The organism is Halalkalibaculum roseum (assembly GCF_011059145.1).
In the GTDB taxonomy this organism is placed as follows: Bacteria; Bacteroidota; Rhodothermia; order Balneolales; family Balneolaceae; genus Halalkalibaculum; species Halalkalibaculum roseum.
The window spans coordinates 634,388-815,615 of the sequence record NZ_JAALLT010000003.1; the positions used below are offsets into that span (position 1 = coordinate 634,388).

At 44.1% G+C, this 181,228-nt stretch carries 152 protein-coding genes and 3 tRNA genes (1 of these 155 only partly in view); 80 read left to right on the forward strand and 75 right to left on the reverse strand.

Annotation, left to right across the window (positions count from 1 at the left end; translation table 11 throughout):
- Nucleotides 1-811, forward strand: the 3' portion of a protein-coding gene (locus G3570_RS11200; RefSeq protein WP_165142302.1) for a SusD/RagB family nutrient-binding outer membrane lipoprotein. It extends 656 nt beyond the left edge of the window; 811 of the gene's 1,467 nt are visible here — the last part of the coding sequence; its start codon lies off the left edge, out of view; the stop codon is at nt 809-811.
- A 199-nt stretch (nt 812-1,010) separates the two neighbouring features.
- Here the strand turns inward: G3570_RS11200 and G3570_RS11205 are convergent, their stop codons facing one another.
- Nucleotides 1,011-1,775, reverse strand: a complete 765-nt coding sequence (locus G3570_RS11205) for a TatD family hydrolase (RefSeq protein WP_165142304.1) — start codon at nt 1,773-1,775, stop codon at nt 1,011-1,013.
- 143 nt (nt 1,776-1,918) lie between these two features.
- A complete protein-coding gene (locus G3570_RS11210; protein WP_165142306.1) occupies nt 1,919-2,758 on the reverse strand; it encodes a hypothetical protein in 840 nt (279 codons plus the stop codon).
- Between the two features lie 142 nt (nt 2,759-2,900).
- Here G3570_RS11210 and G3570_RS11215 point away from each other — a divergent pair, with 142 nt between their 5' ends.
- From G3570_RS11215 to G3570_RS11285, 15 genes are all read left to right on the forward strand, one after another.
- On the forward strand, nt 2,901-3,683 hold the full coding sequence (locus G3570_RS11215; RefSeq protein ID WP_165142308.1) for a tryptophan 2,3-dioxygenase: 783 nt from the start codon (nt 2,901-2,903) through the stop codon (nt 3,681-3,683).
- Nucleotides 3,684-3,787: 104 nt separating this feature from the next.
- On the forward strand, nt 3,788-4,975 hold the full coding sequence (locus G3570_RS11220) for an aminotransferase class V-fold PLP-dependent enzyme (RefSeq protein ID WP_165142310.1): 1,188 nt from the start codon (nt 3,788-3,790) through the stop codon (nt 4,973-4,975).
- Nucleotides 4,976-5,107: 132 nt separating this feature from the next.
- Nucleotides 5,108-5,479: a GxxExxY protein gene (locus G3570_RS11225; protein ID WP_165142312.1), complete on the forward strand. Its 372-nt coding sequence runs from the start codon at nt 5,108-5,110 to the stop codon at nt 5,477-5,479.
- A gap of 101 nt (nt 5,480-5,580) precedes the next feature.
- Nucleotides 5,581-6,648 (forward strand): recombinase RecA, encoded by a 1,068-nt coding sequence (gene recA / locus G3570_RS11230; protein ID WP_165142314.1) that lies wholly within the window; start codon nt 5,581-5,583, stop codon nt 6,646-6,648.
- Between the two features lie 2 nt (nt 6,649-6,650).
- Nucleotides 6,651-7,319: a regulatory protein RecX gene (locus G3570_RS11235; protein ID WP_165142316.1), complete on the forward strand. Its 669-nt coding sequence runs from the start codon at nt 6,651-6,653 to the stop codon at nt 7,317-7,319.
- Nucleotides 7,316-8,392: an AI-2E family transporter gene (locus G3570_RS11240; protein WP_165142318.1), complete on the forward strand. Its 1,077-nt coding sequence runs from the start codon at nt 7,316-7,318 to the stop codon at nt 8,390-8,392. The genes G3570_RS11235 and G3570_RS11240 overlap by 4 nt, the downstream gene beginning before the upstream one ends.
- A 16-nt stretch (nt 8,393-8,408) precedes the next feature.
- Entirely contained in the window at nt 8,409-9,296 is an 888-nt protein-coding gene (locus G3570_RS11245; RefSeq protein WP_165142320.1) for an alpha/beta hydrolase family protein, read from the forward strand.
- Between the two features lie 76 nt (nt 9,297-9,372).
- Nucleotides 9,373-9,975 carry a phosphoribosylglycinamide formyltransferase gene (purN, locus tag G3570_RS11250; protein ID WP_165142322.1) on the forward strand — a complete coding sequence of 201 codons (603 nt, stop codon included), beginning with the start codon at nt 9,373-9,375 and terminating at the stop codon, nt 9,973-9,975.
- Nucleotides 9,976-9,977: 2 nt separating this feature from the next.
- Complete coding sequence (gene purH, locus G3570_RS11255; RefSeq protein WP_165142324.1) at nt 9,978-11,552, forward strand: bifunctional phosphoribosylaminoimidazolecarboxamide formyltransferase/IMP cyclohydrolase; 1,575 nt, start codon at nt 9,978-9,980, stop codon at nt 11,550-11,552.
- A 132-nt stretch (nt 11,553-11,684) separates the two neighbouring features.
- Entirely contained in the window at nt 11,685-12,737 is a 1,053-nt protein-coding gene (locus G3570_RS11260) for a rod shape-determining protein (protein ID WP_165142326.1), read from the forward strand.
- 14 nt (nt 12,738-12,751) lie between these two features.
- Nucleotides 12,752-13,594 carry a rod shape-determining protein MreC gene (gene mreC, locus G3570_RS11265; RefSeq protein ID WP_249066989.1) on the forward strand — a complete coding sequence of 281 codons (843 nt, stop codon included), beginning with the start codon at nt 12,752-12,754 and terminating at the stop codon, nt 13,592-13,594.
- The gene (gene mreD / locus G3570_RS11270; protein WP_165142328.1) at nt 13,591-14,061 is read left to right on the forward strand and encodes a rod shape-determining protein MreD; all 471 of its coding nucleotides are present in this window, start codon (nt 13,591-13,593) and stop codon (nt 14,059-14,061) included. Before mreC ends, mreD begins: the two co-directional genes overlap by 4 nt.
- Before the next feature lie 8 nt (nt 14,062-14,069).
- Nucleotides 14,070-15,980, forward strand: coding sequence for a penicillin-binding protein 2 (gene mrdA / locus G3570_RS11275; protein ID WP_165142330.1), 1,911 nt, complete (start codon nt 14,070-14,072; stop codon nt 15,978-15,980).
- The gene (gene rodA / locus G3570_RS11280; protein ID WP_165142332.1) at nt 15,973-17,226 is read left to right on the forward strand and encodes a rod shape-determining protein RodA; all 1,254 of its coding nucleotides are present in this window, start codon (nt 15,973-15,975) and stop codon (nt 17,224-17,226) included. The genes mrdA and rodA overlap by 8 nt, the downstream gene beginning before the upstream one ends.
- 157 nt (nt 17,227-17,383) lie before the next feature.
- Nucleotides 17,384-18,577, forward strand: a complete 1,194-nt coding sequence (locus G3570_RS11285) for a CynX/NimT family MFS transporter (protein ID WP_165142334.1) — start codon at nt 17,384-17,386, stop codon at nt 18,575-18,577.
- A gap of 17 nt (nt 18,578-18,594) precedes the next feature.
- Here G3570_RS11285 and G3570_RS11290 read toward each other — a convergent pair whose 3' ends face one another.
- Complete coding sequence (locus G3570_RS11290; RefSeq protein WP_165142336.1) at nt 18,595-19,209, reverse strand: ribonuclease HII; 615 nt, start codon at nt 19,207-19,209, stop codon at nt 18,595-18,597.
- 283 nt (nt 19,210-19,492) lie between these two features.
- Between G3570_RS11290 and G3570_RS11295 the strand changes: the two genes are divergently transcribed.
- A complete protein-coding gene (locus tag G3570_RS11295) occupies nt 19,493-20,605 on the forward strand; it encodes a vWA domain-containing protein (protein WP_165142338.1) in 1,113 nt (370 codons plus the stop codon).
- A gap of 138 nt (nt 20,606-20,743) precedes the next feature.
- Here the strand turns inward: G3570_RS11295 and G3570_RS11300 are convergent, their stop codons facing one another.
- From G3570_RS11300 to G3570_RS11375, 16 genes are all read right to left on the reverse strand, one after another.
- On the reverse strand, nt 20,744-21,289 hold the full coding sequence (locus G3570_RS11300; RefSeq protein WP_165142340.1) for an OmpH/Skp family outer membrane protein: 546 nt from the start codon (nt 21,287-21,289) through the stop codon (nt 20,744-20,746).
- 18 nt (nt 21,290-21,307) lie between these two features.
- Nucleotides 21,308-21,862: an OmpH/Skp family outer membrane protein gene (locus tag G3570_RS11305; RefSeq protein ID WP_165142342.1), complete on the reverse strand. Its 555-nt coding sequence runs from the start codon at nt 21,860-21,862 to the stop codon at nt 21,308-21,310.
- 37 nt (nt 21,863-21,899) lie between these two features.
- Nucleotides 21,900-22,445 (reverse strand): OmpH/Skp family outer membrane protein, encoded by a 546-nt coding sequence (locus G3570_RS11310; protein WP_165142344.1) that lies wholly within the window; start codon nt 22,443-22,445, stop codon nt 21,900-21,902.
- Complete coding sequence (bamA, locus tag G3570_RS11315) at nt 22,445-24,880, reverse strand: outer membrane protein assembly factor BamA (protein WP_249066991.1); 2,436 nt, start codon at nt 24,878-24,880, stop codon at nt 22,445-22,447. Before bamA ends, G3570_RS11310 begins: the two co-directional genes overlap by 1 nt.
- Before the next feature lie 94 nt (nt 24,881-24,974).
- Nucleotides 24,975-25,805, reverse strand: coding sequence for an undecaprenyl pyrophosphate synthase (uppS, locus tag G3570_RS11320; RefSeq protein WP_165142348.1), 831 nt, complete (start codon nt 25,803-25,805; stop codon nt 24,975-24,977).
- Between the two features lie 70 nt (nt 25,806-25,875).
- Entirely contained in the window at nt 25,876-26,355 is a 480-nt protein-coding gene (gene ribH / locus G3570_RS11325) for a 6,7-dimethyl-8-ribityllumazine synthase (protein ID WP_165142350.1), read from the reverse strand.
- Nucleotides 26,356-26,359: 4 nt separating this feature from the next.
- Entirely contained in the window at nt 26,360-27,199 is an 840-nt protein-coding gene (locus G3570_RS11330; RefSeq protein WP_165142352.1) for a PHP domain-containing protein, read from the reverse strand.
- Between the two features lies 1 nt (nt 27,200).
- A complete protein-coding gene (locus tag G3570_RS11335; protein ID WP_165142354.1) occupies nt 27,201-28,856 on the reverse strand; it encodes a S41 family peptidase in 1,656 nt (551 codons plus the stop codon).
- Between the two features lie 11 nt (nt 28,857-28,867).
- Nucleotides 28,868-30,874, reverse strand: a complete 2,007-nt coding sequence (locus G3570_RS11340; protein ID WP_165142356.1) for a LysM peptidoglycan-binding domain-containing protein — start codon at nt 30,872-30,874, stop codon at nt 28,868-28,870.
- Between the two features lie 134 nt (nt 30,875-31,008).
- Entirely contained in the window at nt 31,009-32,685 is a 1,677-nt protein-coding gene (locus G3570_RS11345; RefSeq protein ID WP_165142358.1) for an NAD+ synthase, read from the reverse strand.
- Nucleotides 32,686-32,709: 24 nt separating this feature from the next.
- Entirely contained in the window at nt 32,710-34,383 is a 1,674-nt protein-coding gene (locus G3570_RS11350) for an amidohydrolase (RefSeq protein WP_165142360.1), read from the reverse strand.
- Nucleotides 34,384-34,487: 104 nt separating this feature from the next.
- Nucleotides 34,488-34,925 carry an NUDIX domain-containing protein gene (locus G3570_RS11355; RefSeq protein ID WP_165142362.1) on the reverse strand — a complete coding sequence of 146 codons (438 nt, stop codon included), beginning with the start codon at nt 34,923-34,925 and terminating at the stop codon, nt 34,488-34,490.
- A 3-nt stretch (nt 34,926-34,928) separates the two neighbouring features.
- Nucleotides 34,929-36,581, reverse strand: coding sequence for a CTP synthase (gene pyrG, locus G3570_RS11360; RefSeq protein ID WP_165142364.1), 1,653 nt, complete (start codon nt 36,579-36,581; stop codon nt 34,929-34,931).
- Between the two features lie 186 nt (nt 36,582-36,767).
- Nucleotides 36,768-37,628, reverse strand: coding sequence for a glycerophosphodiester phosphodiesterase (locus G3570_RS11365; protein ID WP_249066993.1), 861 nt, complete (start codon nt 37,626-37,628; stop codon nt 36,768-36,770).
- Complete coding sequence (locus tag G3570_RS11370; RefSeq protein ID WP_165142366.1) at nt 37,615-37,950, reverse strand: hypothetical protein; 336 nt, start codon at nt 37,948-37,950, stop codon at nt 37,615-37,617. Before G3570_RS11370 ends, G3570_RS11365 begins: the two co-directional genes overlap by 14 nt.
- Before the next feature lie 6 nt (nt 37,951-37,956).
- Complete coding sequence (locus G3570_RS11375; protein WP_165142368.1) at nt 37,957-38,307, reverse strand: hypothetical protein; 351 nt, start codon at nt 38,305-38,307, stop codon at nt 37,957-37,959.
- Nucleotides 38,308-38,386: 79 nt separating this feature from the next.
- Here G3570_RS11375 and rlmB point away from each other — a divergent pair, with 79 nt between their 5' ends.
- Nucleotides 38,387-39,130, forward strand: coding sequence for a 23S rRNA (guanosine(2251)-2'-O)-methyltransferase RlmB (gene rlmB / locus G3570_RS11380; protein WP_165142370.1), 744 nt, complete (start codon nt 38,387-38,389; stop codon nt 39,128-39,130).
- Here rlmB and G3570_RS11385 read toward each other — a convergent pair whose 3' ends face one another.
- Together G3570_RS11385 and ndk are read right to left on the reverse strand one after the other, a co-directional pair.
- Complete coding sequence (locus tag G3570_RS11385; RefSeq protein ID WP_165142372.1) at nt 39,131-40,360, reverse strand: exo-beta-N-acetylmuramidase NamZ family protein; 1,230 nt, start codon at nt 40,358-40,360, stop codon at nt 39,131-39,133.
- Between the two features lie 62 nt (nt 40,361-40,422).
- Nucleotides 40,423-40,848 (reverse strand): nucleoside-diphosphate kinase, encoded by a 426-nt coding sequence (ndk, locus tag G3570_RS11390; protein WP_165142658.1) that lies wholly within the window; start codon nt 40,846-40,848, stop codon nt 40,423-40,425.
- 129 nt (nt 40,849-40,977) lie between these two features.
- Here ndk and G3570_RS11395 point away from each other — a divergent pair, with 129 nt between their 5' ends.
- The 3 genes from G3570_RS11395 (at nt 40,978) to G3570_RS11405 (ending at nt 45,548) form a co-directional block, all read left to right on the forward strand.
- Nucleotides 40,978-42,822 (forward strand): adenylate/guanylate cyclase domain-containing protein, encoded by a 1,845-nt coding sequence (locus G3570_RS11395; RefSeq protein WP_165142374.1) that lies wholly within the window; start codon nt 40,978-40,980, stop codon nt 42,820-42,822.
- 195 nt (nt 42,823-43,017) lie between these two features.
- Nucleotides 43,018-43,458: a methylglyoxal synthase gene (locus tag G3570_RS11400; RefSeq protein ID WP_165142660.1), complete on the forward strand. Its 441-nt coding sequence runs from the start codon at nt 43,018-43,020 to the stop codon at nt 43,456-43,458.
- 2 nt (nt 43,459-43,460) lie between these two features.
- Nucleotides 43,461-45,548 (forward strand): thioredoxin domain-containing protein, encoded by a 2,088-nt coding sequence (locus G3570_RS11405; protein ID WP_165142376.1) that lies wholly within the window; start codon nt 43,461-43,463, stop codon nt 45,546-45,548.
- A gap of 76 nt (nt 45,549-45,624) precedes the next feature.
- Here G3570_RS11405 and G3570_RS11410 read toward each other — a convergent pair whose 3' ends face one another.
- Nucleotides 45,625-46,782 carry a metallophosphoesterase gene (locus G3570_RS11410; RefSeq protein ID WP_249067000.1) on the reverse strand — a complete coding sequence of 386 codons (1,158 nt, stop codon included), beginning with the start codon at nt 46,780-46,782 and terminating at the stop codon, nt 45,625-45,627.
- Nucleotides 46,783-46,938: 156 nt separating this feature from the next.
- On the opposite strand from G3570_RS11410, the gene G3570_RS11415 reads away from it, so the two are divergent.
- Nucleotides 46,939-47,559 (forward strand): sigma-70 family RNA polymerase sigma factor, encoded by a 621-nt coding sequence (locus G3570_RS11415; RefSeq protein ID WP_346267276.1) that lies wholly within the window; start codon nt 46,939-46,941, stop codon nt 47,557-47,559.
- Entirely contained in the window at nt 47,552-48,394 is an 843-nt protein-coding gene (locus G3570_RS11420; protein WP_165142380.1) for an anti-sigma factor, read from the forward strand. Before G3570_RS11415 ends, G3570_RS11420 begins: the two co-directional genes overlap by 8 nt.
- 58 nt (nt 48,395-48,452) lie before the next feature.
- Here G3570_RS11420 and G3570_RS11425 read toward each other — a convergent pair whose 3' ends face one another.
- The 4 genes from G3570_RS11425 to G3570_RS11440 form a co-directional block, all read right to left on the reverse strand.
- Nucleotides 48,453-49,199, reverse strand: coding sequence for a DUF4412 domain-containing protein (locus tag G3570_RS11425; RefSeq protein WP_165142382.1), 747 nt, complete (start codon nt 49,197-49,199; stop codon nt 48,453-48,455).
- A gap of 138 nt (nt 49,200-49,337) precedes the next feature.
- On the reverse strand, nt 49,338-50,468 hold the full coding sequence (gene mnmA, locus G3570_RS11430) for a tRNA 2-thiouridine(34) synthase MnmA (protein WP_165142384.1): 1,131 nt from the start codon (nt 50,466-50,468) through the stop codon (nt 49,338-49,340).
- Between the two features lie 177 nt (nt 50,469-50,645).
- Nucleotides 50,646-51,143: an HNH endonuclease gene (locus G3570_RS11435; RefSeq protein ID WP_165142386.1), complete on the reverse strand. Its 498-nt coding sequence runs from the start codon at nt 51,141-51,143 to the stop codon at nt 50,646-50,648.
- A 176-nt stretch (nt 51,144-51,319) separates the two neighbouring features.
- Entirely contained in the window at nt 51,320-52,447 is a 1,128-nt protein-coding gene (locus tag G3570_RS11440; RefSeq protein WP_165142388.1) for a hypothetical protein, read from the reverse strand.
- Between the two features lie 280 nt (nt 52,448-52,727).
- On the opposite strand from G3570_RS11440, the gene G3570_RS11445 reads away from it, so the two are divergent.
- Together G3570_RS11445 and G3570_RS11450 are read left to right on the forward strand one after the other, a co-directional pair.
- Entirely contained in the window at nt 52,728-54,035 is a 1,308-nt protein-coding gene (locus G3570_RS11445) for a Glu/Leu/Phe/Val family dehydrogenase (protein WP_165142390.1), read from the forward strand.
- A 75-nt stretch (nt 54,036-54,110) separates the two neighbouring features.
- Nucleotides 54,111-54,521: an ATP-binding protein gene (locus G3570_RS11450; protein ID WP_165142392.1), complete on the forward strand. Its 411-nt coding sequence runs from the start codon at nt 54,111-54,113 to the stop codon at nt 54,519-54,521.
- A gap of 63 nt (nt 54,522-54,584) precedes the next feature.
- Here the strand turns inward: G3570_RS11450 and G3570_RS11455 are convergent, their stop codons facing one another.
- The 5 genes from G3570_RS11455 to dnaE form a co-directional block, all read right to left on the reverse strand.
- Nucleotides 54,585-55,910 (reverse strand): TolC family protein, encoded by a 1,326-nt coding sequence (locus G3570_RS11455; protein ID WP_165142394.1) that lies wholly within the window; start codon nt 55,908-55,910, stop codon nt 54,585-54,587.
- Between the two features lie 4 nt (nt 55,911-55,914).
- The gene (locus G3570_RS11460) at nt 55,915-59,025 is read right to left on the reverse strand and encodes an efflux RND transporter permease subunit (protein ID WP_165142396.1); all 3,111 of its coding nucleotides are present in this window, start codon (nt 59,023-59,025) and stop codon (nt 55,915-55,917) included.
- Between the two features lie 18 nt (nt 59,026-59,043).
- Nucleotides 59,044-60,120 (reverse strand): efflux RND transporter periplasmic adaptor subunit, encoded by a 1,077-nt coding sequence (locus G3570_RS11465; RefSeq protein WP_165142398.1) that lies wholly within the window; start codon nt 60,118-60,120, stop codon nt 59,044-59,046.
- Nucleotides 60,121-60,371: 251 nt separating this feature from the next.
- Nucleotides 60,372-60,701, reverse strand: coding sequence for a thioredoxin TrxA (trxA, locus tag G3570_RS11470; protein ID WP_165142400.1), 330 nt, complete (start codon nt 60,699-60,701; stop codon nt 60,372-60,374).
- 150 nt (nt 60,702-60,851) lie between these two features.
- Nucleotides 60,852-64,322 (reverse strand): DNA polymerase III subunit alpha, encoded by a 3,471-nt coding sequence (dnaE, locus tag G3570_RS11475; RefSeq protein ID WP_165142402.1) that lies wholly within the window; start codon nt 64,320-64,322, stop codon nt 60,852-60,854.
- A 142-nt stretch (nt 64,323-64,464) separates the two neighbouring features.
- Between dnaE and G3570_RS11480 the strand changes: the two genes are divergently transcribed.
- On the forward strand, nt 64,465-65,124 hold the full coding sequence (locus tag G3570_RS11480; protein ID WP_165142404.1) for a hypothetical protein: 660 nt from the start codon (nt 64,465-64,467) through the stop codon (nt 65,122-65,124).
- Nucleotides 65,125-65,150: 26 nt separating this feature from the next.
- On the opposite strand, the gene G3570_RS11485 is transcribed toward G3570_RS11480, so the two are convergent.
- Both G3570_RS11485 and G3570_RS11490 read right to left on the reverse strand, forming a co-directional pair.
- Nucleotides 65,151-65,570, reverse strand: a complete 420-nt coding sequence (locus tag G3570_RS11485; RefSeq protein WP_165142406.1) for a secondary thiamine-phosphate synthase enzyme YjbQ — start codon at nt 65,568-65,570, stop codon at nt 65,151-65,153.
- A 9-nt stretch (nt 65,571-65,579) separates the two neighbouring features.
- Nucleotides 65,580-66,401: an alpha/beta hydrolase gene (locus G3570_RS11490; RefSeq protein ID WP_165142408.1), complete on the reverse strand. Its 822-nt coding sequence runs from the start codon at nt 66,399-66,401 to the stop codon at nt 65,580-65,582.
- 150 nt (nt 66,402-66,551) lie between these two features.
- Here G3570_RS11490 and G3570_RS11495 point away from each other — a divergent pair, with 150 nt between their 5' ends.
- Nucleotides 66,552-67,292 carry a hypothetical protein gene (locus tag G3570_RS11495; RefSeq protein WP_165142410.1) on the forward strand — a complete coding sequence of 247 codons (741 nt, stop codon included), beginning with the start codon at nt 66,552-66,554 and terminating at the stop codon, nt 67,290-67,292.
- A 70-nt stretch (nt 67,293-67,362) separates the two neighbouring features.
- Here the strand turns inward: G3570_RS11495 and thpR are convergent, their stop codons facing one another.
- Both thpR and G3570_RS11505 read right to left on the reverse strand, forming a co-directional pair.
- Nucleotides 67,363-67,896: an RNA 2',3'-cyclic phosphodiesterase gene (gene thpR, locus G3570_RS11500; RefSeq protein ID WP_165142412.1), complete on the reverse strand. Its 534-nt coding sequence runs from the start codon at nt 67,894-67,896 to the stop codon at nt 67,363-67,365.
- Nucleotides 67,896-68,171, reverse strand: coding sequence for an acylphosphatase (locus G3570_RS11505; RefSeq protein WP_165142414.1), 276 nt, complete (start codon nt 68,169-68,171; stop codon nt 67,896-67,898). Before G3570_RS11505 ends, thpR begins: the two co-directional genes overlap by 1 nt.
- Before the next feature lie 172 nt (nt 68,172-68,343).
- Here G3570_RS11505 and G3570_RS11510 point away from each other — a divergent pair, with 172 nt between their 5' ends.
- The 5 genes from G3570_RS11510 to G3570_RS11530 all read left to right on the forward strand — a co-directional run bounded on the left by G3570_RS11510 (nt 68,344) and on the right by G3570_RS11530 (nt 73,669).
- Nucleotides 68,344-69,282 carry a hydrogen peroxide-inducible genes activator gene (locus G3570_RS11510; RefSeq protein WP_165142416.1) on the forward strand — a complete coding sequence of 313 codons (939 nt, stop codon included), beginning with the start codon at nt 68,344-68,346 and terminating at the stop codon, nt 69,280-69,282.
- A 201-nt stretch (nt 69,283-69,483) separates the two neighbouring features.
- On the forward strand, nt 69,484-70,431 hold the full coding sequence (locus tag G3570_RS11515) for a TerC family protein (protein WP_249067003.1): 948 nt from the start codon (nt 69,484-69,486) through the stop codon (nt 70,429-70,431).
- Between the two features lie 14 nt (nt 70,432-70,445).
- Nucleotides 70,446-70,880, forward strand: coding sequence for a hypothetical protein (locus G3570_RS11520; protein ID WP_165142418.1), 435 nt, complete (start codon nt 70,446-70,448; stop codon nt 70,878-70,880).
- Entirely contained in the window at nt 70,877-71,863 is a 987-nt protein-coding gene (locus tag G3570_RS11525) for a hypothetical protein (RefSeq protein ID WP_165142420.1), read from the forward strand. The genes G3570_RS11520 and G3570_RS11525 overlap by 4 nt, the downstream gene beginning before the upstream one ends.
- A gap of 75 nt (nt 71,864-71,938) precedes the next feature.
- Nucleotides 71,939-73,669 carry an ATP-dependent DNA ligase gene (locus G3570_RS11530; RefSeq protein ID WP_165142422.1) on the forward strand — a complete coding sequence of 577 codons (1,731 nt, stop codon included), beginning with the start codon at nt 71,939-71,941 and terminating at the stop codon, nt 73,667-73,669.
- Between the two features lie 21 nt (nt 73,670-73,690).
- On the opposite strand, the gene G3570_RS11535 is transcribed toward G3570_RS11530, so the two are convergent.
- Nucleotides 73,691-76,624, reverse strand: a complete 2,934-nt coding sequence (locus G3570_RS11535; RefSeq protein ID WP_165142424.1) for a DPP IV N-terminal domain-containing protein — start codon at nt 76,622-76,624, stop codon at nt 73,691-73,693.
- A 111-nt stretch (nt 76,625-76,735) separates the two neighbouring features.
- On the opposite strand from G3570_RS11535, the gene G3570_RS11540 reads away from it, so the two are divergent.
- From G3570_RS11540 to G3570_RS11550, 3 genes are all read left to right on the forward strand, one after another.
- The gene (locus G3570_RS11540) at nt 76,736-77,689 is read left to right on the forward strand and encodes a DNA-3-methyladenine glycosylase family protein (RefSeq protein ID WP_165142426.1); all 954 of its coding nucleotides are present in this window, start codon (nt 76,736-76,738) and stop codon (nt 77,687-77,689) included.
- Nucleotides 77,690-77,840: 151 nt separating this feature from the next.
- Complete coding sequence (locus G3570_RS11545) at nt 77,841-79,271, forward strand: alpha-L-fucosidase (RefSeq protein WP_165142428.1); 1,431 nt, start codon at nt 77,841-77,843, stop codon at nt 79,269-79,271.
- Between the two features lie 75 nt (nt 79,272-79,346).
- Nucleotides 79,347-81,020, forward strand: a complete 1,674-nt coding sequence (locus G3570_RS11550) for a beta-N-acetylhexosaminidase (protein WP_165142430.1) — start codon at nt 79,347-79,349, stop codon at nt 81,018-81,020.
- A gap of 57 nt (nt 81,021-81,077) precedes the next feature.
- Here the strand turns inward: G3570_RS11550 and G3570_RS11555 are convergent, their stop codons facing one another.
- Entirely contained in the window at nt 81,078-82,379 is a 1,302-nt protein-coding gene (locus G3570_RS11555) for an aminotransferase class V-fold PLP-dependent enzyme (protein WP_165142432.1), read from the reverse strand.
- Between the two features lie 201 nt (nt 82,380-82,580).
- Between G3570_RS11555 and G3570_RS11560 the strand changes: the two genes are divergently transcribed.
- Complete coding sequence (locus G3570_RS11560; RefSeq protein ID WP_165142434.1) at nt 82,581-83,423, forward strand: lytic murein transglycosylase; 843 nt, start codon at nt 82,581-82,583, stop codon at nt 83,421-83,423.
- 357 nt (nt 83,424-83,780) lie between these two features.
- Here the strand turns inward: G3570_RS11560 and groL are convergent, their stop codons facing one another.
- From groL to rsmA, 3 genes are all read right to left on the reverse strand, one after another.
- Nucleotides 83,781-85,457, reverse strand: coding sequence for a chaperonin GroEL (gene groL, locus G3570_RS11565; protein WP_165142436.1), 1,677 nt, complete (start codon nt 85,455-85,457; stop codon nt 83,781-83,783).
- 52 nt (nt 85,458-85,509) lie between these two features.
- Entirely contained in the window at nt 85,510-85,803 is a 294-nt protein-coding gene (gene groES, locus G3570_RS11570) for a co-chaperone GroES (protein WP_165142438.1), read from the reverse strand.
- Between the two features lie 271 nt (nt 85,804-86,074).
- On the reverse strand, nt 86,075-86,848 hold the full coding sequence (gene rsmA / locus G3570_RS11575) for a 16S rRNA (adenine(1518)-N(6)/adenine(1519)-N(6))-dimethyltransferase RsmA (protein WP_165142440.1): 774 nt from the start codon (nt 86,846-86,848) through the stop codon (nt 86,075-86,077).
- Nucleotides 86,849-87,034: 186 nt separating this feature from the next.
- On the opposite strand from rsmA, the gene G3570_RS11580 reads away from it, so the two are divergent.
- The 3 genes from G3570_RS11580 to G3570_RS11590 are packed head-to-tail and all read left to right on the forward strand — an operon-like array spanning nt 87,035 to nt 89,024.
- Nucleotides 87,035-88,249 carry an alanine dehydrogenase gene (locus G3570_RS11580; RefSeq protein WP_165142442.1) on the forward strand — a complete coding sequence of 405 codons (1,215 nt, stop codon included), beginning with the start codon at nt 87,035-87,037 and terminating at the stop codon, nt 88,247-88,249.
- Nucleotides 88,250-88,263: 14 nt separating this feature from the next.
- Nucleotides 88,264-88,644, forward strand: a complete 381-nt coding sequence (locus tag G3570_RS11585; protein ID WP_165142444.1) for a hypothetical protein — start codon at nt 88,264-88,266, stop codon at nt 88,642-88,644.
- Between the two features lie 11 nt (nt 88,645-88,655).
- Nucleotides 88,656-89,024 (forward strand): hypothetical protein, encoded by a 369-nt coding sequence (locus tag G3570_RS11590; protein ID WP_165142446.1) that lies wholly within the window; start codon nt 88,656-88,658, stop codon nt 89,022-89,024.
- Nucleotides 89,025-89,086: 62 nt separating this feature from the next.
- Here the strand turns inward: G3570_RS11590 and acs are convergent, their stop codons facing one another.
- The 3 genes from acs to G3570_RS11605 all read right to left on the reverse strand — a co-directional run bounded on the left by acs (nt 89,087) and on the right by G3570_RS11605 (nt 93,232).
- Nucleotides 89,087-90,985 carry an acetate--CoA ligase gene (gene acs / locus G3570_RS11595; protein WP_165142448.1) on the reverse strand — a complete coding sequence of 633 codons (1,899 nt, stop codon included), beginning with the start codon at nt 90,983-90,985 and terminating at the stop codon, nt 89,087-89,089.
- A gap of 149 nt (nt 90,986-91,134) precedes the next feature.
- Nucleotides 91,135-92,814, reverse strand: coding sequence for a sodium:solute symporter family protein (locus G3570_RS11600; RefSeq protein ID WP_165142450.1), 1,680 nt, complete (start codon nt 92,812-92,814; stop codon nt 91,135-91,137).
- 160 nt (nt 92,815-92,974) lie between these two features.
- Nucleotides 92,975-93,232 carry a DUF4212 domain-containing protein gene (locus G3570_RS11605; protein WP_165142452.1) on the reverse strand — a complete coding sequence of 86 codons (258 nt, stop codon included), beginning with the start codon at nt 93,230-93,232 and terminating at the stop codon, nt 92,975-92,977.
- Nucleotides 93,233-93,458: 226 nt separating this feature from the next.
- Here G3570_RS11605 and G3570_RS11610 point away from each other — a divergent pair, with 226 nt between their 5' ends.
- From G3570_RS11610 to G3570_RS11620, 3 genes are all read left to right on the forward strand, one after another.
- Nucleotides 93,459-95,921 carry a ligase-associated DNA damage response DEXH box helicase gene (locus G3570_RS11610; RefSeq protein ID WP_165142454.1) on the forward strand — a complete coding sequence of 821 codons (2,463 nt, stop codon included), beginning with the start codon at nt 93,459-93,461 and terminating at the stop codon, nt 95,919-95,921.
- Between the two features lie 153 nt (nt 95,922-96,074).
- Entirely contained in the window at nt 96,075-96,746 is a 672-nt protein-coding gene (pdeM, locus tag G3570_RS11615) for a ligase-associated DNA damage response endonuclease PdeM (RefSeq protein WP_165142456.1), read from the forward strand.
- Between the two features lie 67 nt (nt 96,747-96,813).
- A complete protein-coding gene (locus G3570_RS11620; RefSeq protein ID WP_165142458.1) occupies nt 96,814-97,386 on the forward strand; it encodes a DUF6992 family protein in 573 nt (190 codons plus the stop codon).
- A gap of 64 nt (nt 97,387-97,450) precedes the next feature.
- Here G3570_RS11620 and G3570_RS11625 read toward each other — a convergent pair whose 3' ends face one another.
- Nucleotides 97,451-98,095, reverse strand: a complete 645-nt coding sequence (locus G3570_RS11625; RefSeq protein WP_249067005.1) for an RNA polymerase sigma factor — start codon at nt 98,093-98,095, stop codon at nt 97,451-97,453.
- 389 nt (nt 98,096-98,484) lie between these two features.
- Here G3570_RS11625 and G3570_RS11630 point away from each other — a divergent pair, with 389 nt between their 5' ends.
- The 7 genes from G3570_RS11630 to G3570_RS11660 all read left to right on the forward strand — a co-directional run bounded on the left by G3570_RS11630 (nt 98,485) and on the right by G3570_RS11660 (nt 103,445).
- Nucleotides 98,485-98,688 carry a hypothetical protein gene (locus G3570_RS11630; RefSeq protein WP_165142460.1) on the forward strand — a complete coding sequence of 68 codons (204 nt, stop codon included), beginning with the start codon at nt 98,485-98,487 and terminating at the stop codon, nt 98,686-98,688.
- A gap of 50 nt (nt 98,689-98,738) precedes the next feature.
- Nucleotides 98,739-98,942 (forward strand): hypothetical protein, encoded by a 204-nt coding sequence (locus G3570_RS11635; protein ID WP_165142462.1) that lies wholly within the window; start codon nt 98,739-98,741, stop codon nt 98,940-98,942.
- A 50-nt stretch (nt 98,943-98,992) separates the two neighbouring features.
- Nucleotides 98,993-99,196 carry a hypothetical protein gene (locus G3570_RS11640; RefSeq protein ID WP_165142464.1) on the forward strand — a complete coding sequence of 68 codons (204 nt, stop codon included), beginning with the start codon at nt 98,993-98,995 and terminating at the stop codon, nt 99,194-99,196.
- Between the two features lie 50 nt (nt 99,197-99,246).
- Nucleotides 99,247-99,450 carry a hypothetical protein gene (locus G3570_RS11645; RefSeq protein ID WP_165142464.1) on the forward strand — a complete coding sequence of 68 codons (204 nt, stop codon included), beginning with the start codon at nt 99,247-99,249 and terminating at the stop codon, nt 99,448-99,450.
- A 52-nt stretch (nt 99,451-99,502) separates the two neighbouring features.
- Nucleotides 99,503-99,706 carry a hypothetical protein gene (locus G3570_RS11650; protein ID WP_165142464.1) on the forward strand — a complete coding sequence of 68 codons (204 nt, stop codon included), beginning with the start codon at nt 99,503-99,505 and terminating at the stop codon, nt 99,704-99,706.
- Between the two features lie 50 nt (nt 99,707-99,756).
- On the forward strand, nt 99,757-99,960 hold the full coding sequence (locus G3570_RS11655; RefSeq protein WP_165142466.1) for a hypothetical protein: 204 nt from the start codon (nt 99,757-99,759) through the stop codon (nt 99,958-99,960).
- Nucleotides 99,961-100,208: 248 nt separating this feature from the next.
- Nucleotides 100,209-103,445 carry a CHAT domain-containing protein gene (locus tag G3570_RS11660; protein WP_165142468.1) on the forward strand — a complete coding sequence of 1,079 codons (3,237 nt, stop codon included), beginning with the start codon at nt 100,209-100,211 and terminating at the stop codon, nt 103,443-103,445.
- A gap of 714 nt (nt 103,446-104,159) precedes the next feature.
- Here G3570_RS11660 and G3570_RS11665 read toward each other — a convergent pair.
- Entirely contained in the window at nt 104,160-104,915 is a 756-nt protein-coding gene (locus G3570_RS11665; RefSeq protein ID WP_165142470.1) for a tetratricopeptide repeat protein, read from the reverse strand.
- Between the two features lie 443 nt (nt 104,916-105,358).
- On the opposite strand from G3570_RS11665, the gene G3570_RS11670 reads away from it, so the two are divergent.
- Both G3570_RS11670 and G3570_RS11675 read left to right on the forward strand, forming a co-directional pair.
- Nucleotides 105,359-106,801 carry a TlpA family protein disulfide reductase gene (locus G3570_RS11670; protein WP_165142472.1) on the forward strand — a complete coding sequence of 481 codons (1,443 nt, stop codon included), beginning with the start codon at nt 105,359-105,361 and terminating at the stop codon, nt 106,799-106,801.
- A gap of 53 nt (nt 106,802-106,854) precedes the next feature.
- Nucleotides 106,855-107,982, forward strand: a complete 1,128-nt coding sequence (locus tag G3570_RS11675) for a glycoside hydrolase family 3 protein (RefSeq protein WP_165142474.1) — start codon at nt 106,855-106,857, stop codon at nt 107,980-107,982.
- Nucleotides 107,983-108,158: 176 nt separating this feature from the next.
- On the opposite strand, the gene G3570_RS11680 is transcribed toward G3570_RS11675, so the two are convergent.
- Entirely contained in the window at nt 108,159-110,930 is a 2,772-nt protein-coding gene (locus G3570_RS11680) for a S9 family peptidase (RefSeq protein WP_165142476.1), read from the reverse strand.
- Between the two features lie 131 nt (nt 110,931-111,061).
- Here G3570_RS11680 and G3570_RS11685 point away from each other — a divergent pair, with 131 nt between their 5' ends.
- Entirely contained in the window at nt 111,062-111,643 is a 582-nt protein-coding gene (locus tag G3570_RS11685) for a DinB family protein (RefSeq protein WP_165142478.1), read from the forward strand.
- 6 nt (nt 111,644-111,649) lie between these two features.
- Here G3570_RS11685 and G3570_RS11690 read toward each other — a convergent pair whose 3' ends face one another.
- Nucleotides 111,650-112,120: a sterol desaturase family protein gene (locus G3570_RS11690; protein ID WP_165142480.1), complete on the reverse strand. Its 471-nt coding sequence runs from the start codon at nt 112,118-112,120 to the stop codon at nt 111,650-111,652.
- A gap of 236 nt (nt 112,121-112,356) precedes the next feature.
- On the opposite strand from G3570_RS11690, the gene G3570_RS11695 reads away from it, so the two are divergent.
- Nucleotides 112,357-113,052 carry a TetR/AcrR family transcriptional regulator gene (locus G3570_RS11695; RefSeq protein ID WP_165142482.1) on the forward strand — a complete coding sequence of 232 codons (696 nt, stop codon included), beginning with the start codon at nt 112,357-112,359 and terminating at the stop codon, nt 113,050-113,052.
- A gap of 2 nt (nt 113,053-113,054) precedes the next feature.
- On the forward strand, nt 113,055-114,377 hold the full coding sequence (locus G3570_RS11700; RefSeq protein WP_165142484.1) for an ABC1 kinase family protein: 1,323 nt from the start codon (nt 113,055-113,057) through the stop codon (nt 114,375-114,377).
- Between the two features lie 71 nt (nt 114,378-114,448).
- On the opposite strand, the gene hflC is transcribed toward G3570_RS11700, so the two are convergent.
- The 3 genes from hflC to G3570_RS11715 form a co-directional block, all read right to left on the reverse strand.
- Complete coding sequence (gene hflC / locus G3570_RS11705; RefSeq protein ID WP_165142486.1) at nt 114,449-115,396, reverse strand: protease modulator HflC; 948 nt, start codon at nt 115,394-115,396, stop codon at nt 114,449-114,451.
- 13 nt (nt 115,397-115,409) lie between these two features.
- Complete coding sequence (hflK, locus tag G3570_RS11710) at nt 115,410-116,417, reverse strand: FtsH protease activity modulator HflK (protein ID WP_165142488.1); 1,008 nt, start codon at nt 116,415-116,417, stop codon at nt 115,410-115,412.
- A gap of 104 nt (nt 116,418-116,521) precedes the next feature.
- Complete coding sequence (locus G3570_RS11715; protein ID WP_165142490.1) at nt 116,522-119,065, reverse strand: PP2C family protein-serine/threonine phosphatase; 2,544 nt, start codon at nt 119,063-119,065, stop codon at nt 116,522-116,524.
- Between the two features lie 120 nt (nt 119,066-119,185).
- Here G3570_RS11715 and G3570_RS11720 point away from each other — a divergent pair, with 120 nt between their 5' ends.
- Nucleotides 119,186-120,904, forward strand: a complete 1,719-nt coding sequence (locus G3570_RS11720; RefSeq protein ID WP_165142492.1) for a mechanosensitive ion channel family protein — start codon at nt 119,186-119,188, stop codon at nt 120,902-120,904.
- A gap of 155 nt (nt 120,905-121,059) precedes the next feature.
- On the opposite strand, the gene G3570_RS11725 is transcribed toward G3570_RS11720, so the two are convergent.
- Nucleotides 121,060-121,521: a BrxA/BrxB family bacilliredoxin gene (locus tag G3570_RS11725; RefSeq protein ID WP_165142494.1), complete on the reverse strand. Its 462-nt coding sequence runs from the start codon at nt 121,519-121,521 to the stop codon at nt 121,060-121,062.
- Between the two features lie 129 nt (nt 121,522-121,650).
- Nucleotides 121,651-122,259: a superoxide dismutase gene (locus G3570_RS11730; protein ID WP_165142496.1), complete on the reverse strand. Its 609-nt coding sequence runs from the start codon at nt 122,257-122,259 to the stop codon at nt 121,651-121,653.
- Between the two features lie 243 nt (nt 122,260-122,502).
- Between G3570_RS11730 and sthA the strand changes: the two genes are divergently transcribed.
- The gene (gene sthA, locus G3570_RS11735; RefSeq protein ID WP_165142498.1) at nt 122,503-123,963 is read left to right on the forward strand and encodes a Si-specific NAD(P)(+) transhydrogenase; all 1,461 of its coding nucleotides are present in this window, start codon (nt 122,503-122,505) and stop codon (nt 123,961-123,963) included.
- A 44-nt stretch (nt 123,964-124,007) separates the two neighbouring features.
- Here the strand turns inward: sthA and G3570_RS11740 are convergent, their stop codons facing one another.
- A complete protein-coding gene (locus tag G3570_RS11740) occupies nt 124,008-124,718 on the reverse strand; it encodes a DUF429 domain-containing protein (protein WP_165142500.1) in 711 nt (236 codons plus the stop codon).
- A gap of 10 nt (nt 124,719-124,728) precedes the next feature.
- Entirely contained in the window at nt 124,729-126,510 is a 1,782-nt protein-coding gene (gene aspS / locus G3570_RS11745; protein WP_165142502.1) for an aspartate--tRNA ligase, read from the reverse strand.
- A 95-nt stretch (nt 126,511-126,605) separates the two neighbouring features.
- Here aspS and G3570_RS11750 point away from each other — a divergent pair, with 95 nt between their 5' ends.
- Nucleotides 126,606-127,043, forward strand: coding sequence for a hypothetical protein (locus G3570_RS11750; RefSeq protein WP_249067007.1), 438 nt, complete (start codon nt 126,606-126,608; stop codon nt 127,041-127,043).
- 112 nt (nt 127,044-127,155) lie between these two features.
- Entirely contained in the window at nt 127,156-127,797 is a 642-nt protein-coding gene (locus G3570_RS11755; RefSeq protein WP_165142504.1) for a response regulator transcription factor, read from the forward strand.
- Nucleotides 127,798-127,958: 161 nt separating this feature from the next.
- On the opposite strand, the gene G3570_RS11760 is transcribed toward G3570_RS11755, so the two are convergent.
- From G3570_RS11760 to G3570_RS11775, 4 genes are all read right to left on the reverse strand, one after another.
- The gene (locus G3570_RS11760) at nt 127,959-129,740 is read right to left on the reverse strand and encodes an ABC transporter ATP-binding protein (protein ID WP_249067009.1); all 1,782 of its coding nucleotides are present in this window, start codon (nt 129,738-129,740) and stop codon (nt 127,959-127,961) included.
- 83 nt (nt 129,741-129,823) lie between these two features.
- Nucleotides 129,824-130,366, reverse strand: a complete 543-nt coding sequence (locus tag G3570_RS11765) for a GNAT family N-acetyltransferase (RefSeq protein WP_165142506.1) — start codon at nt 130,364-130,366, stop codon at nt 129,824-129,826.
- Between the two features lie 77 nt (nt 130,367-130,443).
- Nucleotides 130,444-131,448, reverse strand: a complete 1,005-nt coding sequence (locus G3570_RS11770; protein ID WP_165142508.1) for a sugar phosphate isomerase/epimerase family protein — start codon at nt 131,446-131,448, stop codon at nt 130,444-130,446.
- Nucleotides 131,449-131,705: 257 nt separating this feature from the next.
- Nucleotides 131,706-131,779 (reverse strand) — tRNA-Met (locus G3570_RS11775).
- Nucleotides 131,780-131,979: 200 nt separating this feature from the next.
- Between G3570_RS11775 and proS the strand changes: the two genes are divergently transcribed.
- From proS to G3570_RS11815, 8 genes are all read left to right on the forward strand, one after another.
- Entirely contained in the window at nt 131,980-133,446 is a 1,467-nt protein-coding gene (proS, locus tag G3570_RS11780) for a proline--tRNA ligase (protein ID WP_165142510.1), read from the forward strand.
- Between the two features lie 24 nt (nt 133,447-133,470).
- On the forward strand, nt 133,471-134,148 hold the full coding sequence (locus tag G3570_RS11785) for a hypothetical protein (protein ID WP_165142512.1): 678 nt from the start codon (nt 133,471-133,473) through the stop codon (nt 134,146-134,148).
- 2 nt (nt 134,149-134,150) lie between these two features.
- A complete protein-coding gene (locus G3570_RS11790; RefSeq protein WP_165142514.1) occupies nt 134,151-135,680 on the forward strand; it encodes an NAD(P)H-hydrate dehydratase in 1,530 nt (509 codons plus the stop codon).
- Entirely contained in the window at nt 135,677-136,072 is a 396-nt protein-coding gene (locus tag G3570_RS11795; RefSeq protein ID WP_165142516.1) for a VanZ family protein, read from the forward strand. The genes G3570_RS11790 and G3570_RS11795 overlap by 4 nt, the downstream gene beginning before the upstream one ends.
- A gap of 210 nt (nt 136,073-136,282) precedes the next feature.
- Nucleotides 136,283-136,936 (forward strand): energy transducer TonB, encoded by a 654-nt coding sequence (locus tag G3570_RS11800; protein ID WP_165142518.1) that lies wholly within the window; start codon nt 136,283-136,285, stop codon nt 136,934-136,936.
- 145 nt (nt 136,937-137,081) lie between these two features.
- Nucleotides 137,082-137,735, forward strand: coding sequence for an energy transducer TonB (locus G3570_RS11805; RefSeq protein WP_165142520.1), 654 nt, complete (start codon nt 137,082-137,084; stop codon nt 137,733-137,735).
- An 827-nt stretch (nt 137,736-138,562) separates the two neighbouring features.
- Nucleotides 138,563-138,784 (forward strand): energy transducer TonB, encoded by a 222-nt coding sequence (locus G3570_RS16420; RefSeq protein ID WP_249067047.1) that lies wholly within the window; start codon nt 138,563-138,565, stop codon nt 138,782-138,784.
- A 267-nt stretch (nt 138,785-139,051) separates the two neighbouring features.
- Nucleotides 139,052-139,705, forward strand: a complete 654-nt coding sequence (locus G3570_RS11815) for an energy transducer TonB (RefSeq protein ID WP_165142524.1) — start codon at nt 139,052-139,054, stop codon at nt 139,703-139,705.
- A gap of 225 nt (nt 139,706-139,930) precedes the next feature.
- On the opposite strand, the gene G3570_RS11820 is transcribed toward G3570_RS11815, so the two are convergent.
- Together G3570_RS11820 and G3570_RS11825 are read right to left on the reverse strand one after the other, a co-directional pair.
- Entirely contained in the window at nt 139,931-140,368 is a 438-nt protein-coding gene (locus G3570_RS11820) for an NUDIX hydrolase (RefSeq protein ID WP_165142526.1), read from the reverse strand.
- A gap of 27 nt (nt 140,369-140,395) precedes the next feature.
- Entirely contained in the window at nt 140,396-140,725 is a 330-nt protein-coding gene (locus G3570_RS11825) for a DUF1844 domain-containing protein (RefSeq protein WP_249067011.1), read from the reverse strand.
- Nucleotides 140,726-140,892: 167 nt separating this feature from the next.
- Between G3570_RS11825 and G3570_RS11830 the strand changes: the two genes are divergently transcribed.
- Together G3570_RS11830 and serC are read left to right on the forward strand one after the other, a co-directional pair.
- Entirely contained in the window at nt 140,893-142,104 is a 1,212-nt protein-coding gene (locus tag G3570_RS11830; protein ID WP_165142528.1) for a DUF1015 domain-containing protein, read from the forward strand.
- A 24-nt stretch (nt 142,105-142,128) separates the two neighbouring features.
- The gene (serC, locus tag G3570_RS11835) at nt 142,129-143,208 is read left to right on the forward strand and encodes a 3-phosphoserine/phosphohydroxythreonine transaminase (protein WP_165142530.1); all 1,080 of its coding nucleotides are present in this window, start codon (nt 142,129-142,131) and stop codon (nt 143,206-143,208) included.
- A gap of 21 nt (nt 143,209-143,229) precedes the next feature.
- Here serC and G3570_RS11840 read toward each other — a convergent pair whose 3' ends face one another.
- The gene (locus G3570_RS11840; RefSeq protein WP_165142532.1) at nt 143,230-143,847 is read right to left on the reverse strand and encodes a rhomboid family intramembrane serine protease; all 618 of its coding nucleotides are present in this window, start codon (nt 143,845-143,847) and stop codon (nt 143,230-143,232) included.
- A gap of 211 nt (nt 143,848-144,058) precedes the next feature.
- Here G3570_RS11840 and G3570_RS11845 point away from each other — a divergent pair.
- The 5 genes from G3570_RS11845 to G3570_RS11865 all read left to right on the forward strand — a co-directional run bounded on the left by G3570_RS11845 (nt 144,059) and on the right by G3570_RS11865 (nt 148,928).
- A tRNA-Thr gene (locus G3570_RS11845) sits at nt 144,059-144,130 on the forward strand.
- Nucleotides 144,131-144,284: 154 nt separating this feature from the next.
- Nucleotides 144,285-144,701 carry a gamma-glutamylcyclotransferase family protein gene (locus tag G3570_RS11850; RefSeq protein WP_165142534.1) on the forward strand — a complete coding sequence of 139 codons (417 nt, stop codon included), beginning with the start codon at nt 144,285-144,287 and terminating at the stop codon, nt 144,699-144,701.
- 94 nt (nt 144,702-144,795) lie between these two features.
- Entirely contained in the window at nt 144,796-145,467 is a 672-nt protein-coding gene (locus G3570_RS11855; RefSeq protein ID WP_165142674.1) for a septal ring lytic transglycosylase RlpA family protein, read from the forward strand.
- A gap of 158 nt (nt 145,468-145,625) precedes the next feature.
- Complete coding sequence (locus tag G3570_RS11860) at nt 145,626-147,107, forward strand: phytoene desaturase (protein ID WP_165142536.1); 1,482 nt, start codon at nt 145,626-145,628, stop codon at nt 147,105-147,107.
- A gap of 258 nt (nt 147,108-147,365) precedes the next feature.
- On the forward strand, nt 147,366-148,928 hold the full coding sequence (locus G3570_RS11865) for an amidase (protein WP_165142538.1): 1,563 nt from the start codon (nt 147,366-147,368) through the stop codon (nt 148,926-148,928).
- A gap of 14 nt (nt 148,929-148,942) precedes the next feature.
- Here the strand turns inward: G3570_RS11865 and fsa are convergent, their stop codons facing one another.
- Entirely contained in the window at nt 148,943-149,611 is a 669-nt protein-coding gene (fsa, locus tag G3570_RS11870; protein WP_165142540.1) for a fructose-6-phosphate aldolase, read from the reverse strand.
- 253 nt (nt 149,612-149,864) lie between these two features.
- On the opposite strand from fsa, the gene G3570_RS11875 reads away from it, so the two are divergent.
- The 4 genes from G3570_RS11875 to G3570_RS11890 all read left to right on the forward strand — a co-directional run bounded on the left by G3570_RS11875 (nt 149,865) and on the right by G3570_RS11890 (nt 158,550).
- Entirely contained in the window at nt 149,865-151,115 is a 1,251-nt protein-coding gene (locus tag G3570_RS11875) for an efflux RND transporter periplasmic adaptor subunit (RefSeq protein ID WP_165142542.1), read from the forward strand.
- An 11-nt stretch (nt 151,116-151,126) separates the two neighbouring features.
- The gene (locus G3570_RS11880; RefSeq protein WP_165142544.1) at nt 151,127-154,402 is read left to right on the forward strand and encodes an efflux RND transporter permease subunit; all 3,276 of its coding nucleotides are present in this window, start codon (nt 151,127-151,129) and stop codon (nt 154,400-154,402) included.
- A gap of 132 nt (nt 154,403-154,534) precedes the next feature.
- Complete coding sequence (locus tag G3570_RS11885; protein WP_165142546.1) at nt 154,535-157,618, forward strand: efflux RND transporter permease subunit; 3,084 nt, start codon at nt 154,535-154,537, stop codon at nt 157,616-157,618.
- 410 nt (nt 157,619-158,028) lie between these two features.
- On the forward strand, nt 158,029-158,550 hold the full coding sequence (locus G3570_RS11890) for a hypothetical protein (RefSeq protein ID WP_165142548.1): 522 nt from the start codon (nt 158,029-158,031) through the stop codon (nt 158,548-158,550).
- Nucleotides 158,551-158,720: 170 nt separating this feature from the next.
- Here the strand turns inward: G3570_RS11890 and G3570_RS11895 are convergent, their stop codons facing one another.
- The 4 genes from G3570_RS11895 to G3570_RS11910 all read right to left on the reverse strand — a co-directional run bounded on the left by G3570_RS11895 (nt 158,721) and on the right by G3570_RS11910 (nt 166,125).
- On the reverse strand, nt 158,721-160,088 hold the full coding sequence (locus tag G3570_RS11895; RefSeq protein WP_165142550.1) for a SusD/RagB family nutrient-binding outer membrane lipoprotein: 1,368 nt from the start codon (nt 160,086-160,088) through the stop codon (nt 158,721-158,723).
- An 18-nt stretch (nt 160,089-160,106) separates the two neighbouring features.
- A complete protein-coding gene (locus tag G3570_RS11900) occupies nt 160,107-163,691 on the reverse strand; it encodes a SusC/RagA family TonB-linked outer membrane protein (protein ID WP_165142552.1) in 3,585 nt (1,194 codons plus the stop codon).
- 104 nt (nt 163,692-163,795) lie between these two features.
- On the reverse strand, nt 163,796-165,292 hold the full coding sequence (locus tag G3570_RS11905) for an SLC13 family permease (RefSeq protein WP_165142554.1): 1,497 nt from the start codon (nt 165,290-165,292) through the stop codon (nt 163,796-163,798).
- Between the two features lie 23 nt (nt 165,293-165,315).
- Entirely contained in the window at nt 165,316-166,125 is an 810-nt protein-coding gene (locus G3570_RS11910; RefSeq protein ID WP_165142556.1) for an SGNH/GDSL hydrolase family protein, read from the reverse strand.
- Between the two features lie 397 nt (nt 166,126-166,522).
- Between G3570_RS11910 and G3570_RS11915 the strand changes: the two genes are divergently transcribed.
- From G3570_RS11915 to add, 3 genes are all read left to right on the forward strand, one after another.
- Entirely contained in the window at nt 166,523-167,677 is a 1,155-nt protein-coding gene (locus G3570_RS11915; RefSeq protein ID WP_165142558.1) for a hypothetical protein, read from the forward strand.
- 156 nt (nt 167,678-167,833) lie between these two features.
- Nucleotides 167,834-168,187, forward strand: a complete 354-nt coding sequence (locus G3570_RS11920; RefSeq protein WP_165142560.1) for a YtxH domain-containing protein — start codon at nt 167,834-167,836, stop codon at nt 168,185-168,187.
- A gap of 216 nt (nt 168,188-168,403) precedes the next feature.
- A complete protein-coding gene (add, locus tag G3570_RS11925) occupies nt 168,404-169,393 on the forward strand; it encodes an adenosine deaminase (protein WP_165142562.1) in 990 nt (329 codons plus the stop codon).
- A gap of 141 nt (nt 169,394-169,534) precedes the next feature.
- Here add and rpoC read toward each other — a convergent pair whose 3' ends face one another.
- From rpoC to G3570_RS11970, 9 genes are all read right to left on the reverse strand, one after another.
- Entirely contained in the window at nt 169,535-173,878 is a 4,344-nt protein-coding gene (rpoC, locus tag G3570_RS11930; protein WP_165142564.1) for a DNA-directed RNA polymerase subunit beta', read from the reverse strand.
- A 49-nt stretch (nt 173,879-173,927) separates the two neighbouring features.
- Complete coding sequence (gene rpoB / locus G3570_RS11935) at nt 173,928-177,743, reverse strand: DNA-directed RNA polymerase subunit beta (protein WP_165142676.1); 3,816 nt, start codon at nt 177,741-177,743, stop codon at nt 173,928-173,930.
- A gap of 185 nt (nt 177,744-177,928) precedes the next feature.
- Complete coding sequence (rplL, locus tag G3570_RS11940; protein ID WP_165142566.1) at nt 177,929-178,306, reverse strand: 50S ribosomal protein L7/L12; 378 nt, start codon at nt 178,304-178,306, stop codon at nt 177,929-177,931.
- A gap of 52 nt (nt 178,307-178,358) precedes the next feature.
- Entirely contained in the window at nt 178,359-178,883 is a 525-nt protein-coding gene (rplJ, locus tag G3570_RS11945; RefSeq protein WP_165142568.1) for a 50S ribosomal protein L10, read from the reverse strand.
- 25 nt (nt 178,884-178,908) lie between these two features.
- Nucleotides 178,909-179,607: a 50S ribosomal protein L1 gene (rplA, locus tag G3570_RS11950; protein WP_165142570.1), complete on the reverse strand. Its 699-nt coding sequence runs from the start codon at nt 179,605-179,607 to the stop codon at nt 178,909-178,911.
- A gap of 16 nt (nt 179,608-179,623) precedes the next feature.
- Nucleotides 179,624-180,055, reverse strand: coding sequence for a 50S ribosomal protein L11 (gene rplK, locus G3570_RS11955; protein WP_165142572.1), 432 nt, complete (start codon nt 180,053-180,055; stop codon nt 179,624-179,626).
- An 83-nt stretch (nt 180,056-180,138) separates the two neighbouring features.
- The gene (gene nusG, locus G3570_RS11960; RefSeq protein ID WP_165142574.1) at nt 180,139-180,705 is read right to left on the reverse strand and encodes a transcription termination/antitermination protein NusG; all 567 of its coding nucleotides are present in this window, start codon (nt 180,703-180,705) and stop codon (nt 180,139-180,141) included.
- Nucleotides 180,706-180,891 (reverse strand): preprotein translocase subunit SecE, encoded by a 186-nt coding sequence (gene secE / locus G3570_RS11965; RefSeq protein ID WP_165142576.1) that lies wholly within the window; start codon nt 180,889-180,891, stop codon nt 180,706-180,708. It lies immediately after the preceding gene.
- 27 nt (nt 180,892-180,918) lie between these two features.
- Nucleotides 180,919-180,991 (reverse strand) — tRNA-Trp (locus tag G3570_RS11970).
- Nucleotides 180,992-181,228 lie beyond the last annotated feature (237 nt).

A 181,228-nucleotide genomic window follows, 5' to 3' on the forward strand; every position in this document is an offset into this window, starting at 1 on the left:
TGATGTCAATGCTTCAGCAGCGCAAACCGCGATTGAAGAAGCATCACCAAATGCTTTCCAAAGCAACGCGGATAATGCCATCATTCCGTTCCAGTCAGCGCCACCGCACACAAACCCTCTATGGGAAGCTCTTGTGCAAAGCGGACGTAATGACTATGTACCAGCCAACACGGTGGTAGATACCATGAATGCACTGGACGATCCGCGCCGATCTATTCACTTTACTCAAATTGAAGGTGAATACGTTGGCGGTATATACGGCACTACGAATGAATATGAAGATTTCTCACACTTCGGATCCGTTATCAAGCAACCTGCCTTTGAAGGCATGATCCTTGAATATGCCGAAGTTGAGTTCATTCGCGCTGAAGCCAACCTGAGAGGATGGCTAACCGGTACTCCCGCCCAGGCGCAGACGCATTACGAAAATGCAGTTCGTGCCGACATGGACTACTGGGGAGTAAGCAGCAGTGAGGCTGATGACTACCTGGCACAGGTTGGAGGACCCGCAGCGTTCCCTATTACAGGAACCATGGAAGAGCAGATGAATGCCATCGCAACACAGAAGTGGCTCGGACTCTATCTACAGGGACTCCAGGCTTGGACCGAGTGGAGACGACTCGACTATCCGATCTTCAACGTTCCGCCAGAGCCTCAGGGACTTACCTACGGAGATATTCCGTCCAGGTTCACCTATCCGGTAGATGAGCAAAACCTGAACCAAAGCAATTACGAAGCTGCGGCTCAGGCCATTGGCGGTGATGAACTGACAACTCAATTATTCTGGGACGTGAACCCACCATCTAACTAAAAGTATTATAGTTAGATAACCTCAGGGGCCCGATACTCTCGGGCCCCTTTTTTTATTGCCATAGTTTTCCACCGTAGTTTTTTGCCACGGATTTGCACGGAATAGAATTTTAAAAATCAAATGAAATGCTGTGTTAAGCGTCCACGCTTGAAATAATAAAGTCTTAAGCGTGGACGCTTAACACAGCTAAAAACCTTTACTAATCCACGGCAAATAAATCCAGCGCGGTTTTTGAGGTGCGGGAGGCTACTTCATCTAAAGATTTGTCCATGACTTTCGCCAGTTTTTCGGCGGTGTATTTAACAAAAGCCGGTTCATTACGTTTTCCCCGTTTTGGACTCGGGGCAAGATAAGGGGCATCAGTTTCGAGTATCATTTTATCCAAGGGCAGTTCTGCCACAGACTTGTCGACACCGGCATTCTTAAAAGTAAGCACACCACCGATGCCCAATAATAACCCAAGGTCAATAGCCCGTCTCCCCTCTTCTACGGTCCCATTGAAACAATGCCAGATTCCCTCCAGATTGCCATCCTGTTCCTCCTCAATGATATTCAGCATATCTTCAGTGCTATCACGGTTGTGTAAAATGACCGGTTTTCCTACAGATTTGGCTACCGTGCAATGTATAATGAGACTCTCTTTCTGCTCCTTCTTATACTCGTCGCTCCAGTAGTAGTCCAACCCGGTCTCTCCAACAGCTCGTATATCCTCACGACTGCAGTAGTCAGTCAATTCCTCATCCGTAGTTTGCACACCTTCATTGATTTCGGTTGGATGAATGCCCGCCATTTTATAAAAAGATATGGAAGGATGGCTGAGTCTTTCCATCTTGCCCAGCGAATCAAAATTGATTGCAGGCATAATAATCTTGGTAACTCCGGCTTTCGAGGCCCGCTCCAGGACCTCATCTAAATCGTCCTCAAACTGTTCCAGGTAGATATGGCAATGGGTATCGACTAGCATGATATTTATTATTTAGAAACTAAATTCTCAGACAGGAAATATTTCATGGAATTAACCGGCAGCAAACTGCAATTGACAAACAGATCCTAACTGAGAGATCCGAATTTTAGAACCATTGAGTTTCGTATTTCAGAAACTGTTAATTATTCCGAGTGAAACTCAACCAGTCGGTCCATAGGTTTGCGAACAAACAAGCCGGGTGTCATGCCGTTTTCCCTTAGAATCTCTTTTATCATTTCCTGGTGAGCGGAGGCTACAGATCCGATAAAACGCACCTCATATTTTTGTGCGTCAGGATATTTCATAACTATCCTTGTGATGAAGTTCTCAAAACCTTCATGCAGCATATTCTTAATAAAGGGATGGTCGGGATGCTCCCCAAGGAAGGCCCCATAAGATGCTATAAAACGACTCTTTTGTGGATTGTCGTATAATCCTTTGGTGATATAATCGAGTGACATATCGTATTTCTCTTCGAGATCATCGATCAGATCGTCGGGTATCTCATAACGGAAATAGCTGTTGATCAGCTTTTTGCCAAAGTACCCGGCGCTTCCTTCATCACCTAAAATAAAGGCAAGTGACGGGATATGTTTCACAATCTTTTCCCCATCATACAAGCAGGAATTCGACCCGGTTCCCAGGATACATGCGATCCCTGCATCGTGGAAAAAACAAGCACGTGCCGCCCCAAGCAGATCGTGATAGACATGAATAGAGGCTTTTTTAAAGCGATTTTTTAATGCATCATGAACAATGCCTTTCTTCTCTTCACTGTCACATCCGGCGCCGTAAAAATAGATATGTTCAACCTCATCGGAAGAAACTTTTGGCTTGAGACTGTTCATCACCACACTTTGTATACTACCCGTTGTGTGATAATAGGGATTCAAGCCTTCCGTGGCTATTTTGGTAATCCCGTCCTCACCTTTTAAACACCATTCTGTTTTTGTTGCCCCGCTGTCAGCAATAAGAATACTCATTGATCACCTTTTTTCTTTTAGATTTCAGAGTCAAATCTTAGCAAATTCCGTCACTACCTGCAAAAGTTGATAGGCATAGAGACTGAAGAAATTTCTGCCTATCATTACCGAATGACGCAATGTATTAAAAAAAGACCTGTTGATGAAACTAACCTACAGTAATTATCTGAAAATCGATGAGCTGCTCTCACTGCAGGAATATCGATCCAAAACAAAAGAGCATGACGAGATGCTCTTTATCATCATCCACCAAACCTACGAGCTCTGGTTTAAACAAATACTTCACGAATTCGACAAGCTAAGGAAAGATCTGCATCGAGGAGAAACATGGAATTCCGTAAAAACCATGCGCCGTGTGCTGACCATCTTAAAAACCATGGTAGCCCAGGTAGACATCCTTGAAACCATGACGCCGTTGGAGTTCAACAGCTTCAGAGGTTTTTTGGATGAGGCCAGTGGTTTTCAATCTGTGCAGTTCCGGGAGGTAGAGATTTTATGCGGACTGAGATCTACTCATATACTGAAAGTACATGACAACCAGCCTGACTATGTGGAGCGTATGGAAGAAAGAATGGAAGAACCCACGCTCTGGGAAAGTTTTTGTACATACCTGCAGCAAAAAGGCTACGAGGTGGAAGATCCAGTAAGAAAACATGAAAACGGTTTGCTTTATGACTCCAATGAAAAGCTGCAGCAAACCCTGATAGAAATTATGAAAAATGATCCCGAAACGGCGATGCTTTGCGAACTGTTCGTTGACTTTGATGAAGGTATGCAGGAGTGGAGGTACCGTCATGTTAAGATGGTTGAACGAACCATCGGCAACAAAATGGGAACCGGCGGATCAGACGGCGTCGGCTACCTGAGAAGCACCCTTCACCAAAGAATCTTCCCCGACCTCTGGGAGATAAGATCGGAGATCTAATTTTTACTCTGTGAAACTCTGTAATCTTTGTGTCACTCTGTGAAATAACTGTTACACAGAGCTGCACAGAGGACTCACAAAGTTACTCAAAGAACCTTGACCAAATGAATGAAATAGACCAATTAGCCAATAAACTAGCTTCCCACTATTCTCACTTTGACGTATCCAATCGCCTGCTCTTTTCCGGGCACTCCCACCAGGCTTGGCCGGATGTAGCCCTTGAAGGTTTGGAAGAATCGTTCTACACCGCGGCCCGGGAAGTCGACACCAAATGGGATACCGCATTCGAAAAAGCCGAAATATTAAGGGAATATCTTCGCAATTTCTATGACGATCCTGAGGGATATTACTGTCTGGCAGAAAACACCCATCTCCTGCTCGTCTCTTGGCTCTCAAGCTATGACTTGAAGAACAAGCCAAAAGTAATTACCACGGATGCCGAATTTCACTCCATGTACCGACAGTTGCACCGACTGGAGGAAGAGGGACTACAGGTAGAGATGGTCGATGTAGAATCAGAGAATATTGTCAGTGATATCAGCAACAAAATTGACCAACAAACCTCAGCAATCATGCTGTCAAGGGTCTATTTTGAAACGGGTCTGATCAACCGGCGCATTGATGAGATAGCTGACATCGCCCGGGCCAACGAGATCCCTCTGCTGATAGACGATTATCACGGCACCAACGTTTCTCCCCTATCCCTGCGCGAGCACAATCTTGATGATGTTTTCATACTGATCGGTGGGTACAAATACCTGCAGTGGGGAGAAGGGAATTGTTTCCTGAGATTCCCAAAAAATTGTGAGCTGCGTCCAGCCATTACCGGCTGGTTTGCCTCCTTCAGTACCCTCGATCAGCCACGCGACGACCAACCGGTCTCTTTTGACCAGGGAAACCAGCGATTCGCTACCGGGACGCATGATCCCGCCTCTCAATTCCGTGCGGCAAAAGTGGTGGAGTTTTTCCGAGAGCACGATCTTAGTCCTGAAACACTGGAAAACCAGTACCGTGCACAGGTAGGTCTGTTAAGGAAGTTGTTTCAGGAGAGGCACTTTGATCCGGAGATTATCCGTTTGCGACATACCCAGCCTATTTCTGACAACGGCGGATTCCTGGCCCTGCAATCTCCGAAAGCCAGGGAGATTCGAGCGGCGCTGTTGGAGAGGGATGTATTCACGGATGCCCGTGGAGATATCTTACGCCTCGGTCCGGCGCCCTACACCACCACTGCCCAAATCGAACAAGCCATCGACGCCCTCGCAGAAAGTGTCAAAGACCTGAAGAATTAATGTAAGTTTTATCTATCTCAGCGGTCTTACTAGAAAAGCTCTGAGCATCTCTGTGCAAACTCTTGGAAACTCTGTGTAACAGTAGTAGCACTGAGTTGCTCAGAGTATCCACAGAGTTTAACGGAGACAAACTTGAAACTAAATGATATCACTGATAGCATAATTGGAGCTGCCATTGAAGTTCATAGAAAACTTGGGCCGGGCCTTCTAGAATCAGCGTACCAAAGATGCATCTTTTATGAATTGAATAGAAAGGGTTTTAAAATTCGAGAAGAAGTTCCAATGCCTATTATTTATAAAGATGTACATCTTGATCACGGTTATCGAATGGATTTATTAGTAGAAGAAAAGGTAGTTGTTGAAATTAAAAGTGTTGAAAGTTTTACTGATGTACATATCGCACAACTACTGACCTATTTAAAACTAGGTAATTACAAGTTAGGTCTTCTTATAAACTTTAATGTCACCCTACTTAAACATGGGATCAAAAGAATAATAAAATGAATAGCTTTTTTGCCATTTATTAGGACGGGTGACACGATGTTGTCAGCTTAAATTAATATATTCACCCAAACGAATTTAAAAGAACCTCAAACACTACCCATATGTCAGATAACAACGATAGAGAAAAAGCGCTCGATATGGCCATCGGCCAGATTGAAAAGCAGCATGGCAAAGGAACCATCATGCGGCTGGGCGATGAAGCCATCAACAATGTCGATGCCATTTCCACCGGCTCCATCATGGTCGATTATGCTCTTGGAGTTGGTGGGGTGCCTCGCGGTCGTATCACCGAGATCTACGGACCTGAAGCCAGCGGTAAAACAACGCTGGCCATGCACGTCATCGCCGAAGCCCAAAAGGCCGGCGGGTATGCAGCGTTCGTCGACGCCGAGCACGCTTTTGATCCGAAATATGCCAAGAACCTGGGAATCAATACCGATGAGCTGATCATTTCCCAGCCCGACAGCGGGGAGCAGGCACTTGAAATTACTGAAACTCTTATCCGCTCTGCGGCACTCGACGTTATTGTTATTGACTCTGTTGCCGCCCTGGTACCACGTGCCGAACTGGAAGGTGAAATGGGTGACTCACACATGGGTCTGCAGGCACGACTGATGTCACAGGCGATGCGTAAAATCACCGGTATCATCAGCAAGACACGAACCTCCTGTATTTTTATCAACCAGATTCGTGAGAAAATTGGCGTTATGTTCGGCAACCCGGAAACCACTTCCGGCGGACGAGCACTGAAGTTCTACTCTTCTGTTCGTATGGATATCCGCAGGATCGGCTCCCTGAAGCAGGGGGATGAAGTGGTCGGTAACCGCACCAAAGTTAAGGTGGTTAAAAACAAGGTTGCACCGCCTTTCAAGGTTGTGGAATTCAATATCATGTACGGCAAAGGAATCTCCCGCATTGCCGAACTACTTGACCTTGCTGTTGAGTTCGACATCATAGAGAAAAGAGGCAGCTGGTACCGATACGACGGTGAACCAATCGGTCAGGGTAGTGACAATGCCATAGAATTCCTCGAATCGGATCCTGAACTTACTGAACAAATTGAGGAGACGATACGCGCTGAGATGAATCCCGATGACAGCGGTTCTGAAAAGAAGAAAGCCGGCAAGTCGGAAGATGACGACGAAAAAGCAGAAGAAAGTGACGATTAATATTGCCTGTTGAACCTAATCAAGAACTTCCGGCCAGGATAACTTCGATATCCGTCCAAAAGAAAAATAAGGAGCGGTACTCAATTTATGTCGAAGAAGGTTTTCTGGTCGGGGTTTCTGAATCTACGCTCATCGACCTGAAACTGGCAAAGGGCGTTGAGGTTACTCCCCAGTTGTTCCAAAAGATACAGCGTGAGGAGGGTCGTTTTGCCATCAAATCCTATATTCTGAAACTGCTCGGCAGACGTGACCATGCACGTAAGGAGCTGCTTACCAAGGCCCGGAAGAAAGACTATCCCGAAGAAGTGGTCATAACCATTCTTGATGAGTTGGAAGAAAAGGGATATATCAATGAAGAGAGTTTTGCTGAAAAGTTTACTGCAGATAAATTTAACCTGAATCAGTGGGGACCATCAAAAATTAAAGCTCATCTGTATAAGAAAGGGATCTCTTCACATATCATTGAGAAATCCATTGCCAATTACTTTGAAGATGTAGAGCTTAAGGAAACCTATAAAAATTTGGTTTTAAAGCGGAAAAGACGATTTTTGAAAGAGGAGAATCTGCTAAAACGAAAGAAGAAGATATTTGATTATCTCAACAGAAAGGGGTTTAAACCCAACAGTATCTTTAAGCACATGGATGAACTGATGGATATGGTGTCTGAATGAGAAATATTACGCTAGAAAAAGTAGTACGATTTATTGTCGGTTTTGCGGGGCTTACACTGGTAAGCCTGTTGCTCTACAACTACGGCACACTGGTAGGTTATGCCATCATTGCGATAATACTCACCTACATTCTGGATCCTATAGTCAGTAAAATGCAGGCTGGGGGATTAAATCGCACGCTAGCCATTACGCTTACACTAAGTACCCTCATTCTGTTGCTGGTTTGGATCTCAACGAATATCATACCGATTGTTGCAAACCAGATGGTGGAACTGGCCGGACAGCTGAACATCCAGAATATTCAAAATATTGCTTCGCAAATTGAAAACCGGCTCACCCAGGAGTTTACCTTTTTGCCCGAAGGCTTTCTACGTGACAATCTTACCCAGGTCGTCGAAAACCTGCTGGATGTCGGACAGCTGCCCTCAGCCTTAAGTAATATCATTGGCATATTTACAAACCTTTTTGCTGCATTCCTGGTAATACCTTTTGCCACCTTCTTTTTTCTAAAAGACGGCAGCAAAATACGCCGGGATATACTGAAACTGGTACCTAACAAATATTTTGAAACGGCCCTCAGTCTGATTGACAAGATTGAAACACGTCTGGGCGTTTATTTTCGAAGCGTGTTGCTTCAGAGTATCCTGGTTGCTTTTTCGTCCTGGCTTGCACTCACCATAGTTGGACTGGAAAATGCACTATCGGTTGGAATTGCCGTGGGTTTGGCTAACACCATCCCCTATTTCGGTCCGATAATCGGCTATATACTTTCCATCATCGTTTCGATCATTGAAATCGGTGACTTTTCACTGGTGCTCCCCTGTATTATTGCTATCCTCTTTGTACAGCTTCTGGATAATGTGGTTTTCCAGCCGCTGATATTTTCTCGATCTGCTGACATTCATCCGGTCGCTATCCTCTTTATCATCATGATAGGTGCCGAAACGGCCGGTATACTAGGCATGCTCATTGCTATACCAATTGCCACGACCATTAAGATCACTATCAATCAGGTCAGCTGGAGCCTCAACAACTACTACGTGTTCAGAACCTCCGATACCCGTACTAGCTGACGTAACCTGACACCTTTTGGATGCGATAAATAAAAAATCGCTCACTTTACAAACCGGTGACGGATTACGCCTGACTGCAACCTTATTTGAGCCATCCTCAGAAACAAACGGCGATGTTCTGGTCATTGCTTCAGCTTTGGGCGTTCCCCGATACTTCTACTTCAAGTTTGCCGGTTTTTTAGCTTCCAAAGGCTTCTCAGTGATTACCTTCGATTATCGCGGAATATATGAATCACGCAAGGTAGCTCGTTCAGGATCAGAGATGACTATGGATGAGTGGGGAAAATTTGATATTGAAGCAGCTCTGAAATATGCTTTGGATAAACTGAATAGCAAAAGGCTGTTATATATGGGTCATAGCTGCGGTGGCCAACTTTTGGGTCTGGCACCCTCATGCACTGAAATTGATCGCATTGCTTTCGTAGCTTGTCAGTTGGGCTACTGGAGGCTTTGGCCGTGGCCGTTGAGCTATGGAGTTCTCATGACCTGGCAAACTATCTCCTTCATGGTGCCTTTCTTTGATTACCTGCCGACCAGAAAGATGGGCATCTCATCACTCAATCTACCTAACGGAGTAGCCGAACAGTGGTCGAAGTGGGGCAAGACTAAGGATTACCTCTTCAATGATGACCTTGGTCTAGACACCTCGCTCTATAGAAAACTTGATAAACCCTTGCTCTCTTACCATTTCAGTGATGATAAACTGTTCGCACCTGAGGCATCGGTTGATGCCCTGCTAGCCAAATACGAACAGGCAACCGAAACTAGGAGAGAAATTGAGCCTGCAAATATTAAAGCAAAAAGTATAGGTCATTTCGGTTTCTTCAAGGAGCGGTTTAGAGAGACTCTATGGAGGGAAACACTGGTATGGTTCGAAAACAAAGATGCAGATCATATCAGGTAAATAGCCCTTAAAATCTATTTATTTTTACGTATCTTTGCGCCCGAACAAGCTCATAATCAAACCATCAACTCCTTTTTTGAAGCACATCGTCGTTTTTGCTTCCGGTTCCGGGACAAATTTCCAAGCTCTTATTGATGCGATTGAATCCGGCAAAATCAATGCACGGATCACCGGATTGGTTACCAATAAATCGGGTATACAGGCACTGGAAAGAGCTCACAAACACGATATCGACACCTTCACTGCAAAGCCTTCTTCTTTTAGAACTCAGAAGGACTACATTCAATCTCTCTTAACAAAATTGGAAGAGTGGGAAACCGACCTGATCGTCCTGGCAGGATACATGATCAAGGTACCTGTAGAAATTATTGAAGAATATTCAGGAAGAATAATAAACATCCATCCTTCTCTCCTGCCAAAATATGGAGGAAAAGGATTTTACGGGATCAAGGTACACGAAGCCGTTCTTGAGAATAATGAAAATGAGACAGGCTGTACTGTACACCTGGTAACCGAAGAATACGATAAAGGTCCTGTTCTGGGTCAGATCAAAGTGCCTGTAAAAAGCTCAGACAATCCAGAAAGCCTCGCCAAGCGGGTTCTAGAAAAAGAACATGAGCTACTCACCAAAGTTGTCGACGAAATGATTAATGAATTGAATCCAAAAACATATAATTAACTGTGTCTTTACAACCCCTTTCTGAACTCCCTCAAAAACCATTAAAAATTAATCGTGCGCTATTATCGGTTTCCGATAAATCAGGATTGATCCCGCTCGCCCGTACGCTGCATGAACAAAATGTTGAACTTATCTCAACCGGTGGAACAGCACAGAAAATCAGAGAGGCGGGAATACCGGTCAAGGATGTTTCCGAAATTACCGGTTTTGAAGAGTGCCTGGACGGTCGGGTGAAAACCTTACACCCCAGAATTCATGGGGGCTTGTTGGCAAGAACCAGTCATCAGCCGGATATAGATGAAATACAGGAACTGGGTATTGAACCCATCGAGCTCGTGGTTGTAAACCTGTACCCTTTCAAAGAAACTATTGATAAACCGGGCTCCACTCCTGCTATTGCTACTGAAAATATTGACATCGGTGGCCCAACCATGATTAGGGCTGCTGCAAAGAATTTTACTCATGTATGTGTGCTTACTTCTCCCGAACAGTACGAAGCCTTCGGAAGTGAACTAAAAGACAAAAAAGATATCAGCTTCAACCTGCGCAGGGATCTTGCACGTCGAGCATTTAATCATACCGCCGAGTATGATGCCCATATTGCGAATTACTTTAATACGCTCACCGGAGAGGAGACCCCTTCGCAACTCAATATTTCACTACCGAAATCACAAGATTTAAGATATGGAGAAAATCCTCATCAAAAAGCAGCGGTATATGGACACCAAAATGAATTTATAGATTGTTTCCATGGAAAGCAGCTGAGCTACAATAATTTCCTGGATGTAGATGCCGCATTGAATTTAATTGCCGACTTTCAGGATTCCGATCCTACCTGTGCCATATTCAAACACACTGTACCCTGCGGTATTGCCACAGATGACACACTTGCAACCGCCTGGCGCAAAGCATTTGCCACGGATACTATGTCACCCTTTGGAGGAATTGTTACTGTCAATAGGGAGCTGGATATCGACATAGCTAAAGCGATTGATGAAATCTTTACCGAGATTATCATCGCTCCCTCCTACTCCCCGGAGGCCAAAGAGCTGCTGACCCAAAAGAAAAACCGGCGTCTCATTCGTATCAAAAAACAGGTTAATGTAAGTGGGAACAGGCAATTTAAATCCATCTTCGGTGGTGCACTGAGCCAGGAAGCCGATATCACGGCTATTGATTTTGATGAATTTAAAACGGTTACAAAACGCAAACCAACACAGCAGGAGAAAAAAGACCTACTTTTTGCATGGAAAGTCGTGAAGCATGTTAAGTCAAATGCTATTGTTTATGCCCGCGACGGCCAGACGATCGGCATCGGTACCGGACAGACAAGCAGGGTGGAATCCTCTGAAATTGCAATCGCTAAAGCCAAGCAGGAAGGTTTGAAACTGGAGGGTACTGCTATTGCCTCCGATGCCTTTTTCCCATTTGCAGATGGTGTCGAAGCGGCGGCAGAGGCAGGAGCAACATCAGTCATTCAGCCCGGCGGAAGTATCCGAGATGAAGAAGTTATTGAAGCCGCAAACAAGCATAATATGACGATGGTATTTACCGGTAAAAGACACTTTCGTCACTAATTGAAAAACGGATTATTTGCGTTTAAGGATTTTATCCATTAATTCGCAAATAGATTCACAATATTGTATTTTCATTCCTAAAATTTGCAAATAATCTATAAGCTATTTAGCACCCCTAAGTAAGCAGCCAACATGAATTATACTACAACTAAACAGAAGAAGGGACAGACCAAAAAGGGATTGTTCGATTGGATGTACACGGACATTGCCATTGATTTGGGGACAGCCAATACCCTTATCTATTCAAGAGACGAAGGCATCGTACTTAATGAACCCTCTATTGTTGCACTCAATATGCAAGACGAGCCGGTTGCTACCGGTCATGAAGCCCGGTTGATGCACGAAAAGACGCATAAAAATATTCGAACGGTTCGACCGCTTCGCGACGGTGTAATAGCTGATTTTGAAGTAGCCGAGCAGATGATCCGCGGGATGATCAATAAGGTTAAAATGAAGTGGTATTCCAGTACTCGGCAGATGGTGGTTTGCGTACCCAGCGGTATTACCGAGGTAGAACGAAGGGCGGTACGCGACAGCGCCGAGCATGCCGGGGCCAAGGAGGTTTACCTGGTTGACGAACCCATGGCAGCTGCTATTGGAATCGGTTTGAATGTTCATGAACCGATCGGAAATATGATTGTTGATATAGGCGGGGGAACCACGGAGATAGCAGTCATCGCACTTTCAGGTATTGTCTATGCACAATCGGTGCGACTTGGCGGTGATGAACTCAATGAAGATATCATCAATTATTTTCGACGCAATCACAACCTTTTGATAGGTGAACGAACGGCAGAAAATATCAAGTGCGAGATCGGTTCTGCAGCACCGCTGGATGAAGAAATTGATATGGTCACCAAAGGGCGTGACCTGGTTAACGGGGTACCCCGAACCCGGCATGTTACTTCAAAAGATGTACGGGAAGCTATCTCGGAATCGGTGAACACTATTGTTGAGTCCATCACGAAATCACTTGAGCAAACTCCTCCCGAACTTTCGGCTGATATACTCGACCGAGGCATCATGCTCACCGGAGGCGGTGCCCTGCTGAAAAACCTGGACAAACTTATTATGGAAACCACCGATCTGCCGGTACACATTGCCGAAGACCCGTTGACTGCCGTCGTTAGAGGAACCGGTGCCATACTCGAGGACCTGGACTATTACCGTACGGTTGTAACCTAAAGAGAGATGAGTAAATGCGATTTCGTTTACCCCGAATAACAGATGCCAAAGACCAGCTGTTGACAGCATTTCTGCTGATCATAGCAATGGTCTTAATGGCCGGGAGATACCAAGGCGGAATCAACAACCTTCGTAAAGCTTCTATCACGCTTTTCAGCTATCTTGAAGAACCGCTTTCTAATATTAGGGTATATCGACAGGCGCTTAAAACCAATACCTATCTTCGAAAGCAAAATGTACTTCTGCTGGATGAGTTAAGCAGACTGCGAGCCGCGGAACAGGAAAATCGTGAATTGCGCTCACTGCTTGAATTTACACGAACCAGCAATCTCAGCTTATATCCCATTCGTATCGTTGGCAAAGAGTTTAATCAAATAAACAACTCCTTGACTATTGATGCGGGTACCGAAAACGAAATCGAAGAAGGTATGCCTGTGGTGTCTGCCGAAGGGCTGGTTGGCAAGGTTATTCTTACCGCGCATGGCTATTCCCAGGTGATGCCCTATCTGAACACCTTATTTAAGGTCAGTGCTAAACTTCAGAATTCCAACGCATATGGAATTGTATCCTGGGATGGGGAAAGTATTTATGAGCTACAGCTGAACTATGTTCCTCAGACAATTCCTGTAGACTCGGGAGAAGTAGTTGTTACGTCAGGCTACAGCAACAATTATCCGCCGGATATTCCAATTGGCACCGTGGTGCGTGTTGAGCCGCAGCAGGGAAAAGAAACACAAAATATCTATGTCCGCCCATTTGTAAACCTTTTTGATATTGCCAAAGGTTTTGTTGTGAAATTTACACCGGATACGACCGTTCAAAATCTAAACGAAGAATTTGAGGATCTTCTTGAATGAATCTTAGGCACCTTAAAGACTTCGGTATTGGCTTAGGATTCGTGGCACTACAGATCGTGCTCTTCAGACATCTCAAGATTTACGAGATGCAGGCAGACATGGTACTCATATACCTCATTTGGTATATGACGCAGAGAGACAGAACCTCAAGTATCATAATGGCAGCTCTGCTTGGTTTTTTCCAGGATGCCTTTCTTGATCTTTGGGGTTTGAATATGTTCTCAAAAACTCTGATTGTTTTCTCGGCATTTAATATAATACCTAAGACAAAAGAAATTAGATTACTGCTTGGACAGGTCTTTCTAAGCATCTTATTGATAACATTGGCCCATAACTTGATATTTTTAGGCCTGAATAGTTTTGTTGAACAATACTCTGCCGAGCTGATGTTCTGGAGGCAGCTGGCAGGCAATAGCATCTATACGGCGATCGTTGGTAGTTTTATCTACCTTTTCCGAACCAGTTAAATTACCCGATGAAGCACAATTCCAAACAGCGTATCCGCACTTCTATTCGAGTGCTCCAGGTGAGCATGCTTACGCTTGGTCTGATTATTTTGGGGAGACTGGTGCAGCTGCAGATTGTAGAGCACGATACCTATAGCCCGCTCAGCCGTAAAAATTCGCTTCGTCAGGAAATTGTCAATCCCGCCAGAGGTTTGATCTATGACCGCAAAGGCCGCCTGATGGTGGATAATGAACCTATCTATTCCATCACCATTACTCCTGCCAATTACGATAATGAGAATACACCAAAACTGGCAGAAATCATTGGCGTACCTGTCGAAGAGGTAGAAAAGCGTGTAAAGGAAGCCAGGGAATACTCCTGGTATCGCTCATCGAGACTGTTTACGGAAGTAGATTTTAAAACATTTTCTCTCATACAGGAAAACATATGGCGGCTACCGGGAATAGAACATCAAATAGAGAGCAAGCGCCATTACCCGATTGATAGCTTAAAAGCTTCGCATGTACTGGGCTACTTGCGTGAAGTTTCAGAAAAAGAATACCTTGAAAAAGATTCCTACAACCTGGGTGATAAAATTGGCAAGAGCGGACTTGAGCTGGTTTATGAAGATAGGTTAAGAGGTGAAATCGGTATTGAGTATATCAAGATCAATGCAATGGGTCAGTCAATGGGCTCTTACCAGAACGGAAGTATTGATGAGTCGCCGGAAAAAGGTAGCGACCTCATAACCACCATTGATGCCGATCTTCAGATAATGGCAGAAGATCTGATGGAAGGTAAAAGCGGTGCAGTGGTAGCGCTCGACCCCAATGACGGAGCCGTACTATCCTTGGTCAGTGCACCGCAATATGAACCCAGAAAGTTGTCGGGTCGGATTGATAGCACCTACTGGCAGTCCATAAATACCGATTCTACCAAACCCTTATATAATCGAGCGATCTCTTCACGTCAGCCTCCGGGCTCTACATTCAAGCCGCTGATGGCCCTGATGGGTATGGAAATGGGACTCATCAATGCCAATACTGAGATAAACAATCCGGGGTACTATTACCGCGGACGGCGTTATAATGATCTTGCTGATCCCGGGAAATACGATGTCGGTAAAGCACTGGAGCAATCCAGCAATACCTTCTTTTTCTGGCTGATGGATAATATGGTAACAAAACGAAGCATCAATCGCTGGAACGACCTCGCCTCCGATTTTGGTCTGGGAAAAACAAACAATATTGACCTTCCCTACGAATCGGCAGGAATTCTGCCTGACAGTACCTACCTGAATCGCGTTCTGGGAGAGGGCAAATGGGGCATCGGCGATATGTTGAGTTTGGGTGTCGGTCAGGGTTTTATGTCGGTATCGCCTTTACAGATGGCGTTGGTGGCAGCTGAAATAGCAAATGGAGGCTACAGTTTACAGCCTCACATAGTACAAAGTATCCGTGAAAGTGACGGTACTGTCAGATTTACCCAGACAGAAAAAAAGAAAATCGAATGGGTGGACCCCTACGAATTGAGCATTGTTAAAGATGGTATGCGAAGGGTGGTCACAGACGGGAGCAGCCGTTGGTATGCCAAACTCGATAGTATTGCTATTGCCGGCAAAACGGGAACTGCCCAGAATCCGCACGGGCGTGATCACGGTTGGTTTATCGGATTTGCTCCTTTAGATAATCCGCAAATTGCGGTTGCCGTACTGGTAGAAAATGCGGGGTATGGATCAATATCAGCCGTACCAATAGCATCTCTGCTAATAGAAAAATATATCTCGGGCAAGATTAAAAGAAACTACGTTTACGATTACGTGAAAAATTTTGAACCTCGTGACAGCAACTCTTCGGATGACGAGGAGACTACCGAGCAGGATTCAACAGTAACCACGACCACAGAAACCACAACAGATATAGATACCCCGAATGAATAACAAGATGAGAGACTTCAGCTGGCCTCTTGTTTTCTTGTGGGTCGGTCTTATTATAGTAGGTCTGGTGGCCATTTATAGCGCCACGCAGGGACCCGTAGCTGAATTTCTCCCTGAATATATACAGGTCAACTTTACCAAACAGCTGATCGCTTTCGGTCTTGCTATAGTGGTTTTAATAGGAATTCAATTTGTAACACCTCGCACTTTCATGGAAGGATCCTATATCTTCTATGCAATTTGCCTGATTTTGATGGTCGTTACGCTATTTTTTGGAAGGGAGGTTAATGGCGCTCGCAGCTGGCTGGATATCGGTCCCATGAATTTCCAGGTAAGTGAGCTAATGAAGGTGGCAACAGTGCTGGCCGTCGCAAACTACCTGACAAGCCAGCGAAACATATCCACTGAGAATCTGCGACACGCGCTTACAGCAGTTATCCTTATTGCAGTTCCAGCTATCCTGGTGGTACTGCAAAATGATACAGGTACAGCTATTGTGTTCTTTGGACTGATACCCGTAATGCTGTTCTGGTCGGGACTCCCGTACGGCGTCTCTCTGTTTATGATATCACCGGCAATAATAGGTTACCTAACCATCATTAACTGGTACTGGGGTCTGCTGGCAGCTATCATACTTACCTTTGCCATTTTCTTCATTCAGCGGCGTACCTGGCTTACCTTTGCATCATTTGTATTCGGACTTATGGTGATCATTGGCATGCAGGTAGCACTTACCGAGGTGTTACAACCGCACCAGCGGGCAAGGATTGAAGCATTTACCAATCCCGCTTTTGACCCACAGGGTGCCGGCTGGAATGTGATTCAGGCTAAGACAGCTATTGGATCCGGAGGGCTTTATGGAAAGGGATTCATGGAAGGAACACAGACACAGTTACGCTTTCTTCCAGAACAGTGGACCGACTTCATATTCTGTGTTATCGGTGAAGAATTCGGGTTTATCGGTGCCTCCTTTGTGACGCTCCTCTTTCTGGCGCTCATATTGAAACTGCTTAACAGTGCCGGCAGTCATAAACATCCATTTGCACAAATGGTCATGGTCGGCGTGACTACCATCTACTTCATTCACTTCTTTATTAATGTAGGAAGTGCCACAGGTTTGTTGCCTGTTATCGGTGTACCCCTTCCCTTCGTTAGCTATGGCGGTTCTGCCTTGCTGACAAACACCCTGATGCTGGCTATCTGCCTGAACCTTGATTTCTATAAGCGGCAATTCAGTATCTACCGGTAATTGTAACGATACCATTTTGTTTTCCGTGTCAGTTATATAAGTCAGCAACCTATCCATTCAGTTTGACTCTATCACTCTAATAGATACGAACAATTTTTGTGAGAGCATGAACTTTACTACCTTCTCGCACTGAATTCGAACCCTCAAAATTTTATGGATGCCGGCAAAACAACAACATAATCAAAATAGAGCTCTGCTTATTGTCGGTATCATTCTTATAGCTATCAACCTGCGTCCGGCACTCGCCGGTGTTGGTCCATTGATCAGTGCCATCCGTGATACAACCGGTTTGTCAAATACTATGCTGGGGCTGCTCACCACTCTTCCACTTCTTGCCTTCGGAGTGGTTTCCATGTTCACCTCGATATTCACCAGGCGAATGGGCATTGAGGGGACCATTGCCTTGGCACTCTCATTATTGACTATAGGAATCAGTTTACGAGTTATTCCTTCCGATTTAGCCCTGTTTGGAGGAACACTATTGCTAGGTATCGGTATTGCTTTTGGCAATGTACTATTACCCAGCCTGGTAAAAAGAGATTTCCCGGAAAAGACGGGATTGATGACCAGCCTCTATTCAAGTATGCTAGGTGTGGGAGCCGCACTGGCAGCCGGAGTAAGCGTACCATTGGCAAAAGACCTCAATCTGGGATGGCACTGGTCACTGGGTGTTTGGGCATTGCTATCGCTGGCTGCTCTGCTGATATGGTTGCCCCAGCTAAACCGGCAGACCAAGCCGAAACACGCCAAAACATTTTTAGAATCAATCAGTGATTTGGGCCAATCCAAACTGGCCTGGAATGTAGCTCTTTTCATGGGATTGCAGTCACTGGCTTTCTATGTGGTTCTGGCTTGGTTGCCTGAAATTCTGCAGGACCGGGGTATTGATGAAAATACAGCCGGATGGCTTTTGTCTCTTTCTCAGGGAACAGGTGTATTAGGTACACTCATTGTACCGATCTGGGCTGAAAAAATCGGTGATCAGCGTAAACTGGTATGGTACCTGGTTATTCTTGAGATGGTGAGCATAGCCGGACTCATGCTTCCTGAATCTTTCCTGGTAGGACTCTGGGCTTCCTTAATAGGATTTTCTCTTGGCGGAAGTTTTGGTCTTGCCCTATTGTTTATCGTAATGCGAACACATGATACCGAAACGGCCACTGAACTCTCAGGAATGGCACAATCTATAGGGTATCTGCTGGCTGCGACCGGCCCTACCCTCTTCGGTGCCTTGCATGACCTGACCAGAACCTGGTTTATCCCACTTTTGCTGCTATTTATTGTAGCGGTATTTAAAATTGTAACCGGTATTATAGCGGGAAAACCGGTAAATGTGCAGCAGACAGGCTAACTTCTTCAAAAATATAATTAATCTTCACGCTCTTTTTCCGTGCGCAGCTTAAAACTTCGCCTGTGGTATTTGGTGATTCCATACTCTTTCAGACCTTGGAAATGTTTTTGGGTAGGATATCCGACATTGGTATCCCAACCGTAATCCGGATAATCTTCATGCAAATTCATCATCCACTCGTCACGGTAAACTTTAGCAATAATTGAAGCTGCGGCAATGCTCATAGAACGGTCATCTCCACCTACGATACAAGTGTGCGGCTGAATAGTTGATCCGAAACGATTTCCGTCAACCAGCAGGTAATCCGGGTCGGCACCGTCCGCTTCAGCACATTTTTGCATGGCCTTGATGGATGCCCAAAGAATATTCAGTTCGTCAATCTCTTCGGGATCGCACCACTTAATGGTCCAAAAAGCCGACTCACTTTTTATAATGCTACAGAGTTCGTTACGCTCTTCCAGTGAAAGGGTTTTACTATCGCGTATAGCTTTAATATCTGTACCCTCATTGAAAATGACACCGGCAGCAACTACGGGCCCTGAGAGACAACCTCGCCCTACCTCATCCAATCCCATGACCCTTTGGTAACCTTCATCCCATAGCCGTTTCTCAAATTCTAATCGATCTGCCATTTCCGGTTATATTTTGACGTCAATTCGGGAAGAAAATACGAATCTGCTGCATTCATTAAAATCTGATCTAGGGTGATTAGTAGAAAGTAATAAGTAGAAAGTTGAAAGTAAGATCCCGGCAGAATAAATAACATGTCTTTATCATGATATTTTGCTACTTAGTACTTTCTACTCTACCTCCAGCCTTCAGCATCCCACATCTAACCTCCAAACTCAATTCTTTGTGAATTAAACAGAGCATACTTACGTTGCTAATAAGACATCAAAAAAGAATCAGATATTTATGCATTTCAAGTATCAAGAATGGGACGATCGTTTTGCAAGAAACAAAGGGCAGTCGCCTTTTGATACACTCTGGGATCTATTCCAGGAACTATTAACCGTTGCCAGCGGTGATGTCTCCCAGGCTTTGCGCTGGCTGACAGAACTGGATGAACAGTATGGAATAACCGACCAGTTTGAAGACGGGTATGGGCTCGGTGATTTCGTTGAAGAACTTGAGGAAAGAGGTTATATAGAAACCGACACCGATAACAATACAGTGATTATCACCCGCAAAACAGAGCGAAGCCTCCGCCAGCGGTCACTCGAAGAAATATTTCGCAACCTTAAAAAAGGTGGGGCGGGCAGGCATAAAACCAATTTCACCGGTAAAGGTTTGGAAAGACAGCCTGAAACCCGACCCTGGAAGCCGGGTGATGATATCAGCCACATGGATAGTGTCGGAACCATGATGAACATGCTGAAGCATAGTAATATCGATCAGTTTAATCTGCAAGAGGACGACCTTCGGGTACACGACACAGACCATTACACATCGGTTTCAACCGTTCTATTGATCGATTTGAGCCATTCCATGATTCTTTATGGAGAAGACCGGATCACACCGGCAAAAAAAGTGGCGATGGCACTTTCTGAATTAATATTAAATGACTATGCCAAAGATTCACTAGACATAGTAGCATTCGGGAATGAGGCCTGGAAAGTAAATATCGAGGACCTGCCCTATCTTAAAGTTGGGCCTTATCACACCAATACCCAGCAAGCGTTGGAACTTGCACGTCATATTTTACAGAGGCGTAAATTTGCCAATAAGCAGATTTTCATGATTACAGATGGCAAACCATCCTGTATCATAGAGAATGGTAGAATGTACAAAAACAGTTTTGGACTGGATAGAAAGATCGTTAACAAAGTACTGGACGAGGCGGTTAAGTGTCGAAGAGAAAAGATTGACATTACCACGTTTATGATTGCCCGGGATCCGTATCTACAGGACTTCGTCCGCAAGCTTACAGAAGCCAACAAGGGACGAGCCTACTTCGCATCACTTGATGAACTGGGAGGGTATATTTTTGAAGATTATATTAGAAACAGGAAGAGGAGAGTCCGGTAGGCTCTATTTTCACACCTTATTATTCTCTCCTGATTATTCTTTTACAAATTTCTATTCTGGACTATAGGTACAAAAAAAGCCCCGATTGATTGATCGGGGCTTTTCATTTTAAATTTGATCTTCCAGAAAGTACAGAACTTAGATACCTAGCTGCTGCATTACCTGATCGGTTATATCATACTTTTCCTGTGCTTCATCAGAAGCATAGAGAATGATAGCGTCACCGTTGCTAGTGGTGGTATTTAACACATAGGTCAGGTTCATATCATTAGCTACCTGGTCAATAGCGGTACCAATCTGATCCAGTAGCGGACCAACAAGTTCTTGCTGTTTTTGCTGCATTTCCTGCTGAAGCTGGGTGCGATACTGTTGCAGTTCGGCATTAAGTTGTCCTAGGCGTTCTTGCTCTTTCTGCTTGGCATCTTCAGAAATAACTGCGGATCGCTGCTCAAAATTGGTAATTTCGGCGTTGAACTCCTGCTCTTTTTGAGCCAGTTCTTTTTGCTTGCGTTCTGCAAAATTCTGCAGTCTTTGCTGAACAGCTTTCATTTCGGGCATTTTAGCCAGAATTGCCTGAGGTTCAACATACCCAATTTTCAATTCCTGGGCAGAACTCTGGCTTACTCCCAGTGTCGCTGCAAATACAACACAAAAAGCTGATAAAGTTAGTATACGCTTAAACATAGTCATTTCTTTGATTATTTAGTTCTGATTCGAGTTACTTGAAATTCGGCTTATTACTTCGTCTGTAATATTTAAACTCTGCTGTGCAGAAAACTGTACGATATTCTCTCCGCGCATAGTGGCTCTGTTCAGCACAAAGTCTAAACCCCTTTCTTCTGCGATATTTGCGATGGCATTGTCAATATCCTCATAAATAGGTGCAAGCAGCTTCTGACGATATTGCTGTACTTCAGTTTGGATACTCTGCTGAAAAGTACGCATTTCTTCTTCCATCGTAGCAAGCTCTTCCTCCCTGCTTTGCTGCTGCTGAGCTGACATTGAAGCCCGATTTTCCTGGTAATTGGCTACCTCTTCCTGAAAGCTGGCGGTGCGATCCTGCAGCTGCTGTTGTTTCTGCTGCACATAATCGTCCAGTTGGGCACGTATATTTTCCATTTCCGGCAACTCGGCCATTACAGTTTGAACATCCATAAACCCAATGCGAACCTGGGCTTGTGAATGCACCGTTACAAATAGCATCAATAGAGCAAATGCACTTAAAAACTTCTTGGTCATGGTGAATTTATTTTTCATGGTTTAATAAAGCGGGTGAAAATAATAAGTATTCTGTTTAATTGCTTGGATTATCCACTGCGATACCAAGCTCCAATAATACTTCGTCGTTTAAATTCCATTGTTCTCGGGCATATAATAATTCAGTCTTCTGTGTGCGGTCCAGCACAAAATCAAAACCTTCTCTTTCGGCTACCCTTGTTATGGCTTCAAATACTTGTCGTTGTATAGGTTCGAGTAGTTCTTTTTGCCGTTGAAAAAAATCTCCTTCAGCGCCGAATTTCTGTTCCAGATACTGTTGCCGCTGCTGAATCTTACTATTTATTTCCTGTTCCTTTTGATTACGTATTTCATCGGTATATAGTATTTCTCTTGCCGAAAAATCTTCTCTTAGTCGTTCAATCTCCTGCTGCATCTCATCCAGCTCGGCCCTCCATTCCTGGCTCAATGACCGTAGCTGCTGTTGAACACTTTGATATTCAGGGATTTGCGATACCAAATAATCGGTATCGACATAGCCTGTCTTCTGCTGTGCTGCTGCACTTCCCGCAAGCACAGAGGTCAACGCGAAGAGAAGACAAAAATTATATATGACTTTTCTCATTAGAATGGTGCACCAATATTGAAGAGGAATTCCCACTCCCCGGATCTAATATTCGTACCGGGTATTCCATCCAGCCGGTAACCGTAACTCAGGTCAACCAGTCCTAAAATAGGCAAGAATACTCTTGCACCAAAGCCGACAGAACGTTTTACCTCAAAGGGTGCGAAATCCTGGAAATCCAGATAGGCATTCCCGGCATCAAAGAAGGTATAAGGAATCACCTGTACCTGCTCTTCCGAAATTGCAGGATATCTCAGCTCCATAGTATACTTGCTATAGAGCCGTCCACCGACTTGCTCACCGTCTCTAAAGGGAGAAATAGACCCTGTGTTACCTCCCGGGAAACCTCGAAGGTCAATGTTGTCGTCGAGAAAACTTTGTCGCTGTTGCAGCTGGGTACCACCGAGAATGAATCGCTGGAAGTTACTTCGCTGGCTGTTCCCTAAATATCCGAGATAACCATATTCAATACCGTTGGTAAGAACCAGCTTACCCACCAGTGTGGTGTGGTTCTGATACATGGTCTTTATCTTGTAGAACTGTGAAAACCCTGGCAGCGGCGGTGCAATTTCACCCGAAATCTGGAATTTGGACCCGGTAGTCGGTGAAATCGGATTATCAGTTGAATTTCTTTCGATAACCTCTTTAATACTTAGAATACTTGAAGTACCCTCAGCAAGGAACGAGGCACCTCCAACAACATCATATAGCTGGTAGCTCAGAATGGTTCGCTGTGAAAAGTAATCATCCGGCCATTTCAACCTGCGTCCCAAGGAAACACTGCTTGAAAACAGCTCATTTCGTGCATTACTATTCCTGAATTTAATTAAGTCGTAACTGAAATTGGTTCCGAAGGAAATGGGTTTGCCTGATAACCAGGGCTCCTGAAAACCAAGATTGTAGCTTTGATACCCGCTTCCCGTAACCTGAACGCCGAGCGACAGCTTTTGCCCGTCACCCGAAGGTATGGGGTTCCAACCTTCACCGCGTACTGCTCGTCCCAGCGAGAAGTTGTTGAAGTTCAGTCTGGCCGATAGAATAATACCGATACCTCGACCTCCAAAACCGCCTGAAAACTCAAAATTGTCGGTACTTTGTGATTCATCAAGCTCATAGCTGATGTCAACAGTATAATCTTCTCTATCGGGCTGCAGATTAGGGGTGATGGCTTCCGGACGGAAGTACCCGAGCTGCCCCAGTTCACGAATGGTTCGAATCACATTTTGACGGCTGTATTTTTGACCCGGAACCGTACGCAGGGATCTCCGGACTACATCATCGTGGGTTTTTGTGTTGCCACTGAATTCAACCGCCTCAACCGTGGCGATCTGGTCTTCATAAATATTCATGGTGATATCGATGGAATCCTGGTTCACCACATCCAGCTCTTCCTGGTAATTAAAAAAGAGGTAACCAACGTTTTGATAGAGACTTGATATCGAATTAGGGTTCTGGGCTGATTCAGTATTTTCATTGAATTTCTTCAGGTTGAATACTTCACCCTTTTCAAAGCCAAGCGCCTGGGTGAGCTGCTCGTCCGTATATACCGTGTTGCCGTCCCAATTAATATCACGCACTTTATATTGGGGACCTTCTTCAACCTTAATATTCACCTTGATACCGGTCGCATCATTGGTAAGAAAGAACAGACGTCGCTGGGTGTAGGGAAAGGTATAAACCGAATCTCCGGTGATACGGAAATCCAGGAAACCGTTTTCCCCATAAAAAGCTTTCAGGTTTTCCTTTGCAGTTTCAAACTCTTCCTCCTTATAGAGTTTCTTGGAGAAAAACTTCCACCACACATCTTCTTTGATGGCATCCAGCTGCTTTCTCAAAGTTCGATCATTGAAGGTCATATTCCCTTCAAAAGTAATATCTTTGATCTCCAGTTTTTCTCCCGGATCTACATCAAAATAAACAGTTACCCGGTTTCTTACCGTATCTGTCTGGCTTGTGGAAACTGAGACATCGGTAAACCAATAGCCATTCTCTTTATAATATCTCTGTATGGTGTTGATAGCCTGGCCGGTGGATGCATCCGTTACGGCAAATCCCGGAAGCAGGGTAATTCGCTCCCTCAGGTCATTTCGCTGGGATTTCTTTACGCCGCGAATTTCAAAATTTTGAAGCTTGGGCTGTTCCTGCACCCTAATTTCCAGATTGATTCCGGTAGAGGTCCTTCCCTTATCTATAATCTGAATATTTGAAAAAAGACCCGTCCTGTTTAGGCGGTTGATTGCATCACCGATGTCACTGCCGGGTATGGTGACCGTTGTTCCGACTTCAAGCCCACTGGTATTGATCACAAAGTCTTCCCTGGTGGTAGTGAGTCCGGTTACTTCCACACTCAGTATCTCATATTGCTGGGGAGTCACCTGAAGGGGATTCTGGATATTAATAGACGTCGAGTCTTGAGAGAGGCCGTTTAAAGTCAAACAAAAAAGTAGTACAGGTAGCGCAAATAAAAATTTCTTCACGTTAATAAAATGTTGAAACACGATTGAGCTTAATATTAATATGATTAGATAATTACTGAGTCAGCTCTTGAACGTATGAGTCGGATGATTTCTTTTGCGGTTTTTCAGATATTCTTTTTCCGAACCTACGATCCCGTTTCTGATAAGCCCTGATTGCTTCATAAAGCTCATTCCTTCGGAAGTCGGGCCAATATGTTTCTGTGATATACAGTTCTGAATAGGCCAGCTGCCATAGAAGAAAGTTGCTAATTCGGTATTCCCCGCTGGTTCGAATTATCAAATCAGGATCCGGGATTTCAGCTGTGGAAAGGTGAGCACTAATAAGTTGGTCGTCAATATCTTCAGGGTCCAGTTCATTTTGCTTGACTTGTTCTGCAATTTTCTTAAACGCTTCTGTAATATCCCATCGGCCCGAATAACTCAGAGCTAAACACAGGTGCAGGCGGTCATTTCCTTTGGTCAGTTCAATAGCTTCTTTAAGTTCTTCCTGGCAAGCATCAGGAAAACGATTAATCTGGCCGATCGTTGCAAGTTTAATATTGTTCTCATTCAGGTTCTCAGCTTCCTTTCTCAACGACCGTACCAAAAGACGCATCAATGCGTTTACTTCTTTCTTGGGTCTTCCCCAGTTTTCCGTCGAAAAAGCGTAGAGGGTGAGATACTTAACTCCCAGTTGGGCACAAGCTTCTGTAATGTCCCGAACCGAGTCAACACCCGCCTTATGACCGAATGCACGCATATTTCCCCTGCGTTGGGCCCACCTTCCGTTACCATCCATGATGATGGCGATATGCTCAGGGAGTTCGCCCAGACCAATGAGATCAGCCTGTTTATTCTTATCAGCGCTGCCCTGCTCTTTATTTGTGAGTGATATCTTTTTCAAGGGATTATAATACTTTTATTTAAGCCCTCTATATTAGAGCTTTATAGCCGTCATTTCAAGCTCAAAGATACTATATTTTTTTGATTTTACGGATTACCGACATCATTTCCAGAAGGGCCAACGCTGCTTCGGCTCCTTTATTACCTGAGCTGTCACCTTCACCCGCTCTTTCACTGGCCTGTGCAACATTATCGGTGGTTAAAACACCGAAAGAAACCGGTTTTCCCGTTTCCATATTTAACTGGAGAACACCATTATTCACTGCCTCGCATACATAGTCGAAATGAGGAGTATCCCCCCGAATAACTGCACCCAGAGCAATAACCCCGTCTGTTTTATCAAGTAATTTTTTGGCTGTCAGCGGAATTTCATAAGCTCCGGGACACTGAGCCACTACAATCTGTTCGTCGGAATACCCTTTATTCTTAAGTACTTCAAGGGCTCCTTCCAGCAGATTATCGGTTATAAATGAGTTCCACTTTGCTACAACGATGCCAATTACACCTTCGTGATGTTCGTTCTCATCCCCTTTTATTCTCTCCACACCCATAGTATTACACCAGCATGTTCTTTCTTTGATTGATCATTCTTTTCATTCGATTCACTTTTTCCGTGCTGATCGTTACCACACCGAAATATTTCTGATAATCCTGACTCTGTCCATGGAAATCACTGCCACCGGTTGACAATAGGTCGTGCTTTTCAGCAAAACCTTCCATCTTTTTCTGCAACTCGTAATTGTGACTGGGATGGATTACTTCAATACCGTCAACTCCTGCTTCAACCAAGCCTTCCAGCTCTTTCTCCGAATACATTTGCCCGGGATGTGCAATGATTGTTGCCCCTCCGGCTGCTTTTACGGTATCAATTACTTCATCATGAGTGTAGTAATCGCTGGGAATCACCCCTAGCTGTTGATTGCTTAAATAGCGTATAAAAGCCTCTTTAAATGAAGCAACATACCCTTTACTAACCATAACAGCGGCTATATGGGGTCGACCGATATTGCTACCGTTGGCTTCCGCCCTTACTTCGTTTATATCCAATTCAAATCCTTCAAGAGAAAGTTGTTTGAGAATCCACTTTCCGCGGTCAACTCGTGCCTTGCGATGCCCTCTCATGAGTTTTCTAAAACCGGAATGGTTGACATCAAAGCCATATGCAAGAAGGTGGGCCTCTCGCTCTTCGTAAGTCGCCGTAATTTCACTTCCCGGGATTACTTCAATACCAAATTCACGAGCGGCTTCTAAAGCCTCTTCCAAACCGGCGATACTATCGTGATCGGTTATAGAAATAACCTCCAGATTCTGCTCGGCGGCTAGCTTAACAATTTCGGCAGGAGTAGAATTACCATCAGAAGCAGTGGTATGTATATGTAAATCAGCTTTTCCCAAACTACTTGATTGCTAGTATATCCCGGTAACGATTCTTGTTATTTATGACTTTTAAAGCTTCATCAATGGCCGGATCCCAGCGTAATGAGGCTTTAATTCTTCCGGAATTACCTTCAAAGCGAGAGATAACTTCAAGATATAGAGCGCGTTTAAGCTGACTGTTCTGATTTTCAAAGTCTTGCTGTTTCTTCTTTTCAATAGCCTGGTCAATAGCATCAATATGAGTTTTAACATCGGTGCTGGCCACCTGTTCACCCAAGCGTTTCTGAACACCGTTCAGGTAGCGCTCCGATTCGGTTTCATAGCTGAAGTTTTTACTCTTCAGGTACTCCCTGAACTCATTGAAAGTTTGTTCGGAAATGGACTCTGCAGCGAATGCTTCTCTTTCAGAAGCCATCTGGTTGGCGAAGAAGAAAAAGTGACTTTCTTTCATCAGCTCGGTTTCCAGCAAACTTGGAACCGGACTCTTCACATTTACATCAGGCGCAATTCCTTCACCGTCATACACTGTCCGACCGTTTCTGGTCTTAAAAGATTTCCTCAGTGAATCTGGTTTTATAACCGCAGAATTTTTGTCGTCATGAGTGTAGGTTATAGACTGTATGCTTCTGCCGCTGGGAATGTAATAGCGAGAAGTGGTAATTTTGAGTGCCGTATTGTATGAAAGCGGTTGTACTATTTGTACCAAGCCCTTCCCAAAACTCTGCTCACCTACAATTACTGCCCTATCCAGATCCTGCAGAGCACCTGCCACGATTTCTGAAGCACTGGCGCTTCCCTCATTTTGCAGAATTACAAGCGGTACTGAACCCAGCAGTGCGGGCTCCTCAGTTCGAAATGTACTGTTATGCTGACTCAGTCTGCCGCGGGTTTCCACAACTTTTAAACCGGGATCAACGAATTTGTCAACGGTCTTTACCGCTTCGTCCAGCAAACCTCCCGGATTGTTTCTGAGGTCTAATATCAACCCGTTGAGGGTTCCCTGTTTTTGAAATTTTTCAATGGCTTTTCTGATCTCATCGGCCGTATTCTGTGAAAAACGGCTTAAACTGATATACCCAATATCACCATCGGGGCCGATTAAGTCGGAGTACGCGATGTTTTTGACTTCAATACGTTCTCTCTTCAATTCAAATAGCAGGTTCTCTTCAATGCCGTAGCGTTCAATGGTAAGAGTAAGAGTAGTACCGGGTTCGCCCATTGTGAGATTCTGAACCTCTTCGGGAGTCAGTGAGGCTACCTCGACATCATTTACTTTCTTGATGATATCTCCTGCACGTATGCCTTTCTTTTGTGCGGGATATCCGTCCATGGGCGCTATGACAACGATTTTATCGCCTCGTATTCCCACATCCAGACCTATGCCCGCATAACTGCCCCGGGTTATGATTTCAATATCCTGATTTTGGGACTCATCAATAAATACCGTGTAAGGATCCAGTGATTCCAACATGGAGTTTAAACCCTTTCGCATCAGTTTTTCGGGATTTACCTCATCCACATAATTAAGAGATACCTCACGGTAAACTTCGCTAAAAATCGTGAAGTTCTTCTTGATGAGAAAATAGATATCTGAATTGCGTGCAGCTCCGGCTAAAGCAGTAAGACTTACCGCAACGATAGCTGCGGTAACGGCTAATTTTCTCGTTTTGCTCATAATACTATTTTCTATTCCGGACTATTCACCTTCAGGGTCTGCCCAACATAGATGCGTGAACCGGAAATGTTATTGATTCGCTTTAACTCAGCAACGGTAATTCCGAAGGAGTTTGCGATATCAATTAACGTATCATTCTTCTGAACCTTGTATTGAATAGCATTAGAATCGTCGGCACTAGCGAGGTAAGCCCGGGTCACATCTTTACCGGAGCGCTGTTCACGTTCTATTCGCTGCTTTTCTGAGAAAGCCATGCTATTAACTTTGCTGTAATAGGCTTTTTTATTCTCAGGGACATAGACAGTGAGTTTATCGCCAACCCGGATTGTATTATTGGTACCGCTCCAGGAACGTATTTGCCAGGCTCGTACATCGTACCATTCGGCAACGTGGCCAATGGTATCACCGCTTTTGACGGTATAAGTCATTTTAGCGGAATTTGCAGGTGCAGAGGCTCTGGATGTCCTGCGGCTTGAAGTACTGTTTCTGGGTTGATTGGTCGGACGGCTGGCTGCAATTTTTTCCATACTGCCGGGAGCCAGAGGTACTACCAGTTTTTGTCCTGGATAAATGGTACTTGATAGATTTTCATTAGTCTCGTAAAGCCCCCTTACCGAAGTACCGTACTTTCTGGCGATATAACCCAGTGTTTCCCCTCGCTGTACAGTGTGCATGGCAATATTCTGGCTGCGGGATTCTTTGGGAATATCATCGTAATTCGCAGCAAATACTTCCTTAGTGTTTACCGGAAGTTTAAGGGGATAGGTTGATCCCGGTGGCGTAGCCCATCGCAACAGCTCTGGATTATATTCTTTAAGTTTTTCTGTGGTTATGCCGGCAGCTTTGGCAAGCTGGTCAAGAGGCATTAAGGGATCAACTTCAGCTACCTCATAATCATATGGAGTACCGTTGTAGTTTTTCTGGAATCCAAACTCTTCCGGATTCATGGCGATCATTGTAGCAGCAATAAAACCGGGTACATATCCCCTGGTTTCACGCGGCAGGTAGGGATAAGCCTCCCAGTAATCTTCCTTCCCACCAGCTGCTCGGATGGCACGCTTCAAGCCGCGTGGACTGATATTATAGTTGGCCATGGCAAGGTGCCAATCGCCCCAGATATTGTAAAGATCTTTCAGGTGACGCGCAGCAGCCCGGGTAGCTTTTTCCGGATCACGCCGCTCATCCAGCCACCAGTTAACTTCCAGTCCGTACATGGAACCGGTTGCCCGGATAAACTGCCACATGCCCACGGCAGCAGCCCAGCTTCGCGCAGTCGGATTCAATCCACTCTCAATCATGGATAAGTGTATCAGCTCGACAGGCACCCCTTCTTCATTAAAAATCTTCCTCATCATGGGGAAATATCGTTCCGAGCGCTCAAGCCAGGAGTCCATGACCTCCGGACGTCTCAGCGTATAATATACAAGGTGACGACTGACCTGGCGATTTTGTACCAGAGGTACTTCTGTTTTTGTCGTGGTAATATTGTCCGGAATTACATAACCGTCTTCAAAGAGATCTTCATCCGTATTTGAGAGTTCTTTTTGAATGGCGAACACCTCACCTTCAACCTCTTCTGCCGGATTTTTTATACCATAAAACTCTCGGTACTCCGCCATCACGGTACGATAAACCTCATTGAACCGCTTATCGGACTGTACCTCGGGATAATCATCCAGCAATGCTTGTAAATTGGAAAGGGCATCGGTGATATGCTTTTCAGCCTGCAGAGGCTCGCTATCTACCTGTGCCTGAATTGCCAACGTATTGGATTGATAGACCTCGGCAATGCGGGTCATGATTTCTTTCTGGAAATTATCCAGATCCTTGTGAATAGGCTCTTCGTTGTTACCAAAATTGTACTTGGAAGGTATCATGGGATTATTGTAGGGCAATAACCGCTCAGGCATTTCCACTTCACTTATTCTAACATCAACAGAATCAAGCTGTTGAGCCTGCACTGAACCCACACCCAGACAAGTACATATAGTTATTCCTATTAAAATTTTTTTCTGCATTGCCGTGTAGATTGTTTCCAAATTTATATTCAATATTCTAAAATACTTAAATTCCAAGTTAGATTTTAAAAAATCCTTGCACAATCTAAAAACAATTGTACTCAATTTTTAAAGTTATGAGTGAATCATAACATTTAGATCTGGTTTTCAGTCCACTTCTGTACGATTGGCCATCTTCTACCGGTTCCGAAAGCTTTGGTACTTACTTTTAGAGTTGGAACTGACTGGTAACGCTTGTATTCCGTATAGTCAACCAGCTTGATAACTTTTTTGACGGTATCTTCATCGAAACCATTATTTATAATATCTTCGGCAGAAAGCTGCTTTTCAATGTAAAGTTCCAATATTGAATCCAGAATGCTGTAATCGGGCAGCGTATCACTGTCCTGCTGATTGGGTTTTAGTTCGGCGCTGGGAGCTTTATCAATAATCTCCCGGGGAATTATCTCTTCTTCGTAAAAATCACTGTTTAGCCAGGAAGCCATTTCATAGACCTCCGTTTTGTAGAGATCGGCAATGATACCAAGACCTCCTGCCATATCACCATATAGCGTACAGTATCCCGTAGCTAGTTCCGACTTATTCCCGGAATTGAGCAGCATGTGACCGAATTTATTTGAAATGGCCATAAGCAGATCTCCACGTATTCTACTCTGCAGGTTTTCTTCGGCTATCCCAAATGAAGTTCCCTTGAAGAAGGGCTCAAGATTTTCAAGGAAACCGTCATATAATTCTTTAATGGATATTTGCTTAAAGGTAATGCCCAGGTTTTTTGCCAGTACTCTGGAATGATCAATGCTTCCTTTTGAGGAAAATTCCGAAGGCATCGTGACGCCTGTCACTTTTTCCGGACCCAGAGCACTGGCCGCTATGCAGGCAACAAGCGAGGAATCAATACCGCCACTGAGTCCAAGTATGACTTTATCAGCAACTCCTGTTTTGGCCATGTAATCTTTGAGACCTAAGACTAATGCCTTAAACATATTTTCCACATTCGAAACTTTATTGGCTTCATAAGTCTGAACTGCTTCTACTTTGTTGGACTCGGCTTTCCAAAATACATCAATAAAGTCCTCTTCAAATAACCGGGCCCTGGCAATAACCTTTTCATTCTTATCAATTACCATGGAATCCCCGTCAAAAATAATCTCCGTATTTGCCCCTATCTGATTAGCATAAAATATGGGTAATCCCAACTGTCCGACGTGGTTTTGCAGCATCCGGCGTCGGCTGTCCGGCTTGGTTTTGGTGAAAGGAGAGGCCGAAATATTGATAATAGCTTCAGCACCTAATTCGGCTAGCTTGCATGCCGGGTTGGTTTCATAGGTGTGATACTGAATATCATTCTCATTGTACCAGATATCCTCGCATATCGTGATGCCGAGCTTTATACCTTTAATTTCAATACATCTGAACTCTTTATTCTCTTCAAAATATCTCAGGTCATCAAATACATCATAGGTGGGCAGTAAGGTCTTGTGAACTTCACCAATCAGCTCTCCATTTTCAGCAACCAGTGCAGAATTAAAACATTTTCTGCCATAAGGAGAAGGATTATCGGTCACGGACCCGAAAATAATTGTAGTACCTACAGTAGCAGAAGTAATCCTTTCATTCATTCGGTAGATAGACTGCCGAAAACTTTCGCGCTCCAACAGATCCATGGGCGGGTATCCGCAAACAGTAAGTTCGGGAAGAATCAAAAGATCTATTCCGTCATTCTCTGCCTCCTCTAGAGCCTTAAGGATAGCTTCAACATTGGTTTTCAAGTCACCAATGGTTGGATTTAGCTGCTGGGTACGAACCTTCATGAAATACGGTCTTGAACTCAAAAACTACTGTTCTGCTGAATAGACCTTTTCACCGGCCACCCAGGTCTCTAGTACTTTCGTTTGCCAGATTTCTTCTCTGGATATCTCCATATAATTTCGGTCTATAAGTATAAAATCGGCCCATTTGCCCGGTTCCAGACTACCCAGTATATCTTCCTGATGTGCGGCATAGGCAGCATCTATGGTAAATGAGCGCAGGGCATTTTCTCTGGAAATGGCCTCATTCGGATGCCATCCACCTTCCGGATTTCCCTGGTGATCCTGCCGGGTGATTGCGGAATAGAGACCGAAGAACGGATTAACATTTTCAACGGGGAAATCCGAGCCCGATGCCAATACCGTTCCCTGCTCCAGAAAGGTTTTCCAGGCATATCCCCCTTCAATACGCTCAGAACCTACCCGGTCTTCCGCCATATTCATGTCGCTGGTGGCATGGGTAGGCTGCATAGAGGCAATGATATTAAGTTCCTTAAAACGAGGTATGTCTTCCAATGATACAATTTGGGCATGTTCAATGCGGTGTCGTAAGCCCTGTTCACCTAAACTGTCTTTTACATTTGCAAATGCATCCAATACCACTCGATTGGCCCGATCTCCAATGGCGTGAACGTTAGTCTGGAATCCTTCAGAAGCCGTTTTCATAATCATGTCAGTCATCTCCTCTTCTGAAGCGAAAAGCAGTCCCCTGTTACCGGGATCATCAGAATAGGACTCGATCATGGCAGCCCCCCTGCTCCCCAGGGCACCATCGGAGTAGAGTTTAACACTTCTTAGTGCCAGCTTATCCTCAGCATAGGAAGTGATCGGTCCGTTTTCGGATAACTGATCGAAGGTATCTCCGGCACCGCCTATCATGGCGTAAATGCGGGTAATCATGTTTCCGTTATCAGCAAAATTCTTGTAGAGGTTCCAGTCATCGACGCTTATTCCGGCATCATGGACGCCGGTAAGTCCATGGGAACTCATTTGCTGCAAGGCTTTTTCAAGGGCCATTTCCCTTTCTCGTTCAGTTCGGGCCGGTACTTCTGATTCTACAAGACCCATTGCAGCATCAACGAATACTCCTGTGGGGTTTCCATCTTCATCCCTAATGATTTTACCGCCTTGTGGATCCTCGGTATCTGCTGTGATACCTGCCAACTCCATCGCCTTTGAGTTTGCCCAGCCGGCATGCCCGTCAACCCGGCTCAGCCAAACGGGACGTTCGGTAACGGCACCGTCCAGTTCTTCTGCTGTTGGAAACCGGTTGATATCCCATCGCGTGTGATTCCACCCGCGACCCAGAATCCACTCACGATCGGGATACTGTTCTGCATAATCACCGATCATTTGAAGGGTTGAATCCAGTGATCCGGCACCGGCAACATCCACATCAAGTTCCTGGAATCCCAGACCCATGACATGCCCGTGCGCATCAATTAATCCGGGAAGCATCACATTCCCTTCGCCATCCAGCACGCGTGCATCAGGGTATTCACCCGCCAACGAGCCTTCATTTGCGGTCTTAACTACTTTGCCTTCCTGAAATGCTATAGAAGAAAAGGTTGCTAGTTCTCCATTAGAGAAGGTATAGCCATCGATATTTTCATATACCGTGGTGTCAGGTGATTTTTGGCTGCAGGCTGCCATACCTAAAGCAAAAATAGTGAGAGTAATCAGAAAAGTGTAGAATCGCATAGATGTGTTGTATTAGGTGGCTAATAAAGAATGCTAAATTTATGGTATTGCACGTAGTTAAAAAAATGAAATCTGGCAGATCAATAGCTGTAGGGCAAAGGCCCCTAGAAATCTATCCGATCGAGTTCCTCAATCAATTTTTCGGGCGAAAGCTTAAGTGTGTTCAGAGAAGAAATTGGCTTCCATTCAACTGCTTTAAGTAATTGAGAATGGTCATCATGCTCCGGATCGGCTCCGAGTGAAATTTTACCCCCTCTCTTCTTGACCCGGTAGTATAATTCGATGGCGTGATAGGGTTCTTCAATCAGCTCATTCAAAAAGAGGAATTCTTCTGTAGTTATTATGGCTCCGGTCTCTTCCTTGAACTCTCTTTCAAGGCAATCTTCCAGGGATTCCCCGAATTCAAGCCCACCGCCCGGCGGCATCCAGACAAGTTGTTCCGTTACAGGTGAATGAATCTGAACCAAAAGGATAGAAGAATTTTCAACCAGTATCCCGTTAACCCTGATCCTGATCTTATTCTGATAGGCCTCGACGTTCACAGTCTATCCTATGGCCACTTCTTTTTTATTAACGGGCACATTCAAATTATTCTCCTTTGCATACTTCAAGCTGGCCTTGACAAAATCAACGAACAGAGGCTGCGGGTTATTTACCGTGCTGCAGAGTTCCGGGTGGAACTGCACCCCTACGAACCATGGATGATCCTCGAGCTCTACTATTTCCACCAGGTCACGATCGGGATTGAAACCAACCAGCTGCATACCGTCTTCCACAAGTTTGTAGCGCAAGTTGTTATTGACCTCGTAACGATGGCGATGACGCTCCTGAATGAAATCGGTTCCATATGCCTGGTACGATTTCGAGCCTTCCTTGATCTTGCAATCGTAGAGTCCCAACCTCATGGTTCCGCCTTTATCCTGAATGTCTTTTTGATCAGCCATCAGATCAATGATGGGATGATCAGATTCTTCCACAAATTCGGTACTGTTTGCTGTATCCCAGTTGCAGACATTTCTTGCGTACTCAATTACGGCACATTGCATGCCGAGGCAAATACCAAAGAAGGGAATATTATTGACCCGAGCATGCTTGACGGCTGCTACCTTTCCTTCCACACCGCGGTCACCGAATCCCGGTGCTACCAGTATACCTGAAACACCTTTTAACTTCCTGGCTACATTCTCTTCCGTGAGATCATCCGACTGTACCCAAACAATGTTCACCTCACAATCATTGACCGCGCCGCCATGGATAAATGCTTCCACAATCGATTTGTAGGCGTCGTGATGCTCTACATATTTCCCAACTAATGCTATTTTAATTTCTGTCGATGGATTTCTGACAGCTTCCACAAACCCAATCCAACGCTCCAGATCCGGTTCTTTTGCTTCAAATTGAAGTTTTTCAATGACACGGGTATCCAAACCTTCGTCCTGCATCAAAAGCGGTACCTCGTAAATGCTCTCTGCATCCAGCGAGGCTATCACATCGGCAATTTCCACATTACAGAACTGGGCTATTTTCTTTCTGATCGACTGATCCAACGGATGTTCAGAACGCGCCACAATGATATCGGGTTGCAAACCGCTTTCCGAGAGGGTTTTTACCGAATGTTGCGTAGGCTTTGTTTTCAGCTCCCTGGCGGCCTTTAGATAGGGCACCAGTGTAAGGTGGATAGACAAGGTATTTTTTCTTCCCACATCATATCGCAGCTGTCTAACCGCTTCGATATAGGGCAAACTCTCAATATCACCAACCGTACCGCCGATTTCTGTAATCACAACATCATAATCACCCGACTCGCCGAGCTTCATGATATGAGATTTTATTTCATCGGTAATGTGCGGGATCACCTGCACAGTCTTGCCCAGATAGGCACCCTGCCGTTCTTTCGAAATAACATCGTAATAAATCCGCCCGGTCGTGACATTATTCTCCTGAGAGGTTTTGATATCCAGAAAGCGTTCATAGTGCCCAAGGTCAAGATCGGTCTCTGCCCCGTCATCGGTCACATAAACTTCACCGTGTTCATAGGGGTTCATGGTTCCCGGATCCACATTGATATAAGGGTCGAGCTTTTGAATGGTAACCCGCAATCCTCTTGCCACGAGCAGGCGTCCTAAAGATGCACAAATGATGCCTTTACCGAGTGACGACGTTACACCACCGGTCACGAAAATATATTTGGTCGTCATGAAGAGCTGAGTAGTTGTTAATGGTTACAGAAAAATAGAACCTTTCCCGCCGGCATTCAAACCTTTTTATGTTTCTTTTTCAAGCCGGTTACCTATTGAGCAATGTTACGGCACCAAAAATTCAAAATGTTGAATCCGTAATTTAGTTTTTATGATTCCCTCAATTCGTTAGGATTCTAACTCCCGCTAGTCAAGCACTTCCCAGAGCACATCCGGTTTGTTGGTAAAAATACCGCTCACGTTCATCTTAAGCAGTTTCCGCATCTGCGAGGGCTTGTCTACGGTATAGACAAACACCGGGATATTATTTTCCCTGACATCTTTGAATCGCCTGGTATTTAATTGCCGGTAGCTGCAGTTGAAGGCATCTGCCTCATACTTTTTCAGCAGCTCCGAGGGTAGCAGCTTTTGTGACTGCTTTTTCTCATAGAGAATGGCAGCAGGCATTTTGGAATCAAGTGTTTTGATGTGTTCAACTGCACGATAATCAAAACTTGAAAAGAGCACATGGTTTTCCATCCCATATTTCCTGACCAGCTCCAGGCTTTTCTGCTCTACACCACCCTCTACTTCATCGGTAACCGCTTCTGTTTTGATCTCGATGTTCAGCGCTATTTTACCCGAAGCATAAGCCAGAACCTCTTCCAGGGTTGGGATCTTTTCTCCGGCGAAAGTTGAATCAAACCAGGATCCGGCATCCAGTTTCCGCAGTTCATCCAGCGTATAATCTCCTATGTTTCCGGATCCATTTGTATGATCGTCGAGAGTGGCGTCATGAAACACTACCGGAACGCCATCTTTACTCATCATAACATCCAGTTCAATCATTTCTGCATTCATCTCCAACGCACCCTTGAAAGCAGCCATCGTATTTTCCGGGTAGTAAGCGCTTGCTCCGCGATGAGCGATAACTACAAAATTGTCTCCATTATCCTGATAAAGTTGTGGCAGTTTGTACACAGAAGATTCTTCCATATCGGTAATATGAGCTGAAAAGAGACCTGAAAAGGCCATTAGCAGATATATTATTGGTTTAATCAGAGTCATGTTCCTTTTTCCATCTCAAAAATTCAATTAATTCGTTTATCTGTTTCTTTTGATATAGAATGAGCCCCATATTAATGACAAATACACCCACGATGATATATAAGAAGGTGTCTCCTAGCTGGGTAATATCATAAAAGAAGGAGTATCCGAAAAAAAGAATGGCGGCAAAGTTTATCAACAAGTGCCACCATTTGGTTCTGTCTCTTTTTTTAAGTGCTTTGATCTTTTCGGCTATGGGTAGATCAAACTGTTCTTTCTTGAGATGGATTTTAAGATAGGACTGATAGCGTTCTTTCTGCTGGCTATCATAAGTATCATGCATGTTTAGCTAATTTTTTGCATCCATGATTCTTCTCATAGCATCGCGCAACAATCGGTTGGATCCGCGGTGCCGGGACACAATAGTATAAAGAAAGTAGATGCCAATCATAGTTACTACGCTGGCAAACATACTAACCATTACAGAAAGCCACATGGGACTGATGAATCCTGCGGTCGATAAAAAGATCGCTGTGAGCCCAAGTGTTATCTGAAAGATTGCAGAAAGAAAGTGAAGTGTGTTGACCGAGTGAGCCTGGTCAATGATCCCCAAAAACTTCGAACTATACTTTTCTGAATTCGTTATTTTAGAGGAGTGCGGGGAAATGAATTCATTTCCACTTTGTTCGTGTGTTTTCATAAGCTAAGCCCCTTTTTTATACTAACCCAATTGTGACTAATTTATAGGAATTTCTGAATAAATCAATCTTTTTCGAAAAATGAGCACCGATGATGCAAATATTTACATTTACGGCAAAAACCCTGTTACTGAAGCACTAAAGGACGAACCCGAGAGAGTTGACAAGATATTTGTGCGCAACTCACTGAAGGATGCTAACATTGCTGATATTTTCACTCTTGCCTCTAACAACCGTATCCCCATAAGTCACGTTCCCGGGGCAAAACTGTACGAACTGGTCGGAAGCGTCAATGACCAGGGAGTCGTAGCCCTGATGAGTGCCGTTGAATACATGGATTTTGGAGAATGGTTATCCGGAGTTGACCTGGATGAATATCCCGGCATTCTGCTTCTCGACGAAATCGAAGACCCGCACAATCTTGGTGCAATACTTCGAACTGCGGCTGCTGCCGGAATCTCAGCCGTCTTGGTACCCAAACACCGTCAGGCCCCTGTCAATGCAACCGTATTTAAAACTTCTGCAGGTACGGCAGGCAGAATTCCGATAGTACGCGTAGGTAATCTAAATCAGTGCATCATGGAACTGAAAGATGAGGGGTTCTGGATCGGTGGGTTGGATGCCGAAGGTGACCGCTCACTATGGGATCTTGAAGTAGATCGCCCCCTAGCTTTCATTATAGGAAATGAGGGAAGTGGTATCAGAAAGAAAACACTGGAGCACTGTGATTATCGAATAACCATCCCCATGTATAACAGGGTAGAATCGCTGAATGCGTCCGTCAGTGCTGCCCTTATCAGTTATGAGTGGAGAAGGAAAAAATGATTAGTCATAGATCAAGTAGGGCTTTCTAGCTTCCCTGAAGGATTCTATCTGATCCTGCCAGACAGCGGTATTGAAATTTTGTATCTCTTCACTTCCCGCCAGTTTATAAATAAAATCGTTCAGCTCAACTTGATCCGAAGCTTCCTCCATAAGTTCCAACAGCCGAACGCCAAATAGAACGGGATCAAATGTGTCAAAATTTGAAACCTCTATCTCGACTCCCCGGCATAATTGCCCCTCGTATTTGGGATTTCGTGATTTTCCCGGGATGGAAACCGGAGTAAAGGTAATCTGTTCAATATTCACTCCCGGAAAATTTTCTTGTAATTTAGCCAGCTGATCCTTCTGTAAATTCAAAAAAGGCGCGCCGATCTTAAGAAATGGATCGCTTGTACCTCTACCCTCAGAAATGTTAGTGCCTTCGAAGAGTACGGTTCCCAGATATGTAAAAGCATGTTCAAACGTGGGCAGGTTCGGGGAAGGAGGATGCCATTCGAGTCCCGTATCCGGCCATTTCATGCTTCTTTCCCAGCCTTCGGCAGGAATAACCCTGAGTATAGGCTGTTTCACTACCTGCAACCATCGTTCTCCAATCATCATTTTTGCCAACTCTCCCAGCGTCATACCGTGAGCCATAGGAATAGCATAAGCCCCAACGAAGGATTTGTATTGTGGATCCAGTATCCAGCCCGAGGTATAACTTCCGCCGGCAGGATTGGGCCGGTCCAGTACCCATACCGGTGTTTCACTTTGAGAGGCAGCCTCAAGAAGTAACCCCAGTGTCACATTATAAGTGTAAAATCGTCCGCCTACATCTTGCATATCAAAGAGAAGAACATCCACTTCCTGCAGCATTTCGGGAGTAGGCTTTTTGGTCTGACCATATAAAGAATATACAGGCAGGCCGGTTTCGCGATCCACCCCGTCTTCAATAACCTCCCCGGCTCCCGCCTCTCCCCGAAAACCGTGTTCCGGCGCAAAAAGGGCACTTACATTTACAGATCGCTTTAAAAGCGTATCGAGCATGTGCGTGCCGTTGACCCTCGCAGTGGGATTCATAACCAGTCCAACACGCATACCCTGAAGTTCATCCAGATGCTTTTCCAGAAGTACTTCGGCACCCACTTGTACCGTTTGCGAGTTGCTTTCCGATCGTGAACTCTCAGCCGAGGAACAGGCTTGGAACAGCAAACCCAAAACGCTTATCAGTAAAACAATTGATTGTTTCATAGGTAAAAAATAAGGCTCCACAGTGATAACCATGGAGCCTGTTTTAAATACTTATACGTTAATTACGCTTTATTAGCTACCACATCAGATTCTGCAAAAAAGTAGGCTGCTTCCTTTTTACCGTTTTCTACCGAATCGGAACCGTGAATGATGTTTTCACCAACACTGTCCGCAAAATCGGCTCTAATGGTCCCTTCATCCGCTTCTTCCGGATTGGTAGCCCCGATTAATGTTCTGAAATCCTTGATAGCATTTTCTTTTTCAAGAATCATGGGAACACAAGCCCCACTGCTCATGAATTCACAGAGCTCATCGTAAAATGGACGCTCTTTGTGCACGGCATAGAATCCGCCGGCCGTGTCTTTGGTTAAGCGGGTCATCTTCATTGCAACAATTTTAAAACCTGCTTCCTGTATTCTGCGAGTTACTTCTCCAATAAGTTCTTTTCTTACGCAATCGGGTTTCAAAATAGTAAGTGTACGTTCTATAGCCATTTCTTAAATAAAATTTGTAACAATTTGGGGTTAATGTACTCTTGAAAGTCAAAAGAGTTAACAAATATAAAGCATCTAATACAAATAAACGAAGGCAATTCGGGTTAAGAAACGGGTCTCGGAATGAATAAAGAGAAGGTGATACATTTTAAGTGGGATTGGCAGCTCTCCTCCACACCGGAAGATTTGTGGTACCTTGCCTCAGATACGAACCGCCTGTTCAAAAGCATCAAGCTTCCCTCAGTACAACCGGCTGACATCAGTTATGAAGTAAAAAAAGAGCACCTTCAACTTTCCTACGACAGCATTAACTATTCCGACGCCTGGATTGAAGAACCCTATGAGTGGGAATATCCGTTTCGACTAGGAGTAAAAAGAAATTACAAGAACGGGATATACAAAGAAGTACAGTTGCAAATTGACCTGTTCCCCAACAGTTCCGGTACCTCACTGCAGTACCAGGTCTGGATCACACCCGGCAATGCCCTGCTCTCTTTTTTCAGCATTTTTAAACTTAAGACACTCATCCGCAATCGGTTGAAGAATTATTTCAAAAACTGTGATGAGCTCTGCAAAAAGAATTGGCTGCCATACAACCAGGAAGTAGAAAAAAAGCTGGCTGCCGGTTCACAAAAAAGGATCGAAGCCATCAAAAACGATCTGATTGAACAGACCGGGAAGAAAGATATTGTTACAGAACTGATTGATTTTATCAAGCGGGCAGATGAAATTGATTTGCAGCACATCAAACCGCTCAAGCTTGCCAAACAGTGGCATGCCAAAACCAACGAGGTATTGCAGGTATTTCTGCACAGCGTCAAAGCAGGTCTATTGAATTTTAACTGGAACTTGTCTTGTCCGAATTGCAGAAAAATCCAAAAGACTTGCAAAACACTCAATGAGATTCACGAACCGATTTACTGCTCTGCTTGCAATGAAGAGTTCAGCGTCAACTTTAACCGCTCTGTTCAGCTTACTTTTAAACCCAACCCGCTGATCAGAAAAATTTCCGGAAGAAGCTATGCCCTCTCACATCCACAGATAACACCTCATGTAGTCATCCAGCAGTATCTAAAACCCGGTCAGAGACGCTATGTTAAAACACAGCTAGAGGATGGTATTTATGAGCTGAAAGCATCGAACGCCGAAGGAAAAGCTACATTGAGTGTTTCTGAAAACGGGCAGGATACGGTGCGGGTAAGACTTACAGAGCTGGGTATCGACGGAGAGGCGCAGATTGTCAACCAGCCGAATCTGATTCTGGAAAACAGTACGGATAAAGAACAGCTATTTACCATTCAAAAAACAACCTGGGATCCGGAAGAAGTAACCGCTGCCCACGTCACATCGTTACAGGTTTTCAGGGATCTTTTTTCTCATGAAGTACTGCGAAAAGGTGAAAAAATTGCCGTCGACCAGCTGACGCTGATGTTTACCGACCTGTTCAACTCCACCGGTATGTACCAACAGGATGGAGATAATCATGCCGTCGGGCGCGTCATTGAACATTTTGACATACTCCATGATGCCGTAGCCAAAGAGGGCGGAGCTGTTGTTAAAACAATCGGAGATTCCGTTATGGCAGTTTTTAGCAACCCTGCTCAGGCATTCCGTGCTTTTGCGGCTGCCCAGAAGATTATTTCCAAAGACAAGCGCTTTGACAAGTCATTGAAGCTGAAAGCCGGTATCCACCACGGCAGTTGCGTGGCTGTCAACCTTAATAGTAAAATAGATTACTTCGGCTCTACCGTTAATATGGCTTCACGACTGGTTGACTATGCTGATGAAAATGAAGCTGTAATCTCGGAAGTGGTATCCGCAGATATGGAAATGCAGAAAATACTGGATGAACGAAAGTTTCGCTACACTACAAAGACCAATTACGTACAGTTCAAAGGCTTTGACAGTCAGCGTTTCACGGTTCAGCATGTGAGAATGGAGCCCCCTGCCCTTCGACTGGTTATTTGATTCTTTAGAATCCTGCCATCCCCCCTTTTTTTATTATTTTACGTACTCCTGCTGCTAATTATCTGTTTATTTATTCCTTACCTTTCAATTTGTTATCCTTTGAACTACTGACTTATCATCCAGGAAAATTAATTGGAAAAATCTATGAAAAGCTACAAAGATGCGGACCCACCGATTGCCCACAGTTCGCTTAAAATGAGTAGAAAGAAGAACGTTGCACTGATTGCCCATGATCACCGTAAGTCCGATCTGATCGACTGGTGTGAGTATAACTCAGAACTGCTGGCAAAACACAACCTGTATGGAACCGGGACTACCGGCAAAATGATAGCCGACAAAGTTGGGCTGAATGTACACCGGTTTAACAGCGGTCCGCTGGGGGGTGACCTTCAAATCGGTGCTGCTATCGCAGAACAGGAAATAGATGTGATGATATTTTTCTGGGATCCCCTACAAGCACAACCCCATGATGTAGACGTTAAGGCTCTGCTCCGTATCGGCGTGTTGTATAATATTCCGATGGCTTGCAATCGTTCATCAGCTGACTTTATGATCTCTTCGGATCTAATGGATGAAACCTACGATCGCTTTCTGGTTGATTACAGCAAAAGGTTTACTAAAGATATTGATAAGTAAATATGACTGATTCTTCCGAGCAGAATAGGTTGACAAAAGAGAAGAGTCCTTACCTCCTGCAGCATGCCCATAACCCTGTCGACTGGTACCCGTGGGGAGAAGAAGCCTTCAAAAAAGCAAAAGAAGAAGACAAGCCGATATTTCTCTCCATTGGATATGCAACGTGTCATTGGTGTCATGTGATGGCTCACGAGTCATTTGAAGATAAGGGTATAGCTGAAATGATGAACCGGGCTTTTGTGAATATTAAAGTTGACCGGGAAGAGCGCCCTGATATAGACAATACATACATGACGGTATGCCAGATGCTGACCGGAAGCGGGGGCTGGCCTCTGACTATCCTTATGACTCCTGAAAAAAAGCCGTTCTATGCTGCCACCTACATCCCCAAAGAAGGCAGGTATGGAAGGCCGGGCATGCGTGAGCTCATTCCACGTATCAATGGTTTATGGAATAATGAACGGCAAAAAGTTAATAACTCCGCTGAAGAGATTATTCAGGCTTTCCAAAAGTCAAACAGGCAGGAACGCGGGGAGGCACTAACTACAGAGATACTTGAAGAAGCATTTCAAACCTACTCTCAGCAATATGATAGTAAAAAAGGCGGATTTGGAAGTGCTCCTAAGTTTCCCAGCCCGCATAACCTGATGTATCTACTTCGTTACTGGCGACATTCGGGAGAAGAAAGTGCCTTAAGGATGGTAACAACTACCTTGGATGCCATGCAAAAAGGTGGCCTGTTTGACCAGGTAGGATTCGGATTTCACAGGTATTCTACAGATGCCGACTGGCTTGTGCCTCATTTTGAAAAGATGCTGTACGACCAGGCCATGCTAACCCTTGCTTACACAGAAGCATGGCAGGCAACCGGGAATAACAGATTCAAAGAAACAGCAGATAAAACCATTGCATATGTCTTGCGGGATATGCAGCATAGTGAGGGAGCTTTCTATTCGGCTGAAGATGCCGACAGTGAGGGGGAAGAAGGAAAGTTCTATGTGTGGAGTATGGATGAAATTCGAGAAGCCTTACCTACCCCTGAAGCCGAACTGGCTATAGAGGTTTTCAACATGACCGAAGAAGGAAATTATGCTGATGAGGCCAGCGGACGACGAACCGGAACGAATATTCTTCATCTCACAAAACCCCTTGAGAATCTTGCGGAAGAACGTAACATGTCTGCTGAAAAGCTTAAGAAGAAGATCAATGAGATCAGGGAAATTCTTTACCATCGAAGAGAGCAGCGGCAGCGTCCTCTGCTCGACGATAAGATACTAACCGATTGGAATGGTCTGATGATCGCCGCTTTAGCTAAAGCGGGAAAGGTCTTTAATGATCATACAAGCATAGAAGCAGCTGAAAAAGCCTACAGCTTCATCAAAGATACTCTTATCCGGGAGGATGGCACGCTGCTCCACCGTTTTCGCGAAGGAGAATCAGCCATCCGTGCTCACACCGATGATTATGCATTTCTGATTTGGGGTCTGCTGGAACTCTATGAGGCAACCTTCAATACCGACTACCTTGAAGATGCTGTGGAATTAAATAATATTTTTATCGACCGCTTTTGGGATGGCAAGCAAGGCGGTTTTTACTTTACCGATGAGGAGAGCGAAGAGTTACTGGGGCGCAAGAAAGAGGTATATGATGGGGCCATTCCATCGGGCAACTCGGTTGCTCTTTCCAATTTACTTAGAATCGGTCGCATGACAGCTGATGTAGACTTAGAGACAAAAGCGGATGAATTAATGCGCTTGTATTCCTCCCAGGTAAAACGGGCTCCCACAGGTTTTGGACAATTTTTGCAAGGTGTTTATTTCGCATTAACAGAATCATATGAAATTGTGATTGCAGGCGAGCGGGATGATAAGGCAACACAGGATATGCTAAACAGAGTGCAGTCCAATTTTATACCCAACAAAGTGATTCTCCTGCATGAACCCGGTGACTCAAAGATTCGTGATCTCGCCCCCTACGTCAAGGAACAGAGAATGGTTGACGACAAAACCGCCGCTTACGTATGCCGCAATTACAGCTGCGAAATGCCTACACAAGATCCCCGAAAAGTGATGAATCTGTTAAAAATCTGATGGTTTTTTCAGGGTATAATTTTTCGAAACTCTAAGTTCAAAAATAAATACGTTTCGAATTTTTCACCCAAACTCTTTAATTCAGCTCAATTACAGTAATAGCCGGAGGGGCATTATAGCGAACCGGTGCAAGTGTGAATCCAAGTCCATTGTTAATGTTAAGCAGCAGATCTCCCCTCTTATAAGTACCGCTGACATATTCGGTTTCCATCTCGGAAGCGGAAAAGGTCATTCCAAATAGTGGTACTCTCACCTGACCTCCATGCGTATGGCCGGCCAGATAGAGATGATAGTTATTATTCCTGGCCTCATTCAAGATTTGGTCAGAAACCTGGTGTGCCGCAAGTATCTTCATATTTACTCTCACAGAATCCGCTGTCAACTGTCTTACTTTTTCCGGATCTGCTCTTTTGCTATAGACCTGGGTAATACCCGTCAGAAGCACTTTAACCTTCCCTACATTAATGATTCGGTTTTCGTCACGCAGAAGTGGTATTCCTTTCGACTCTAAGGCAGGTTCAACATTAGAGAGGTCTGCCCAATAGTCATGGTCACCGACTACTGCATAAGCGCCGTACGTAGCCTTAACCTTGGCAAACTCTTCAGCCGACATTTCAATATAGTCGGTTCCGTAGGAAATTAAATCTCCGGTAAAGATGACAATATCAGGGTCCTGGGCATTTACCTTGTCTATGTAAGCCGCAATTTCTTCCCTACCGGTATACTGGTCTCCCTGAATATCTGAGATATGAACTATGCGTAGACCCTGCAAATCTCGCGGTAAATTCTCAATAGTAAGCTCAACCTGCTGCGTATCGATTTGTGTAGTATTGAGATACATCTTAATGCTGCTAAATACCAAAACTAAGAGCACAGTTATCCATACTACTTTACTGTAAAGTCGGTTACGATTTTGCGGATCTCCATATTGCAAAAAGTGAGCACCGACTTTAATAATGTCTAGTACTATGATCCAAGTCAACAGTTGATAGCTCGCGGCAAATCCAAACCAGAACCAGTAGGTAATAGGTTTGGGAATTTCCAGTAAATCCAGTCGTCCCTGTATACCGTATGTAATCAAACCGGTAATCGGGAGACAGTAAAATGTCAACAGAACAATAAATGGAAGCCAGCGAACGATGGTACGCTTCGACAGAAAACGTGCCGATTGGGTGAGCCGCCAAGCCAGGTATAAGTGGGCAATCGCCATAATACCTGAAACCAACAGTGTCATTCTTAGTAACCAGGGCAAATCTGAAGAGATTAAATTAGGTTTAAATGGTATTTTATTGACACAAGGCTAGCAGATTTTCAAGAAATGACCAAATTTGTTTTATTGGATTCAATCTGAGCAACCATTTAATACGTATTAGCTATAGGTGTACCCGGCGTGATCATTTTCACCATATTAGCAGCTTTCGGCAAAACAGATCATTCAGATGCTGATGAGGAAGTTGAAATACTCAGGCGCATTAAGGCCCGGGACGAAAAAGCCATGGCTGAGCTGTATGAACTTTATAACGGTTTACTTTTTAGCATGATCATATCCGTTGTGAAGAAAAAAGAAGAGGCAGAAGATGTTTTGCAGGAGGTTTTCGTCACAATCTGGGAGAAAGCTCCCACTTTCAATGAGGAACGCGGAAATGTCTACAGCTGGCTGGTCACATTGACACGGAACAAGGCCATTGACCGCATTCGCTCGAAAGATTACAAGACTCAGAAAAAAGCAACACAAGATGTCGATGCACCTGATTTTTTCCTGGAAGGAAATAAGTACGATCCCTTAAAGACTACCATATATTCTGACCGTACCGAACTGGTCAAAAAGGCCCTGAGTGAAATACCCGAAAGTCAGAGCGAAGTACTTAAAATTGCATACTATGAAGGCTTAACACAGAGAGAGATTTCCGAACAGCTCGATATCCCTCTGGGGACTGTCAAGACCCGAATGAGACAGGGAATGATAAAGCTTAAAGATTTACTAGGCGAATATATTTCATACAATGACTGACGAAGAGACAAATAAGCAACATTTTGAAGAGCTCTGTGCAGGTTATGTGCTCGATGCACTGGAGCCTGATGAGCGCGAGGAATTTGAAAAATTACTGGATAGTGCCTCTGAAGAAGAGCGTAAGCTGTATCAACGGATGAGGTCAGCGGCAAATCAAATAGCCTTCAGTATAGAAGAGACCGAGGCACCGGAGGTAGTCAGGGAGAGAATTCTTTCACAAGTGCGAAACGGGTCAGGTGGGAATGACAAAGAGAGTATATCGAGCATACCTCAAGAGGAAGAAGAAGCGGATGGTTTTGATCGAGCAACTTTAGCTATTGCAGCCTCATTTGCTCTTCTGCTGGTAACACTTAGTCTGGTTTTCTACTCCTTCAACTTAAGCTTTGAAATTTCAAGCCAGGAAGAAGTCATTCAGGAACAGCAAGCTACAATCTCTGAACTGCAAAACGAAATCGAACAGAAGGAAGAACTTCTCTCTATTCTTGAATCACGTGAGGTAGATCTCATATTGATGTCCGGTATGGAGGCTAATCCAAACGGATACGGAAAAGTGATTTGGGACGCCGAGTCCAATAGAGCCCTGCTGCAGGTCTCAAACCTACCTGCGGTGCCCTCTGATAAGGACTACCAGCTCTGGATAATTAAAAATAACAAACCGGTGAGCGCCGGTGTATTTGCGGTGAATGACCCCGCCAAGGATTCGTTCTTTAAAATTGAAGAGATGGACGGTCCCGAGCAATCGGCAGATGCTTTCGCCATTACTATGGAACCCAAGGGCGGTATGCCGCAACCTACCGGCGACATGTACCTGATGGGGAATCGAATTAACAACTGACCGAATTTTTAGAAAAAATTAGCACCCAGCGTCGGCTTGGCTGAAATCAAGATAAATACTACTGTTCACTCAGCTGCTGGAAAAGATAGTTCTGAAGACTCAGCACACTTACACCTGATGGAATCTGTACCATCGCCTTGGCGATACTAGATTCGTTAATCTCATCTGCTTCGGTAACGGTCTTTAATTCACCATCCTGGTAAGACTCAATTCGTAAAGGGAAATAGCCCTCTTCAAAAATAAGAGATATCGGAAAATCACCGCTGATCATTCCTTCAACATCATCACCCCATGGCTCGGCAAGCATTCCCCAATTGAACTGTAAATCCTGGGTCATCCATACCGAAACATAATCTCCTTTGTGCTCTTCATCAGAAAAGATAAATTTTTCGCTATCGAACCCATTGATGGTTTCCCTTTCTCCGGTTCTTTTATAGTTGATATCCGTATCGTTTTCTCTCTGGTTGCCGGAACTCCCACCAAACAGATTCATCATCGAGGTGATATCCATTTTCGAAATTTTTAAGGCCTTATCTTTACCGGTTAGAAATACAAAGTCTTCAAAGTCCAACCTGACAAGTACACCCTCTGTCCGGATATTGCCCATGAAATCGTAGCTGTTGTCACCCTGAAGCAGTATGCGATCCGGAGTCACAAACATGGTAAAGCGATCATTATTTATTTTCTCGCCTGACTTTAATTCATAGCTGTTGTAGACAACTTTACCTTCAAACTGGGCATGAGCATATTCGGTTGTTAAGAAGAGCAAGAGTAAAGTGAAAAATAGCGAAGACTGTTTTTTCATGACGTTTCTTAAATATTAATTCTGGATTTCCGATTATGTTGTACTCATTTAGCTGCCCGGATGTTTCACTAAATTAAAAATCCCGCCCAATTGAGCGGGATTCAATCTTATAAAAGTAACGGCGAAAATAGAATTTAATTATACGGCTTTTAATGTCTCCATATCAACGTTCACTTTTTTGATCCAGCCGCCGGCAACAACATCATTGCCTTCGTAACAGACTACAGCCTGCCCGGGCGTGATAGCTTCCCGGCCTGTCGGGAAAGTGACTTCTATTTCGTCTTCGTCGGTTTGAGTGACATAACCGATTGTACCTGCATCATTGTACCGTATCGCACCGGTGATCTCCATCTCCTTTTCAGGGATACGGTCGTATTTAATCAGGTTGATTTCCCTGGCCTTACAAGTAGTACTGATTAGATCTTTCTTTTCACCTATGGTGATGACATTGGTCTCCGGATTTATATCTGTTACATAAACCGGTATCCCCATTGCCAGATCCAGTCCGCGGCGTTGGCCGATGGTATAGAAAGGATAACCTTCATGTTCACCGACAACATTTCCTTCCTGATCGACAATTTTGCCACCTGAAACCTTTTCTTCAAGACCTTCAACGCGGTCCTTGAGAAAACGACGATAGTCATCATCAGGGACAAAGCAAATTTCATAGGAGTCTGGTTTGGTAGCCACTTTTGTCAGCCCGAAATCTTCGGCCATCTGCCTGATTTCCGTTTTTTCGTATTCTCCAAGCGGAAATATAGTTCGGGCCAGATGCTTTTGTTTAACGCCCCATAAAGCATAAGACTGGTCTTTACTGGGATCCAGTCCACGACTGATCACATGACGCCCATTCTCTTCACGGACATTGGCGTAATGCCCTGTTGCAATATAGTCACAACCCAGGTTATCGGCTCTTTTCAGCAATGCAGCCCATTTGATGTGGGTATTGCATAATACACAGGGATTGGGCGTGTGTCCGGTCATATAATCTTCCACAAACCGATCGATTACCCATCCGCCGAATTCATCACGGATGTCAACGATAAAGTGCTTGAAGCCGTGTTTTACCGCAATCTGACGGGCATCATTCATAGACTCCAGTGTGCAGCATCCTGTCTCCTTATCGGATTTACCGCCTACACGGGAGTAGTCCCATGTTTTCATGGTAATTCCGATAACTTCATAACCTTTTTCTTTGAGCATGACTGCTGCGACCGAAGAGTCCACCCCTCCGCTCATAGCGACCAGTACTCTGCCTTTGCTGCTCATGAATTGCGTAACTGTTTATTCAACTTTTATTCAAACAAATAAAATAATGCTTTTTTATGTAAATCGTGTGAAGTATAAGAAAGCCACAATTCAAAGATAAGAACGAGTCAGCCGGTGTTTGAAGATCTTCCGCTCAATGAATTAACAACTCTTGGCAGATCACCGATAAAATCAGCATCACATATAAAGGTAGGGCTTCCAGTCGTCTTCCACTCCTCCTAATATGGATTGCAGGAAGGTAATGTGAATGGGACGGAAGGGTTTCTGTTTTAAGGGCATTTCAGCCTCATCAGGGGTTCGGTTACCTTTTCGAACATTGCAGTTATCGCAGGCAGTTACCAAGTTTTCCCAAGTATCCATACCGCCCCTGCTTCTCGGCAATACGTGATCAATGGTAAGATTTTTCTTTCTACCGCAATACTGGCAGGTGTTATTATCGCGCTTCATTACGTTTCGGCGCGAAAGAACAATTCTGTTGTAGGGAATATTGATGTAACGGCGTAATCGAATTACCGAAGGATAGGAAAACTCATCCGATACCGTCCTGATCTTCTTATCTGGATAGTCATGCAGCATCTCAGCCTTATCCATGAAAAGAAGCTTTACAGATCGGTGTACTGAGCAAACACTCAAGGGCTGATAATCTTGATTTAAGACTAGTACACTGGCATTCATAGCTTAATTAATGTTCGTTTGAAAGCAATGAGAGTATAAGTCGAACACAGACGACGTAATATTAAAGCTTAATTAAGGGTATTTAAATTGTAGAATCAACTCTTTAATGGACATTAATGCAATAAAAAAGGCGTCTGAAACTTAATTCAAACGCCTTTAAAATCGTTCAACGTTGATTATCCAAGGAAATAATTTAATATCTCGTCATCAATTTCCGGATTGATGGCTACCGCAAGGGCAATGGAAACCGCAAGACCGATCAGGGCATATCCGACATCTTTACCAATCAGTTTGAGGCTCTTTTTCAATGGTTTTCCTTTGCCGCGGGCATCGGTAAAGGTCATTGCAATTTCCCGTCCCGCCAACAAGCCGATAAATACCCAGGTGGTACTCATCGGTATCTGACTCTTTATTTTGAAGTAGTAAAGAATGATGGCGTATACAAAATCGATAATGGTGGCTGAGCGAATATCTCGAACATCTGATTTTTCCGTTACCACCTTCTGTATTTTATCTCCCCTCAGGTAGAACAGAATGCCAAGACCAAAGAATATATAGAGAGCGAACACCGCAAACTGGTTGAAGGTCATTGAACGTGGTAAATAGACAGCGATATTTGCCGCATCTTGCATGATCCAGACAGCCCATAGGGAACCGCTGGTAAGCCATTGAAATCCTGTCCACATCGGATGTGGCTTCCCTTTAATGAATTTTTTGATGACCCCTGAAAGTACAATCCAAACAATAATGGAAGCTACAAATGCCACCAGGTAACCGGAAAGGCTTTTCTCAAGCACTGAGCCTATTGCGGAAGCATCTGCCGCAAAACAGCTTAAAAGTAAAAATGTGGTGGATACCGGCATTCTCATCCGGGTGAGCATCAGAAGGAAGATGGGCGCTGCTATCTGCAAAAAGGTAAAGGAAGCTGGAGCTTCAGAAAACCCTTTGGATGCCAGGCGTTGGTAACTGACATCCCCATCATAGGCATACCAGCTGTACGAAACGGTGGCAAGAAAAATGCCGCCTATAAAGAGCCAGAGCACCCACCATTTTTTATCTTCGTTGGAGGCAATAAAAGTGCCTATGGTCTGTATACTATCGTTGGCAATGGCCGAATAGCCGGCCAGCGCAAACCCGACCCATTTTGCTATTTCCGCATTCGGGAAGGACACTCCGGCAACAAAGAAAAACACTCCTAATAGTGCCAGAAAAGTCCGCTCTTCCCTGAAAACAGTATAGAAACTGTCAGGAATAAGGCGTTCAAGTAAACTTACAGATTCTGCGGATGCGTCGCTGTCTGACATTTAGTTATATTGAAGAGTCTGATACTCAAATCAAGTGATGTAAAATCGCTATTGCACTAGAAACATGTGTTAACTTAGTGTTAAGCTTTTTGTACTTTTAGCATGCTAATATAAGTTTGCAGATACTTTTTTAGAATGTTCTATGATGTACATTGCGTATCCTGCCACTGAAGCACTCAAACTGTGCAAATTATTAGATTATTTCATCAATAAACTCTTTATATTGGCACGTTTCATAATCCCCAAATTACACATTCCAAACTGATTTACTCTCTTATTTATGCCATACAATAAGAACATGTACACTACGGGCTATTATAAGGAACCGGGCCCAAAGCTAGATGAAGAATCGCCTTTTGAATCCATGATGGAGCGTTTCCGTTTTGCAGCTGATATACTCGAGCTGGATGAGGGCATGTTCCAGTATCTGGCCAGCCCTGTCAAACAGGTTATCGTCTCTATCCCGGTTGTAATGGACTCCGGTGATATTCAGGTATTTGAAGGATACCGCGTAATTCATGACAACGTTTTAGGTCCCTCTAAAGGCGGTATTCGTTACGCGCCCGATGTCACTATTGATGAGGTAAAAGCACTGGCAGCCTGGATGACATGGAAATGTGCTATTGTGAACGTACCTTTTGGTGGAGCAAAAGGCGGCGTTCGTTGCAATCCTAAAGAGCTTTCGAAAGGGGAGCTGGAGAGGCTTACCAGAAGATATACAGCAAATATGCTGGAGGTTTTCGGTCCCGACCGGGATATTCCCGCACCGGACATGAACACTGATGAGCAGATCATGGCATGGATTATGGACACTTACAGCATGAATGCCCACAAAACAGAAACTGCTGTGGTAACAGGTAAACCTATTATCCTGGGTGGTTCACAGGGTCGCAAAGAGGCAACAGGACGCGGGGTAGTTACCGTAACGCTGGCTGCGCTGAACAAACTGCGTATCCTTCCCAATAAGTGTACGGTGTCCGTGCAGGGATTTGGTAATGTCGGCTCTATCTCAGCAAAATTGATGTATGAACAGGGAGCAAAAATCATTGCCATCAGTGATATTACCGGAGGTTATTATAATAAAGACGGTATTGATATCCCCAAGGCAATCGAGTATACCAAAAATAACAACGGTACCCTTGAGGGTTTCCCAAATGCAGAAAAAATCACCAACGACGAGTTGCTGCAGATGGAGTGTGATGTACTGATTCCGGCAGCTAAAGAAGATCAGATAGGCAAGCACAATGCTCCAAAAATCAATGCCCGTATCATCTCTGAAGGGGCTAACGGACCGGTAACTGCAAATGCCGACTCCATTCTCGAGGATAAAGGTATTATGGTTATTCCCGATATCCTTGCAAATGCAGGCGGCGTAACAGTCTCCTATTTTGAATGGGTTCAGGACAGGCAGGGTTATTTTTGGACGGAAGAGCGCGTTAATCGACGTCTTAACCGAATGATGCGAAACGCTTTTGACAATCTCTTTGAAGTAAGTGAAAATCACAATATCACACTGAGACAGGCGGCATATGTCTTCGGAATTGATAAGGTGGCTTCAACACTTCGAATGCGGGGAATCTATGCGTAATAATTTTCTGTTTATTTAAATAATTATAAGTAGTATATCTAGCTATATTCAGAATCAGGCATACAACTTCAGCTTATGACCAATTCATCCTTTAAAGAAATAGTTCTGGAATCCTCGTTTGATGAAGTGGAACATCTGGAGGATTACGTAAATGAACTGCAGGACTGGGCTGAATTCAAGGATGAAGACTATGCGCGCATTATGCTCACACTCAGTGAAGCAGTGACAAATGCTATCGTTCATGGGAACAAGGAGAATCCCGAAAAACAGGTCATCATTCGGAGCAAGCTGACTAACGGTACCCTCTACATCAGCGTAAAAGATGAGGGTGCAGGTTTTGATCCTTCTAACATTCCCAACCCCCTTAAAGAAGAAAATTTGATGAATATAGGTGGGCGCGGTGTTTATCTTATCAAGGAGTATGCCGATGATCTTCAATTCTACGAAAACGGTACCAAGCTGGAAATGCTATTCAAACTTCACTAGAGCAACAGTTTAATTTACGGTTGATTTATTTACCAAATGAAGTTGTGGTAATACTTATCGCTCTTATTGAACATTCTGCGTTAGGCTTCCGCTGATTCGCTGCAGTTCTGTTTCCGCCAACTTTGCTTCAAACTGTGCCTGTATGAGGCGGCTCTCGGCGCTGATAAGTGTACGCTGCACTTCCCTGAGTTCAATAGAGTTTATTGTACCCAGCTTGAACCGTTCAAGTGCAATTTCCAGCGACTGCTCTGCATAGATAAGATTCTCGCTTTCCAGCTTAACGAGTTCAAGTGAATTCAAGTAACTTTTGAACTCCGACGACATTCCCGCCTCCACCTGAAGCTTCTGATCTTCAAAGGCCAATTCGCTATTTTTGTGGCGGATCTTAGCATTTTCTATCTGCCTTCCTGTGTTAAATCCATCAAATATATTAAGACGTGCGGTCACACCGTAGTTAAACCCGTCTGACTGGTTTAATTCTAAAAATCCGGCCCCTGATTCATTACGGGAGTAATTAAATCCTGCATTCAAATCCACTTCTGGTAAGCGCTCGCCCTGAAGCTCCTTAATTTCAAGACCTGCAACTCGTTGGTTGATGCGAGCAACCGTTAGTCCTTTATTATTCTGCATTGCTTTCTGTAATAGGTCATTAAATTCAAGATCTTCCTCAACCGGAATGGACTGCATAACGGAAAATTCGGTCCCTATATCCCTTGAGAGAAGTTCGTTGAGCAGTACCTTGGCGCTATTCAACTGTACCTCCTGCCTTATTACCGCGGCCTTATCAGCATTCAAGTCAGCGCGCGCCTGTAAAAGATCGTATTCAGAACCGGATCCCAGATCTTTCCTTGTTTCTGCAATACTAATACGTTGTTCAGAAACTTCAACGGTACTTTCCAGCACATCATAAATCTTCTGTTGTCGAATAATATTGTAGTAAGCTCCTATAATGGAGGCTACGGTATTTTCTAATGTCAGGCGAAATTGCTCCTCCCCTAATGCTTTTAATTCATTCAGTCTTTCATAGGTGGTAAACATTCGAAGTCCGTCAAAAATCGTCCAGTTCAGGGAAGCATTGGCATTGGTGGTGTTAGACTTTGCGTTCTCTGTGGTATTATTTGGAATTCCCCCCTGCGCGAATTCCTGTTTGCTATCCTGAATGCTGTATGAGCGGCTACCGGTTGCTGTAATCGTAGGAAGAAAGCCAGCGTTGCCAAGGGTAAAGTTATTATCTGCTATATCGGCATCATTTCCAGCAATACGTATGGAGTAGTTGTTTTCGAGTCCGATGGACAAAGCCTCCTCTACAGACAATGTATCCTGCGCAGAAAGTGAAGAGCTTAAAATTAGAAGTAATACTGAACCCAGAACAGCTGGTCGTATAATCATAGTATTAAACATTTGCCGGTTGCATCTCTTCCGTTTTCTGAATCAGTTCGGGATCGATACCGTCATCGGCCGATTTGACCGGTGAGAAGTATGAATATATCGCAGGTATCACGTACAGAGTAAAGAAGGTACCAATTATCAATCCGCCAATTACCGCGATACCCATCGAGGTGCGGCTTTCTGCACCGGCACCAAGCGCGAGTGCAATAGGCAAAATTCCAAGTACCGTAGAAAGACTGGTCATCAATATGGGTCGAAAACGGGCTACCGAAGCATCTTTGATAGCTTCCATCACGCTGAGACCGGCCTCCTGCCTTTGATTGGCAAATTCAACAATTAGAATACCATTTTTGGTCACCAGTCCGATCAACATGATGATGCCGATTTTACTGAAGATGTTCAGCGTCAGATCAAAGTACCAGATAGAGACCAACGCGCCGAGAAGAGCCAAAGGAACGGTGAATAAGATGATAAATGGATCCCTAAAACTCTCAAACTGTGCGGCCAGCACAAGGTATATGAGTATCAGAGCAAGGATAAGCGTAAAGTTCAGGCTGGAGGCACTCTCCTCGAAATCTCGCGAGGGACCGCTCAGGCTGGTGCTGATGGATTGATCCAAAACACGATCTGCAATCTGCTCCATAGCCGTGATTCCGTCACCGATGGTTTTACCCTGAACCAGTCCTGCAGAGATGGTCGCTGAAGCAAACCTGTTAAAACGAAATAATTGTGGCGGACTGCTTTCTTCTGAAACTGTCACCAGGTTATCCAGCTGAATCAGCTCTCCCCTGTTGTTCCTTACGAAGAGGGTTTTAAGATCAACCGGTTCGTTTCGGTCTTCACGCTCTACCTGACCGATTACCCAGTATTGCTTTCCGTCTCTGATAAAAAAACCAAAGCGCTGACCGCTAAAAGATAGTTGCAGCGTTTGAGCGATATCCGCGGCTGAAACACCGAGGGCACGTGCGCGATTGCGGTCGATTTGCACTCGCAATTCCGGACGGTTGAACTTAAGGTTTACGTCAGCATACGTGAATGTCGGCTCTTGCTGTGCTGCTTGCAGGAAAGGCGGAATTACTTCTTTGAGCTTGTTAATGTTGGGAGCTTGCAGCACGAACTGTACCGGCAAACCAAGGCTTCTGGTTCCGATACTTTGAGGCTGGGAAACAAAAGTCTGGGCTCCCGTAAGATCCCTTACCACTGCAGAAAGATTATCCGCTATTTCTTGCTGCGAACGCCCGCTTTCCCGATCTTCCGGATCCTTGAGTATGGTGAATCCAAAACCGGAGTTTACGGAACTCGCGGCCCCGAAACCGGGTGAAGTGACGGAGATGACAGCTTTAGCTTCCGGCACGGTATCATTAATGGTAGCCACCAGCTTGTCCATATAATGATCCATATATTCAAATGAAGCACCCTCAGGTGCCTGGGCAAATAATCGTACACTGCTTCTATCTTCAATAGGTGCTACTTCCTGTGGCAGGGTTGCTCCTAATAAGGCAATCAATCCTCCAGCCACAAAAATGATGATGAATGCCACCCAGCGCTTTGCCATAAAGGACTCAAGACTGTTTCTGTAAGCGGCATTCAATCGCTTGAAAAAAGGTTCGGTCTTGTAATAGAATCGGCTATGCTTTTGCTCCTTTCTCAAGAACTTCGAGGAGAGCATGGGCGTTAGTGTCAACGCCACAAAGGTAGATATCACGACCGCACCCGCAATCACTACACCAAATTCCCGGAACAATCTTCCGGTCACTCCCCCGATAAACAGGATGGGCATAAAAACTGATATCAAGGCAAGTGAGGTTGCGACTACGGCAAAGAAAATTTCTTTGGAACCTAAAATACCTGCTTCTACAGGATTGTACCCCTGTTCAATTTTGGCATATATATTTTCCAGTACTACAATGGCGTCATCAACCACTAATCCGATAGCCAGCACGATTGCGAGCAAGGTAAGTACATTGATAGAAAAGCCGGCAATGTACATGACGAAAAAAGCTCCTATCAGGGCTATGGGAATCACAATAACCGGGATGATGGTAGTGCGCCAATCTCTCAGGAAAAGAAAGATGATCAGAATAACCAGGAAGAAAGCAATGAAAATGGTCTGCTGTACTTCCAAAATAGATTCATCTATGTACTCAGTACTGTCGAAACCTGTAGCAATCTCAATATCAGGAGGTAGGTCTCGCTTTATATTTTCTACACGGTTGAAGAGCTCTTCAGCAATGGCCAGCTGATTGGCACCCGGCTGCGGAACCGCGACGACTCCAACCATCGGTACCCCATCGCGTTTCAAAATAGTGCGTTCATTTTGTGCTCCAAGTTCAGCCTCACCGATATCTCGGAAACGGATGGTATTACCAGCTGTTTCCTTAATAATCAGGTTGTTGAATTCTTCGACATTTGTCAATCTGCCCATTGTACGGATCGTCAATTCCGTGGTATTTCCTTCAATACGACCGGATGGCAGCTCCACATTTTCACGGTTGAGTGCATTGCGCACGTCAAGGGGAGTTAAATCATAGGCAGCCAGCTTGAGCGGATCCATCCACAGACGCATGGCATACTCCTTGGAACCCCAAATCTGTACGCTGCTCACTCCGGAAATGGTTTGCAGGCGCTCCTTAAACATATTGTCTGCAATATTCGTGAGGTCAAGGAGATTGCGTCTTTCGCTGTTTACATTCAAAAATACAATTGGAAATGCATCGGCATCTGCTTTCGATACAACCGGCGGTTCGGCATCGGGTGGTAGACTGTTTATTGATCGTGAAACACGGTCGCGCACGTCATTTGCCGCTGTTTCCAGATCCTGATCAATATCAAATTCCACAGTTATGGTACTCCGGCCTTCGCGACTGGTGGAGGAGAGCGTGCGTATTCCCGCCACACCGTTGATAGATTCTTCCAAAGGCTCGGTAATCTGGGACTCGATAACATCGGCATTAGCACCGATATAAGAGGTACTTACAGTAATGATCGGTGGATCCACAGCCGGGTATTCTCTTACCCCCAGGTAATTAAACGAAATAATCCCAAAGAGAATGATGACAATTGACATCACCGAAGCAAGTACCGGTCTGCGAATACTAAGAGATGATAAACTCATGCTGTCTACCTCGGCTGATTATTGTGATTGAATTTCGTTGATCCTTACCGGCATGCCCTGTCTAACCTGAAGCAGACCTGTTGTCAGAACCGTATCTCCGGGCTGAATGCCATCCACGATGCGAACTCTTTCTGCTGTTCGCAGACCTGTTTCAACCCGCTGTTCCGCAACCGAACCGTTTTTAAATAAGTATACTTTCTGTCCCTGCAGTTCCGGGATGAGAGAAATTGTTGGAATCATTAATGCATCATCAATGGTTTCCAGTATCAATTCAATATCGGCAAAGGCTCCCGGAACCAGCAGTCCCTCATCATTATCACTTAATGCACGCAATTGCAGTGTCCTCGTCTGGGAGTCAATTTTGGGTTCTATCGCATAAATCTCCCCATCAAATGCACCTTCGGTACCCTGTACGGTAAATGAAATATCATCACCGACTCGTACCCTGTTAACATATCTTTCGGGCACTGAAAAATCGAGTTTTACGGGATTGATGTTCTGTAGTGAGGCAATTCGTGTAGTAGGAGATATATAACTGCCGTCACTTACGTACTTGAGTCCTACCCTGCCCCTAAACGGTGCCCTGATCTCAGTTTTATCTATTTGGGCCCGAATGAGCTGCACTTCTGATTTCAGTACATTAACTTCATTAAGGGTAGCATCATAATCTTCCTGGCTTATGCCTCCCTTTTCGAGGAGTTGTTGCTGTCTTCTTTCGCGTTCCGATGCAAGATTCAGACGATATTGTGCTCTTTGCAGCTGGGCTTGCAGTTCACTGTCATTGATTTTGATCAAAAGCTGGTTTTTGTCAACCATTTTACCTTCATCAAGGTAAATGTCAGTAATTTTACCTGACACTTCACTGCGAAGCTCAACCTCTTCATTTGCGAGTATACTTCCTGTACTAAAAATTTTATCCTGAACCCGGGTAGGTTCAACCATCACTGCATCAACCGATAACGGCGCACCACTGTTTTGTTGGGATGCCGTTTCCTCACCTTCAGAGAATAGAGGCTTAACTTTAGGGTAGGCAATAAGCACTACCGCTACAAAGATTACCACACCGGTCACTATTTTTTTAAGAGAACTGCTCATTTTAAGATTTTAGATTATCGAAATTGGTACTATAACCCCTCAATTTAAAAGTTAGTTAAGTAAGGGAATAATTTTTTGTAATAAGAAATGTTAAAAGTTAATTACAGTATTACCAGCTGTGATTATATGTGATGAAAGGTTACATATAGTTATTATGATTGCCTGTTATAGAAATCAAAAAAACCCATCCCGTATATATAAAAAAAGACGGTGAGCGCATCGCCCACCGTCCGTACTATAATAATCTTGCTCTAATTTGACATCTGAGCTTCAAGCTGCTTCTTCAGCTGAGCTTTTGGCACTGCGCCAACAATCTGGTCAACGACTTCTCCATTTTTAAAAATCAGGAGAGAAGGAATACTTCGAATACCATACTTGGTCGAAATTTCCGGATTATTATCTACATCAACCTTGCCGATTCTTGCTTTTCCTTCAAATTCTTCTGCCAGTTCATCAACAACCGGGCCAACCATTCGGCATGGGCCGCACCATTCTGCCCAAAAATCTACCAGTACCGGCTTATCGGAGTTTAAAACATCTTCTTCAAATGAGTCATCTGTAAATGTGAGTGCTTTTCCCATATCAATCTATATACATTAATTCTTATTTCAGTTATGTAATTAACAATCTTAATATCCCACAAATCGTTCTTATTATCACATCGTTTATGGTTATGGAATTCATCATGAAAACTTATCTCAGGATTTCCATTGATCCATAAAAAAGTGCAATTAAACGCTTTTGGCAAGAGCTACGGAATCTTCACCGATCAGTGACTTCAATCCGCCCAGTAATTCTTCATTGGGATCGACTACAAACTTCCGAACATGCATGGCGAAAGGTCGCTTTGCTTCGCTGCTCAAAACATTGAAGCGTACATTCGTTTTACCCTGATGCTCCTTGAACAGAGTCGCCATCTTTTCCAATTCATCCTCAGTCACATAATTAGTGTCTATGTCAAGCTTTAGCTCGAGCTTGTCCTGAAATTTCTCGCGCATACTTTCAATTCGTTCGAAGGAATTGGCAATGATTTTGGGCTGGCCGCTTCTGGTATCAATACTACCATCCACCACTACCAGGGTGTCTACCTGTATCATTCCCAGGTTTCGATCGTAAGTGTCGTTGAAAGCGATCACTTCAATGGTACCATGCAAGTCTTCCATCTGCAAAAAGGCAAATGGGCGACCCTTTTTATCGGTAACCCTTTTTACATTGGTAATAATTCCGGCACATCGCACATCCGTGCGCTCGTTGAGCTTTTCAAGTGATTCCGGATCCAAGGTTTGCGTGCAGAATAGCTTAATATCTTCCTTGAATTTACTCAAGGGGTGACCGCTGAGGTAAAAGCCTATAAGTTCGCGTTCCTTATTGAGCCGCTCAATATTTGACCAGGGTTGAATCTGCTGCAATTCGGGCTCATCGATAGCAGAGCTGTTGCTGGTACCGTCACCGAAGAGATCAGACTGGTTTGAATTTTCCATCTCCTGCACCCGTGAACCATAACTGAGAATAGTATCCATATTCTCAATAAGCTGTCGTCTGTTCGGGTTCAGGGAATCAAACGCACCGGCCTGGAACAGGCTCTCAAGCGTTCTTTTGTTACAAACTCTTGAGTCAATACGACTAGCGAAATCATATACTGACTCAAATTTGCCGTTCTCTTTACGCTCTTTAACCAGTTCATCAACGGCATTTGAACCGACACCCTTGATCGCCTCCATGCCGTATTGAATTCTTCCATCTACGGCAACAAACTTACCGGCTCCGGTATTGATATTTGGGGCATCGACGGTAATCCCGTTACGGTAACATTCTTCTATAAACTTGGAGACCTTATCAATATCCCCCATGTTATGACTCAATACTGCAGCCATATATTCAGAAGGATAGTTGGCTTTAAAGAAGGCTGTCTGATAAGCTACTACCGAATAAGCGGCCGAGTGTGATTTGTTAAATCCATACTTAGCAAATTCGGCCATCATATCGAATATCTCGATCGCTTTTGCTCGGTCAACTCCGTTCTCGATGGCGCGCTCAACAAATATCTCACGCTGCTCATCCATCACCTCCTGCTTCTTTTTACCCATTGCACGGCGTAACAAATCGGCATCACCGAGCGAGTAGTTGGCGATTTTCTGAGCGGCTTTCATAATCTGCTCTTGGTAGATCATGATGCCGTAGGTTGGCTTCAGGAGCTCTTCAAGGTCGGGGTGAGGATACGTAACCTCCTTGCGACCGTGTTTTCGATCAATGTACTCGGGAATAAACTGCATCGGGCCGGGACGATAGAGGGCATTCATTGCGATTAGATCGTCCAGGGAGGTCGGTTTCAGTTGCTTGAGGTATTTACGCATGCCGTCCGACTCAAACTGAAAGGTACCGATGGTATTTCCCTTCTGGTAGAGTTCAAAGGTTTTTTCATTATCAAAAGAAATATCATCCAGATCGTACCTGACCCCGTGATTTTCTTCTACATATTCTATGGCTGTTTTCAGAATGGAAAGGGTTTTCAATCCCAAAAAGTCCATCTTCAACAGCCCGCACATCTCTGCATTGGGCCCGTCGTACTGGGTGATCAATTCCTTGTCTTTGGATAAGGCTACCGGCACATATTCATCGATCTCGCCCGGTGCAATAATTACCCCTGCCGCGTGGATACCGGTCTGTCGCGCCGATCCCTCAAGAGTTCGGGCAAATCGCATCATTTTCTGGATCTGGGGGTCGGGATGTTCAAATACCTGCTGAAGATCTTTGGCCGACTCGGGATTCTGGCTGGGATCGAGCACCTTATCGAAAGTATCGAGCCCGGGGCGATCTGGGAAAAGCTTTGAAATTCGGTTTACCTCTTGCAGGGGCACTCCCAACACTCGACCTACATCCCGGATCGCCGTTTTGGCCTTCATGGTGCCATAGGTAACAATCTGTGAAACATTCTGCCGGCCGTACTCCTCCACCACATAGTCAATGACCTCCTGGCGGCCTGAGTCATCAAAGTCAATATCAATATCAGGCGGGCTTACCCTTTCCGGATTCAGGAAGCGTTCAAAGAGTAGGTCGTATTTTAATGGATCAATGTTAATGATGCCCAGGCAATAGGCAACCACAGAACCGGCAGCCGAACCCCGTCCCGGTCCGACGAATACCCCCCTGTTACGCGCTTCAGTAGTAAAATCCTGAACAATCAAAAAGTAGCCGGCAAAATCCATTTTACTGATAATAGCCAGCTCCTGTTCAATGCGTTCTGAAATGTCATGCGTTACCTCACCGTATCTCTTTTTTGCACCTTCATAGGTGAGGTGCTTGAGATAGCTTTCCATCGATTCGAAATCATCCGGGATGCTATAATGAGGCAGCAGCAGCTCGGAGCTGATATCAATGTTATCTACCTTTTCGACTATTTCATTTGTATTGTCTATAGCCTCCGGCAGGTCACTGAAGAGTTCCTGCATCTCTTCCGGAGTCTTCAGGTAGAATTCCGGATTCAGGTTGTTGTTGTCATCGGTAAAACGAAACCTATTGGGATCATTGATGTCAGCGTTGGTCTGTAGCGCCAGTAGAATGTCATGAGCTTCAGAATCTTCCCGCTCTACGTAGTGACAATCATTGGTTGCAATCAGCTTTACGTTGTATTCCTTGGCCCACTTTACCAGCACTTCATTGCAACGATCCTGATCATTCAGCCCGTGTCGCTGCAGTTCCACATAATAATCGTCCCCAAAAAGATTCAGATACCATTCAAAAAGCTTTTTTGCCTCAGCTTCTCCCTTATTGATGATCGTCTGATTTATCTCACTCGCCAGGCAGCACGTGGTAGCAATCAATCCTTCCGCGTGCTCAGCAAGGGTTTTCTTATCAATTCGCGGTTTGTAGTACAGCCCCTCTGTGTAACCCAGCGAGCACAACTTGGTTAAATTTTTATAGCCGGTCATATTTTTGGCTAAAAGCACCTGGTGGTAGCGGGTACGGTCTTGTTTATCCTCCATACCCGAGGGAGTGATATAGAATTCACAGCCGATAATCGGTTTTACATCATTTCGCTGTGCTTCCTTCACAAATTCAGGAACCCCAAACATGTTACCGTGATCGGTAATAGCTATACCGGGCATCCCCCTATTTTTCGATTTCTTTACCAGCTGGGATATACTTGCCGCCCCGTCAAGCATGCTAAATTGCGTGTGGCAATGTAAGTGGGAAAAATTCATTCTCTGATTATTCACTGGTTAGGATTAAGCGAATGTAAATATTTGGAAATTAGTTGAAATTAAACCGATAAAACATTTGTTTCATAATCGCTTTTTTGACTCAAACAACTTAAAAAATATCGCATCTAGTTTCAGAGATTCTATGAGAGTTAAGTATTATTTTTTTGTATTCATCATTCTACTCTTAACAGGCTGTGCATCAAGTAAAGATTACTATATTGAGCCGGAACTGGAGAACTCTAAAAAAACCAGTTCTGTACTGGTAGTCCCAATACAGCAAGCCTGGTTCGAGGATAACTACAGTCACGCATTCGGTAAATTATCAGGCAATGGCCGGCAGATTTTCTATTCCTCACTGGAGAATCTTATGTCCAATAAGCTACGATCAAAAATCAAGATGGTTAGTGAAGATCAAAGCTATGATGGACAGCTTTTCAAATCTACTCCCCTGGCATTCGACGGTGAGTTCTATAATATGATGCTTCCCACTGATGACGTGCAGTTTGAACTACCGGAATATAAACCGGAAATAGTGCTGCTGCTTGATCAATATTTCTACTACAAAAGAAAAGAGGCTACAGGAGGTCTTGGGTATGCCGGCCACGAAGCCAAAACTCAAAATATTCTCTATTTCGAAACAAAGTATATCTATTGGGACACCTCAAGCGATAAAGCGGTTGCATGGGGAAGTTCGTATGCTTCCAAAAAAGTATCTAACAGCCAGATGGTAAACCCGGAAGATTACCGGGAAGTATTGTCAGAAGCGGTTGATAAGGTTATCAAGCAAGGTCCTGTTCTTTAGAACATAATGCAGGGTAGTCAGTGCAGCTACTTTCCAAGCACTTGCAGAAATATGCGCCGATCTCTGCTGCGGTTGTCATGATTGAAAATCACCACTTGCTGCCAGGTTCCCAGTACCGGCTTCCCCTCAAACAGAGGAACAGTGATGCCCGGACCCATCATGGTTGCTCTCATATGTGAAAATCCATTATCGTCACCCCAGGTATCCCCATGACGTGTTTGCTGATCTTTAGGGGCAAACTCCTCAAGCTTATCCTTCATGTCTTTGACTAGGGCCGGTTCATATTCAATAGTAGAAATTGAAGCTGTAGAACCAATGGGAAATATGTGAATCAGACCCTCCTTGAATCCACTCTCCTCTGACACTTTTTCTATTTCACCTGTGATGTTCGTTATTTCTGAAAATCCTTCACTGTTTATGCTTATCTCTTTACTGTAAATATCCATAACCAAAAATTAGTTGGGTGGTATCATTTCATTTAAAAATTTATCTAAAGCATTCGCATATTCTTCTCCGGTAACCATATGGGCATTGCCGTGTGCCCCATTCATTTCGAAGAACATTTTGGGCATGCCTGCAACTTCATAAAGCTCTTTGCCATGATGAAAAGGAATAAGCTGATCTTCCCTGCTGTGCATTACTAATACCGGAACTGAACTTTTTGATAGATAGTCTGTCGTCGGATAAGTAAATCTCAACATTAGCCTGACCGGAAGAAATGGATAAATCTCTGTCGCAAGATTCGTGGCGGAAGTGAACGTTGATTCAAGTATCAATCCTGCCGGCTCCTCTTTGGTTGCCAGCCAAGCCGCTACCGGACCCCCAAGCGAACGGCCCATTAGTATTATACTTTCTGAAGGTATGTTTCTTTGGCCAGTCAAATAATTCCATGCAGCTAATACGTTTTCATAGGTTGTCTGCTCGGACGGACTACCCGTACTTTTGCCATAGCCGCTGTAGTCGTATATCAATACATTGAGTTCCAGATTGTTTAATATTCGCAGGGTTTCAAGGCGATCGGAAATATTGCCCGCATTTCCATGACTTAACAGTACAGTCGCCCGTGCCGGTTCGGCGGGAATAAACCACCCGTGTATTTCATCACCGTTGGCTGATTTGAAAGTAACATCCTCAAAATCGAGCTGAATGGCTGTAGGTGTCTGATATAAATGCTCTGTGGGATGATACATCATTCCGGTCTGGAAGACATACAGCAGAACAATCAAAAGCAGGTATAATCCTATCAGCGTACCGAGTATCCAAAAAATTGTCTGCATAAATTTAACCATCATTCAAATATCCTCATGACAACTGAAAATAGTTGAATCCAGCCGGCAAGCAAAGTAGATTAAAAATAAGACAAGCGGACGAACGTTGAACTTTCAACTCACTCTTGAGGCACATTGTCTAATTTTAATCATCAGATTATGAAACAAGCAATTGCACTTTATTCACTTGCCTTCTTGATATCTGTTAATTTCAGGCCGGTATTTGCACAAACCAATCCCAATCCCGGTGAAACCCAGGCAAGAATTACACAAGAGTTTATTCAAAGCCGGATGTACGAGGCCATCAAAGGATACAATAAAGATAGAACTACTGAAGGGAGCCCCTATTACAATGAAAGTTGGAAGAAAGGTTACTTCATCAAACACAATGATAGAATTACTGCCTACTACCCTATGCGTTTCAATATTTTCAAGAACCAGTTGGAATTTAAGTTTGATGAAAATACTCCCTATATCGCTTCAAAAAAAACGATCAAAGGTTTTGTCTTGACTCCCAATAATGAACCGGAAATCATGTTTAAGAAAGGTTTCGATATACCGGATAGTGATATAACCGGCAATACCTTTTTACAGGTACTTTATGACGGAAGAACTAAATTACTGGTTTACCACAGTAGTCAATTTTATAAAGGACACACCAAGGATATGTTTACCGGGAAGAAAACGGATAAGTACGTTCACAAAACGGATTATTTTCTGACAAACTCAGAAGGGAATCTTGTACAGGTAAAACTGAAAGAGAAAGATATACTGAAAAAACTTGGAGAAAGAGCGAATCAATTAAAATCATTTATTAACCGGAATGACCTGAACCTGAAAAATGAGGAAGACGTAGTCACCTTGCTCACCGAGTTTGACCGAATGTTGGCAAATAATTGACTTAGTAGTTACATACTGCAAAACTGTATACCTGAAGTTCCCCATCACAGTTAGCACTGTCTGGAAGATATCAGTGCAAGGGGAATTTCTTTTCGAGGTGGTAAATGGCTCCTTTTGGTGTAAGCTCACTACTAAAGAGGCAAAATTCCGAAACATAGATCGGGTCAAAATCCGGAACATCCTGATGTGCAAGATGTTTTCTTATCTCTTGTGTGGCCTTGCCTTTATTGCGACCTAAAGTAATATGGGGTTTGAACGATCTGTTATCGGGTTCCAGCCCGGCATGTTGACAAGCCTCTTCCAGCTGATCATACAATTCATGCAGCATCTCACTGTGCTCAACCCCCACCCAAATAACTTTCGGTTTACCTCTCTCGGGGAACGTGCCAAGTTCAGCTAATGTAATATCAAAGGGCGGAACCTGTACCTTATCGAGTTCATCTATAATTTTTCCAGCCGTACCGGTGTCTACTTCCCCGATAAAGCGTAGGGTTAAATGCATCTGTGATTTGTCCTGCCATTTCACACCCTCAATGGGGATAAACAACTCATGAAGCCTAGCCTTTATCTCTTCAGGAATGGTGATGGCGGTAAACAACCTCATTACGGGTAGGCAACTTCGAACGAATCAAATTCACCGGTGGCTTCCTCGACTTCGACGTCGATATTGTCAACTCTGCTCGCACCGGGTCCTTGCTCGAAACGATCTACCAGTTCTTCGAGGTGGTCGATAGGTCCTTCAAGAACAGCTTCTACGCGGCCGTCGGGTAAGTTCTTTACCCAACCATGCACCCCAACTTCCCTGGCATTGATTTCCGCAAAGTGTCTAAATCCAACGCCCTGAACTCTTCCTTCAATGAATACATGTGCTCTTTTCATAAATAACTTTACATTTTACTCTTTGATAATCATAAAATAGATTGAGTTACAATCGTTCGAAGTATAACATATTCAAAGCTTTTTTTAATAATTCTTATACTCGGGCGATTTATACTCGTAAAGTTAGTATCATTACCGTCTTGCAAGGAGACAAAAACCAACTGATTATTCAATGACACTTACCCAGTTATCATATGTAGTTGCCGTTGACAGGTACCGTCATTTTGCGACTGCCGCGGAAAAATCCTACGTCACGCAACCTACCCTGAGTATGCAAATTCATAAGCTTGAAGATGAACTCGGCATCACTATTTTTGACAGGTCGAAATCCCCTGTCGTGCCTACGGAGATCGGTGAAAAAATCATTAAGGAGGCCAAAGAGATCCTAAAGCAGTCAAAGCACATTGAGGATATCGCCCACCTTGCCGAGGATGAATTGCAGGGTACTTTTCGGGTCGGTATTATTCCCACTATTGCACCCTACCTGTTGCCACTGTTTCTGCGTTCCTTTACCGAAAAATATCCCAATGTAAAACTCATTTTTGAAGAAGTCGTCACCAACGAATTGCTGAGCCTTCTGGAGCAGGATCACCTCGATGTCGGTATCATTGCCACCCCTGTGGAACAGGGCCATATTTTCGAAGAGGAACTTTACTATGAACCTTTTCTGGGCTATGTGTCACAAAAGCATGACCTGGCAAAAAAGGATAAACTCTCTATAGATGACCTCGAAATTACCAATCTCTGGCTACTCAATGAAGGTCACTGCTTTCGCGATCAAACTGTCAAGCTTTGCAAGAAACAGCGAAAAGATCTGCTGGACAGTTCAATGATAGAATTTGAAAGCGGTAACCTTGAAACACTCAAACAGCTGGTTGAACAGGATTTTGGAATGACACTCCTCCCCTACCTTGCCAAAAACCAGATAGACGAGCAGTGTGCCAAAGCCCACCTCAGGTATTTCGAAGATCCCGTTCCGAGAAGAAAGATTAGGGTTATATATAGCAGGGAATATCTCAAACAAAATATCATCGAAGCCTTCAAAAATGAGATTCTTGAATCTATTCCCGAAGAGCTGAAAAAATCGGAAGAAGGCGTACTGGTTGAATGATAAGCTGGAGGCTGGAAAATGATGTTTGATTTAGGAGCAAAGGCAAGTTATTTCTTAATACCAAATTGTTAATTGTTCATTGCTCATTGTTCCCTGACATACTGTTCATTGATCACTGTCCACTGCCAACCGATTACTGTCAATTGTTCCAAAGCTTCCATACCTTTGGTGCTTATTTCGAAACGATATTCTTAGACAGCCTTGGAACACAGCCTTCTTCTCTGGAGCTTATTTAACGTCTTCATCATAGTGATGCTGCTGATTGACCTTGTGGTATTTCACGGCAAGGACCATGAGGAGAGTATTCGCGAGGCACTGATCTGGACCGGAGTATGGATCACCCTGGCACTCATTTTCGGAATCGGGGTATATTATTATATGGGTTCGAAGACGGCCTTGGATTACTATACCGGGTATCTCATTGAGAAGTCACTTAGTGTAGATAATATTTTTGTTTTCCTGTTGGTCTTTTCATACTTCCAGGTGCCCCCCAAGTACCAGCATAAGGTGCTGTTTTGGGGTATTTTCGGAGCACTGGTCATGCGGTTTCTATTCATCTTTGTAGGCGTAGCCCTGCTAGAACAGTTCCACTGGATTATATACGTATTTGGAGGCTTCCTGGTGTTCACCGGGATAAAGCTGGCCATGGAAAAAGATAAAGAGGTGCATCCGGAGAGAAATCCGGTCTTGAAACTGACACGCAAAATATTTCCCACCACCAAGCGATACTACGGCTCACAGTTTTTCATTTATAGGATGGGCAAGCTGATTGCCACACCCCTCTTTGTAGTATTGGTGGTTATTGAAACAACCGACCTCGTGTTTGCCCTTGACTCCATTCCTGCTATCCTGGCAATAACACGCGACGAATTTATAGTGTACAGCTCCAATGCCTTTGCAATTTTAGGTCTTCGGGCCCTTTATTTTGCGGTTTCCGGAATTATGCGGCTGTTTCACTATTTGCACTATGGTTTGTCGCTTATTCTAGTCTTTGTTGGAATCAAAATGCTGTTATCGGAATTTTATCATATTCCGACCCCCTTTGCATTGGGTTTCATCGCGGCAACCTTGATTGTCTCTATCCTTGCTTCGATCTATAATCCAAAAGAAGAGAAGCCGGTTTCTGAAGATAAACTTCCTGAAGAATAAATTAAGCCAATCCCATGGAAGCATTCAGCCAAAAATGGTTTACTATGTATTACCTCTGTCTGGGGGTTCTGGTATTTTTATCCGGATTTATCGTGATGGTGTCTTACCGGCGTATTAAAAATTATCTCACCAGGGAAGCGGAAAATGAAGATCCTCCTGTAGCTCTTAGAAATCTGCTGAAATATCTCTTTCTTTTCACGATCCCCTGTCTGGTCTTTTCATTTATGCCTTTCTCCTGGATCGAACTTCTCTTTTCAATTTGGAGTTTCTTCATAGTGTATATAGCCGGCATCCAGCTTGTCCGCTGGAATCAAACACGTGTACTAATCCGTCAAAATCATGAAAAACTGGAATGGTATATCCTTTTTACGGGTGCCATGATGGTGGCAGTCGGACTCGTTATACTGCTGCTGGCTTATTTTGTAATCAGACGCACTAATTTATTTTGATAGAAATTACCAAAGCGGGTTATCATGGTATTCAGCTCCCGCAATTTAACATAGGCTTTGACTATAGCGGCAGCCGGGCAGAACATGTATTCATTTCACATGCCCATGCAGACCATATGCCCAGAAACAGGAATGTTGACGTATTCTGCACCGAGAATACATACAAACTGATGCAAAAGCGCGGATACAAAGGTAATGCTACCGTACTTAAATTTGGTGAGACCCTAGAGCTTCCAACTTCTAAGGTAACTCTTTACCCGGCCGGACATATACTGGGTTCTGCTATGGTTTATGTAGAGACCGACGAAGGTAGCGTACTCTATACCGGTGATTACCGGACACCGCCTTCACCTGCCTCAGAAGGATTCGAGTGTCCTGATAGCGTTGACCATTTTATTACCGAAGCCACATTCAGCCTGCCAATATACCGATGGGCCGGCCATGACGAGCTAACAGATGAAGTCACCGGTTTTGCCAAGCACACCCTTGAAGAAGGGTACACCCCAGTCTTCCTCGCTTATAATTTGGGAAAAGCACAGGAGGTAATGCACATGTTATCTTCTCTGGACCACCCCATTCAAATTCATGGAGCAGGTTATAAATTATGCGAGGTCTATGAGGAGGCCGGCATTGAGCTTGGTAATTACGAAAGCTATGACCGTGAGACCTGTGAAGGCAAAATACTTGTAACAACTAATTCCGCTCTTAACAACGGTTTTGCCTCAAATGTGAAAAAGAAGAGACTGGCATACTGTTCCGGATGGGCTGCAAGAGAATCTTCACGAACCCAGCTCACGGTTGACAAACTCATTCCCTTGTCGGATCACCTTGACTTCTTTGAACTGATCGAACTATGTAAAAAATTGGAACCCACCAGGGTTCACATCACCCATACCCCTAATGCAAATGTGGTTCAGCACTACCTGGACGAATTGGGGATAGCATCACGATTTCTTGACCTGGAAACAGAAACTGATGATTGATATAGAACACAGATGATCACGGATTAATTATATGTTTAGTATTCTACCATTCGTGTTTTTAAGAGTGGATACATTATGAGTAACACATTTTTAAAATTGGCTGAAACGGCCCAGCAGATTGCCGAGACCAGAAGTACAAATACAAAAATCAGCATATGTGCCGAGTATCTGAAAAACATCGAGTCGGATGAGAATTTAGATCTTGCGGCCCAATTTCTTGGTGAAGGTGCTTTCTCTTCTTTGTCCGGCAAAAGGGCTTCTGTTGGCAGCAGAACCTATTCCACGGCAGCAACCGATTTCTGTGAAATTGATTATGACATGGTATTTAAACCGTGTCGCACGGCATTGGGAAGTTCCTCAGAAGCCATAGAGAAACTCATGCAAAATGTAGATGCTGCCAGAAATAAGCGGAAACCTTCGCAATTGGCGCTTGATGAAGTCAAAAATATCTATGAGCAGCTCTATTCGGTCTCTTCAAGGGCTGATAAACAGCAGATTCTCCGGAAAACCTATACCGAGATGACGCCGTTGGAGATAAAGTATTTCTTACGAATCATGAGCCAGGGATCCTTGCGCATCGGTTTTGAAACAAGGAGTCTCGTTTCGTCCCTGGCATCGGCTTTTCAAAAAGAGGTAGAAGACGTGCGCTATGCCCACATGATCACCGGAAGTATCGGACGTACAGCGGTACTGTGTAAAAACGAACTTCTTGACGAAGCGACCTTTAAGCTGTTTCATCCTCTGTCGTTTATGCTGGCCTCCCCAATTGAAAGTCGCGCCGTTGAAGACCTTGAGCAATATGTTGCGGAAGAAAAGTTTGATGGAATGCGTTGCCAGGCTCATATCAGTAATCAGCGTGTGGAGCTCTATTCCCGCGATTTGAATGACATTACGCACTCCTTCCCTGAAATTGTTCAGTTTTTCGTAAGTAAGGATTTGCCTGATCTTGTTCTGGATGGGGAGGTTTGTGTTTATAAGGATGAAGAGATACTCCCCTTCCAGCTGCTGCAAAAAAGAATGGGACGAAAAAAGCCATCCCAAAAAGTAATGGAGAACTATCCGGTACTGTTTATTGCCTATGACTTACTCTATCACAGGGACCGCCCGATCTTCGAGAAAACGCTGGGGCAGCGACGCAGCTTGCTTAGAGAACTTGCCGAAAATCACAGCGTACCGGTTAGCAATCAGTTTGAAGTAACCGACCGTGATCATGTTGAGACACTGTTCGAGAGGGCTTTGGCCCATGGCAATGAGGGATTGATGCTAAAAAAGAAAGACAGTACCTACGAATACGGGCAGCGAAGAAAATCTTGGCTCAAGGTAAAAAAACCGGGAGGTACCCTTGATACGGTGATGATGTATGCCCATGCCGGTTCCGGCAAAAGAGGCGGCTACTATTCTGATTTCACCCTGGGCATCCGGGTTGCTGAAGATGAGCGTTATGAGGAGGAGTTCATCCCCATCGGTAAAGCCTATGGCGGGTACACTGATGAGGAAATGAAAGAAATTAATAAGCGCATTAAAGATCTTACGGTAGAACGATACGGCCCCACTCTCGGTCTGATTCCAGAAATTGTGGTTGAGCTGGAGTTCGATGACATACAGGTAAATAAACGAACGAAAGCCAATTATACCCTCCGTCTTCCACGCTTTAAAGCCATACGCTGGGATCTAAATCCAAAAGATGCCGACACGCTAAAAGATGTTGAACGCATGTACGAGGAGAAGATTAACCGCGAACGGCTGAAACAGGATCAGAATCCTTCCTTTCATTTTGGGTCGAACAAGGTTGAGGAAACATCTTAAAGTTTCCTCAACCTTTAAATCTTAAAAAGGCACGCTGGCCTTGATCTGGTAATAGAGATCATAATCTCCATCAGCAAATAGGTCGCCCACAGGTTGGGCAATGCCCAAAGAGTGAACAAATTTCAATGGGCCGAGACCAATCTCATTTTTAATTTCGACGCCGGTTCCCAGACGTTGCTCACTGTCTTTTCCGACCGGGATCTGAACATCCCAAACCACCCCTCCATCCATGAAAACCGCTAAACTGGTGGATCCCAACTCTAAAAATCCGCCAAGTATGGAAGTTTGCAACGACGGAGTGACGGGCATTCGATATTCGATTGTCCCAAAGGCCACCTGCCTGCCGGATACAAAGGAACGATAGCCCCGTACTCTCTCCGCTTTCGAGTGGGGAAAAACGAGGTTTCTGTCGTCAATGGGCCAGCTGATATTACTGTATCTCGTAAAACCAATAAAGTCTTGTGGGAGCGGATTACCGAACTGAACCTGGTAACGCCCGTAAAGATAAAAACGCTGTAAGCCGAATCCGGAAAGTATCTTGTATGCGCTCAGATCAGAAGTTAAAAAAGAGGTCTCTGAACCGAGTACCTTCTCCGCTCCCATAACACTTAGCTTTATACCATAACCATCCAAGGGATGTATGAGGTTATTGTAGTAAGGACGCTGCTTCTTGGTGATCCAGGTAAGTTTTAAATCGGTCTGTCGTGCTTTTTCCGATTGCGGAACAATTGTATTTCCGGGGAAATCTATGGCATCCAGCGGACGAATAAGCACATGCCTCAGGCGTATTCCAATAAGATCATTTCGATAGGGCACATCAAACCAGTCAATCGGCCAATTAATTTGTACTTCACCACCTGTTAATTCTTCAAACAGGTAATCATCTCCATAAAAACGTCCTGAACCGGGAACCTTATAGGCCGAAAATATCAGCGACGGGTATAGCTGATTGTTGATATAGGTCAGTACGCCATAGGAATCTTTTTCAACATCTGTAAAAGATAGATTCCCGCCTGCGATCAGAGAATGCTTTCCCAGGGGTTCGGTCCAGGCAGTAGTGCCAAACAATCCATAGCTGTCATTCAACCCGTAGTAAGGCAGTGCAAATGAGGCAACATGACTAAGATTGGAAAGTGATCGGTAATTATAACGCTTATTTACCAGCGAAGAATCGGGCTCCACTACTGATGGTATAATTTTAGGCGGAGACTTTTCAATCCAGGAACTGTATTTCTCGGGAATCGTTTGGGCACTAGTAATGAAAGAATAGTCCTCACTGACTGAATAGAGATGTTCACGGTCTTTGTCTTCACTTGCTTTTAAAATAATGCGCTCATGAGGATGTTCTTCGGTTTTTCCCAGCCACTGGTAAGCTTCAGCACCGGCAAACTGGTTCGTAAAGCGGCGGGTGGTTCCTGAGTTCAAATCATGAACAAAAACATTGGGAACGTTATCCCTGAGTGAGGTAAAAGCAATGTAACGGCCTGTCGCACTGATAACAGGCATCCTGTTATCAACTTCAGCTTCATCAATATCCAGAATCTGCTTTTCACCTGTCTCCAATTTTAGCAAAACAAGGTGACGATTACCCTCATCATCAAATAGATGATATATGAGGCTGTTTCTTTGACCGTTCCAGGCAAGATTCAGCAGCTGGGTATCGCCTGTGTAAGACGTCACTCTCTGTTCCTCCCCGCCGGCGAGACGTCGAAGATAAATATTAGCAGTTCCGCTTTTTTCAGCTATATAGGCTAAGGTATCCCCGGTGTTGCTGAAGACCGGGAAACGGGCACGTCGATTTTGAGTAATCTGTCGTTCTTTTCGTTGGCCCAGATCATAGATAAAAATATCGTTGATTAATGAACCATGCTTTTCGCGTGTCTTTTTGGCGTAAGCAAGCTTTGTCCCCTCCGGACTCCAGTCCAGGCCCGGTTGGATGGGTCCCTCAGAGAGTATTTCGGTCTCATGAGTTGAGTCGTTTTGGGTAACATATAATCTTCGAACCGGTCTTTTCAAAGAGGTGAGTGAAATAGTGGCAAAGCGGGATTGATCCGGACTAAACTTAACATCATATAAAAACTGCCCCGGGGAATTTACTTTTTCACCTTCCAGTGAATCTTCACGTCCCATGCCCGCTGCCAGCGTATTGTAGTAAATATTGACATGCTTTCGCCACTCGTCGTAGAAATCGGCATAACTTTTACCTATAACTGAGTTAAAGGCCGGTTCAAAATCATGATATTTAAAAGCCAGAAAGCGGTCTCGGTATTGAAGTAATTCAGTCAAGCTGGAATCACCGTAAGTTTCTGCAAAATATCTTAGCTGAGAATTACCCACTGCATATTGTAATCGGCGATTTATAGGTGTACTATTTTCCAGGTAGTTCATTTTGTCATCAAAAACGGCAAGGCGCAGCCACCGGTCACCTCGCTGGGCATCCCACTCCTCGGTCTGGTACTGGGCGAGTCCCTCTGTCCAGAATCTGGGCAGAGGGTTACCGAACAATAAGGCCAGAAACCCCGAATTTCCTCTTACCGCTTCAAAGTGAAAAATATGAGCAAGCTCATGCGCAATAACTTTCCTCAGCCACTTTTCCCGGCCGGTAAAAACTTCTGCGTATTCATTAACATTGACCCAAATATCTGTATAAGCATATTTCAGGGGTACGGCGAAACCGTTGGCAATTTCATCCTCATCAGAAAGATATATCCGGATTTTCTTATTAAAGGATACCTCAAGATTCTCAGAAAGAACTTCATAGGTCTCTTCCGCAATTGCAGCCGCTTCATGTTCAATGCCCTCCAAATGCCGGGGATACATTATGACAAAATGTGGTGTTTCAGCTACCATCCACTTCAGCTCCGGATGATTTCTGCCGTTTGCAGAGTTAAATCCCTGACCGTATAGCAAGATCGGAATCATTAGTATAAGTACGGTACCGGATATTTTTCTCATCTGAGTATTCAAAGAATTAGTCTAGGAATGTTCCCAAACATGTTTTGATTTCTAATGTATATATTCTTTCATAGGAATGCCTTAACTGAATCTCAACAATAGAGTTTGTAAATGAGCAACTGGACCCTGAAATCTATTCCACCCCACGACTGGTTCATCTGTCTTGATATAAAAGAATACTTTGACCATGAGCATGATCCTGAATTAGTATTTGAAGAAGGCTTTACTCGTCCGATACCTGTGGGTGACCGCGATGTGATCATTACTTCCTTTTTTAACGGGGAACCCGACAATCCGGAGTTTCACTTTGAAAGCGCAGAGGCCCTGAGTAAAGATGAGATTGAAGAAGCAAATAAAAGCCTGGCACGGATTTTTGGCACAAAAATAGACTTGAGACCTTTCTATGAAAAGGTGGAAAATGACCCGGTACTCGGACCTAAAATAACCGATCTCTACGGTTTGAAACGAATGGCTCGCGCCAACTTATTTGAAGATACCATCAACCGTATTATTGAAATGAGGTTGTCTCATAAACCTACAGCAAAAAAAATGGTTTATAAGGTTCGGGAAAACTATGGATCCCTGGTTACGGCCAAGGGTAAAAGTCTCCCTGCCTGGCCCCGCCCCCATCAGCTGGTCAAGGCTGACCCTATGAGTATACGCAAGCTGGGCCCCACTAAACGAAAAGGAGAATTTATAATCGGTTTCGCCGAAGACATCCTTTCGGGAGAGCGAAACCTGCATCATCTGGAAACTTGCCAGCCCCAGGTTTTTTACGATACGATGCGGAAAGTGCGTGGCGTCGGACCAACTTCTGCGCAGCAGCTGATGCTATTCAGAGAGCGAACAGATGCCGTTTTTCCCAGTAACAAATCCAAAGGTGAGGAAAAGGGATTGCGCAAATGGATAGCTATGAGTTATGGTGAGGATCCGGATACAATCAGTGAAGAAGATTTTCAGAAATTGATCTCAAACTGGGAAGGCTATGAAGCTGCGGCTATAGAATTTATGTTCGTCAACTGGGTACTTACTGAAAAAGAGAAAAAACGGAAGAAAAATTCTTGATCTTTGTAGTTCATTTATTCCGAGTAAGCTGAGACCAATATTTTCAATTCTTCTCCATAAGTAGTGTCTTAAAACATCCATTTGCAAACTTCCCCAAATTTGATATTATGGATTAATACAGTCAGAACCGGATATTCAAAGAATATACGAATTGAAAACCAGATGCTTCCTGATCGCTTTATTTTTGTTACCCTTTGCCTTCCATGGGTGCCAGAGCGATAGCAAGTCTTCGAGTAATCAAAACAAAAGTTCCGAAAGAGCCCTCCCAACTCCTCAGCAAGTTGAATACCAGCGTAAAGAGAAAGTGGCTTTTGTTCACTTTGGGGTCAATACCTTTACAAACCGGGAATGGGGAACCGGCGAGGAAGATCCGGGCGTTTTCAATCCCACAAATTTTAATGCGGACCAATGGGCGAAAATACTCAGCGAGAATGGGTTTAAAACCCTCATCCTGACAGCCAAACATCACGACGGTTTTTGCCTCTGGCCAAGTCAATATACTGATCACAATATAGCAGAAAGCCCCTATAAAGATGGAAATGGGGATATTGTTAGAGAAGTATCGGAGGCCTGTGACAAATACGATATTGATTTGGGTCTTTATCTCTCCCCCTGGGATATGCATGAAAAGAGTTACGGCACCCCGGAGTACAATACCTTTTACCTAAATCAGCTGCGTGAACTGCTGACAAACTATGGTGAAATTGCCGAAGTATGGTTTGACGGGGCCAAAGGAGAAGGTGCAAAAGATATGGAATATGATTTCGATCTGTGGTGGTCAACGGTAAGAGAGCTTCAGCCCGACGCCCTGATTTTTTCTGATGAAGGGCCGGATATTCGCTGGATAGGAAATGAACACGGGTTTGCCGGTAAAACCAACTGGTCAACAGTCAATCGGGACTCCATAACCATCGGTAAACCGGGTCAGGGTCCCTATTTGAACAGTGGTGAAGCCGGCGCTCCCGATTGGGTAGTCGGCGAATGCGATGTCTCTATTCGTCCCGGCTGGTTTTATCATCCGGAAGAAGATAATGAAGTTAAAACGGTAGAGAAGCTGACGGAAATTTATATGAAATCAGTGGGACGCAATTGCACATTGTTGCTGAATATCCCACCCGATAAAACAGGACAGTTTCATCCCACGGATGTAGCACGTCTCTATGCATTCTCCGATACGCTTGACTCTATTTTCAGTGACGATTTTATGACCGATACGGATATTGAGGCAAGCAGTTCTCAGCCATCCTACTCTGCAGATAAGGTATCAGACAAGAATTGGAGCAGCTATTGGATGGCGGACGGAGATGACCAGACTCCTGAGCTGACTCTTCGTTTTGAGGAGCCGGTTACACTTAATCTTATGAGCCTTCAGGAATATATCCCGATCGGTCAAAATATTTCAAAGTTTGACGTATCCATAAAAAAGGAAGATAACTGGCAGATAATTGCGGAAGAAACCACTGTGGGTTACAAACGGATCCTCCAATTGGACGAAGTGACAACCGACGAAATACGCATTAGATTTCACGAGTTCTTTTCTCCACCTGCCATCAATGAAATCGGTCTTTTTATGGCAAATTAAATTCAATTAAAAATTTAATTTGGTCACAAATATTTACCCATAACCGCTTAACATCAACATTAAGGCGCATTATTTATGAGCACTGAAAAAAACATAATCCCGCTGCTTGTTCTCTTTATACTAGTTATTGCAACTGCATGCACACAAACGACGGAGGAAACCGTAGCGATCATTCCGGAACCGGTTAGTGTCTCCCTAAGTGATGGTAATTTTACACTTACTCCTTCCACATCCATCGTTATTTCAGAAAATACTCCCGAGCTTCGTCATGTTGCCGACTACCTGTCAAATAAGCTGTATACAGCCAACTGGTTCTACAAAGATGTTTCCACTGAATTGAGTCCTTCAGACACCTCTATTGTATTATCTCTGGAACCCGATGCATCTCCGGATCATGATGAGGGATATGCTCTTTCAGTTACTCCTGAACAGGTAAAAATTACTGCCAGAACTGCACATGGATTATTTTATGGGGTTCAGTCACTGCTTCAGCTATTACCTGCTGAAATTAACTATCAGGATCCCAGTTTCATCCCGGCTAATTTCGAATGGACGATCCCAGCAGTTGAGATAAACGATTATCCGAGGTATGAATATCGGGGGATGCACCTGGATGTGGCTCGTCATTTTTTTCCCGTCGATTTTCTTAAAAAATATATTGATCTGCTGGCTATGCATAAGATGAACCGTTTTCATTGGCACCTCACAGAGGACCAAGGCTGGCGTCTTGAAATAAAGCAGTACCCTCGTCTCACTGAGGTAGGAGGATGGCGCGACTCCACGCTTGTAGGCAAAGCCGGTTCGGGAAGATATGACGGCATCCGATATGGTGGATACTATACCCAGGAGGAAGCAAGAGAGATTGTGCAGTATGCTGCTGACCGTTTTATAACCGTGATTCCCGAAATTGAGATGCCAGGCCACTCATCGGCTGCACTCGAAGCCTATCCCGAACTTGGTTGTGAACCGGAGAAGGATTATAAGGCGCAAACCACCTGGGGTGTTTTCGAAGATATATACTGCCCCAGCGAAGAGACCTTTACCTTTCTGGAAAATGTGCTGACGGAAGTAATTGACCTATTTCCCAGTGAATACATCCACATTGGCGGCGATGAAGCACCCAAAACGGCCTGGGAAAATAGCGACATGGCGCAGCAAGTCATCGAACGGGAAGGCTTGGAGGATGAACACGAGTTGCAGAGCTATTTCATCCGGCGTATTGAACAATTTCTAAACAGCAAAGGGCGGCAAATCATCGGATGGGATGAAATCCTCGAGGGCGGTCTGGCTCCCAATGCCACGGTAATGTCATGGCGCGGTATTGAAGGCGGAATTGCAGCTGCCCAACAAGGCCATGATGTAGTCATGACTCCGACTTCACACGTTTACCTGGATTATTACCAGGCAGATCCTGAAACAGAACCTTTGGCTATAGGCGGATTTACTACCCTGGAGAAGACCTATAGCTACGAACCCACGCCTGATACACTGACAGAAGAAGAGTCAAAGCATATATTGGGTGCACAGGGTAATGTTTGGACCGAATATATGCATACCGGTCGGAAGGTTGAATATATGGCCTATCCAAGAGCCGCCGCCCTTTCTGAAGTTGTTTGGTCACCTGCAGAAAAGCGAGACTGGACTAATTTTTGGGGCCGTCTGCAAACCCACTTCCAGAGGCTGGAATATCTGGATATTAATGCCGCTGGGCATTATAGAGGTCAAATGCCTGAACTCAGAAATGAGTAGCAAAGGAATTAATTGGGCTAATGCTGCGAAAGATCTGATCACCTTAGCCGGAGGGAATTATCCCTCCGGTAAACCCTTTTGGATAACCTCTTTCATAACGTCCGCAAAACGATCCAGTTCCGGAAGCGTAGTATAGACATTAGGCGTAACCCTGATGCCCTCAAACTCTTCATGTTTGATAGGCGTGACTAAAATCCGGTAGTTCCTCCAGAGATAACTGCCCAGTTTACCGGAATCTACATCCTTGATTTCTACGTTTGCTATTCCGCAGGCAAAGTTGGGATCCCTGCTGGTGTGCAATCTCACCCGGTCATTATCAATGATCTGATCTACCCAATAATCGGTAAGATATTTCAGACGGGCACCTTTGCGCGCAGATCCGATCCCTTCATGAAAAGCCGCGGCCTCTGATATGGCAATAAAATTTGCCGCAGGATGTGTACCTATCTCCTCAAATTTGCGAATATCGTTATCCATAGCATCAGGAGCGGCCATTAAGGGCCAAAGATCCGAAATCTTGTTATTCCTGACGTAAAGCATCCCTGTTCCGTGAGGAGCCAATAGCCATTTGTGCAGACTGGTTGCGTAATAGTCGCAAACCAGATCGGAATGATCAAAATCAAAGTGTGCGAAGGCATGAGCTCCATCTACAATCACCGGAATGCCTTTGGAGCGGGCCATTTGCACCACCTTTTTCACCGGTAGAATTTGCCCGGTCAGGTTAATCATGTGACACATCAGGATAAGCCTGGTCTTGGGTGTTATGTTCTCTTCAAATAGTCGTACGATCTCCTCATCATTTTCTGCCGGTACGGGAATACTGAATTGTCGGAGCTTAATTCCTTCTCTGCGCTCTCTCTGTTTAAACGTATTGATCATCCGTGGATAATCCTGGTTGGTGGTAAGCACCTCATCTCCTGGCTGGAGATCAAAACCGAATTGACAGATCTGTAATCCTTCAGAGGCATTGCGGGTTATGGCAATTTCTTCATCATCACAATTAAAAAGGCGGGCCAATTGCTTTCGAACCTGCTCTCGCTGGGGTTCAAGTATTCGCCACATGGTGTAGGCCGGTGCTTCATTGGAAAAATCCAAGTGATCTTTCATCGCTTCCTGAACGATGGCCGGAGCCGGACTCACACCCCCATTATTGAGGTTTACCAGACTTCGATCTACGGTAAATGCCTGCTGAACCTCAAACCAAAAGTCTTCATCAGAAGCAATTTCTGAAGGACTCCCGTTTTGTTTTTGAAGATTTGTGGCTATAGCCCTGCTTTTTTCAGGTAGTAAAAAAGCCCCGAACATTGCCGCTCCACCTGCTTTACCCAGCTGATTAATAAACTTTCTTCTGCTGTACATAACACAAACCTCCATCCCGTTTTTGTTTAAGGTGTTACTATACAAACAAGTTATCGTAGAAAAGAAAAAAAGCAACCGATGAGCGGTGCTCCTTAATCCCTAAGTCTATTACAAAAAACTAACACCATTTTACTTTGAATATAGACTGATTTTATTATTATATAGTAGGCCTAAAAAATTTAGCAAAGTGAGAAGATGACTATGATATTCAATAAAGAAAACGGCTTTTTGTCTATATTTCTAATACTATTACTCTTATCTCTTAACCTGAATGAAAGTAAGGCCGGACCCTTTTCAAAGACTCTTCCAGACGGCACTTTAAGCCTGCAGGATTCCCTCACTTACGCAAAATATGAGAGCAATCTAAATTCCCTATCCGACTATTTGAATAAAGACGGACTTCAGATTAGCGAACTGTTCAAAGATCCCCGTTTTGAAATATATGAAGAGATAGGAGATCGTTTTCGAAAATCAGCCGAACGCAAATCGCGCGGTATAGATGAGTACAAACGTATTTTGGGTTTTGACGTGAAGAGCAAGAAGATCGCAGAATTCATTGACGCAAATCATGATCAGCTCAAAAAAGCGGAAGAAACTTATGGTATACCTAAATATGTCATTTCCGCTATTATAGGTATAGAATCCGACTACGGAAGAAACATCGGCAGTTATAATCCTTTCAATGCATACGTTTCCATGTATGTGGTGGATTACAGGGAAGACTTTGCCAGGGCCCAGCTCAAAGAACTATTAGAGTTTGTACAGCGAAACGATATCGATGTATTTGAGCTCAAATCAAGCTATGCGGGTGCCATGTCATACGGACAGTTTATTCCATATTCCATTAATAAATGGTTCGTTGGAGATGACATTTTTGATATGAATAACAATATCATGTCTGTAGCAAACTACCTGGCCTACTTCAAGGAACGAACCGGAAGTCTCGAAAAAGCCGTTTTACGCTACAATCCCAGTAGCCTGTATACGCGCGCCGTTCTCGATCTCGCCAAAGAGGCAGAAAAAGGCTTCACTGCCGGCCAATAGACCTGGCAGTTAACCAATATTTTCAAATGCTACGAGCTGGACGCTCGCAGCATGGTGGTATGGTCTTTATAGCGTTCGTAAATTTATCTGCACCTTATCTTTTTTAGCCTATGGCAATCCGCGGCTTAAATAGATGATCTCAAATATAAAATAGTGCGAGCGTCCGCCTATTACTTTTGGACAACATTCAATAGCGCTTATTCTCCCACCAACTTATTGCAATCGTGAATTATATTTAAAACCGATTTATTCCCATCTGTACAAATCTGCGGCCAAATAAAAAGCCCCACTCCCTAAAAGAGAGTGAGGCTCAATACTTCTAGCGTCGAAGGCTAGAGGCTTCGTTGAACGGCAATCTTACATCATGCCGCCCATTCCGCCCATGCCTCCCATGCCGCCTGGCATTCCGCCGCCGCCTGGCATGCCTTGACCTTCGTCGTCATCGTCGTCACCTTTAGAAGGCTTGTCAGAAACGATGGCTTCGGTGGTCAGCATAAGTCCGGCTACGGAAGCAGCGTTTTCAAGCGCTGTACGTGTAACTTTAGTCGGATCGATTACACCGGCTTTAATGAGATCTTCGAACTTCTCGGTACGTGCATTGTATCCAAAGGCGTCTTTGCCTTCTTTAACTTTCTGTACCACGATAGATCCTTCGGCACCGGCATTGTCGGCGATGCATCGAAGCGGAGCTTCAAGTGCTCGTCGAATTATGCTGAATCCAACTTCCTGATCAGGATTTTCACCTTTCAGGTCATCAAGGGAACGTTGGGCACGGAGCAGCGCAACGCCACCACCGGCTACGATTCCTTCTTCAACAGCAGCACGGGTTGCGTGCAATGCATCTTCAACGCGGGCTTTCTTCTCTTTCATTTCTACTTCAGAAGCTGCGCCAATATTCAGAACGGCAACACCGCCACTCAGCTTGGCAAGACGCTCCTGCAGTTTTTCACGGTCGTAATCAGAAGTGGTAGAATCAATCTGACCTTTGATCTGATTTACACGGGCTTTGATGTCATCATCTTTGCCTTGACCGCCCACTACAGTAGTAGTGTCTTTATCAATATTTATGCGATCGGCTGTTCCCAGGTAATCCAGGGTAGCATTCTCAAGCTTATAGCCGCGCTCTTCAGAGATCACGGTACCGCCAGTCAGAATAGCAATGTCTTCAAGCATTGCTTTGCGACGATCTCCGAATCCAGGAGCTTTAACAGCAGCAATCTTGAGAGAACCGCGCAGTTTGTTAACAACCAGTGTTGCCAGTGCTTCGCCTTCAACATCTTCAGCGATGATCAGCAGCGGCTTGCCGGTTTGGATAACTTTTTCAAGAATAGGAAGAAGATCCTTCATATTGCTGATCTTCTTGTCGAAAATCAGAATGTAAGGCTCTTCCATTTCTGCGGTCATGTTCTCAGAATTGGTCACGAAGTAAGGTGACAGGTAACCGCGATCGAACTGCATACCTTCAACAGTTTCAAGGTAGGTTTCTGTACCTTTTGCTTCTTCAACAGTAATCACACCGTCTTTACCAACTTTTTCCATAGCATCGGCAATCAGGTTACCGATTGCTTCATCGTTGTTGGCAGAGATAGTACCAATCTGAGCAATCTCTTTCTGGTCACTGATCTCTTTGCTCATCTTCTTGAGCTCCTTAACAATAGCTTCAACGGCAGTATCAATACCGCGCTTCAGCTCCATCGGATTTGCGCCGGCAGTAACATTCTTCAGACCGGTTTGAATGATGGATTGTGCCAGAACGGTAGCAGTAGTTGTTCCGTCACCGGCATTATCGCTGGTTTTAGAAGCAACTTCCTTAACCATTTGAGCTCCCATATTTTCTCGTTTGTTGGAAAGCTCAATTTCTTTGGCTACCGTGACACCGTCTTTGGTTACCGTCGGTGAGCCAAATGATTTTTCGATTACTACGTTGCGTCCGCGTGGACCCAAGGTAACTTTGACAGCATTTGCAAGCTTGTCAACGCCACGCTTAAGGGCATCGCGAGCTTCCATATCGTAATGAACTAATTTTGCACTCATAGTTCTTTCCTAATTGTTTTTATTTATAATTAATTTTTTCGTTGAGAATTGCTTAGCCAATAATTCCAAGAATGTCGGCTTCACGCATGATCAAGTATTCTTCACCATCCAGCGTGATTTCAGTGCCTGAATACTTACCGTAAAGCACCTTATCGCCTTCTTTAACCGACATGTCAATCTTGGTTCCGTTTTCAACTTTTCCCGGACCTGCAGCTACCACTTTTCCTTCCTGTGGTTTTTCTTTGGCAGTATCGGGAATTATGATGCCGGAGCTGGTTTTTTCTTCAGCAGGTTCCGGCTGCACCAAAACGCGATCGCTTAAAGGTTTTATTTTCGATTTAGCCATAAGTATGACTCCCTAATTTTAGGTTAATAGTTGCTTGTTATGTTGTAGGTAATTTCTGATTCGGTAAAGCTCATCAAATGAGTAAAAACCAGAATGTAAAACTAAAGTTCTTGGAGGTTCAAATACCTCGTTCACTAAGGTTATGTATAGAGCAAGTACCGTACCAAACTTTGCGGCGAGGGATTATTTATTTTCGTACCTGCTGTTAAAGGTAATGCGATAGGGGTAGGACATAATTTAAGTAGGGATCATTTCAGCTCCCTTTATTTTTTCAGGTCAAAATGCCACTTTCTTCAAGACGTGCTGTCAACTTTTCATAAAGGTATGGCTCCCAAGCTTCCGGTCTCTTGTCAAAGTCGAAACCTTCAGGCAGGTCATCTTTATCGATGATAGGTTTAAGTGCATTGCTCAATTTCTTTCTTCGCTGATTGAATGCAGTACGAACTACTGTTTTCAGATGAGCATCACTGCATTTCAAAGCACCGCGATCAAAGGTCAGCTTGACCACCGCACTTTCTACATTCGGCTGGGGATGGAAACAGTGTCGGGAAACCGGAAACAGAATTTCGGGAGTTGCCATCAGCTGGGTCTGAACACTGAGAATTCCGTAGTCTTTTGTTCTGATGTCAGACACTATCCGTTCTGCAACCTCTTTCTGCATCATCAGCAGTGCATCCGAAAGCAGATCTCGTGATTCCAGCAGGGTAAAAAGAATCTGACTGGTAATATAATAAGGCAGGTTACCGACTACATGGGTCTTGTCTTTACCGATTGATAGATCATTCCAGTTCACTTCTAATACATCACTGTGATAAATTGGTAAATCAGGAAACTTCTCCTTCAACACTTTTATCGCCCGTTGATCCAGTTCAACAGCATGCACATCTGTAAAGTGTTCAAGTAATGCCTCAGTTAGAGCTCCGGTACCGGGACCGATTTCAATGACCCTGTGCCCTTCCCGGGCCGGAATGGAGGAGGCGATCTTTTCAATAATATTCGGGTCGGTTAAAAAGTGCTGGCCGAGACTCTTCTTTGGGCGAATCATTAAGTATATGTTTGCAGTCTGGAAATTATATATGAGAAGCAATTGATAGTTCCATCAACATGGATAAATATCACAGTCTATATAGGCAGTTTTCAACATTTACAGAAATCTGTGATCCAATTTTGCTTGGCGAAACTTATTAATTTAAATTATTTAAAATGTTCATTAAACGTTCCTGAAAAATCTATGGATATCAATCCACTGGAAACAGAGCAGATCGGGATTAAAACCCTGGAAAAGCGACTGATGAAATCCAAATCAAAGGTATCGCTTAAAATCGGTTTGCCCAAAGAGGTTTCCCATGACGAACGAAGAATATCGCTTACCCCCGGGGGCGTTTCTGTATTGAAGGGAAACGGTCATGAAGTATTCATAGAAAAAGGTGCCGGTGATGAAGCTAATTTTACGGACCAGGAATATGCTGATGCCGGGGCCGAAATTGCCTATGGAGTAACTGAGCTCTACAAAAAATCGGAGATGATTGTCAAAGTGGCTCCTCCTTCCGAGGAAGAATACGAGCTGCTTGAAAAAAATCACATTCTCCTCTCCGCCCTTCACCTGGGCAATACGACCGAAGACTTTATGGATATCCTCATCAGCAAATGCATTACAGCCATTGGCTATGAGTTTATACAGGGAGAAGATAAAGAGTTTCCGATTGTCAGGATGATGCACGAGATAACCGGATCAATGTCCGTTCAAATTGCCGCTCATTACCTTGAAAAAAGTGACGGCGGTCAAGGCATCATGCTCGGCGGTATCTCGGGAATACCTCCCGCAACCGTGGTAATACTCGGTGCCGGTATCACCGCAGAATATGCTGCGCGTACCGCATTGGGCTATGGCGCCCAGGTTTTTGTCATGGATAATGACCTGGCCCGTCTCCGTCATCTCGAAAATGCGCTGGATCGACGTATCATAACCGCTACAGCGAATTACCAGTATCTCTCATCAGCTCTTCAATATGCCGATGTAGTCATTGGAGCTGCCATGTTCGAAGGCGAACGTGCCCCCGTCTGGGTGACCGACACTATGGTGGCCAATATGAAATCGGGCAGTGTGATTGTTGATACTGTTATTGACCAGGGAGGATGCATCGCAACCAGCAGAGCCACTACCCACTCAAATCCGGTATATAATAAGCACGATATTATTCACTACTGTGTGCCAAATATACCTTCAAATGTTGCCCGAACGGCTACCTATGCATTGAACAATGTGATTGTACCCTATCTGCTGGCCATCGGCGATGCCGGAGGTATCAGAGAGTGCCTGTGGTCCAATACCGCACTTCGTAATGGCACCTATGTTTACAAAAAGCATCTTACTAAAAAGTCCCTATCCAATATTTTTGATATGCCGTATCGCGAAATAGAGATGTTGATTGCCAGTCAAATTTAATTAGTTACTCTCATATGCAACTCTCAAAGACCCTGGCTGTCGTTCTAGGCATTCTGACATTTCTGCCATTCATCGGTCTGGTGATTATGATAGCATTACTCATCTTTGAGATTGTGTTCCTTATATTTTCGGAATCACCTGTCAATCCCCTGCTCTATCTTTCCTACTTAAACTATTTAGTACCCATAATTTCAGGATATACCCTGCTATATTTGACGCTCGGCATATTCTATTTTGTCCATATCATTCAGAATGGTTTCCTGGATACGGAGAAGAAAGTACTCTGGATCACTGTTTTAATTATACTTAACGGACTGGCAATGCCGTTCTACTGGTACCTATACCTCTGGAAAAGTTCTAAAGATGTTGAGTCTATTAAAGCAAAAGCTTGGTGACAATCAGTAAAATGAACCGTGAACTGAATCCCAAAAACTATAAGCGAATCTGCCTGATTAACTGGCTTTTGACTGTCCCTTTGGTGGTTCTCTTTGCCGTTCCTTACCTGAGTATTGCCACATTTATAAATGCCAATATTGGAATCAGCTATGCAGGAGCTTTGCTGTTCTCTTTTCCCTTCTGTCTCACAATTTTACACGGACATGTTACCATGGCTTTAGGATCCCTTCACCGGAATCATTATTACGAATGGCTTGAAAAAAATACACTCAGTTACGGGTTATTTTTTCATCCCATGTTCACCAGCACCCGGTTTCGTCTGTTATTGCTGGTTAGCAGTATCTTTGTTTTATCCCTGGGTTGGGTGATTCAATATTAAATCTGTGAGATCATTATTGATTCTCTAGGGGCGTAATATATTACGCCCCTACCGTGCGATATTTAATACGCCTTTCCTTTTATGATATCCTCAACCACACTGGGATCCAGAAGCGTTGAAGTATCTCCCAAATCATCGGTATCCCCGGATGCTACTTTTCTGAGAATACGACGCATGATTTTACCGGAACGGGTTTTTGGCAATCCGGTGGTGATTTGAAGCTTATCGGGTTTTGCTATGGGACTAATAATCTTAGAAACCAGGTCATTAATCTCTTTCTTGAAAGCCTCCGGATCTCCGATGCCATCGTCGCAGATTGCAAAGGCAAACACTCCTTCCCCTTTTACGTCATGAGGATAACCCACAACGGCTGATTCTACCACCTTCGGATGCTCATCAATGGCATTCTCAATTTCAGCGGTACCCAGCCGGTGTCCCGATACATTTAGAACGTCATCAACACGTCCGGTGATGCGATAAAAACCGTCCTCATCTCTGCGACAGCCGTCACCGGTGAAGTAGTTACCCGGATACTTGGTAAAATAGGTTTCCTGATAGCGCTCCATATCTCCCCAGATACCCCGTGTCATGCCGGGCCATGGGTGTTTGATCACCAGGTCACCCTGGGCTTCCGTATCCTTAATTTCATTGCCCTCATCGTCCATTAACGCAGGTTGTATGCCGGGAAGTGGTAATGTTGCGTAGCCGGGTTTCGTCGGGGTGATACCGGCAAGAGGAGAAATCATAATTCCTCCCGTTTCCGTTTGCCACCAAGTATCAACAATCGGGCATTCCCCGTTTCCGATCTCCTCATCATACCAGTGCCACGCTTCTTCGTTGATTGGCTCACCAACCGTACCCAGTACTTTTAGAGAACTCAGGTCGTATTTATCTACATACTCGATATCCTCCTTCATCAGTGCACGTATGGCTGTCGGAGCCGTGTAAAAATGGGTTACTTCATACTTTTCACAAACCTCCCAGAACCTGCCCGGATCGGGATAGGTTGGCGTCCCTTCGAAAATGATTCCGGATACACCGTTGAGTAAAGGCCCGTATATAATATAGGAGTGCCCGGTAATCCAGCCGGCATCAGCGGTACACCAGTAAACATCTTCTTCCTCAATCTGAAATACATTTCGTAAGCTGTAGCTGGTGTAAATCATGTAGCCGCCACAGGTATGCACCTGTCCTTTGGGCTTGCCCGTTGAGCCGGATGTATATAAAATAAAGAGTGGATCCTCGGCATCCATTTCAACGGCTTCGTGCTTTTTGGAAGCATTTCTGATTAGCATATGCCACCACTCGTCGCGCCCTTCCACCCAGCTGATGTCCCTGTTCGTACGCTGGCAAACGATAACCTTTTCAACGGTCGGACAGCTCTCCAAGGCTTCATCAGAAATATCTTTCAGCGGAACGTGTTTATCTCCCCGGCGGAGTCCGTCATTGGTAATGAGCATCTTTGCATCACAATCCCGTATACGTTCGGCCAGAGACTGGGCTGAAAATCCGGCAAATACAATAGAGTGCACCGCACCTATCCTTGCGCATGCCAAAGTGGCAATGGCCAGTTCGGGAGTCATCGCCATGTAGATGGCCACGCGATCTCCCTTTGTAATTCCTTTTTCTTCAAGCACATTGGCAAAACGACACACATCTTCATGGAGCTGCCGGTATGAAATCGTTCTGCGAAAGGAATCCGGGTGGTTGGGTTCAAAGATAAATGCTGTCTTATTTCCCATGGTATCCAGATGCCTGTCCAGGCAATTTTCAACAATATTTAACTTGCCGCCTTCAAACCATTTGACGTTGCCTTCTTCAAAACTACCGCTGTGAGTTTTATCCCAGTGCTTGCGCCAATAAAACGTACCGGCATATTCCTCCCAGAATTTTTCAGGATCTTCGACACTGTTTTTGTATACCTCTTTATACTCGTCAAATGATTTTATATTCAGCCACATAGGTATTCCTTTTTGATGAGGTTATCATTAAATCGATATATATTGATCTGTTATGTTAATTAATTCAGATTTATAATCAAGTTTTAAATACTTCTTGTCGGGTAATATTTATTTAGCAAGACCTAATAATGTAAAAGGTTATCATTTTCTTACTCTAATTTCCCGGGTGATCGTATATCTTCGACCATCTGCTGCACTTCTTCCGGCGGATCCATAGTCATTCGTGATATCAGGATCGAGAAGAAGAGATTTACAAACATCGCTACAGTCCCGAACCCTTCCGGTGAAATGCCAAACCACCAGTCTTCCTGCGTACCGCCCCCCAATAGTCCCAGCTTGTATTTTACCATGTAAAATAACATCAACACGATTCCAATAACCATACCGCTGATTGCACCCTGTCGATTCATTCGTTTATCAAAAATACCTAGAATAATGGCAGGGAAAAATGATGCGGCCGCAAGTCCGAATGCAAGAGCCACTGTAGCTGCTACAAAACCAGGTGGATTAATGCCGAAATAACCGGCGACCAGAACAGCAAAACCTGCAGCCAGACGTGCCCACACCAATTCCCCTTTTTCAGATATATCCGGATTTATCTGTTTTTTAATCAAGTCATGAGAAATACTTGTAGATATTACAAGCAGCAAACCTGCAGCTGTTGAGAGAGCAGCTGCTAATCCCCCTGCCGCCACCAAAGCAACAATCCAGTTTGGCAGATTGGCAATTTCCGGATTTGCCAAAACCATAATATCGCGATCGATATTCAGTTCATTTTGTTGTTCATCAGCAACATATTTTATTCGTCCGTCCTTGTTTTTATCTGTAAACGTAATCAAGCCGGTCTGTTCCCAATTACTGAACCACTCGGGTACATCTTCGTATTCTTCCGTTGAAACAGTTTCAATGAGATTAACGCGTGCGAAAGCAGCAATAGCAGGTGCCGTAGTATATAGAATAGCAATAAAAAGCAGAGCATAGCCAACGGATTTTCGAGCATCACGAACCCTGGGAACCGTAAAAAAGCGCACTATGACATGAGGAAGACCAGCCGTACCTACCATTAAAGCAAAGGTAATGGCAAATACGTCGATCATTGATTTTGAACCAGAGGTATATTCGGCAAAGCCCAACTCAAGATTAAGCTGGTTCAGTTTTTGTAATAAATAGGTCCCGGATCCATCAGCAAGAGTACTCCCGAATCCAATTTGAGGTAATACCACACCGGTCAGCTGAATTGAGATGAAAAAGGCCGGTACCATATAGGCAAAGATAAGAATGCAATACTGTGCAACCTGGGTATAGGTAATACCTTTCATCCCTCCCAGCACCGCGTAAAAAAAGACGATGGCCATTCCAATTAACACTCCCAGGTCAATAGGAACTTCCAGAAAACGAGCGAAAACAACTCCAACGCCACGCATCTGTCCGGCAACATATGTGAAGGAAACTATTATTGCACAGATCACCGCAACGGTACGAGCCCAATTAGAGTAATACCGATCTCCAATAAAATCCGGTACGGTAAATTTCCCAAACTTCCGGAGATAAGGTGCAAGCAGTAAAGCCAGCAATACATACCCACCGGTCCATCCCATTAGATACACAGCCCCATCATACCCCATGAAGGCAATTAAACCCGCCATCGATATAAATGAAGCGGCAGACATCCAGTCGGCGGCTGTAGCCATTCCATTAGCCAGTGGCGAAACTCGACTTCCGGCAATATAAAAATCACTCGTTGACCCAACTTTCGACCAAAACGCAATTCCGATATACAAGGCGAAAGTTATACCGACTATAATATAGGTCCATGTCTGAATATCCATAAGCTATTTGTTGGATGTTATATCTGGAAGTATTACTTGGTCGGATATTTATTCCGAAAAATTTCAGTTAAAAATGAATGAGCAGGTCCTCAAAGAAAGACCTACTCTTGACTGGCAACACGATTATTTGCAGTCTAGTAGTTATAAGCTCATTTGCTGATTAATCTTCATGGACACCAAATTTTTTGTCAAGGCGATTCATCAGCCAGACATAGATGAAAATCAGAATTACAAACACATAGATGGACCCCTGTTGCGCAAACCAAAAACCCAGTTTAAAACCACCCATCTGTATTTGATTTAGCTCTTCCACTAAGAATATCCCGAAGACATAAGAGACCAGGAACCAGATACTCAGCAAGATGCCGACATACATCAGGTTTTTATGCCAATACTCTTTTTTCGACTGTTTTTCCATCCGGTGTTTATTTCGGTGTAATATTTATCCTATTTCATCTAAAATAAATTATCATGATATGCAAGTGTATTCTAGATTATCAGATAACACCAAACAGAAGTGAGGTTATTCCTAAAATAATTTTGAATTCACTTAGCCTACGATTTAAAGTTCCCAAATGATCTCTGACAATTTTCCGTTATACTCTCTTGTCAAATATGCGATGATATCAACCACAGCTTTTTAGATGAATTCAGTCGGCTCGCAACTAATTGAAAAATGGTTCTCCCAAAAAGATTGGGAACCCTTTGACTACCAGCATGAAGTATGGAATGTGGTTCTGGAAGGAAAGAACGGCTTGCTCAATGCACCGACCGGCAGCGGCAAGACCTTCGCCCTTTTTATGCCCACCCTCATTAAATGGATTGATGAACACCCGGAGACCTATAAAGAGCTCGCAGATAATGGATTGAAGCTCTTATGGATCACCCCACTCAGGGCGCTGGCCAAAGATATCGAGCAGGCTCTGCAGCGGGTTCTGGATGAAATGGAGATCCCATGGAGTGTGGCACGGCGAACCGGAGATGTGAGTACAAAGAAGAAACAGCAGCTTAAGAAGCAGATGCCTGAGGTACTTATCACGACCCCGGAAAGCATGCACATTCTTATGGCGCAAAAGAAGTATCCACGTTACTTCGAAGATCTTGGTACGGTAATCATTGATGAATGGCATGAGTTATTAGGATCAAAGAGAGGGACCCAAACCGAACTGGCGCTTTCTCGTCTGAAGCACCTAAAAGATGATCTCCAGATTTGGGGAATATCGGCAACTATCGGCAACCTGCAAGAGGCCTTGGATGTGCTTCTCGGTTCGGATGCTGACAAGGAAGATGCCGTTATTATAAAAGCCAATGTTGAAAAGAAGCTGGAAGTCCATTCGGTTCTTCCCGATGATGTTGAAAAATTTCCCTGGTCGGGACACCTGGGAACACGTTTGTTGCACAAAGTTATTCCGATCATCGAGAACAGCCGCTCTACCCTGATCTTTACTAACACCAGATCCCAGTCGGAAGTCTGGTTCCAGAAGCTACTTGATGCCAAACCTGACCTCGCCGGATCCATTGCGCTTCATCACGGATCCCTCAGTAAAAAAATCCGAAACTGGGTGGAAGAGTCGCTACATGAGGATATGCTCAAAGCGGTGGTTTGCACCTCCAGCCTTGACCTGGGAGTTGATTTCGCTCCGGTTGAAACGGTAGTTCAAGTCGGGAGCCCTAAAGGGGTTGCACGCTTTCTTCAGCGGGCGGGTCGCAGCGGACATCAGCCCGGTTCTACCAGCCGGATTTATTTTGTACCTACCAACGCCCTGGAGCTCATAGAAGCAGCGGCTCTGAAAAGTGCGGCTCATTCCAAAACTACGATGGAAAGTCGAGATCCAATTCTTAAGCCCTATGACGTGCTCATCCAGTACATAGTGACACTTGGCATATCGGATGGGTTCAAGCCGGACGAACTCTTCAGGGAAATAAAGAGCACATTTGCCTATCAAACGCTCAATGAAAAAGAGTGGAACTGGATCCTAGATTTCTTGATAACAGGTGGGAAATCACTGACACGATATGATGAATATTCAAAAGTTGTTGAGGAAGACGGACTCTATAAGGTAAAAGACACAAGGATTATCCGACGTCATCGTATGTCTATAGGTACCATTGCCAGTGACACCATGATGAAGGTGAAATATTTAAAAGGTGCTTCTTTGGGCGGCATTGAAGAGTGGTTCATTACAAAAATGAATCCCGGTGATACCTTTTGGTTTGCCGGCAGAGCATTGGAGCTGGTTCGCATCAAGGATATGACAGCCTATGTACGAAGAGCAAACACCTCCAAGGCAAAAGTCCCCAGCTGGATGGGCGGGAGGATGTCGCTCTCTTCCAATATGTCTGCCCTCCTGCGGCATAAATTACATGAAGCAATTGATGGTACAACGGATGATATTGAACTGAAAACCATACAGCCAATCCTTGATGTTCAGCAGGACTGGTCAAGCCTGCCCGATGAGGATGAGCTTTTAATAGAAAAAACGTATTCCAATGAAGGGTGCCATGTCTTTATCTACCCTTTCGAGGGACGATATGTGCATGAAGGGATGTCGGCTTTGCTGGCCTACCGTATTTCTAAAATCATCCCAATTACCTTTTCCATTGCCATGAATGATTACGGTTTTGAGCTGCTCTCGGATAAAGAGATACCCATTGAAGAAGCATTAAAAAATGATCTGTTTTCAGACACGGATCTGGTAAAAGATATCTTTTCCAGTTTGAATGACACTGAAATTGCCAAACATCGATTTCGTGAAATTTGTCAGATCTCAGGTCTGATCTTCCAGGGTTTCCCCGGACAAAAGAAAGCCAGCAGGCATCTCCAGATGTCATCCGGACTCTTTTTTGATGTTTTTGATGAGTATGAACCGGATAACCTGCTACTACAGCAGGCCTATGATGAGGTGCTCTCTTACCAGCTGGATGAAGTTCGGCTTAGAAAAGCCTTAAAGCGCATTCAGAATCAGGAGATCAATTTTAAGTATCCGGAACGTTTCACACCTTTTGCATTCCCGATAATGGTTGACCGGTTACGAGAGCGACTCAGTTCAGAAAAACTGGTGGACCGTATTCAAAAAATGCAGGTACAATTAGAGAAGCATGTTTAGGTTTTAGGCCGCAGATTTCCACGGATATAATGAAGGAACTACAGTCATTAGACCATAACAATCGTTCACGCATATTAAGACACATAAAAATATTTGTGCAAATCTGCAGCAAAAAATTGAATCAGCTATAAGCAGTTTTTACCTTTTTCCGCTATGATAAAAAATGCGAAAGCCATACATATCCAACACTGCAGGTTCTGGCTGCTTCCTGAAAAAGCAATCTACTGGCAAAAGAAAAAGATTCTAATAATTGCCGATCTTCATATCGGTAAATCCGGACATTTCAGAAAGAACGGTATCCCGGTACCCGGTGATGTTAATAGTTCCAATATTGATAAAATGAACCGGCTGGTTCAGAAGGTTGAACCTGAGCACTTAGTTATCTTAGGTGATCTATTTCACAGCCGAGCCAACAAAGAATGGGAGCAGTTCCAGACTTGGAGAAAAAAACACCTAAAATTGGAAGTCAGTCTTGTGATTGGCAATCACGATATTCTTCCCAGCTCAGCCTATCACTCATCTCATATCAATCTCTTTAAAAAGCTGACTGTTGGACCTTTTCTTATGATTCACGATCTCAATCAATTGCCATCAGATAACAATACTTCCGACAATTATGTCTTGAGCGGTCATATACATCCGGCCGTGCGTCTAAGAGGAAAAGGCAGGCAATCTCTGAAGCTACCCTGTTTTTATTTTGGCACCAATGAAGGAATTCTTCCGGCCTTTGGTCAGTTTACCGGTACACATGTTATTGAACCGCGAAAAGGAGAAAAAGTTTATACCATAGCTGATTCTCAAATACTTGACATGAATACCAATTGAATATTTTATGACACAAACTCATCACAGGACTGTAATTTCTCTAAATAGTCTCTTTCTATTATTAACTGTGTCTGCCATTATCTTTTTTGCCTCGGATGCGTTAGCTCAAAATTTGTCCGGCGAACTGGAGTTATATAACCAAGATCGTTTAAACCTTAACAAGACCGGAATGCTGGTACTGTCCGGGTGGGCGCTTGGAAACATTGCCATTGGCAGTTATGGTTACTTCAGAACCGGCGGAAAAACCAAATACTTCCATCAGATGAATGCAGCATGGAACCTGGTCAATCTTTCCATCGGGGCCTTTGCCTACTATAATTATCTGCATACCGACCCGGCCTCTTTTAGCCTTGCACAAAGCATGCGGGAAGCTAAATCACTAGAAAATATTCTTTTACTGAATATAGGTTTGGATGTGGGCTATATCGCAACCGGTGCTTTTTTATGGGAAAAAGGTATCCGAAAAGATAATAACAGGCTGCTCGGTTACGGACCCTCCTTAATTCTTCAGGGAGGATTTCTTTTAGTTTTCGATGGGATACTCTACGGGTTGAACCGGACTCACAATGAAAAATTATTCAACCTGATGGACAATTTATCCATTTCAGCCAATGCCATCTCCGTAACCATACCTCTTTGATTTGAAACGAGTTGGATAGATGTTGATAGGTATAGCAGGAAATTCTGAACTAGGCTTGAAACCGTTACTCTTTCCACTTGCGCTTGAAGCAGTGATGCAGCCGGCTGGTGATTCGTGACTTCCTTGTTCGCACATTGGCTCCTGAGATGTTGAAGACTTTACTCACCTCTTTTGTAGTGGCATCAGGATTGTCGATAAAGTACTCAATTAATTCCCGTTCATCATCCTGAAGCATATCGAGGCACTCCTCTAGTATGCGCTGTTTGTCTTCATCCAGAAGATTGGTAATCTGTTCGGCCGGTTCTACAAAGTGATGCAGATTTTCATCAATAGGCGAGTTGAATCGGTGCTGATTCTTGGCATAACTTAAATATTCATTCCGGCAGGCACGTATTAAATAACTGAAAATATATTTCTCTTTTCGAATATTATCCTTTAAAATCTGCTCATATACGTTAATAAAGGCCTGTTGTGTACATTCTTCGGCTTCCTGTTCAGTGGCATTCATTGTAACTTTCAGATAGTCTTTCAGCCTAGGTAATACTTCTTCAAGTATTTCATTGGCCTTGCCATCCCTGTTTTCCTGGAGAGCAAAAACTAATTCCGAATAGTCTAGTCTGTCAGTATTCAATGGTGTCTGTAGCCTGCGTATGTTTAGATGATTTCCTTTCTCCGCACTGCCCTTCTTTGCAGTAAATTCAGTATACAAATTCTTGTTTCTAATAGCTATTCAGCTAAAAGAGTACTCTAGAGTATATCTTTTTCTAGTTAATAATACTTAAAATATTTTACGCAAAATTAACATTGTTAACTTTTTATAATCTATTTAAATAAAATAACGTAACAAAAAGAGAATATATAGCTCTTTAACACAAGAATAGTTCGTTAATAAATCTTAATGAAAATATTATAATCTATACATGTTACAAATAAATTATTGCCGCTTAAAAAAGTACGGGATCGATTTTTATTTGTAACAAACGGGTTACTAAAATATCTCTATTCAAGGAAGGGTATAGTTAAAAGTTGAATAAAAGCAGCTTTTTAACCTTTCTAACGACAAATAGCCAAAATCATTAAATCAAGACCTTTACTCTCATGGAAAAGCTATCTAAAAAATTTCTCGCTCTCACTTGTATTGTTGCATTGGCCACCGGTTGTGCATCTGTCACCGATGCCGGACTCGCCGAACAGCCCCAGGAACAGACCATCGAACAGGTAACACCTCCTGCTCCTGACCTCGATCCTGTCAAAGGTACCGGCGCCAAAGCTGAGCCTATGGTTGACAAACCAAAGCTTTAATTCTCAATAAGACCACACTAAGCGAACTGCAACTATACATCTATATTCTTATGATATCGCTCTCATCTAAACTACTCGCTTTTACTTTCATTATTGCATTGGCCACTGGTTGTGCCTCTGTCACCGATGCCGGACTCGCCGAACAGCCCCAGGAACAGACCATCGAACAGGTAACGCCTCCGGCTCCTGACCTCGATCCTGTCAAAGGTACCGGCGCCAAAGCTGAGCCTATGGTTGACAAACCAAAGCTTTAATTCTCAATAAGACCACACTAAGCAAACTGCAACTATACATCTATATTCTTATGAAATCGCTCTCATCTAAACTACTCGCTTTTACTTTCATTATTGCACTGGCCACTGGTTGTGCCTCTGTCACCGATGCCGGACTCGCCGAACAGCCCCAGGAACAGACCATCGAACAGGTAACACCTCCTGCTCCTGACCTCGATCCTGTCAAAGGTACCGGCGCCAAAGCTGAGCCTATGGTTGACAAACCAAAGCTTTAATTCTCAATAAGACCACACTAAGCAAACTGCAACTATACATCTATATTCTTATGAAATCGCTCTCATCTAAACTACTCGCTTTTACTTTCATTATTGCACTGGCCACTGGTTGTGCCTCTGTCACCGATGCCGGACTCGCCGAACAGCCCCAGGAACAGACCATCGAACAGGTAACACCTCCTGCTCCTGACCTCGATCCTGTCAAAGGCACCGGCGCCAAAGCTGAGCCTATGGTTGACAAACCAAAGCTTTAATTCTCAATAAGACCACACACTAAGCAAACTAAAATCATACATCTATATTCTTATGAAATCGCTCTCATCTAAACTACTCGCTTTTACTTTCATTATTGCATTGGCCACTGGTTGTGCCTCTGTCACCGATGCCGGACTCGCCGAACAGCCCCAGGAACAGACCATCGAACAGGTAACGCCTCCGGCTCCTGACCTCGATCCTGTCAAAGGTACCGGCGCCAAAGCTGAGCCTATGGTTGACAAACCAAAGCTTTAATTCTCAATAAGACCACACTAAGCAAACTGCAACTATACATCTATATTCTTATGAAATCGCGATCATCTAAACTACTCGCTTTTACTTTCATTATTGCACTGTCCACTGGTTGTGCCTCTGTCACCGATGCCGGACTCGCCGAACAGCCCCAGGAACAGACCTTCGAACAAGTAACGCCTCCGGCTCCTGACCTCGATCCTGTCAAAGGTACCGGCGCCAAAGCTGAGCCTATGGTTGACAAACCAAAATTATAGGCAGGAAAAAGAGCTGTTGAATAAATCAATCAGTGCTGTACTCTACCATTTGACTGTAGTGGTATATCTAAACATTGATTTAATATTCCTTGCTTAGTGTAGTCTACATTTATTAAAAATAACTCACATTCTTGTTGAAGAGGGGGAGTGTATATATATTACATTACCTGCTGCGTCTCTCATAGTTACATAAATTAATATCATTTACATAGGCAGGTTTAATTTACCCTAACAAATGTGGTAGTGACATGTATGTCATCCTCCTAATTGCTCTTTTATTGAACATCAATCTTAAAGAGATTGATGAAACCACCTCATTAATTGAATTATCTAAAAGTCAGGCTGATCTATATATAAACAACATTATTCAAGATCGCGATGTTGATGCCAATTATTGGGCACTCTTGACATTGGCTGAAAATAATTCACAGATTAAAACTTACATTGCTAATACTTTTCGTCAAGGTAAGTATGATAGTAGTCGCTTTGAACCATTCTTAAAACAGGATCAAGAAAATAATCTTTTACTAAGAAATCTGGTTAACGAGACCGGATCAAAACCATTATTAGTTGAACTTTTACTACGAGAGACTGATACAAATCAGCGTAGGAAAATTAGAAACAATTTTATCAAAAATTTCAACCTCAATATTGAAAATGGTATTGATTATGAGTCATTAATTGATAGAATTATTAACAAAGAAAAGATAGATAGCACAGTTGTTCCAAATGACTCATTTAGACTTACACATTTATTTCTTTTAATGAATTCAACGGGCTATGGTTTACTAAATGATGGCTATGAAAAGCAGGCATATGACAAATGGACTAATAGTGAATTTTCAAGTTACAAAACGCCCCTTAGTAAAGAACTCCAGCTCTTCTTAAAAGTAAGACTTCTATATGCATTAGGTAATTATGAAGAGGCAAAGCCACTATTTGATGAAATTATCAATAGTAACTCTGTCCCAAATTCCCCCTTTAAATTTAGAGTTTTAAGATATTTTGATTATTCCTTATGGAGACAAGGATTCTATGATTTAAGCCTAAAAATTGCTAAAAACTTAACAACACCACTGTCAAAATATTTAGATGATAAAGAGAAAGAATTAGAATCACTTTCCGCACAAGCAGCATATTTAGACTTGATTGGTAAGATTTCTGAAGCACAAAAAGTGAATTTAGAAATTCTAAAAGAATCCGATGAATCTGGTCTTCCTGTTAATAGGACTACAGTTTACAATAATTTAGGTCTTACCTACAAAGAGAGTGGTGAATTTTCAAAATATCTAGATTTACAACTCAAAGCTCTTGAAGAAGCTATAAATCAAAATGACACCTCTCGTAGACTTGAAATACTTTCCAACCTTTATCTTTATTACACGGAAAAAAAGGATTATAAGACTGCGATATTATATTTGAATGAGGCAAGAAATCTTGCTGAGAAAGAAGATGAGTCAGTTCAAGTTGGAAAAATTCACATGTATCTTGGTATTCTTTATCGAGATTATCAAAATGACTATGACAAATCTTTAAATAATTTTGAAGAAGCTTCAAAATATTTAGATCCAAAGAATAGCTTTCTTCATTATTTACAACTGTTAGATGAAAAAGCATTACTTTTTAAGAAAAAGAATGATTTAGAGAAAAGTCGTGAGCTATATTATTTAAAAGCTGAACTCAGTAAGTCGAAAGACGATATAAGTCTCATTGAAGCTTACCTCCACTTAATTGAATTAAATTTGCAAACAGGAAGATTAGATGATGCTAAAAGGTTGTTTAATGAGATTAGTACTTACAATCTTAGCATACTCGATTTCAGGGACATAATAAAAGCAAAAACTGTAAGAGCTCGGTATTTGGTTGCAATTGGAGACCAAGACAAAGCTTATCAAATTATGAAGCCTGCTATTGAGCAAATTGTAGAAAGGGCTAAAAGTAGTACCGAGCTTCAATCGGGTTTCTGGAATGTTGATCCTCAATACTTAAATGCTTTCAGCTTTATGGCAGATTTGCTAATTAGTAACAAAAAAAATTCAGAAGCTGTAGAAGTATTGGATAAACTTAAAACGATTAATGATGCTTCGCTTTATCAGAATAAGATGGTTAAATCCAGCCTATTGGATGAAACTGAACTCTTACAGTATAAGAATCTTACACAACAGCTTGATAAACTTAGAAAGAAACAACTATTAGCAAATAAAAAAGAACAGCTAAGCCTGCAAAGTAAGATTGACCAACTTACAGCTCAAAAAAATGTTTTGGATCGTAAAATATCCGGCATGGTTGATCAGGAACCTATTACTGTGAAAGAGGTACAGCGCCGTATTACAGGTAGAGAAATGGTTATACATGTTACAGAACTTCAGGATCAATATTATATAGCAAGAATATCACGACATGACGTAAGATTTAACGAGGTTGCACTAGATTCTACCTTGAGAGCTAAATTCAGTAGTGCCATTGAGAAGATGTCAGTAGGTAAAACTGATATTAACGAGCTCAGTCAAATCTCTGACATCCTGGATTTTGAAAGTATTCCGGCCTGGGTGGAACGCCTTACTATTATTCCGGACAGCTATTTGTACCAGCTGCCTGTAGATGCCCTACCAATTAAGAGCGAAGGGTTCGGATATAGCTATGGCGGTGCTACCTACGTAGTGGAACGATTCAAGACACACTATTTGACTTCACTCAATGATTTCAGAACCACCAATTCACCGCGCAAGCAGTATGCAATGGATTTTGCCGGGTACGGAGTATCTCAGTTTCCCTCATATACAAACAAGCAAGACCTGGTGCCGCTCCCACACGCCGAAAGTGAAGTCTCAGCCATAGTGGGTAATTTATCCAACATGAAGAACAGGCGAGCATACCTTGACACCGCTTCCACTGAGAAGGTATTCAAGGAGACAGCTCCTAATGCCCGCATCCTGCACCTGGCCACCCATAGTGAGCTTTCCGACAGAGACCCCTTGTTTTCAACTATCTACATGAGTGCTGATGAGCAGACAGCCAATGAAGAATTTTCAGGGCAAATTTTTGCCTATGAATTATTTGAGTTGAACCTGGCCAATGATTTGATCATGCTGAACTCCTGTGAGTCCGGCTCAGGCTCTTACCTGCAGGGCACCGGGGTGATGGGTATCAGTCGTGCCTTGCGTTACGCTGGAGCCAATTCTCTGATTCTGAACCTTTGGTCTGTTAATGATATGATGGCTTCCGATTTTGCCATCGAGTTCTATAAGAATATCAACGAGGGTCAGACCAAAGATGAGGCCCTGAGACAGGCGAAACTTCACTTCCTGAAAAACAAAAATGCAAACCCGCATTACTGGGGTCCTTATATTCTGATAGGCAATCGCGATGCATTGGTAAACCCCAATCGCGAAACCAACATCTATTTCGCAGGGGCTTTCATGCTATTCTTCATAACCATCGCATCAATTAGCCTTATTCAGGATCGAAGAGTAAAAGCTGCTTAATTAGTCTAGTCTATTTACTTTCCTCTCGCAGACCCCCTTGCCAGTAAACCGGGACTAGATTAGAACTGTGTACGCTACTCAGATACCAAAGTAAACGGAATGACTTCTTGCCTGGACTCTTCGGTCTTCAAGTACCCGGTTAGTTTTAACCCTCTCCTGTCGAATCATCTCCGCAACAAATCGGTTTATTACTGAACGTTGATTGGCTTGCAAGTCAAACTAATAACCACCAGTACCGGAAACAACTCAAGGTTTAAACACAAGCAGCCTTTAGTCGGCCGATACATGCCTTTTATTATATCTTACTCCTTCACTAGAGGATATAATAATCGCATTTTATAAACAGGTTGGCAGATTCGGTACTTTCTATAGGGAGTTGTTGATTGAAGAAAATTACGAGTGATTGTAGCTCTAAAAGCGTTGCAAAGATTCGAGATTTATCGGTACGTATAGGTACAATCAAATAATAAACGTCCAGTTACTTCCCAAGCACTCATTCTTTTATCCCGAAACTGACAATACTATTTACCTAGATAGGAAAGCGTAAATGCGTTCAGTGATTGAATGGCGACGCTTGTTCCGGATATGTAATTCATTACACTGTCTATTATAAATTAAGAGTGTCAACAAATAAAAAAGGCGATGAATGCTGGCATTCATCGCCTTACTAAATATTGTTGTTTCTAAAGACCGGGTTAACGGTCTTTGAGCTTCTTATTTGCTGAATGCATTCAGGTAGCTTTCCGCCACTCTACGATATGCACCGTTAAGAGCATAAGCGTTCTCGATATTTTGTTTGGCCATATCCAGCTGGTCCAGCTGAAAATAAGCGTTACCCAGGTACCAGTAAGCTTTTTCCAATATAAGCTTCTCTTCGGTACTCAGATTGTCATTCGAGGACTCTTTCTGAGTTATAATTTTTTGAAAATAATCCGTCGACTCACGATAGTTACCTTCATTATAGTAGAGCGAACCAAGATTCAGATTCAACTCAGAAATCCATTGGGGATCGTTGGCGCTCTGCAGCTCTCTGTTAAGCAGAGCTGTTGCCTGATCAAACTGTCCGGTATTTGCCAAGGTAATTGCATCCCTGATTATATTATTATCGGCCTCATTATCAACGTTTCCATCTGGTGATCGATAATAATCCAGTTCGATACTTTGTATAGGCTGAATGTCTCCGTTAACCCCCGATTGCTGAAAATTCATTACCCCCAAAATTCCAATGGTCAGAGCTATGACAGCTGCCGCCGCATAACTCCAGTACCTCTTCATTTTCAAAGCTTTTCTTCTCTCTTTTTTCTTTTTAACTACTTCTTTGAGATTGGCAACCGTTTTCAGATAGTCTAAGTGATATCCGTCCTGGATAAGCTCTGCCCACAGCTCATCAACTTCTTCTTGCGAAAGCTGACCATTGACGTACTGATCAATCTTTTCTTCTAACTTATTTTGACTAAAGCTTTCAATCATTGTTCTGTTCCAGTTCGGTTATTGATTTTTAAATGCTGCCAATATTATAAATATGTATTCAGAAAATTGGCAATTAAATATAACTAATGGTCAGAAATGCGCTATAACCTATGGAAAGACCTTTTTTGAGTATGCTTTTTTGAATTTCCGTGCTCTCAATTTCACGTACTAAATATGCTACTCTAAGAGTATTATTACTTTTCATAGTCATTAACTCTTTCTACCACTTTATAATAAGAGAAACCAAGTGAGTTTTTGTTACAGAATATTTCAAATAATTTTTAGACCTGTTATTAGCCCTTTAAAACAGGCCTTAGACCGCATTAATTTCACTATTTGATGCATTTGTTTGGCATTGATCTGGTAAATCTTTGTTAAGAAATTGAACGAAAGTATAAATTTTCCTGCTTTTAGCCTTTCTTTACGTCTTAAAACCATCGTTTATGAAACAAGAACAACATTACATAGTCACTTTCTTTGTGCTGTTTCTGCTTTTTGCAGGCTGCAATGAGGATAAAAATGCCGAAATCAGTGGCACAATAGATTACATCGGGTCCTCGGAAATTTATCTTGAGCAAAAACCTATTCATTACAAGTATGCCGATAAGATCAGGTATCAGATCAACCCTGAGAATAGCGGCAGATTTAGCAAGAGTGTCCCCCTGGATTCTCAGAAAGTGGTTTTTTTTGTAATTGATGACACCGAATATCCTGTCGTTGCAAACCCTGAACGACAGATTTCATTGAACGTTTATCGAGCCGATTTCCCCGATTCGGTGGATGTAGAAGGCTATCCGGAACCCTGGGATAACAATTATTCCGATTATTATAAAGAGGAACAGCAAATTCAGCAGCAGATTGACGGGGAGATGCAAGATTTTCGGGATGGTAAAGTCAATGAAGTTCTGGACCTGTACAAAAGTCGTTACAAACTGGCCAAAAGGCACCTGGCAGAAACCCCGCTTGATATCTATTATTACAAAAATATGGGGGAGTACCTGGAGAAACGGCTTGAAAATATTGAATACCGTAGGGACCAAAGTGGTTTTAATGCCGAATCTGCCCGTGAGAATGTAATTGAAGAAGCCAAAGAACTCAATTTCTTTACGATAAAATCTCTCAGAGCCCAGCGTGCGGGCATACGGGATTTCACCAATGCCTATGCCAATACCTTTGGTGTCGAGGATAGCCTGGAAGAGGAGTATGGGCAAGAACTCACGCAATATGATGTAAAGCGACTTGGATATGATACCTTGAATGAAGCTCGGGTTTCTGTACTCGATCATATTGAAGACCGAGATGCACTTGCCTATGCCAAGATGCACCTGATTGCCGAACGTATCGGTGAGATGTCGCCCGAAATAGCAGAACCGAGCTATAGCGCATACCTGGAGAATTTTAGCGACTATCCACGCTACACATCTTTTCTAAGGGAATTTTATGAAGAAGTGGAAGCAGTTTCTCCCGGCAATCCGGCCATTCCATTTTCCATTCCGAACCAAAATGGTGAGCTCGTAAGCATGGATGATTTCAAAGGAAAATATGTACTGCTTGACTTCTGGGCTAGCTGGTGTATTCCATGCCTTGATGAATTTCCACATATGAAAAAACTGTATCGAGATTTTGACCGCGAAGATTTTGAAATTGTGGCCATTTCAATCGGCGAAGACAGTCTCAGGTGGCGTCAAACCATCAACCGCTTTGAAAATCCCTGGCCTCAACTCTACGCCGGTGAAGGTTTTGAGCAGGAGACTTTTAAGGCTTACCAGGGAGGCGGAATTCCATTTTACATTCTAGTGGATCGCTCCGGCAATATCAAACGATACAATGATGTCAGGCCTTCATTCAACCTGCCAGATGTACTTGACAGTTTGATTGCTGAGTAAATTACCTATCTTTACTTTTCTTACTTTTTCAACTACATAGACGAATCTGCTATATGAAAAAAAGTGTCCACTTCAGCCTGTTAGTTATAGGCGTGCTGTTCATATTCGCTTCCTGCAGCCAAAGCCAGTCTTCCGGTATTACTCTGGATGAGAAAATTGGTCAGATGATAAAAGTGGGTTTCAGAGGACTCACTGTTGCCGAAGACAATCCGATAGTGCAAGATATCCGGAAATATCATATCGGGGGAGTGGTATTGTTTGACTACGACGTTCCGCGAGATACGGCAGTGCGAAACATTTCATCAGCCGATCAGGTGCAGGAACTGGTTCAAGACCTGCAGAGCTATGCGGATATACCCCTCATTGTTGCCATCGACCAGGAAGGAGGAAGAGTTGCCCGACTGAAACCTAAGTATGGGTTTGAGAAAAGCGTCTCGGCCCAATATCTAGGAGGCCTGCAAAACCCCGACAGCACCCGGAAATATGCTCGGCAAACCGGTGAAACTTTGAGCGAACTGGGTATTAATACCAACCTGGCACCCGTTGTCGACGTCAATATCAATGCGGAAAATCCGGTGATCGGTGGAATTGAACGAAGTTTTTCAGAAGATCCTGAAGTCGTCAGCCGGCAGGCACGAATCTACATTGAAACACTGCATGATTACGGCATCATTACAACGCTGAAGCATTTTCCCGGCCATGGCAGTTCCAAAGAAGATTCACACCTAGGTGTAGTAGATGTAACCGAATACTGGCAAGAAGAAGAACTCATACCCTACCGAAACTTAATTGAATCAGAAACGGCTGACATTATCATGACTGCACATATTTTTAATGCCAGACTTGATTCTGTATATCCGGCAACTCTTTCCAAACCCATAATTACGGGAATTCTTCGAGACAGTCTCGGATTTGAAGGTGTGGTGATGTCAGACGATCTTCAAATGAAAGCTATCAGGACCCAATACGGACTGAAAGAGACCATTAAAATGAGTATACAGGCCGGGGTGGATATGCTATCATTCGCCAATAATTCGATATTTGATGCTGAAATTGTTGCTAAGGCACACGGCATCATTAAAGAACTGGTCGATGAGGGTGAAATTTCCGAAGAGCGCATAGAAGAATCTTATGAACGTATCATCTCCCTTAAAAGGAAGTATTTGATGGTGGGGGAGTGATAAGTTATGAGTCTTGAGTTGTGAGTCTTGAGATTAAAGTAATAGTCTGTTCACTTGGCAAACCGAATCCTAAATTCTTGGCAATAAACCCAAAATAAATCAGCTCTGAACCTATTCTGATCAAGTTAATTGTTTGCAGTCTTAGAACTCACGACTCATGACTCACAACTTATTTATTACTCCCCTCTATACGGTACTCCCTGCTCTATCCAATCTGGCGCAGGTTTCCCTTTGAGGTAGTGGTCGAAGTACTCTTTCATCTTTATAGCGTAATCCAACCGGTTCGGATATTCTTGCAGGTGGTGAGGTTCGCCACGGTACTGTAGAAAAACGGCGTCTTTTTCAAGCCGGCGCATAGCCAGATAGAGCTCAATGCCCTGATACCAGGGTACAGCTGTATCTTCATCACCAAACATAATCAGGAGTGGTGTTTCAATTCGGTCGGCATAGAAAACCGGTGAATTTTCAATATACAGTTCAGGGTATTCCCAAAGGCTGCCGCCGATTCTGCTTTGCGACTGTTCATACTGGAACTGTCTGGCAAGCCCTGAACCCCAGCGAATTCCACTGTAGGCGCTGGTCATATTTGATACCGGTGCACCGGCAATAGCCGCATCAAAAATATCTGTCTGTGTAATCATAAATGCAGTTTGGTAACCGCTCCACGAATGCCCGTGAAGGCCCAGTTTATCGGGATCCGCGACACCCATATCAATCAATTTCTGTACCCCGGGAACCAGGCTTTTGGTAGAAGCAAAGCCCGGCGTACCAACTTCAAATCTTATATCCGGCAGGAACACAACATACTCATCGCTAACCCATTGTGGAAGCGTTGGTCGATGGTTATTACTTATTCCGCTGAATTCATAAGCTCGCTGTGAAAAGAATCGATAGTAATATATGAGAACAGGATATTTTTTCCCCTCTACATAGTTATCGGGTTTAATAAGAGCCCCCTGAATCGTTTCCCCGTCAAGGCTTTTCCAATCAATCAGCTCTGCCGTGCCCCAATTGTATTTTTCATGCAGATCGGTGTGAAGATCAGTTAGCTGCCTCACATCATTAAAACGCATTCCCTCACTCAACCAAATATTAGGATACTCATCATAGCTTTCCCGGGTATAGAAAACCCGGTCACTGTCTTTAGCTTTGGTAACGAAATCGAACTTCTTTTCAGCTTCCAACCTGCGGGTAGTGCCTTCTCTGCTCACTCTTGCCGTATAGAAACCGTAGTTCTTTTTCTTGTCATAATAACCTCTGAGCAATAATTCCTCCCTCTTTCCAAAAGCAGGCTGCTCAGGATCCAAACGCACAACCCTATAACTGATTTGCCTATCGCGGCCGTCCACAGTTAAATTTGTAGCGTCGCCCCCGTCAACAGGGAATTTCCAGATGTCGTATTTATCGTAAATCAGAACGGCCTCATCATCCTCAATCCACCCGCCAACCCCATAACCCGGCGCCGCTGATGGATAATCATGATCTTCATTATAAAAGGGTGTTTCGTTAGCCTGCGTGAGGTTTCTATATAACTCATTCTCGACATCGTAGAGATGCCAATCCCTGTCATCATAATAAATTATGTAATTGCCGCCGGGAGAAAGATCCGCTCCGTACTGAATCTTTTCGGCCGCCTTCTGCCTTTGTCCGGTTTGTAAATCAACCACATAATAATCGTTGTAAAAGCCGTCCCAGGTCATGAGCTTCAGGTATGGCACCTGCGAATTACCAAGTGCAACCTCCGGATTTTGGCTAATATCGACTTCCGGCATTTTCTCATCAGCCAGCTGAACCCATTCGTCGCTATCATGATGATAAACGGCACGATATAAGTGGTTCTTTCTGCGGTTCCATGTCTCTTTTTCATGCGTTTTAATTCGTGGATCATCCCAATGCCAAACATCCACTTCCTTATCGTCAAGGATTTCTGTAGGGTCGTAAATATCAACGGTTCCTGACGTATCCTGCTCATTTACTTGCTCCTGTTTATCTATATCGATCAATTCACGGTCCAGCACACCAAAAAAGAGTCGTTTCCCGTCTTTTGTCCATTGCAGGTCATTATGAGAACGAAGCGCCCACTTTGCATCCACTTCATCAGCATCAACAGCTGTCTTCAAGGCATCAGTATTCGAATTCCAAATCTGAATATCGGCATCCCCTGCCTCATAGGTAGTATCCATGGACGCGCTGGTATAAGCCAACTGCCTGTTTTTCCCATTCCAACTTAAGTTTTGGTATAGACCATTTTCGACTTTTTGAATTGGGACCGGAGAAAGAGCTTCATTACCTAAATCGATTGTATAAATACCATTTTCAGTTCCCGAGGTATCTACAACCGAATAGGCTAAATAGGTAGAAGTACTGTCAAAGGACATCTCATTTACAAAAGGAATGGTAATTTCTGAATCAGCCTGAAGATTTTTAAGCAGCAGGCCGGTTCCCAGCTCTTTATTCTTTGATTTCATTTCCTCTATCTCTTTTGACTGATAGTAGAGCACGGCCAACCAACGGCTGTCATTGGAAAACGCAAAACTTTTGACACTATCCAGTTCAACGGTTTCTCCGTTATTGGTATTGAGCAGGCCAAATCCCTGCACGGGTTTGTCATTGTTATCTGACCGTAATTGCTTTGCCAATGGAGGTTTCACATATGCCCCGACCCACTGCCCGTCGGACGTGATCTCAGGATTTTCTCCTCGCTCGATTGTAAAATTGCTGCCGGTTCCAATATCCAGCACCCTTGCTTCCCCATCACCCCGGTCTGGCCAAACGCTGTAAATCAGCCAATTTCCGTCATCCGATACTTCGACATCTGAAATGTCCTCCCACTTCATGATGTCTTCGAAAGTCAACTTACCGTTTTGGGCCGATAGCATAGCCGGAAGTATTAGAAGTAAAACAAGGAAAAGAAGAAAACTTTTATATCTGGGACTTTGTGATGGCATACTTAGCAGTGAATTAGTTGGTATTTGCGTCAAAAGTTTAAAGAAATCAATGTAACTAACCAATTCACCGATAAACATTTTGAATGATTTTACGTAGGTTGGATGTGAGCATTTTAAAATGAGTCGATAGTATGAAAGACAATAGAGAACGCTCCTACGATTTTTATATTCAGCGATTTAGAGATGCTAAAATTGAAGCAGAAGACTTCTTGTTGCCTCTGGATGAGCGAACCTTTCGCAGGAAGCCATCCAGTAAGGTATGGTGCATAGGCGAGTGCTTCAGCCACCTGGTGGAAGCGGGAACCCAATACTACAAAAATGCCTCCAAAGGAATTGAAGCCGCAAAAAAACCTGGTGCCGGTTCAGAAAACCCGATGCATCTGCGTTTTCACATGCAGTGGTTTGTAAATTACCTTGAGCCACCCGTAACCATTAAATCCATTTCTCCGGGATCCTTTAAACCCGTTGAGTATGCCAAAGTTGATAAAGACGAAATTTTGAACAATTTCCTGGACCTTCAGGACAAGTATATCACCCAGCTGGAAATTGCAGAAACAAACAACCTTGACTTAAGCAGTATTAAAGTACCCAACCCCATCATATCGTTCATAAAAATGACTGCTGCAGAATGTATAGCGGTGACCGAAGCTCATCAAAGAAGACACTTGGAACAGGCACGCCGAATCAAACAGCAGTTAGACGAAACCTCCTAAAAAGCTTTAAGGCTGTTCCCTGCTGCGTTTGTGCTCGGGGTATTTGTCATATGGAAATAGGAAAAGCCCATAGGGTTCATGCCCCTCTTTATCCACGGTTTGATGGTGACGTTGATGGGCGCGCCGGATCAACTTCATAATTTTACTATCGCTGCTGAATGGTAGAAAGCGCTTGTGCGCGAAAAGATCATGAATGATAAAATAGAGGATCCCATAAATCGCTATTCCAGTGCCAAGGGCAAAGTTGACCGAACCTATCGGATCACCCGAACCCAGGTAGATCAACCCGATCGATACACCGGCAAAGAACATTGAAAAAATATCGTTGAGCTCGAAAAGACCGTGATGTGACTCATGATGCGTCTTATGAATTTCCCAAAACAACCCGTGAAATAGATAGCGATGTACCAGGTACGATACAATCTCCATCCCTGCAAATCCCAATAGGATGAACAGGGTAAAAACGATCAGATCCATAAGGGAAGAAAATCTACGTTGTAATTAACAATTATTGATGATTTTGGGTATCAGAACCATCTCATAAGATGATAAAATAATAACCATATCAAAATGGGATTTAATTCGTACAAATCATTGTTGCATCAATGCGCTGCCGGATAAGAGCAATAATAGATGTAGTCGAAACATTATTTAGATGCTTCTATCGTTACACTGATAAGCTCTTAACAAGTTTTTAGCAAAGCGGAACCATCATGGAAGATATCGACATAGAAAAATTACAAAGAAAGCTGGAGATCACCGGTGTCGCCGTTGACCTGTATGTGGAGCAGGACGGTGAATTCACCCTTAAACAAATATCAAAGGAAATTGACATGAGCGTAGGGGAAATATTTGATTATTTCCCGAATAAAGAGTCGATTTTAGACTTTTTCTATACCTCCCTGCTCATTCGATACCGGCTAATGTTAGATGAAATCGATGACTTTAACTCCTATTCTCTTAGCGAGAAGCTTTCCAATTTTGTATATGCCTCATTCGATTTGATGGCCGAGAAGCAGGTGTTTGTTGAGCAAACTTTCAAGAGTAGAGTAAGATGCGGTTACGGAAGAAAAGAGTTCACGAAGAAAGTTGAAAAGATGTTAGCCTCATTTTTCTATGAAGATACCAGAATTTCTACAGCCAGCTCTATGCTGCTGAATGATCTGTTTTTTCAATTACTTACAAAAAAATATCTCTACCTGGTAAGCTACTGGATCAACGATGATAGCGAAGGCAAGGAAAGAAGCATGGAGCTCACCGACAAGGTTACTGCGTTCATACAGGAGGTTATGTACAATTCCATTGCCGATAAAGGATTCGACCTGATGAAATTTCTCCTTTCAAACACCAAATTAAACTGTTCCGGATCTTTCTGGGACAAGATATCATCTAAAATCGAGATACGATAAGCATGAGCGAAGATTTTCCATCTACAAAATTTGATCGCGGCAAAATATTTGCCAAGACCGGGTTAAAGCTGGGTGCCAACTATGCCAAGCGATATCTGAAAAAATCAGTAGGCAAGTCTGAAAGCAAAGACGATACGCGGAAATTTCATTCGGATAATGCCAAGCAGGTATTCAGCGAATTTACCAAGTTGCGCGGCACGGCCCTCAAAATAGCGCAATCACTGAGTATGGACCAAGGTATGCTGCCCGAGGAATTTGCCGATGTAATGAGTCAGGCTCAGTATAGCGTACCACCAATAAACAAAGCGCTGGCCCGCTCTATTATTAAAAAACAGCTGGGAGATTACCCGGAAAAGATATTTGACTCCTTCAGCAGCGATGCTATTGCTGCCGCGTCCATAGGGCAGGTTCACAAGGCCACTCTGAAAAATGGTAAAGAGGTAGCGGTCAAGATACAGTATCCAAATGTGCGGAATACCATAGAGTCGGATTTGAGTATTGCAAAAACATTGCTAAAACGCTTTATCAAGAAAGGGGCCGATCTCGACGAATACTTTGATGAGGTGAGAAAAACCCTGCTTGAAGAGACCGATTACATACAGGAAGGTGAATACATCGAACATTTTCACGAGCGATTTTCAGATGGCAAATATGTGACCCCTACCTGGATTAAGGAGCTCTCCACCCAAAGGGTACTTACCATGAGTTTTATAAAAGGTCGGCACCTCAAAGAGTTCTTGCAAGAGGATCCTTCACAGGATGCCCGAAATCACTTCGGTCAGCTGCTATGGGACTTTTTCCATGACCAGGTCGAGCAACGGAATTTCATCCATGCCGACACCCATCCAGGAAATTTTCTTTTCATGGAGGATGGCCAACTCGGCGTTATTGATTTCGGGTGCGTGAAAAAATTTCCCGAATCCTTCACCCGGAAATATATGCAGTTGCTGCCTACACACCTTGATCAGAATGAGGACGAAATTCGTAAACTCTATACAGAGCTGGGAATCATAAAACCTGATCCCGACGATCCCAAAAAAGAAGAGGAGTTTTTCAGATTCTGCAAAAATTACGGCAATACCTTTGCCAAGCCATACAGGGCTGATGAATTTGACTTCGGGGATCCTGAGTTTAAGAAAAAGATTAACAGTTTTGCCAAGCAGCCGCCCATTATGAATGAGCCTCGCGGCAACAAAAATTTCATTTACAGCACCAAGGTACACTTAGGGCTGTACAGCCTGCTCATGAAACTTGAAGCAACGGTAGATACCCGCAGGAGTAAAGAGATTACCCAAGAGGTACTGGCTAACATGGAAGCAGAATAAAAATGCATTAAAAATGCGGATTCAGTTTTAACTCTGAATCCGCATCATAGTATTAATTCTGTTATGAAGCCTTAATTATCCATGTTGTTCAGGTACCGATAGAAGTCGCTTTCCGTAGATAGAATAATGGAAGTCTGGTTGTCGAAGACATTCTGATACGCTTCCATGGAGCGAATAAAACTATAGAGCTGACGCGCCGAGCTCGATTGATCGTAGGCGTTAGCGTAAATATTGGCCGCTTCGGCATCAGCCCTACCCTTAATCTCCTGGGCTCTTCGAAAGGCTTCAGACTGAATGGACTTAAGCTCCCGCTCTTTTTCACCATTGATGCGCGCCGCTTCACCCTGACCTTCCGAACGGAACTTATCAGCAATACGATTTCGCTCACTTATCATCCTGTCATAAACGGTCTGTCTTACTTCCTCAACGTAGTTGATACGTTTGAATCTGAAATCAAGAATGGCAATTCCCAAATCGGAAGCACGCTGGTTAGCCAATTGCTGAATCTGCACCTGAATGGAGTCTCTTCCAACAGCAATAATTTCCAGTGTGTCTTCAATAACTTCAATCGTGGTTGCCTCGGTATTGGGGTCACGATTTGTGGAGCGAACCACTTCAACCAGATCGTGCGATGCAATAGCGTTTCGGGTCTCACCATCGAGAATATCATCCAGTCTCGACTGGGCACCTCGTTCATCGCGTAAACGTCGAAAGAACTGAAGCGGATCCGTTATCTGCCACCGAGCGTAGGTATCAACAAAAATAAACTTCTTATCTTTGGTCGGTACCTGGTTGCGGTCACCGTCCCATTCCAGATAGCGTTTGTCAAAATAATTGGCTGTCTGCATGAACGGTACCTTAAATTTCATTCCCGGTGTTGTCACGGCTTCACCAACCGGATCACCGAATTGCGTTATAATAACCTGCTCAGTTTCATCAACAACATAAAAGCCATCGAGTGCAACAAGAAGCAGAATACCAAGTACTACCAGTAATGTAATTCCTTTAAACTTATCCATGATTTAATCCTGCTTAGTTATTTGAATTATTATTCTGCTTAATCACTTTCGCACCATCCATCTGCATTTGCAGTAGGGGCAGTACGCTATTTCCGTTACCATCGGTGACAATTTTGTTACCGATTTTTGGCAATATATCTTCGAGGGTTTCCAGATAAATACGCTGCTTGGTAACCTCAGGTGCTTTCATGTATTCGCTGTATAGATCATTAAATCTGGAAGCATCCCCACGGGCGCGGTTCACACGGTCAAGTGCATAACCTTCTGCTTTCTGGATGGTTTCCTGTGCCTGTCCACTGGCCCGGGGAATTACCTTGTTGTATTCTGATTTCGCTTCGTTGATCAGAGTTTCCCGCTGCTGTTGTGCCTCGTTCACCGCATTGAAAGAAGGCTTAACCGGATTCGGAGGATTGATATCCTGCAGCACAACCTGCTCGATCTTTATTCCCGTTTCGTATTCCGTACAGAGTTCTTGTATCAGCATCTCAGCCTCCGCCGAAACTTCGGCACGTCCTACTGTCAAGACTTCATTTACCGTTCTATCACCAACAATCTGGCGCATCGCAGCTTCTGAAATATCTCTCAGTGTTTGCTCAGGGTTACGGATTTTAAACAGAAAATTAAATGGATCACTCACCCGGTATTGAACGACCCACTCTACATCAGCCAGGTTTAAATCACCGGTTAACATGAGTGACTCATCGGAAAATCCCGATTTGGTGTAGCTGGAGCGAACTCCTGCACTGGTGGTTCGGTAACCGAATTCCTGTTTCAATTGACGCTGCACCGGTACATAACGTACATCTTCCATGAATGGAAGCTTGAAGTTTAATCCCGGATTAGCAGTTCGTGTGAATTCCCCAAAACGGGTAATGATTCCCACCTCTTCCGGTTGAACCGTAAAAAAAGATGAAAAGGCCACAACCAAAACCAGAGCACCCAAAACGATATATCGCAGGTTATTACTTAGGTTTTTTAGCTGTGGCGGCACTTCCATGCCAGAAAAATTTGAATCAGCCATATTTTAATTATTAAAGGTTCACTGTTGGTTTTATTTAAAACTGTATCAATATTAAAAAATCTGAAAAGGTACCTTTATCCTGTCAATTACAAATAGAGGTTGCCTTAAACTTTCAGGCAAATGATAGTGGTATCGTCAGCCAATTGATAATCGCTGAACTTTTGGATCCTCCTCTTAATATCCAGGGCAATTTCATTGCTGGGTTTAGTATCAGTATCCAGCAATTCAACCATCTCCAGTAGCTCATCAAATCCAAAGCGGTTTCCTTCCGGATCTACTGCTTCGGGGAGCCCGTCAGAGTAAAGAAGTACAAAATCACCTTCTTCCAAATTCGTTTCAAGGGCATTGTAAGACACCTCACTTCTTAGACCCAAGGGGTACTTGGGGTCAGGAGTTTTCACAAACTGTGCTTTTCCCGCACGCTTTATTATCGGCAGGCAATGTCCGGCATTCGCAATGGATAAATTCTTTGATTCCAGCTGATACTGGGCAATAATACAAGTTATGAATGTCTGGGGATCTGTGCGTGTATAGAGGGTCGGTGCTACTTCTCGCAAAATTGCCTCGGGACGGTCACGGTGAAGTCTGGATAATAACAACCCGCTGGTAAACACTGCGTGCATAGCTGCTTTCATTGCCTTACCCGATACATCTACAATAGTCATTGTGAGTGCTTTGGGTTCGGCACTTCCGTTCCTTGTAACAACATAGTCAAAATAGTCACCACCTACTTCGAAAGAAGGCATGAAAAAACCATAGACATCCAGCCCTTCGATGGTCGGTGGTTGCAAGGGCATCAGTTTGAACTGGCTATCCCTGGCAATTTCAATCTCTTTTTCTACTCGTAGATGGTTTGCAATGCGTTCCTGGTATTCGGGTATGTAACCACTGACTTCAGCCACCGATCCCCCGTACCGGTAGGCGATGAAACCATATACCAACGGAACCAGAATTATGAAACCTTGAATCCAGGATATGTAAGCCACATCCAGACTCTCAGAACCCAGATAGGGTGTCGTTAATATGATTACAGTAAACAACCACCACCCGGTTGAAAAGGTAAAAATCCCTGCTTTCTCAAAACCGTAAATAATGACAGGTGCCATTAGCGTGAAAAGTATGATATCTATCCAGATCGGACCTTTGATTCCCACCGTTGAAGCAGAACCGGCAAAAAGGAATCCGAGCATAAATATTCCCGCAATGTATACCTGCCACCTGTTTTTAAGATTTTCCTGAAGCAACCCAATCGCTACACCTACATTTGCCAGAGCCACCAGCCACACATTGATCCAGGCATTCATATTCAAGGTCAAAAGTTTCGGCTGCATGCCGGCCTCTGCAAATCCAAACTGACTGTCGCTCTGGTAGTACACTGTACCATACAGGTAAAGAAAAAAAGCAAAGATACCGAGAAGTACTCCGCCCAGAGCATAACCTCTGATTAAGCTTTCACCGGTCTCCCTATAAAAAATCTTCTTGTGCCAGAATGCATCAATTATATTTAACTGGGGTTGTTTCTGAGAACGGGCAATAGCTTCCCAACCGATGTAAGCCAAAGCTCCGTACAAACCAAGAGCCGCACCAAAAAGCAGGTGGTTAAGCAAGACAATAGTGGTAGCAGTGTCGGTAACAAAAGGATCGACTGTATTGATAAAATAAATAATTCTCCAACCTGTCACGCCCAGTGTAATAGAGACCAGAATAAATAGGGCGCGTTTCCAGTCTACATGACCTTTATTGATATTCAGTATACCTGAAAAGAATACAATGAATATCAGAAAGCCTAAAGAAGCAAAAGATATGATCACCGATAAATTGCTTATTGAGGTACTTGTCAACTGCTGTACCTCGTATTTATCCATTGCTTTGAAAGTACGCACCGAAGCGCCGTATTTGATAGTGGTACCCTGCCGTGTATCTATCTCCTTAATCATGGGCTTAAGCTCCAAAATAAACTCATCAGGTCCGGCAACCGACGGATTTGATTTCACCCAATTGAATGTGAAAACTGTCGACTCATTATTTTCCGTATCAAATAGGTCCAGCTGCCGCCCACTGAAGCCAGGCTCACCGGATGATACCAGGGAATCCTGCACATCTACATTTCGAAGGGCATAATCGGAGAGGTCATAATCCAGAATATCCCTGAGCAAATGGTTTGCAATGGCAGAGAGTGAATCCCCGGACACGAAAGTTGGATTAGGATTGTCACGATGGGTGGTAATTCGCCTGACTTTGTTATTGTCGTCATACAAAATCTGCAGTCGGCCCGTTCGTTCAAAAATCTCATGACGGTCGAAAGCAATAAAATCGCTGTCTTCCAAAATAGCACCTATAGTAACATCCCAGCCGGTCAGATTCGTCCCATTCCTGTTTAATTGAGAGGGAGCAGGCAACTCATCACCCAATGAATCTTCCAGAACACTATAATAATTCAGGTGCTGCGTTCTGGTTGAAAGCATTTGGAGTGAATCTATGGAGAAACCCAGCTGATCTATCAACTCTACGGTTTTGCTCTCAATAGAAGAGCGACTATAGTCAATGGGTTCTCCCGCATTGATATCAATGGAAGGTCTTAAGACAAAAAATGCCGTAAGGCCCAATGCTCCAAGAAAAATCCAATATGAAAGTCGCTGCCCGATCAATGTTATTTTTAATGTATTTTGGTACTATAGAAAAATCCAGGGGTGCCCTGTTCTTCCGTTAAAAACGGGATACAATCACCTGTTTAATTTTGTAAAAATTTAACCAGATCTAAATATACCATGTTATACAAAACATGCCTACGCATTTCTATAGTCATTGTTACTTTATTTTTGACTGCAGAAGGTACGTTTGCACAGGATGCAGACACGCTTTCACGAGCAGAAATAAGCTCAACTACCTCTCAATTGCTGCTGAATCCCCGCCGCTCAGCGCATACTTTCATGCATTGGCAACAAGAGGGTCATAAACGTCCGGAACTCGTGATTCAAACCATGCAGCTTGCCGATGAGCAATCTGACGAGCAAAAGCTGGAGCTGGCTCAAAAGCTGAAGAAAGTACTGGATTCAAGGGGACTGCTTATTGAATATGATGAGATACCCAACGATCCCAACTACACCGATTCACTAAGCGGACTGCATCAATATATACTCTTTTCTTCGCTGCCTGAAGTATACCTGGTAAAGGATAATAATCAGTGGGTGTTTTCAAAAGCAACCATTCAGTCAATTCCTGAAATTTACAGCGATACCTTCTCTATCTTTGTAGATCTGGTTTTGGACCGGATCCCCGAGTCTCTTCATAATGAATGGCTGGGCATTCAAATATGGCAGTATATTGCCATATTTACCTGGATACTGCTTGGATTCATATTCAGATTATTATTTGAGTACATATTTAAAAACTATGTCCAGCGCATTACGGCCAAAACGAAGACCGGGTGGGATGACCGCTTGTTGCATGAGATTGAGAAACCGTTCAGTTTTCTGTTCATGATGGGTTTTTATTTGCTGACCTACACCAATCTGCAACTATCGGTTAATGTCAATTATTATCTTTCTCTGGCGCTTGAAATTGCCGTATCAGGAAGTTTTATCTGGTTGATTTATAACCTGGTAAATGTTCTTTCAGGTTATCTTTCTGAACTCACTTCCAAGACCGAAAGCCAGCTGGACGACCAGCTTGTTCCTCTGATCCGGAAAACGCTGAAAGTATTTGTGGTAATACTGGGTGTTATATTCGTATTACAGAACAACGGCATCAATGTAACCTCACTGCTTGCCGGTCTAGGTCTGGGTGGTCTTGCTTTTGCCCTTGCCGCACGTGACACTCTGGCCAATTTCTTTGGATCCATTACCATATTCATGGATAAGCCGTTTCAGGTAGGGGATCTGATTAAAACATCCAATGCAGAAGGAGTTGTCGAAGAGATTGGTTTTCGATCTACCAGGCTTCGAACCCTGTATAATTCGGTAATCAGCGTACCGAATTCCAATTTGGCCGTCACCGAAATTGATAATCTCGGGCTACGCGAATATCGTCGACTGAAAATGGTGCTTAACTTAACCTATAACACCACACCGCAGCAGATGGAGGCATTTGTAGAAGGAATCAAAGCTATAATCAGGGCAAATGAGCATATAAAGCAGGACAACTATGAGGTCCATTTTAATGAGTACGGTGCCCATTCACTTGACGTTTTGGTCTACCTCTTTTTCGACGTACCCGGCTGGAGTGAGGAACTTCAACAACGCCACAATTTCTTGCTTGAGATCTACCGGCTGGCTGATGAGGTGGGTGTAGAGTTTGCGTTCCCTACGCAGACACTGCATATCGACAGCGTATTCAGCGACGCACCCCGCAAGGTTGGCAAAGAGCGAACAGAAGATGAACTGGCCGGAACGGTCTATGCTTTTGGTCCGGATGGTGAACTGGCCAGGCCAGGAGGCATTACCCTGCATAAGGATGGTGAGGAGATTAATTTAAACAGCACAAAGTAATGGCTGATTAAAGTCTTAAAGTTGGTAGCCCGTGGAATTGGATTGGGATGGGCAAATAGCCACCACCTTATAGCGGTTGGTTAAGGTAATTTTGAATCAATAAAAAAGCCGATGGCCTTATGACCATCGGCTTTTATGAAAACCGGATTCCTGATTTAATCTTCTTTGGCTTCTTTTTGTTCTTCGTCGCCAAAAGCATCAAAGACCATCTTCAGATCAGAGGCAACTTCCTGTTTGGTGCGTCCTTCAATTCTGTGTCGTGGAATCATCGCCTTGATTTCTCCATCCTGAAAGTAGGCAAACGCCGGTGAAGAAGGTGGATATTCACTAAAATATTCACGGGCCCTTGCTGTAGCTTCCTTATCCTGACCTGCAAATACCGTTACCATGTGATCAGGCTTCTGCTCACTTTCATCGAGAGCAATTTTTACACCGGGACGTGCATTGCCGGCTGCACATCCACATACTGAGTTAATTACCATCAGCATTGTGCCCTCGTTATACTCTTTCATAGCACGATCAACATCTTCCGGTGTTTTCAGCTCTTCAACACCGAGATTGGTTAATTCTTCGCGCATCCAAGCTGTATCAGGTCCTACTCCGAATCCAAATTGCATAATATCGTGGTATCTTAATTCTGTATTAAATTGCCTTAAATATAAAGCATATTTGTGAAGCTTTGAAGTATAAAAAAGAGATGCCCGAAAGTGGGCACCTCTTTCTCTACTCACAATATTGAACAATGCTTACTTAGCATCATTGTAATATTCATTCACCTTATCCCAATTGACAAGGTTCCAGAAGTTATTGACATATTCTCCCCGCTTATTCTGGTAATGCAGATAATAAGCATGCTCCCAGACATCTACACCAAGGATGGGCGTTAAGCCGTTCATCAGGGGACTATTTTGGTTAGGAGTAGAAAGAACTTCTAAAGAACCGTCTTTCTTGACACATAACCAGCCCCATCCTGAGCCGAACTGCCCGGTGGCTGCATTATTAAACTGCTCCTTGAAGGAATCAAAACTATTGAATTCTTCATCAATAGCATCGGCTATGTCACCGGTAGGTTCACCGCCGCCATTTGGAGATAGAATGGTCCAAAAGAGCTTGTGATTGGCATAACCTCCACCATTATTAATCACCGCTTGTTTAATGTCTTCGGGTACCTCATTAATTCGCTGCAGCACCTCTTCAATAGCAAGATCGGCAAAGTCATGACCTTCAAGCGCGGCGTTAACCTTATCCGTGTATCCCTGGTGATGCTTGGTATGATGAATTTTCATCGTTCGTTCATCGATATAAGGTTCCAATGCATCGTAGTCATAAGGTAGACTTGGTAATTTGTAAGCCATAATAATTTTTAAATTTTCGTTTTAGGATTTACTAAATAATATCTGACAGCAAAGTGCTAGCAATAGGTAATATTTTTTACTGCTAATAAAAAAATCAAATGTAATACGATATTCGTTCCAATAAACGGGGTTACATCTGTTAACAAAACGACAAATCATTAGACAAGAAATCGTTGTTAATTTATCCTATTTTAAAGTACGTTCAGTTGTTTTGTTAAATCCAGTTTTACTTATCACTTCATTATGTCTCGAGATTACGATGTAATTATTATCGGCAGCGGACCGGCCGGGTTCTCATGCGCCATGCAAAGTTCAAAGTTTGACAAAAGAGCCCTGGTTGTGGAGTCACATGAAAAATACCTTGGGGGCACCTGGATTAATACCGGTACGGTACCAAGTAAAGCACTACGTGAGGCGGCCAAAACAATTTTAGACTTCAACTCCCAATTCAACAAGGAAGATACTCAGAAGCCTTATGACCGGTTTAAGATGGAGGATCTTCTTCAATACAAAGATGAAATACTGGAGAAAGAAAATCTTCGGGCCAAGAACGACCTCATTAAAAATGAGGTGGATGTGGTTAGGGGTTTCGGCAAAATTGTTGACGAAAATACGGTTGAAGTGGAAACACATATCGGTACCAAACAGACCTACACCGCAAAATATATTCTTATCTGTACAGGGAGTAGCCCTGTAAATCCGGACAAGTTTGAAATCGATAATGATAAAATTCTGGATTACAAATCAATACTCAACCTGACGCACATTCCGCGCAGGCTGGTTATTATCGGTACGGGGGTCAATGCGTTGGAATACGCCACCACTTTTTCAGCTCTTGGTACACGTATTACCATCATTGGAGAAAGAGAGGAATTTTTAACCTTTCTCGATCATGAAGTTAAGGAACACCTCCATAAGATTCTTGCCGAAAAAAACATACGGATTCATCCCGGTGTTACGGTAGAAGATGTTAATTTCAATCCTTTGAACACTACAACAGAGGTACGCTTCCGTAACAAGAAAGGCGATAAACGACTTCAGGTCATAGAAACTGAACATGTACTATACCTTGAGGGACGAAAACCCAATACCGATAAAATCGGACTGGAAAAAGTCGGTATTGAAACCGATGAGCGTGGCTTCATTCATGTCAACGACAGCTACAAGACGGAAGTCGATACAGTCTATGCTGCCGGTGATGTAGTCGGGTTTCCCCGGTTGGCTTCGGCATCTTTTTCCCAGGGAAGACTTGCCGCCTGCAGTATGTTCGGTATACCCGCACTGGAAACACCCGATCAGATACCCTATGGCATCTATACGATCCCGGAGATATCAAATATCGGGATTAATGAAAGGGATGCCCGTGAAAAGGGTCTCGATGTAACGGTCGGCAGAGCATATTTCAAGAATAATGCAAAAGCCGACATGACCAATCAGGATGAAGGGCTCTTAAAACTGGTATTCGACACTGAAACGCTGAAGCTTTTGGGAGTACACATAATCGGCGAACAGGCCAGTAACCTCATCCACCTGGGGCAGGCTGTTATCTCTTACGGCGGGGATGTTCGATACTTTATTCAACATGTCATGAATTATCCCACCCTGAGTGAAGCTTACAAAATTGCAGCATTCAATGGCGTCAACCGGGTCTATAAAGCAGGTGTGAAGTACAAGAATATACTGGAGAATAACAATTCCGGATAAGCCGAAGCCGATACCCGTAACCGGTTATTTGTTACTTATGGAGTCTATACGTAATGAATTGCCATAGTCAGACCTTCTGAATCCTCAGGAGGATTTTCAGGCAGTGTTTTCAACTCATCATCAAGAGATCGTTTCGCAAAAAGAGCAAGCACCATGGCATCCACAATATCATCTTCGTCCACCTGATTTCTGCGATACTCTTCCTTGATGTCACGGAAGAAATCATCGGCAAATTTGCTTTGGTCCTTCAACAATCCCAGGCGGTGACGAAGACCTTTCTTGGTAGCTTTTTTCTGTAGAATGGAACTCCCCCCGTTCAGGATCTGGAACAACAGCTCGGGGTGACTTTCATATACTTTTTCCTCGAATTCTTCATTGTTCGTCAAAAGGCTGTCAACCGTTCTAATATTCGGGGTGATGTTCCAAGCTTGTATGGAAATCTTCTTTCCCGTGATCTCATAGCTGGTCATTGAAGCTTCAGCATACGTTGGAGCGTGAAGCGCAGGCCGCAAGGGTGGATTAAAAACACTGGCTTTATAGTCAGGTCCAAGACGCTCCCGGAGTAGTTCATCACATTCCCTAACGTACTTTTCATCCTCTAGACCAATAGGTACATCTATAAAGATACGATCATAATCTTCGAAAAATTTTTCCAATTCATTATCTGATTCCAGCAGCCAGTAACCCGCATTCCCTTCGTCCAGGCTGATAGCAATCCATCCCGCCCGGCAACCGTCTAATCCTAAAGTTTTCAAATATATTCCTTTATTCTTTTTCGATGTTATTTTTCAGTTTGATATGAAGTTCATCCAGCTGATTTTGATCCACATAATCCGGACTATTATCCATCAGGCTTTGCGCTTTCTGATTTTTTGGAAACGCGATGACATCCCTCAGGCTCTTACCTCCTGCAAGTATCATAATGATGCGATCCACTCCTAAAGCAATGCCGCCGTGTGGAGGAGCTCCATACTTAAATGCTTCTAAAAGAAAACCGAATCGGTCTTCGGCCTCCTCTTTTCCAATGCCTAATAACTTAAACATACGCTGCTGAAGTTCCCGCTCGTGGATTCTTATGGAACCTCCACCTATCTCATAACCATTCAGCACAAGATCGTAACCGCGGGAACGCACGGAAGCCGGGTCCTCATCCATTTTATCAAGGTCTTCCCTGACCGGCGCAGTGAAAGGGTGGTGCATAGCGTAGTATCTCTGGTCTTCCTTGCTCCATTCCACAAGGGGAAAATCAGTTACCCACAGAAATTCAAAAGCGTCTTCATCAATCATATTGTGCTCTTTGCCCATCATGAGTCTCATCGTGCCCATCTGTTTATACACATCAGGCTTTGGACCCGCCAGGATAAGAACCAGATCGTTCATCTCTGCCCCGGCTTTTTCAAGCATCGCCTTTATGGTATCCTCCTTGAGGAATTTCTCAACATTACACTTAATCCCTTCCTCTTCATTCTGTTTGATATAGATCATGCCGGCCGCACCGGTTTCTTTCTTAACACGCTCTTCCAGACGATCAATCGCACCTCGACCTATAGTGCCCTGTCCCGGTACCTTAATTCCTAATACGCCTCCACCCTTCTTTACAGTGCTTGAAAAGATTTTGAATTCCGAATTTTCAACCAGATCCGAAAAGTCAGAAATTTTCATCTCGAAACGGGTATCCGGCTTGTCGGTACCATAAGTTTTCATGGCCTCATCATAAGTCATGCGCTTGAAAGGAGTATTTGGAACAACATCCATTACATCCTTCAGCAATTGTTGCATCATGCCTTCTGTTGAAGCGATAACATCATCCTCATCCACAAACGACATCTCAACGTCCACCTGGGTAAATTCAGGCTGTCGGTCGGCTCTTAAATCCTCATCCCGAAAACACTTTACAATCTGGAAATAGCGATCAAAACCGGAAACCATCAGCAGCTGCTTATAGGTCTGCGGACTTTGAGGTAAGGCGAAAAACTTACCCGGATTTACCCTGCTGGGAACCAGGTAATCGCGCGCGCCTTCGGGCGTACTCTTCATTAAAAAGGGTGTTTCCACCTCCGCAAAATCATGACCGTTATAATAATTGCGGATAGATTGATAGGCATTGGAGCGCAGCATCATATTATTCTGGATATCGGATCTTCGAAGGTCAAGATAGCGGTACTTTAATCGTATCTCTTCCCCTGTCGCGATATCATCCTTAATTTCAAAAGGAGTAGTTTCAGCACGTGAATAGATGACCAGTTCTTTAGCCGTCACCTCAATAGTACCCGTCTCAAGCTCCTCGTTAATATTTTCCTCACCTCGTCGGGTTACTTCTCCTTTCACTCCAATCACATACTCCGTGCGCAGTTCTTCAGCTTTTTCGTGCAGCTTTTCATCATCCTGCTTGAAGACTACCTGGGTAATACCATACCGATCCCTTAGGTCAATGAAAATAACACCGCCCAAATCTCTTCGCGATGACACCCATCCATTCAGTACTACTTCTTCACTTGTCTGTTCGTTTGAAAGTTCACCGCACGTATGCGTCCTTTTTAAGGTCATAAAATTCTTCTACACATTAAATTTCTTTGCCGGTACATTTTAAAAGCCTGAAAATAAGTATAATGAAGACCAATCGCTTCCCAATTTAGAACAATATGAGCCACGACACCCTTTTTCTGGTCAACGCCTGTTCAAGTTTTTTTATGGCCGGACTCATCTGGTTTGTTCAGGTGGTGCACTACCCTTCTTTTCTTGATGTTGAAGATTCCAATTTTGATCAATTCCATCAAAAGCATGTTATCAGAACGGGTTTTGTGGTAATTCCTCCGATGCTGGTTGAGCTGATCAGTTCGGCGGTACTTACTTTTTACTTCACACAACTTCCCCTGATTAATGGATTTGGTTTGGCATTGGTACTTGCAATCTGGCTGTCAACATTTCTGCTGCAGGCACCTACCCACAGCAGGCTTCAGAAAAATTATGACCTCGCGCTGATAGAGAAACTAATTCGAACAAACTGGATCAGAACCATGCTTTGGTCTCTAAAAGCCTTGCTTTCTTTCTATGGATGTTGTTACTTTTTACTGAGATAGGTTATTATGAGAATGCATTTCTCTATTTAATTTGATTTGTTTACTTTAAATTCATCACCTTCATCACTGAATGGTAAAAATAATCACTACAGGGTAAGATAAAAGGCTACCCATGGCTAAGATCAAAGTACTTATAGCTGATGATCACGAAATTCTTCGTTTTGGGATAAGTACGTTTCTCAATTCGGCTGAGAATATAGATGTGGTAGGAGAGGCATCTTCGGGTGATGAATGCATCGAACTGTTCAAAGAGAAAAATCCTGATGTATGCGTTCTCGACATAAGTATGCCCGGCAAAAATGGTATTGAGACGACGAAAGCAATTCGGGAAATCGATCCGAATGTGAAAGTTCTCATTCTGTCGATGCATATTGATAAAGCCATTCTCGACCAGGTACTTGAGGCCGGTATCAACGGATACCTGCTGAAGGATACCGAGAAGACAGAGCTGTTGCACGGAATAGAATCCATTGCCAAAGGACAACAGGTATTCAGCGACCCGATACAGAAACTGATTACCAAGTCTTACCTGAATGGAGGTCGTACTCCACATGACAGTATCACCAGCAGAGAGCTCGAAGTATTGCAGCTTATTGTGGAAGGATATTCAAGCAAACTGATTGCCGATAAGCTGAATATCAGTCCACGAACCGTTGATACCCATCGCGGCAACATTATGCAGAAACTAAATATACCCAATGCTGCAGGATTGGTTCGCTATGCCATGGAAAACGACCTTGTTTCCAAGACCTGATTTTCGATCTACGCAATTCTACTTAGACGAATTACCAATTTTTATCTATTGACGAGCAAGCCCCCAGCATGTACATTAGTAGTGCAAATGGGGTAATAGCCGTCTGTAGATGATATTTAGCAGCTCATCCTTGATTGGAGGGCTGCTAATTTTTTTTGTACCTACCTCGCAACATTCTCTTCTCTGAACTGCATTTCGTATAGCTGTTTGTACAAACCGCCTTTCGTCAATAACTCACTGTGACTTCCCTGCTGAACAATTTCTCCCTGTTCGATTACAATGATTCTGTCGGAATGCTGCACTGTTGAGAGGCGATGCGCGATTATGAACGTCGTTCTGTTTTGCATAAGTCTCTCGAGTGCTTCCTGAACCTGGGCTTCAGATTCTGAATCGAGTGATGATGTTGCTTCATCCAACAGCAGTATTCCGGGATCCTTCAGCAATGCCCGGGCGATGGCTAATCGCTGTCGCTGACCTCCGCTTAATTTTACCCCTTTCTCACCTACCTTAGCATCCAGCCCCTGCGGAATCTGCTCGATAAACTCCAGGGCGTTTGCATCGGCTGCCGCCCGCCTGATCTCATCATCAGCGGCATCCAGTTTGCCATATCTAATATTTTCCTTAATCGAAGTACCAAACAGGTGCACATCCTGCGGGACAATGGCGATATGTTCCCGCAATGATTTCTTCTTAATATGGCGGATATCATTACCGTCAATTAATATGTTGCCTTTTTGAGGGTCAAAAAATCTAGGAATCAGATTGATCAAGGTGGTCTTTCCCGCCCCGCTCGGACCCACCACTGCCACGGTCTCACCTGCAAGAATATCCAAACTGATATCCTTGAGTACCGGTCTCTCTTTTTCGTAAGCAAACCAAACCTTTCTGAACTCTACTCTTCCTTCTATCTGATCTATAGCAATAGCATCGGAAGAATCCTGAATTTCCGGTATTTCATCAAGCAGTTCAAAGATGCGATCGGATGCACCAACGGCGGAATTAATATCGGTGTAGAGCCTTGACATCTGGCTAATCGACCGGGATATCGAAAAGGCATAAAAGATAAATGCTACCAGGTCACCGGTTGTCAGCCTGCCTGCAAGTACCTCCAATCCGCCGTACCAAAATATGATAACCAATGTGGTCATGAACATTACACTGATTCCTGACCAAAAGAGACTGGTGAGTAAGATTTTCTTTCGTGAGGTCTGAAAAAGATTTTCAACCGATTCGGTATATCTGCCCACTTCATATACTTCCCTGGCAAAGGCCTTTACTATTCGGATGGCTCCCAGAGCATCCTCTGCTACAGCCGTAGAATCAGCAAGATCATCTTGTATATCTCTTGAGAGTTTTCTGATCTTGCCTCCAAAGTAGCGGGTAAGAAGCGTAACTACCGGAACGGTCAGAAATACGATGAGGCTGAGCCTCCAGTTGAGCATAATCATAAGGGCGATAGATCCCAGCAGGGAAAATGTCACCGTAATGGTTTGGGGCAGGGCATTCGTTAGTGCTGTGCGCACAGAACCCACATCATTGGTCAACCGGGAAGTTATCTCACCCAGTCGCTTATCGGAAAAATAACGAAAACCCAGCCGTTGGAGATGTTCATACAATCTCTTTCTGAGATCGGTGACAACACGCTCCCCAACCCACTCCAACCAATAGGTGCTCCCGAAGGAGAGAAAAGCCTGCCCGACGAAGAGACCGAATAAGATAAGGGCTATAAGATTTAATAAATCGGCATCGGCGCTTTGAAATACAGAATCGAGCAGTGCTTTTAAACCGAGAGGAACTGAAAGGCCGACTGCTGATGAGGCAACAGCCAGCACTGTTGCCACATAAAATTTGAGCCGGTAAGGCTTACTTAACCTGAATATTCTCCTGATTGCAAGCCAGAGCGTCTTTGCATCTGATTTTTGTGATGTGTTTTCCTGATTCAAGACATTGGTTTTAATTTACCATAGAAATGCAACAGTCCACTCTGATAAATGGTTTCAAAAAGAGTTCCATAAGTAATCCAACGCTATGACCTATCGGAGCGCAAAATGGCAAAACACTTCACATCTTTATATATACCCCACTTCTTGAAGCGATGTCTGTGCATCCCTTCATATTTCATCCCCAGTTTATTCAACACCCTTCCAGATGCTTCATTTCCGGTCATATGATGTGCTTCTACACGATTGAGTCCCAGCTTCTCGAAGGCAAACGCCAGAACTTCCCTGCTCGCTTCAGTAGCGTACCCTCTGCCCCAATACGACTTGCCTATCCAGTATCCGAGCTCTGCTGAATCGTGCTTTGGCTCCAGGCGAAGTCCAACTCCACCTGAAAGTTCCCCTGTGTTTTTGATGCACACAGCCCAAGCAATTTCATTCCCTTCCTCGAAATCCCTCTCCTTTTTTTCAAGCCAATCTTCTGCGTCCTGAAGGGTAAAAGGGTGTGCAATACTTAAGGTGGTAGCTGCAATATCCCGGTGCCCGCATAGTTCCTTTAAAGCTGTTTTATCGGATTTTCTAAAATCCCTCAGCAGTAAACGCTCTGTACACAATTCGGGAAATTTGTTCATAGTGTTTTAGAAAGAACAAAGGTTACACGGATTTTCTATTTACCTTTACTAGTTAATTCCACAGTGCCTATGTTCTGTTAATCATTTTCAGAAAAAGCCGAATCAAAAGCGGCTGAAGAAGGAGGAAAATCAATACTCTTCACATATGCACATGACTCCTCTGCACCGAATTCGCGGTCCATACCACTGTCTTCCCATTCTACAGACAGCGGACCTGAATATTCAATACGATTCAACGACCGAATGACGCGTTCAAAATCAATATTCCCTCGACCGACGGAGACAAAATCCCAGAATCGATCCTTATGGCCGAAGTCGAGATGACCTCCAAACACACCGGACCTGCGGGACTCATCCGACCACCATACATCCTTCATGTGGGCATGATAAATACGATCACCGAATTCTTCTATGAACGCAATATAATCCACTCCCTGGTAACCCATATGGCTTGGGTCGTAGTTAAAGCCGAAAGCTTCCCTGCCGTCCAGCACTTCAACGGCTCTCTCGGCAGTTGAAATGTCGAAGGCTATTTCGGTAGGATGGACTTCCAAGCCGAATCGAATTCCCTCATCATCAAAAACATCCAGAATAGGATTCCAGCGAGATGCAAAATCCTGAAATCCCTCCATAACAGTTTCCGGTTTATTGGGCGGGAAAGAATACAGCTTAGACCATATGGAACTGCCTGTAAAACCGTTCACAACTTTCACACCCAGCTTGGCAGCTGCCCTTGCCGTATCCTGCATCTCCTTTGCTGCCCGTTTACGCACACCCTCAGCATCACCGTCACCCCAAACGTGCTTCGGAAGGATATCTTTATGACGCTCATCGATCAGATCGCATACTGCCTGACCTACAAGGTGGTTACTGACAGCCCAGACTTCCAATCCATGTTCGGCAAGGATCTCTTTTCTTCCCTCACAGTAGCCATCATCCTTGAGGGCTTTCTGTACATTGAAGTGGTCACCCCAGCAGGCAAGTTCAAGTCCATCATAGCCCCACGAAGCAGCTTTTTTTGCGATTGTTTCCAGTGAAAGGTCGGCCCACTGACCGGTAAAGAGAGTAACGGGACGTGCCATAAATCAAGAATTTTTGTTGTTGAATTTCTGAATGAGTTGAATGCTTTATTCTCGTTTATTTGCAGGTAAATGTCAAAGGGTGAAATTGGGCAAATGGCAGAAGGGAGAAGGAAAATACTAGTTACAAAAAAACTTTGTGCAACTCCGTAATACTCTGAGTAGCTCTGTGGAATAGCATTTGATAACTATATGTCAAAAGCTATACCACTGAGTAACACAAAGAAGCGCAGAGGGACACAAAGAAAAGTTAGGAAAAGTAGCGTGGGAGGGAGTCGAACCCTCGGCCTCCGGGTTATGAATCCGACGCTCTTACCACCTGAGCTACCACGCCATCAACTCGAAAGGAAGCCAAATATAAAACTTTTCTGACAAAACATTAAGCAATTTTTTATATCAATTAAGACCCTTACTTGCCTTTGTGTCTAAGTGGTATTATTCACTTAAACTTCTTTTTTGAGGCTCTTCATTTTCGCCTTATTTTTAGCTATTCGATAAATCCAATTCATATTTTAAAGCGCACATCATTTTCCCATGGCAAAAAAGATTACCGATCGTTCAGAAGATTATTCTCAATGGTACCAGGATGTAATTCGCGAGGCAAAACTGGCGGATCATTCTCCGGTACGAGGCTGCATGGTAATCCGTCCGAATGGCTATGCTCTCTGGGAAAACATGAAAGAGGCCCTTGACGGAATGTTCAAGGAAACCGGCCACGAAAATGCCTATTTCCCCCTGTTCATTCCGAAATCCTTTTTATCCAAGGAGGCCCAGCACGTGGAAGGCTTCGCTAAGGAGTGTGCGGTTGTGACACACAGCCGACTAAAAAGCGTCGATGATGGTGTCGAAGTCGATCCCGATTCACGTCTAGAAGAGGAATTGATTGTACGTCCGACTTCCGAGACTATTATCTGGGATGCCTACCGAAACTGGATCCAGTCGTATCGCGACCTGCCCATCTTGATCAACCAGTGGGCCAACGTCGTTCGCTGGGAGATGAGAACCCGGCTCTTTCTGAGAACCATGGAGTTCTTATGGCAGGAAGGGCATACGGCTCATGCTACCAAGGAAGAGGCCGTTGAGGAGACCGAACGCATGCTGGAAGTGTACCGCACCTTTGCGGAAGAGTATATGGCCATGCCCGTTAAGACCGGGGTTAAAACAGAATCGGAACGCTTCGCCGGAGCCGTGGAGACCTACTGTATAGAAACTTTGCTACAAGACAATAAGGCCCTGCAGGCAGGAACTTCCCATTTCCTTGGCCAGAACTTTGCCAAAGCTTTTGATGTAAAATTCCAGAGCTCGGAAGGTTCGCACGAATATGTCTGGGCAACTAGCTGGGGTGTTTCCACTCGGCTGGTAGGAGGATTAATCATGACGCACTCCGATGATCAAGGTCTGGTTATCCCTCCCCGACTGGCTCCTACACAGGTGGTCATTGTTCCTATCTGGAAGAGCGACGAACAACAGGAAAATGTACTCGAATACTGCGATACTATTATAGAAGAGCTCAAAGAGTTGGACATTCGGGTAAAACTCGATGACCGTGAGAACTACAATCCGGGCTGGAAATTTGCCGAACACGAAGCATCCGGTATTCCCCTGCGCATTGCCGTTGGCCCCAGGGATCTTGAAAATCATAATGTGGAATTGGCTCGAAGGGATACGCTGGAGAAAAACATTGTGGACCGGGATGGACTCGGTGAACGCATCGAAAAGACGCTGAAACAGATCCAGATAGATCTGTATGATTCGGCCAAGAAGCGGATTGATGAAAATACGCATACGGTTGACAGCTATGAAGAGTTCAAAGAGGTTATCGATGAGAAAGGTGGGTTCATCTATGCACACTGGGACGGAAGTTCTGAAACCGAGGAGAAGATCAAGGATGAAACCAAAGCCACCATCCGTTGCATCCCACTCAATGAAGGGGAAGAAGGCAAATGTATGGTAACCGGTAAGCCTTCCAGGCAGAAAGTGCTCTTTGCACGTTCTTATTGATATTATCTCTTAGTCTAAATCCATATGGAACAGTCTCATATTCATTCTAAACCGGCAGTTAATACGGAAAAGAATGTATATGATACTTTTGCCCGGATCATATCCGATATTGCCAACCCCCTGTTGATACCCGTCTGGGTCGTCCTTGCAACTGGTTTAATCATGGATATCCCGTCTCTCCGATTGGGTTTGATTACAGTAAGCGCCGGTATATTTTTTACGCTCATTCCATTTGGAGTTGTCATGTATCAACTTAAAAATGGGAAAATAGGGAGCCTGGACGTTCCGGATAGAAAAAACAGGAGCCGCCTTTTCGTCTATTCAATCATGAGCACTACCGTTGGCAGTCTCCTTATTTTTCTACTAAGCTTTTCAAACTATCAATTCCTTGCTACTGTCTCAGTTGTATTCCTGTTGAATCCAATCATTGCCTATTTCTTAAACCTGGTTTACAAAATCAGTATTCATACTGCGGCTGTATCAACCGCCGGAATATTATTCATTATGCTTCAGGGATCGGTAGCCGGTATTGGTATTCCGGTCCTTGGTTTCTCATTATTTATGCTTTTGGTACTTTTACCCTTGATGTTCTGGGCTCGTTATCGACTGGGCATACATACCATACCTGAACTGGTATGGGGAAGCACTGCCGGAATAGTTCTCACGCTGGTTATATCAGGTGTAATGCAAACGATTTTGTAACTATGAGTTCATTGATCGCTCCCCACTCTTTTTACATATCCACCTCACAAGAGAGTCAGGATATTGATGCCCGAACCATTCAGGAATTCGGCATTGAAAGCTTCACCCTTATGGAAGTTGCAGGATACAGTGCCTTTCGTGACCTGATTCAGAGACTTCAACCTAAGTCTCACGGACTGTTTTTTTGCGGGAAAGGAAATAATGCAGGGGACGCACTTGTTGTAGCAAGGTACCTGTTACAGCATGGATTTGATATAACCGCTGTTTTTATAAGCGGAACAGATGATCTCTCCGAAGACACCCGAAAGAATTTTCAGTTGCTAAAGCGTATTAAGGAAGCCAACTCCTCCATAGGTTCCCTTACAATTATCTCTTCGTGGAATGAATTTGATCTGCATACTGAGGCAGATTTCGTTATAGACGGTATGCTCGGAACCGGTCTGGATTCTGAAGTACGAGGCGATTATAACAAAGCTATCACTTGGTCGAACAAAGAAGAACTTCCGGTATATGCTATGGATATTCCGACCGGGCTTCATGGTGATACCGGAAAAGTGATGGGGAATGCCATTTCGGCCGACCTGACCTACAGCTTTGGAACGCTTAAACAGGGATTGTATCTCAATGATGGGCCGGGAAAAGCCGGCGAAGTGATATACTGCGAGCTACCATTCCCCAACCATCTAAAAGATATCTGTTCGGCTTACCTGCTGGATGATCAATATGTTCTGGCAGAACCGGACCGGTCACCCCGTCATAAATACGAAGCAGGTGTATTATATGTAGTGGCCGGATCTGAAGGTCTGACGGGAGCGGCCATGCTGGCGGCTCAAAGTGCATGGGCCGAGGGAATAGGGGCAGTTATTTTGGTTTGCCCGCATGGGAATTTACCGATCTATGAAAAAGCCCTCCCGCAAATCATCAAAAAACCTATAGGAGAAAGAGACGATTATTTTTTCAAAGAGGAACACACTGAAGAAGTGATAGCAACCATCAGTGAAAAGAAAGGGAAAGTACTGATAGGTCCGGGATTGGGACGTAACGACAGTACTATAGGATTTGTGCAACAGCTTCTGGAAACCAATGAGGGCGACATGCTTCTCGATGCCGACGGACTCTGGTGCCTCGCGCAGCTTAAGGAATGGAATAAACCCAAAGCTTCTACCTGGATACTGACCCCGCATCCGGGAGAACTCTCCAATTTACTCGGCAGAAGCATAGAAGATGATCATGACCGCCTGGAATCAGTAAAAACGTTGAGTACCGAAAAGAATGTCAATATCTTATCTAAAGGTTACCCGGTAATTTTGGGAACTCCGGAAGCTAAAGCCTATTTAACCTCCTACGATACCCGCAAATTTTCCAGGGCCGGATTTGGCGATGTGCTGGCAGGTAAAATTGGTGCCTTCTGGTCACGAGATAACAGTGCTGCTAAAAGTTCGGCTTTGGCATTATTGAAAGGAAAGCATATACTTGAAAACCTTTTAAAAGCAGATTCATCTCGTATTGTGGAGCCTAAAGACTTTATATGAAAGAATCACCGATCGACTATTTCTTGAGGAGTAAATACCTGATCCCGGGTCTTTTTATTCTTGTTACTTTAATCATGCTCTTTCTTACCCTGGTGCCAATGGGTACGCTGGGGTCCAGTGCTATTTGGGGATATGATAAACTCGGCCACTTTCTACTTTTTGCATCCTGGACTTTTTTACTGGGCGCCTTTCTCTATGTGAGAAACTCCAATAAACTAAATCTGTTCACCATCTTTTTTATCGGGGTTACCTTCGGAATATTAATAGAAGTCTTCCAGTACATGCTACCCTTTCAAAGAAGCGCCGAATTTTTTGACGTCGCATTCGACAGCCTGGGAGCCCTGGCAGGAGTTTTAAGCTTAAAAAAAATACTTCCCGACTCCGATGATTAGAAGCTCTCTTAGGACCCTTCAATTAAGACCGGTATTTCGAACACGATTCGCAGATATGGGGCACTAACCGCTCATACACGCTTACAAGTAATAAAAGGTACATCTCCTGCGTTATACTATCTCAATAATATTTGCACCCCATTTATAAATTGATAAATTGGATAGCATATTTTGAGCTAAAATGAAATTAGCAAGTAGCCGATAAGCAGAATGAACAACAGAAAAAAATCAACGGCTGATCTCAAAAAGTACTACACGGTCTTTTTGGAGCTGGGGTTGATCGCTGCACTTCTGATTTTTATAGCAGCAGCAAAGGTCAATTTGCAGACGGAGAAATCGGATGTAGACCTAACCAGTGAACAGGAAGTAGTAGAAATGGAAGAGATTGTCCAAACCAAACAGATTGAGAAACCTCCGCCCCCTCCGCGTCCACCGGTACCTGTTGAGGTACCCAATGACGAAGTAATTGAGGATCAGGTTATCAATATTGACGCTGAATTAACTTTTGATAATCCTCTTGAATTACCCCCGCCTCCTAAGGGCGATGACGATGGTGATGAAGATTTCTTCGTAGTAGTGGAAAATATGCCTGAGCTGATTGGTGGTTTGGCAGCACTTCAGAAAAATATCCGTTATCCCGAAATGGCCCGAAAAGCGGGTATTGAAGGACGGGTAATCGTACAGTTTATTGTCAATGAGCAGGGTGAAGTTGAAAACCCACGAGTGATACGGGGCATCGGCGGTGGCTGTGATGAGGAAGCCCTCCGGGCGGTGAGCAATGCCCTCTTTAAACCGGGACGTCAGCGCGGTAATCCCGTGAGGGTTCAATACAGCTTGCCGGTAATTTTTAAATTGCAAAACTAGACGGAATATATTTCCTTAAATAAGTAAGGAATCACGCCTGTTTAAGCATTGTTTTACAAATGAAATATGTACCAGACTATATATTTTATTATAATTGGGCTGATTTAATTTAAAAGATCTCCTTTAAACCCAGTAAAGAGGATATATGAAGAGTAACCGAAAGAAACCTAAAGCAGATTTAAGAAAGTACTACACAGTCTTTCTTGAGCTGGGCATGGTCGTGGTTCTGATCATTTTCATCGTAGCGATGAAAGTTGATTTGAGAACGGAAGCCGAAAATGCCGATCTCACGGAAGAACAGGCAGTAGTAGAGATGGAGGAAATTCAACGAACCGAGCAGCAGGAAAAGCCACCACCCCCTCCTCGTCCGCAGGTACCGGTAGAAGTGCCTAATGACGAGATTGTGGAAGATCAAGAGATTAATCTCGATGCCGAGATTAACCTCGACGAACCTCTCGATATGCCTCCTCCCCCCGAGGAAGAGGAAGAAGAGGAAGACTTCTTTGTGGTTGTTGAAAATATGCCTGAGCTCATCGGCGGAATGCGGGAATTGCAGGGATGTGTAAATTATCCTGAGATGGCCCGGAAAGCCGGTATTGAAGGCCGTGTCATTGTTCAGTTCGTTGTGAACACCGAAGGTAATGTGGAAGACCCCCGTGTCATCCGCGGAATAGGCGGTGGTGCTGATGATGAAGCCCTGCGCTGTGTACGTCAGGCGAAATTCAAGCCCGGACGTCAACGCGGCCAACCGGTTCGCGTGCAGTACAGCCTTCCCGTTATATTTAAGCTGCAGAACTAAAACGCAGCAGCAAATAAAATTTTTTAAAAGGGTATGAGTAACATCATACCCTTTTTTGTTTAGTCTTACCCTCCTCCGTTGAAGCCTGATTAAGGGTATCACAGTTGCATATCCTAAGATGATATAACCGGTCTAATCTGTACAACCAGCATAGCAACGCTATAACCTATACTTTAATCCCCTATACCGGTTTAAATAAGTAATTATTTTTTTTATAATTGGAAATACTATCTCAATAGTATTATTTCGAACCTATAAGCGGGATGATTATGAAGAATACACGAAAGAAACCGAAAGCAGATCTTAGAAAATACTATACCCTCTTTCTTGAGCTTGGATTGGTTGTAGTTCTGATTATCTTCATTGCTGCTATGAAGGTGGACCTTAGAACTGAAGCCGAAAATGCCGATCTCACGGAAGAACAGGAAGTAGTAGAAATGGAAGAAATACAACGAACCGAACAGCAGGAGAAGCCGCCGCCCCCTCCTCGTCCTCAGGTACCGGTAGAAGTGCCTAATGATGAGATTTTAGAAGACCAGGAGATTAATCTAGATGCAGAAATCAACCTTGACGAGCCTCTCGATATGCCTCCTCCCCCCGAGGAAGAGGAAGAAGAGGAAGACTTCTTTTTGGTCGTTGAAAACATGCCCGAATTGATTGGGGGTATGAAAAAATTGCAGGGATGTGTAAACTATCCTGAGATGGCCCGGAAAGCCGGTATTGAGGGACAGGTTTACGTACAGTTTGTAGTAAANTTGGTCGTTGAAAACATGCCCGAATTGATTGGGGGTATGAAAAAATTGCAGGGATGTGTAAACTATCCTGAGATGGCCCGGAAAGCCGGTATTGAGGGACAGGTTTACGTACAGTTTGTAGTAAACAAAGAGGGTAATGTCGAGGACCCCCGCGTGACTCGTGGAATAGGAGGCGGTGCTGATGATGAAGCACTTCGCTGCGTAAAACAATCGAAATTTAAGCCCGGGCGTCAGCGAGGCCAGCCTGTTCGTGTTCAGTACAGTCTGCCGGTTATTTTCAAGCTGCAGAACTGATCAGCTCGTCCGCATTTTTCAGCAAGAAAGGGTATGGTATTCGCCATACCCTTTCTAGTTTTATATCCTACCTACACTTCAATGCTTAAGTAGGGCTAACCTCTTTCTTATTGCTTTGAAATATTCTCCTAAATGGTAAGAAGTATATTAATACAGCTCCCAAGCCTGTTTACCATCCGGAAAGCCGGTTTATTTAAGTGATTATTTTTACTATAATTAGATGTTATATAATTATAGTACTCTTTCGAACTCTTTAAGGGGATGATTATGAAGAATACACGAAAGAAACCGAAAGCAGATCTAAGAAAATACTACACCGTGTTTCTCGAGCTGGGCATGGTTGTAGTTCTGATCATCTTCATCGTAGCAATGAAGGTGGATTTCAGAACAGAAGCCGAAAACACCGACCTCACGGAAGAACAGGAAGTAGTAGAGATGGGGGAAATTCAACGAACCGAACAGCAGGAAAAACCGCCACCCCCTCCTCGTCCACAGGTACCGGTAGAAGTACCTAATGACGAAATTGTGGAAGACCAGGAAATTAATCTTGACGCCGAGATTAATCTTGATGAACCTCTTGATATGCCTCCTCCCCCCGAGGAAGAGGAAGAAGAGGAAGACTTCTTTGTGGTCGTTGAAAATATGCCTGAACTCATCGGCGGTATGAAAAAGCTACAGGGTTGCGTCAACTATCCTGAAATGGCTCGAAAGGCCGGCATTGAAGGTAAGGTAATTGTGCAGTTCGTAGTAAACGCTGAGGGAAATGTTGAAGATCCCCGTGTCATCCGTGGTATCGGAGGCGGTGCGGACGAAGAAGCCTTGCGATGCGTAAAACAGTCAAAGTTCAAACCCGGGCGTCAGCGCGGTCAGCCTGTTCGAGTGCAATACAGCCTGCCGGTGGTCTTCAGACTACAGAATTAGCATACAAATTTTCTAAAAATAGAATAATGGACATGGCCTGAGGTCATGTCCATTATTTTTTATACCCATTTCAAAGATCTATTCAGATAGGCGATACAAAGAAAACATTGAACCGGTAGACCAATCAATGTTTTGAGGATGCAGTCTTTTGGTGTGGAGCTTATTTCGATTGCTTCGCTATGATATTACAACCGGAAAAGAGAGGCATTATTTATGAAAACGAAATCACATCAATTTTTCAGTTTCATACCATCTCAGGAAATCTTCTATGACATTCACCAGATTTTCATACCCGACCCGCTGCATTGCTAACTTGGCAGGCACCCATTCAAGCTTCTCAATGCCTTCTCTTTCTTCGGGCTCCAGTTGCTGGTCGGGATTCTGCAGATTCATGGCATACCAGTGAGTGGTTTTTCCTATTTCTTCATCATCTTCCTTATACTCATGATAGGTATCACATAGCTGTCCCTCGATCTCAGGGACCGTGCTCCCGATTTCCTCTGAGACCTCCCGACGCGCACAATCTCTTACGCTCTCTCCCGGTTCCAGCTTACCCTTTGGCAGATCCCAAACGCCCCTCCTAAACATCAATAATATTTCCGGGTCTGAATCTTTTTGGGAATTCCGGTAGAGCACTCCTCCCGCAGCCGTCACTTCTATCATAGCTTTTTATAACTCAATTATGGTTAGCTACTCTTCTTCCTTGTCGGACTCAAGAGGTTCATCGCCTTTTTTCTTTTCTTCGGCATAATTCAGACGCAGGTTATTCAGTGTCTGTTCCAGGTAGTTTTTAAGTTCTTTGGGAAGATTGCCCTTGGTGAATTTCTGCAACATTACAAGAGTATCAATAGCAAATTTTGCTGACTTCAATTCACGCTCTACCTTATCGGTGTTGGGATTTTTAATTTTTCCCATACCCATCATTGCTATCTGTTGGTGCTGCTGTATCAGCATCATAAATAATAGCTGTTCCTGCTGATCACCGGAGAGCTTGTCCCCGTTAAAATTCATTGGATCCATAGAATATTATTTAGATTAGAATTCGATCTTAAAATAACACCTTTAGCACTAAATATTAAGATTACCATGCTTTGCTTTTTCCTGAAAATCTTCTTTAATAATTGCGCATCTAAACTTACTTTAAGTGCCTGATAAATAAACCTTTTTTCTAAAGCATACTTTGATATATGGCGATCATTCATCCGTTTAAAGCATGGAGACCAACCCCTGATAATGTCAGGGAAGTTGCCTGTGTTCCATATGATGTTATCAGTTCAGAAGAAGCACGCAAACTCGCGGCGGGTAAGCCGAACAGTTTCCTGCATGTCATTCGTCCTGAAATCGATTTACCAAAGAATATCGATTTCAATGATGACCGTGTGTATCACAAAGGTGCTGAGAACCTGAAGCGTTTTATATCTAAAAACATACTGCAGCAGGAAAATGAACGAGCTGTCTATATTTATAGGCTTATCATGAATGGGCGTTCGCAAACCGGAGTTTTTACCTGCGTATCGGTAGAAGATTATGACAATGAAGTAATATTGAAGCATGAACTCACCCGTCCGGTTAAAGAAGACGATAGAACCCGGCACATTCTCACGCAATCGGCGCATGCCGAGCCTGTGATGATGACCTATAAGGATGAGCAATCCATAGATGATATGGTCGAAGATACCATGGAAAAACGGGAACCCATTTTTGATTTCAAAGCGGAAGACGGTGTGCAGCATACCGTTTGGAAATCTACAAATTCCGATGACCTGGCCAGGGCATTTCAACAGGTTGAACACCTCTACATTGCTGACGGTCATCACCGCTGTAAAAGTGCATCTCGCGCTGCAGAGGAAAAGAAAGAGCAGAATAAGAATCATACCGGTAGTGAAGAGTACAACTTCTTCCCTGCCGTACTGTTCCCCATGTCGCAAATGGAAATTCTTGCCTACAACCGAATCCTGCATTCTGTTCCGAATGATTTTAAGAAACGCCTGAAAGATGATTTTGAAATCATTGAAAACGCATCACCAAAACCGGCTAACAAAGGTGAGATATCTGTTTATATGGACGGTGAATGGTTTGGGTTGAGGCTTCCCCTTTCTGAAGACCCAAACAGCGTGGAGCAGCTGGACGCTCATCGCCTGCAGGCATTTATTCTGCAGCCCATGCTCGGTATCAATGACCCTCGGCGTGATGATAATATCTCTTTTGTCGGGGGCATACGCGGCACCGGGGAACTCGAAGACCGCGTTGACTCCGGTAAAGCTGCAGCAGCATTCAGTATGTATCCCACTTCCATAGAAGAACTGGTGGAGGTTTCGGATGAGAAAATGCTTATGCCCCCAAAATCTACCTGGTTTGAACCAAAGCTCAGATCAGGCTTATTAGTACACACATTTTAATTTATATACTTGGATATTACTATTATGAAACGCGTACACAACTTTAGTGCAGGACCCGCAACCCTACCTCTGGAAGTACTGGAAAAGGCCCAAAAAGAACTGGTGGAATACAAAGGAAAAGGCCAATCCTTAATGGAAATGAGTCATAGAAGTGCGGAATACACAGAAATTGACCAGCAGGCTAAAGCACGACTGAGCAGCCTCCTCGGCCTCGGCGATGATTTCGAGGTAATGTTCCTGCAGGGAGGAGCCAGCAGTCAGTTTATGATGGCCCCTTATAATTTCCTCAGGGAAAATGAGACGGCAGATTACATCGATACCGGCCGCTGGTCTGACAAAGCCATCACTGAAGCCAAGAAATTTGGGTATGTCCATGTACCCTACAGCAGTTCGGAAGGAAATTATGATCGCGTTCCGAAAAACGGGGAGCTGAAATTCAGCAGCAATCCTGTTTATGTACACTTTACCTCTAATAATACCGTTGCCGGAACGCAGTTTCCCACCGAACCCGAAACAAATGGAGTACCGCTGGTTTGTGATGCCTCTTCCGACTTTCTCTCCAGACCCATTGATGTGGATAAATACGGTATTATCTATGCCGGTGCTCAGAAAAATGTCGGACCTGCAGGCGTGACCATCGTTATCGTAAGGAAAGATTTGCTGGAGAAAGCCAAAACTGAAGGTGTACCAACCATACTAAGGTATAAAACCCATACCGGTAAAATTTTCAATACACCTCCTACCTTCAATGTCTATATGGTCAACCTTGTACTTGACTGGATAGAACAAAAAGGCGGCCTTTCCTATTTTGAGAGCTTTTCACAGAAAAAGGCCTCACTCCTCTATGGAGAGATTGACAAGGATGACTTTTACCGCGGAGCTGTCGAAAAAGAGTCCCGCTCGCTGATGAATGCTACATACAGACTGCCAAGTGAAGAGCTTGAACAGAAATTTCTGAGCGAAGCCGCTGAAAACGGTCTGGTAGCCCTCAAGGGACACAGAAGTGTGGGCGGTATTCGTGCCAGCATGTATAATGCCATGCCTATGGAAAGCGTAGAAGCGCTGGTAAGCTTTATGCAGGAGTTTCGCGATAAAAACGGGTAGGTTGCACCGGCGATCAAACTGTTAGAGCAGACCGAAAACAGTGAGGATATGGTCGATGGTATTCGGCACAAAGATCAACAGATAGACCATCCCCCAAATGGCGCCGGCAAGGTGGGCCTCATGGTTTATCTTACCGCGTTCCTGCTTACTTTCGTACATGCTGTAGGCCAGGTATAAAATGGCAAAGACAAAAGCCGGGATAGGTATGGGTATGAGCATCAGGTAAATATTTTCCAGCGGAAAGAGAAAAATAAAAGCAAATAGAACAGCTCCTACTGCGCCGGAAGCCCCAAGAGTGGCATAGCTCTCGTTATTTTTAAATTTAATTACTGAAGGTATGCCTGCCACAATAAGCCCGGTCAGATAAAGTCCGAGAAAATAACCCGAACCTAGGACGCGCTCCATCACACTTCCGAAAAAATAGAGGGTAAACATATTTACAAAGAGGTGTCCGATGTTGGCATGGAGAAATCCTGAAGTGATCAGCTCGTACCAGGTGTTTTGACGCACCACACGTACCGGCTTCAGATAACCGATTTCAAGAAGCGGCGGATAGACATAAAGTGCCAGTAATGAAACTATCACATTTATGACGATCAGGTAAAAGGTTACGGAAGTATTTGGATCCAGTTCGGGCATGGTATCAATTTGTTTCGGAAACGAAAATAGAGAAGTGAAAGATACAAAGCTAACTTAATATGATAGCCAATACTTGTAATTTTCAACTTCCGGCCTTGTGCACGTTCGTGAAGTATGCTTATATTACTTTTCTTTGAAATGATTGTCCGGATGTTCCGTTAATTGTGAATTCCTGCTATTATTGATAATAAAACTAGTTCATTTTATACAAGCCGAAGTAGCTCAGGGGTAGAGCAACGCTCTCGTAAAGCGTAGGTCGTCGGTTCAAATCCGATCTTCGGCTCATTTTCAATTACACTCGAAAACTGCTTAAATTTTTGGGGTTTTGGAGATACCGCTATTCAATGATGTAAGTCCAGAAGTTAAATGCTTCCTAACTTTGTAAAGCATCGAGACCCCACTTCCAACAAACAGTATCTGTAAGATTTTGCAAGGCCATGGCGGCTACCAAAGAACTCTTATTTACCTACGGAACTTTGCGCAAAGGAGAATCAAATCCCATGCAGCGTTACCTCGAAAATAACGCCGAATGGATTGCCAAGGCTACGTTTCAGGGCAAACTCTATTTTGCTGACGGACATCCTGCCGCTACCCCCACCACCGATGAGAATAGTCAGATATTAGGAGATCTGTTTGAATTTGATGAAAGTTCCGGTCTGCTTCAGGAACTGGACCGATACGAAGCATATCGACCCGCAAATCCGGAAAAAAGTCTTTATCTGCGCAAAAAAAGAAAGGTAAGTCTGAAAGAAAGCAATGAGATTTGTGACGCATGGATCTACATTTACAATCGCCCTGTCGATAATGCGACACCTATACCTTCCGGTGATTATGCACAATTTAGTAAGGGGTAAGCCTGCATTAGAGACTGTATGAAAAATCATCGATGGATTTTGTTTCCCCAGTAGAATATATTTGACAAAAATCTACCGACTTAATCATACCCAAGTGCAGCGCACCTTATATCCCATAATACTGATCGCCCTGATTTCATTGGCGCTTACCTCCTGCGGAACCACCGAAAGAGTTTCAAAACCGGTAACCTATCCTGACGCCGGAGCCGGTGAAGTCATCGAAGAAGGAGTAGCAAGTTGGTACGGACCGAACTTTCACGGAAAACTGACCGCCAATGGCGAAAGATACGATATGTACGGGCTGACAGCTGCCCATCGCACCCTTCCTTTCAATACCCTGCTGCGAGTAGAAAATAAGGATAACGGTGAATCGGTAGTTGTTCGAGTTAACGACCGAGGGCCTTTCGCAAAAAATAGAATTATCGACCTTTCCAGAAAAGCTGCTGAAACGATTGACATGATAGGAAACGGAACTGCACCCGTGAGGCTGGTTTTGCTTGAGGGAGACCTGGAAAATTCACGTACCACTGATCTTAAGACTGCAACCTATACCGTACAGCTTGGTTCATTCGAATCAGAGGCCGGTGCTTTTGAACTGTCCAGAAAGATCAAAGGGTCGCGTGTTGAACGAATTCCACTCAACAACCAAACGGTTTACCGCGTATATTACGGTGTCTATGTTGACAAAGATGAAGCCCAGAGAAATCTTCAGGATTTACGCAACGAGGGATTTAGCGGCTATGTGAAACAGATAGAGAATGATTAAATGTTCAATGTTTCCGAACATTCATTTTCCCGGTTTCTGAATTCCCAAAAATCTAAACAAAACAGGTAGTCACAAAAACCTTATCATCATATGGGAATGTTAAGGCCCCACCTTGAGGTTATAGCACCTTATTTTCATCAACCTGTTTATCGCTTTCTATGAAGAAAAAAGTAATTGTTATTGGCAGTGGTTTTGGCGGACTTGCAACAGCATCGCGACTGCTCTCTAATGGATTTGACGTGGAGCTGTTTGAAAAACGCGACAAGCTTGGTGGACGCGCCTACGTCTATGAAATTGACGGCTTTACATTTGACGGTGGTCCAACAGTTATTACCGCCCCTTTTCTTTTTGATGAAATATTTGAGGCTGCAGGCAAAAAACGAAGTGATTATGTAGAATTCGTACCCTGTGATCCCTTTTACCGAATTTTCAATGATGAGGGAAGAAAATTCGACTATAACGGCGATCATGAGTTTGTATTGAGTGAAATTGAGAAATGGAATCCGGCTGACAAGGAAGGATATACCAAATTCCTGCAGACGACCAAAGCGATTTTTGATAAAGGCTTTACGGAACTGGCCGACAAACCTTTTCTCAGCATATGGGATATGCTGAAGGTAGCTCCTGACCTTATCAAGCTTCAATCGTATAAATCGGTTTATTCGTATGCTTCCCAGTTTATCGAAAATGATTTCCTAAGAAAGTGTTTCTCTTTTCATCCCCTTTTGGTTGGCGGGAACCCCTTTCAGACCACTTCCATCTATGCAATGATTCACTACCTGGAACGTGAGTGGGGCGTGCATTATGCCATGGGAGGCACCGGTGCCATCGTTAAGGCTATGGAGAAACTCATCCTGGAGCAGGGCGGGAAGATTCATAAAAGTGCAGAAGTAGATCAAATTCTCATCGAAAACGGTACGGCAAAAGGGATTCGCCTTAAGGACGGTACAGAACATAAGACTGACAAGATAGTATCCAATGCCGATGTTGCCTTCACCTACCGGCATATGATTCCAGAGAGCAAGCGCCGGAAATACACCAACAGGAAGATTGAGCGGACCAAATACAGCATGTCGCTCTTTGTAATTTATTTCGGAACCAAGAAACGCTACCTCGACTCAGAACTGGAACATCATAACATTATTCTGGGCGAACGCTACAAAGGTTTATTGGAAGATATTTTTAACAAGAAAGAGCTGGCAGAGGACTTCTCACTGTACCTGCACATGCCTACCAAGAGGGATCCCTCGCTGGCACCGGAAGGTCACGAAGCATTTTATGTGCTGTCACCGGTACCCCACCTCGATAGCGGTACCGACTGGACGCAACAGGCCAAGCACTACCGTGATGCCATTATGAATTTTCTGGAAGACAACTATCTCCCCGGTCTTCAGGAAAATATTGTTACCGAACACCATATCGATCCGCTCCATTTTCAGAATACCCTCAATAGTTATAAGGGATCGGCATTCTCTGTAGAACCGATCCTGACCCAGTCAGCCTGGTTCCGCCCTCATAACCGATCCGAGGATGTAGAAGATCTCTATTTTGTTGGAGCAGGAACGCATCCCGGCGCCGGACTGCCCGGTGTACTCTCCTCAGCAAAAATTGCCGAAAATTTGATTTGTGAGGAGATCTGAGGTATAAGGTATAAGGTATAAGGATTAAGGGGTGATGAGTGAGGAGTGATGAGTCTTGATTAATAAGATTTGGGGAGTTCTATTTGCCGATAAATGTCCCCTTCCAATAAGGATTTTTCCAACTTCGAACTTCCAATTTCTAGCATCCAGCATCCAGCTTCTAGCTCCCAAAAATGTTAAAACTTTAATTACGGCTGTACATATTCCTGTCCCATTGTATATTGCCTGATCATACTCTGAACCTAAATTTCCCGATTTATGAAAGCCGTCAAACTTTTTCTGCTGATGCTGGTAATAGGCTTTACGGCATGCCAGCAAACTTCCAAATACAAGCAACTGGACCTTGAAGAGGTTACCATCAATGAGCTGATGGAGAATTATGAAAATGGAACATACAGCATTGCCGATGTAACGGAAGCTTATTTGCAGCGGATTGAAGAAATTGATAAAAACGGTCCTGCCTTAAATTCCATGATTTATATCAATCCCGATGCTATGGAGACGGCGCGAATGCTTGATGAGGAATTGCAGGAGGGTACCAAACGAGGACCGCTGCATGGAATTCCAATCGTGCTGAAGGATAATATTGATACTTATGACATGCCCACTACCGCGGGTGCACGTGTACTGGAGGGTTCTATACCGCCGGATGACGCATTTATTACCAAAAAATTACGCGATGCGGGCGCAATTATACTTGGCAAGGCAAACCTGAGTGAATGGGCCAATTTTCACAGTAGTTTTTCCTCCAGCGGCTGGAGCGGCCTGGGAGGTCAAACCCATAATCCCTACGATGTCACCCGAAATCCTTGCGGTTCCAGTTCCGGTCCGGGAGCGGCACCTTCTGCAAACCTGGCCGTATTCGGCATAGGTACTGAGACCAACGGGTCAATCACCTGCCCTTCCTCTGCAAATGGACTGGTCGGCATTAAACCTACCGTTGGTTTACTAAGCCGCAGCGGCATCATCCCAATATCTTTTACTCAGGATACACCCGGACCGATGGCCCGAAACGTAACCGACGCTGCCATTGCGCTGGGAACTATGGTAGGCGTGGATGAAGATGATTCCAAAACAGCAGCAAGTGAAGGTAATTACCATACCGACTATACCCAATTCTTAAATGAAGATGGGCTGGAAGGAAAACGCATTGGTTTTTGGAAGGGTCCATTGGACAATCACCACCGGGTGGATACGCTGATGTATGAAACCGTTCGTTTACTGGAAGATCGCGGAGCGACCATTGTGGAACTTGAACAAATTTCCGAAGAAAATGTAGGCGGCGATTCTTTCCAGGTACTACTTTATGAGTTCAAGGATGGGCTTAATAACTATTTTGAATCTTTAGGTGATGATGCCCCGGTTGAAACTATGGAAGAACTGGTGAAAGTAACCCTTGCTGATTCCGTGGAGATGCGCTATTTCGACCACGATCTGCTCATAACTGCCAGTGAAAAGGGTGACCTTGAATCCGAAGAGTATACTGAGGCACTGGAGCGTATGATGAATTACACACGCGAAGAAGGGATTGACAAAGTTATGGACGAAAATAACCTGGATGCCATTGTTAGTCCTACCGGCGGACCCGCGTGGAAAACAGACCTTACCAATGGTGATAACTTTTCGGTATCCTCCAGCTCACCGGCAGCCCGTGCCGGATACCCGAATATTACCGTGCCCATGGGTTACATAGACGGATTACCGATAGGTGTATCATTTTTCGGAAGAGCCTGGAGCGAACCGGAACTCATAGAGATAGCCTATGCATTTGAACAGATAACCCAGGCACGCAAAGCACCCGGGTTTAAAAATGCAGAATAAGCGGCGACTTCTGACTATTCAGCCGGAGTCTTAATCTCCTCCTGTAGCTTGTCCCAGTCAGCAAGAAAACGTTCGAGTCCGCTGTCAGTAAGCGGGTGATGCAGCAGCTGGTCAATTACTTTAAGTGGCATGGTTGCTACATCGGCGCCCATGCGTGCTGATTCAAGCACATGCATTGGATGGCGGATGCTGGCTGCCAGTACTTCGGTCTCGAATCCATAGTTATCATAGATTTGAACGACATCAGCGATCAGTTGCATACCGTCTTCTGAAATATCGTCTAAACGACCAATAAACGGTGAGATATATGTGGCACCTGCTTTTGCCGCAATCAATGCCTGGGTCGCTGAGAAGCAGAGCGTACAGTTGGTACGAATGCCTTCATCGGAAAGCGCCTTTATTGCTTTGATGCCATCCTTAATCAAAGGCACCTTTACAACGACATTATCGGCGATGGCAGCGAGATTGCGCGCCTCCGGCATAATATCGTCATAAACAGTCGATACCACTTCTGCAGAAACATCACCCTCAACCATATCACATATCTTGGCAATATGACCTTCAAAGTCTGCGACCCCAATTTTCGCACATAAACTGGGATTCGTTGTTACCCCGTCAAGAACCCCTAAATTGTTCGCTTCTTCAATTTCTTCAAGGTCGGCCGTGTCGATAAAAAATTTCATAGTTGTGGATAGGTTATTATTTTGATTGGCTATCCGTCAAGATAAAAAAATCTCCTATTATTTTTAAGAATAACGCAAGTTTCGCTTACTTTTGACGTCTAAATTCAGTGAGTAAATTTATAAATCAGCTACCGGGTGTAAAAACTTTTTAAATCAAGCCAACGATTGATCCTTTTTTCAGGTTTACTGAATCATCGAGAAGGTATTCACGTACTATCACCCCTTTTTCATTTTCACCACTAAAATCATCATTGTGAAATATTTTTCAATAAGTATTCTTTTAGGGTCTTTAATCATATTGCAGGCATGCGGGGGCAATTCAGAGTCGAATCCTTTTCAAAGAGGAGGTCAAGGGCAACAGGCTACGAGTGTTGAAACCATCACTGTTGAAAGTGCTGACATATCCCGCCAAATTCGATCTTTCGGTAACATAAAGGCGCAGGATATTGTACAAGTCACACCCCAGGTTACCAATCGAATTACACAAATTTATGCCGATCTCGGTGATACGGTGAACCAGGGAGAACGACTGGCAAAAATTTATGACGTACCGTTCGAAGATCAGTACCAACAGGCACTGGCTACCCTGGAGCAGAGCCGGGCTTCATTTCAACGTGACAGCCTTCAGTTCGAACGTCAGAAAACACTGTATGATCGTGACCTGATCAGCTCAACTGAGTTTGACAATGCCAGGGCAACCTACCAGAATAGCAAAGCCCAGCTGCAGTCTTCGCGGGCAAATCTTACACAAAGTCGTGAGAACCTGGAGAACACTGTCATTCGATCGCCGGTCTTTGGTGTAGTGTTGAACCGAAGTGTGGCCGAAGGTGATCTGGCTTCAACAGGACAGGTGGCCTACGAAATCGCCAACCTCACGGGTTATGAAACGAGAGTGTACCTGCCGCTGGAAGAGTGGCAAGCTGCTGATGTTGGTCAACCCGTTACCTTTCGGCTTTCCAACCAAAGAGAAAGTTCTGCCCGGGGAAGAGTCTCCAGAATAAGTCCGAGGCTAGATCCCACTACGGGATTGGGCGAGGTGGTAATCACACTCACCGAAAGAGGGAACTCCATTTTCCAGGGAGTGCTGGTAGAAGCCATTATCAATGTTGAAACCCGTGAACAGGCTGTTGTGATACCTCGCTCTGCCCTTGTTGAGAATGTTCAAACCCTCATTGAACCGGAATCGAACACCATTCAGCTGAACCGCACCTATTCCGTTTTTGTCGTTCAGGATGATTCCTTAGCCCTCAAACGTGATCTTCAGCTCGGTATTGAACAAGGAGACAGGGTTGAGGTCGCAAGCGGACTTCAGGCAGGTGACCAGATTGTAGTGACCGGTCAGAATAGTCTGGAAGACAGTTCCAAGGTGCGCATCGCAACGGGCAGTCCGTTTCGTGAATCACCGGAGGTCCCGATTGAGAATGCCGAGAATCTCAGCAGTGAAGGGTCCGAGCAAATGCAAAACGCATCCGCCGACACAAGCTCAACGAATACAAACGACTAGATTTTTAGCATATGAAAGCTTTAGCAAGAAAAGCAGTTGAGCGGCCGGTAACCTTTTTGATGATCAGCCTGATTGTTATAGGCTTCGGGCTGTTCGGACTCTCAAATCTTAGGCTCAATCTCTACCCGGATGTCTCTTTTCCTACCATCACCGTGTACACCACCTATGAGGGCGTGGCACCCGAAGACATGGAAACACTCATCACCCGCCCTATTGAAGAGGCAGTAGGCAGCATTAGTGGGGTTCGCAGGGTTCGTTCCCTATCAAGCCAGGGGGCTTCTGTGGTGAAGTTGAATTTCAACTGGGGAACTGATCTGTATATTGCTGAATCGGATGTACGTAAGGAGCTCGACTTTGTGCGGCGAAGAGTACCCGATGATGCGGAACAGCCCATTGTATTTTCCTACGATCCGAACCAGGAACCTATAGTGGTATTAACCCTGACTTCATCCATCAGAAGTCCGCGTGAGCTGCGTACCATTGCCAAACAGCAGCTGGAGCAGCGCCTTGAACGTATTCCGGGCATTGCCTCCAGTGAAACTTCGGGAGGCTATGAGCGACAGATCAATATTGAGCTGAGTAATGACCAGATAAGATCGTACGGGCTTAGTATTTCCACGGTAGCCAATAAGCTCAGAGAAGAGAATATACAGGTTCCTGCCGGTGAACTCATAGAAGGTAATACGGTCTACTCTCTACGAACCATCGGAGAGTTCAAGAATGTCGATCAGATCAGGAACACCATTATCGCTGTTCGTGATGGCCAGACGCTGTTACTTGAGGATGTCGCAAAGGTGGAAGATGGGGTTGCCCAGCCCATCGGCAATGTACATGTGGACGGCGAGGATGGGGTTATTCTAAACATCTATCGTCAAAGCGATGCGAATGTGGTTACCGCTGCCAATGAGGTCATAGCGAACATTCAGGATCTGCAGAAAATCGTACCGCAGGATGTTCAAATTGATGTGCTGACAAACAAGGCCAACTTTATTGAGATGTCCATCGACAACCTGCTACTGACCGGTCTGCAGGCTGTAATCCTCGTCGTGCTCATTTTGCTGGCTTTCCTTCGCAGTTCGCGTTCTGCCCTCATTATAGCCATCTCCATTCCAATTTCTATCATTGCAACCTTCAGCATCATGGATTGGGCCGAACTGAGTCTTAACATTATTTCCCTTTCCGGGCTAACGCTTGCCGTCGGACTCGTCGTGGATGATGCGGTTGTTGTGCTTGAAAATATTTTTCGATTCAAAGAAGAAGGAGAAGACGCCAAGTCATCCTCCATATTCGGTGCACAGGAGGTTGCTGTTCCGGTCGTTATATCCACCCTAACTACCCTCGTGGTGTTTATACCTATACTCTTTGTACCGGGCATTGCCGGTTTCCTTTTCAGGGATCTGGCCCTCACCATATCCTTTGCCCTTGCGGTTTCCTCCATCGTAGCGCTATCGCTCATTCCAATGATGAGTTCACAACTGCTGAGCAAGAAAGCCGCTGAAGAGGTGTCTAAATCGTATCTCAAACGTTTGCTGGACTGGAGCCGCGGAAATGTGTACAAACGCATACTGGCTTCCCCCTTGTTGCTGCTTGGTGCACTGGTTTTTCCCCTTGTATGGCTATTTAAATTTATCAGCAAAAAGACAGGCGGATTCTTTAAAAATACTGTAGGTCCGATATTCACCAATGCCCTGGATAACCTTGAGGGATGGTACCGGAAAACATTGGACCGTTTTGTCAACAGCAGCGGAACAGTTGTCATGTCAGCCTTCGTATTGTTCATAGTAACCTTACCACTTTTCTACACACTTGGGGGAGAATTCTTTCCCCGAGTCGATGAAAATGCTTTTACCCTTGACGTTCAGCGTGAGCCTGGCGTCAGCCTGTTTGAGCTCGAGCGAACCATCACTCAGGTAGAGTCTGTAATCAACGAAGAAGTACCTGAAGCGCGACTGATAGTCTCTGATTTTGGAGATAAAGAAGGAATTGAAGGGGCCGACAATCCAGGAGGATACCAAGGGACCGTTCGGGTAGAGCTTGTGCCCCAGTCGGAAAGAGCCCGTTCGCAGGCTGCCATTGTCAGCGATCTCCTGCTTGAACTTGAAAGTATTGCAGGTGCCGAGATTAAGGAAGTACGGGAAGATCCACTGAGTCCCGAAGGAGAAAACGGACTGATTGTTCAGATATACGGATTTAACCCGCAGACTAAGCAGGAAATCTCCAATGGCGTGAAGCAGCGGCTCAGGGATATAGACGGTATTGTGAATGTTTTTAGTACTGCTGATGAAGGTCGTCCCGAGCTCAGGGTGACTATGGACCGGGAACGTATTTCACGACTCGGAATGACAACCTCGCAGGTAGCCAATGCGCTGAGCAATGCCGTCAAAGGCAATTTGGCAACCACCTATGTAGATCAGGGTATTGAGTTCGAGGTACTGGTTCAGTTGAGGCCGGGTGATAAAGCGGAAACCACTGACCTTACGAATCTCCAGGTCGAGACACCTGATGGCGGTTTTGTACCGCTGGGTAACCTGGCACGTATCGAGCGATTCAGTGGGCCGACAAATATTCTGCGTATCAACCAGGAACGTGTGACTGAGGTTACGGCCGACCTTTCGGATATCGACATGGGTACGGCAACTGCGAGAACACGCGCCAGCCTCGATCAAATCGAGTGGCCCGAAGGATACCGCTACGAGATCGCAGGTTCTGCCGAAGATCAGGCAGCTTCCTTCAACTACCTGATGATTGCATTCATGATCGCAGGTATCCTCACATATATGGTGATGGCATCACAATTCGAAAGTCTTGTCGAGCCCTTTATCATCATACTCACCATACCGCTAGCTCTGACCGGGGTTTTGGTTACGCTTTGGGCTACCGGAACCTCTATCAGTGTCACCTCCATGGTCGGGCTGATACTGCTTTCCGGTATTGTGGTCAATAACGGTATTGTGATGATTGACTATATTAAAATTCTGCAGGCCAGGGATTTATCGCGACATGAAGCAATTGTAACAGGTGCCACCCGAAGACTGCGACCTATACTGATGACTGCCTTCACAACCATATTATCCATGGTACCGCTGGCTCTGGAGATAGGTTCCGGTTCGGAAACCTGGAGCCCTATGGCTCGGACCGTGATCGGCGGACTGACGATGTCTACCCTGCTGATGTTGTTTGTAGTGCCTTGCATGTACAATATCATCAACTCACTCGTTGAAAAATTGGGCTTCGATTCGGTGCATAAGATTGATCCGATCGGTAAACAAAAACTGGCCGAGGCGTAATATGATCTTAGGTAATTACACAGAGTTTCACAGAGAAGCACCAAGAGACACTGAGGAACTCTGTGCACCTCTGTGGAATAGCTCAGGGTTAATTTCCGAACCGGGCATCGTTTTTAATACAAAGCTGTTGTTATGAAAAAATTTACCGTTGCAGGAAGAGTTTTACAAAGACCTATCACCGTGATCATGATCACGCTGATCATGATCGGTTTCGGCGCTTTTTCGCTGACGAAACTGAAGGTAACGCTCTACCCTTCCTTCAACATACCTATCCTTGCTATATCCACCGGTTATGGCAATGTAGCGCCGGAAGATATTGCCCGCATTATTGTGGACCCTATTGAGGGTGCAGTATCATCCATTGAGGGAATTGACGAGCTGGAGTCGAATATCAGCAAAGGCAGCGCCTTCATCATACTACGACTAAAAAACGGGGTTAACATCCGGAATACGGAGCTCAAGGTCAGGGAGGCTATAGGCAGGATAAGAAACGAATTACCGACCGAGGCCTCAGAGCCTGTGATATTTCAGTTCGATCCCGAAAACTTCCCCATCATGCGGCTCAGCCTTGAGGCCAGTAACCAGGGTCTTGATGATCTTCGTGAACTTGGGGTGGAGTTTATCGAACCGAGAATTGAACGCTTGCCCGGAGTAGCTTCTGCCGATACCCGCGGGGGGTTGGAGCGGAAGATCTATGTCAATGTCGACCCCATGTCGCTGGCTCAGCACAAAATGGTCCCGGCAGATATCGAAAGGGCACTGCGAAATAACAATGTAGAAGTACCGGTCGGAAGTATTATTTCCGGTACAAACAGCTATAGCGTCAGGGCGGAATCGATGTTCCAGAATGTGGAGAATATCCGCCAGACCATCATCACACGATCTGAAAACGGTATCCCGATTCGAATCAAAGATGTAGCGACGGTCGAAGACGGCTTCTCAGAAATCAATACGCTTGTCGAGATCAACGGAAAGAACAGTGTGACCCTGGAGATTCAGAAAAAGTCCGACGCCAATACGCTCGATGTAACCACTGCAGTAATTTCAGAACTCGAAAATATTAACCGGGGCTTGCCGGCAGGGGCTTCGCTGGAGGTGCTGACTAATGACGGGGAGAATATTGAAAACTCCATTTCTAACCTCACCCAGTCTGCACTTGCTGCACTCATTGTCGTTATCATTATCCTGTTTATTGTTATGGGTGGATGGCGAATTTCACTGGTGGTAGCCGCAACCATACCTGTATCGGTGACCGCAAGTTTTGCCGCAATGTATGCGGCAGGATTGACTCTTAATATCCTGACGATTACTGCCCTGGCACTTGCCATCGGATTGTTGGTAGATAATGCCATTGTGGTATCAGAAAGTATTGCACGAAAGCTGGAGGAAGAAGTACCTAAATTCCAGGCAGCACTCGAAGGCACCAATGAGGTTATCGGTGCCCTCCTGGGAGCCACGCTGACAACCCTGGGTGTATTTACACCGATAATCGGTATCTCCGGAATACAGGGGCAGTTTTTTGTAGAATTTGCAATTACTATCAGTATTGCAATCGCGATCTCATTCCTTGCGTCCATCATACTGGTGCCCGTACTATCACTGCTCATCTTAAATAAATCCGAATTTCAGAAAGACAATACTACCTCTCGCATCGTCAAAAGGATGGAGCGATGGTATTCCGTGAGCCTGAACTGGGTGATGTTTCATAAATGGACAGCCGCTGTATTTGTGGTAGCTATAATAGGCGGATCCTATGTGCTTTTCCAAACACTGGAGACGGACTTTTTCCCACAGGGAGACAGCGGATCGGTAAATGTCAGTGTTGAACTACCATCGGGTACCAAGCTGGTCAGGACAGCCGAAATTCTCAGAGATTTCAGTCAACAGCTTCAGGATATGCCTGAAGTTGAGACCGTCATCAACAATATCGGGCAAAGACGCTTCTCCTCCCAGACCAATATCGGTTCCATGAGTGTCAACCTGGTGCCTCAGAGCCAGCGGGATGTCAGCACCACGCAGTTTTCTGCCCGATTGCGTAGGCAACTGCAGGCCCCCGGTGTTGAAGTTAACATTCGCGGCGGCGGTGGCGGAGGCTTCGGCTCCTTCGGGCAGGGTATACGGTTAAGCCTGGTAGGTCCTGATGTGAATGTGCTCCAGGCCATATCTAACAAAATTGAAAATGTGATGATGCAGGATCCGGATGTAATCTCTGTAGACAATGGAAGAACCTCTCCTACACCCGAACTGCAATACATTGTGGATCGTAACCGGATCAGTAAAATGGGCAGTTCTCTGAATGAGATTGCCAACTCTCTTAAGACACAAGCACAGGGAACCCGGGTAGGGTTTTTCAGGGACAAGGGACGCGAAGTGCCCATCGAGGTTAGAGTATCCAAATCAGTCATTACTAACCGCGAACAGCTATTCGATCTCGAATTGATACAGGTCAACGACCAGCGCATTCCGGTTTCTGCGCTGGGATATTTTGAAAGTGTAAAAGGACTTGAACGCATCGAACGCCGGGATAGGCAGACCGTACTTGATGTAAATATTGAAGTTGACGGAAATGCGAATGAGTATCGTGAAGAGGTCATTAATGTCATCCAGAGAGAAGTGATACTTCCCGACGGCTACCGCTATGAATTTACAGGATCGCTCAGTGACGCCGATGAAGGATCCTCAGAAGTGCTTTGGGCTCTACTTGCAGCCATTGCCTTAACCTATATGATCATGGCTTCCCTGTTCGAGAATTTCCGGGATCCTTTTGTGATTTTCTTTACCATACCTCTGGCCTTCTTCGGGGCTCTTGCCGGACTGTTTATTTTCAATACGCCGATTGGAGCTACCGCTTTTATAGGGATTTTCATGCTGGTCGGAATCATCGTGAACAATGGTATCGTACTGGTCGATTACATGCATATTTACACAAAGAACAACCAGTTTTCCGATTCTCTATTTAATAATGTTATAGAGGCCTGCAAGAGAAGGATGCGTCCTATCTTACTGACAGCCCTTACTACCATCTGTTCCATGATTCCATTGGCCATAGGACTTGGAACAGGTTCGGAAATATGGGCACCTCTGGCACGTACCGTAATCGGTGGACTTTTCTTTGGATCCGTATTAACCCTTTATGTAGTACCTGTATTTGTTATGGGCATTAGCAAGGAAAGACGGGAGGCTATTAAAAAGCATGCCGAAGAAATGAAAGGATAAACGCCTCGCCTGCCATAGTTTATTAAGTTCTTTATGCTTTTAATGATGATAGGAACTAAAGTGTGCAATAGGTAAGGCCCCACGAATAAAATTACGGTAATTTTCCGTTTTTGATGACGCTGATTACTCTAAAAGTAAAAAGGAAGTAAACGAGTTATCAGTATGATGAACCGGATGACCAATTCAATAATGAAGGTGCCGAACAAAGTAAGCATTTTAAGACTGGTAAAAGAAGAGGGAATTTTCAGTTGAACTTCCTAATGGCTATGACATTATTACGGTAATCATTGTTTCAGGACTACAATTTATAAAACCTTGCATACATCTTATTTTCAGTCAATGAAGTAATACTTTCCTATATAGAAAACATAAGTGGAGTAGTTGCCCAAAAGTAACATAAACAGGTAAATTTGTCGCAAGAACAATTGGAACATATTAAGTTTCAAAGAATCCGGCCTCGCATTCGAGTAGAGTCAACTTTATCTCCCGATCAGATATATGAAAATATTTCTGAAAATTTGGAGAAATATAATCCAAAGATTCAGGGTACGGTGCTTCCCGGTTATGCTACTATTTCTCCAGCGGAGGCGAATCAACATTACTGGTCGCCGCAGCTTACAATCAGTATTGAGCTGAAAGAAAATGGTAGTTTGATTAGAGGACTTTATGGCCCCAAGCCACATGCATGGACCATGTTTGTCTTTTTCTATTCAATCATAGGTTTTACAACCTTAATCGTTTCAATGATTGGCCTCTCCTATTGGTCGCTTGGTAAAGATGCTTCCATTCTATGGTTCGTGCCCGCACTCACATTACTTTTCTTATCATTATATCTGGTGGCCTATCTCGGACAAAAGTTCGGTCAAAAGCAAATGATCTACCTGCATCACTTTATGGAAAAATGCTTGGGTGAACGTATAGAAGCAAAATGAAGTATTGAAATGCCGGAATTTACACAGTACCCATTAGTTTCGATTCATTTCGTATAGATACAAGGCACCGAATATAATCCAAATTAAACTAGCAGATCCATAGAATTGGTATGAATCTGCCAGTTATAACCAAAGATTTAAATAACCTTCTTAGGTTTAGTTGAACTTGATTACTGATTTACCGCTGTTGCTTCGAAAAGTCCCGGCAACGGACTGGGAGTATTCGGGTTAGCATTGGCTTCCTGTTCAGAGTATAAAAAGCGCTGAGGAATTTCAGAACCTTCAACCGGAGCTAAAGGATAATCAACCCGACGAATTAAGTTGAATGCCTCCAACCTGCTAATATATGTCAGGTAAGCTTCATCCAGTACTTCCTGAAGTATAGTAGTAGATTCGTATTCACCGCCAACAAGAAAATCAGCCAGTGTGAGATCGTCATAGTTCCCACCATATGTATTCTCATTATACTGACGTACAGCATTTAGAGCATTCAGGGCCTGTTGGTCATTATCGCGGCGAGCTTCTACTTCTGCAATGATCAGCATATTTTCAGTATAGGTTGCAAGTGGGAAAGGAGAATCGGGCTGGTATGCCCCATCTACACTGTTTGGAAGAAAATCATCGTCAGGATCATAAAAGAAAGCACTACGAGCACTTTCATCCGTCTTTGTATTATTCCGGTTATTTAACAATTCAAGTGCGTATGAGTTTTCACCGGTCATCCATCCACGATCGCTTTTAAAAGCGCTCCAGAGGTTAACATTTTCACCGGAAACTGTTCCATGTGGAATAAGAAGATCTGCACTTCCATCATTAACCATTATACCGTTTTGCGCGGCCGAAAAAGCTAGATCAAGCTGGGAAGCATCCTGGTTACTTAAGTGCATATGAAACCGTGCCTTTAGCGTATAGGCAACTGCTATCCATTCTTCAGCATCTCCTTCAAGAGTGAAAGCATCAACGCCTTCAGGAAGATCGGGTGCCCCTTCTAAGCTTTGAATTGCTTCATCAAGCTTTGCGATTACGCTTTCATATACCTGGATTTGGTTATCAAATACAGGTTGCTGGTTCCCCTCTTCGGCTTGAGCAGCTTCTTCATAAGGAATATCTCCGAACAAGGCAGCTGTGGTGCCGATGGTCATCGCTTCACTGATTTTAGCTATGGCAACCAAATTTTCTTTCCCGCTCGCTGCCGCTTTCTCCTGCACGATACGTAAGTTTGCGAGTACCCGAACATAGGGATCAAACCAAATGCTCAGAAAATCCTGAGTGGTAACCCCATAACCATATATATTTTCATACTGGTTTTCAGTGCCTACGAAATGCTGTGTCCACATATTGGCAATGCGCGATCCATATCCCTCGTGATAGACAATTTGAGCCGTCTGCGCAGCTATAAATACTTTTTCAGCAGGAGCATCGGTTGGCAAGTTTGGATCTTCCCTGTATCCGTCAACAAATGCATCGTTAACGTTGCAGGTGCTAAATGTTAATAGTAAAATAATGAGAACGAATTTATTATGTAATATAGTCTTCATATCAGTCACCCAGGCGGTTTAATAATTAACTTTCAATGAAAAAATGAAGGATCGGGTATTGGGATTATTGAAATAATCCATCCCGCGTCCGTTGCTGGTACCGGTCAGGTTGGTTTCGGGATCTACACCGCTGTAATCGGTCATTAACCAGAGATTTCTTCCCGTAGCCCTGAAATCAATCGATGACAACCCTGTGAAGCTTCTAAAACCTTCAGTGTTCAATCGATATGACAGTGAGAGTTCCCTGAGGCGTACAAATCCGCCATCTTCTACAAACTGTTCAGCAGGGCCGTCGAAATGATTACCAAGTCCGGTACGATACCACTCTTCATCGAGTGCTACCGTGGGTGCGGGTCCTCCTCCATCCCAGTCTTTGAGGTTACCTCTGAACACGTAGCCATCCACGCCGTCCTGAATGGCAGGAGTTCCAAAGTCTGATACCGGATCACCGTCGTAATTGAGGATACCGTCAGCTTGATCTGCCGGTACAAATGTTTCGTTACCTACATCCCTATGGGTTCCATAGCTGTATAGCACCCCGCGTGTACCATTCCATACATCGCCACCCTTACGGATATCAAACAGAATATTCAGGCTTACGTCTTTATAGCGAATGGTATTGCCGAAACCGGCCGACCAGTCGGGATTTGGATCACCGATGCGCCCATTTTGAGGCGCTTCTTGCGGGAATCCTATATCATCCAGTGCCAGGCTACCGTTTTCATTGCGTTCCCAGACTCCTCCCCACAAAACACCAAAAGGTTCATCTTCGGCTGCACGGGAATCAACTGATATACCATTGAGCTCGATACTCTCCACATCAGCCAGATCGGTAACAAGGCTATTGTTTTTCGACCAGTTAGCATAGGTATTCCAAGTCAGGTTACCTTGCTGCAGCCATAAAACATCTGCCTCAATCTCATAACCATCATTTTCCAAGCTTACGACATTACCCACAAATTCCCCGAATCCAGAAGAAGGGGCTATATCAACGTCCAGAATAACATTCTTACTGTTGCTATAGTAGCGGCTAAAGCTCAGTTTCAAGCGGTCGTCAAATGCTCTGAAATCGCCACCGAATTCAAATTCCTGGATTTTTTCGGGTATCAGGTTCGGATTACCAAACTCTTGAGATCGGGCAAAACCGTTTCCATATTGGCGAGATTCTATGTCTGAGCCAAAACCGGCATCCCCATAACCGGCATTAAAAAAGGTGGTAGCTGTTTCATATGCCCCGGGTTGAATGCCGGCTTCTCCATAGGATACGCGAAGCTTACCGAATGTTAAAAAAGGCATTGCATCCTGAACTGCCTCCAGATCGGTAAACTGCCATGCCAGGTTTCCGCTGGGATAGAAAAAGGTATTGTCCGCTTCCTCCCCAAATGTTGAAGCACTTTCAAATCGGCCGGTAAGCTCCAGGAAAAGCTGATCATATGCATTGAGATTTAATTTGCCGTAATAGGCCGCTGAACGCACCGTGAAATTATTTTGGCTAGACTGTATCACTTTGAAATTTTCTATATCACGAGGCACGCCTCGAAAAATCATACCCTCGGCATCATTGAAATACGAGACTCCCTCCTCATGGGTAAGATTCCAGCCCAATAGTGCAGAACCGCTTAAATTTTGATTCAACTGGTGAGATGCCCTGACTATAAGATCAGAGTTGATATCGGTGCGGCTGCGTATGTCTTCATCAAGTGTCCCTGCCGGTTCTGTAGCGTTATCCTGCGCACGGAACTCATATCGCTGATCTTCATAAAAATCGATCCCCAGTCTATGGGTAACACTCAACCAGGAATTGGGAGTAACCTCCAACTCTGTGTTACCGTAAACCCGGTTTACCTTTGAATTATTTTCATTAAACCGTACCGTCCAGTAAGGGTTATCAAATCCCGGATCAGTTACATAACCGTCGCTGGCACTAACCAATGAAGAGGTGTACTGGTCTTGGCCGATAGGATTACGAAATGAACGATGCAAATCATTAAAAGTATTGCCATTCTCATCAGTATAGTCTATCAGGAAAGGTCGATTATTAAAATCAGGTGGAGTTCGTAACATCCCCAGCATGAGTCCTGTGGTATTGCTTCCCTGCTGGATGCGGTCTGAATTGGTGCGCACGTACGATACATTTACTCCGGCGCGAAACCAGTCACTATAATTGCGATCGGCATTAACACGGAAAGAAGTCCTTTTGTAATTACTATTTTTCTCAATTACCCCATCCTGATTCAAGTTTGATATGCTTAAATAAAACCTGGAACGATCGTCACCGCCGCTAATAGAAACAGAGTTGTCAATTGCAACGCCGGTACCGAATAGTTCATTGGAATGATCAAATGTTTCGAGAGAACGCATGCCGCCATGATTATCCAGCTGGGTTCCATCGGCTGCATAGTGCCCTCCGTCGGGAATGACATATCTTACAGTTCCGTCAGGAAAGGTAGCAAAGCCTTCATAAAGATCATCCCCCGGTCCCAAATCATTATCATCAAAATATTGACCGAAATCTGTTACATATATATTTTCGCCTCCCGGCCGTTCGGAAATCTTATCGCCCCAGCTTCGTGTATCCTCCCATCTGAACTCTCCATTACGGCCTTGCCCATAATTACGCTGCAGTGGGACTGAGCGATTAACTTGATCAATTGTCAGAGATGATCCTACGGTAACATTTACAGACTCGTCGGTGCGGCTGCCTTTTTTTGTAGTTATAACTACCACGCCGTTGGCAGCCCGTGTTCCCCAAAGTGCTGCTGATGCCGGCCCTTTTAAAATTTCTAAAGAGGCAATATCATCGGGATTTAAATCATTAAGACGGGACTGTTGTATCACCCCGCCGGTACTATTGCCCTGTGTTGCGTTAGAGATAGGTACTCCGTCGACAACAATTAACGGCTGATTACCACCGATGGTTCGTGCACCTCGGATTTGAATACGCGCACCGGCACCGGGATCACCGGAGGACCGGGTGATTTGCACACCGGCAGCTTTAGCGCTTAGGCCGGTCAGCACACTCTGTTCACCCGACCGAGTCAATTGTTCTCCCCGTACTTGTGTGGTGGTTACTCCCTGTTCATCTCTATTCTCACCGAATCCCAAAGCATTGACGTATACTGCTTCCAAATTAAGAAGGTCAGGTTCTAAAGATACGTTAATGACCGTCTCTTCATTATCTTGAACCTGAACTGTCTCTGTATATTTCTTATAACCAACAAAACTTACACTCAAAGTATATGTACCTGCTTCAACCGAAGAAATAGTATATCGTCCTTCTGTATCAGTCGAAGCGCCCCTTTGTATCTCCTGCAAAACCACTGTTGTTCCAGGCAATGGTTCACCTGTTGAGGCATCAGTAACCTGTCCGGTCAATGTACCTACAAAAACTGACCGTTCTGAAAGAATGCTGCCTGTTAATTCATTAGGTTTTAAAGCAACAGAAAGATCTGCATTCTTGTCACCAATCTCGGTCTTCGTAACCTCCGTTGAATTTTTATTGTACTCGTTATGATTGGTAACCGTCTGACTAAAAACGGACCCAAAAACTATAAAACATAGAAAAACGGTAAGTGTACTTTTAAGTTGAATCTTCTTAATCATAATGGCCTCACGATTTTGAGTGTCCTTGTATTTATCATTAACTGGCTGCTGTTATTGTTTTATGGTCATAAAATGACGCGTGTATTCTTAATACTTTGGTGATATTATTCCCCTTTCCAGCTTACAGGAAAAGCCTCGGGCACAAAATCCCAGAGCCAAGGCAGTACGGTAAAACAGATTGCTGTTAGAATTAGAATTGAAATTAGATTCATCCAAACACCTGTTTTAACCATATCCGGAATTCGTAAATAACCAGAACCGAATACAACCGCATTGGGCGGAGTAGCTACCGGCAGCATGAATGCGAATGAAGCTGCTACTGTAGCACCCACCATCAACATGTAGGGATGCACATCAATGACGAGTGCAAGGGGTGCCAGGATCGGCAATATCATAGCTGTGGTAGCTAGATTAGAAGTAAGTTCAGTCAATAGATTTACAGATGTAATTAGCACAAGCAGTAATACCAGCAATGATACTCCATCCAGTAGGTTCATCTGTCCCCCCAGCCATGCAGCCAGTCCACTTGTTTGAAAACCTTGTGCCAGTGCAAGCCCTCCTCCAAATAGCAATAATATTCCCCACGGAAGTTTTACTGCCTCATCCCAGGTTATAAGCGCCCTGCTTTTTCCATTAGATGCCGGAATCAGAAATAGAGTGAAAGCTGCGGTCACAGCAATCATGGTATCATCCAGCTCGGGGATAAAGATATTCAGTACATGCGAACGGGATATCCAGGCTAATGCTGTACATATAAATACTCCGAGAACCAGCTTCTCTTCTTTAGAAATTTTTCCAAGCTTCTGGAGTTGTTTATTTATCTCTTCGCGCCCACCCGGAAATGATTCTTGCTTGAAATCAAAAGCAAAGTCGGTAAGATACTTCCAGCAAATAAAAAGCATCACGATTGAGATGGGAAGACCAAACATAATCCAACTCGAAAAGGTAATTTCAATTCCATATATCTCTTGAACTACAGATGCCAGAACCAAATTAGGCGGGGTACCTATAAGAGTTGCAAGCCCGCCAATAGATGCACTATAAGCAATAGCCAGCATCAGGGCCTTACCAAAGATTTTATTTTCATCCGCTACCGTATCGGGATTATTGCGAAGTTGTTTCACAATAGCCATACCTATTGGCAACATCATCACCGAAGTGGCGGTATTTGAAATCCACATTGATAAAAATGCGGTTGCAGTCATGAAACCAAGAATAATACTCTTGATATTGGTGCCGATAAACTTGATGATGTTCAGAGCAATTCGTCGATGCAGGTTCCACCGTTCAATAGCCAGTGCCAAAATAAACCCACCGATGTATAGAAATATGTAACGATGACCAAATGCAGCTGTGGTATCCTCGATATTCAATCCACCGGTTAGCGGAAATAACAGGATAGGAAGCAGAGAAGTAACGGCTATGGGCATTGCTTCTGAGATCCACCAAACTGCCACCCAGATGGTTGACGCCAATATGGCATTGGCCTCTTTGGATAAACCTTCAGGGTGAAAGAAAAGCAAGATCACTACAAAAAAAGTGGGACCTAGTACTAGTCCAATTGTTTTTGAATTAATATTAAAATAAGAATCGTCAATCATGGCAATTCATATAATTGTTTATTTCACTTACCGTGAATAAAAAGATTTACAACTTCTTCGGCTACCTGCTGTAAAAAAGCCGCATTTTCTTCTGAAAGAATATTCAGATACAACTTTTCCCCTGAGTAATCCTTCGATAGTAGTCTAGCAGGCAGGTTCTTTATTGATGATCCGGTAAACACTTTGTAGAAGACACATGCCGTCAGATAAGATCCGAGAGGAGAAGGATGGCTACCGTCTTCAGCATATAAATTGATGTCAGGCCGCAGTTCCCTGGCACGCTCCCATGCAAGACCGACCGGTACAACGGTTGCGCGGGTGTCCTCTGCTAATTTTTTATAGGCTTCAGTAACTGCTTCCTGCATATATGGATTCCATTCCCGAGCCCATGTCATGTATAGATACGTACGGCCATCGTTTTCGCTAATCAAATCCGCAAATTTTTTACCATAGTACATCAAGCTATCCGGGGCATCCAGGCTTCTCCTGCTATGATTCTGAAGTACCACCGCATCGAAGTCGCCATCTTTAATCAACTCTTTAGAACGGATACCTTTTTCACCTCTCCAATGCTGCCCCCAATTAGTACCTCCACTTGTACTTTGAGCTGCGTTGAGTTCAACATTTTGGCTTTTTGCAAGTGCTGAAACTTGTTGGGGTAAATTCCAAAAGTAGATGTAACTATTACCTACAAAAAGCACCTTTTCAGGAATTTGGGGCTGATGCTGTGCATTTGCATTGTAGGAAATAAACAAGAGGATCAGCAAAGATTGCATAATTTTCACAGCTACCCCATCAATGCGGTGCAGACGAAACTTTTTATTTAAAATCATATCCAACCTCTTATTCTATCCTAATTCAAACTGGACGAATTCAATAGATCTGTTATTTAATTCCTGAACTCGACTTAACCGGAAGTCACATAGCGGGGGTAGAAGCACAGTAACTGTTTCAAAAAAACTTAGAAGGTATGCTTTCATACTAAAACCGTAGTTTAGTTCAAATTCCGGTTATGTAGCTTGCAATGTGGGTTTTCAATAAATTTTCACTAATGGCAACTATTTGAAAATTTATCCTGATAATTATTGCAAGTATTTTCTTCCCACGAACTAAACGATTTTTTCCTTTTAAGCAATTATTTTAATAATGTTTAGGGTTCTTTATCTTCCTTTATCAATTTTTAAGGATTTTCAACGATTTAAACTTATTCATAAAAATCCTCTGGATTCAATGAAAGAGCATCTTTACAAGAATTTTATCGAAAAGCTGGAGCAGGTATACGGATCCTTCAATGAGAGGAGAAAAAGCTTTGAAAAGGCCAGTAATTCAAAAATTGCACGGGAATTATGTTATAGTGACTCACAATTCTCAAGGTTGATTAATGAATCTGCCAGTGAAGGAGAGTATAAAAGAGCGACTCGGAATGTAAAGAGGGTTCTTAATGAAATTAGACTGCAAGAAAAAGTTAAAGAAAGGAACAAAGATAAAGCGAATGGCAATTTATTCTTTGGGGGATTGACTGCCAAATCTATGTCTGTTGTTTTAATTTTAATTGCTGTCATATTAATAGTCTTTACTTCTGCTCGTTTGATTGGAGATACGTCATCAATTACCGAACAGATAGATAGGGACCATATGCTACAATGGATTTTTGAAAATTCCTCGGTTTCTCCCTACTTAAATCTTGATGAGCTGCCGAATGATTGTTCCTATACCTGCTACAAATACCAGGGTCAATGGAGTTTAAAAGATCCTTATAAGATTCCGGTATTTAGGGAAAGAAATGGATTTCACTATCTGGCTACAGATGTCAACCTGTATACCAGATGTAAGACGGAAGGGAGCGAAGATGGAAATATGCTGGAAGGCTATGAATATCAAAAACACGAAATATGGTACGACAAAAGAGAATTACAAATCGATTCTTTTCTGGTAAGTACTGACAAAACACAGATCAATGAATCGTATAGAAACCTTGAATTCCAAGAAGACACTAATTATGTAATGATAGCTCATGTCCACACGTTCTTTCGAAATGAATTTGAAATTAATGCTGAATCCGTTTCAAGAACCGGAAAGGTAGTTGGTCGCGATGTTGAGCTTGTACAAGATGAACAACTCTTGAAGTCTCTGCATACAACTTCACGTGTCAATGATATTAAGAATGAAATGAATAGAATTGTTACGAATCGCTTGGAAGATTTCTCACGCCCAATCTCTTGTAGAAATGCAGCCTTGGCCAATCAGGATTTTCATAGTGTAAAAGAAGAGGACACAATGAGTTTTAATTGTCAACTAACGACAGCTAATGCTCCCATAAAGTACACAAAGACTTACATTCTTGACGATCAATATATTGAAACGACCTGTCGACCTGAGATTTAACCCTATCTATTCTTACTAAATCTTCATTTTCAAAGTAGCGTTCGAAATTGCATATTGGAGTATAGAATAAACGACCTTATATTTTTGTTATAAGAATAGTAAAAGCATTGAGTTATTCGAATTAACTGATACAAAGATTAAAAAGCAGGTAGTATTATGAGTAAATCTAGAGACTTTACATTGGGACTGTTATCCGGAGCCCTGGTAGGCTCGGTTATCGCGTTACTGTATGCTCCCGACAAGGGCAGCAATACCAGGGATGTCCTTTCATACCGTTTAAGCAATTACCTGGATGAACTGACAAATCTCATCGATAAGCTTTCAGACGAAAAGGAAGCCATTTCGGATGCCAAGAAGAAAGGCGACCTGGTAGTTGAAGATGCACGACAGAGAGCAGAAGACCTGATAAGGGAAGCTGAGGATCTGCTGGGATCTATCGAGGAGACTAAGGAAAAAGCAAAGACTGAAACAGAATCTAAGTCAGAATCCGAGTCTAAGTCCAATTCCTGATTGCTGACTAATTATATTTTTAAAAGACCTCTTAGCGGAGGTCTTTTTTATTTGTATAAATAGCTGCCTTTGCATGGAATCTTTCTTCATAAACAGTTTATACGGTTTAAGTTTAGCAACGGAATAGATCGGTTTCCTGTTGGTACCCTTGTCTATCTGAATACAAAATAAATCAGCTCTTTAATTAACCTGATCTGCTAATTTTCGATAATTTTTATGGATATTAACCGGTTGCCAAAGACGGAGTTACACCTTCACCTTGATTCTTCCCTGAGTTATGAAGCCGTCAAAAAACTGGATCCCTCAATTAGCAGGCAGGATTTCCTTGATACTTTCGTAGCCCCACCCAAGTGCAATGATCTGAATGATTATCTCAAGAGAGTGGAAAAGCAGGTTGATCTGCTGCAAACCCTGCATAGTCTAAAGTTAGCTGCCGAGGGTCTTCTGGAGATGCTTGAAGAGGATAATGTGATTTATGCCGAAATTCGCTTTGCTCCGTTACTTCATATACGCAACGGCCTTAAACCGCATGATATCGTGGAAACAGTTCTGGACACCTTCAAGAATGCTGAAACCGATATTGAAATTAATCTTATTTTATGTAATCTTAGATACTTTTCTGAAAAACAAAGTTTGCAAACAGCAACTTTGGTAAAGGATTTCAGTGACCGCTCAGTAGTAGGACTAGACCTGGCCGGTGATGAAAAAGGGTTTCCCCTTGATAATCATATTGCAGCCTATCGGTTTGCGGATAAACATGACCTTCATAAGACAGCCCACGCGGGCGAAGCTTGCGGACCGGAAAGCGTAAGGGAAACGCTGGAAAAACTACATCCTACACGAATCGGACATGGTGTAAGAAGTTACGAAGATCCCAACCTGCTGGAATTACTCAAAGAGAAAAGAATTCACCTTGAAGTCTGTCCAACCAGTAATATCCAGACAAATGTGTATGATACCTATGCTGATCATACCATAGACAAACTCTTTAGTGAAGGCCTCTCCCTGAGTGTCAATACAGACGGAAGGACGACATCAAATGTCAGTTTAACGCAGGAATATAAAAAGCTTCATGAGACTTTCGGGTGGGGAGAGGAGCAGTTTTTACAGTGCAATCTAAATGCCATTGATGCTGCATTTATTACGGGTGAGAAGAAAACCGACATGATCCAGAAAATACAACATGGATATATGGGACACGGATGACACAGATTTAACGGACTATCACTGAGCCTAACATTTTAAAGATATAAAAAAGGCCTCCGCATGGAGGCCTTTTTATTGTAGTAAATTTTAAGAGATAGCTTTAGGAAACTTTTAAAGTTTCCTAAAGCTTTGTGTCTCATCTTAGGATTCGTCTCCTTCCACATCAGCGGCTTGCTGAACTTCTCCGTCGCCATCGCTATCACTATCTCCGGCGCTGAGTTGTTCGAATACCTTAGCCACTTCTTCCTCCTCTTCGTCAAGCTCTGACTTCTTGCCGACGATGAGATCTTCGTATTTTCGGAGTCCGGTACCTGCAGGCACTTTGTGTCCCACAACCACATTCTCCTTGAGACCGAGTAAGAAGTCTTTCTTAGCTTCAATAGAAGCTTGTGTAAGCACCTTGGTGGTCTCTTGGAAGGAAGCAGCTGACAACCAACTCTCGGTAGAGAGTGCAGCCCTGGTAATACCCAGCAGTATCGGCTTCGAAATAGCCGGCTCTGCTTCGCGGGTTTCCAGTTCAACCTTACCTTCTTTGATCAATTCGTTATTAATCTCACGAACTTCACGACGGTCAAGGATGGTTCCCTGCTTGAGATCGCTTCCGCCTACATCTGTGACAACAAACTTACCGATGAGTTCATCGTTCTTGTTGTTGACTTCAAAGCGGTCGACTTTATCTCCTTCAAGGAACATGGTATCGCCCGGATCGGTAATTTCAACCTTCTGCATCATGGTGCGTACAATAACCTCAATGTGCTTGTCATTGATACGAACACCCTGAAGACGGTATACCTCCTGAATCTCATTCACGAGATAGGACTGTACCGCATATGGTCCGAGAATATTCAGGATCTCTTCTGCCGGAATGGTTCCGTCAGAAAGCTGCTGACCTGCTTTCACATAATCATTTTCCTGAACGAGTATGTGCTTGGAGAGGGAAATGAGATAGGTCTTCTCACTCTTACCGTCCTTACTTTCAACGATAACTTCCTGCTTACCTCGCTTACGGCCGCCCATGCGTACAATACCATCAATCTCAGATACAGCTGCCGGATCGCTTGGTGAACGAGCTTCAAACAGCTCGGTTACACGCGGCAGACCCGCCGTAATATCCTTCGATTTACCGGTAGAACGCGGAATCTTAGCCAGAACTTGTCCGGCTTTAACTTCCTCGCCGTCATCCACAACGATGTGGGTGTCAACAGGCAACGTATTTTCACGGACGCGATCGTCATCGCCTTTCACCATCAAGGTAGGTACGAGCGACCGGTCTTTGGAATCGATAATTACTTTTTCACGGTGTCCTGTTTGAGAGTCAGTCTCTTCGGAATACGTGATATCTTCCATGATATCCTTGTATTCAACAACACCGTCAATTTCTGAGAAGATGTTAGCATTGTACGGATCCCAGCTACACAACGGTACGCCTTTAGGCACTTCATCGCCCTCTTCTACGAGAAGCTCGGCACCATAAGGTACATTGTAAGTGGTCAGTACTTTACCTTCTTCATCAACAATCTTGATTTCACCGGCACGGCTGAGAACTACGTTGTGAATCTCTTCACCGTCATCATATTCGATCACGCGAACGTTTTCGAACTGAACCTTACCTTCGAACTTGGTCTTGTGCATGGATTCTGACTCCATACGAGAAGCCGTACCACCCACGTGGAAGGTTCGAAGTGTAAGCTGTGTACCCGGCTCACCGATTGACTGTGCGGCAATAACACCTACTGCCTCACCTACCTGAACCATGGTTCCTCTTGCGAGGTCACGACCGTAGCATTTAGAACATACACCACGTTCGGTTTCACAGGTAAGCACTGATCGAATTTCAACCTCTTCAATAGAGGTTTCTGCAATCTTCTGTGCTACCTTCTCATCGATGAGCTGGTTGGCTTCACAGATCTGTTCGTCGGTAATCGGATCGTAAATATCGTGAAGCGAAACGCGTCCCAGAATACGATCTTCCAGGCTCTCAATAACATCTTCGTTATCTTTCAGCGCCTTCATCTTAAGTCCACGCAGTGTACCACAGTCAATCTCGTTAATGATGATATCCTGAGAGACATCCACGAGTCGACGAGTCAGATAACCGGCATCGGCTGTTTTTAGCGCCGTATCGGCGAGACCCTTACGGGCACCGTGCGTTGAGATAAAGTATTCCAGAACCGTCAGTCCCTCTTTGAAAGAGGAAAGAATCGGATTCTCAATTACCTCGTTACCCTGTTGCATGGAGCTCTTCTGAGGCTTGGCCATCAATCCACGCATACCACCGAGCTGACGAATCTGCTCTTTGGAACCACGTGCACCGGAATCGGCCATCATGAATACCGGGTTGAAACCGGATCGGTCATTGGCCAGCTCGTTGAACAGTGTTTCAGAAACACGGTTAGTGGTGCTGGTCCATTTGTCAATTACCTGGTTGTAACGTTCGTTATCGGTAATGAAACCCATCTCATAACGATCAGTAATCTCAGAAACTTCATCCTGAGCTTTCTCAATGAGTTGTTGCTTCTCATCCGGAATCACAATGTCTTCCAGACTGAAAGAAAGTCCGCCCACGGTAGCTTTTTCGAAACCGAGTGCCTTCATTTCATCAAGAAATTCAGCTGTTCGGGCTGTTCCTACAGCAGCATGAATGTCTGCAATAACCGTTCTCAGCTCTTTCTTACCGAGTGTACGGTTCTTGAACTCAATACCTTCAGGCAGAATCTCATTGAAGATTACGCGTCCGGTAGTAGTTTTAATAATTTCATGCTCGATTTCTCCTTCTTCATTCTCAATGGGGAGACGAACATTAATCTTGGCATGCATGTCGATGCGATCCTGGTCATAAGCAATCAGAACCTCATCTGTACTTGCAAAGGTTTTACCTTCACCACGCTGGTCATTGGCCATCTTGGTGAGATAGTAGATACCCAGAACCATATCCTGCGATGGAACCGCTACCGGTCCGCCACTTGCAGGACTCAACAGGTTGTGAGAACCCAGCATCAGTACGGATGCCTCAAGAATGGCATCGTGGCTCAACGGTACGTGAACCGCCATCTGGTCACCGTCAAAGTCAGCATTAAAGGCTGTACATGAGAGCGGGTGCAGACGAATGGCCTTCTCCTCAATCAGTACCGGCTGATAAGCCTGAATACCGAGTCGGTGAAGTGTCGGTGCACGGTTAAGCATTACGGGATGTCCGTCAATAACGTTTTCGAGGACTTCCCAAACTACCTGATCTCTGCGATCAACTACTTTCTTGGCGCTCTTAACAGTTTTGACATATCCACGCTCGATCAGTCTCCGGATGATAAACGGCTTGTATAACTCAACCGCCATCTCTTTAGGAAGACCGCATTCATGCATCTTCAGTTCAGGTCCTACCACAATTACGGATCGACCGGAATAGTCAACACGCTTACCCAGCAGGTTCTGACGGAATCGACCGCTCTTACCTTTCAGCATATCACTGAGAGATTTCAGCGGACGGTTATTGTTTCGAACCGCGTTTGACTTGCGAGAGTTATCATACAGAGAATCAACCGCCTCCTGCAACATGCGCTTCTCGTTTCTGAGAATCACATCAGGAGCTTTGATATCAATCAGTCTTTTTAGACGATTGTTGCGAATGATTACCCGTCTGTACAGGTCGTTGAGGTCGGAGGTCGCAAAACGTCCTCCTTCCAAAGGAACCAGCGGTCGCAATTCCGGAGGAATAACAGGAATCACACGCTGTACCATCCATTCCGGACGGTTTTCAGTGTGCTGGTTGGCAGCGCGAAAGGATTCGATAACCTGCAGACGCTTCAATTTCTTCTTTTTACGCATCTGTGAGGTTTCATTCCTCACTTCATAGCGTAGTCGATAAGCCAGATCATCCAGATCTTGTCCGGCAAGAAGGTCTTCAATCGCTTCAGCACCTTCTTTGGCAATGAATTTATCATCATCGTCATCGTCCAGCTCCCAATGATCTTCGGGTAGCTGATCCTGAATATCGAAATATTCTTCTTCTGAGATGAGATCACCGCGCTTATAACCTAAGTCACGGGTCATGCCCGGATTGATTACCACATAGGTTTCGTAGTAAACAATCTTGCTCAGATTCTTGGATGAATAGCCCAACAGATAGGCTAGTTTGTTTGGCAGTGATTTGAAGTACCAGATATGTACCACGGGTACTGTCAGTGAAATATGACCCATGCGTTCACGTCGAACGGCTTTTCTGGTTACTTCCACACCACAGCGGTCACAGATAATTCCTTTATAACGAATTCTCTTGTATTTGCCGCAGTGGCATTCGTAATCTTTCACCGGACCAAAGATCTTTTCACAGAAAAGACCGTCCATTTCCGGTTTAAAAGTACGATAGTTTATTGTTTCGGGAGTGAGGACTTCGCCATGCGAACGGGACAAAATTGTCTCCGGTGATGCAAGTGAAACACCAATGCTGTCGAAGTCTTTCGAAACTGTTAATGTATTAGTAGTCGGCAAGGTTATACCTCCGGATTGACTTTATGTAACAGTGTAAATTCTATTTTGTTTAGTCGATGTGAATTTCGAGTCCAAGACCCATAAGCTCACGCAGCAGTACCTTGAATGACTCAGGTACATCGCCTTCGGGTAAGTTTTCACCCTTGACGATAGCTTCATAAACGCGCGAGCGTCCTTTCACATCATCACTTTTAACAGTAAGCATCTCTTTGAGTATGCTGGATGCACCATATGCGTAGAGTGCCCAGACCTCCATTTCCCCAAGACGCTGACCACCGAACTGTGCTTTACCGCCCAATGGCTGCTGTGTAATGAGGGAATAAGGACCAATGGAACGGGCATGCATCTTATCCTCAATCAAGTGATTTAACTTGAGCATGTAGATGTAACCTACTGTCGTTTTCTGATCCATCGGTTCACCGGTTCGACCATCATAAAGGGTCACGCGACCGTCTTTTGGCAAGCCGGCTTCTTCAAGTTTTCCTTCAACCTGTTCCTGGGTTGCACCGTCGAATATCGGGGAAGCAAATTTAACGCCCAGTTTCTTGGCCGCCCATCCGAGGATGGTTTCGTAAATTTGTCCCAGGTTCATTCGGGAAGGTACGCCCAATGGGTTCAGGCAGATGTCAACAGGTGTTCCGTCTTCCATGTAAGGCATGTCCTCAATAGGTACTACCTTGGCGACCACACCTTTGTTACCGTGGCGTCCGGCCATCTTGTCACCTACACGAAGCTTGCGCTTCTTGGCAACATAAACTTTGGCCTTCTGGATAATGCCCGGTGGCAGATCGTCGCCAACCTGAATCTGGTATTTTCTCCTTTTGGCTTCGGTATCGATTTCTCTTCGAAGATCACGATAGTTTCCAAAGAGCTTGCGAACGTGCTCTACCAGCTGATCGTCGGTTGCCCAGTCAATATTTTCATTAATGTTGACGGGATCCAGCTCTTCAAAATCTGACTTACGATACTTCTCGCCTTTAGGAATCAATTCATTTCCGCTGAAGTCATAAACTCCCGGAGATGTCTTATCTCTAAGTAGTGAGTAAAGCTTGTCAACCATCTGGCTGTTCAGCTCGTCTACTTTTGCAGCGTGGCGTTCGTTCTCCTGTTCCACCTGCTTTTTCTCTTCCTTACGGGAAATCTGTTCATCTCGCTTGCGGCTGAACAACTTGGTGTCGATGACCGTACCTGAAACTCCTGGCGGAGTCTTCAGAGATGCATCTTTCACGTCACCTGCTTTATCACCGAAGATAGCGCGGAGCAGTTTCTCTTCCGGAGTAGGGTCCGTTTCTCCCTTCGGAGTAATTTTACCTACCAGGATGTCGCTCGGATTGACTTTGGCTCCGACACGGATAATACCCTGTTCGTCGAGATCGGCAGTAGCCTCTTCACTGACGTTAGGTATTTCACGGGTCAGTTCTTCTTCACCGCGCTTGGTGTCACGAACCTGTTGTTCAAATTCTGTAATGTGGATGGATGTATAGACATCATCCTGTACAATACGCTCACTGACTACAATGGCATCCTCAAAGTTGTATCCTCTCCAGGGCATAAAGCCGACCAGAAGGTTACGTCCGAGTGCAAGTTCACCGCCGTCGGTTGAACATCCGTCAGCCAGGGTTTGTCCTTCTACAACCTTGTCGCCGACGTTTACAATCGGCTTCTGATTGATGGTAGTATCCTGGTTGGTTCGCTCAAACTTGGTCAGTTCGTATTTCTTGATGCCTTCATCAAAATAAGTGAGTTGCTCCTCTTCGGTACGCTCATACTTGACGCGTATCTCGGTGGAGCTTACATATACTACCTCACCGTCTCCTTCTGCCGTAATAATGGCACGGGAGTCTTTTGCAGCCCGGTGCTCAAGACCGGTACCTACAACCGGGGCTTCCGGTCGAAGCAATGGTACAGCCTGGCGCTGCATGTTCGAGCCCATCAGGGCACGGTTGGCATCGTTGTGTTCGATAAATGGAATCAGTGCCGCAGCCAGAGAAGTAATCTGGTTGGTAGACACGTCCATGTATTCAATTTGGTCAGGTTTTGCAAGACCAACGTTTCCATCTCTGAAACGAGAGAAAATGTTTTCGTTCTTGAAAGCACCTTTTTTGTCTAAAGGAGCGTTTGCCTGTGCAATAACCGTTTCGTCTTCCTGCTCGGCAGAAAGGTACTCAATGTCTTTGGAGACTTTGCCTTCTTCTACTTTACGATAAGGTGTTTCGATAAAGCCGAAGTCATTTACCTTGGCATGAATACACAAGGATGAAATCAGACCGATATTCGGACCTTCCGGCGTTTCAATTGGGCAGAGGCGTCCGTAGTGTGTGTAGTGAACGTCACGAACCTCAAAACCGGCACGCTCACGTGTAAGACCTCCCGGTCCAAGAGCCGACATACGACGCTTGTGCGTCAATTCAGCCAGCGGGTTGGTTTGGTCCATGAACTGAGACAGCTGGTTGGTACCGAAGAAGGTGTTGATGACACTTGATATGGTACGTGCATTCACCAAATCCTGCGGTGTCAGCTGCTCGGCGTCACGCGAGTTCATGCGTTCTTTAATAGTACGAGACATTCTGGCCAGTCCTATAGAGAACTGCTGCCCCAATTGCTCGCCAATAGTACGAATACGTCGATTACTCAAGTGATCAATATCATCAACCTGCGACTTCATGTTTTTGAGGCGGATAACCTCTTTCACAATAGCCACAATATCTTCCTTCACCAGGTAGCGGATATCCATATCCACGTCCTGCTTCAAGCGCTTGTTGAGACGATATCTTCCTACTTCACCGAGATCATACTTCTTGTCACTGAAGAACAGTCGCTCAAGAACCTGGCGTGCAGTCTCAGGATCCGGCATCTCACCGGTTCGAATCTGCTTGTAAATCTCGCCGAGAGCGGTCTCGGTGCTGTGTGTATTATCTTTGCGCAGCGTGTTCATCATCACGGACCGCTCAGACTCTTCTGCTTCCATGGTCTGAACGTGTACCTTATCCAGGTCTGCTTCCTTGATCAGGCCATAGTCATCTTCGGTAAGTTCGTGATCACGTTCCAGCAGTACCTCACGACTCATCGCTTCGGTAACTTCGCCTGTTTCATCGTCGACCACTTCTTCCATCTTTTCCACGACAATATTCGTGGCAAGACGCTTGCCGACCAGGTTTTTATTGAAATCTTTTTTGTTTCCGAATTTTACTTCTTCAGAAAGTTCAAAGAGGTTGAAAATCTCCTCATCGGTTGAGTAACCCAAAGCACGGAGCAAAGTAGATGCCGGAACTTTCTTCTTCCGGTCTATATATGCCCACAGTACGTCACGAATATCTGTGGAGAATTCAATCCATGATCCTTTGAACGGAATGACCCGGGCATTGTAAAGCTGTGTACCATTCGGGTGTACATTCTGACCGAAGAATACACCGGGTGAACGGTGTAATTGACTTACGATAACTCTCTCGGCACCATTGATAATAAAGGTACCTCGTTCGGTCATCCATGGCAGGTCTCCCAGAAATACTTCCTGCTCAATGGTTTCTGAAGCTTCATCGTCGTCATCTACAGCAGACAGACGCATCTTTGCTTTCAGTGGCACCGCGTAGGAAAGTCCACGCTCCTGGCACTCCTTCATGCTGTACTTGGGGGTGTCTACACTGTAGTGCAGAAATTCCAGTATGTGAGTTTCCCGGGAATCCTGAATTGGAAAATTCTCATTAAATATTTTTTGAAGACCTTGTACCTTACGATCTTCGGGGGCAATGTCGAGCTGGGTAAATTCCCCAAAAGATTTAAGTTGAATATCCAGAAAGTCGGGATAATCCAGAACGTGTTCGGTACTGGCAAATGTAAGACGGTCGGTAAAGGGGATTTTCTCCATATTGCTTTCTTTACTCAAAAGGAACCTCTCCTTTAAAAATTAGTAGTGTGGTGATGAGCCAAAAATATCGGCAAGGTTATGCACCAAAATGATGAGATTGCTTGGCATACAAATAGACGCCAATAGCCAATACCGTATATAACGATATTGGCTAGTGACAAATTGTGTATGAATTAAGTGCTTAATTACTTAAGCTCAACTTCTGCACCAGCTTCTTCAAGCTTGGATTTTAGATCTTCTGCTTCAGCTTTAGCGATACCTTCTTTGATGGGGTTAGGTGCTCCATCTACCAGTTCCTTAGCTTCTTTCAAGCCAAGTCCGGTAATACCGCGTACCTCTTTAATGACAGCAATTTTCTTCTGCCCGGCAGATTTCAGAATGACATCAAATTCAGTCTGCTCTTCGCCGCCGCCTTCGCCGCCACCGGCAGCACCGCCGGCAACAACAGCAGTAGCTGCTGCAGGTTTGATATCGTATTCTTCTTCCAGAACTTTTGCAAGTTCATTTGCTTCTTTTACAGTTAAGTTGACTAATTGTTCAGCTATGTCTTTAACGTCAGCCATGTTTATTTCTCCGATTGATCTTTATGTATTGAAAATTTCGTATTAGTGATTGTTATTTTTCGCCTTGTTCAGCGATGGTTTCAAGTGCGCCGGCAATAGATTTACCGGGAGCTTGCAGTGCACTTACTACGTTGGAAACAGGTGCGAGCAGGAGACCTACAATATCCCCGATAACTTCTGTCTTGCTCTTCATTGCAGCCAGTGTTTCAAGCTGATCTTCGCCGTAATAATCTCCGTCGATGATTGCAGCCTTGAATTTTGGCTTTTTGTTTTCCTCGTAAAACTTCTTCAGCACTTTAGCCGGTGCCGCAAGCTCTTCTTCAACAAAAGCGAAGCCGTTCTGTTCGACCAGGTGGGGATATAAATCTTCGTATCCGCCGACCTCATCCATCGCACGTTTGATCAAGGTATTTTTGTAGACCTTGAATGTAATATCGCCTTTGAAAAATTCGCCACGCAAATTGTTGATTTCTCCAACAGACATCCCGGAGTAGTTGGCGATATAAACCGCACCCGCCTTACTCAGGTTTTCTGTGGCATCTTCAACAACTGCTTTCTTCTTCTCTAATGTTGCCATTATTAAATTTCCTCTTTTAAAATTCCTAAACGGAAATTACAGATGAACGACTCAATTCAATGCTTGGTCCCATTGTGGAACTCATATACGCGCTCTTGATATACAATCCTTTAGCGGATGCAGGTCGTAAGCGCATTACGGTTCGCAGGAATTCCAGAGCATTTTCACGAAGTTCGCTGGCATCAAAACTGGTCTTTCCGATAGATGCATGTAGAATTCCGTATTTGTCAACACGAAAATCGATCTTACCGGCTTTCACTTCTTTGATAGCATCAGCGACGTCGTTTGTAACTGTTCCACTTTTCGGATTGGGCATCAATCCACGGGGACCTAAAACGCGTCCCAGCTTACCGATTTTACCCATGACATCCGGAGTGGCGACAATCACATCGATGTCGGTCCATCCTTCTTCAATTTTGTTGATGTATTCATCAAGACCCACGTGATCTGCGCCAGCTTCTTTCGCTTCTTCCTGCTTGGCTTCGTTCACCAAAGCAAGAACGCGAACCTCTTTTCCCGTACCGTGAGGTAGGGTTACTGAGCCGCGCACCATCTGATCTGCATGTTTCGGGTCTACACCCAAACGTAAATCCATATCAACTGATGCATCGAACTTTACAGTAGAGGTTTTCTTGACGAGATCGCAAGCTTCTTCCAGAGTATATTCCAAATCCGGATCTAAAAGCTTTGCAGCCTCTTGATATTTCTTACCTCGTTTTGCCATAATTCTAACGATTCCTCTATTTATCTCTTAAAACTCTAAGACCCATACTTCGTGCGGTACCGGCTATCATTTCTGCAGCCCGTTCCACCTCAAAAGCATTGAGATCTTCCATTTTCTGTTCTGCTATTTCTTTACACTGCGTCCAGGTTACCTTGCCAACCTTGTTTCTGTTAGGCTCGCCGGAACCGGACTTAATTTTTGCAGCTTGTTTTAGCAGTACAGCAGCTGGCGGAGTTTTTGTCTTGAATGTAAAGGACTTATCCTGATACACAGTGATTTCGACCGGTATAATAGTACCAGCCTTCTCTTGTGTAGCAGCATTAAAAGCCTTACAAAACTCCATGATGTTAATTCCAGCCTGTCCTAATGCAGGACCTACCGGTGGAGCAGGGTTTGCCTGTCCGCCACGGATCTGGAGCTTAAGAACATTTTCTACTTTTTTTGCCATTTTAGTTACTGCTTGTACTTGTGTTTTGATTCATCGCGTAATAGCTCACTTTGCATCATCCGCCAGCTGGCGGATTGTTTGGGTCAAGTTGCAGGTTCTACCTGGTTCACATCAACTTCAACCGGGGTCTTTCGACCAAAAATACTTACCAATACTCGTAATTTTAGCTTGTCTTCATTCACTTCCTGGATGGTGCCGTCGAAGTCTTTGAACGGTCCGTCAATTACTTTTACGATATCTCCTTCATCATATGGGATATCTACGACGCCGCCCTTCTCCATCATTTCCTGGCTGTCCTGAACACGTCCCAGGATGCGGTCCACTTCTCGCTTGCGCAACGGATTTGGTCTCAAATCATTCTTACCGCTTTTCAAAAATCCAATGGTAGAAGGTGCGCCTTGCACCAGGTTATTCACTTCTTCATCGTAAATTGTTTTCATCAGTATATAGCCGGGGAAAAAGTTCTTTTCCCGTGTCCGTTTTTTGCCGGACCGAATTTCAACAACAGTCTCGGTAGGTATCAGAATTTCCACAATCTTATCCTGAAGTCCCTGCATTTCAATTTCTCGTTCAAGATATTCCTTGACCTTCTTTTCATGACTTGAAAAGCAGCGAACTACGTACCATTGATGTTGATTATCTTTACTCATCTATATGCTATATACGGCTTCTAAGATAGTGCTGTAGACTTGATCAATTCCAAAAATGAAAGCTGAAAGAATGATAGTGAATACCACTACAACTAAAGTATAATCGATCAGCTCTTGCTGGGATGGCCAGGAGACTTTTCTCATCTCCTTACGCACATCCAATAAAAATTCTTTTATTTTATCCATGAGAACATTTTATCATTTCCAATCTTGCACGGGTGGAAGGACTTGAACCCACAACCTGCGGTTTTGGAGACCGCTGCTCTGCCAATTGAGCTACACCCGTATGTCTTAATGGTGTAGCGTTTTCATTAAGAGCAGAAAGTAAATTATTTTACTTCGCATTGCTCTGCTCCCGAGTACTCGGGAAGCTACACCCGTAAACATGCCAAGAGAACAGACCTACTTTAGATCTATTCTCTCAACAAATAAAACGCTATTAAGCAGCTTTACTAAACCTCAGAGGTTTAGTAAAGCTATCTTGAGTTTCTATTCAATAATTTTACTTACCACACCGGCGCCT

Excerpts from the sequence above, each read along its gene's own strand:
- G3570_RS11785 (WP_165142512.1), top strand. The coding sequence starts at position 133,471 with ATGGAACAGTCTCATATTCATTCTAAACCGGCAGTTAATACGGAAAAG.
- G3570_RS11720 (WP_165142492.1), top strand. The coding sequence starts at position 119,186 with ATGTTATACAAAACATGCCTACGCATTTCTATAGTCATTGTTACTTTA.
- groES (WP_165142438.1), bottom strand. The coding sequence starts at position 85,803 with ATGGCTAAATCGAAAATAAAACCTTTAAGCGATCGCGTTTTGGTGCAG.
- rlmB (WP_165142370.1), top strand. The coding sequence starts at position 38,387 with ATGAGCACCGATGATGCAAATATTTACATTTACGGCAAAAACCCTGTT.
- G3570_RS11650 (WP_165142464.1), top strand. The coding sequence starts at position 99,503 with ATGAAATCGCTCTCATCTAAACTACTCGCTTTTACTTTCATTATTGCA.
- G3570_RS11210 (WP_165142306.1), bottom strand. The coding sequence starts at position 2,758 with ATGAGTATTCTTATTGCTGACAGCGGGGCAACAAAAACAGAATGGTGT.
- G3570_RS11635 (WP_165142462.1), top strand. The coding sequence starts at position 98,739 with ATGATATCGCTCTCATCTAAACTACTCGCTTTTACTTTCATTATTGCA.
- G3570_RS11820 (WP_165142526.1), bottom strand. The coding sequence starts at position 140,368 with ATGATAGAAGTGACGGCTGCGGGAGGAGTGCTCTACCGGAATTCCCAA.
- dnaE (WP_165142402.1), bottom strand. The coding sequence starts at position 64,322 with ATGAATTTTTCCCACTTACATTGCCACACGCAATTTAGCATGCTTGAC.
- rpoB (WP_165142676.1), bottom strand. The coding sequence starts at position 177,743 with ATGGAGAAAATCCCCTTTACCGACCGTCTTACATTTGCCAGTACCGAA.
- G3570_RS11220 (WP_165142310.1), top strand. The coding sequence starts at position 3,788 with ATGAATGAAATAGACCAATTAGCCAATAAACTAGCTTCCCACTATTCT.
- G3570_RS11800 (WP_165142518.1), top strand. The coding sequence starts at position 136,283 with ATGAACAACAGAAAAAAATCAACGGCTGATCTCAAAAAGTACTACACG.
- G3570_RS11825 (WP_249067011.1), bottom strand. The coding sequence starts at position 140,725 with ATGGATCCAATGAATTTTAACGGGGACAAGCTCTCCGGTGATCAGCAG.
- rodA (WP_165142332.1), top strand. The coding sequence starts at position 15,973 with ATGAATAACAAGATGAGAGACTTCAGCTGGCCTCTTGTTTTCTTGTGG.
- recA (WP_165142314.1), top strand. The coding sequence starts at position 5,581 with ATGTCAGATAACAACGATAGAGAAAAAGCGCTCGATATGGCCATCGGC.
- G3570_RS11900 (WP_165142552.1), bottom strand. The coding sequence starts at position 163,691 with ATGATTAAGAAGATTCAACTTAAAAGTACACTTACCGTTTTTCTATGT.
- G3570_RS11305 (WP_165142342.1), bottom strand. The coding sequence starts at position 21,862 with ATGAAAAATAAATTCACCATGACCAAGAAGTTTTTAAGTGCATTTGCT.
- G3570_RS11445 (WP_165142390.1), top strand. The coding sequence starts at position 52,728 with ATGCCATACAATAAGAACATGTACACTACGGGCTATTATAAGGAACCG.
- G3570_RS11585 (WP_165142444.1), top strand. The coding sequence starts at position 88,264 with ATGCAACTCTCAAAGACCCTGGCTGTCGTTCTAGGCATTCTGACATTT.
- G3570_RS11480 (WP_165142404.1), top strand. The coding sequence starts at position 64,465 with ATGAGAGTTAAGTATTATTTTTTTGTATTCATCATTCTACTCTTAACA.
- mreD (WP_165142328.1), top strand. The coding sequence starts at position 13,591 with ATGAATCTTAGGCACCTTAAAGACTTCGGTATTGGCTTAGGATTCGTG.
- G3570_RS11655 (WP_165142466.1), top strand. The coding sequence starts at position 99,757 with ATGAAATCGCGATCATCTAAACTACTCGCTTTTACTTTCATTATTGCA.
- G3570_RS11580 (WP_165142442.1), top strand. The coding sequence starts at position 87,035 with ATGGATATCAATCCACTGGAAACAGAGCAGATCGGGATTAAAACCCTG.
- mreC (WP_249066989.1), top strand. The coding sequence starts at position 12,752 with ATGCGATTTCGTTTACCCCGAATAACAGATGCCAAAGACCAGCTGTTG.
- G3570_RS11285 (WP_165142334.1), top strand. The coding sequence starts at position 17,384 with ATGCCGGCAAAACAACAACATAATCAAAATAGAGCTCTGCTTATTGTC.
- add (WP_165142562.1), top strand. The coding sequence starts at position 168,404 with ATGGATATTAACCGGTTGCCAAAGACGGAGTTACACCTTCACCTTGAT.
- G3570_RS11535 (WP_165142424.1), bottom strand. The coding sequence starts at position 76,624 with ATGAGAAAAATATCCGGTACCGTACTTATACTAATGATTCCGATCTTG.
- G3570_RS11215 (WP_165142308.1), top strand. The coding sequence starts at position 2,901 with ATGAAACTAACCTACAGTAATTATCTGAAAATCGATGAGCTGCTCTCA.
- G3570_RS11425 (WP_165142382.1), bottom strand. The coding sequence starts at position 49,199 with ATGAAAAAACAGTCTTCGCTATTTTTCACTTTACTCTTGCTCTTCTTA.
- G3570_RS11665 (WP_165142470.1), bottom strand. The coding sequence starts at position 104,915 with ATGATTGAAAGCTTTAGTCAAAATAAGTTAGAAGAAAAGATTGATCAG.
- G3570_RS11605 (WP_165142452.1), bottom strand. The coding sequence starts at position 93,232 with ATGGAAAAACAGTCGAAAAAAGAGTATTGGCATAAAAACCTGATGTAT.
- G3570_RS11460 (WP_165142396.1), bottom strand. The coding sequence starts at position 59,025 with ATGAGTTTATCATCTCTTAGTATTCGCAGACCGGTACTTGCTTCGGTG.
- G3570_RS11370 (WP_165142366.1), bottom strand. The coding sequence starts at position 37,950 with ATGCATGATACTTATGATAGCCAGCAGAAAGAACGCTATCAGTCCTAT.
- G3570_RS11340 (WP_165142356.1), bottom strand. The coding sequence starts at position 30,874 with ATGCAGAAAAAAATTTTAATAGGAATAACTATATGTACTTGTCTGGGT.
- G3570_RS11440 (WP_165142388.1), bottom strand. The coding sequence starts at position 52,447 with ATGTCAGACAGCGACGCATCCGCAGAATCTGTAAGTTTACTTGAACGC.
- G3570_RS11350 (WP_165142360.1), bottom strand. The coding sequence starts at position 34,383 with ATGCGATTCTACACTTTTCTGATTACTCTCACTATTTTTGCTTTAGGT.
- rplL (WP_165142566.1), bottom strand. The coding sequence starts at position 178,306 with ATGGCTGACGTTAAAGACATAGCTGAACAATTAGTCAACTTAACTGTA.
- hflC (WP_165142486.1), bottom strand. The coding sequence starts at position 115,396 with ATGGATAAGTTTAAAGGAATTACATTACTGGTAGTACTTGGTATTCTG.
- G3570_RS11725 (WP_165142494.1), bottom strand. The coding sequence starts at position 121,521 with ATGCAATTTGGATTCGGAGTAGGACCTGATACAGCTTGGATGCGCGAA.
- G3570_RS11610 (WP_165142454.1), top strand. The coding sequence starts at position 93,459 with ATGAATTCAGTCGGCTCGCAACTAATTGAAAAATGGTTCTCCCAAAAA.
- G3570_RS11700 (WP_165142484.1), top strand. The coding sequence starts at position 113,055 with ATGAGCGAAGATTTTCCATCTACAAAATTTGATCGCGGCAAAATATTT.
- rplA (WP_165142570.1), bottom strand. The coding sequence starts at position 179,607 with ATGGCAAAACGAGGTAAGAAATATCAAGAGGCTGCAAAGCTTTTAGAT.
- rsmA (WP_165142440.1), bottom strand. The coding sequence starts at position 86,848 with ATGATTCGCCCAAAGAAGAGTCTCGGCCAGCACTTTTTAACCGACCCG.
- G3570_RS11590 (WP_165142446.1), top strand. The coding sequence starts at position 88,656 with ATGAACCGTGAACTGAATCCCAAAAACTATAAGCGAATCTGCCTGATT.
- G3570_RS11895 (WP_165142550.1), bottom strand. The coding sequence starts at position 160,088 with ATGAAGACTATATTACATAATAAATTCGTTCTCATTATTTTACTATTA.
- G3570_RS11865 (WP_165142538.1), top strand. The coding sequence starts at position 147,366 with ATGAAAGCCGTCAAACTTTTTCTGCTGATGCTGGTAATAGGCTTTACG.
- G3570_RS11495 (WP_165142410.1), top strand. The coding sequence starts at position 66,552 with ATGAAACAAGCAATTGCACTTTATTCACTTGCCTTCTTGATATCTGTT.
- G3570_RS11540 (WP_165142426.1), top strand. The coding sequence starts at position 76,736 with ATGAGCAACTGGACCCTGAAATCTATTCCACCCCACGACTGGTTCATC.
- proS (WP_165142510.1), top strand. The coding sequence starts at position 131,980 with ATGGCAAAAAAGATTACCGATCGTTCAGAAGATTATTCTCAATGGTAC.
- G3570_RS11830 (WP_165142528.1), top strand. The coding sequence starts at position 140,893 with ATGGCGATCATTCATCCGTTTAAAGCATGGAGACCAACCCCTGATAAT.
- sthA (WP_165142498.1), top strand. The coding sequence starts at position 122,503 with ATGTCTCGAGATTACGATGTAATTATTATCGGCAGCGGACCGGCCGGG.
- G3570_RS11750 (WP_249067007.1), top strand. The coding sequence starts at position 126,606 with ATGAGCCACGACACCCTTTTTCTGGTCAACGCCTGTTCAAGTTTTTTT.
- G3570_RS11455 (WP_165142394.1), bottom strand. The coding sequence starts at position 55,910 with ATGATTATACGACCAGCTGTTCTGGGTTCAGTATTACTTCTAATTTTA.
- G3570_RS11345 (WP_165142358.1), bottom strand. The coding sequence starts at position 32,685 with ATGAAGGTTCGTACCCAGCAGCTAAATCCAACCATTGGTGACTTGAAA.
- G3570_RS11690 (WP_165142480.1), bottom strand. The coding sequence starts at position 112,120 with ATGGATCTGATCGTTTTTACCCTGTTCATCCTATTGGGATTTGCAGGG.
- G3570_RS11405 (WP_165142376.1), top strand. The coding sequence starts at position 43,461 with ATGACTGATTCTTCCGAGCAGAATAGGTTGACAAAAGAGAAGAGTCCT.
- G3570_RS11850 (WP_165142534.1), top strand. The coding sequence starts at position 144,285 with ATGGCGGCTACCAAAGAACTCTTATTTACCTACGGAACTTTGCGCAAA.
- pyrG (WP_165142364.1), bottom strand. The coding sequence starts at position 36,581 with ATGACGACCAAATATATTTTCGTGACCGGTGGTGTAACGTCGTCACTC.
- G3570_RS11555 (WP_165142432.1), bottom strand. The coding sequence starts at position 82,379 with ATGTACAGCAGAAGAAAGTTTATTAATCAGCTGGGTAAAGCAGGTGGA.
- serC (WP_165142530.1), top strand. The coding sequence starts at position 142,129 with ATGAAACGCGTACACAACTTTAGTGCAGGACCCGCAACCCTACCTCTG.
- thpR (WP_165142412.1), bottom strand. The coding sequence starts at position 67,896 with ATGAGGTTGTTTACCGCCATCACCATTCCTGAAGAGATAAAGGCTAGG.
- G3570_RS11905 (WP_165142554.1), bottom strand. The coding sequence starts at position 165,292 with ATGATTGACGATTCTTATTTTAATATTAATTCAAAAACAATTGGACTA.
- rplK (WP_165142572.1), bottom strand. The coding sequence starts at position 180,055 with ATGGCAAAAAAAGTAGAAAATGTTCTTAAGCTCCAGATCCGTGGCGGA.
- aspS (WP_165142502.1), bottom strand. The coding sequence starts at position 126,510 with ATGACCTTAAAAAGGACGCATACGTGCGGTGAACTTTCAAACGAACAG.
- G3570_RS11550 (WP_165142430.1), top strand. The coding sequence starts at position 79,347 with ATGAGCACTGAAAAAAACATAATCCCGCTGCTTGTTCTCTTTATACTA.
- G3570_RS11910 (WP_165142556.1), bottom strand. The coding sequence starts at position 166,125 with ATGATTTTAAATAAAAAGTTTCGTCTGCACCGCATTGATGGGGTAGCT.
- G3570_RS11765 (WP_165142506.1), bottom strand. The coding sequence starts at position 130,366 with ATGAACAAATTTCCCGAATTGTGTACAGAGCGTTTACTGCTGAGGGAT.
- G3570_RS11880 (WP_165142544.1), top strand. The coding sequence starts at position 151,127 with ATGAAAGCTTTAGCAAGAAAAGCAGTTGAGCGGCCGGTAACCTTTTTG.
- G3570_RS11205 (WP_165142304.1), bottom strand. The coding sequence starts at position 1,775 with ATGCTAGTCGATACCCATTGCCATATCTACCTGGAACAGTTTGAGGAC.
- secE (WP_165142576.1), bottom strand. The coding sequence starts at position 180,891 with ATGGATAAAATAAAAGAATTTTTATTGGATGTGCGTAAGGAGATGAGA.
- G3570_RS11395 (WP_165142374.1), top strand. The coding sequence starts at position 40,978 with ATGAATAAAGAGAAGGTGATACATTTTAAGTGGGATTGGCAGCTCTCC.
- G3570_RS11600 (WP_165142450.1), bottom strand. The coding sequence starts at position 92,814 with ATGGATATTCAGACATGGACCTATATTATAGTCGGTATAACTTTCGCC.
- G3570_RS11630 (WP_165142460.1), top strand. The coding sequence starts at position 98,485 with ATGGAAAAGCTATCTAAAAAATTTCTCGCTCTCACTTGTATTGTTGCA.
- G3570_RS11755 (WP_165142504.1), top strand. The coding sequence starts at position 127,156 with ATGGCTAAGATCAAAGTACTTATAGCTGATGATCACGAAATTCTTCGT.
- ribH (WP_165142350.1), bottom strand. The coding sequence starts at position 26,355 with ATGGGTGTGGAGAGAATAAAAGGGGATGAGAACGAACATCACGAAGGT.
- G3570_RS11815 (WP_165142524.1), top strand. The coding sequence starts at position 139,052 with ATGAAGAATACACGAAAGAAACCGAAAGCAGATCTAAGAAAATACTAC.
- G3570_RS11675 (WP_165142474.1), top strand. The coding sequence starts at position 106,855 with ATGAAAAAAAGTGTCCACTTCAGCCTGTTAGTTATAGGCGTGCTGTTC.
- G3570_RS11770 (WP_165142508.1), bottom strand. The coding sequence starts at position 131,448 with ATGGCACGTCCCGTTACTCTCTTTACCGGTCAGTGGGCCGACCTTTCA.
- mnmA (WP_165142384.1), bottom strand. The coding sequence starts at position 50,468 with ATGAGCAGCAAAGGCAGAGTACTGGTCGCTATGAGCGGAGGGGTGGAC.
- G3570_RS11680 (WP_165142476.1), bottom strand. The coding sequence starts at position 110,930 with ATGCCATCACAAAGTCCCAGATATAAAAGTTTTCTTCTTTTCCTTGTT.
- G3570_RS11560 (WP_165142434.1), top strand. The coding sequence starts at position 82,581 with ATGATATTCAATAAAGAAAACGGCTTTTTGTCTATATTTCTAATACTA.
- G3570_RS11260 (WP_165142326.1), top strand. The coding sequence starts at position 11,685 with ATGAATTATACTACAACTAAACAGAAGAAGGGACAGACCAAAAAGGGA.
- G3570_RS11920 (WP_165142560.1), top strand. The coding sequence starts at position 167,834 with ATGAGTAAATCTAGAGACTTTACATTGGGACTGTTATCCGGAGCCCTG.
- G3570_RS11410 (WP_249067000.1), bottom strand. The coding sequence starts at position 46,782 with ATGACACTGTTGGTTTCAGGTATTATGGCGATTGCCCACTTATACCTG.
- G3570_RS11790 (WP_165142514.1), top strand. The coding sequence starts at position 134,151 with ATGAGTTCATTGATCGCTCCCCACTCTTTTTACATATCCACCTCACAA.
- G3570_RS11505 (WP_165142414.1), bottom strand. The coding sequence starts at position 68,171 with ATGAAAAGAGCACATGTATTCATTGAAGGAAGAGTTCAGGGCGTTGGA.
- G3570_RS11450 (WP_165142392.1), top strand. The coding sequence starts at position 54,111 with ATGACCAATTCATCCTTTAAAGAAATAGTTCTGGAATCCTCGTTTGAT.
- G3570_RS11310 (WP_165142344.1), bottom strand. The coding sequence starts at position 22,445 with ATGAGAAAAGTCATATATAATTTTTGTCTTCTCTTCGCGTTGACCTCT.
- G3570_RS11420 (WP_165142380.1), top strand. The coding sequence starts at position 47,552 with ATGACTGACGAAGAGACAAATAAGCAACATTTTGAAGAGCTCTGTGCA.
- groL (WP_165142436.1), bottom strand. The coding sequence starts at position 85,457 with ATGAGTGCAAAATTAGTTCATTACGATATGGAAGCTCGCGATGCCCTT.
- G3570_RS11400 (WP_165142660.1), top strand. The coding sequence starts at position 43,018 with ATGAGTAGAAAGAAGAACGTTGCACTGATTGCCCATGATCACCGTAAG.
- G3570_RS11375 (WP_165142368.1), bottom strand. The coding sequence starts at position 38,307 with ATGAAAACACACGAACAAAGTGGAAATGAATTCATTTCCCCGCACTCC.
- G3570_RS11240 (WP_165142318.1), top strand. The coding sequence starts at position 7,316 with ATGAGAAATATTACGCTAGAAAAAGTAGTACGATTTATTGTCGGTTTT.
- trxA (WP_165142400.1), bottom strand. The coding sequence starts at position 60,701 with ATGGGAAAAGCACTCACATTTACAGATGACTCATTTGAAGAAGATGTT.
- G3570_RS11645 (WP_165142464.1), top strand. The coding sequence starts at position 99,247 with ATGAAATCGCTCTCATCTAAACTACTCGCTTTTACTTTCATTATTGCA.
- acs (WP_165142448.1), bottom strand. The coding sequence starts at position 90,985 with ATGTGGCTGAATATAAAATCATTTGACGAGTATAAAGAGGTATACAAA.
- G3570_RS11290 (WP_165142336.1), bottom strand. The coding sequence starts at position 19,209 with ATGGCAGATCGATTAGAATTTGAGAAACGGCTATGGGATGAAGGTTAC.
- G3570_RS11385 (WP_165142372.1), bottom strand. The coding sequence starts at position 40,360 with ATGAAACAATCAATTGTTTTACTGATAAGCGTTTTGGGTTTGCTGTTC.
- G3570_RS11490 (WP_165142408.1), bottom strand. The coding sequence starts at position 66,401 with ATGCAGACAATTTTTTGGATACTCGGTACGCTGATAGGATTATACCTG.
- rplJ (WP_165142568.1), bottom strand. The coding sequence starts at position 178,883 with ATGGCAACATTAGAGAAGAAGAAAGCAGTTGTTGAAGATGCCACAGAA.
- G3570_RS11365 (WP_249066993.1), bottom strand. The coding sequence starts at position 37,628 with ATGACTCTGATTAAACCAATAATATATCTGCTAATGGCCTTTTCAGGT.
- G3570_RS11485 (WP_165142406.1), bottom strand. The coding sequence starts at position 65,570 with ATGGATATTTACAGTAAAGAGATAAGCATAAACAGTGAAGGATTTTCA.
- G3570_RS11465 (WP_165142398.1), bottom strand. The coding sequence starts at position 60,120 with ATGAGCAGTTCTCTTAAAAAAATAGTGACCGGTGTGGTAATCTTTGTA.
- mrdA (WP_165142330.1), top strand. The coding sequence starts at position 14,070 with ATGAAGCACAATTCCAAACAGCGTATCCGCACTTCTATTCGAGTGCTC.
- G3570_RS11795 (WP_165142516.1), top strand. The coding sequence starts at position 135,677 with ATGAAAGAATCACCGATCGACTATTTCTTGAGGAGTAAATACCTGATC.
- G3570_RS11520 (WP_165142418.1), top strand. The coding sequence starts at position 70,446 with ATGGAAGCATTCAGCCAAAAATGGTTTACTATGTATTACCTCTGTCTG.
- G3570_RS11435 (WP_165142386.1), bottom strand. The coding sequence starts at position 51,143 with ATGAATGCCAGTGTACTAGTCTTAAATCAAGATTATCAGCCCTTGAGT.
- G3570_RS16420 (WP_249067047.1), top strand. The coding sequence starts at position 138,563 with ATGGCCCGGAAAGCCGGTATTGAGGGACAGGTTTACGTACAGTTTGTA.
- fsa (WP_165142540.1), bottom strand. The coding sequence starts at position 149,611 with ATGAAATTTTTTATCGACACGGCCGACCTTGAAGAAATTGAAGAAGCG.
- hflK (WP_165142488.1), bottom strand. The coding sequence starts at position 116,417 with ATGGCTGATTCAAATTTTTCTGGCATGGAAGTGCCGCCACAGCTAAAA.
- G3570_RS11300 (WP_165142340.1), bottom strand. The coding sequence starts at position 21,289 with ATGTTTAAGCGTATACTAACTTTATCAGCTTTTTGTGTTGTATTTGCA.
- G3570_RS11660 (WP_165142468.1), top strand. The coding sequence starts at position 100,209 with ATGTATGTCATCCTCCTAATTGCTCTTTTATTGAACATCAATCTTAAA.
- G3570_RS11730 (WP_165142496.1), bottom strand. The coding sequence starts at position 122,259 with ATGGCTTACAAATTACCAAGTCTACCTTATGACTACGATGCATTGGAA.
- G3570_RS11685 (WP_165142478.1), top strand. The coding sequence starts at position 111,062 with ATGAAAGACAATAGAGAACGCTCCTACGATTTTTATATTCAGCGATTT.
- nusG (WP_165142574.1), bottom strand. The coding sequence starts at position 180,705 with ATGAGTAAAGATAATCAACATCAATGGTACGTAGTTCGCTGCTTTTCA.
- G3570_RS11805 (WP_165142520.1), top strand. The coding sequence starts at position 137,082 with ATGAAGAGTAACCGAAAGAAACCTAAAGCAGATTTAAGAAAGTACTAC.
- G3570_RS11860 (WP_165142536.1), top strand. The coding sequence starts at position 145,626 with ATGAAGAAAAAAGTAATTGTTATTGGCAGTGGTTTTGGCGGACTTGCA.
- G3570_RS11695 (WP_165142482.1), top strand. The coding sequence starts at position 112,357 with ATGGAAGATATCGACATAGAAAAATTACAAAGAAAGCTGGAGATCACC.
- G3570_RS11840 (WP_165142532.1), bottom strand. The coding sequence starts at position 143,847 with ATGCCCGAACTGGATCCAAATACTTCCGTAACCTTTTACCTGATCGTC.
- G3570_RS11915 (WP_165142558.1), top strand. The coding sequence starts at position 166,523 with ATGAAAGAGCATCTTTACAAGAATTTTATCGAAAAGCTGGAGCAGGTA.
- G3570_RS11885 (WP_165142546.1), top strand. The coding sequence starts at position 154,535 with ATGAAAAAATTTACCGTTGCAGGAAGAGTTTTACAAAGACCTATCACC.
- G3570_RS11295 (WP_165142338.1), top strand. The coding sequence starts at position 19,493 with ATGCATTTCAAGTATCAAGAATGGGACGATCGTTTTGCAAGAAACAAA.
- pdeM (WP_165142456.1), top strand. The coding sequence starts at position 96,075 with ATGATAAAAAATGCGAAAGCCATACATATCCAACACTGCAGGTTCTGG.
- G3570_RS11640 (WP_165142464.1), top strand. The coding sequence starts at position 98,993 with ATGAAATCGCTCTCATCTAAACTACTCGCTTTTACTTTCATTATTGCA.
- G3570_RS11530 (WP_165142422.1), top strand. The coding sequence starts at position 71,939 with ATGAGTAACACATTTTTAAAATTGGCTGAAACGGCCCAGCAGATTGCC.
- G3570_RS11335 (WP_165142354.1), bottom strand. The coding sequence starts at position 28,856 with ATGAGCAAAACGAGAAAATTAGCCGTTACCGCAGCTATCGTTGCGGTA.
- G3570_RS11670 (WP_165142472.1), top strand. The coding sequence starts at position 105,359 with ATGAAACAAGAACAACATTACATAGTCACTTTCTTTGTGCTGTTTCTG.
- G3570_RS11510 (WP_165142416.1), top strand. The coding sequence starts at position 68,344 with ATGACACTTACCCAGTTATCATATGTAGTTGCCGTTGACAGGTACCGT.